The organism is Paenibacillus sp. MMO-177 (assembly GCF_037147795.1).
GTDB lineage: Bacteria > Bacillota > Bacilli > Paenibacillales > Paenibacillaceae > Pristimantibacillus.
In genome coordinates this window covers 1-164714 of sequence record NZ_JBBCUR010000012.1, presented here as the reverse complement: position 1 = coordinate 164714, position 164714 = coordinate 1, and the positions used below count along the sequence as shown (strand labels likewise).

Genomic DNA, 164714 nt, shown 5'->3' with positions numbered 1-164714 from the left:
CCCGGAAACCCGGAAACCCGGAAACCCGGAAACCCGGAAACCCGGAAACCCGGAAACCCGGAAACCCGGAAACCCGGAAACCCGGAAACCCGGAAACCCGGAAACCCGGAAGCCAAGCCCGGAGCCCGGAAACCCGGGAAGCCCGGAAGCCCGGAAACCTCGTCCGGCCTTCCGGTAAACTACGCTAACGAAACTTGGTAACGTTATTTGCCCGAATTTAGCAGTATACGGAATCTAACGAAACCTGGTATCGCTATTTGGTGATTTTGACTGGTTTAGGGGTTCAATTAGCCGCAATAGCGATATGCAGTTTCGTTAGAATTGCGAGAGGCATCTTTTTGGCGAAATAAGAACTTGTAGTTTCGTTAGAAGGGCCAAGGGGACTCATTGTCCCAATGATTAGCCGGGTTAATGCTTAGAACCATTAAGTTAACCGGATTGCGTTCTGCGGAACTCCTCCGATAATAGCGGAACAACCTCGAACAGGTCCCCGACGATGCCATAATCAGCAACGCTGAAGATCGGCGCGTCGGGGTCTTTGTTGATCGCGATAATGACGCGCGATTGGCTCATGCCGGCAAGATGCTGGATGGCGCCGCTAATGCCGCAGGCAATATAGAGCTGAGGCGTAACGACCTTGCCGGTCTGCCCGATTTGCAGGGCATAGCCGCAGTAGCCGGCATCGCAAGCGCCGCGAGAGGCGCCAACCGCGCCGCCGAGTACGCCGGCGAGCTCTTGCAGCGGCTCGAAGCCGGCCGAGCTGCGCACGCCTCTGCCGCCGGAGACGACCACGTCGGCCTCGGCGAGATCGATTTGACCGCCGGCGCGGCGCACAAGCGAGCGCACCGCGGTCAGGATTGGCGGCACCGTGAACGGCAGCGCCTGCACGGTGCCTTGGGGCTCGCCGGCCGGCAGGGTTTCGGCCGGCTCGAAATTATTCGGGCGGACCGTGACCACCCACGGCCGGCCCGGTGTGAAGCTGCGCCGCTCGAACGCCTTGCCGGCGTAGAGCGGCCGCGTGAACACGCCATCGGTCTCATCGATGGCGGTTACGTCTGCGACGTGGCCGGCGCCGATGGCCGCGGCCACGCGGGGCGCGAGCTCGCGCCCCACGGCGGTATGGCCGAGCAGCAGCGCGTCCGGCCTAACCGCTTCTATAGCTGCGCGCAAGGCGGCGATGTACGCCTCGGGCGCAAAGGCGCGAAGGGCCGGGTCGTCCGCGACATGGACGACGTCCGCCCCTCGCGCAGCCAGCGCGGCTGCTTCATCGGCCGCGCCGCCGGGGGCGGCGAGGACGGCATGGACCGAGCCGTCCGCACCGGCAAGCCGCCGCGCGGCGCCAAGCGCCTCAAGCGCAACGCGGCGAAGCTTGCCGTCCCGGCACTCGGCAAACACGAGTATCGTTCTACCCATCTTATTTCCTCCTTTGTTGCAGGTCGAGCTGCATATGAATTTTTATCTCCAAAGTTGCTGAAGTAACTATTCTGCGTGGTCGTTGGGGCAATAAGACCCTGGGAGGGCTTTATTGCAATAGGTCGAGTTGCGATTGTAGAGGATAAGACCCTCATAGGGTCTTATTTCTGTTGCAGTTAGGTCTTTTTAATGCATTTCCGGCTTTTACGGTTACGATAAGGCCCCGGCAGGGTCTTATCCAAACTATTAAGTAGATGAAGTACCTCAATAAGACCCCGAGAGGGTCTTATTGGATGCAATTTACGGTTAGGAGATACCTTTGCAAAGTTAAGGGCTTTTAGGGCTCTTAACCAGTTGAATAAGCTAGTTGTGTGACTCGTTAAGGCCCCTTAGGGACCTTAACAACCGGCAAATGAGCAAATATGCAGCTAAGTTGGCGGATCGGCATAAGGTTAAGATCCCCGAGGGCTCTTAACCAGCTGAATAAGCTAGTTGCGTGACTCGTTAAGGCCCCTTAGGGACCTTAACAACCGGCAAATGAGCAAATATGCAGCTAAGTTGGTGGATCGTCATAAGGTTAAGATCCCCGAGGGCTCTTAACCAGTTGAATAAGCTAGTTGCGTGTCACGTTTAGGTCCCTTAGGGACCTAAACTACCGACAATCGAGTGCTAAAGCCGCCAAGTGGGTGGGTTCGCATAAGGTTAAGGTCACATAGCGCTCGTAACGTGGCTGCCCATGACTAGGCAGCGCTCCTTTTAACTGCCTTAACGGTTAACGCCGTTCTGCCGGCTTACTGCGGCAGCTGGCCCTCCGCCTGCAGCAGGCGGACAAGCTCCGCCGCCTGCTCGCCGGGCGTCCCGGCCAGGCGCCGGCCGGCTGCGCGAGGCGCCGGCGGAAAAAGCGCCAGGCGCGATGTCCGCGCGCCTTCTTCCTCGCCGCCTGCGGCTGCCGACACCCGGGCGAGCGGCTTCCGCTTCGCCTTCATAATGCCCGGCAGCGACGGATACCGCGGCTCGTTGAGCCCTTGCTGCGCGGTGATCAGCGCTGGCAGCGGGATCACAACCGTCTCCGTGTCGCCCTCGACATCGCGCTCCACGACAGCAAACCTTGCCGCCGATGCTGCGCCCGGAGGCAGCTCGCCGGATGCCTTCGCCTCATCCTGCCCTGCAATGCCAAGCTTCACCGCTGCGGATGCATGCGGCAGTCCAAGCCGCTCCGCGACCTGGAGCGCGACGCTCCCGGAGCCGCTGTCGACGGCGAACAAGCCCGCCAGCAGCAGATCCGGCTTAAGCGGCTCGATAACCTTCGCAAGCGCAGCGGCCAGCGCGAAACTATCGCCGCTCTCGACGGTAGCTGCGTCGAGCCGGATCGCCTCATCCGCGCCCATCGCAAGCGCGGTCCGCAGCGCTTCTTCCGAGCGGTCGCCTCCGCAGGAGACAACCCGTACCTCGCCGCCATGCGCCTCGCGCTGGCGCAGCGCCTCCTCGAGGGCATATTCGTCATATGGATTAATGACGAGCTTGGCGTCCGCTTCCGCAACGGCGCCGTCCTTTACGATAATTTTTTCTTCCGTATCAAATGTCTGCTTGAGTAGAACGACAATGTTCAGCACTGCAGCAACCTCCTCAGACTATAGTTCCATGCTCAATTTTCGCCCGGCCGACAAGCCTCTCCCGCAGCATGGCCGCTGCCGGCTGCAAGGCTCGGCTAAACCGCTTTCCATCAGTGCTACGATATGAGTCAACTCGGCCAAATAGACCGTCCGCACCGGCGAAAGGGGCGGCATGTTCATGCTAACGGGCTCATATACTGGAGCACCGCGGTTTTTTTGAAAATGCTGCCCCTCCTAAAGGCCAGCGAAGCCGTTTCACCTTGAATTCCAAGCGTTTATAAGTTTTTTACTTGTAAACATGGCTTGGAATTTTGCGGATTGAAACCCGCTCTGCCTGCCAAAGGCCAGCGAAGCCGTTTCACCTTGAATTCCAAGCGTTTATAAGTTTTTTGCTTGTAAACATGGCTAGGAATTCTTCGGATTGAAACGCGCTCTCCCTGCCAAAGGAAGGAGCAGCCGTTTCACCTTGTCACAAAGCTTAAAAGCTTGTCCGAATCGAGGGCTGCAAAAGGGGGCGTGGCCATTGCTGGAATGGTGGTCGGCAGATGTGGCGACAGCTGCACTCAGGTGGATTTTGTTCGCGGCGGTATTGGGGCTGGCCGCAGCCTTTTTTGTTACGGTCGTCTTGCGCAGGGTGGGCTACATCAAGCTTGGCCGGGCGGATGCCCATGAGGCGATGCCATCGGATGAGCGGAGGGAATTGGCAGGACGTTCCTCGGTAGCGGGACAGGTGCTTGGGCACAGCAAGCTGCTGCGCGATATCCGGAGCGGCGTCATGCATTTGATTTATTTCTACGGTTTTATCATTCTGCAGTTTGGAGCGGCGGATATCATCTGGAAAAAACTCGGCGGCCACCCGATTCCGTTTCCCTTCTACGGCCAGTTCGCCTGGTCGCAGGAGCTGACGGTCTCGCTTGTCCTGCTAGCGGTCCTGTATGGAGCCTTCCGCCGGTATATCGAGCAGCTGCCGAGGCTGAAGCGCGGCTGGAAGCCTTCGCTTGTTCTGTGGTTTATCGGCGGCCTGATGCTGACCGTCCTGCTGACGCTTTCCTTCGAGCGGCTGTCGGGAGATCCGCATGCCGTAAGCGACCGTTTCGCGCCTGTTTCCTCCGTGCTTGCGGATTGGATCGGGAAGCTTGGCGTGCCTGCAGGCAGCATCGCGTCCGAAGCGGGTTATGAGCTGTTCTGGTGGCTGCACCTATTGGTGCTGCTGTCTTTCCTTGTGTACGTGCCGCAGTCGAAGCATTTTCACCTGCTGACGGCTCCCGTGAATTTGTGGCTCGGGCGCAATGCGCCGGTGGGCCGGCTGGCGCCGCTTAATCTGGAGGATGAGGAAGCGGAGTATTTTGGCGCGGGCAAAATCGAGCATTTTTCGCAAAAGCAGCTGCTCGACCTGTATGCCTGCGTGGAATGCGGACGCTGCACGAATGTCTGCCCGGCCTCGAATACCGGCAAGCTGCTGTCGCCGATGCATCTCATGACAAAGCTTCGGGATCACCTCACGGAAAAAGGAGCCGCCATTACGTCCAAGTCGCCTTGGGTTCCAGCGTTTATGGGCGGGCGGGCGGCAGGGGCGCATGTAATGGGGGCGCTGATTCCGTCCTGGGAGGACAGTCCGGAAGGAAGCGTGACCTCCATTATTCCGACCATGACGGCGCAGAAGCAGGCTTGGAATGCCCGTGAGGGAGCAAAGCCGGATGAGCTGGAGCTGATCGGAGACGTCATGAGCGAGGAGGAGCTGTGGGCATGCACGACTTGCCGCAACTGCGAGGAGATGTGCCCGGTTGGCAACGAGCATGTCGACAAAATCATCGATATGCGCCGTTATCTCGTGCTGATGGAAGGCCGCCTGCCGTCTGACGGCCAGCGCGCGCTGCAAAACATCGAACGCCAAAGCAATCCGTGGGGACTTCCGAGGGCCGAACGCGCGGCTTGGATCGACGAATGCGAGAGCCGCACCGGCGTCCGCGTTAAGACGATGCAGGAAATTAAACGCGCGGGAGCGCCAAAGCCGCAGTTCCTGCTATGGGCGGGTTCCATGGGTTCTTACGATACGCGCAGCCGGAAGGTGCTGTACGATCTCGTGCGGCTGCTCGACCGGGCGGGAGTGTCTTTTGCCACGCTTGGGGCAGAGGAGAGGAACTCGGGCGATACGCCGCGCAGGATCGGCAACGAGCTGCTTTTCCAGGAGCTGTGCCGAGAAAACATCGAGACCATTGCCCGTTACGGGATAACCCGCATCGTAACGGCCTGCCCGCATACGCTTAACACCTTCCGCAAGGAATATCCGGATTTCGGGCTTCCGTCGGACGTCAGAATCGAGCATCACACGGAGCTGCTTGCCCGGCTGCTCAAGGATGGGCGGTTAACGCCCGAGCACCTTGTCAAAGAACGCGTCACCTATCATGATTCCTGCTATCTCGGACGTTATAACGGCATCTATGATGCGCCGCGCGAGGTGCTGAAGGCGATTCCGGGCATCGAGATCGAAGAGATGGCGCGAAACCGCGAGAACGGCATGTGCTGCGGAGCGGGCGGCGGACTCATGTGGATGGAGGAGCAAAGCGGCGTCCGCGTTAACCGCGCCAGAGTATCGCAAGCGCTGGAGGTACGGCCTACGGTCATTGGCTCGGCCTGCCCGTATTGCCTGACGATGATGGAAGATGGGCTGAAGCTTCTGGAGGCCGATGAGCAGACGGCGGCACGCGATGTAGCGGAGCTGCTTGCGGCAAGCGTGTTTGGCAAAGAGACGGCTTAACGGTCCGGTAAAAAGACAGCTTATGCTTTCGAAGCAAAAACCAAAGAACCCAGGAGGGACTATTCAATGTCGATGAATCGAACGGGTACGGTAAGGCGTGCGGCCGTCATCGGCTCCGGCGTAATGGGCGCGGGAATTGCCGCGCATCTCGCGAATGCCGGCATGCGCGTGCTGCTGCTCGATGTCGTGCCGCAGGCATTATTGCCGGAGGAGGAAAAACGCGGGTTGACGCTGTCTTCCCCGCAGGTGCGCAGCCGCCTGGCGCAAGCTGCCGTTGCCCGTATGGCGAAGGCGCAGCCTGCTCCGCTGTATGAGCCATCTTTTGCCGGGCGGATTACGGCTGGTAATCTCGAGGATCACCTGGCGGGATTATCCGAGGTGGATTGGATTGTCGAGGCGGTTGTCGAGCGGCTGGATGTGAAGCGAAGCTTGTTCGAGCGGGTGGAGAGCGTGTGGAAGCCCGGCACGATTGTATCCTCCAACACTTCGGGCTTATCGGTAGCCGAGATGGTGGAGGGCAGGAGCGACGCGTTTCGGCAGCATTTTGCGGTGACGCATTTTTTTAACCCTCCGCGCTATATGAAGCTGGTTGAGGTAGTGCCGACGAGTGACACGGCTCCAGAGGTTACGGCACTATTGACCGCGTTATGCGAGGAACGGCTTGGCAAAGGCGTTGTTGTGGCGAAGGATACGCCGAACTTTATCGCCAACCGGATCGGTACGTACGGCATGCTGGTGACGCTGGAGGAGGGCCTGAGGTTTGGGCTTACGGTGGAGGAAGCGGATGCGCTGACGGGGCCAGCGATGGGGCGGCCCAAGACGGCAACGTTCCGGATGCTGGATCTGGTTGGCCTCGATACGCTGCTTCACGTCGTCGACAACGTCCGGGAGAAAAGCACGGATGCGGCTGAACGCGAGACGTTTGCAAGGCCTCCGCTATTAGAGCAACTGGTGGCATCGGGGCGGCTGGGTGAAAAGAGCGGCGGCGGCTTTTACCGGAAAATTAGGGGGCCGAAGGGCGGCAGCGAGATCGAATCGCTTGATTTGGAATCGCTTGCTTACCGGCCGCGGAGCTCGGTAAAGGGTCCGATCATCGATGCGGCCAAGGCCGCAAAAGGCACGGGCGGCAAGGTCCGGGCTCTCATCGGCACGGATCCGAAGCACAAATACGCCCAGTTCGCGTGGCAGACGATAAAGCGCACGCTTCTCTATTCGGCAGCCCTGGTTGGCGTTATCGCAGACTCCATCACGGATATCGATAAAGCGATGAAATGGGGCTTCAGCTGGGAGCTTGGGCCGTTCGAGCTGTGGGATGCGCTTGGGTTAGAGAAGTCCGTAGCCAGGATGAAGGCCGAAGGCGACGTGGTGCCGGAATGGGTACTGACGTGGATTGCGGAAGGGAACGGAAGCTTTTATAAAGTGCAGGAAGGCAAACGGTTTGTATACGCCGGCGGGGGCGGAGGGTATGCGGCCGAAGAGCTGTCGCCGGATGAGATCTCGCTTGCTGCTTTGAAGGAAGCCGGCCGGACGGTGCTGCGAACCTCGGATGCGAGTCTGATTGATCTTGGCGATGACGTGGTCTGTCTCGAATTCCATTCGCAGAACAACGCCATCGGCGGCGAGATTCTGACGGCGATCCGGCGGACGGCCGAAGAGGTCAGCAAGAACTGGCGCGGGCTTGTTATCGCGAACGACGGGCGCAACTTCTGCGTAGGCGCGAATCTGCTGCTTCTCTTGATGGAGGCGCAAAACGGCGAATGGGATGAGGTCGAGGACATCATCCGGATGTTCCAGAGCAGCATGCTCTCGATCAAAAAATTAGACCGTCCCGTCGTCGCCGCGCCTCACCGGATGACGCTTGGCGGAGGCGTCGAGGCCTGCCTGCCGGCCGACCAGATTATTTTCTCGCCCGAGACGTATTTCGGTCTCGTCGAGACCGGGGTTGGCTTGATCCCGGCGGGCGGCGGCTCGAAGGAGGCTGCCGTTATGGCTGCGGCAAGGGCAGGAGGCGGCGAAATCCAGCCTCATTTGAACGCCTTATTCGAGACGGTTGCGATGGCCAAAACGTCCACCAGCGGCTTTGATGTTGGCCGCATCGGGCTGAAGCGCCCGCAGGACCGCGTCATTATGCGGCAGGACGCGCGGATTGCCGAAGCGAAGCGGGCGGTGCTCGAGCTGGACCGGGCGGGCTATACGCCGCAGCCCGAGGCTCGCGTCCGCGTGGCCGGCCGCGAGGGTAAAGCCGTGCTTCGCATGGGCGTGCACAGTCTGCTGCTGGGCGGCCAGATCAGCAAGCATGACGCGCTGATTGGCAATAAGCTCGCGCATGTGATGGCCGGCGGCGATGCCGCGCCGGGAGCGGAGGTAAGCGAGCAGTACCTGCTCGACCTGGAATGCGAAGCCTTCCTCAGCCTCTGCGGCGAGCGCAAAACGCAGGATCGCATGAGCCACATGCTCTCCACCGGCAAGCCGCTGCGGAATTAGCATGAAGTAGGGTTGAGAGAGTTCGAGGTTGGTCGGCGAGGACTGCGTTATTAGCTGCCTGTGGTGCTCCATGGGGGCTCCACGGGGACTGCAGCTCAATTCGAGTAACACAAACTCTCGTTCAGGCTGGATGTCATCCAACCTAATGACGCGTTATCGACCAGTAACTATCTCTACATTGGATTTCATCCAGTAGAATCAGCCAATTATCTGCGGAATCGCTTAAATAGGCGAAATAGACTGTAGGAAATCCAATGTAGGCCATTACGCGGGGAAAAAACCTTCGTATTACTGGAGCAGATCCAACGTAGCTTGTGGCTATCCATTCGTGTGGGCCAAATAAGACCCTCCGAGGGTCTTACCTGCAACGTTCATCGGGAGTCGGAGTGAGATAAGACCCCCACAGGGCCTTATCTCCTCGCGTGCAAGCTAAAAGTTACTTGAAAACAAGGGTTGCACAGCAGATAAGACCCTCCGAGGGTCTTATCTGCAACGTTCATCGGGAGTCGGAGTGAGATAAGACCCCCACAGGGTCTTATCCCCCCGCGTGCAAGCTAAAAGTTACTTGAAAACAAGGGTTGCACAGCAAATAAGGCCCTGCGAGGGTCTTATCTGCAACGTTCATCGGGAACACAGCACAGCACAAAAGACGCCGCTAGCGCGATGAGGCGCGGGCGGCGCCAAAAAGAAGGAGGCGCTTTATGGGAGCAGCGGGCAAATTTGCGGACCATGACCGCGATGCCGTTATCGTATCCGCGGTACGGACCGCGGTGGGCAAGGCGAAGAAGGGAAGTCTGGCGGAGACGAGGGCAGAGGACCTTGGACGGGCCGTGCTGACCGCGGCGGTAGGCCGGGTTCCTGGGCTTGACGCAGCCGACGTCGAGGATGTCATTATCGGCTGTGCCATGCCGGAAGGCGAGCAAGGGCTCAATATGGCGAGAATTATTTCGCTCTATTCGGACTTCCCGGTTACCACGCCGGCCGTAACGATTAACCGGTTCTGCGCTTCGGGTCTGCAGGCAATCGCCTACGCGGCAGAACGTATAAGGCTTGGCGATGCGGACATCCTCGTCGCAGGCGGCGTGGAAAGCATGAGCCATGTGCCGATGACCGGCTTTAAGCTGTCCCCTCATCCGGGCATCGTGGATACCATGCCGGAGGTGTATATGGGCATGGGCCATACGGCCGAGGAAGTGGCACGCCGCTACAACGTTACCCGCGCGGCGCAGGATGCGTTTGCCGCGTCCAGCCATCGCAAAGCGGCAGCCGCGATTCAGGAAGGCCGTTTCAAGGATGAGATCGTACCGGTGACGGCAACCCGGTCCGACGTGAATGAGTACGGCCGGCCGGTTGAACGCACCTTCACCTTTGACACCGACGAGGGCGTCCGCCCGGATACGACGCCGGAGACGCTAGCGCCGCTGAAGCCGTCTTTTGCCCGGGAAGGTACGGTTACGGCCGGCAACTCCTCGCAGATGAGCGACGGCGCAGCCGCGGTTGTTGTGATGAGCCGCGCCAAGGCGAAGGAGCTTGGGCTGACGCCTCTTGCCGCCTTCCGCGCTTACCGGGTTGCTGGTGTAGCGCCGGAGGTAATGGGCATTGGCCCGATAGAGGCTATTCCAAAAGCGCTCAAGGCAGCTAACTTAACGGTTAACGACATTGATATTTTCGAGCTGAACGAGGCTTTTGCGGCCCAATGCGTGCCGATTATCGAGCAGCTTGGCATCGATCCTGACCGCGTGAACGTCAATGGCGGGGCGATTGCGCTTGGTCATCCGCTTGGCTGCACGGGAACAAAGCTGTCTGTATCGCTTATTCACGAACTGAAAAGACGCGGTGGAGGAATCGGAGTTGTCACGATGTGTGTCGGCGGAGGGATGGGAGCCGCAGGCGTGTTTGAGGTATACGCGTAGCACAGCGCGCAAGTGGAGGAAGCAGGAAGGCGAGAGGGAAAGGGGACGTAAAAGCATGGGGGAAAACATTCGGTTTGGCGGTCGTTTTGTAATCGAGGATGCTCTGCCGTCCGCTACGGTTACGCCGGAGGATTTTAGCGACGAGCAGAAGATGATGGCGGATGCGGCGCGGCAGTTTGTGGAGGGAGAGATTTTTCCGCTTGATGAGCAGATTGAGGGCCTGGACTATGAGCTTACGGTTAAGCTGATGCGCCAGGCAGGCGAGCTTGGCCTTCTTGGAGCGGATGTGCCCGAAGCCTATGGCGGTCTTGGACTCGATAAAGTAAGCACAACCCTGCTGTCGGAGACGCTTGCCCGCGCCTCCTCTTTCGCGCTGTCCGTTGGCGCGCATACGGGGATCGGCACGCTGCCGATCGTTTTTTTCGGAACTGCCGCCCAGAAGCGCAAATACTTACCGAAGCTTGCCACGGGTGAGTTGATCGCCGCCTATTGCTTAACGGAACCGGCCTCCGGATCGGATGCCTTAGGCGCCAAAACAACGGCAAAGCTGTCGCCTGACGGCAGCCATTATATTCTGAACGGCTCCAAGCTGTACATCACCAATGCGGGCTTTGCGGATGTGTTTATCGTGTACGCGAAGGTGGACGGGGAAGCGTTCAGCGCGTTTATCGTGGAAAAAGGGATGCCAGGCTTCAGCCTGGGGCCGGAGGAGCACAAGATGGGCATTAAGGGCTCGTCGACGCGCCCGTTATTTTTCGAGGATGTCGCGGTGCCGGTGGAGAACGTGCTTGGCGAGATCGGCCAAGGGCATAGAATCGCGTTTAATATCCTGAACATCGGGCGTTTCAAGCTGGGAGCGGGTTGTCTTGGCGGGTCCAAAGAAACGATCGAGCTGGCCTCCAAATACGCCAACACGCGCAAGCAGTTCGGCCGTGCGATCTCCTCTTACCCGCTCATTGGCGCAAAGCTGGCGGATATGAATATTAGAACCTACGTGCTGGAATCGATGGTATACCGGACCGCGGGCTGGATCGATGCCATGCTGAGCGCGGAGGGGGCCGGAGCGGATGCGCCGGATGCCGGAATGCGGGCGGCCAGAGCGATCAGCGAGTATGCGCTGGAATGCTCGATTATTAAGGTGTTTGCGTCGGAGACGCTGGATTTTGTGGCGGACGAGGGCGTCCAAATTCACGGCGGCTACGGCTATATCAAGGAATATAAGGTGGAGCGCATTTACCGGGATTCGCGGATTAACCGGATTTTCGAAGGAACCAATGAGATTAACCGGATGCTCATTCCCGGAACTTTGCTGAAAAAAGCGATGAAAGGCGAGCTTCCGCTGCTCGAAAAAGCGCAGTCCCTGCAGGCCGAGCTGCTGCAGCCGATGCCGGTTCCGCCGTTCGATGAGCCGCTCAGCCGGGAGGCATACCGCGTGTCGCAGGGGAAAAAAGCTTTTCTTGCCGTCGGCGGACTCGCCGTGCAAAAGCTTGGGGTTAAGCTCGACCAGGAGCAGGAAGTGCTCTGCGCGCTTTCGGATATTATGATCCAGCTGTTCGCCGCGGAGAGCGCGCTGCTCCGCACGCAAAAGCTTGTGCAAAGCGGTGCGGATGCCGGGAACGCGATTCAAATGACGGAAGTCTTCGTACAGGAAGCGCTGGAGAAGATCGAATCGATTGCAAAGGTTGCCCTGACGGCGCTCGCGAAGGGAGATGCCCTGCAAATGCAGCTGTCGGTCTTGAAAAAGCTGATGCGCGGTCCGCTGGTCGATACGATTGCGGCCAAGCGGGATATTGCCGCAAGGGTCATTAGCGGGGAGCAATATATTGTGTAGGAGGGGGAACGCCATATGGGTTCGACAAATCCGGAAAACCCGCTTGTACCCGAGGATCGGCAAAAGCCGCCCAATTCCGCACCTAACGAACCGCCACTATCGCCACGGCAGGAGGAAGCCGCAGCCCCGCAGCTCATAGGGGCAGAGCCTCCGGTGGTGGAGCCAGCGGCTCCGTCCGCGGAGGCAGAGCCAAGCGAAGCACCTGCCGCGACAGCCGCCGCCCCAGGCGATGAGCCGGCTCCCGAGGAAGCCGTGGCTTCCTCGGCATCGGAGGAGCCCGAGGCTCCGGCGGCGATTCCCAAGCCGTGGCTGCGGCACTATCCGCTGGAGATCCCGGCTTCCCTGGATTACCCGAATCATGGCATTCCGCAGTTCCTCGTTAATGCCGTGGAGAAATTCCCGGCGAATGAAGCCGTTCATTTTCTGGGCAAATCGCTCACTTACCGCGAGCTGTACGACCATACCTGCCGCTTGGCAAACGGTCTGATCTCGCTTGGCGTTAACCGCGGCGACCGCGTGGCGATTATGCTGCCGAACTGTCCGCAGGCCGTAATCTCTTATTATGCCGCTCTCATGATTGGCGCCGTTGTGGTTCAGACCAATCCGCTCTATGTGGAGCGGGAGCTGGAGCATCAGCTGAAGGACAGCGGAGCGACAACGATCATCACCGTCGACCTGTTCTATGAGCGCCTTGCCAAGGTGCGCGGCGAATTTCCCGAGGCGGGGGCGGTTCCCCAGCTCAAGAACGCCGTCATTACGTCGCTGAAGGACGGACTTCCATTTCCGAAAAATCTCCTCTACCCGCTCAAACAGCGCAAAGAAGGCTTCAAAGCGGATATTCCGTACGGCCGTCACGGTGTTGTTTCTTATAAGAAGCTTCTGTCCTCCAGCTCTAATCTTCCCGTCCTAACCGACATCCACGGCAGCGATCTAGCCCAGCTTCAATATACAGGAGGTACGACCGGAACACCGAAAGGGGTGATGCTGACCCACCGGAACCTTGTGGCCAATACGATGCAGACTTCAGCCTGGTGCTACAGGGTGAAGGATGGCTACGAAAGATTTCTGGCGGCGCTGCCGTTATTTCACGTATTCGGTTTAACCGTGTTAATGAATTTCTCCATTATGCGCGCTGGTTCTCTGGTGCTTCTGCCGCGTTTTGAGACCGAGACCGTGCTTGATACCATCAGCCGGCAGCAGCCAACGCTGTTCCCGGGTGCGCCAACGATGTATGTGGCTTTGATTAATCATAAGAATGCAGCCAGCACCGATCTTTCCTCGATCGAGGCCTGTATCAGCGGATCTGCGGCGCTGCCGCTTGAGGTGCAGGAGCAGTTCGAGAAAATGACCGGCGGCAAGCTGATCGAAGGCTATGGCCTCACGGAAGCTTCACCGGTGACGCATGCCAATCTGATCTGGGGCAAACGCAAAATAGGCACGATCGGCATGCCTTTTCCCGATACGATAGCCGCGATCTTCAGTCCGGAAGGCAAGCCGCTTCCCGTTCGCGAGGTTGGCGAGCTTGTTATCCGCGGTCCGCAGGTGATGAAGGGATACTGGAACAATCCGGAGGAGAGCGAAATCGTGCTGAGGGATGGCTGGCTGCATACCGGCGATCTTGGCTATATGGACGAAGACGGCTTTTTTACGATTGTAGACCGAATCAAGGATGTCATCATTGCGGGCGGCTTCAATATTTATCCGCGAGAGGTCGAAGAGGTGCTGTATGAGCATCCGGCCGTGATGGAGGCCTCCGTCCTAGGGGTGAAGGATCCGTACCGCGGCGAGACGGTGAAGGCTTTTGTTGTACTTAAAAAGGGCTCCTACGTATCGGCGGCTCAGCTCGACGTCTGGTGCAGGCAGCGGCTTGCCGCGTTTAAGGTGCCGCATCTGTACGAATTCCGGGAGTCTCTTCCGAAGACGATGATCGGCAAGGTCTTAAGGCGCAAGCTGATGGAGGAGCTGGAGAAGGAGCAATAAATGAAAGAGGCGGTGATGCGAGTGGCGGAGGATTTTGCCGCGGAGCAGGCGGATATCGAGAGGCATTTGGCGAAGCTGGAGGAGCTGGCCAGCGGGACTTTTTGGAGCGAGCTTGGATGTGAGGTCGTCTTTGCCCATGCGGAAAAAGCGGCGATCCGTCTGCGCGCGGAGCAGCGTCATTTGAATCTGATTGGCATCGTGCATGGCGGGGTATTGATGTCTATGCTGGATAATGCGATGGGTCTTGTCGTGATGATTGCGTGCCGCGAGAAGACGGTTACGGCAGGCCTGAACACGCATTTTCTGGAGAGCGCGAAGAGCGGCAATCTGGTGTGCGAAGCCGAGATCATGCACCGGATTGGACGGACGATTACCCTGCAGGCAACGGTGAAGGATGAGGAAGAAAGATTGATCGCGTGGGGAAGCGGAACCTATCGGATTGTGTCGCGATAACGAATATTTAGTCAATTCGGCCGAGTTGCTGACGGACAGCTGGTTCGATATAATATATCCTATATATGGAAGAAAATTTTATAGGCGGATTAACTGAAACCAAATCAGCTTTCAGCCGATATATATAAGAAGAGAGGAGGCGGGAGCATGGTCGATGGATGGATTACGGCGGTCGTACTGATATTTGGCATTGCAGTTGCACTAATTGGCGTTTTTGCCTATTTACGAATGTTTAACAGGAATGAATCGCATCATTCATCCATGGACGTTCCGCCTCCGACAATTCCCCCGAAAGCCGCTCCGCCAAAGGATGATGAGCCTCCTGTGGAGCCGCCTCGGGAGAACGAAGGCACAGGTTAGATTAACATTTGTTTATTTTACAATCTTGCCTGAAATGTTATAATAGTAAGAAAAATGCAAACATTGTGACTCATTGACCTGACCATGGAGTTGCCTGCACTGAAATGGGGGGTAATTTGCGGCGTAATTTCCGCATCCGTTCTCGAATTTGTTGTTTAGGACGACCATCCAACGTATAGGGGAGGAGATTTCATGGCGAAGCATAGCCAGAATGAGGTCAAGGAAAGCCTGAAGGAACTCACGAGAATTTTTCAACCGAAGGACCCGCGCAAGTTCGTAAAGGACTATATCCGGAAGTACAGGATAACGGGCGGATACGAGGATGAATTAACAATTTTAGTGGAAGACGAGATGGGTAAGATCAACTCCTCGGTCAGTTGAGCGCATACGAAATGGCTTTGCATCTGTGCGATACAGGTGCAAAGCCTTTTTTGTGCTGGAGATTGAGCAGGCTTATACTAAGCATAGATCCATAGGATACGCAAAAAACGAGAAGGGGCGATCAGGGTGAAATGGCTTGCCGCGATTCGCAAAGGCTTTGGGCGTAAGCTTGCAATTCTACATACCTGGAACGGCTGGATTGTGGTTGTGCTGGCTTTGTCCGGGATCATGCTGGTGATGAATTATTGGCGTGGCGTGCTTGGAGAAGGAAGAGTGTGGCTGAAGGAGCTGCACATTATCGTAGGCTTGCTGTCCCTCGTTCCGGTGGTGTTCTATCTCTTGCTCGCCGCCAAGCACTGGAAGCAGCTGAAGGGAAAGCCTTGGCAGAAGTTTAATGTCTTTGTTGTGCTTGGCCTTCTGGTCGGATGGTTCATCTCGGGCGTACTGCTCTGGCAGTTCCGGGCCGTGGGACCGCGCGTGTCGAACCATGCGCTGACGGTACATGATCTTTTAACCTGGATTGGCCTGCCTTATATTATTTATCATTCCATCACGCGGACCAAATGGCTCAAGGAGCCGAACCGTCGGACGGTACGAATAGAGCGCGAAGAGAAGACTGGAGCGGCACCGATTCATCCCGCGGCAAGCCCGCAATCGTATATGTCCCGGCGTTCCTTCGTAAAATGGGCGGTTGGCGGCGGAATCGCCGTCGCGGTTGGGCCGTCTTTTCTGAAGTGGACCGTTAATACGCTAGGCGTCAGTATCGGCAGTCCTTCTTATGAGGAGATTGTGACGAGGGATGGCAATCAGCTTGTTCCCTTGCCGCAGCCCATGCCTGCATCCGCACCTCCGCTCGGCGGGGGAGCAAAAGGCGATTTCCGGATCTATTCGGTAACGCCGATTCCGACATTTTCCAATGAGACTTGGTCCTTCACCATAGACGGGTTGGTCGATAAGCCGATGAAGTGGAACTGGGAGCAATTCGTGAAGCTGACGCGCAAGGTTCAGGTGAGCGATTTCCACTGCGTGACGGGCTGGTCCGTGTACAAGAATACGTGGGAAGGCATTCCGCTGAAGCAATTCCTGCAGGAGGCCGGAGTCAAAACAAACGCAAAAACGGTGAAGTTCTACTCGGGGGATGGCGTATACACCGATGCGCTGACCCTCGAGCAGGCGCAAATGGACGACATTATGGTCGCGATGCTGCATGACGGCAATCTGATCCCAAGCGATCTTGGCGGCCCGGTCCGGCTGATCGTGCCCAAGATGTACGCGTACAAATCGGTGAAATGGCTTGTTCGAATCGAGCTGATCGACAAGGATCATATCGGCTACTGGGAAGAGCGCGGCTATGATATTGATGCTTGGGTGTAGGGGGATAGATGAAAAAGAAACAGCTTTTCTTCGCTAAGTGTAGCGTAGGAAGGCTGTTTTTTTTGGTTTCTTTATCTATCATTATCTGATAGTAATAAAAGCGTTATTCCTGTAAAATTATGTGTGATTGTATTGAAAGAGGTGGAGGGGCTAACATCTTTAGATTATTTTACGCGGTGCTCTTTTCGTGGATTATTGGTAGAGTGATTCTGGAAATGGTGAATTTCAAACTGATGTCAACGACGGAAATTCCGAATTGGCAATCTGTAATTATGTATAGTTTTATTATAGTTGCAGGATTGCTTATCTTTCTTCTGAATGTTCGCGATTACGGTATTCGAAAAGCCAAATACGGAATATTGGTCATCGTAGGAACATTATCTACCTTGTATTATTTGGATATCGGTCATAAGTATACAGAAGAATGGCGTTCGAATCGCGCTGATCAAAAGGAATTAAATTTACAGCGGTCGACTGCGGAGTACTATAAAAATATTCTTGACCCTATTTACTCCTTTAAAGAGTATCACTGGTTTTCGAATAAACAGACTTTATATACGTTCACTAAAAACGGTGACGTTAATGAAAAGGATATGGACTACATTTTAAAGGTAGTAAAGCCACTTGATCGGTTGGATATCAGTATTGAAATATACAGTCTCACCACTTCTAATGAATTGGTCATGAGATTCACAAATGAGAAAGACTTAATTGGATGTACGGAGCCTTTGTACCGTAACTTAGGAAAGACTAACATATGCAAGGACAATTAAATCGATAGTGGGAAGACGGAGATACGGATAGGTTGATGATCTGTGGAAGTGTTTAATGACAGATATTAAGCAGCTGCAATACATCCCTACAACAAAAATAAAGGCCAGAATTCCTCAATGGAATCCCGGCCTTTTTGGCATGCGTGCATCTCCTCAGAGTGCCGCTTTATTAAAGCCCTTAACAATCAACCAAACGGCAAGGATCATCTCGTTTGCGGCTACCGGCAGGGAGAGGAGGCCACCCCAGACCGACAACTGAGAGAATACGCCAAACATTTCGAACAGCGAGGCGCTAAACACGAGTACGGCGCCGGTCATGCCAAGGATCGGGATGAAGCGGGGGACAAGCTCGGATTTGTAGAAAATGTAGCTATACAGCATCGTATTAATGCCGAGCAAGAAGTTAGGGCCAAGCATAAAGGTCCAGTCATGCACCGCCAGGAACAACGTTCCGGCAGCTTCATAAGAAGCGGGATCGGGAGTGCCAGCGGAAACATATTGCCGGCTTAAGGTGACGAGGGACAGCATGCCAACGATGCCAACGGTGATAACGACGGCCTCGAGCAGGCGGAAACAAACATGTCCAAGGGCGATGCTTTCGTTATATTTTTTCAGAAAAGGATACATCGTGACCGCCGTGCCAACGGCAGAAGCAACAAGGATCAGTTCCATCAAGGCTCCGAGGATGATCTGGCCTGCGTGCTCAGAGCCGTTCGTCAGGTAATTCGCGTGGTTAAGGATAGGGCCGTAGAACAGAAGACCCAGTACGGCTGATACGGATGCGAGTATAAACAGGGTGCCGGTTACTTTGGGAGTTTTGGTTATGGAAACCATGGTATTCCTCCTCTTATTTATTGGCTCGTATCATCCCCGTAGAAGAAGATTTCTTCGATTGGCAGTCCAAAAGCGTGGGAGATTCGGAAGGCTAGCTCAAGGGACGGGGAGTAGTTGCCTTTTTCCAATGCGACTATCGTTTGTCTCGTTACGCCGACCTTGTCAGCCAATTGCTGCTGTGTCATCTCGTTATGATTAAACCGTAATTTGCGGATGTGGTTGCCGACAAGATTTTTAGCCATGTTAAACTCCTTTCCGGTAGTGATAAAGCTTCGTGATCGAGCCGGTAACGTCCGACAGGAAGCCGGAGGCAATCAGGATAAGGAACATCAGGTTTAACGGCCGATCGGTGGCCAGAGACACCATGGCAAGCAGAAAACCAAGAATAAACAGGAAAAAGGAGTTCCGGTGAGCTTTTAACTCTATGAGTTTATCCAGTTCATCGGCAAATGCCGGTTCTTTCTCCCCGGTGGTGATCCGGAAGATGATGTTGAAAATAATGCTGATCACAATATGCGCGACAATAGACACCAGAGTCAGAACCAGCACGAAGGAGCCCCAGTAACGGATGCTTTCCTCAAGTGCCATTCCTTCCTCCGGGTACTGCGCGTACTTATACAAGCAATAGACGGCGAAAATAAGCACGGCGCTAATTAACGTGGTAATGCTTTTCTTTTCCTGGTAGGTCAAGCGTTGTACCTCCTTGAATGGTAAAATAAGTTAAGTGCTATATACAAAATGTAATATAAACTATACTCAGTGTCAAGTTAACTTTACATAAGTGACAGGCCTATTTTTCGAGAAAAAAAGCCCTCCCACGCATAAAGCTTTGCGCGGGAGAGCCTTTGGGATAGATTTGACCGGATTAGTAACGGTCCATAATTAATTGCGTTTTCAGCGAATCCTGGGCGAGCAGCCAGCCTTTGCTCTTCAGATAAGCAGCCAGCTCATTATGCTTGGCAGAAGCTGAGGTTGCGCTATGGGTTTTGAAGGAAGCCTCAACGACATATTCCGTTCCGGTGCCGGCAGCGTTCTTGATCGGCCATACCTCAATGTACAGCTTCATGCCTCTCCAAGTACCTGTGGAACGCTTTGCAAGAACCGGCCCGTAGTAACGGGAGGCCTGCAGCTTGTTTTTTCCCCAACTTGCGGAGAGCCAATTGCTGAATTTATCCGGAGCGTTGCCAATCGTTAGGCTGCGAGTGTCGTTGATGGGCGGTAGATCCATGCCTGTGTAGCCGGCATTGCTAACGCTTGCGGAATAGGCCATACTGAGCGTTTTGTTCTGATCGCCCCATTCCACCTGTGAATCGTAGCTCTCGTCGCCGGAGTCTAATCCATCGTCATTGGGTTGGGTTAAAGCCGCATTAATATCGTCATTCGTGATGGCGTAGCGCTTCTTGTAGGTTAATTCAAAATGATCTTCGTCCTCTATCTTGCGAATGCGTATGCTCCATCCGTTATTCGTGATATCCTTGCTGTTCGTATCGAGGTAAGCAACATTCATCTTGGTTGTTTTCCTTGGCATCGAGAAGGCGTTTAGTACAGAGCTTGTCAGCTTGTAATCCGGTCCGAGCGTTGTTTTTGGGTTCATGAGCAGCTTGACCTCATAATCCGGAAACATGCCGCTTGCGGCAGGGGCCGGTGATGGCGCGCCTGCGGCCTCGGTCATAAATGCTGCGCCAATAAGGAAAACAACGGCGGTCGTTCTTAAAGAACGCTTGAACATTCATTCATCTCCTTGGTCTTCCGCAGAAGATTATAGCCAATCATTATTTACGGAAAAACACCTATGTATACCAGACTTGCAAGGATATAAGGTAAGGTTAGAAGTCAGGGACCTGAATCATGTATAATGCTCATATAGCATTGATAAGAGAGAGGCGGTTATTCCTTCATGAACAATATCGTATCGTTAAAATGGCTTCTTGCCCGCTTATATGAGACAGACCTCGTTATCGTCGACTGCCGCTTCCAACTTGGCAAGCCGGTCTCCGGCCGCGAGGCTTATGAAGCCTCCCACATTCCGGGTGCCGTATATCTGGACTTGGAAAAGGACCTGTCCGCTCCCATTGAAGAGCATGGCGGACGCCATCCGTTGCCGGATATTACAGACCTGACCATCGCGCTGAGCAAGGTTGGCATCGGCAACGAAACCCGCGTTGTCGCGTACGACGATCAAGGCGGAGCAATGGCTTCGCGCCTGTGGTGGCTGATGAAATATTTGGGCCATGAGCAGGTGTTTGTACTGGATGAAGGCTTTACCGCTTGGCAAAATGCCGGCTTCCCGGTGAACGCGGAGCAGAAGGTGCTCGTGCCTGCGCGCTACCTGGCTACCGTACAGCACAACATGCTGATTGAGATGGACGAAGTCAAAGAGAAGCTTGGCGCAGAGAACATTACGCTGATCGATTCCCGTGACGGTGCGCGTTACCGGGGCGAGGTTGAGCCGCTCGACAAGAAAGCCGGCCATATCCCTGGAGCTATCAACCGTCTCTGGTCCGAAGGCAAGGGAGAAGACGGCAAGTGGAAAAGCGCGGACGAGCAGGCAGCAAGATTCGAGGATCTGCCAAAGGACGAAGAGACCATCGTCTACTGCGGCTCCGGCGTAACGGCATGCCCGAACGTGCTTGCTTTGCAGGAAGCGGGCTTCACGAAGGTGCGGTTGTACGCGGGTAGCTGGAGTGATTGGATCTCTTATGAGGAGAATCCGATTGCGGTTGGGGATGAGTAAGGGCTGAGAGTTGGTTAGAAGTGATTTGAGACACAGAGCTCGGCGAGAGGGATGCCGTTGCTCTGTATTTTTTATGTTTTGTAGTCAACGTCAGGCACCACAAAAAAGCCGCGCTATCCGCGCGGCTCCCGCCTTAAAATCATTAAACCTGTACCCCCTGCTTCCGGTACACCTCCGGGAAATGATCGCCAACGAGCAACTCGCCCGGCTTTACGTTGACGTAGGAGAGCATGACGTGCTCGCCTACGGGTTCGTAGCGGGTGTGGCCCGGCATGTAGTGCACGGCGATGGCGCGGCGCTTCATCTCGGAGCGGTTGTTCGGGCTGCCGTGCCAAGTCAGGCAGTGGTGGTATCCCACTTGGCCTTTCTTGATCTCGAACGGTACGGCATTTACTACTGCATTGTTCGGTAGCATCTCCGGCTGTTTATGGTACGGCATGAAGTCCGGTGTATTCGCCAGATAACGCTGGTGGTTGCCCCACTTGTGGCTGCCCGGCACCATCCACATGCAGCCGTTCTCGATCACAGCATCGTCAAGCGCTACCCATGCACTGACGAGATCGGCAGGCTGGATGATCGGCCACAGCGGGTGATCCTGATGCCAGTTCGTAGGTCCGCCCGTAATCGGCGGCTTATATTGCACTTGGTCATGCCAGATGCGAAGCGAATTGGAATGGCACAGCTGCGCCACTTCCTCGCAAATGACCGAATGCGCGGCATGCTGGAGGAAACGATCGCTGGCAAGCCAGATATTAACGATCTGGACGACACTCTCGCTTGTGATCATTTTCATATTGTCATAAGGGGAATCCGAATCCAGCATGTTGCGATTCAAGACAGGCTTATTCACGGTCTCGCCGTTCATCACCTTATCTAGCTCCTCGCGAAGCTCCTCTACCTGGTCGTCGTTCAGCACGACCCCGCCTTTTAGAAAACCGTTGTTTTCAAACTCCGCGATTTGTGCTTGACTTAACATAGCGACAACTCCTCTTAAAATGAATTATCACCACAATAGACCGTGTACGGGCTATCGAGATGACTCATACCTCGAAAGCATAAGCTTAATAATCAATCGAAACTTGTGTTATGGCGTGATGTGCTAAGCATAGCGGAGTTTGCAAGCGGTGTATTTACAGATACGAAACAGGTCTTTGCACTTTTCAAATATCCTTGATCATTCCTGCCATGAGGTGATTTCGCCGTATGATCCAAGACCCACCGAATTCCTATCCGGATATCATCCTGGGCTCTATCGATGACCTGCAGCCAACGGTTAACTTTGCGAGCCGGGCCGAAGTGCCTGCTGCCGAGCAATGGGGGCCTCGCATGATCCCGGACTATCAGCTATTCTGCCTGCTTTCGGGCGAAGCCGAGATAAGTATCGGGCAGGAGCAATATACGCTGGCAGCAGGAGACAGCGCGCTGTACGGACCCCATTGTCCGCACCGAATTATCGCTCGAACGGGTGCCGTCTTCATCGGTGTTCATTTTGCTTACCGGCAGTCATCGCCGGAGCCTGTCCATCCCGCATTCTCGATTGAAGCCTGCAGCGAGGAGAAGCTTCAAGCCAGTATCCGTCCCAGCTACAAGCTTGAGCTCCCAAACAAAGAGCTGCTGGAGCTGCCGCCTTTTTTCACCAAGCCTGACCTTAAACCAATCCTGATGCGGATTGTAAAAGAATACATGAACGAGCAGCCGGGCTACCGCATCGTGCTGCGATCATTAATGACAGAACTGATCACCACTATCGTTCGCAATCAGCTGACGACGCGGCCGAGGTCGCCGGAACAGGACAAGATTGATCCTGCCCTCCAGGCGATCAATGAGCAGCCGGAGAAGAACTGGACCGTGAATGAGCTCGCAGCGCTATGCGGCTATCACGTCATTTATTTCTCATCGCTGTTTCGCAAATGTACCGGAGATAGTCCGAAGCAATATCTCATCAACGAGCGTATACGTAAAGCTAAATATTACCTGCTGAGCGGCGAAAAAATGGATGTGATCGCGGAGCGGCTAGGCTATGCCAGCGTCCATTATTTCTCCCGCAATTTTAAAGAGGAGACGGGTCTGACGCCTACGGAATTCAAAAATTGAAAGTCCAAACTCGATGCATCGATTATCGACTTACGGTATCCTATGTTATTCTAAAACTGTATCGATTGGATTTCCTATAATGAGAATCCGTTTACGCATGTCGGTTTGCTAATTGTAATAACATCCAACTCTTGATCGGAGGTTAAAACATTGTCAACTTCTACAGCCGTACAATCCTTGTTCCGTCCGTTTACTCTTAGGCAGCTTACACTGGCCAATCGCATTGTGATGGCGCCTATGACCCGCGCTATGTCTCCGAATGGGGTGCCTGGAGCGGATGTTGCCGCTTATTACCGCCGGAGAGCCGAGAATAATGTTGGCCTTATCATAACCGAAGGAACGGTGGTGAATCATCCCGATTCCTCAAACTCTAAGGATGTGCCTCACTTTTACGGCGAAGAGGCTTTAAAAGGCTGGGCTAACGTCGCAGCCGAGGTTCATGCCGCAGGCGGCAAAATTATGCCGCAAATCTGGCATATGGGCACGAAGAAGCAAGTGAATGACTATACCGAAGCCGAGATTACCGCTATTGTTCAAGCATTCGCCGACGCGGCCTCTGAAGCAAAGCGGATCGGCTTCGACGGCATAGAGCTCCACGGCGCGCACGGTTATCTGATCGACCAGTTCTTCTGGGAAAAGAGCAACCAGCGTACGGATCGTTACGGGGGCAGTCTGCTAGCCCGCACCCGATTCGCCGAAGAGGTCGTCCGGGCTTGCCGTGAAGCTGTTGGGCCGGATTTCCCGATTGTGTTGCGAATTTCGCAGTGGAAAGAAAGGGAATACAACGTGAAGCTAGCTTATAATCCTGATGAGCTGGAGCAATTCCTACAGCCGCTGGTGGATGCAGGCGTGGATATTTTCCATTGCTCGACCCGCCGGTACTGGGAACCTGAATTTGCCGGATCTGATTTGAATCTTGCGGGCTGGGTGAAACGGATCACCGGCAAACCGACGATTACCGTCGGCTCGGTTGGACTCGACAGTGATTTCATGACCTTCTTCACAGAAGGAAAAAGCTCTGCCACTACGGGAATTGATGGGCTTGTGCAAAAGCTCGAAAACGATGAATTTGATCTGGTGGCGATCGGCAGGGCACTGCTGGTTGATCCGGCATGGGCCAGCAAAATCCGCGATGGTAAATTGACTGAATTGGTGCCGTTCACGCCTGAAGCGCTGAAGACACTATTCTAAAAAGAAGCATATGTTGTAATCTGGAGCAGATTCTGCAGCTGGAGTGATTGGATCTCCTATGAGGAGAATCCGATTGCGACTGGGGATGAAGAGGGACCGAAAAACAGATAGCAGTACTTTAATGACGAATACACCGCCAAATTGCCCCAAGGCTTTGGCGGTGTAATTTAATGCCCCGAAACTCTCTGTACGAACATAATGTAGGCAGGGGTTTCCAAACTTGTAGAGGCTACTAACTCTTGTGTCCGGTTGCCTATATAGAATTGATAAAATCATATCAACAACTCAAAAGTCAAAAGTGCTCATTCAACATGAAGTCAACAAAACCAAACCTTGCTATACCACTCCTGTGAAAATAATATACCGTTTACATAATCCGTTTTCATATAGTCTGTTATCTTACCGTTTATTTTCCAAAAATTGTTTCAATCGTACGATCGAGTTTTTTATGAGTACAGATATTCTCTATGGAGAATAGGACAGGGCTCTTCAGGAAAAATATTGAAAAAATAAGGGGGTGGGCGCATGGTAACCCTTCCTGATGGCACATCTTTGCCCAGAATCGGACAAGGTACGTGGTATATGGGGGATGATCCGTCCAAGAAAAATGAAGAGCTTCGCACGTTAAGACGCGGTGTGGAGCTTGGATTGAACATGATCGATTCGGCTGAAATGTATGGCGACGGCAGATCCGAGTCCTTGGTTGGAGAAGCGATCGAAGGGATACGAGATCAAGTGTTTCTGGTATCCAAAGTGTACCCGCACAACGCGGGACGGAATCGCATCGCCGTCAGCTGCGAACAAAGCTTGAAGCGGTTAAAGACGGACCGCCTCGACCTTTATCTTCTTCACTGGAGAGGAAGTATTCCTCTAAGCGAAACGGTGGAAGCGATGGAGCAGTTGGTCGAAGCGGGGAAAATTTTGCGATGGGGCGTCTCGAACCTGGACACGGACGATATGAAAGATTTGTTTGACGCGGCGCGAGGGACGAATTGCATGGTCGATCAGGTGCTGTATCATCTCGGTTCCCGCGGCGTAGAATACGACCTGCTTCCTTGGCTGAGAGAGCGAAAAATCCCGATGATGGCCTATAGTCCACTCGCCCAGGCGGGGACTTTACGAAGAGGGTTGGTTGAGCATCCAGCGGTTAAGGAGATTGCCGATAGACATGGTGTTAAGCCGCTTCAGATTCTCTTGGCTTGGTGCATTAGAAGCGGTGACGTGATTGCCATTCCTAAGGCGTCGACAGCAGCGCATGTCGAAGAGAATGCGGAGGCGGAACGTATTAAGCTTACCGAGGAAGACTTGGGGATGTTGGATGAGGCGTTCCCCGAACCGACTAGAAAGGTACAGCTCGACATCATTTAAGAGGGGAAGAGTAAGGCATAGCGTGTTCGGAGATTAGATCATTTGAAACCTATGCATTCAGAAAAGCATATTAGTTTAGGGGCTGTGACAGGTTGCCGGTGGGCAGGCTGTCACAGCCCCTTTTTTAGTATAAAACAGCACTACTTGAATGCACCTATATCTACGGACGATCCCTTTTTCCTACGGATGAAACGCCAATCGATGAATAATGCGATGATCAAGGACAGGACGCCGAGCAAAACGGGTACACCAAACGTTTCAAAAGAGAAGGAGCTCCCCTCCAGCTTCAGGTGGTCGGTGGCGCGATATTCGAGCCGTTTGGCGGCAAATTTGGCCGTCCGTACATCCTCCTGCGCGGCTAAATCCTCGAACGCGGGATCCATGGCGAACTGGTCCGCTGCGTCGCGGTGCAGGAACAGCAGCTTCGCGTTGTTACCGCCGCTCTTCCATTGGTTGATGTCTTCGCTGGCCGCAGACTCGGCATCGGCGCCTACAACAATCATTTTCTCCAGCTTCGGCACGTTTGTCATCTGGTAACGCGCGACCAGATTGAGTCCGTGCTTCGTTACGATCGGTTCGTTCGCGTTAGAAACGGTCAACGTCGTCGTTGTACCGGACGCGGCGTATGTATCGAATGCGGCGGACAAATCCAGTTCATCGGCACCGTTATACAGCAACACGCCTGCCTTTACTTTTTTCCATTGATAAGCGTTGTTCAGTACGTACGTTATATCTCTTAACCCGGCAACGAACGGTTTCATTTGCGGGTTTGTCACATAATCGTAAGAAGGATAGTTCATCTCTTTCGCCACTTTCTTCGCTGCCGCCTCACCCAACTGCTGGGAAATGACGTATAGCGTAGCGTCGATCCCCGACGTCAGACCCGCGGAAGATACGATATTCCCCTGCGGGACGAAGCGTCGATCTTTCACCCAATGGATTTCCGGATATTTCTTAATGAGCCGGTTGATGTCTCCCCAGTGCGTCGCGGCCGATTTGCCGTTCAGCAAGCCGGTATCCGCAAGGTTTTCAGCCCCGTTGCAAATGGAGATCAATGTCGTCTTGTCGCTCGAATGCTTCCGAATCCATTCACGGACGGGCGCATATTTTTTTTCGTTCAAAATCGGCATAAACGGAATGACGATAATGTCCGGGCTTTTGCCGAGCATCGCATCCATTTCGTCAAATGAATAATGCGGCACGACATCAAGTCCGCCAGTTAGCGATTTAATTTGGCGATCGGGGGCAACGGCGTATACATTATAAGCTTTAGTCATCGCAAACATCTCGTACGGGACGAGAAAATCGAACACCTCCGTTGCTTCGTTCGCCAGGAGCACGGATACCGTCGGTTTGCTTGCGTCATATTCCGGTACCTTCACGTTCGTCAATGATGGGGGAGCTTTGTCGTAAACCGACATGCCGGTATTCATCGTATGAACGTACCCGATGGCGCCTGTTCCCCCTACGATGACGATGAATACGACAAGATAAAGAAAAATGCGTAATATAGTTTTCACTTGCTTCGTCCCTTCCAACTGGATTGCTTACCCATAAAATGTAACAAAACAAGTTATTCCGTTCATCAGTCTGCGGTTTGGTAGAGGGGCTCGCCTAACGTTGGAGCAGCCACTGGACCCTAGTCTATGTTCTTTTTTTGTCATGACTCGATAGGGCTATAAATTCGGAATTCAGAATAGAATTAGTTCTTTGGACATATTCTTTAATATTAAAAATGAAGGAGGCCTGACTCGGATTATGTCACGTTTGCGACGCACTAGGGGACTGGCACGGAAACGGCAGTGGGGGACGGAGCGTGACCCAACGCCGCTGTCCATTTTTCATGACAAGCCATCAACTCGGAAAATGGTATACAGCCGCTTAGCTATTATTTTCACTATCGGTTTTTGGATTACATATGTAATAACGACGATTATAAGGCAATACTTCATTGGCCCGAATACGTTCCGCTTCGTAATGGAATCTCTCGGTTATCTGGTGATTGTCACACTTCTGACTTTCTCAGCGCTCATGTATCTTCTAGCACGACAGGGTGCCTTGCAGCGGTTTAGTAAACATGTGCGCGTACCTCGTGCAGAGATTGATAGATACTTCGACAAGAATCAACCAACGATCACCGTATTAGTACCGTCATATAATGAAGAGCCGGGAGTAGTGAGAAAGACTCTGTTATCTGCTGCCCTACAGGAATATCCCCATATTCGGATTGTTCTCCTTTTAGATGATGCTCCATATCCGACCGATCCGGACACTTTAGCCCGACTTAATGCTACTAGGCAGCTGGCAAAGGATATCGAACAATTATTAGCCGAGCCCCGTCTGCTATTTGAGTCAAAACTTGCGGAATTCCTTCGCGAAGAGCCATCTTCATCGCATGCCAGTCTAGCGGTTACGAAGGAGCTGGCCGAACACTATGCCTGGGCGGCCGATTGGTTAGATCAGCTCGGCAGCAAGGAAGAGAAGGGCGATCATGTCGGGGAGTTTTTTGCACATGATGTGGTGGGCGGTTTATCAGAGGAGCTGCGCTTGGTTCATGAAGCTTTGATTGCCTCCTACAACGACAAGGCGAGGCTTCCCGTTTCCAGGGTTAGTCAGCTCTATCAACGTTTGACCTGGATATTTAATACGGAACTTGAAGTCTTTGAACGAAAAAAATTCGCTTCATTATCTCATGAACCCAATAAAGCCATGAACCTTAATTCCTATATCGGACTTATGGGCCGCACGTATAATCAGGTAGATACGCCAGATGGCCCTATACTGGTGCCCGCATCCGGAATTCGAAGCGGCGAGAATATTGTTTTTCCGGACAGCGAATTCGTGCTTACCTTGGATGCGGATTCCATACTGCGCACGGGTTACTGCTTGCGCCTGGTGTATTTCTTGCAGCAGCCGGACAATGCCCGTGTTGCGGTAGTCCAGACCCCGTATTCATCATTCCGCGGAGCCGCTACCCGCATTGAGCGGATTGCTGGAGCCACAACGGACATCCAACATATTTTGCACCAGGGTATGACTTACTATAATGCGACATTTTGGGTTGGAGCTAATGCCGTTATCCGGAAATCCGCATTGGAAGACATCGGTGAGACGGAATGGGTGGGGGGCTTTGAAATACGGAGGTTTATTCAAGACCGCACGGTTATCGAAGATACGGAATCCAGCGTCGATCTTGCCAAGCATAATTGGACGCTTTTCAACTATCCGGAACGTCTAAGCTACAGCGCAACACCGCCTGACTTCGGTTCACTCATTGTACAAAGACGCCGATGGGCAAATGGCGGTCTTATCATCTTGCCAAAGCTGTGGTCCTTGGTTCGAGATCGTAAACGGCATGGAAACATGATGTTGAAGACTGAGATTTTACTTCGTTTGAACTACCTGACTTCCATTGCGTGGGCGAGCTTTGGGCTAATCTTTTTGTTAGCTTACCCCATTGACGGGCGGCTCCTGAGTCCCTTTGTACTTCTGGCGGCATTGCCATACTTTTTAGCGATGGCCAGCGATTTGAAATATAGCCGATATAAACGGAGCGACGTCTTCAGGATTTACGGCTTCAACTTAATACTCTTACCCGTGAATTTGGCTGGCGTGTTGAAATCTATGCAGCAGGCCTTAAGCGCCAAGAAAATCCCGTTTGCCCGGACCCCTAAAGTGAAGGAACGGACAGTTTCCCCCATGCTTTACGTTATTTCGCCGCTTATTATTATTGGCATTTCATTGTTTACTTTGTGGCAAGGCAAAGTGCAGCAAAACTGGGGAAATGCCGCTTTTGCAGCATTTAATGCCATTACTGCCTTGTGGGCGGTCGTTGAATTTATAGGAATTAAAAATACGGTCGTTGACGTATGGCTAAGCGTCCTGAATTGGTTATACGTACCGGTGAAGAAAAAGCAGATCGATCAGGAGAAGGAGCATGCGCATCGTGCTCACTGGCAATCCATTCTTTATCACGGCGATGCCGAGATGCGGCTGTCTGAAAGTGCGCTCGATCATCTTGCGTTGACTGCCAGAGCGCCCCACCTTGAAGAAAAAGAAGTGATGACATCATGACCGGCGTCACGAAGAGTCTAGTAGGTGAAAGGCGTTTATCGCCACTGCGATTGATCATTCTATGTATGGTCCTTGTTGGTCTTATCACCAGCGGCATATTAGGTGCAACCGGACGTATAGGGAAAATATGGACCGCCCAGGCTGCAGCGCAGAACCAATGGTTTGCGCCCTACGTTGACGTTACGGCTACCCCCATATTTACATTTCAAAATCTGGGTTCAACCGAACATAAGGACGCTGTTCTTGCATTTATTGTTTCGGATCGGGCAGACCCTTGCGTACCGTCCTGGGGTGGTGCCTATACAATGGATCACGCCAGTGACGAACTCGATCTTGACCGGCGCATTGCCCGGTTACAACAACAAGGGGGGAGTATTGCCGTTTCTTTCGGCGGCCTGAAAAACAATGAACTGGCAATAGGGTGTTCAGACAATAGCAGACTATTATCGGCGTACCAATCCGTTGTTGACAGATATAATCTGAATACAATAGACCTGGATCTAGAAAATTCCGGACTTACGGATGCTGCTGCTGGCAGCCGTCGTGCAACGGCGATTGCTAAGCTGCAGTCAGATAGACGGGCTGCCGGCAAGCAGCTGGCGGTATGGCTGACGCTGCCTGTCTCGCCCCAAGGCTTGAGTCAGGATGGCACGAAGGCTGTCGCGCAGCTGCTTCAGCATGATGTCGACTTAGCGGGAGTAAATGTGATGACGATGGACTATGGCTCAAGTCTATCCTCGGATCACACGATGCTGTCCGCTTCGGAAAGCGCGTTAATTCAGACGGAACGCCAACTCAAAACTCTTTACCAACAGGCAGGCGTGCAACTAAGTGATACAACCTTATGGTCCAAAATTGGTGCTACGCCCATGATTGGCCAAAACGATTACAGAAACGAAGTTTTTACCTTAAATGATGCACAGGCTCTAAACAAGTTTGCTCTTTCTCGCGGCGTTGGCCGGATGTCCATGTGGTCGGCTAATCGGGATATTATGTGCGGAAGCAATTATGTTGACGTCAGTATGGTATCCGACGCTTGCAGCGGCGTGAAGCAAACGCAATACGGCTTTTCCGAATTACTTGGCATGGGGTTTAAAGGGACCATTTCGATGAGTGCCGGTCTCATCACAACGCCTGATCAATTATCAGCCAGTGAGCAGCAGCCGGATGATCCGGCGACAAGCCCCTATCAGGTATGGTCCCCAATGGGCACATACCTTGCAGGAGATAAAGTCGTCTGGCACCATAATGTCTACGAGGCCAAGTGGTGGACAAAAGATGACGTTCCTGACAATCCGGTTCTTCAGTCATGGGAAACGCCATGGAATCTTATTGGACCGGTATTGCCCGGCGAAAAACCGATTCCTCAGCCTACTGTGCCTAAGGATACCTATCCATCCTGGTCAGACTCGGCTATTTATGAAGCGGGTCAGCGGGTCATGTTCGAGGGATTCGCTTATCAAGCTAAGTGGTGGAATCAAGGCGAAGGCCCCAACTCGGCATCCGATCCGGATAGCTCCCCATGGGCGCGACTCACAGAGGCTCAGATCAATGCGGTATTATCCAAGCTGCAGAAAAAACGGGGGAAAATCAATAAGCTCAGCGAAAAATACATCGCCACGGGGTTATGCGCCCCGGCGATGTATTTTTTATTGCTGCCATCCTATAGAAAAAGTTCACGAATGGGTTTTGGTTTGCCGTACAAATAACCTTGAAACAATTGGAATCCTTTTTGTTTGAGCCATTCCAAATCCTCTATCCGTTCAACTCCTTCTGCCAAAGGAACGGCTTGGATCTCTGTTGCGGCTTGAAGAAATTGCTCCGCTATCTTCTGTTTAGAAGAATCGTTGGAAACCCCTTGCACATATTTTTTATCCAGCTTCATGTAATGAGGCTTAATTTCCCGAAGTACGTCCATGGTACTGAAGCCTGCCCCCACATCATCCAGTGCATAGCTGAATCCCTGCTCCGTGTAATACTGAAGAATGCGTTTTAAATGATTCAAATCCTCTACATATTCGGTTTCCACGACTTCGAACACAAATTTATTGGCATCAATACCTAATTCACGCGATAAAGAAATCGTAGATTGGAGACAATGCTGCGGCGAATAGATCGATGTCGGGATAAAATTAATAAAAACCTTTTTCGGCAAATGAACAGCTTGTCTTACGGCTTGCAAGCGACACATGCGATCCAGCGCGTACAAACAATTACGGAGCTTCGCCGCGGCAAAAACTTCATCCGGCGTTTTTATCGTACCGTCCGCCTGCACGAATCTGGATAATATCTCATGCGCATAGATGCTTCCTTCTGCGTCTACAATCTGTTGCGCCCATGACTCTACTTGATGATCTTTGATAACAGAATCAACCCATTTTGCTCCTGCTACCTTGGTAATTTCACGAAATGGAAGATAACTCCCTTGGTTAGTCGTACAAAAGGTCATTTGATCAACATTCATGTGATCCATGCAAAAATCGTAAAAATCCATTACTCCTGCTTCACGTATGTGGACTTCGTTATTTTGAAGTTGAATGAACCATTCTTTGGTTTGCAAATACTCGTGTATTTGTATTAATGTGCCCTTGTCCCGTGTATCTTTAATAGAGACTTTATAATTTATTTCTGTAGGAGAACAATTGCACTGTTGCATACGATTCGCTCCTCGCCTATATTTCATGAATGATTACTCAGCACGAATACTTGATTTCGACCCGCTTCTTTAGCTTTATATAGTGCTGTATCTGCTCTCTGTAACAATGTTTTTTTATTATAAATGGACCGTTCAGATTCTACTGCTCCTATAGAAACAGTTATTGAAAAATCAACATTGTGGCTCACCTTGATGTGGCAATCCCGAACCTCTTGCAAGATGCGTTCAGATATACCGCGAAGTTCATTAAGGGTTGTCCCAGGAAGAAGGATGACGAATTCGTCTCCTCCTAACCGGGCGCAAACATCCTCCTGCCGCGTTAACTTCGTTATAATTGATGCAAGTTTAAGAATAGCCTCGTCACCGGCATCATGTCCATATGTATCATTGATCTGTTTAAACTCATCAATATCCATACAGATGAGAGAGAGTGGACAGTTGAATCTCTTCGATTGCGCAAGCTCTTCTTGTAAACGAATATTAAAATATCTTCGGTTATATAAGCCGGATAGTGGATCAGTCATCGCAAGTTTATTTAGACGAAGCTCAAGCTCTTTGCGCTCTGTAATGTTAATATGAGAAATAACAGCACCTGAAATTTCTCTATAAGTATCTATAATTGATGTAACCTGCATCAAGAACCATCTCTCGGTACTGGGCGAATGACATGGATATTCATTCATATAGACAGGTTCTTGTCCGGAAAGCACCAGTTTAATTCCATTTAGGATATCAGGTTGTTCCTTGCATGCATTGAAATAATTGGAGCCTACAACATCAACTCTTGGATCACCGTTATTCATCATTGCAAATCGTATCCACGATTCATTGACGAATTGAATAGTCCCATGTAGATCTATAATAGCAATCTGTTCAAATAATGAATTCAGTATTTTGTAGTCTGGATGATATCCTGCCATAACTTAACCTCTTTCTATATCACATTTATCAGCAACCCTCTGTGATAGAAAATTTCCTTTTTGGCTCTACATAAACTTAGTGTCAGATGCACAATCAATATACCAATCTTTTATTTGAATTACCAGAGTTCGTAGGATGCGCCTAAGCTGGATGGATTCAACAATCTTCCGCTAAAATTAAGGTGCAAATGTCCAGGAAATAGGATTATGATGAAAGTAGCTGGAAATAGGGAGGGATCAGGGGAATGAGTCAAAATCATTTGCATTTGGACGCAATTTTGAAAGCGGTTACGGATCGGTTGATTCCAGGGGATGATTGGCAGTCGGCAAGCGATGCCGGTGTCTTAACTTATTTGGAGCGTTATGCCGAGCAAGACGCTGCAGTCTGGGAGAAGGTGATTGAACCCGGGCTCCGTTCCTTGCAAGAGGAAGCAATGAGGCTTCATGGGAAGCCGTTTTCCGAATTGCCTGCCGGTAAGCAAGATCAACTGCTGCAAGAAGCGGAATCTGACGCCTACCGGGACTGGCCTGTTTCGTCGAAGCTATTTTTCGATACGTTATTGAATCTAACTGCTGAAGGTTATTACGGAACTCCGGAAGCTGGAGGGAATAAAGAAGGAAAGTCGTGGGAGATGATAGGCTTTCGTCCCGGCATCGTGGCGGGAGCTACTGCGCCGGCTCCTGAACCCGATTTTCCCCATAAGACGCTCGAGCAGCTGCGGGACCGATATGACGCGGTGGTGATCGGTGCCGGTGCCGGGGGATCGGTAGCCGCGGCTGTTCTGGCCGAGTCAGGCATGCAAGTGCTTGTAGTCGAGCGTGGAAGCTGGCTGAAATACGATCAGGTTGGCAGGGATCACCTGCGGAATCACCGGATTAGCAAATACGGGCATAACACAGGTCCGGATGTGGAAGGCAATCCTCGTACGTTTGCTATGGCGGACGGCAGCGAACGAATAACGCTGCCTATCGATGGCGATTACCATAATAATGCGATGACGGTTGGCGGAGGAACGCGGGTTTACGGGGCGCAGGCGTGGCGTTTTCATACGGAGGATTTCCGTATGGCAAGCCGTTACGGAATACCGGAAGGCAGCTCGCTCTCCGATTGGCCGATCTCTTACGAAGATCTTGAGCCTTATTACCAGCGTGCGGAATGGGAAGTTGGCGTATCCGGCGACGGAAGTGCCCATCCTGGCAGAGGCAAGCGTTATGGTCCTTATCCTATGCCGGCAATGCCTATGACGTTGGAAGCCGAACGGTTAGCCCGTGCTGCCCAAAAGCTGGGCTGGCATTCCGGTGCCGTACCGCTTCTTATAAACTCCGTTGAAAGGGATGGCCGGCAGGCTTGCGGCAGATGCGGTCAATGCGTGGGATTTGCCTGCCCGACAAATAGCAAGAACGGCGGGCATAACACGATGCTGGTAAGAGCGATAGCGACGGGCAATTGCGATCTGATCTGCGATACTTTTGCCGAGTACATAGATACCGATGAAGGAAAACATGCGACCGGAGTCCGTCTCGTGCAGGAATCCAAGGGTTCGGTCCTTCGGCGGCAAATACGGGCGGGGCATGTGATCGTTGCCGCGGGGGCGATTGAAAGCGCTCGGCTCCTGCTTAACTCCGCAAGCGATTCGGAGCCGGACGGAATCGGCAACCGGCATGGCCAAGTCGGAAGAAACCTGCAGGGTCATGTTTATTCAGGTGCTTACGGAATTTTTGACGAGGTGGTTCAAGACGGCCTTGGTCCAGGGGTCAGCATAGCGACGTTCAACACGGAACATAGCAATATGGGGATTATAGGCGGAGGGCTGCTCGCAAACGAGTTTACCCGGCTGCCTCTGATCCATTGGTATCGGGCGCTTTCCCCAAATGCGGCTAGATGGGGGATAAAGGGCAAGGAAACGATGCGCGATACCTTCCTGCGCACGAGCCAAATTCAAGGGCCTATTCAGGAGATCCCTAACCCCGACTCCAGAGTGCGGCTGTCGAAGTCGGTGAAGGACCGTTTTGGCATACCGGTTGCGTTCCTGTCCGGCAGCGTTCATCCCGAGTCCCTCCGGGCTGCGGCTGTGCTGGGAGAGCAGGCGGAGAAGTGGCTATGGGCAGCCGGGGCGCGTGAAGTCTGGCAGACCAAACCGGGTGGAGGGTTAAGCGCAGGACAGCATCAGGCGGGTACATTGCGCATGGGGAACGATCCCGAGACATCCGTCACCGATCCGTCTGGCCGCGTGCACGGTTACGACAATCTGTGGGTGAGCGATGGATCCGTTCACGTGACGAACGGCGGCGTTAATCCGGTGCTGACGATTATGGCTTTGGCCTTCCGCACGGCGGATAACCTGGTGAAACTGAGCTAGTCATTGAGACGAAATTATTTTACAGACATTGTAGAAATTCGCGTTCCGAAATCGACATAAGGATGTAAGTCAAATTTAGTTGATCGATGAGAGGAGCTTGAAACATGCATTTTACGCTGATTTTTTTTGAAAGTACGGAGGATTTCGCCGCTCGTAAGGACCCTGAAAAACAGCAGGAGTATCTGGCAGGCTGGTCGCATTATGTTCATGCCCTGCGTGATTCCGGGGTTGTCGTTACCGGGTTTGGCCTGCATGCGCCAGAGACGGCTGCGACGTTAAAGCGAAATGACGGAACGATTTTTGTCCAGGATGGCCCCTTTACCGAAACGAAGGAACAGCTTGGCGGATTATTCGTCATCAACGTACCGGATTTGGATGCCGCGCTGGAATGGGCGGCCCGCGCACCCGTAAACGCCGTTGAAGTAAGACAAAATCTCCCGGCTATGTGACAGGAACGAGATGGATACTTACCGGACGATTGAAAATACCGTTCGCGACTCTTATGGCCGGATCCTCTCCTATCTAGCCGCTAACTGGCGTGATCTGGAGGCGGTTGAAGACGCGCTTGCGGATGCCCTCGTCACCGCCATGGAATCGTGGCCGAAGAAGGGGATTCCGGACAAACCGGAGGCCTGGCTGCTTATGGTGGCTAGACGGCGCCTTACGGATCGTCTCCGCCGCGAACGCGTTTCCGAAAAAGCTTATACGGCTCTGATCGCCATGTCGGAGGAAGCGGAGCATATGGATACCGCTGCCTTTCCCGATGATCGGCTAAAAATGTTGTTCTTATGCTCGCATCCCGAAATCGATCCGTCGATGCATACGCCGTTAATGCTTCAGCTCGTGCTTGGTATCGATGCCTCCCGCATCGCGTCCGCATTTGTGGTGAAGCCTTCCACAATGGGGCAGCGGCTTACGCGCGCCAAAGCAAAAATCCGAAGCGACCGCCTGACCTTCACTATGCCAGACGTTGAAGAGTTGCCTAAACGCCTGGATGCTGTGCTGGATTCGATCTATGCGGCGTACGGCAGTGGCTGGGATGATCCGGCGGGATTGGATTCGAGGCGCAGAGGGTTAGTGGACGAGGCCATTTATTTGGGAAGACTCCTTGCCGCGTATATGCCTGATGAACCCGAAGCGCAGGGACTTCTTGCCCTTATGCTGCATTGCGAAGCACGGCAACAAGCCCGCCGCAACGATGCGGGGAGTTACATTCCGCTTAGCGGGCAGGATACATCGCGCTGGTCCGTCCCGTTAATAACGGAGGCAGAAAATTGTCTGCATAAAGCCGCTCAATTCGGCCGAATCGGACGATTTCAGCTGATGGCCGCTATTCAGTCCGTTCATGCCCAGCGGGCAAGGACCGGACGTACGGAATGGAAAGAAATCGCCTTGTTATATGAAGGGCTAAGCCAACTGAGCCCAACTCTGGGGATTTTGGTAGGACGCGCGGCTGCTGTTGCGGAGGCATACGGGCCAAGGGAAGGATTGGCTCTTCTTGAGGCGATACCTCAAGCGAATAGGGAAAGTTACCAGCCCTATTGGGCGCTGTTGGCTCATTTGCATAAGGTGACGGAGAATTTCGAGGGAGCCCGAACAGCTTACAGCCGCGCGATTGGACTTTGCGAAGACCGTTCCGTAAAACAGTTCTTGCATCAACGCGCAATGGAGATCTGTTAATCTGCAAACGGTGCACCCTGCCGGTAAGCCCGGGGAGACATGCCGTATCTTTTTTTGAACAGCTTCGAGAAATGAAATTCGTCATAGAAATGCAGGGCGGCGGCAATTTCTTTCACCGATGCTTGGGTTGTCTCGAGCGATGTCTTGGCCGCGGCCAGCTTCAGCTCTTGCATATATTGGTTAGGGGGCATGCCCGTTCTCTCGCGAAAGCGGGTGAAGAAGGCGTTGCGCGATAACCCGCTTTGCTGAACCCATTCCTCGATCGGGAAGGCTTGTCCAATGGTTTGGTGCATGCGGTACAAAATATCGTCTAATTCGGGATGCCTGCCGGAGCGGTCGGCTTGCCTTTCTCTGGCAAACAGCAGAAGAAGCTCTTGCATGGCCAGGTGAGAGTCGTAGGCATAACCGGTAGGCTTCATGATTAGATTGTTAATCAGCCGCTCGTTTATTCGGGCGGCTTCAGCCATTTTGGCGGTGGATACGGGAATGCCTACAGGAAGGTTTAATTCTAAGGCCATGTCCAGCGAATCGAATTCCAGGAAATAGAATTTCCAATTCCCATTGAGACACCGGTATGAGGTGGGAATATCCGGCGGTACGATTATATAGGTTCCGGCACCCAGCTCATGCTGATCGCTTCCCAGCGTGATTATGCCTTTGCCCTCCCAAGTTGCGAATAGGCCTGGGGAGGAAAAACCGGCTGACTTGGAGACTTGATAAGCGTTGTTCGCTTGCACCTTCCATATTAATTGAAATTGACAGGGCGGCGGCAGCGGAATTCCTTCCATCTCGTAGGGGATATTCATAAAGGACATGGCAAGCCCTCCTTTCGAGAATTTAGTACGATTATACATGTTTTTGCAAATGGCCTCCATGGTACAGCTAGGTGGCCGGCGCTACAATGAAGCTAACATCGGATGAAGGAGTGGTTGGTGTATGCTGCTAAGAGTAGGAAGCCGGGAACTAGAGCTTGGAGGACCTCATTTAACGGAACTGAGAGATTCGAATGAGCTATTGCATGATGCTGACGCATTAAGAGAGCGACTTGCGGAGGACGGTTATTTGCTGCTCCGGGATTTCCATAATCGAGAGCAAGTGTTGAAAGCGCGCCATACCGTCCTGGAGAAAATGGATAAGATGGGCAAGCTGGACAGGGATACCCTGCTGGAGGAAGGCGTAATGGCCGACGGCAGCAAAACCATCTTCATGGGGGGGACTAACGAAGATTTGCCGGAATTGCTCAATGTGCTGAATGGCGAGCATATTATGGGCTTCTTTGACGAATTGCTAGGAGAACGGTCGCTTACGTACCATTACAAGTGGCTTCGCGCCGTGGGAAAAGGAGATTTTACCGGTGCGCATTACGATATTGTGTATATGGGGCGAGGTACGCATAACCTCTACACCGTTTGGTCGCCTCTTGGCGACATCGATTATGACATGGGAGGTCTGGCGATTTGCCTGGATTCCCATCACTTTGAGGAGCTGAAGAAGTCTTACGGTTCCAAGGATTCGGACCGCGACCCCGGCATTGGGCACTATACCGATGATCCGCTTGTCATTACGGAGAAATTCGGAGGCAAGTGGGCTACGACCGAGTATCGCGCGGGGGACGTACTGATTTTTGGCATGTTCCTCATGCATTGCTCGTTAGCCAATACGACGAACCAATATCGGCTCAGCGTGGATACGCGGTACCAGTCAAGCTTGGAAAAAGTTGACGAACGGTGGAGCGGCAAGAAGCCGCGAGGCCACTTCAAATAAAAGCACCTGATGAAAACATTCGCCGTGCAGCCAAGGGCTCCGGCGATGTTTTTTTGCTCTGCGCATAAAACAAGGATTTCATAAGTCCCTAAGCGCGGATAGAATCGAGGATCTCGTTAAAGCTGTGCAGGCAGGACAGGTTGAGCGGGTATCGCGCGATCGTGCTGCATTTTCAGAGAAGGCTTCCCGTATTCGATCGGAATCCCTCAACGGAAAAAATCCATGAGATTGAAGGAATACCGATCTATCACAGCGAAGGTCAAGATACGCCTTATCTAACCAAGGCTGCGGAGCATTAATTGCTTAGATGAAAATACATCGCCATGCGTGCAAGACTTTATTCCCTTGCAGCGTTGTACAATCTGTCATTTTGCTGCATGAATTGTCAGGCTCTTGAAACAACCGGATGTTATGCTCCTTATGAAAGGAGGGGTCGACGTGGATTGGCTTCAACGTATGAACCTGGCCATTGATTATATTGAAGACAACTTGGATCATGATATCGACTATGATCAGATCGCCAGGATTGCTTTATGCTCCGTCTATCAATTTCAGCGTATGTTTTCGTTTGTGCTCGACATACCTTTATCCGAATATATAAGGCGCAGACGACTGACTTTAGCAGCTTTTGACCTGCAAGACAAAAAGAATAAAGTGACGGATATAGCCTTGAAGTATGGCTATGAAACGCCGGAATCATTCTCCCGGGCTTTTCAGAATCTGCACGGACTGACTCCGTCCTTAGCGCGGCAGTCAGGAAGCAGGTTAAAAGCCTACCCTCGTCTCTCCTTTCAAATTATTTTAAAGGGAGTTGCCGGAATGAATTATCGGATCGAGGAACGGGAAGCTTTTCAAGTATTTGGACTGGAAGATGTATACGGCATGGATAATATCGCTAACAAAGAAGGGGTAACCATCCCGGAAGTCTGGCAAAACATCTCCATTAATGGCGAGTTTGACAGGCTGCTTCATTCAACTAGCGGAGATTGGCAGGCTGAAGGCCGTTTCGGCAAGGAGCTTGGGGCGGTATTCGCATTCGATTCCTATAGAGTCACAAGCAACACGACATTTCCCTATTTGATCGGGTGCTACAAGTCGGAGAAAAGCAAGACTGATGGCTACGCCATTGTTGACGTTCCGGCATCTACTTGGGCGGTGTTCTCTACCATGCATGACGGTAACGCCAGCGGCATCTATGATTTGCGATCATTAAAAACCCGGATATTTTCCGAGTGGCTCCCAACCTCCAAATATACGATTATTGACGGCGGCAATTTTGAAATGTATTGTACGCATCACGACGGTTACGAGTATTGCGAATTATGGTATCGAATCGAGGAAAAACGATAAGAAATGAAAACGGACGGGCGCTTGGCGAGAACCAGCGTCCGTCCGTTTCTTTTGGAGTTTTATATGGGCGCGAGAATTTTCAAAGGAATTTAATAGGGTGATGGATAAGTAATAACAGGAAGGAACAATACTTCACTAGGAGGCTTATACGATGGGAAGGCAATTGGCATTTCGCAAGGACGGGACTTTTAAAATCATTCAGTTCACGGATATCCACGTGTATGATGGGCTAGGGGAAGCGGATGTCCGCTCGCTAAGTTTAATCAAAAACATGATTGAATCCGAGAAGCCGGATCTGATTGTTTTTACGGGGGACCTCATTTTTGCCGATAATGAGACGGGCGACCTTAGAGGGGGATTCCGGAAAACGATACAAATCGCCGATCAATCCGGTATTCCGTTCGCCGTTATTTACGGCAATCACGATGCGGAGCGAAACGTTAAGAAACCGGAGCTGCAAGAGATTTTATCCGAATTCGGCAATTGCATTAGCGAAGCCGGTCCGGAGGACATTGGCGGCATTGGCAATTATACGGCAACGGTCCGGAGCTCTTCGTCGGGCAGCGATGCCGCCGTTCTTTATTTCATGGATTCGGGCGAATATGCGCATGAGAGCATCGGCGGATATGCTTGGATTCAGCCTAGTCAGGTTCAATGGTACAGAGAACAGTCCCGCCAATTTGCCGAAAAAAATAACGGCGTATTGCCTGGACTAGCATTCCTCCACATCCCTATTCCCGAATTTAATGACGTCTGGGAGTCCGGCAACGCAGAAGGCACAAAAGGCGAGCAAGTATGCTGCTCTAAGGTCAATAGCGGATTGTTCGCCGCTCTATTGGAGCGGGGAGATGTCACGGGGGTATTTGCGGGGCATGATCATAATAATGATTACATTGGCTCGCTTCATGGCATCACGCTTGGATATGGGCGCGCGACCGGCTACAATACCTATGGCGATTTAAAGCGCGGTGCCAGAATCATTACCCTCATTGAGGGGGAGCGCCGGTTTGAAACCTATATTAAAGAGGATGAAGGATTTAATAAATAAAAGGGATACAGAGCACGGGTCAGATGAATCCGTTGCTCTGTATTTTTTTATAGTCAAGGCGGCGTGTCATTACTAGAGAATCCGTCTGGCTCCGGGGATGGAGCGCAGCATAGCAGCCGCCAGAAAGCAGACAACGACGCTAAGAGCGGAAACGATCACCCATTTGATGGCCGGCGGCAAGTCAAAATCATGAAAGAAGACCGTCCACAATACAATGACGGGCGGATGAATCAAATACACGGTATAAGCATGCGCGGACATCCATTTGCTTAAGGCCCCGGCTGTGTGGAAACGACTCTTGAATAATTGCAGCAGCTTAAGGATGATGCCGAAACAAACGAAAGGCTCCCAGAGGGCATAGAGCAAAGCTTGAAAATTCAATCCTCCTTGGAACGTAAAATTCCCATCTAAAGCCCCGGTTAAAATAAAGCCTATAGGCAAAACGGGAATGGCGCAGACGGCAATCCATCCCCATAATTTGACGGTTCGGGAAGGAAGCGCTTGAAGCCAGTTGTGACGATAAGCAAAGGGGGCAACAATAAACAACAATATGTATAATGGAAAATAACCGAATTGGAGCCCGAGAGGCCCCTGACCTGCAGGGTAAACGAAGCGTACAGCGAATGCGATTAAGCCGATACTTACGGCGGTCACAAGCAGGGCTTTGTTCGTAGGAAATGGCCGTTCGGGCGGAGCTTGTGATGCATTCCTGCTAAATAAACGAAAAGCCGTATATAAGACTGTAAAGTAGAGTAATGCTTCAAGGAACCACGTTGGCCCAACGAATAATTGTTTAAAGCTCCATACCTCGGTGCGGTAAAACTCGTTCAACGACATTTTATTGCTTGAGAGAGCAAACCAGGCCGTGCTTGGACCTATCAAAAAACAATAGAGAACAAGCGGTAGGCCCAATCGGAGCAGGCGATCTTTTAAGAATAGGCTTGCTCCTTTTTTATTATAGGACGACGGAATAAAGTAGGAAGATAGAAAGAAAAACAATCCCATAAAGAAGGCCTGACAGATGGCTGTAAAAATAGTCAGCAAAATGGATGTGATCGTCAACTCGCTGGTATCCACGTCAATCAGAATCCATGAGCCCGATGCTCCGTATGCAATTGAGGTATGAAAGACAATTACGAGAATTGTCAAAGCCGTTCGTAGATTATCTAGGTAGTCAAGTCGTTGTTTCAGAAAGAAACCTCCTATGTGTTATTAGATTAATCTTAATATAGAGGAAACAAGTACCACTGACTAGTGCTAAAGTAGGATCCATCGTCAGTCGACAGTCAGTGAATCATCAGTCGACACCTTTCGTGCTAAATATATAATGAGAGATAAGGTATATTTACATAGGTGGTGATTGAGATTCTGTATGTTGCTGCTTTCCTGCTCTCTTTTGTAACGGTACTCGTATTGATTCCTCCGTTCAGCAAGCTTGCGTTCAAGATTGATTTCGTAGATAAACCCCGGAAAGACGTTGAGCGCAAGCTGCACCGCAAGCCGATTCCGCTGACGGCCGGCTATGCGATTTTTATTGGTTTCTTCATCGCTTATTTGGCTGTGGTCCGGGATTTCTCCATGCAGACAGGGGCGATATTTCTAGGCGGCCTGTTGCTGCTGGCGATTGGTACGGTTGACGATTGGTATAAGACAAAAGGGAAGGATTTTCCCGCGCTGCCGAAGCTCATCGTTCAGCTCTCCGCCGCTGTGTTGGTGTACGCCTCGGGTGTTGTGTTTACCGGCTTTGTTAATCCGTTCTCCGGCCATTACGTGGAGCTTCCCGTCCTATTGCAATTTATCTTAACGACGCTTTGGATCTTTGGGGTGACGACGGTCATCAATTTCTCGGATGGCCTGGACGGGCTGGCGGGAGGGCTGTCTGCCATATCGGCGATGACCCTGTTTATCGTAGCGCTCGCAATGGGGCAGTCCAGCTCTGCTAATATGGCCATTATTTTAGTAGGCATAACTTTAGCGTATTTAAGATTCAACAAACCTCCGGCCAAAATATTTATGGGCGATGCAGGGGCGACCTTTCTCGGGTTTATGTTAGCCGTTATTTCGCTCGACGGAGCTTTCAAGCAAGCAACGGCACTCTCTATTTTTATCCCGATCCTTGCTTTAGGGGTTCCGATCTTCGATAATCTGTACGTGATGCTCAAACGCTTCCTGCAAGGAAAGGCGATTTACCAGGCAGATGCGAGCCAGGCCCACTACCGCCTGCTGCGGGCGGGGCTTAATCATAAACAGGCACTTATGGTATTGTGTTTAATGGGTACATGCCTTGGCTTGTCCTCTATTATTCTTATGTTGGTAGAAATATAAAGGTTACGGTCGGAGCCCTGTTCGTGGGTTCCGGCCTTTTTGTTGGTATGTGTGTTTTTGTGGTATTCTAGAAGGAATAGTAATGTGGTGACCATGCAGTCCGCATTAATGGGGGAGTATCCATGCTTATACATGACCGGCATCAACAAATCATACAGCTGCTTCATGAATTTCAATCCATCAAGACGGCAGATTTAATCGCGCGATTCGGCGTTTCGTTCGAGACGATCCGAAGAGATATGGAGTATCTGGAGCAGGAGGGTTTCTTGAAAAGAGTTCATGGAGGCGCGACCTTGCCTCCGGCGGACTACCGGAAAGAGCTTCCCTTCACCGTGCGGGAGATGAAGAGGCATCCCGAGAAACGGGAGCTTTCCCAGACTGCTCTTCGTTTTGTCGAAGAGGGGCAATCCTTATTCCTGGACGTGAGCACCACGAATACGGAATTCGCCAAGGCATTGGCCGCCCATTTCGAACGGTTAACGATATTGACCAATTCCTTTCCGATCGCTTCGATCCTTATGGCTAAACCCCAGTTCACGATTATTTTTGTCGGCGGGGTCGTACGTAATTCGGAACAATGCGCGGTGGGCGATTTTGCCGAGTCGTTTGTTTCCCAGTTCCATGCGGACCTGTTCTTCATGAGCGTGAGCGGCATCTCTTTGACCGAAGGGCTGACGGATTACGGGATAAGCGAAATTCAATTAAAAAAGAGGATGCTGGAGCGGACTCGGCGGGTCATTGTGCTTGCGGACAGCAGCAAGTTTGATGTCGTATCGCTCACGCCGGTATGCGGACTGGATAAGATCGAGCGCATTATTACGGACTCCGGGCTAAGCCCCGATATCCTTAAGCGATACAAGGAAGCCGGGATACCCGTTGAATGCAAATAGAGGATTAGATGCAAGAAAGAACCTTCCCCGAAGGTTCTTTTTTTATTCATTGACAGGGTGAAAGGCTCATGCTAACATTTGCGTAAAGTTGTATTTATGTGTGTTTATGTGTGTTGTTTGGGTGCATATTGCATTTGTGAGGAGGGTTAGTCATTTCTCTTGCCGTACTGCTTGTATTGGGATCCGGAGTGGCGCATGCCATCTGGAATTTGCTCACGAAGAAGAGCGGGAATAAGCAATTGTTTTTGTTCTTGATCTATATACCTGCTACCCTGTTGCTTCTGCCGAAATTTATCGCGGAGATCATCTCTAATCAAGTACCGTGGTCCGGTTATGTCCTATTGGTTCTGTCTCTGCTCATTCAGGCAGGGTACGCTTTTTTCTTGTCCCGCACCTTAACCTTAGGCGACTTGTCCCAGGTCTACCCGATGATGAGAGGGATAGCAACCTTCCTGCTCCCTCTTTGCGGGGTTATTTTCCTAAACGAGCGGCTGTCAGGCTGGGGGTGGCTGGGTCTTGGATTAATTGCTCTAGGGTTCTTCCTGTTGAGCGGGTTTTATCGGAGGAAGCAGCGGTTCCAAGCTTCGGGGAAAGTATTGTCGTCTATTGTAGCCGTAGGCTTCTGCACAATGGCTTATGTCATGGTGGACAAAGTGAATCTGCGGCATTTTTCGCCGGTTGTGCTGTTAGAGATATCGAATATCGGATTTATGTTGGGGCTTGTTCCGTTTATCCGCTTCCGGGAAGTAGGCTGGGTAAGGGAGTTGAGGGATAACGGCAAGCTGCTTGCTGCAGGATCCATTTTGTCTCCAGGTTCTTACCTGCTATTCTTGTTCGCGATGAGCTTGTCGCAGCTGACTTATGTAGCACCGCTTAGGGAGATCGGTACCGTCTTTGGAACCTTTATGGGCGTGTGGCTGCTGAAGGAAGGAAAAGGCGCCTTGCGATTAGCATCCGCCAGTATTATTTTCGCCGGCATTCTGCTTATTGGGATATTGGGAGTATAGGCGTCGGTCATTTATGACGAGAAGGAAGAGGGGTTGAAAATGGGAAAGGAACAGAGCAAAGGGAAGGCGCGGCTGCAATTCCAGGTTATTACCGATACGCATGTGCGAACGGATCCCGGTCATACGCATAATTGCAATTTGGCGCGGGCACTCGCGGATATTAAACGGGAGGCGCCTGACAGCGACGGTATTATGCATGCAGGCGATATTACCGATCACGGGCATGCGGAAGAGTATGCGGAGTTTCGTAGAATATGGCGGGGACACGAAGAAGGACTGCCAGTTGCTTATTTCGCTTCCGGCAACCATGATGTCGGCGGGGGAGAATGGCCGGCGCGCCTTGGCGCTTATCTGGATGCCATGGAGATGAGCGGACCGTATCACGATCATTGGGTGAAGGGGTATTCTTTTATTTTCCTCGGTACCGAGCAGGGGTTGGACCTGTTCTCGTTCCTGTCGGAGACGCAGCTGTCCTGGCTGGATGGCAAATTAGCGGAGAGCAAGAGTCTTAATCGCCCTGCCTTCGTGTTTCTGCATCAGCCGCTTAAGAATACGGTCGCGGGCTCCTACGAGTCGCAGAAGTGGTACGGCGTCACCCAAGATGAACAGCTCAAGGAAGTACTGTCCAGGCACAGGCATGCTGTTCTGTTTACCGGTCATACGCATTGGGAGCTGGAAGCGCCGCATACCCTGTTTGACGATGAGCGATTGCCACGCATGTTTAACGCGGCATCCGTTGCCTACCTCTGGACGGATGAAGACGAGCATAAGGACGGAAGCCAGGGGCTGTTCGTCGAGGTATACGAGGATCGCATCGTAGTCAGAGGGCGGGATTTTGCCGCAGGCCAGTGGCTGGAGAAGGTCCGGTATGAGTGGGAGATTCCGGAGTGACCGATTATAGTCGTGAAAAAAGGGTATATCGCCGTAGATGCGATTACCCTTTTTTTATTTATTGCACCTCGAATGCAACCGACAGTGTTGTGCCGTAATTCGTAAGATCAGCTCCGACGCTTTTGACAATACGGTAAGTTCCGGGTTGAAGATTGTCCGGAAGCTTGATGTTTTGCGAGTAGCTGCCAACCGTAATTGGTGCGTAGCCCTCGAGTGTCATATAAGTAACCGCTTTTTTGTTAAGGACCTTCCAGTTATCTCCCTTTTTTATTTCCAAGTCGTACATTCTTCCGTGATGGGTTAAGTTCGTCGGTCCGTGGTTCGTAATCTTTAACTGGAGTTCATCCCCGGCTGTGTAAACGGCCTTGTCCGTTGACATCTCCGCATGTATGACCTTGCCAGGGATATAGTAAATCTGCACAATTGAATCCGACACGGAACCATCCTTTTCGACGAGCTCTGTAAGCAAGGAATAAAGCGAATCCGGTTTCTCGGGCATAACAACTTCCGCGCGAAAAGGGAACTTATGCACGATATCCTCGTCACTCCTAGGATCTGCCGATAACGTCTGCACATTTGGCGGAAGAGTGTGGATGGGACGGAGCTCCGCATCAACCTCGGTTAACGTTGTCCGGATTGTTTTATCCGTAGGAAAATGCTGGAAGTACAGCCCTTGGTCTTGGTTGGGTGCTGTCTGAAACGCATAAGTAATCTCTTGTGAATTTTTCGGAAACTGATCCGGTAAAAGCGCTTGGAGTTTAGTTCCCGACTGAAATGGATGTCCGATACTCTCGTATACGTCACGAGTAGGCCATTTCAATTCATAGTCTCCTGAGGAAGATTTTTTGAGATGTTGCGAAATACCGTCCGCCATTGTTTCTTTTGATGAAGTAAACGGCTTTCGATCATCATTATTACTTGAATTGCATCCGGTGATAAATAGAGTAATCAAGAGAGTTGCAAATATCTTTCTCATTTCGGTCAGCTCGCAGTCTAGTTGTAGTTAATCCTTAGACGCGGAACGGGGATAAAAGTTTCTTTGAAGCTTGGAAGCTGTGACAGGTTGCGGACAAGCTGTCACAGCTTTTAATTAACCCAAGAAAGCGATCGAACGTTTTACCTTTTTTGCAAATTCAATGGGATTATCAACGGATTCCCAGTGAATGTACATGAGCCGCGGGTTTTCAAACAACCAGTGATTATGAACCGCTGTAACTTTTATCCCGTTCTTGCGAAGATTGGACAGCAAGCGATTGACCTGGTTTTGGAAAAGCGCCGTTTCTCCCAGACAGAGTGCGCGTCCTGAGCTGTCCAGTGACTCAAACGAGAACAATTGATAACGGACTAGAGGAGACGTTGTGCGTCTTCCCAAGATAGCGGCGTTTATTTTCCTGTTTCTTGAAACGAAACAAACCGGCCCTTTCGTAATTTCATGCTCTGTACCGCCTAAAATGGACGAAAATCGGTTGCAAATTTTTATAAACTCAGGACTTGCCTTTACAGGTTGCGCCATTTACAGATCATCCTTTCATGATTAAAAATATGAAACTGCTCAAACATTAGCCGAGGAATGCGATAGATGCCTTGGTTTTTTTGGCAAACTCTACAGGATTCATAACAGCTTCCCAGTGCATATACATGAGACGAGGGTTCTCCTTAAGCCAGTGATTATGAAGCGCGGTCACTTTTATTCCGCGTTTACGAAGATTCGACATCAATCGATTAACCTGACTTTGATGCACGGCAGTTTCGCCTAAACAAAGCGCGCGTCCGGATGCATCGAGAGACTCGAACGAGAACATTTGCATTTGAACCAAAGGCGAGCGGGTTCTTCTACCCAAAATGGTCTCTTTTAAGTTCGTCATCCGCGTGACAAAACAAACCGGACCAGCATCGACCTCCGATTCACCTCCCAGGATTTTTCCGAATTGGTTGCACAGCTTTGCGAATTGCGGACTTACTTTTACTTTTTGCGCCATATTAATCCTCCTTTTCTCACTTGCTGGGATAATTTATGATGAATCTAGCAAAAGGAGTTGTGTGGATTTACTAGATTTAAGAAAATGTCCTTTTGGCGTTCCTAGCCATTCCCTTATAACTGCAAAACGTCCTCCGTTAACATTTGCGGAGCTTGCAGCAAAGAAGATTTTCGATAGCGAGAAGCACTTGATCTATGAATCTAGACCAAAGGCGAGAAACTCTCCCTGCCAAGGTCTGGTTGAATATTGAATTGTTTCCAATAAAATAAAGGGGGCAATTGGGATTGCCATGAAATCCAAGGGGGAGCAATTGCGTGTGGAGACGGATTCGGATAATCGCGTTGTATTTTCTTGTCTTGCTTCTATTTCTCGCAGGCGTTGGGTCTGTTTATCAGCGGTACGGCTCAGCACAGGATAAGAAGTCTTATAAGCCGGCCGGCACGATGTACGAAGTCGCGGGACATAAGATGCATCTGTACGTTGGAGGGCAGGGGGACACTACTGTCGTGTTTGCTTCCGGCTGGGGAACCTCGAGTCCGTACGCCGACTTCTCTCCTTTGTATAAAGGGCTTGAGCCGCATGTCAAAGTTGCCGTATATGATCGGTTCGGCTACGGTTTTAGCGACACGACAGGCAGGAAGAGGGATATCGATACGATTACGGACGAGATTCACGAGCTATTGCTTGCGGCGAACCTGAAGCCGCCCTATGTATTTGTAGGCCATTCACTAGGCTCGCTTGAAACCATTCGGTATGCGCAGCGTTATCCGGAAGAAGTGAAGGGGATTCTACTCATCGAAGGCGGAAGTCAGGAATATTACGCTGCCCGAGACGGGTATACCATCGTTTCGCACGGTTATCGGGTGCTTCGGGACATAGGCGTATTGCGGACACTTTATCACGTGAAGGGCTTCTCTGAACGGGTGAACGATCAGAGCAATGGACTGCGCTTGCTGCCGGACGATTTGAAGGCGTTGAGCAACAAAGCAGCGTTACTCAAGCTAGGGAACAGGGACATGACGGACGAGATCCGTCAAAGCCGCGCTAACGCGATGACTATTCTCGCAGGCAAGAAACCGCTGGACGTCCCAATGACTGTTTTGACGGCAGACTATTTCGGCAAGCTTGGCAGCGATAAAGATTGGAAGAACAGCGAAGCCGCGCTGCCCTCTTGGTCCCGGTACGGCAAACAAATGATCGTTCCGAATAGCTCCCATTACATTCACAGCTACCAGCCCGACATTGTGGTGAGAGAATTGCTGGAGCTGTCCGGGCTCCAAAGCGCTCGATAATTTTTAACGAGCACTATAAAAGGGTCAGGAGTGCGCACATGTCGGTACGCATTCCTGGCCCTTATTCTTGCGAGTCTACAAAGGTGGCTATAGATTAGCAGCCCACGTCGTTGTCATTCTTTACGGAAACCGTTCCAAACAATTGTCTGATCGGCCGAAAATCGTGAAGATGCACGAGCCGTTCCCGAACGATCGTGTAGAATCAGCAAAAGTTGTTGATGACATTGATCTTCAACTCCTTGAATGGTTTATGGCTTTTAGTTTCTTGCTATTCTCGTGCCCGGCTGTCTTTTTACGGCCTAGTTTATTTGTTCCAATAACCCCGGCAATGATCAGCACCGAGCCGATCAGATGATAAATCGTTACCTCTTCCCCAAGAAACACCGCGCCGGCCGTCATCGACACGACGGTAGAGAGATTGGCAAACACGCTCATTCTCGACGCCTCCATCCTGGACAGAATGTAATTGGAGGTTAGTGCCGTTAACAGGGAGGATACGATGCCCAGGAAGATAAGCGATGCCATAAAGGTTCCGCTCGCCAGAGGCGCGAATATATGGGGGAGGGTACCGGCTGAAGCATGGCTGGTGAATGCCGTAACCGCAAAAAAGACAAAGCCGATGCCCATCATCAAATAAGTGATTTCCGCCGGGCTGAACTGCCTGGACAACGAACGGGCCAGTACGGTATAGCCGGCAAAAGCAAAGCAGGTCAAGAGTAGCAGCGAAATGCCAAGCAGATTGGACAGATCAATGCTGCTGCCTTTCATGACAAAGATAAACACCACCCCAAACACCGACAGGAAGATCGACAGCTTCTGCAGAACGGTTGTGGTTTCTTTTAGAAACAGAGAGGCAATAATCATCGTAACGACCGGCGTGAACGCATATAGGATGCCGCCTTCCGCCGAGCTGGCATGCTGCAGTCCGTAGGCCTGAAGCGTGAAGAAGCCCAGCGGGTACATGGATGCCAGCAGCAATACTTTGCGTAGCGGCTTGCCGCGGTAGGAAAGCTTAATCCAGCCGAACGCTACAGGGATGGACATCACCAGGAACGACGAGGTAAAACGAAAAGCCAGCGTATCGAGCGGACTGGCGTAATCCAGCGCCGTCTTGGCAAACAAAAAAGATAATCCGATAATAACCGCGTTAAGCACGGCGAGAAAATAGGGGAGCCTCATTTCCTTGTTGCTCATGTTGCATCATCCTCTCAGAGCTTACGGCATCGTGTTCGCGAACGTCTGTAACCGTTGATTTGAAGATACGGGATTTTGGTTACCCAAACAACGCCGTTTTACCCTAACTGTATCGATACAGTTGGGCTGGAGCGCATGGAGGCCATGATGAAAAAATACTATTTGATCCTATCCGATATGGAAGAGAAAATCCGGCAGGGGAAATACCGTCCCGGTCAAAAGCTGCCCTCCGTCCGCAGTGCAGCGGGAGCTTACGGATGCAGCATCAGCACCATTACGAGAGCTTACGCGGAGCTGGAAAAACGCCACGTTATTTATTCGGTGCCGCAAAGCGGGTACTACGTCGTTGTGAAGCCCGGCGATTGGCGGGACGAGCGGGACAGCAGCATGATCTATTTCGGGACGGTCCTGCCGGACCTGGATGCCTTTCCTTATTTGGATTTCCAGCATTGTCTCAACAAAGCGATTGATATTTACAAGTACGACCTGTTTACCTATGGCGACCCGCTGGGACTGGAATCTTTCCGTCACACGCTGGTTTCGCATTTAGCCAATGACCAGGTCTTCACGAAAGTCGAGAGGATCTTCGTCACCTCCGGTGCGCAGCAGGCGCTGGAGATATTGGCGAAGATGCCGTTCCCAAACGGCAGGGAAGCGGTGCTCGTGGAGCAGCCCAGCTATGACCGGTATTTGCGGTTTCTGGAGACCGAGAACATTCCGGTGCATGGCATCGCCCGAACGGCTGCCGGCATCGATCTTCAGGAGCTGGAGCGTTGGTTCAAGAGCGGCAGCATCAAATTTTTTTATACGATGTCGAGGTATCACAATCCGCTGGGCACTTCTTATAACGCCGAGGAGCGAAGAGCTATCGCCAAGCTGGCCGGCAAATACGACGTTTACATCCTGGAGGACGATTACATGGCCGACCTCGGGGCAGAACGGCAATCTGACCCAATTTACGCTTCCGATGGGGGCGAGTATGTCATTTACGTAAAAAGCTTCTCCAAGATTATCTTCCCTGGCCTAAGGTTAGGCGCAATCGTCTTGCCGGAACGGCTGCTTAAAACCTTTTATGCCTATAAAATATACCCTGATACCTCGCTGCTCTCCCAGGCGGCGCTTGAAGTGTACATCAAGAATGGCATGTATGAACGGCATAAGCACAAGATAGCGGGATTGTACGCGGCACGAATGATGGCCTTGAACGAATCGGTGAAGCGGCATAACGAGCCGGGTTTAATGGAGGTGCCGGATATCCGTTCCGGGATTTATACGCATTTCAAGCTGAAGCAAACGTTAAACGTAGAACAGCTAATGAAGCGTCTTGAGGAGAGGAACGTCAGCGTTGTGTCCGGCAAGGGGTTCTACCTGTCCAACTATCTGGATAAGGAGAAGTTCCTTCGGATTAGCATTTCCCAGACCGGACCCGAGCAGATTGAGGAAGGAGTTAGAATAATTACGGAAGAGGTGCGTAAGGGAAGCCGGTGAGCGTGGAGGGATGTTGCTTAAGGGAATGGCAGAGTCGGTTCCTGCGTTCTGCCCCGGGTAATGAATTCGGACGGCGACAGGCCGACATGCTTCTTGAACATCCGAAAAAAATACGACGGATCGTAGTAGCCCAAGTATTGAGCGATATCCGCAACGGTCATGCCGGAGTGGAGCAGCAGACGGCAGGCTCATGCAGGCGCAGTTGATGCATATAGCGGATGGGGGATTGGCCGAATACCTCTTTGAACAGAGCGGTGGTGTAATTCGGCGAACGATGAATAAGCTCCCCAAGCTGCTCGATTTCCACATGCTCGCGGTAATGGCCAAGCAAATACTGCTTCACCAGCTGCGCGTAAAACAACTTGGCGGGAGTTACCTCCGGCTTCTCCAGCTCTCTTGCAAGCAGGCCGATAAGCTCCTGCGTTAGTCCGAGGCCAATATAGGAGCGAAAGCTGCGGCCGCCCCTCACGAATTAGAGGGAAAGTTGTAAAGCTAAAGAGACCAGCCCATCAGTCAATATTTGTTGATGATGGGTTGGTCTCTTTTTGTATGTCTGCGGTTACGTTGGATTTAGTCCACTATAATAGCCCTATCAAGGCGAAAGAAACCTCTACGTTGGAGTTTATCCACTAGAAATAGCCAATTTGGTGTTTGGAGCTTCAATTTGAGAGTTTAGACTGTATGAAATCCAATCTAGCCTCAAACGAAGTCCGTATGATTGAAATTTTTTGGATGAAATCCAACGTAGTTTTGATCAAGGCGCGATGAAGCCGGGTCAAGACCTGTTAGCTGGTCCAAGCCGGACCGGCATAACCAGCATAACCGCATAACGCGTCGGCATCTGCAATCCCATTAGTAAGCCTCAACCCTAGGCAAGCTCTTGAAGTCTTGACCGGATGGACTCTGGAAGACATGTAGTCCAAACTCCGGCGCAACGGCCAAAATATGATCGAAGATATCGGATTGGACGCCTTCGTATATAGCCCAGTTAATATCATTGGTGAAGGCGTAAATTTCGAGAGGCAGTCCATTCTCCGCGGGGGCGAGCTGTCTGACGATCCGCGTCATGCCTTTATGGATTTTGGGATGCTGCTCCACGTACCGCTCGACATAAGCCCGGAACACGCCGATATTCGTCATGGCTCTGCCGTTCACCGGAACGGTAGGGTCAATCTCGTTTTCCAAGTTGTAATGGAGAATTTCCCTCTCTTTATCCAGGATATATTCGCTCAGGAGATGGATTTTTTTGAATTTCCCGATCATTTCCGGCGTGCAAAAGGAGATGCTGTTCATATCGATGTACACGGCCCGTTTAATGCGCCGGCCCCCGGCATCCTGCATGCCTCTCCAGTTCTTGAACGAATCCGAAATAAGGGCATACGAAGGGATGGTCGTGATGGTCTTATCAAAGTTCTGCACCTTGACGGTATGCAGCGAAATATCGATGATGTCTCCGTCCGCTCCGTATTTGGGCATTTCAATCCAATCGCCCACTCTGACCATATCGTTTGCCGTTAATTGAACGCCCGCAACGAGGCCAAGCAGCGAATCCTTGAAGATCAGCATCATGACGGCGGACAAGGCTCCAATCCCGCTGATGAGAATAACGGGGCTTTCGCCGATCAGATTCGAGATAGCCAGAATCCCGCCAATAATGAACAGAAAGATTTTGACTACCTGAACGTATCCTTTGATGGGACGGCTCCGGGAAATATCGTAAGTTCTATAAATATCGTTAACCGCATTAAGGAAAGCATCCAGCACCAACAGAACCACGATAATAAGATAGATCGTAATTCCCTTCAGAATAAGAGAATGGTAGGCCGAGAAGCTGAACGAGAAATAGTAAAGGATAATGGCAGGAACGATATGGGACAGCTTATGAAACACTTTGCGATCCAGCAAATAATTGTCCCAACGGTACCGGTTGTTCCGGATGTAATGGCTGACGATGCGAAGCACAACCTTTTTGGTTACAAAGTTGGCGGCTATGCTCACGATTCCCGCGATAATTACAATTGCAATACTGGCCAGATAGACAGCTAGATTGGTGTTGACTCCTAAATTGACAAGCAAATCTTTAATAGAATTCATTACTCCTCCTTCATTCAAACAGGGCTCCTTAAGGGAGCTTTTCTATTTTTCGATGGTACTGAAAGCCGGGCTTCCCGTCAACCTGTAGAGGTGCTTGCAAAATAATACAAATATTCGATTCCTTCCTGCATTCATGCCGCCCCGTCCTTATTGATAGGATAGTGAAAAAGGAGGGCTCGCTATGAAATTTCATACGAATCTGACGTTGGAAAACCAGAAGGTTATTCTTCTGCCTTTGCAGGCCGCGCACTTGAAAGAGCTTGCCGGGCTGCTTAGCGATCCTAAGGTCTGGGAGCTGACCTGGAGGAGGAACAATACGGAGCAAGCGATCGAGCTCGCGCTGGAGTCCGCTCTGGTAAATAGAGAAGCGGGAACTCAGCTTCCGTTTACCATCATCGACAAAACTAGCGGACGTATGGTTGGAACAACCCGGCTTGGCGATCTGGACGCGAATAACCGGAACGTTGAAATCGGCTGGACATGGATGGCTCCGGAATTCTGGGGACAAGGAATAAACCCGGCCTGCAAGCTGCTGCTACTTCAATATAGTTTCGAAGAGCTTGGCGTAATTCGGGTCCAATTCTCGGCCAGCGGGAGCAATCTGCGGTCGCAAAGAGCGCTGGAGAAGATTGGGGCAGTAAGGGAAGGCGTGCTTCGAAGGCATCGAGTTGACGTTACGGATGGCGGCACGGTTCACGATAACGTGTTTTACAGCATTTTGGAGGAGGAGTGGCCTCTTGTCAAAGAGAGGCTTCTCAGGATAATGCTTCTAATTTAATATAATGAATATATTTTATTTTGACATAACCGTTGCGGGCATCATATATTGGATGAAGTTGGAACTATTCCTTTAACTAATAGGAGTGAAACGACGATGAATCTATCTCTTATTCAGCCTGAATGGAAAGTAGAAAAGATCGAGGTTGCAACTCTTACGGGCGAGCGCGCGCGAAACGCGGGATCAAACGGCAGGCTTGGCAATCACGGCAAGCATTGCTCGGTCCGTATCGCCCGCCTTACGATTGACGGGGAGACGGGGTATGGTCATACGGGTTCGATGACGGAGGAGCTCGCGGAAGCCGCTCTAGGAATGAGGCTAATAGATCTGTTTGACGCAAGCGGCAGAATTGTTGAGCCTTACCGCATTCCGCTCGAATACCCGATTCTGGACTGGCTGGGTCGCAGATTGAATACCCCCGTGTATGAATTGGTTTCCGCTGCCAACCGTGCTCCGGGAACTCCGCTAGTCGTACCTTGCTATGATACATCGCTGTATTTCGATGACTTGCACTTGCCGAATGAGCGGGATGCGGTCGCATTGCTGAAGGAAGAGGCTGAGCAAGGCTTCTCGAAAGGACACCGCAACTTCAAGATTAAAGTTGGCCGCGGCGGCAGACATATGCCTTTGCTGGAAGGAACGAAGCGGGATATCGCCATTATACATGGCGTCGCCGAGGTTGCCGGACCCGAAGGGAAGATTATGATTGATGCCAACAACGCGTATAATCTTAATCTGACCAAGGAAGTGCTGGCTGCCGTCCAAGATGTGAACCTGCATTGGATTGAAGAGGCTTTCCACGAGGACGATGCCTTATATGCCGATTTGAAGGCATGGCTTCAGGAACGCGGGCAGAATGTGCTTATTGCCGACGGAGAAGGGCTTGCATCTCCTCATCTCGTAAGCTGGGCGAAAAAAGGCCTTGTTGACGTGCTGCAATACGATATTATTTATCCGGGCTTTACGCATTGGCTGGAGCTTGGCGCGGAGCTTGACCGGGCTGGACTGCGGTCGGCGCCGCATTGCTACGGCAATGCATACGGCATTTATGCGCTTGGGCATATGGCGGCTGCAATTAACAACTTTGAGTTTGTCGAATACGACGATATCGCAATAGAAGGAATGGACACGTCTGCTTACCGGGTGGAAGACGGCTATTTCTATGTACCGGACAAGGCGGGCTTTGGCCTCGAATTTGACGGGGAGCTGTTTGCAAGACAGGTTCTGGAGAACGGCTGGAGCCGTTAACCCTATAAACGATAAGATCAGTGCCGCCAGCTTTTAAGCCTGAGACGGTGACTGCTGTTTTGTAGAATCCCGTAATAAATCGAAGATCGCCTATCTGACTGAGCTAGCCGGCTTGGAGATAGGCGGTCTTCCGTTTATTTAGGAACATGAATGATAACATTTCCTTTCTTGCGTCCGGTCTCTACATACCGGTGTGCCTCGATCATTTGTTCCAGCGGATAGCGCCGGTCGATGACCGATTTGATTTTTCCGGCCTCGAAGAGCTCTTTGAGAAAAGCCAGATTTTCTTTCTTCTGCTTGAGGCCGGCTGCGGTAAAGATCGCCTTCTTGCCGCGGGACTTTGAAGTCAGAAGCATGGACAGCATAGCTCCGCCGCTGGGAACGGTAGAAAGATAGATGCCTTGCGGCGTAAGGGAGCCTCTGCACTTGGAGTAAGTACGCTTGCCCACAGCATCAAAAATAACGTCATAGGTCTGACCGCTCCGATTAAAATCCTCTTTGGTATAATCGCTAACCCTATCGGCCCCCAAAGACTTCACCAATTCAAAGTTGCGACTGCTGCATACGCCGGTTACTTCAGCTCCGTAGTACTTGGCAAGCTGTACGGCGTAAGCACCAACCGCCCCGGATGCTCCGTTAATAAGCACCTTTTGCCCCGGTTGAATTTTGGCATGATCCCTAAGAAAGATTAAGGCCGTTAAGGCTCCGTCGCATAAACCTGCGGCTTCATCGTAACCCGCATTGTTAGGTTTAAGAAACACCGGCTGGTCTTCGGGCAAACAGACGTATTCCGCGTAAGTTCCGAAGCGATGGGGGCTAATGCCAAATACCTGATCGCCTTTCTTGAACAACGTTACGTCCTTGCCAACCAAATCAACCTCACCGGCAAACTCAACACCGAGAATAGGATACTTGGGGTTTCTAAGTCCATAGAGAAATCGGATGAAAAAAGGATCCGCTCTCCGGAAGGAACAGTCGGACGGGGTTACGGCAGCCGCATATACTTTTATCCGTATTTCATGCTCCTTGGGAGCTGGTATCTCTACATCTTTGAACTGAAGAACCTCCGGCGTTCCGTATTTCGCGCATACGATCGCTTTCATAAAAATCCCTCCTAGTTTTTTTACCAAGTTTATGCACAATGTAAATCAAAGTATTCTTTATGTCAAGTTAACTTTACATAGATGGGCCGGGAAGAGAATTAGCAGCTTTTACTTCCATAGGATGGGGGGGAGTCATCTTATTGTTCCTGTCAGCAAAGAACCTTCAAATATATAACATATATTGTTAATTTAATGGTATAAACTACAAGCATGAAGAGGGTGTGTACCAAGAAATTTGCCGAATCTCATCGAATTTCCCCTTTTCTAAACCGATTAATGAGACGAATTTCCTCATTTTCTAATTTTAATGTCATGTATATTGACGTAAAGATTTGACCGCCCCTATAATGAGGTTGCGAACAATGGTAACACATTCCAATTTAATGTTCGTAATTAGAAAGAAGAACTGGGGAGTGGAGAGATGAAAAAGAAATGGTTTTATCAGATGGGGGTTGTAGCGGTAGCGCTGAGCATGCTGCTGGCAGCCTGCGGCAACAACAATGAAAAACCGGCATCCACGACAACCGAGAGCAGTTCTACAGAAGCTTCAGGAAATACGATTAAGGTAGGGGTCTTGCATTCCTTAAGCGGTACGATGGCGATCAGCGAAGTATCCGTTCGCGATGCGGAGATGATGGCGATTGAGGAAATTAACGCGGCAGGCGGCGTGCTTGGCAAGAAGATCGAAGCGATCCAGGAGGATGGCGCATCCGACTGGCCGACCTTTGCCGAGAAGGCGCGCAAGCTGCTCTCCGAAGATAAAGTCGCAACGGTGTTCGGGGGATGGACGTCCTCCAGCCGCAAAGCGATGAAGCCGGTGTTCGAGGAGCTTAACGGTCTGCTCTGGTACCCGGTGCAATACGAAGGCCTCGAAGCTTCCCCTAACATCTTCTATACGGGCGCGACAACGAACCAGCAAATCGTTCCGGCCGTTGACTGGCTGCTGGAGAACCGCGGCAAGAAATTTTACCTGCTTGGCTCGGACTACGTCTTCCCTCGTACGGCAAACCTGATCATCAAAGAGCAATTGAAGGCAAAAGGCGGCGAAATGGTCGGAGAGGAATATACGCCGCTTGGCCATACCGACTTCAGCACGATTATAAGCAAAATCAAAGAAGCAAAGCCGGACGTTGTGTTTAACACGCTTAACGGCGACAGCAACGTGGCCTTCTTCAAGCAACTGAAGGATGCGGGCATTTCGGCTAAAGACATTACCACGTTGTCCGTATCGGTAGCGGAAGAGGAAATCCGCGGCATCGGCGTAGATGTGCTGCAAGGACAGCTGGCGGCATGGAATTACTTTGAAACAACGGATACGCCGGCGAACAAGACGTTTGTCGAGAATTATAAGAAGAAATACGGCGAAGACCGCGTGACGGCGGATCCGATTGAAGCAGGCTACACTGCGGTATACCTGTGGAAGGCTGCGGTGGAAAAAGCCGGCTCAACCGACGTGGATAAAGTCAAAGCCGCGGCGAAGGATCTCGAATGGGATGCTCCGGAAGGCAAAGTGAAGATTGACGGCGAGAACCAGCATATTTACAAAACAGTCCGAATCGGCGAGGTGCAGGCGGACGGACAGTTCAAAGAGCTGTGGAATTCGGGAAATGCCGTAATGCCGGATCCGTTCCTGAAAGGCTACGACTGGGCGGCAAGCATTAAGCCAACTGATTAACAAGCGGAAGTAAGCGAAGCAGCAAGGATGAAGGGAGAGTATTCGACAGAGTTAGGCTTCGGATACTCTCCTTTTGTATAACCCCAAAGGAGTTGAAGGCATATGGAGGTCATTACCCTGCAGCTGTTTAACGGGCTGAGCGTCAGCTCGATTTTGCTGCTGATTGCGCTTGGCCTGGCCATTACGTTTGGGCTGATGAAGGTCATTAATATGGCGCATGGCGAGCTCATTATGATTGGCGCTTACTCCACGTACTTGACGCAAAATATGTTTAAAGACGATTTGCCGAAGTCGATGTTCGATTGGTATTTCGTGCTTGCGATACCGGTCAGCTTCCTGATCGCCTTCCTATTTGGCCTTATTCTTGAGATGAGCCTAATCCGGTTCCTGTATGGCCGGCCGCTCGACAGCCTGCTCGCCACATGGGGTGTTGGTCTGGTGCTGCAGCAGCTTGCGAGATCGATCTTTGGCGCTCCTAACGTTGCGGTGACGAGTCCGACCTGGCTGGATGGCGGGGTTAACTTCTTTGGCGCGGTCCTTCCTTATAAAAGGCTGTTTATCATCGGGCTTGTTATTGTCACGCTGCTTGCGATGTACTTCTATATTTACCGCAGCCTGGAAGGGCGCCGAATGCGGGCGGTTATGCAAAACCGCGACATGGCGGCATGCCTTGGCGTATCCACCCGCCGCGTCGATGCGATGACCTTTGCGATTGGTTCGGGAATTGCCGGCATCGCCGGCTGCGCGCTGACGCTGATTGGTCCGATTGGGCCATCGCTTGGCACTTATTATATTGTGGATGCGTTTATGGTGGTTGTGCTTGGCGGAGTCGGCAAGCTGGTGGGCACCGTGCTTGGTGCGCTCGGAATTGGCGTCTTTAACACGATGTTCGAATATTGGACGAATGCATCGCTTGGCAAAGTGCTCGTGTTCATCTGCATTGTTGCTTTCCTGCAATGGAGGCCGATGGGATTTGTCGCCATGCGTTCGCGTTCGCTTGATTCATAGAGAGAGGTGGAGAAGCAAATGTTAACGATGCGAAAACTTTCTCCCCAGCGTTTATGGCTGCTTGCCTGCTACGCGGCTGCTGCCGCTGCCTTGTTCTCGGCTCCGCTCTATTTAAGCGACTTCCGATTAAACTTGCTCGCGAAGTTTTTGGCGTTTGCCATCGTTGCGCTTGGTCTGGATCTGATCTGGGGCTATACCGGTATTCTAAGCTTGGGGCACGGTATCTTCTTTGGATTAGGCGCCTATGCGATGGCGATGTATCTGAAGCTTGAGGCAAGCGGCGGTAAGCTGCCGGACTTTATGGGCTGGAGCGGATTAAGCGAGCTGCCGATCTTCTGGAGGCCGTTCGAGAGCTTTGGCTTTGCGGTGCTGATGGGAATCCTAATCCCTGCTGCGCTGGCGCTGTTTCTGGGGTATTTCACCTTCCGCAACCGGATTCGCGGCGTGTACTTCACTATTCTTACGCAGGCTCTCGTTATTATTACGACAACGCTGCTGGTCGGACAGCAGGCCTATACGGGCGGGACTAACGGCGTCACGGGGTTCGGCAAAATATTAGGCGAGCCGATCGCTTCACCGGATACGAAGCGGATGTTGTATTGGGTGACGGCAGCCGTACTGGTAGCGGTATTTATATTATGCCGTTATGTGGTGAAAAGCCGGTTCGGCAAAGTGCTTCGCGCGATCCGGGACGGGGAGAACCGGGTCCGGTTCATCGGGTATAATCCGGCGGTCTACCAGATGGTTGTGTTTACGATGTCGGCGGCTATCGCCGGTATTGCAGGAATGCTGTTTGTGCTGCATGTCGGCATTATCTCGCCTTCCATGATGGGGATTGTGCCTTCCATTGAGATGGTGCTGTGGGTTGCGATCGGCGGCCGCGGAACCTTGATCGGCGCAGCGCTTGGAGCGGTGCTGATGAACTGGGCAAAAAGCGAATTCAGCACCACCTATCCTCAGGGCTGGACGTATTTTCTCGGCGGCGTGTTTATTCTGGTTGTTGTCTTTCTGCCTAACGGGGTGGCGGGTCTTGCCGCTAAGCTGAAGTTCCGCAAGAAGAAAGAGGAGAGGAGTGAGCCGGAGCATGAGCGAGTCGAGTATCCTGCAATGTAATGAGGTGACGGTAGCTTTTGACGGCTTCAAGGCCATTCAGGGAATGAGCCTGCATTTGCGGAAAGGGGAGCTCCGCTTCCTCATTGGGCCCAACGGTGCCGGCAAAACGACGATGCTGGACGTGATCTGCGGCAAAGTGAAGCCTACGGCGGGTACGGTTACCTTCAAGCAATCCATCGATATCGCGAAGAAAAAAGAACATCAGATCGCCGAGCTTGGCATCGGCCGCAAGTTCCAGGCACCGTCGATTTTTCCGTCGATGACGGTTTTTGAGAATCTCGAGATCGCCATGCGCCAGAAGCGCGGCGTATTTACGGTGTTGTTCGCCCGGATGAAGGCGGAGGAGCGGCAGCGGATCGAGCAGCAGCTAGTTATGATTGGGCTGCAGGATAAGGCGGATTGGCGGGCAGGCGGCTTATCGCATGGCGAGAAGCAATGGCTCGAGATTGGCATGATGCTGCTGCAGGAGCCGGAGGTGCTGCTGCTGGATGAGCCGGTAGCGGGCATGACGGATAAGGAAACGGACAAGACGGGCGAGCTGCTGATCGAGATCGCCCGTCAACGCTCGATTGTGGTTGTGGAGCATGACATGGAGTTTGTCCGCAACTTCGCAAGCAAGGTGACGGTTATGCATGAAGGAAAGCTGCTGAAGGAAGGCACGATGGAAGAGGTGCAGGGCGATGATCGAGTAGCGGAAGTATATCTCGGGAAAAGGCGGGATGCGGATGTTAGCCGTTCAACAGCTTGAAGCGGGATACGGGGAAAGCGTGATTTTGCGTGACGTGACGCTGAGGGTCGAGCCGGGGCAAGTCGTCTGCTTGCTTGGGCGCAACGGCGTCGGGAAGACAACGCTGATGAAAAGCATTATGGGACTGCTCAAGGCGCGGAAAGGAAACGTTGCCTACAACGGGCATGAGCTGACGAAGGCCGCGCCGGGACGCCGCGCAAAGAGAGGAATTGGTTATGTGCCGCAGGGACGCGAGATTTTCGGGCAGCTGACCGTGTACGAGAATATATTGGTCGGCCTTGAGGCAACGCGCGAGAAGATGGCGGCACGTTCTATTCCGGAGGAGGCGATTGCCAAGTTCCCGGTGCTGCCAACGATGTATAACAGGCGCGGCGGGGACCTGAGCGGCGGACAGCAGCAGCAGCTGGCATTCGCGCGTGCTCTCGCGTCAAAGCCGGATCTGCTCTTGCTCGATGAACCTTGCGAAGGCATTCAGCCATCTATCGTTGACGATATCCGCGATGTCATCCGCTACATTAAGGCGGATGGCAAGACATCGATTCTGCTTGTTGAGCAGAGTCTTGATTTCGTGAAAAGCGTCGGCGACTACTTTTACGTGCTGGATAAGGGGGCAATCGCCTGGGAAGGCGGCCTGGAGGATTTAAGCGACGAAGTGATTAAGAAGTATTTGACGGTGTGAGCGGGCGGAATGGGATGGAGCGGCTGCAGCTGTAAGGAAGGTCTAGTAGGCTGCAGGCTGCAGCCTGGCTTGCAAGCTGGGGGACGTTGCACGAAATGCAGGATATTTGCCCAAATCGGACGGTATTGGCGAAATTGGTTGCATAAAATGCATTATAATTCGCCGATTTGAGTCCGATTGGCCTCGTTTTCTCTAATATCCTGCACTCCGTGCAGGATATTTTCATTTCACGCGCTAAATCGCATGATTATACTGCATTTTGTACAACGTAGGCGAACCGCTGCGCAACTACAAAAAGAACAGACCTCTCTGCCGTCAGGAGGTCTGTTCTTTTCTCGTATGAAAGAGTGCTTCCTTATGTTTCTATAAGCTCCAACGGCAAAAAGGCATATTCACCGTTTCTAACAATGCTGCCTTTGCGAACCGGGATGGGATGCTTGAACAGAGGGCCGTCGATGACGGTCGTATGAAATTCACCGCCTTCTCCGCACGGATCAATGCCGCGGGCCAGCAGCTCCTTTATGTAGTCGTGAGTTAATACGCGTCCCAAATCCTCTTCCTTCATCCCTAGCGATAAATTGACAGTAACGACAACGGATATGAATCCGAGATTAATAAACTCTTCAACAGCCTCTTGATGATCCATTTCCCATAGCGGCATCCCAAGCTTTAAGCCAGCGACCTGGGTGACCTTGTCGTGCCAGCAGTCTTGGACAGGCATATCCAAGTCTCCCGTGACTAACACTTCAGCACCTTGATGCTTGGCTTCTTCAAGTAGAGCTATAAATTCCTTTTCGTAATCCTCCCAGCTTGCGGCAGCCGCATATACGGGTAAGCCGATGGATTCCGCTTGGGCGCGGATCAGCTTCGGGGGCATGCCATGAGATCGGGAACGTTTGCCTTCCTCCTCCATCATGACGATCAGCCCAATCGGCTCTCCAACCTTCATGGATTTATACAGCGCAAGAGTGCTGTCTTTTCCCCCGCTATAAGAGGCTATGAAATTATGCCCGTGGGCACCGTTTTTCCAGTTCACCGTTTCTTTCATTTCTTAGATCTCCTTCCAATCCTGCTTTGTGAATTGTATCATCTATTTGCCGTCCCGGCTGCATAGGTGCATTGGATTTCCTCCAGTCAAATCTGGATAAAAGGAGAGATTCCGAGGCTACGATGGATTCACTCCACTATAAAGGGGCAAGAAAGAACCGCTATCGTCCAAATGGGCTTATTATACTGCAGAAAATCCAATGTAGATCGATTTACGGGGAAAAAACATCCCATTATGCTGTATCAAATCCAATGTAGCTCGCGTGCATACATCTCATGGAATAAAAAAAGGCTATCCCGTTAAGGATAGCCTTTTTCATTAGATCTCGCAGGGGCTTACTTCATCCCCGAGATCGAGAAGTTCTCGATAATATGTCTTTGGAAGATGATAAAGATGACGATAATCGGGATGACCATAAAGGTGGAGCCGGCCATCTGGAGCGCGAAGTTGCCTCCGTATTGTCCTTTGAGCAAAGTCAGGCCAACGGACAAGGTGTACAGCTTCTCGTCGTTCGCGATAATAAGCGGCCAGATAAAGCTGTTCCAGCCGGCGATAAAAGCGAGAATGCCTTGTACCGCAAGAATCGGCTTTGAGATCGGAAGCACGATCTGCATGAAGGTGCGGAATTCGCTTGCGCCGTCCAGGCGCGTTGCTTCAAGAAGCTCGTCCGGAATCGTCTGCATGAACTGGCGGAACAGGAAGATGCCGAAGGCGCCGACCAGACCCGGCAGGATAATACCCGCCATCGTATTGGTCAAGTGCATCTCGTTCAGAATGAGATAGATCGGAATCATCGTCACCTGACCGGGAATCATCATGGTAGCCAGCACGAGATAGAAAAGGGCGCTGCCGCCCTTGAATTTATATTTCGCAAACCCAAAGCCGGCCATGGCGTTCAGGAACAGGCCAACAAAGGAGAACACGACGATGATCAGCGTGTTCTTCAAGTAAACGCCAAAGTTCATTTCGGTGAACAGGTGTTTGAAGTTATCAAACGTGGCATCTACAGGCAGGAAGGTCGGAGGGATATTCTGCATCTCCGCTTCCGACTTGAAGGCGGACAGAATCATCCATATAAACGGCAGGATGACCAGAATTCCGCCAATGGTGAGCAGCGCGCCAAGGGCCCATTTCAACGCCAGGTCGTTTTTGGCTGCGCCGGATCCGGATTTTGCATGTGCGCTCATTTGTTCACCTCCTCCTTATAGATCCGTATCTTTGCCCTGCAGTTTGAATTGCAAGAGCGTGATGAGAATGATCGCGAAGAACAGGACGAACGAGCCGGCAGCCGAATAGCCGAAGTGGCTGAGCTGGAAGCCGTTGTGATAAATAAACAAAGCCACGGAAGTCGTGCTGTCCAGCGGTCCGCCGTCCGTCATGATAAACGGTTCTTCGAAGAATTGAAGCCAGCCGATCATCGTTGTAATGGACACGAAGAAAATCGCGAAACGAAGCATCGGAATCGTAATGTAGATGAGCTGCCGGAAGTTGCCGGCACCGTCGAGCTGCGCCGCTTCATAATAAGATTTCGGAATGCCTTGCAGTGCCGCGATAAAGATGATCATGTTGAGACCAATCCCGCGCCATGCGCCCATAATAATGAGCGAGATTTTCGCCATGATCGGGTCCTGGAGCCAAGGCACAGCCGGCAGATGAACGGCATCAAGCAAATAGTTCAGCAGACCAAAGATAGGGTTATACAATAAAGTCCATACAACCGCAACGGCAACAACGTTGGTTACGGAAGGCATATAGTAAATCACGCGGAAGGCGTTAAAGATCCGGTTGCCTCCGAAGTTAACGATAATAGCAATGAGAAGGGAGCCGATCAGAATAAGCGGCACGCCAATAACGACATAAAATAATGTATTTAAGATGGACTTGCCGAACACGGGATCAGCCAATACGTCCACATAATTGTCGAGTCCAACGAATGAAATATTCGACCAGTCGGCAAGGCCGGCAAGGTCCATGTTCGTAAAGCTGATAACGAGAGCGACGACAATCGGTAACAACGAAAACAGTATTAGTAAAATAAGCGCGGGAGCGATAAAGAAATAAGGCGCTTTACTCTGAGAATATCCTTTCATCCATGCTTCCTTTCCTTGCGCTTCTACCGCAAAAAATGATGATAAAACATAACCGGCAGCGTTTCTGTTTAGAAGTGCTGCCGGTCTTCTTGCTTTTATTCTAAGAAGGTAATGTTATTTACTCAGAATATCGGTAGCTTTCTTATTAAAGCTGTTCATTTCGTCTTGCGTCTTCGATTGGCCTCGGTAAATCTTCTCGAACGAGTTCAGTGCTTCTTGCGCAACTTGCTCCCAAGGCTTCAGGAGCGGCATTGGCTCGGAGCTCTTCATTTGCTCGCCGATCACTTTCAGGTTTGGATCGCTAGTCAGCTTTGGATCTTCCCAAGCTTTCTTCGTGGAAGGCAAGGCGTTAGCAAGCTCCAGCCATTTGAGCTGTGTTTCAGGCTTGCTCATGTAAGCAAGGAATTTCATTGCTTCTTCTTTATGCTGGGTATACTGGAAGACGGACAGGTTGGAACCGCCAAGCGCCGAGATGTTGTTTTCTTTTGCAGGAAGAACCGCTGTTGCCCATTTGCCCTTCAGCTCAGGAGCTTGATCGTTAATCAGTTTAACCATCCATGGACCGCTGATGAACATTGGCAGGATGCCGTCGCCTTTGAAGCCGGCTACGATGTCGATGCCGAGGTCAAGCGGAGTATCACCGTCTTTGAAGAAGCTGTTCAGGTAATCAACCGCTTCTACGAATTGAGGCTCATTAAACAGCGGCTTGTTGCCTTCGATCAGTTTGGAACCGTTCTGGCGAGCGAACATGAACATAAGCGTCTGTTCTTTTACGTCAAGGCTGATGCCGTATTTGTTAGCGCCGCGTGCTTTCAGCTTGTCCGCCGCGTCTTTCAGCTCGTCCCAAGTTTTTGGCGCTTGGTCATAGCCGACTTCTTTGAGCAGGTCCGTACGGTAGTAAAGAACTCGAGTATCGATATACCAAGGCACGCCTACGGTTTTGCCGTCATATTTCGTTGTATTCAAGGAACCTTCATAGAAGTTGCTGTCCGCAAGCTCCGGATAGTTCGCGATATCGGAGGACAGGTCCATCAATGCGCCGGCGTTAGCGAACTCCGGAATCCAAGTTGTACCCATTTGCACAACGTCCGGGCCTTTTTTCGACGCAACAGCCGTCAGCAGCTTGTCATGCGCCGTATCCCATGGAAGCGGCTGAACATTGATTTTGATGTCCGGATTTTCGGCTTCGAATTGCTCGGCGATTTTCGGAAGGGATTTTGCTTCTTCGCCCATGCCCCATACATTAAGAGTAACTTTGCTGCCTTTGCCCGTGCTGCCTTGATCCGCGGTGCTGTTGTTGTCTGCTTTATTGCCGCCGCAAGCGGATAGAATGCCCATGAGCAGGACGGAGCCTGCGAGCGTAGCGGTAAGAGATTTTTTGAATGTCATAATAAAAACAAGACCTCCCCATGTTGTCGGTTGTTAAAAAATAGTATGCAGTGGCAATGCTTCAATTATTCGGCTTTGCTTTATAGGCTAGCGCAGCCGTCGTATTCGCTTTTTCAGTCAATCCTCTGTTCGAGAATCGTTTCGATAGTGCCCGATTCCCTCCTTCTCAGATGTTCTTCAAGACAATCCCTTGCGTTTAATTTTAGGCTAACTCATTATTGAAACGTTTCAACGACATTATAGATCAGAGCATAAGCGCTTTCAAGTATTATTTTTTTACACAACGGAATTAATAGAAACGTTTCTATTTATCATTTTTACAAGGTTGACGACCCGAAATTATTTGATTATAATCCTGTTCTAGGTATTATCGAAACGTTTCTATAGTTGATTTTGATTTCATTGGTGTGAAGAATACAACGCGAATAGGCAATCCTACACGTAACCATTTCGGCTATAACATGAGGTTGGACAAATGGGGAGGCATAATTGAAATAATGGAGACAGCAAAAAATACGATCCGTATGGAAAACGGGGAACTGGCTTTCGATTTCTGGAGTAGCGGCGATCTGTTTGTTGCCCGGTCTGGAGAAACGATGCTGAATCAGGTCATGGCGCATCCGGTTGACGGATCCATGAACAATCTTTATCTTCGCAAGCATACAGAGGAAGGCATTCGCTTTGAGCCGATGCTGGGCATTCGCTCATCCAGCCGTTTGACGAAAGCCGGCGATAAGCTGATCTGGGATGGAGCGGCATTTGGCGGCGAATTAATATACAAGGTTTCTTTTATCTTAACGAAGCATGGCATTTGGTTCTGGGACGTAACCGTCCAAGGCGGCAATGCAGCAACGATTGACGTTGTCTACGGACAGGATCTAGGTCTTGGGGATATCGGGGCTGTCCGCACGAACGAGGCGTATATCTCCCAATACGTTGACCATAAGGTCTTCCGGGATGAGCAGCTTGGTTATGCGCTCTGCTTCCGGCAAAATCAGCCGATGGGAGGGGCTTTCCCTTACATGCAGCATGGTTCGCTGACGGGAGCGGCAGGCTATTCGACAGACGGCTTCCAATTCTTCGGCTTAAGCCATAAAGAGACCGATGTGCCGGAAGCCCTGCTGCGGCCTACGCTGGCGAATGAGATCTATCAATATGAATTCACGTATGCGGCCCTTCAAACTCCGAAGACACCGGTTCAAGGCGAAGCACGCTTCGTATTCTATGGACTGTTCAAGAAGGATCATCCTTCTGCGGTTGAGAAGCTTGAATATATCGAGGAAGTGCTGGAGGCTTGGAAGCAAGTAGAGTCTGCTGACAAAGCTGAGGCGGAAGAGACTTATCCGAAGGTTATCGTATCGTCTGCGATCGGATCGCCGCTTCGTACATTGTCTATGGATCCGGAAGAGATCAAGTCGATGTACCCGAACCGGATGCAGGAAGAATTCCAGGACGGTCAACTTTTGTCCTTCTTCACCGAAACGCATGAGCATGTGGTGCTTAAGGAGAAGGAGCTGCTAGTCGAGCGTCCGCATGGCCACATCTTGATGTCCGGCGGCAATGACCGCATGACGGACAACGTGATGACGACGACCTCTTATATGTATGGGATTTTCAACTCGCAGCTTCTGGCGGGCAATACGAATTTCCACAAAATGATAACCAATGCTCGCAACGCGCTTAACGTGCTCAAGACTTCCGGCCAGCGCATCTACGTTGAAATTGACGGCGTTTATCGCTTGCTAGCGATGCCTTCGATGTTCGAGATGGGCTTCAACTATGCGAAATGGTTCTACAAGACGGCGGACGATACGCTTGTCATCACGAACTACACAACGGTGGATTCGCCGGAGGTTCGTCTGGAGCTTCGCTCGCAGAAAGGGCTCGGCTACCGGTTTAGAGTGACGAATCAGGTGTCGATGAACAATAACGAATACGAGCTGCCTTACTCCATGGAAGAGAAGGACGGCGTGCTGATCTTCAAGGCAGACAGCGGGTCGCAAAGCACGAAAGTGTTCCCGAACCTGCAATACCGTCTGCGCGTAGACGGTGCGGCAGTTACCGTAGCGGACGAGAGCGTCCTTGCCGAAGGCTTAACGCCAGGTGCGGCATCGCTTGTAGTCCTTGAGCTTGCAACAGCTTCGGCTTGGACCATTACGGTTCAAGGGCTGCTGCAGGGCGAAGATCTGCCGTTTGAAGAAAAACAAGCGGCAGACGAGATCGAGCGCTATAGAACCTTTTTGCGTCAGGTGATGAACGGTTTCCAGCTATCCCATGACGGCGCCGCGCAGGCTGAACTCGCCAAAATGAACTCGCTCGCATGGTGGTATACGCATAATATGCTCGTCCACTATTCGGTGCCGCATGGCCTCGAGCAATACGGCGGAGCGGCTTGGGGCACGCGCGACGTATGCCAAGGGCCGGCGGAATACTTCCTGTCCACGCATAAGTACGAGCAAGTGGCGGAAATTCTGAAGACGGTTTACTCGCATCAATACGAAGATGAAGGCAACTGGCCGCAATGGTTTATGTTCGACCGTTATTACCGGATCCAGCAGGAAGAGAGCCATGGCGATATTATCGTGTGGCCGCTGAAGGTGCTTGGCGATTATCTGGCCGCGACCAAGGATTACGGCATTCTGGAGCAACGCGTTCCTTACTCGATTCGCCATACGGGCGAATTCACGGCACAATCCGCGACTTTGCTTGATCACGCAATCAAGGAAATCGACTATATTAAAGAGCATTTTCTGCATGGCACGCACTTGTCCTCCTACGGCGACGGAGACTGGGACGACACGCTGCAGCCGGCAAATGCCCAGCTCAAAAAATATATGATCAGCAGCTGGACGGTTTCGCTGACTTATCAGGTTATCGCGCAATTCGGCCGCGTGCTGGAAAGCTTTGATTCCGCGCTTGCCGAGGAACTTGCGCAGCTGGCGGCTGGCATTCAGGCGGACTTTAACCGCTACATGCTGGCGGAAGAGGTTATTCCGGGCTTCGTCTACATGGAGAAGCCGGAGGAAGCGAAGCTGATGCTGCATCCGACGGACACGACTACGGGTATTCAATACCGTCTGCTTCCGATGACGCGCAGCATGATCAGCGAGCTCCTGACGGAAGAACAAGCGGAGGCTCACTACCGCATTATCAAAGAGAAGCTGTACTGTCCGGACGGCGTACGTCTGATGAACCGGCCTGCGAATTACGCGGGCGGCGTCAGCGTAAACTTCAAGCGCGCGGAACAGGCCGCTAACTTTGGACGGGAGATTGGCCTGCAGTACGTCCATGCGCATATCCGTTTCGTAGAGGCGATGGCGAAGCTGGGCAAGACCGACGAAGTATGGAAGGGACTCTTGACCATCAACCCGGTTGGTCTTCGCGACGTTGTTCCAAACGCCGAGCTGCGTCAAAGCAACTCCTACTTCAGCAGCTCCGACGGCAAGTTCATGAACCGTTATGACGCTCAGGAGCGCTTCGGCGAACTGCGTGACGGCAGCGTGCAGGTGAAGGGCGGATGGCGCATTTATTCGAGCGGCCCGGGAATCTACATGAACCAGCTGATCTCGAATGCCCTCGGGATTCGCCAGCTTGGCTGTGACCTTGTTGTCGATCCGGTATTGCCGGAGAAGCTGGACGGACTAACGTTTGATTTTGGCTGGAACGGCAAGCCGGTTACGTTTGTCTACCGTCTAGGCGGAGGAGCGAGCGTAAGCCGCATCCTCATTAACGGTCAGGAAACGGAGTTCACCTATACGGATAACCGTTACCGCGACGGCGGCATGCGTATTGCGGAAGAACAGCTGACCGCAAGCCTGCGCCCTGAAGGCAACCGGATTGAAATATTTATGTAATCGGAAGGACTGGCGGTATCTAGGTGCCGCCAGTCCTTGTGTTATAGTAGAATAAGGACAAGGAGGAGTGGGAACTGTGGTCAGCATTAAAGACATCGCCAAACAAGCGGGCGTTTCAATATCGACCGTATCTTACGCATTAAACGGTAATCCGAAAGTAACGGAAGAAACAACGGCCAGAATATTGGCGGTTGCCAGTGAATTGAACTATGTCCCGAATGCTGCCGCGCGATCGCTCAAGCGGAGAGAAACGAAAATCATCGGGGTATTTCTGACCGATTTCAGCGGGGCGTTCTATGGAGACCTCCTTCAGGGGATGAAGGAAGTGCTGTCGGTCAAAGGCTATGATCTAATCGTCTGCAGCGGCAAGCAGTCGCACCGCATGCTTCCGGAGAGATTGATCGACGGAGCCATTATCCTCGACGAGACGTTCGACAGCAAGGAGCTGGCCAGCTACGCGGAACGCGGGCACAAGCTGGTCGTGCTGGACCGGGAGCTGAACCACGCGAACGTTAACCAGGTGCTGCTCGACAATAAAGCCGGAGCGGCGCTGGCGGTCGAATACTTGCTGGAACAAGGACACCGGAAGCTGTATGCCATAACGGGGCCAAGAGGCTCCTTTGACTCCAAGCAGCGCTTGGCGGCGGCCACCCAGGTGGTAGAGCGCGCAAGCGATGCTTCGCTTACCGTTATTGAAGGCGATTTCAACAAGTCCTCGGGCGAGCATGCCGCGGCAAGATTAGTCGCGGACGGCATTATCGGCTCCATAGGCGAACCGGCGGCCATATTCTGCTTCAACGACGAAATGGCGATCGGGATGTGCCATTACCTGCAAAGGAATCATCCGGATATTGTAATCGGCCGGGATCTGCATCTCATCGGCTTTGATAATCTGGAGCTGTCCTCCTTCATGCATCCTCGCCTCGCTACCATCGATTATTCAAAGCGCAAATGGGGAGCTATTGCGGCGGAGCAGCTGCTCCGGCTGATTGGCGGCCAAGAGGTCGAGCAGGAGCGTATCTATGTCTCACTTATTAAAGGAGAGACGGTAGGTTCCGCTAATCTTTAACGAATAGACTGCATCGTCATGTGCCTAGGCGCATTCGACGGTGTATTTTTTTTTCATTGCAGAGGCAAGGATAGTAGTAATTCCTTGCCTTATTTTTTGTTGCGTTGGCGGAAGGCCTTCGCGGTCATGCCCGTCTCTCGTTTGAACATGCTGCAAAACTGCACCTCGCTGGAAAAGCCGCAAGAGTGGGCGATTTGCGATACTTGCTCATTCGTCTCGTACAGCATGAGCTTGGCGTAGTTCATCCGCTTTTGGAACAGAAATTGAAGAGGAGGCATGCCGTACTCTTCCTTAAATAAGTGGCGAAAACGGTCATAGCTGTAGCCGGACATTTTGGCCAATTCTTCGACGGTGATTTTTTGCCTGAAATGCTCTTCCATATAGTTTCTTACATATTGCAATGGATTCGGAGACGACTGCTCGGACTTTCTCGTATCCGTCAAACGGCTGATTAGAATGACAAGCTCGCCAATCATGAGATTCAGCATTTCGGAATAGCCTTGTTTCTTGCCTGAGAACTCTTCATTCATGCGCAAAATAAGAGGTTTGATGCCGCTGTTCCCATGATCCTTAATGATCGTATTGATATTTCCAAGGGCGCCATGATCGGTATGGAAACCAATGAACAGCACATCACCCTCGGAATCATGCCGTTCGTCATGTACCGTGCCGGGAGAGATAACGGCAAGCATGTCATCGCCAAATGAGTAAAATTTGGAGCCGATGCGGCTCTCGCCCGACCCTCCGAAATAATAGACCAGCTCGTAGCATTCGTGGCTGTGGGGAGGAATATAACGGCTTTCTTCCCTTTTGGAATAGAATAGAAAGTCGAGAAGATTCACCAAGCTCACCTCCGTCAATTTAGCCGAATCATATAATAATATTGGCCGAATGGCAATAAAGATAACGGCGGTAGTTTGCTACAATGAGGTCACATTGATAGCCGTAGCAACTGCCGGCACAGGTCGTATGGCCTTCGATGAAACACCACTATGAAGCGAGGAATCGGTCAATGAGAAAAGCATTAACGCTGCTGTTTCTGATGGCACTAATTTTTGTAACCGCTTGCGAAAAAAACATTTCTACCCCGGATTCAACCGGCGGTGCAGCTTCGAATAAAGAAGCCAATGCGGGTACGACAACCGGCGGAAAGAATGCCTTTAAGGCTGTGCTGCTCATTCCCGGCACGCTTGGAGACAAGTCGTTCTTTGACGCTGCTAACGCCGGGTTGGAGAAGGCGAAGCAAACGCTTGGCGTAGAGACAAAAGTTATCGAGATGGGCACGGATCAAACGAAATACGGGCCGACACTGGAGGACGTTGCCGCTCAGGATTGGGATCTTATTATTTCCGGCGGCTCGCAAATTACCGAGCTTATGAACGCTGCGGCCCAGAATCATCCGGACAAGAAATTCATTAACTACGATACGGACATCCCGGAGCTTGCCTCCAACGTTTACGGCGTATCTTACGCAACCAATGAGGTTTCCTTCCTTGCGGGAGCAACGGCGGCGCTTGCTTCAACTTCCGGATTGCCGAATGCTAATCCGGACAAGAAAATCGGATTTGTAGGCGGGATGGATATTCCGGGCATCAACGCCTTCCTTGTAGGTTATATCGAAGGGGCGAAATATGTTGTGCCCGACATAAAAGTAGCGATTTCCTACGCGGGAGACTTTGCGAATCCGGGCAAAGGGAAGGAGCTTTCGCTGCTGCAGTACAAATCGGGCGTTGACGTGATCTTTAACGTGGCCGGCGGTACGGGATTAGGCGTATTCGACGCCGCTAAGGATCAGAAGAAATATGCGATTGGAGTCGATTCCGACCAGTCCGCTATGATGCAAGGGACCGACGACGAGAAAGCGAATCTGATTATTACGTCTGCGATCAAGAAGATCGATGATGTTATTCTGAATGCGGTGAAGCAGGCCAAAGACGGCTCTCTGCCAACCGGGAAGCTTGTTGTAGCGGGTCTTCTGCAAGGCGGGGTCGGTTTGGCCGAGAACAACGTTTATAATTCCGTTCTCCCAGAGGAAGCCCGCAGCAAGATCAAAGAATTAACATCAAAGCTCGCATCCGGAGAAATTAAAGTCAGCAACGCTATGGGCATGGATACGGCGCAGATCGAACAAATTCGCCAATCGGTGAAGCCTTAAAACGGGCTTTTCGACGGGGGATTCTGCCATGCGGAATCCCCCTTCATTTTGAAATTAAGAAAGGAGATGTCAACGAATGGGATCTTCTCCATTGCTTGAAATGCGCAATATAACCAAGGTGTATCCGAATGGCGTCGTGGCCAATTCGAATGTCAACTTCTCGCTGAACGAAGGAGAAATTCATGCCATCGTTGGCGAGAACGGAGCCGGCAAGTCCACTCTCATGAAGATGATCTTTGGCATGGAAGAGCCAAGCGAAGGCGAAATGCTTCTGGCTGGGCGCAAAGTAAAGTTCCGTTCGCCGCAGGATGCGATAGACAACGGCATCGGCATGGTGCATCAGCATTTTATGCTTGTTCCCTCTTTCTCGGTTGTGCAAAATATCGTGCTTGGCATGGAGCCGACCAAGGGTGGTTATATCAACTGCAAAGAAGCCGTACGAATGACGGAAGAGCTGTCAGCCAAATACAATCTTGCGATAGATCCGCTTGCCAAGGTGGAGAACCTGTCCGTGGGCATGAAGCAAAAGGTCGAAATTCTGAAAGTGCTTATTCGCGGCGCCAAAATTTTGATCCTGGACGAGCCTACCGCCGTCCTGACGCCGCAAGAGACCGAAGAGTTGTTTCGAGAGCTGAAGGGGCTGAAGCGCGAAGGCCATACGATTGTCTTTATTTCCCACAAGCTGAAAGAGGTAAAAGAGATTTGCGACCGCATTACGATTATGCGAAGCGGCAAGACGGAAGGCGTATTTACGACTTCCGACATGTCGGAGCAGGATATCTCCCGCCTCATGGTCGGCAGGGATGTTGTGTTGAAATATGACAAAACCGATCGTCAGGCCGGTCCTGCCGTTCTCCGGGCGAAGGATTTGTTCTACGTTGGCGCGGAAGGCAAGCCGCTGCTTCGCAATGTCAGCTTCTCGGTACGCGAAGGCGAAATTGTCGGGATAGCCGGCGTGGAAGGCAACGGACAAGCGGAGCTTGTACAGGCGTTGACCGGCAGTCTTCCCGGTGTCACTGGGACGGCTGAAGTCGCAGGGGAGAGTATGATCGGGCGGTCTATCAAGGAAGTCCGCGATAAGGGCGTTTCGTACATTCCGGAAGACCGGATGCGGCAAGGAGCGGCCAAGGACGCCAGCATTTCCGATAATTTAATCGCAATATTCTACCGCATGAAGGAGTGGAACCGGGGCTTTTTCTTAAACAAGAAAAAAATTACCCGGTTTACCGAGGAGCAAATAACACGTTATAACGTTCGTTGCAAAGGGCCGGAGCAGCCGATCGGCATGTTGTCCGGCGGCAATATGCAGAAAATTGTTGTCGCGCGTGAATGCGAAGCGGCGCCAAAGCTGCTGATTGCCGAGCAGCCGACGCGGGGCGTGGATATCGGGGCGGCGCGGCTTATTCACGAGAGGCTGCTGGAGATGCGGGATGATGGCTGCGCGATATTGCTGTTGTCGGCGGATTTAAATGAGATTTTGGAGGTGAGCGATAGTCTGCTCGTGATGTATAACGGGCAGTTTGTTGCTTATTATCCGGACGTTAAGCAGGTCACGGAAGAAGAATTAGGCTTTGCGATGCTTGGCATCAAGCGCCAGGACGAAGCCGAAGTAAGGAGAGCTCTCCATGATTAAAGCCATCCACTTTGAGAAAATACGGACGATTGCGGTCATTGCGATATCGCTGCTGCTGACGCTTATCGTTATTGCGGTTGTAAGTGACGACCCGCTGCGTACAATGGTCGTGTTCTTGACGGAGCCTGTCTCTTCGGTATCGCATATCGGTAACGTAGTCGAGATGGCGATTCCTTTAATGTTTACAGGCTTGTCCGTTGCTTTGTTGTTCCGGGCGAATTTGTTCAACCTTGGAGCGGAAGGGCTGTTCTATTTTGCCGGTATCGTAGCATCCGCTATAGCCGTTCATTTTACGCTAAGCTCATTTGTACACCCGATCGCTGCCATTCTGGCAGGCGGGTTGACAGGGGCTCTATTGTCGGCGATTCCGGGTATATTGAAAGCCAAATGGAACGTAAACGAGCTGGTCACCTCGCTTATGTTCAACAGTATATTGTTTGGCGTCGGCTTGTACTTTTTAAACTACAAGCTGCGGGATCCGCAGGCGTTCGTTAATGCCTCCTACAAATTCCATACCACGGCCATGCTCAATAATCTCGTGCCGGGAACACGGATTCATATCGGCCTGATTCTTGCAGTCTTGTCTGTTGTGGCCGTGCATTATTATCTTTACAAAACAAAATGGGGCTACGAGCTGCGCATGACGGGCTCGAACCGTTCCTTTGCCGAGTACTCCGGGATTAATACGACCAAGGTCATCATCGTGGTCCATCTTATTGCAGGCTTCCTTGCGGGTATGGGCGGCTCGGTCGAGGTGCTGGGGATGTACAACCGCTTCCAATGGACGGGGCTCCCGGGATACGGACTGGACGGGGCGCTTGTGGCGCTTCTCGCCAAAAACAACCCGCTGTCGGTTATCGGCGCAGCGTTGTTTCTGGCTTACATCCGCATCGGCGCGGATCAAATGGCCCGCATGTCCGATGTGCCCGCGGAGTTGATTTCCATCGTGCAGGCCGTCATTATTCTGCTTATTTCCGCGGAACAGTTTCTGAAATTCTGGAAAACTCGCATGCTGCTCAAGGAGGCGGGTATTCGTGAATAATTTCTTTCCTATTTTGTTCTCAACGGACTTCGCTTTCTCCGTGCTCCGCGTTATGACGCCAATCCTGTTCGCGGCGCTGGGAGCACTGATCTCGAATAAAGCCGGCATCGTCAATATCGGGATGGAAGGAACGATGCTTACTTCGGCGCTAACGGGTGTTATCGTCAGTGCCTATACGGGAAGCGCCTGGATCGGGCTGCTTGCCGGAATGGCTTCGGGAGTGGCGATCGCGGCCTTGCTTGGATTTTTTACTCTGAAGTTCAAAACCCATATTATTCTGGGCGGTATCGCGGTGAACATGTTCGCTTCGGGCGGCACCGTATTTATCTTGTATTTGGTCAGCGGGGACAAAGGAGCTTCGACCTCCTTAAAAAGCGGCGTGCTTCCATCGGTTCATATTCCGCTTCTGCAGGATATCCCTGTCATTGGTCCTATTCTGTCCGGTCATAACGTGCTTACGTATGTTTCGCTGCTTTGCGTTGCCGGCCTCTATTATATGCTGGCGAAAACTCCGCTTGGCCTGCGCATCCGTGCCGTCGGCGAAAATCCGCAAGCTGCCCAGTCGGTTGGGGTCCGCGTTAACCGCGTGCAATTTACGGCGCTGCTGATCTCCGGATTTTTCGCGTCGCTAGGCGGCGTGTATATGTCGATGGGGTATCTGTCGCTCTTCACGCGGGATATGACGGCTGGGAGAGGATGGATCGGCATTGCGGCTGAAGCCGTTGGACGCAGTACAACGTTAGGCACGTTCTTGTCCTCTTTGCTGTTCGGAGCGGCCGATGCGCTGGCCAATGCCCTGCAAGTATTGAAAATTCCTGCGGAGCTGATCGGAACGACGCCTTATGTCGTTACCGTAATCGGTCTCGTTGTATACGCGCTTACGGAAGCAAAGGTTAAGAGCCGGAAGCTTGCCAAAACCCTAGAGAAAAACAAATAAACACCGGAGTGTTCGCCGAAGGAACAGATTGCTCGGCAAGCTCGGGAGAGGATGGAATTATGACTCGCATTATTATTGATACAGATATCGGCAGCGACATTGATGACGCGATGGCGCTTGCCCTTGCTCTTCGTTCGCCGGAGCTGAAGCTGGAGGGCGTAACGACGGTTTACGGGGATGCTCATCTTCGCGCAAAGATGGTCAGCAAGATGATTCAGCTTGCGGGTAAACCGGATATACCTGTTATGGCAGGGCTTAATCGTCCGCTGCTTGGCAACCGCCCTGTCTGGATGGCGGGACATGAAGGCGAAGGTCTGTTGGAGCCCGGCGAAGAGCCGGACTATGACCGGCGCCATGCGGTTGATTTTATTATTGAAACGGTCATGAACAACCCCGGCGAAATTACGCTTATTCCGATTGGCCCGTTGACCAATATCGCCGCGAGCCTTATTCGGGAACCAAGAGTAGCAAGCAACGTCAAGGAAATCGTGTTGATGGGGGGTGCAACTCGTCTTGGCGATAACGGAGCGGATATTCGCGTCGTGGAGCATAATATTGCTTGCGATCCGGAGGCGGCATCGGTCGTATTCGGCAGCGGAGCGCCGATCGTCATGGTTGGTCTCGACGTTACCATGAAGGTTCAAATTACGGAGCAGGAGCGTCAAAGGCTGATCCGCACCAACGATCCGCTTAATTTGAAGCTTGCCGATATGATGGAGCGTTGGTTCGGCTTCGTTCAGGAGCGGCATACGTATATGCATGATCCGCTGACCGTCTCCTTATTGATCGATAGAAGCCTGGTTCAGACGAGGAAAATGAACATTCAGGTGGAGTATGATCACCGGCCGAGAACGGGGCAGACCGTGGCCACGTTTGATGAGCCTGCAAACGTGACGGTCTGCCTGGACGTGGAGGCGGACCGCATGGTTCGGCTTTTGATGAGCCGTCTTCTCAAGGAGGGGGCTTGATGGGCTCACGCAAAGGAAAAGTCGTCGTCGTAGGCAGCTTAAACATGGATATCGTTGTTCAAACGACTCGGTTTCCGGAGAAAGGCGAGACATTGTCCGGGCAAGAGGCGCATTTCCATCCCGGCGGCAAAGGTGCCAATCAAGCTGTCGCATGCGCTAGGCTTGGACATGAGTCTGTTATGCTGGGGGCCGTTGGGGAGGATGCTTTTGGCAAAAGCTTGTTTGAATCGCTTGAGGCAAACGGAGTGAACATCAAACGTCTTTTGACAAAACCCGGCGTTGCAACCGGCATCGCTTCCATCACGCTGGCTCAGCAGGATAATTCGATTGTTGTGGTGCCGGGGGCGAACGGCTCCCTCTCGCCGGAGAACGTACTTGCATGGAGGGATGTTATCGCAGAGGCCTCCATTATGCTCGTGCAGCTGGAGATTCCGATGGAAGCCGTAACCGCCGCCGTAAATTTGGCATATGAGCAAGGCATTCCCGTTATATTAAATCCGGCGCCCGCAAGGGAAATTCCGGAGGACGTCCTTCGGAAAGTGCGCTATATCACGCCAAACCAGTCTGAGCTGCATGCGATGACAGGCATCGATCCAAGTGCCGAGGGTCTGGAGAACGCGATGGACGCCTTGCTTGCGCGCGGCCCCCAAGTTGTCATTGCTACGCTTGGCAGCGAAGGTGCCGCCTGGAAAGAATGCGGCGGGAGCCTGCAGCGTGCCAAGGCGTATCGGGTTAAGGTTGCGGATACAACCGGAGCCGGAGACTCGTTTAACGGCGGATTAGCCTGCTCGCTTGCCGATCATAACGGACTGGAAGAAAGCGTGAAGCACGGTATAGCGGTATCGGCGCTTGCCGTTACGAAGTTCGGGGCGCAAGACGGCATGCCGACGCTTCATGAGGTAGAGACATTTAAATCTGCACACGAAAAAGAGGGAAGCTTAGCATGACTCGCACGAAAATGATCATAGACGCGGATACCGGAATCGATGACGCACTCGCCATTTTGTATGGCCTGAAGTCGCCAAAGATCGAATTGGAAGGCATCACAACCGTATTCGGCAATATTCCGGTTGAGCAGGCAACCGATAATACACTGCGGATCTTGAAGCTTGCCGGCCGCGAGAACGAAATTCCCGTCAGTCAGGGAGCTTCCGGACCGCTCGTCCGCACGCTGGATGGGTTTGCGACGCATGTTCATGGCGGGAACGGAATCGGGGATGTTGAGATTCCAACATCCTCGCAGCGCAGGATTGAGGAACCTGCGGCGGATTTCATTGTACGCAAGGCGGAAGAACTTAAAGGGGAACTGGTCATTGTCGCAATGGGAAGACTGACGAATATCGCGCATGCGCTGCAAAAGGATCCCGGACTGACGGCCAAGGTGAAGCGTCTCTATGTAATGGGCGGGGCAATCAACGTCCCCGGCAATGTAACGCCCGTCTCGGAGGCAAATATATGGGGTGATCCGGAAGCCGCTGACTTGGTGATCCAATCGGGCATGCCGATTACGCTGGTTGGTCTTGACGTAACGATGAAGACGATGCTTTCTCAGAGTCATCTGGATTCTTTGCGGCGCTTAAGCAAGCCGGAGAATGAAGCGGTTGTCGACTTTATTTACCGTTCCATGCAGTATTATTTCGATTTCTATAGGGAGGCTAACGCCTACCGCGAGTGCGCTCCCATGCATGATCCGCTGACGGTGCTTGTAGCTGTCGAGCCGGGAGTTGTCCGGACTCAAACGATGCATTTGTCCGTTGAATGCGGGGGCGAGCATTGCGTAGGCATGACCGTAGCCGATTTGCGCAGGAAGCCGTCGGTCGGCAGCCCTGTCCAAGTATGCGTCGATGTGGACGCTCAGCAGGCTATTGATATGCTGCTCGAAGTATTTTTATAGGAAGCCTACAAGAGGCCGGGATCCCATTAAGGGATTCCGGCTTTTGTTAGCGGAGCAGATTTGGTTATAAGAAAAGAGGACAGGGAATAATGTGATAATACGCCTAAAATTTCAGTTCGACTGAAAAGAGTGATAGAAATGAAGGAAATGACCTTTAAAGCTTTTGCCATCACGAATGAAATTGACCTGAACCAGATTGCTATCCATTGCGGAATTCCGAAGAAATTCACCTGGGAGCAGCCTTTAATTCTAAAGGGCGACATTCTGGAGGCTATTCTTCAGCATCAAACCGAGGACACGCAGCAGGTGCTTGTGTTCTCTTTTGGCAGCATTGTCTTTATTAATCATTCACGCCCGCAAGACATTATCGCTTTTCTGAGATACCTACAAACCTTTGAGCCGGAAATTGATATTGCGAACGCCGATCGTTATTCCGACGACTACAGTCTTCATTACGGGGAGAAAGATTCCTTTGAATTGACGGATGAGTATGTGGAAGTGCCGGAATACGAGCATTTCCATCCCGAACTGATATCCACCGTTCTTGCGAAATCGGTCGCCTTTGAGAAAGTGGAAGAGCAGCTGGGGAAAATCAACGACAAGCTGGAGACGGTGATTGAACGGCTTGAGAAAGGAAAGCTCCGAATCGGTAATAAGGAGCTGGCCCGGACGACGGCGATCATCCTGCGTTACGAATATAATTCGCTGGCATACATCATGATATTGGATAAGCCCGATATTACTTGGAGCAGCAGCCATGCCGGCGAATTTTACGACAAGATGCTGGAATTCTTCGAATTGAATGACCGGTACAAAATATTAAAAAACAAAACCGAGTTCCTGCATCACATTATAGAAGGGTTCTCGACGATCAGCCATTCGATCCGGGGCCTGTTCGTGGAATGGATTATTGTAATCCTTATTGTCATAGAGGTTATTCTGACCGTTCTGCAAATTGCCGGAGTACTGTAATAAGTCCACTGAAGAGCCGGAAATCCGATTAGGATTCCGGCTCTTTTATTGATAGTTGCGGCAAACTTGGCTGTATCCGCCAATGCCGGGAGTTAGATGAGCGGAAGTGTGGTACAATGAATCGATTAATCGAGAGAGTGCATCGTAATTTAATAGGGTTCACACAGGAATGGAGATAAAGAATAATGAGTTTGTTGACGGTTGAGCATTTATCGCATACGTTTGGCGACCGGGTATTATTTAAGGATGTGAATTTCCGTTTGCTTGAAGGGGAGCATATCGGCCTGGTTGGCGCGAATGGCACAGGGAAATCGACGCTTATGAATATTTTGACGGGCAAGCTGCTGAAGGACGAAGGCAAGGTAGAATGGACGCCCCGCGTTCGTTACGGTTATCTCGACCAGCATACGAAGCTTGAAGCGGGAAAGACGATTCGCGATGTGCTCAAGGACGCGTTCCTGCCGCTGCTTGTATTGGAGGAGGAGCTTAACGATATTGCCGCGCGGATGGGCGAGGCCGATCCGGACACGCTGGAGCAGCTGCTCCAGCGCATGGGGGAAATTCAAGAGGAGCTCGAAATCGGCGATTTCTATTTGATCGACGTGAAGGTCGATGAAATGGCCAATGGGTTAGGTCTTAACGCAATAGGACTTGACCGTGACGTTACGGCGCTTAGCGGCGGACAGCGGACGAAGGTTCTGCTTGCCAAGCTGCTGCTCGAGAAGCCGGGCGTCCTATTGCTTGATGAGCCTACCAACTATTTGGACGAAGAGCATGTTAACTGGCTGACGAACTATTTGAAAAATTATCCGCATGCCTTTGTTCTTATTTCCCATGAGACCGGCTTTATGAATCAGGTCGTTAACGTGATTTATCATCTTGAATTTACGAGGCTGACGCGTTACACCGCCAACTATGAGAAGTTCCTGGAGATGGCGGAGCTGAACAAAGCGCAGCATATCGACGCCTACGCGAAACAGCAGGATTATATTAAGAAGCAGGAAGAGTTTATTCAGAAAAATAAGGCTCGTGCATCAACATCAGGGCGTGCCAAGAGTCGCGAGAAGCAGCTGGGCCGTATCGATCTCATCGATAAGCCGGAGGAAGCGGCGAAGCCAACTTTTAACTTCAAGGAGTCCAGATCAAGCGGCAAGACCGTGTTTGAAGCACAAGGTATGGTAATCGGCTATAATAAACCCCTTCTTCCCAAGATGGATATGATCATTGAGCGCGGCGATAAGATTGCAATCGTCGGCTGCAACGGCGTGGGTAAATCCACGCTCCTGAAATCGATTCTTGGCGTTATTCCGCCGCTTGACGGCAAGACCTACCTTGGCGATTATTTATCGCCTGCCTATTTCGAGCAGGAAGCGAAGGCTCCGACAATGACTCCGCTGGAGGATGTATGGGATGAGTTTTCATCCATGAACCAGCATGAGGTTCGGGCTGCGCTTGCCCGCTGCGGGCTCAAGAACGAGCATATTACCCGCCCTCTTAACCAGCTCAGCGGGGGAGAGCAGGCGAAGGTTCGTCTGTGCAAGCTGATGATGCGGGAGAGCAACTGGATCCTGTTCGATGAACCGACGAACCATCTGGACATCGTGGCTAAGGCCGAGTTGAAGCGTGCGCTGAAAGCCTATAAAGGTACGATCGTTCTTGTCTCTCACGAGCCTGATTTCTATGAGGATTGGGCAACGAAAACATGGGATGTAGAAGCTTGGGCTATGCAGAGCCAGAGATAAGATATCGCAAGGTTTTCAGTTTTAAGAAAGAGCATGGCTTTAATCGCCATGCTCTTTCTTTGCTTTACGCGGCCATAACGTGTAACTGAAGCTGATCAGGAAATCGATGGAGAGGACAATGGACCACATCTGAATGACCGACAGAAGACTTGCCGTCCGGGCCTCGTCGCCGATCCATGCAATAATGCCAAGCAGCAAAGCGCATCCGATGGACCAGGCAAGAAGATGGAGCAGCCATCCTTTTCGCTCGTTACGCGCATGTTCTACGCCATGCCTAACCTTCGGTTCCGGAGGGGGACCTCCGGCGAACCGGTGAGCAAAGCGGATATCCGCCCAGCGGATCATCCGGCTTCCGAATGCAACCGAGACGCCGATATAAATGGCAGCGAGGCCATGAATGAAGCTGGCTTCTCCGCCTTGATGCAAATCGTATGCGGTGGCGGCAAGCAGAACAAGATCAACGACCGGTGTTATGGCAAGAAGGACAGCCCCTAATTTCTTGCGGCGCAATAGATAGCGGCATGCCAGACCCGCAAGCACGAACACCCAGAACGCCATTTCACAGCCAATAATGACAGAGACGACCATAGAGGTATGAATCCGCTCCTTTTTTAGTACAATTGTATTATTATGATTATAACACAGTTGTGCTAAAAAGGAACGGAGGATTATAATAGAGCCATGCCTAAAATTGTCGATCATCAAATACGCAAGGAACAATTGGCGGAGGCAGCCTGGAAGGTGATCCGCCGGGAAGGCTTGGACAAGCTTTCCGTACGCCGTGTAGCCGACGAAGCGGGGATATCGCTTGGTTCGCTCAGGCATTATTTCGAGACGCAAGCCGAGCTGCTGACCTTCTCCATGCGGCTTCTGTCGAAGCGGGTGAATGAACGCATCCAGAAGTTGACCTATACCGATGATATGCGGCGCAATATGGAAATGGTTATTGCCGAGCTGCTGCCCCTGGACGAGGAACGCATGGCGGAGGCCGAGCTTTGGCTTTCTTACGTCGGGAAGGTAATTTCCGACCCTGCTATACGTGAGCTTAGTCTTGAAGTGCATGACGAGTTATATGCCGGCTTTCGGCAAATGCTTGATACTTTGATTAAGCTTAATCTGGCGAAGGACGGAATTGATCCCGGAGAGGAGACGAAATTACTGCACGCCCTTGTGGACGGTTTGGTTGTGCATCGGGTCATGGTTCCGGAGCGGATTGAAGCAGGCGAGATGCTGCAGATGGTTTCTCGTCATTTGGACAGGATCTTCAGAAGCCCTGCGCAATAAAAAAAGCGGAAATTAGTTCCCTGCGGGGGCTTGTCTCCGCTTTTTTCCTTTGTTGTTTTATCAATTGAAATAATTCGATAGACGGATAAAAATAAGAACCTCAATCCCCGCCAAACCTCAAAATATAGTAAGAAATTCTCATATTTTAGCAACAATTATCGGTTATGCTTGAATAAAGTCCTTTTTTGGCCGGAGCTTTTGAAACTTCCTTTAATTGCTACTCGTCTTGGGATTAAAGCAAAAGGTATGATGTTTATGATGGGGATAGAGTAACAGATTTAATATATACGGGGTTGAAGACGGTGAATAAACGATGGGGCATTGCGGCCGCTTTGATGGCGGTCCTGCTGGCCGCGTATTGGGTGTATAGCAGCAAGGACAGCGGGGAGGAAAGCAGCAAAGACCGTGTTGCCCTGCCCTCTAAATATGGCGATACGCCTCAGCTGACGACGCATCGGGAGGAGTTGCAGCAATTCATCGGTCAAAAGCTGATGGGCGATGCCGGCGTTTACACGAACTATAAGGAGACGGATGAAGCGGCGGAGACCGCTACCGGGCATGAGACGTTAAGCGAGTCGGCTGGCCTGCTTATGCGTTATTTCGCGCTTACCGGGCAGAAGGAAGCTTTTGATGCGGTATGGTCGCGTGCTAAAGAAACACTCGCGGCGGATTATGGCTTCAGCTATCGCTATAGTCCTCTTCACGATAAAAAATATACGGTTAATGCCGTCGTCGACGATCTGCGGATCATCCGCGCGTTGTACGAGGCCGAGACGGCTTTTGGCAAAGACGGCAACTATGGCCGGGAGGCCGCTCAATATGGCGAACTCGTCTATGAACACAATGTCCAAGGGGACAAGCTTTACGATTTCTACGACGGCGCTTATGGAACAACTAACGATTTCCTAACTTTATGCTATGCCGATTTCCGGTCTATCCGGTTGTTGGAAGTGCCGTCCAAGGATAAACGAAAATTGGAGGATTCGCTGCTTACAATCGTCTCGGGAGGGTATTTATCCGATAAGTTCCCTTTTTACGAAACTCGTTATGATTACAAATCAGGCAAGTACGGTGACCATGAGGGGGAAATCAGTACCATTGAGTCTCTGTTGACGGTATTGTCGCTGGCTGAAATTCATCAGGAGCGTACCGCAAGCATCACGTTTCTTAAGCAGGCGGTGGAAGCAGGCACGCTGTACGGGCGTTACAGCAGGGACGGCAAGCCGGCGACGGATATCCAATCCACGGCTGCTTACGCGATTGCTGCGATGATTGGCTCGACGATTGGAGATCAAGCGCTTTACCAGAACAGCATGAAACGCATGGAGCAATTCCGCGTGGAGGATCAAGCAAGTCCGATTGCCGGAAGCTTTGGGAACTCGGCGACGGAAGAAGCGTATTCGTTCGATAATTTGACGGCTTTATTGGCTTATGCCTATTAAGACTTCATAGAACGCGTAAGGAAAGGGGCATGGCATGAATAAGCTGCAACGAATAAAGCTCGTACAAACGATAATCGTATGGCAAAAATACATATCTCCGGCCTCGCTGGCGGCGTTTGGCGTTGCGCTTATTTTGCTGATCGAGCTCTTTATTCCGCCTTACATCGGAATGGCGGACAACGGGGATTATTACCGGATTCTATATAGCAACGGCCTGTACTTCAATGCGCCGGATTATACGGGCCAGACACTCGAATATTTTGTCAAAAATTTCGGAATTTTCCAATACTACAACGAGAATAGCGCCCTGCTGTATTCCTCTCAAACGCTATTCGTTCGTCTATCGCTTATGATCAGCGAATGGTTTGGTTATAACCGTCAATTCGATATCCGGATTCAGGCGGCGCTTTACGGCGTGCTGTATGTAGGCGCGGTTTACCTGCTAGTGAAGGCAGCCGCATGGAAAGCTTCGCGCCGTGCGGGCTATGGACTGGCGCTTGGGGCTGTTTTTGTATTCGGGGATATCGGATACCTCGCGTATTTCAACTCTTTCTATAGCGAAAGCGTCGTTCTGATCATGCTGATGTATTTGTTCAGCGCCGGGATGCTGCTGTACCAGCGGCAGTACAACGATTACTTCCTGCTGTTTCTCTTTGGGGCGAGCGCTATGATTCTAACTACAAGCAAGCAGCAGAATGCGCCGATTGGCCTTATTGTCGCCATGGTGGCTGTTCTGTTCGTCTTTCTGAAGCGGGACAGGGTCTTCCGTACGCTGGCCGGACTGCAGGCGGTTGTCCTGCTGCTGACTGCGGTAGGTACCTATGTCCTCATTCCGGAGCAGTTCGTCAACATTAACAAGTACCACGCCATGACAAGGGGCGTATTGATGACGGCGGATAATCCGGAGCAAGCACTCGATTACTTCGGGATCGACAAGCAGTTCGCGGTGCTTACCGGCGCCATTTATTATGACCAATTCTCTCCAATTCCGGTCGAATCGCAAGAGATGCAGACGCAGTTTTTGGATAAGTATGGATTTCCCTCCATCGCCAGATACTACCTAACCCATCCCGATTCGGCGGGCAGGATTTTCGAGACGGCGGCCCGCAACGCCTTTTCTAACCGGACCAAGCTCGGAAATTACGAGAAGTCGGCGGGTAAGCCGTTTGGTGCCCGAACGATAGCCTTCTCCGGGTACAGCTTTCTGAAGGAATGGGCCGCACCGAAGACTTCCGGGTTTGTGGTATTGTGGATGATTGTCATTGCGGGGATGTACGCTTCGTCTTTCTACAGGGCCGTGAAGGAGCGGGCGCTCCGGCGAACGCTTCGGCTGTCGCTGATTCTCATGATGATGCTGTCGGGACTATGCGCAATGGCGGTTTCGGTTATTGGCGCGGGGGACGCGGATCTCGCCAAGCATGAGTTTTTATTTGCGGCGGCGTTTGATCTGGTGACCTTTTGGGTAATAGCGGACTGCGTCTGCCGCCGCTTGTGGGGACCAAACGCGAAGCAAAATGCGGGTGAAGAGGACTCTGAACCGTCCGCGTTGCTACAGGGGGGACAGCAATGAGAAGACGGACAGGAATCAAGCTGTGGCTGCTCGTCATGCTCTGTCTCACTTTGCCGGCGGCGGTGCTGATACCGGCTCCGGCAACGGCTGCGCAGGATTCATCGAAAGCCGCCCGGGTGCTGCTCGTCTATGACAGTCTGGGAGTGGATACTCCTGCGGCAGGCAATATAGAGACTTTGCAGCGGCTGCTGCTCTCCTTGGGGGCGACGGTGACGACGGTTGCTTCGGATGCATATAAGCCCGAAATGGCTGAAGATTATGCGAAGCTGATTACCGTATGCAATACGGAAGATTTATGCGGAGCCATTACGCACGATATCGCGGCTATTGCTGGCGGCTGGCTGCATATCGGACCTAATCCTCCGGAGGCCCTGCGCGGGATGCTTGCTCTTCAGACGGAAACAGCAGGCAGGCAGTCCTTAAAGCTGTCGGTAGGCGGGCTCTCCGAGGACCATATTTTTATTAATCGTCTCCCCTATATTGCGAAGTGGAAAGGCGAGACTTACGGACAGATGACCTCTTCGGAGTTTCAGGCGCCGTTTGCCGTATCGGCCGGCGGTTACGCGTACGTACCGTATTTCGAATCGGGCAACCTGAGCGAATTGGCGGTCGCTTATGTTCTGCGTACTTGGCTTGGGGTCGAAGCGCCGACGCAATCTTATCTGCTTATTCGCGGCATCACGCCTTTTATTGATTTGGACAAGCTGGAGGCTTTGTCGGAGCAGCTGTACAATGCCGGAATTCCGTTCCTGGTCAGCGTAAGCCCGTTGTTCAACAATACTGATTATCCGGCGATGCAGCGCTACTTGGCGGCTTTGCAAGCCGTGCAGTCCCATAACGGCAGCGTGCTTGTACAAGTACCGACGCCAACGTCCGCGGGGCAGGATTCTTCTGTTCTGAAGACGCAGATGGACGGCTTTCTGAATCATCTGGCCGAGGCGGGTATTGCCCCTCTCGGAATGACGGGAGATGTAAAGCGGGCACAGGTGAAGGAAGGGCGCGAAGCGGGCTTTGCGTTCTCGGATACGACCATCCTGTTCGCCAATGAATCAGGGGGGACGACCGGCCAAACGGAGGCCGTGCAGCCTTTTGCCGCATCTCCGTATGCCATATCCGCGAAGGTACTGCTCCAGATCAGCCGCGAGAACAAGCTCTGGCCGACGTTTCCCGTAAATCTGGCCGTAACCTTTGATTGGTTCGAGAACGATGCCAGTCAGGAAGAAGCTGTTCGCGAGGCTGCCGGCAGCTGGCTGCCGTTTGCGGATTTCAAGTCGGAGACGCATAGCTTGAGCAGCAGCGCCCATAAGGCCGAGTCGCGAAGCGGAGCGCTTCTTCTGGATGGCAGGCCGGCCGATCTGCAGGAACGGGCAGAACCGGAAGTGCAGGCCCCCGTCGTCACGCAGCCGGAACAAAAGGTCACTTTCCATGCTTTATTTTCGGTGCAGAGCCGGATCCTGATTGTCCTTATTATTACAACCTTAATGCTGTTCGCCGTGTTCCTCTTGATCGGATACCGGTTATATAAGAGAAAATACTACAAGTCGGGAGGCGGCCTATGACGATACCGGATATATTAATGGTCATATGCGTGCTGTGCATCTGGTCCCTGCTGCTCGTTAATATCGCGCTGATTATCGCAGGCTACTTCTACTATATAAAGCTGGAGAGCGAGAAGCCGCCCGAGCTTCTTCCGGGAGAAGAGCCCTTCGTGTCGATTATGGTACCGGCCCATAACGAAGGCAAGGTTATCGTCAAAACGGTAGAGTCGCTGCTTGCGCTCGATTATCCCCATGACCGCTACGAGATTATCGTGATTAACGATAATTCTTCGGATAACAGCAGCGTGCTGCTCGGTCAACTTCAGGAGAAATACATGGGGCGCAATCTGATTATCATCAATACCGATAACGTAACCGGAGGCAAAGGCAAGTCCAATGCGCTCAACATCGGCTTCACGCGGAGCAAAGGCGAACTTATCGCCATCTATGATGCCGATAATACGCCGGAGCGGACGGCGCTTCGTTACCTGGTCGCCGAAATCGTGAACGACGCCAAGCTTGGGGCGGTTATCGGCAAGTTCCGGACGCGTAACCGGGATCAGAACCTGCTTACCCGGTTCATAAATATCGAGACGTTATCGTTCCAATGGATGGCCCAAGCGGGCAGGTGGAAGCTGTTCAAGCTATGTACGATTCCGGGCACCAACTTTATCATGCGCCGCCATATCATCGAGGCGATCGGAGGCTGGGATACGAAAGCGATCGCGGAGGATACCGAGATCAGCTTTCGGATTTACATGATGGGTTACCGGATCAAATTCCAGCCGAAGTCGGTTACCTGGGAGCAGGAGCCCCAGACGCTGAAGGTGTGGTTCAAGCAGCGGACGCGCTGGGCGAAGGGGAATATTTACGTTATCGTCAAAAACGTCCCGCTGCTCTTCCGGCCGGAAGCGCGCCGAATCCGCTTCGATATTCTTTATTTTCTGGCGATTTATTTCTTGCTTGTCACCTCGCTCTTAACGTCGGATACGCTGCTCATTCTGCATGCGCTCGGTTACGTGCATACCACGATTGAGGGATTAAGCTTCTACTTGTGGATACTGGCCATTACCTTGTTTGTTGTAGGGACGTTCATCACGCTTATAACGGAAAAAGGCGAAATGCACCCCTCGAATCTCGTCATTATTCTGCTTATGTACGTTACTTACTGCCAGCTATGGATGCTTGTTGCCGCCAATGGCATGCTCCAATATTTGAAGGACGTGATTTTTAAACGCGAAGCCAAATGGTATAAAACGGAACGGTTCTGACCGAAAGGAAGTGAATTTATGAGAAAAGCCGGATTTACGGCATGGGTCATCGCGCTGATTGTAGCGCTGCTGGTCCCGGGCGCGGGGACGCTATCCGCAGCACCGGAGGTACAGAAAACCTACGAAACGCCGATGCCGGAAACCTCGCTCCTTGGCACCAATGCGTACGCGCAGCAGTTTTTTCAGGTGCCGGATTACTGGAATGTAGAAAGCGCCGCGTTCAGGCTGGACTATAAAGTATCCCAGCTCACCCTTAATGATTTATCGGTTGTTACGCTTAAGTTGAACGGAAAGCCGTTCTACACGTTAAAGCCCGGTACCGAGACGAACCGGAAGGTCACACGGACTATCGGGCTTCCGCTTGAATATTTGAAGAGCGGCGTTAACGAGCTGACTATTGAAGGGGTCATTCAGACGAGAAATAACTCGGATCGGATGTGCGTCCCTACGCAGGATCAGGGCAGCTGGCTGCAAATTTTCGACAGCTCGGGCGTTGACGTGCAATACTCGCCGAAGCCGGTCGGCGCGAGCATCAGCGATTTCAACCGCCATTTCCTGGGCCTCGACACCATTCAGGATGGACAAGCCGGCGTCTTTGTGCCGGAGGAAGGCGATCTGAACGAGACGGAAGCCGCCGTCTATGCGTTGTCCGGATTAACGGGCGTTAGCCAGGACACCTCGCATCCTATTTCTCTACTGCCGTACCAGACGAGCAACCTGCAAGGGAAAACGCTTCGTATTCTGGTCGCCTTGTCGCAGCATCTTCCGGCAGACATTCGCTCGAAGCTGAGCGAGACCGCGCTGCAGGATAAAGCGCTGATTCAATTGATCCAGAGCGATACCTCATCCTTGCTTGTCGTGACCTCGGATAATGCGGATATGCTGAAGAAAGCCGGGCGGTTTATCGGCAACCACGCCCTGATGGAGCAATTGCAAGGGACGTCGAAGCTGGTGGATGAATCGACGGAGGTGAATACGCCGGCGCAAAGCATCAGCCGGTATTTCCCGCTCACGGATTCCGGAGATAAGCTGACGGGCCCGTCGCACCGGGAGAAAAGCTACTTCATCACTCTTCCGAGCAACCGCTCCATTGCGGAAGCGAGCAAGCTAAGTCTGGATTTCCGTTATGCGACGAATCTGGACTTTGACCGTTCGATGGTGACGGTTCTGGTGAACAACGTTCCGATCGGAAGCAAGAAGCTGTCCGCCGAGCTTGCCGGCGGCGATAATCTCGAGCTGACCATTCCGAAGAACCTCGGAATCTCGGGCAACTTCACGATCACGACGGCTTTTGACCTGGAGATCAAGAATGCGGAGTGTACCGGGAACCAGGACCAGATGCCATGGGCATTTGTTTCCAAGGACTCCGTGCTTCAGCTGAACACGAAGGACCGCACGGACATGCTGTTCAACAACTATCCTTATCCGTTTCTCCGGGACGGCAGCTTTAACCGGGTAGCCGTTGTTCTGCCGCAAACCCAAGACAACTACACGTATGCGGCGCTCTCCAATCTGTTTAATCTGATGGGGCAGTTCGCGACCTCCAACACGGGCGAAATCCGCTTTTACACGGACGATGTCAAGGAGAGCGAACTGAAGGACCGGCAAATTATCGCGATTGGTACCTACGCGGATAACCGTTACATCCGCGAGAACAACGATAAGCTGTATTTCCAATACGACAAGCAAGGCGAAGGCTTCTTGTCCAATGAGAAGATAAGCATCGAAGAAGGCTACGGCAAGCGGATCGGAACGCTGCAGCTGATCGACTCGCCATACGGCAAGGGGCATGGCTTCCTGGCTATTACGGGCAGCAGCTCCGAATACGTCTATCTGGCGTCGAAGCTGGTCGGGAACGCCGGCAGCCTATACAAGATTTTTGGCGACGGGGCTATGGTAGACAAAGACGGAGAGGTTCATGCCTTCCGCTTCAAGAAGGAAGCGGTGTCCGAAGCGCCGGCTGTGGTTACGCGAGTATTGGAACGCGGCGACGTTGTAAACTTTATGATCGCGTTTATGCTTGTGCTTGCCCTGGTGCTCGTATCGCTTGTGCTTCTCGTCCGCAAGCACCGGAAGAAGAGAAAGGGGTAGGAATCATGAGGCGTAACACAAGCTTGTTGTCGGACGGCGGCTTTCTGCTGCTGTTCATCGCGTGCTTTGTCTGTATCGTGTTTACGGCGCGTGATCCTAATCTTTATCTGCATAACATCATTTTCTTGAACGTCGCGTTTCTGATCGCGATTGTCACTTATTTTACGACGATCACGACCGGGCTCATCTTGAATATCGCGTTTGTTTTCGGTTACGGTACATTCACCATCTACCAGACCGTCGTGCAAGGGGGCGTGGTCACGAGCCAAAGCTATTTCTGGCTCATCATGACGCCGGTATTCACCGCGATTACCTGGATGTTCACGCTGGCAAGCAAGCAGCTGCAGGAGGAGAATGAAGCGCTGCAGAAGAAGAATGCTTCGCTCGCCACGATGGATGAGGGCACCAACCTGAAAAACATGCTCTCCTTCCAGAAGGACACGACGGTATTTATGGCGTTGTCCGACCGGTATAAGATTCCGCTGACGCTGCTTGTTCTGAACGTGAAGTACTGGAACGAGCTGAGACGCATGATTGGAGAGGAGCAGCTGAACGCTGCCGTATACAACATTACGACGATCAGCCAGACCAGCATTCGGGCGAACGATTCGCTCTACATGCTGAGCCAGGAGAATCCGACCTGGGGCCTTCTGCTGTTCACGGACCGGGACGGGGCGGATATCGTCATGAACCGGCTCCGCAGCAGGCTTGCGGAGATTAACGAATCCGAGAGGTCAACCAGCAACCGCTTCGAGCTCAACCTGAAGATGGGGGCTTACGAATACAACCGGGAAGAAACGCCAACTCCTCTGGAGTGGATTACCCGGGCCCGCAAGGAATTGGAGTACGACGTATAATGGTACGAATCCGAACAGGCAGATGCGTAAATTCGCATGCTGCCTGTTTTTCTATTAATATGAAGATAGATATTAGATCGATTAAAGGAGCTTGAACATGAACAAAGTGGCTTATTTGGGACCTAACGGCACCTTCTCCGAAGAGGCGGCCTTGAAGTTTTTCGAAGGAACGGATACGGAGTGGGTTATGCTGAGCTCGATTCCGGACGTTCTGGAGGCGGTCAGCCGGGATGAGGTAGACAAATGCATGGTGCCGATCGAGAACTCCATCGCGGGTAATATTCATATGACCATCGACGGTCTGCTGCTATACAACTTGAGGATTGAGGCTGATGTCGTCTTTAAGGTATCGCTCCATCTGATCGGTAATCCCGGCAGCAAGATGAGCGATATCCATACCGTACGATCCATCATGCCTGCCATTAATCAATGCCGCCAGTTCATTAAGGAGCATGCCCTGAAGCTTGATTATGCGGACAGCACAGCCCACGCTGCCTTGTCGGTCAAGGAATCCGGCGATACCGGAACGGCTGCGATCGGCTCCGCGTCGGTTGCCGAGAAGTATGGCCTGCAAATTCTGGAGAGCGGCGTACAGGATCATTCGGCGAATCATACCCGTTTTATCGTGGTCAGCAAGAAGCCTAACGAGGATACGGGGCAAAAGAAAACGATGATGCTGATTACTCCAAACGAGGAGTATCCGGGCGTATTGTCTTCGATTCTGAACGTGTTCTCCGCGCTTGCCATCAACCTCTCTTGGATTGAGTCGCGGCCAACCGGGCGGAAGCTTGGCGAGTACAGGTTCCTGATCGAGACGGAAGCCGGGGGCAATGAGCAGCGTATGGATAAAGCGATTAAAATTATCGAAACCTTTGGCCATGACGTTCATGTTCTAGGCAGCTACGCAACGACGATTCTGTAGCGCTACTGGGCAACGGTCTTGAAATAGCGGTAAATCCGTTCGAGCTTCTGCTCCTGCTTGCCTTGCTTCTTCTCCATGCCGCCAAATTCGAAGAACTTCACTTTCTTGATGCCGACATAGCTGAAGAGGGCTTTTCGCATAAGCACCTTATGAGCATTGTTCAGCCAGAACAGCGGATAGAGGGAAGGACCTTTCATCGTGGAGATGCATACGACCGATTTGCCCTTCAAGAGGCCCTCGGGAAGAAGCTTTCCATTGTCCCGGTATGCGAAGTTGGAAGCAAACATCCGGTCGATGTAGCCAAGCAGCATCGCCGGCGGCCTGCCCCACCAGATTGGATAGACAAACACGATTTTCTCGGCCCAGAGCAGCTGCTTGCGGTGCTTGTCGAGCTCCGGATCGACATGCATATCCCGCCTGCGCTTATTCTCGTTAAACACAAGCAACGGATCGAACGATTCGGCGTACAGGTCAAGCACTTGGATTTCTTCGACTTGCGTGTTCTCCCTCAAGCCTTGGATCGTTTTCTGCAGGAAGGAATAGCTGAGACTGTTATGGTTCGGATGCGTGTAAATAATAAGGGTTTTCATCGGACACCTTCTTTGTTATCATTTGATAAGAAGTTATCACGCTTCATAAATAGTTGTCAATAGATAATTATTATTTGATAACCAAATGACGCTTCAACCCGGTTATAAGGAGATGGTCCAACATGGATTCCAAGGATAAACTATTCCGGCAGATGGTGTCCCATATCACAGCTTCCCACCAATTGCATTACGACATGACGAAGGGAATGCCGATGGAGGATATTACGCCTCTGCAGTACGAGATAATGGAGTTTCTAACGGTGAAACAGCCGATGACGTTAAGCGAAATCAGCGAATGCAAAGGCATCTCGATGCCGAATACGAGCCGGGAGATCCGCAAGCTGACGGAGAAGGGACTCTGCGAGAAGGTCGAGGATCCGGAGGACCGGAGGAAGCAGTACATCCGATTGTCCTCGCTTGGGCAAGAGCGGATGGGAATGGCCTTTGGCCATATGAGACAGCTGTTCATGCAGCAAATCGAGCATGTGGCGGAGGCGGATTTGGTCCGGATTTCCGAGGCGCTTGAGGTGCTGGGCACGACGATTTTTCGCGCGAATTCATAATGCCCGTGTTGTTGATTAAAAAGCTAAGAGGTGATCGTCATCATGGCTGTGATTATCTTCATTATTATCGTCGTTATTCTGCTTCTTGTTCTATTCCTAGGCACCTATCCGGTATTTGGCGGCAAGCCGGGCGAGCAGACGCTGGCGCGCATGAAGCAATCCCCCCATTATTCAAACGGCAAGTTTGAAAATGTTTTGCCGTCGGCCATGTCCATGTCGCTGCGCGAGAACCTTGCGCTTCTCATGGAATTCGCCCGGGGCAATAAGTTAGCTTCGCCGGAGAAGGAAATAGCCGTAATGCCCGTACATCCTCAGTCGCTTCGGAACAAGGATGCCGGACAAGCCAAGGTGACCTGGTTTGGACACTCGGCCTTGCTGCTGGAGCTGGACGGCAAAAAGCTACTGCTCGATCCGATGCTGGGGCGAGCTCCGTCGCCCGTTCCGTGGATCGGCGGCAAACGGTTCAGCAGCAGCCTGCCGATTGAAATCGAAGAGCTGCCTGCCATCGATGCCGTATTGCTGTCCCATGATCATTACGATCATTTGGACTATGGCTCCATCAAACGTCTGAAGGACAAGGTAGGCCGCTTTTTTGTTCCGCTCGGCGTTGCCGCCCATCTCGAGCGTTGGGGCGTTGCTTCGGATCGGATTGAGGAATTTCATTGGTGGGAAGAGATCGTCTGGGAAGGGATTCATATGGCCTGTACGCCTGCCCGTCATTTCTCGGGGCGGGGATTAACGGGCCGGAACGGAACCTTATGGTGCTCCTGGGTCCTTCATGGGCGCCAAGCACGGATCTTCTTCAGCGGAGATAGCGGTTACGGCCCGCATTTTCGGCAGATCGGGGAGCAATACGGTCCATTCGACCTTACGTTGATGGAATGCGGGCAGTACGATAACCGGTGGGCAGCCATTCATATGATGCCCGAAGAGTCCGTGCAAGCCCATCTGGACGTAAAAGGCGATGTGATGATCCCTATTCATTGGGGAGCCTTCCGGCTTGCTATGCATGATTGGCGGGATCCGGCGGAACGCGCCCTCAAGAGGGCTAAGGAGCTGAGCGCCAAGCTGGCTACTCCGCGGATAGGAGAGCCCGTCCCGATCGGAACGGGAACGTACCCTTCCGACGCATGGTGGCGCTCGTAGCCAAAAGCAAGGGGGTGTCCCATAAGTCATGAAAATGACGATGGGACACCCCCTTATTTTTCGCCGTACGTTGGATTTCCTCCAGTGAATTGGCGCCCCTTCAGGTTATTCTCTGCCTGGAGCAAGGCGTTTCCGGCTGCGCTGCTCCGTTAATAGATTCATCATAAGAGCTAATTGTTCCGTATAGGACCCCGAGTAAGCGGGATGGGCGAGATTGCGCGTCTCAAGCGGGTCATCGGTCAGTGAATACAGCTCGTATTCTTCCGGTACCGGCACAGTTCGAATTCGCGCGGTCCAGGCTATTTCCGTATCGTTCTGCCCGTCCTTAACGGGCACATAGGCAACATCCCTGCTGCCAGGCTCGCTCCAAAATTGAGGGTTGTCATAGTAGCGGGAGAGCTTCCAATACTCTTTGCGCCCGTTCCTGTAGAGCGGCGCGATAACGGTCTCGATATGATTGGGCTGCGCCGCGGAGGGATAAGGAATGCCCACAGGGCTGATCTGATGCTGTCCCCGCGTAATATCATCGTCGGTCATAAAATAAACGGGAGCCTCGGGTTCCGACTGCATAGGCATCGCTACTGCCAGATTCCGGCCAACCAGCGGCCGCGCTTCGCTAAACCGGCTGTCCAAGCGGCCCCGTATCTCATCGCTGTTGATGCCTGCCAGCCCAAGCAGAGTGGGCAGCAGATCGAGATGGCTGGTCAGGGAGTGGACCGGCCGAGGCTCGGGAAACCGCTTTTTATTGCAGATGAGAAGAGGGACCCGTAGAACCTCTTCATAAGCGCAATACATCTTCTGATGAAGTCCTCCATGCGAGCCAAGCAAATCCCCGTGATCGGAAGTAAGTACGATAATGGTATCTTCGTAAAAGGACGTCTTGGCAAGCGCTTCGACCACTTTGCGAAGCTGCTCGTCGGCATTTTTCTGAAGCTGATAATAGAGCTTGCGGTAGAAGGGTTCATTTGTGATCGGTTGCAGGGCAACCGGATATAAATCCCGATAGCTGGCCTGGCAGCGCGGCTTCGTATGCAGGCTCTCATGCCGGGTTGGCGGCGGATCAATATCCGGAACCGGGCCGACATCGAACCGGAATGCGGGGATTCTGGCCGTCAGGTCGCCGTACAACGTAATATCATGCGGATTTACGAGAGAGGTCACGATAAGCCACGGCGTTTCATCGCCTTCCACCTGCTTATGTTGTTCCAGAGCTTCAATCAGCCGGACCGTCTCCGCTGCGTAAAATTCATCCCTCCCGCTGGCTCCGTTACCGGCTGACGATCCGGAATCCCGGGGATTCCGGCCATGCGGCTCGGGGCCAATCCAGCTGGAGAATCCAAACGCCTCCAGTCTGTCCGCGTTCTCGTACAAGTCCTGATTCTGATCCGGGTACCCTGTAGCCGGATCATAGCTTGGAAGCCCTTGATGGGTACCCGGGACGACAATATCCTCGTACGACAAATGCCATTTGCCTTTATAAAACGTTCGGTAGCCGGCTTCCCGGAAATAATCGCCCATCGTTGGCACCGTATTGCGGTCCAGCCAGAACATATCCGAATCGGCCGCTTGCTTGGCGATTCCGTTCGTCTGAGTAACGCCATGCAGGGAAGGATAATGGCCGGTGAACAGCGTTGTTCGGCTGGGCGCGCATGCTGTGCTCCCGATGTAATGCCTGTGGAACTCAAGCCCGTTATTTCGAAGCCATTGCTGCGTTTCGAGATTTTGTTCGCGCCATAATCGAATATCTGCCTTCTCGTATAGGGGAGGATAACGCATTTCGTCCACGAGAAGGAGAAGAATGTTAGGCCTTTCCGCCATAACCATAGAAAGCAGCTCCTCACCGGCATTCGTTATTGCTACAACGTATGCGGCCGCGAAGCTGCCTAGAATGAAGCGGGCTATTAGAACAGAGTAGGTATAGGAGGACAGGAAACCGCTTCAACAAGTCTGGGGTCTATGCCGTAATAGAGCCACGTATAGCCATTCCATCTAAAGCCGGATATGCCGAAGGATTCAACGCTGGTTGGATAATACCAGAACTGCTCGCCGTTACGAAGCCAAACATAGGTATAATTATTTATGCAGTCGATGACGTAGGAAACAGCAGGCTTTGGAGGGACATAGGGGGGAGGAGCTTGCAAAAATTGTCTTGTCGTCATGCTTGTTCCGCTCCTTATCAATAAATGAATGTCTACTTCGTACTTATGGTACGTAGGTTGATGTTCCATCGCTTGTTTTAAAGCCTAGTGCCGTGCCGCAAAATCATGAGCAAAAAGCCGTGCTCCAGCTGGAACACGGCTTTTTATTGTGCCTATTTTTTATTTCGAATGCGACGTACTTGTCTGCTTGCGGTCCCACCGGAACAAACGATTCAGCAGATTAAATATGAACTTGTTTTCTTTCGTAAGGAGCGGCCCCAGAATGGCCAGAATCAGAACATATAGGGCGGCAAACGGCTGAATGACAGCCATTAGGGCACCGGCTTTAGCCATATTCGCCATAATGATGGAGAACTCTCCGCGCGATACGATGGTCAATCCGATATTAACCGAGGCTTTGGGGGACAATCCCGCGCTTCGTCCGGCAAGCATGCCTGCCGTCAGATTGCCGATCAGCGTAACGGCAACGGCAGCCAGCGACAGCCACACGGCACCGCCTAAGGCTGTTGGATCGATCGTTAAGCCAAAGCTGAAGAAGAAGACGGCGCCGAAGAAATCCCGGAAGGGGAGGATCAGCTTCTCAATGCGCTTCATATGCTCGGTCTCGGCAAGCACAAGGCCGAACAGTAAAGCGCCAATCGCTTCGGCGACATGGATCGTTTCGGATAGACCCGCCACCAGGAACAGCCCGGCGAAGATGACAAGAGCAAACAGCTCGTTGGACCGGATATTGAGGAGCTTATTCAGCATAGGCGCCGCTTTGCGGCCGAGGGTAAGAAGCGCAAGCATAAAGACCAGGGCGATAACCGTGGATAAAATAATGCCGCCAATCGAGGTCGAACCGCTTAAGATAAGGCCGGACAAAATGGAAATATAGACGGCGAGGAAGACATCCTCGAACATGATAATGCCAAGAATCATCTCCGTCTCCGGATTGGCCGTGCGCTTCAAGTCAACCAGTACCTTGGCGACAATGGCGCTTGAGGAGATCGTGGTTATCCCGGCAATAACAAGCGTCTCTTGAAACGGAAAGCCACTCAGCCACCCGAACAGGAGGCCTAGGGTGAAGTTAATGGCGATATAGATGGTGCCGCCGACCGCGATGGAGCGGCCGGATTTGATCAGACGTCCAACGGAGAACTCCAGTCCGAGATAGAAAAGCAGGAACAGGACGCCTAGCCTGCCCATAAACTCGATAAGCGGGGCGCTCTCGATAAAACGGAAGTCGAAATGCCAGAATTCCACCGAGTGGGGACCAACGGCCATCCCGATCAGAATATAGAACGGAATGACGGAAAAACGGATTTTTGCCGACAGCAAACCAGCCACTGCGATTAACGCAATCGCGAGGCCAACCTCAAGTATGATGTGATCCATCCATTAATCACATCCATTCATGAGGATTTTTTTCAATACTTTATGCTGAGCGCGTTCGCCGGCAACTACGATCGTATGATCGGCAGCCAGAACAACCTCGGGACCGGGATTAATCTGCTTGGCGTGATTGGCGGCGAGCAGAGCGATAACGGTTGTTCCCGTATTTTTGCGGATGTTAAGCTCTCCGATCGTCTTTCCGATGCAGGCATAGTGGGACTCGAGTTTATACCACTCGATAATAAGCTCGTCGAGAGCGACCTCGATGGTCTCCAGCATTTTTGGTTTATACGTCATCCCGCCGATCATGGCGGCAGCCATCCGGGCTTCATCGTCATCAAGCGTAATCATGGAGATGCTGCTCTCCGGATTCTCGTGGTGGAAGTGATAGCATTCTCTGCGGCCGTCGTTGTGCACGATTATAACCAGCTGGTCGCCGCTGCGTGTATTCATCTGAAATTTTCGCCCGATACCGGGCAGATCGATTTCACGGATATTCATAAGGGAAGTACCTCCTCGAGTATGATCGAAATTCTATTCCTCTGTTTAAATGGACAGCACAAATCAGTCCTCCGCTTTATAGAAGAACGGAAGAGAGTTGGATGGTCCTTAAACGATGGGATAGGAAGTCGTCAGCTTGAGGGGCATGAGCAGGCGTTTGAGCCGCTCCAGGAATAAGAAGGGGAGTGAGAAAACGCGCTTCGCCAGGAAAAACCGGCGGGGGTAGCTGACCCAGCTGTAGATAACAGCCAGCAAAGCTAGCATGGCAAAAAGCTTGGTGGCAGGTGATATCGTTACGCGCTTAATGGCCTTCATGCTGTTCGGCAGGCTGTGCTCGATATGCGTGCGGCTGGATTTCGATACGTCGAAATGGCCGTTGCCAAGCATCATCGTTGGCATGCTGAACAGAACAAAGGCGCCAAGCAGGAAGAGAAGCAGCGTCAGACGACCGGTGAAACGGTATGTTTTCATGAATGACGCCCCCCTTTGCGAATAGATTTTGCTCTGCCATTACCAAGCTTATGCGTGAAGCAGGCTTTACATGTTTTACGCGATTACCGCAAAAGAGGTTTCAACCATTATTTGGGATTAACGCTCGCTTTGGCCTGCTGAGTTGGAGAAGATTGTTGAATAAACCGGTATGCAGCGCTTATTCCGACAAGAAGCAAGGCTCCGGCGAGCACAGGCGTAAGCAGGAAGGACCAGCCTGCTCCGGCCAGAATCACGACCAGCGGATCCGCGCCGGCCGGCGGATGAAGGGTCTTCGTTACTTGCATGAGCATGATTGACAGCGCAACACCCGCAGCCAAGGTCCAGGCATGCTGGCCAAATACATGCAGCAATGTCAGCCCGGTGATTGTGCTGATAACGTGGCCTCCGACCACATTGCGTGGCTTTGCCAGCGGACTGTCCGAAAGGGCGAATACGATAACGCAGGAGGCACCAAACGGGGCCATTAACAGCGCCAGCCCGGTCGTATTTTCAAACAGGAATAAGATTAGGACGGCTGCAAAAGCGCCTATAGCCGGCAATAAAAAGCGGATTAAACGGTTAAACATGGGGCAACAGCTCTCCTTTACGATCGAATGCTTCGATGGTATCATGTGCTTAACCATTTGAAAAATGAATAAAAATGATGAATACTATTTCCAAATAAAATACCAGAAAGGCGGGATATCGTGCTGGATCAATGGGACGGAAGATCGCTCCGTACTTTCCTGACTGTCATGGAGGAGAAGAACTTCAGCCGGGCAGCCGATAAATTGGGTTACGTGCAATCTACCGTGACCACGCATATCGCACAGTTGGAGAAGGCAAGCGGCAAGAAGTTGTTTGACCGCCTGCCAAGAGGCGTCGAGCCTACGGATGCAGGAGCTGCGCTGGCCCGGTTCGCAAGACAATTTGCCGCTCTAAGCGAGGCATTGGAGGAGGATTTGCTCCGTACGGAGCAGCCGCGCGGGGTGCTGAAGGTCCGCGCTTTAGAAGCTTATTGCGTGACAAGACTGCCCGAGCTGCTCGCTTCTTACGCCGAGCATTATCCGGAAGTTGAACTGCGGCTCTCGACCGGTTTTATGGAGGATATGTGCGGCAGGGTCCTTGAGCAAAAGGATGATCTGGGAATCGTCCCCCGTGATCCGGGACACGACGGTCTCGAATTTGTCCCGCTGGCCATTGAGGAATTAGTATGGGTAGGGGCGCCGGAAGGTAAGGGAGGAAAGCAGGTATATATCAGCTATGGGAATGCCTGCTTATACCATGAGCTTGGGGAATCGTCTCTCCGCGAAGCGGGGTATGCCTTGCATGACCGCAGAAGCTTCCCAAGCGTGGAATTGATCAAGCGTATGGTTCAGTCGGGCTTTGGGATATCGCTGCTTCCGAAGGTGAATGTAGAGGAGGAGCTGCGGGTCGGGAAGCTGGCCGTACTGGACTTTCCCGTGCCAACGCCCGTTCATCAGGGGCTTATTTATCTGAAGGGCAAGCAGCTCCGTCCGGCTGCAGCTGCCTTTATCGAATGGGTCCGCGCGGGCTTGACCTAATTAAAGAACGCCGTCTCCGGGAAGGCAATGCCTTCATCGGAAACGGCTTATTGGGCAAGAATGTTATTGACGGTAGATAGGAGCGCCAAAGGGAGCTCCGTCGGCGCCGCCGTCGACTTGCAGCTCGGCAGCCTGAACGAAGGAGGACTCATCCGAAGCGAGGAAGAGCACGGCATTGGCGATTTCGTCCGGTTCGCCAAGACGCTTAAGCGGAATGGAGCGGGAGAGACCGGCTTCCAGCTTCGCCATTTGCTCCGGCCCGGAAGCGTTCCAGATTGGGGTTTTCGTAGCACCCGGCACAACCGTGTTCACGCGGATGCCGCGCGGAGACAGCTCGGAGGCGAACACTCTGGCCATGCTCGTAATGGCCCCTTTGCTCGCGGCGTAAGCTGCCCAGGTTGCTCCACCAGTTGTGGCAAGCACGGAGCCAACAAGAATGATGGAGGCGCCTGCTTGCAAATGAGGGACTGCAGCCTGCACCGTAAAGAAGACACCGGTCACATTTACCTTCAGAATCTGTTCGAAGTCTTCCAGCTTCGTATCGCCAAGCGGAGTGCCGCCGGAAATACCCGCATTCGCGAAGACGATGTCCAGCTTGCCGAAGCGCTCGATAGCTGCCGCAACCGCTTTTTCCGAGCCAGCCGGATCAGCGGCTTCCGCCTGCACGGCAACTGCATTTTCTTCACCGAGTTCCTTTACCGCAGCCGTCAATGACTCCTGATTGCGTCCCGTAATGACGACCTTTGCGCCTTCCTGAACAAACCGTTTTGCCGTTGCCAGCCCGATTCCGCTGTTGCCTCCTGTAATTAAAGCTACTTTACCGTTTAGTCTTGCCATTGTAATCACTACTCCTTTTATTTTGGGAATGATCGTTCTAGAATATTCAAAAAAATTTAGTCTAAGATAGACATGGTTGTTGCAATCACTTGTTTTAGTTTCTCTGTATCGTATTGCGTCTTTACCATTACCCGCAGCCCAATGAGCGCATTGTTGAGGTAAGGGGCAAGCCGTTCCGCATCAAGCGAGGCTGACAGCTCCCCGGCTTGCTGGCCTTTTATAATCAGTTTGCGAAAAAGCTCTTCCGTGCCGGACCAGCTTTGGTTAACGTACGCTTCGAGCTCGGGATCGTGAACGGCTAGCTCTACAGCGGTATTGACCATCAGGCAGCCTTTTGGCCGTTCTTCATTCCGATCGATAGCAGCCTCCATGACGGAACGGATGGCAGCTTTTGCAGACAGGGAGGACAACGCCCGTTGCTCAATGGAATGCCAGACGGTGTCGCCGTAGCGCTGTAAGGCCATTAAATATAAGGCATGTTTATCACCGAAGGTATCGTAAATGCTTCTTCTGTGAATGCCCATATGCTCAACTAAATCCTGCATGGAGGTCTTCTCGTAGCCCTGCGCCCAGAACAGCTTCATTGCCTTCAGCAGGACAGCATCTTCATCAAATTCTTTGCTTCTGGCCAATCGTTCACGGCCTCCTTTCTGAACATAGCTTATCATATTGAGAACGATCGGTAAAGAATTATTTTTTACCGATCGTTCTCAATAGAGAATGGCGGTTTGTTTTGCAAAAAAATAGTTGCAATAGCATTATATTTCGCGTATGATGATAGCAAGATTAGTTGCAATAGCATTCTATATGGAGGAGGAGTTAACCTGAGCGAGCATTGGGATAACAAACAGGAGAATGCTTCGGAATCGCATGGCCAGTTCATTTCGGCCATTTACCGTCATATGCAGGTGGTGATTTCGGCGGAGCTGGCACCATACCGGATCGGAAGCGGACAATATATTTTTCTGATGGCGATTGCTTCCCGGCAGCCCGTCACCCAGAAGGCTTTAAGCGAAAAGCTGCTTATCGATAAGACGACAACAGCAAAAGCGATTGCCAAGCTGGAGGCGGAAGGATACGTGAGAAGGGAGCCGGATCCCTCCGACAACCGCTACCAACTGCTCTATCTGACTGAAGCCGGACATGAAGTGGTACCAAACGTGCAAGAGGCATTGAACCGGGTAAAAGGCAAGACCCGGAAAGGAATTAGCGACGAGGAATACGGCTTGTTATTAACGCTGTTAAAGACCGTGCTTCAAAATTTAACGGACACAGGGGAGGCTAATTAATATGAACGCTCAACCTTTTATCGCGGTGGAGAACTGTAAAGAGGAAATCAAGTACTATCAAAAGGTATTTGGCGGCGAGGTTGTTATTCTCCGCCAGCAGGGGGACACCGTTCTGAACGCGGATCTGCATGTAGAGGGAACAACGATTAAGTTCGCGGATGTTCAAGCTGCAAAGCCGTTTATGAAAGGCGACTATGTCAGAGTGTTCCTCAAGATTGACACGGAAGAAGCATTCACACGGATCTATGGGGAGTTTGCGGAGAGCGGAACTGTCCAAACGGAGATGTACGAAGCCCCGTTTAACGGCTTGCTCGCAATCGTCACCGACCGGAACGGCGTGTGCTGGGTGCTGTCTTATTATAGATAAGTAACAAAGGTGCGGGAGAGTTCCCGCACCTTTGTTTAATTAACCTAAATAGCATATAGAATTCAAGGGGTCACAGTCAGGAAAGCCCCCGCCGCTTCCAGTAGGAATGTCGCCGCCGTTGCCGCCCGGCTGCTCGCCAGAGCCGTCACCCGGCTGCTCGCCAGAGCCGCCGCCTGGCTGCTCGCCAGAACCGCCGCCTGGCTGCTCGCCAGAACCGCCGCCTGGCTGCTCGCCAGAACCGCCGCCTGGCTGCTCGCCAGAACCGCCGCCTGGCTGCTCGCCAGAGCCATCGCCCGGCTGCTCGCCAGAGCCGTCACCTGGCTGCTCGCCAGAACCGCCGCCTGGCTGCTCGCCAGAACCGCCGTTGTTTCCACCATTGTTGTCACTCGGCTGCGGATTACTCACTGGAGGCGATGTATACACCGGTGTTGGTGTTGGAGTTGGCGTTGGTGTAGCCGGAGGTACGTATTGCTGCTTGGCTTCGTACGCGCCTGTCAGAAGCAGGTCGCGCGTAGCATTGGCTTGTCCGCCGAATTTTCCGTCCGCGCCGTTATTCAGTATTTTTAATTCGAGGGCCAGTGAGACGTAACCTTGTGCCCAATCGGATACTGTCGTATCCGAACCTGTTTTTGTTTTGGCGTCATTGTTTTTGCCAAGGACTCTGACCAGGAAGGTTGCCAGCTGTTCTTTGGTCACTTTGCCCGCAGGGTCGTAAATACCAGCTCCATAGCCCTCCGTTACGCCTGCCGCTTTAAGCGCCTCGATGTACGGAAGGGCATAACCGTTGGCGGCATCATCGGCCTTCACATCCTTGAAGCTGGATGTTTTCAGCGAATCATCCGTTTTGAGGCCCATAATAAGCGAAGCGACCTTCGCGAACTGGGCGCGGTTCATTTCCTCCTTCAGACCAAAGGTCGTGTCGGAGACGCCGTCGAAGATTCCCGCGCTGATCATAGCGTCAAACTTGGCTTTTGTTGCCGCGTCCAGATCCTTCAGATCCGTGAAGTCCGCAGACGTCTTGGTGCTGGCAAAGCTAAGAGAAGCGTAAGAGCAGAGAAGTATAACTAAAGCAATGCCTGCGATTTTCTTTTTCATTACTTTCATTCCTTTCCCCTTAGAATGCAACCTCTGTCGTTCGGACAATTAATTGCAAAACCCCGCATACAAGGTTCATACTGTTTATATCGGATTACATTTGTATTTCTAAGATAGGGGGAAGAGGACAATTTTGAAAAAGTATAAGGCGGAATGCCTGCTGGAAGAGCGGAATGAGCTGGGGGAAGGTCCCGTATGGGATGAACGGCTTCAGGAGCTGATATGGGTCGATATTGAAGGCCGTAAATTGCATCGTTATCGTCCAAGCGATGGAAGAAAGCTGCAGGTTCAGACGGAGAAAAGGATTAGCGCCGCGGTTCCGGCCGAGGATGGCACATGGTTAATCGCGCTGGCGGACGGATTTTACCGGTTGAATCTTGAGACAGGCAACATGACCTTGATTGCTCACACGGAGGAAGAGGCGGCAAACCGGCTGAATGACGGCAAGTGCGATCCGGCAGGGCGGTTCTGGGCAGGGACCATGAGCTCCTGGAGGAACCGGAACGGTCATCTATATGTTCTGGAGGATGGCAAGTTATCGAAGCGGTTAGGCGAGATTGGCTGCTCCAACGGGCTGGCGTGGACAGCGGACGGAACGGTGATGTACTACATTGATACCTTCGAGAACTACGTCTACGCCTTCGAGTACGATGCTGCCAGCGGACAGATCGCCAATCGTCGGATAGTGATTCGATTCCCGGAGGGGGAAGGCAGTCCGGATGGCATGAGCATCGATTCGGAAGGGATGCTGTGGATTGGACATTGGGGGGGCTGGCAGATCGGGAGATGGAACCCTTTAACCGGCGAAAAGCTGGCCACGATCCCAATACCTGTGCAGAACGTCACTTCCTGCGCGTTTGGCGGCGAGAATATGGACGAGCTGTACATTACGACGGCCAGAATCGGCAATGACGAGGAGCAGCTGAATAAACAGCCTCTCGCCGGAGCCGTGTTCCGCGTTAAGCTGGATGTTAAGGGATTGCCCGTGCAGCGGGCGCGAGGATAAGACGTAGAGCGAAGCTTCCGCGAAAAGCATCTATAGGCTAGCTGCTATGATAAAAGCCGGGAGACTCCGATCAGGAGGACTCCCGGCTTTATTAACTCAATAGATTCGCATGGTTATAAGCGATTCCGCAGGAGCAACGGTGGCTGCCAAACATTGCGTTGTACGAAGGCGGGAATTCCGTGTTAATCCGTATGACCTGCTCGGCGAACTCCTCGGAGCTTTTTGGTACCGGACCAAGCGAATCGGCCTTCGCCTGCGTATCGATATGCGCGCCTGGCGGAACAAAACGGTTAGCCGGGACCCGTACCCCGTTTGTCACAATCGCGTCCATCGAAATATACGAGCCCCGTCCCACCTCCGCATTAAAGACAATGGCCTTGAAGCTTACGAAGACATCGTCCTCGATTAGGCAAGGACCGTGCACCATCGCGCCATGGGCGATGGTGACTCTGCTTCCTATAAAGATGGAGTAGCTTTTATTACAAACTTCAATGCTTTGATTAGCCAATCCGTGCAAAATAACGCCGTCCTGAATATTCGAATTCGAGCCGATGAAAAAAGGGGTTCCTTCGTCGGCCCGAAGGGCGGCGCCGGGCGCAACATACACATTGTCGCAGATGCGCACATCGCCAATGACGCTCGTAAACGGACTAACGAAAGCGGTAGGACGGATAAAGGGAAACCGCTGCACCGGATTAATGGGTGTGACCGGATTTGGGCCGATAAACCGCGCGAATAAATTAACAGGGCCTATTGGAAGATGGGAAGCCATGCGTATTCTCCTTGTGACCGAATAGGGGGTGCTCTTCTGTTAAGCTATTCCGCCAATGGGCAAATGTCACAGGGAATTGTATTAAAGCGAGAGATTGCCGCTGACCAGAAGGCCGAAACAAGCCGCATTCACCAGAAACGTAATGCCTGCGCCGATCAGCAGGCCCTGAACGATGCCGGTTTTTTTATTGAACACTAATATAGCCGGAAGCAGATAGACAATTTGAGCAATGCTGATGAAAAAGAAGCCGATCGGGAAAAGGAACAGCAGGCAATGCAGCACGGCTAATATTCCGATACCCAGAAATACGTGCTTTACGTGATGCGGCGATTTTTCGTAAGGCGATTTGTTTGGGCTCCTTGGCTGCCGGTTATCTCCGTTATCTCCGTTATTGACTCCAGTCATAGACCTTCCCTCCCGGACGCATATCGAATTCCTCTCTCAGCTCGGCGAGCTTCTTCTCCTGCTCCGCCGTGCGGTAGAACATATTGTAGGTATCAAACGGGATGATTCTGCCGTCCGGATGCGCGATATGCACGCAGGATTTTTTGACCGAACGCACATCGAAGTTATACGGATCCAGAAACTGCATAATGATGACCCGGAATACATTGTCGTAGCTGATATGCTCAGGCACGGAAACGAGCGGCAGGCAGCAAAGCAGGCTCTTCAGCGATAAAGCCGAGGAAGCAGGCGAATGGGCAGTCGAGAACAGCTCGAAGATTCGCGACTTCAGCGTTTCGTCCTGCTCGAACACGATGGTATTGCGGCCGCCGTCCAGCAAAATTTGAGGATCGATTAGCCCTGTTAACGGTATAGCCTCTCCTCCAAGCTTTAATGCATAACCCATCGCAAGGCAATCCGGGTGGCAAGGAACCGGAATGACATCCTCCGCGCGGAAAATGCCCGATTGATCAATGATGCCCTGCCGCACCTCGCTCAGCGTAAGGCGGTCCTTGGCAGGATCGAACTCCTCGAGTCTTCCGGCTGCCTGGATCGGCTGGAACGTTACGCCTCGCACGGCGCGCTGCTTCAGGCCGAACTGAATAATATCGCCAATCTCGTGATCGTTAAGGCCTTTCTTCAGCGTAACTACCAGCGTGGTCGAAATGTTGAACTCGTTCAAATGCTCCAGCGCTCTGCGACGCACATCGCGAAGGTCCACGCCGCGCAGCTCCCGGAGCGTCTCTTCCTCGAAGCTGTCGAACTGCAGGTAGATTTCGAAGCCCGGCATATATTGGGCCAGCCGTTCGGCGAACTTCCTGTCCTGGGCGATCCGCAGACCGTTGGTGTTCACCATGACATGCTTGATGGGCTTGCTCTTCACCAGATCCAATATTTCGAAAAATTGCGGGTGAATCGTAGGCTCGCCGCCGCTGATCTGCACGATATCCGGCTCGCCTTCGTTGCGGACAATCGCATCCAGCATGAACTCGATCTGTTCGAGCGAACGATAGGAGCCCGCGTGCGGGGAGGACTCCGCGTAGCAGATCGGACACTGCAGGTTGCAGCGCTCGGTAATTTCGAGCAGCGTCAAGCAGCTATGCTGCTCATGATCGGGGCATAGCCCGCAGTCGTAGGGACAGCCGTAACGGATCGGAGTGTTCCATACCTCCGGCATTTCCGCGGGCTTTAGAAACTCCCGGCACTTTTTGTAATACTCCGCATCGCTTGCGATTAGTACCTTTTCCCGGCCGTGCTGCCCGCAATATTTCAGAAGGAAAACCTGATTATCCTCAATGACCACTTTGGCTTCAACCTTGCGCAGGCATTTGGAACATACGCTGTTCGTCAGCTCGTAGAAAATATAAGGTCTGTTTTTGGTTGTCATCGTTACAATTCCTTTCTATGTGAGCGTTGCGGCCGTACAAGCCACTTGGACAAGAGAACGGCGTAATAGATGAGCCCGGCGATACAGGCAAGCTGAATATTGTTTAGCCCTAGATAGAAATGCGGGGTTGGCTTAATAAAATCGATAACGAAGCGGAACAGCAGATAACCGGTCATAAACAATTGAAAGATGGCTCCGTCGGGCAAGTTGCCCTTTCGTTTCCAGTGAAAAAGGAAGGCGCCAAGCAGCAGGAGGAAAGCAATCTCGTACAGCTGCGTCGGATGCCGGAGCACCCCGTCGCCGAAATCAATTCCGGTGATCCAGCTGGTGGCCACGCCGTACGTATGATCGTCAAGACCGGTCAGGAAGCAGCCGATTCGTCCGATGACCATGCCGACGATAAGAGGCAAAGCCATATCGTCGCCCGTGGAGCGGGAATAGCCAATCCGCTTCTTCGTCCATTCGACGCCGATAAGTCCTCCAAGCAGCCCGCCAACGATCGTTTTGCCCTCCATGAGATAGGTGTAGCTGTTCCAGTTCTCAAGCGTCAGGCTAGGGTCCTCTAACCAATACAGCAGCTTAGAGCCAATCGCCGCGCCCATGATGGCGCCAACGATGACCCACATGCCCTGCACGATCGGGATTTTGTCCTTGCTTCTTGTGTAGAGGTAGACGCGGAAGCCGATAAAATACGCGAGTGTTTCAAATACCGCATGGGGATGCAGCTTTACAAAACCAAGATCAATCCAGACAGGGAAGGTCATGATGCGCTCCAATCTATCGTATTGGCTTATTTTGTATAGATTCGCTTATCGAGGCAGAAATCCCTTTCTATTTCCATAAGCTTTCCTCGGCCCCGGAATGAGACCGCAACATTACAAAACGGCTCCCATGGTACAAATAAGGATGTAAAAAACGGGAGGAGCTGAATGGAAGATGAGCAGATTAAACGGAAAAATTGCGCTGGTAACCGGTGCAAGCAGAGGGATTGGCCGAGCTATTGCGCTGAGACTTGCAGAGGAGGGGGCGATGGTAGCCGTTCATTACGGTTCTAATCATGATGCGGCGGCCGACGTCGTAAGGCACATCGGGCAAATGGGAGGAGAAGCCTTTGCCATCGGGCAGGAGCTTGGTACGCCTGCGAGCGCTGCTAAGCTGCTGGAGGATTTGGATCTGGCCTTGGAGCAGCGTACGGGAGAGAAGTACTTTGATATTTTCGTTAATAATGCAGGAGTGGGACTTGTGACCGTTATCGAGGAAACAACGGAAGCGGCCTTCGACCATGTGATGAATACCAATGTAAAGGGGCCGTTTTTCCTTATTCAGCAAGCGTTGCACAGGCTACGAGACGGCGGGAGAATCATTAACTTGTCCTCTGCCGTAACGAGAATTTCCTTGCCGGGGGTCGCGGCATACAGCATGAGCAAAGGGGCAATCAATACGCTTACGTTATCGTTATCCACCCAGCTTGCTCCCCGCGGGATAACCGTTAATGCCCTGCAGCCCGGCTTTGTCGCCACGGACATGAATCAAGCTATGCTGCAGGATGAATCCAGCTATCAATTCGGCGCCGGTTATTCGAGCTTCGGCAGGTGGGGAGAGCCTTCGGATATCGCGGATGTGGCGGCCTTCCTCGCTTCTTCCGACAGCCGCTGGATTACGGGGCAGTGCATAGATGTAAGTGGCGGATCGCATTTATAAGAATGACAAGAAAGGCCGGGAATCTCTCGCTGAAGAGAAGCCCGGCCTTTTATCCTATTATAAAGCCCTTCGCTTAAGCCGGTTCTAGCCGAACTGGCTTCTGTATATCGTGTTTCGGCCGTTTCTTTTGGCCGTGTAGAGGGCCTGGTCGCATTTCGTATACATCGATTCCATATGGGTGTGCTGATCCGGAACGACGGTGAGCACTCCCATGCTTATGGTGTAGGAGACAGGCAGGGTGGTCGGAGCGGATTGCAGCATGATCTTAATCCGTTCGGCCAGCGCGCTTGATTCCCGTTCGCCCTTGCCGGGGAGCAGAATGCCGAATTCGTCTCCGCCGTAACGCACGAACAAGTCGTCTTTGTCCAAGTAATGCCGGATTCGTTTCGTTACGTCCTGCAGCACGAGATCGCCGATATGATGGCCGTATTTATCGTTAATGTTCTTAAAGCTGTCGATATCAAACAGCAGGTAAGAGACTGCTTCGCCTTTCTTGGCACAGAGATTCAAATAACTTTTGGCGCTGCTCATAAACGTTCTTCGATTAAGCGCACCGGTCAGGTCGTCGTAGCTTGCGTAATGAAGCAGCTCCTGGTTCGTCTTTTCCTTCCACAGCAGCATAAATCCCATAATCCCCAGGATCGTAAGGATATAGATTGTCACCAGATAGATCAATTGATAGATCCCCGGCGTAAAAAAGCTAGCGGGAATATTCGTAAAAAGAGCGGTTGTTCCTCTAATCAGGTTGGCCGCGATCACAAACAGGTAGATATAGCCTATGACCTTCATCAGCGGGGAAGGCCCTTTGATCAGCCGGTACAAGGGGGCAAGTATGATAGCGAGAGCAGCAGAGCAATAGGCGATTCGAGCATCCTCCTCATTATGGATAAGCATGATGAGATGAAAGCCCGCGATGCTGAGAGGGATAGCCAGCCTGTACATGATTTTATAGCTTGTCCGCCATTCGTTCCTTAACCGTAACATGGAGATGGTCTCGAGGGAGGCACCGACAAACATGAGGGAATTGGCAACGGAGATAGTCAGAAAGTCCGGGATATCTCCGCGCAAGACAACAAGAAACCAGGAGCAGGACTGGAGGAGTTTGGCCAGGAAAAAGATTCTGACCGGCAAGGCCTTGATCACATCCCGCCAGTAAGCGCTAATCAATATGAATGTAAACAAATAGGCAATTCCAAGAAATATAAGGATTGTTGTAGAATCCAGCAGTATGTTAATGTTGGTCACCAGCCTGACGAGAAAGAATATCCGTTACTGCCGATTATAGCAGGATGCAGGAAACGGGTGGAAGACGTTATTCGTAAAATTTAGGCCGGCTTTCCCAAATTTTTATTTCAGCTACGTTTAAGGAAAAGGATATACACTGTCATTATTAGGACGATAGAAGGAAACAGAGGAGGTAATGGCTGTGGCAAATGCCAAATGGGTAAAATGGGTTGTCGGCCTTTCCAGCGTAGCGTTATTTACCGGGATGGTGGGCGTTATTAATCATTCATCCGCAAGTCCAACAACGGCTCCGGTCAGCAGCGACGTTTTAAATAGCAGTCCATCAGATGGAGGAACTCAAAGCAACGACGACACCGGCTCCTTCGAGCAAAGGCCGTTCGGCCGCGGGCACGGCATGGGGCAAGGTTTTGGTTCCGGAACAGGATCAGGCGACGAAGGCATGCGGACGCATGCTTCATAGCAGGGAGGGTTAACAGATGACTTTGCATAGATTCCGGGCCATGAACTCGCAGTTTTTTACGAAAGGATTGGATGAAGGGGCGCAAGCGATGGCGGAGAGCTGGATCGCCGTCGTAGAAGAGAAGCTGAGCCGCTTCAATCCGCGCAGCGAGCTGTCGAACCTGAACCGGTCTGCCGGGCAGCCTTTTCGCTCCTCCACGCTGTTATATGAAGTACTCGCCGAAGCCAACCGTTATTATGAAGCAACGGGCGGTCTGTTCAACCCCTATATGGGACATGTCATCCGGCAGCTTGGATATTCCTCGACGTTCGAAGCCTTGGCGGAGACGTCGGCAAATTCGGATCCCATGTTCGTGACAAAGCCTTTTGATTGCGAGCAGCCCTTAATTCTGGACCCCGATACCAGAGAGGTAACGCTAGCCTTGAAGCTTGCGGTCGACCTGGGCGGATTTGCAAAAGGGTGGAGCGCCCATCAGCTGTCCCTCATGATTCAGCATGCAGGCGTGCGTTCCGGCGCTATCGGAGCGGGAGGAGATCTAACGCTATGGGGCGTGCCGGATGAAGGCTGGTCGGTCAGCATCGGCGATCCTTGGGAAGCTAGCCGGGATTTAATGGAGCTCCAGGTGAGATACCCGGCAGGGATCGCCACAAGCAATACCGTTAGACGGCAATGGAGGGACAGTGCCGGACAAAGCCGCCACCATATTATTCATCCGAGGACAGGAGCGCCGGCCGAATCGGATTTGGCTCAGGTGACGCTGTTTGCGCCAAATCTGGTGGATGCCGAGGTATACGCCAAATGCGTTCTTCTTCTCGGCCGGGAGCAGGGCTTCGAATGGCTTGCGGATAATCATCCGGCTTGTGCGGCAATCGGCGTTCTGCATGACGGCTCGGTCCGGACGGTTGGCGCTATCGGTCAGTATGCAGAGGAAAGGGGAGTACGCGAATGAATGAGGTCTTGGATGCCCTAAGCGTATGGACCACAACGCGCGCGTCGGGCATTACGTCGTATTTGTTCCTGTTTCTGTCCACGGTTGCGGGTATCACAATAGGATCGCGTCTTATCAAAAACAAAGCCAAACCGATTGTGCTGACCTTGCATCAATCCGCAGGCTGGTTTGGCTTTCTGTTCGGCATGATGCATGGAGCCGTACTGCTGTTTGACAAATACGTCGGCTATTCGGTGAGTGGGCTGCTGATCCCGTTTACCGCAGAATCGCATCCCGTGCTGACGGGTATAGGGACACTGTCATTCTATATGACCTTTATTGTAATTTTGTCTTCCGATCTGATGAAGAAGCTGGGGAAAAAAGTATGGAAGATGACGCATATGCTTGCATTTCCCGGGTATTTTCTAGCTCTCCTGCACGGTCTTCTGATCGGCTCGGATTCAAGTTATCCTTGGGCCGAGGCGATGTACGGGGCGACAGGTATTATTGTAGTGGCGCTTACGGTCTACAGGGTATGGACAGTGAAAAAGGGGAATCGCGAGGCTCCGAAGAGCGGGAGGGTAACCTATCCCAATGCGAAGCCGATCATTATGGAGCCAAGCGAATATAAAGTACGATAAGACCCTTCATAGGGTCTTATTTTATTTTTAAAGAATATGCCGATGATACAGGCTATTGAAGGAGACAACTTTTGCACCTCCCGCATAAAATGTAAGCGTATCACATTCCTCGAATTCGGAGGTGATGAAAAGTGCTAGGATCGCTTACGCTTTGGATGGAAGTTGCTTTGTGGGTCGTGCTGGGCTCGATGGGCGCAAACCTGTTGGTTGACTTGTTCAAAATGGTAACAGGCGGCAAATTCTCGACAAACTTCGTACTAGGCTACTTGAAAGACCTGTTGTACTACGTGTTGCCGCTGCTTCTTCTTGCAGGACTTTCCTTAATGGACGTAACAGGCTGGATCGTTCTGGTCGGCTATTACCTGGGTGCACTCGCCGTGCTCCTGAAGTATCTCATGGACTTGAAAGGAAAATTATAATCCATGTCGGATGCAGCAGTCGGCAAGCCGTTAAATAAGACTGAGCATCTTCGGATAGGATAGGCCGGGGCTTCTTACGGGAGGGCGCCGGCCTTAGGTTTTGCAGGAGCCAGACCCGAGACCGTTGTGGCAGCCCGGTATCATGGCTAACGAAACTGCAACACGCTATTTGGCCGATTTGACGGGGTTTCAGATTCTAACGAAACGAGGTAACGCTATTCCGTGCTTCAGCCCTTCTTTTTACCGCAAAAGGGGCAAATAACGTTACTACGTTTCGTTAAATTCAGGAAACGGCCGATTTTCACGAAATAAGGCTATGACGTTTCGTTAGCGTGGACAACCCTGTTGCGCGAGATAAGTTAAAGGTTAGTGAAAGGGCAATTCCTCGGGGAAGCCGGAATAGAATTGAAATAAGGCCTTTAACGGTGGATGAACGGAGGTGGGCTTATGGGAAGCAAAGCTGTATTGGAAGAGCTGCTGTTATCCTGGCCGGGCGTAACATCGGGCCCTCACCGGTTCGGAGGTATCGAATTCGTGGTGAACGGCAAGGAGATCGGACATCTTCATGGCGATCGGCTGATGGATCTGTTACTGCCAAAGGCCAAGCGGGATGAGGCGGTAACGACCGGAAAAGCCAAGTCTCACCATATCCTGCCGGAGTCCGGCTGGGTTTCCGTATATTTGAACACGGAAGACGATCTTGCCCATGCCATTGAACTGCTGCGGTTTAACTATGAACGGTTTGCCCAAGGAGATGCCGTTTCCTAACCGATTGGGTGCATATTCCATTCCTTATTCGCTCATACTGTAGGGAGCTTGAAGCAGAGGAGGATTATGCAATGGACATTAACCGTGCCAAAGAAATTGCCGCTTCTCCGGTGATGGAAGACGTGAAGTACAACGGGAAGCAGATCTATATTCAACACGTGGATGATGCAAACGAGACAGCGCGCATCTATCCGTTAACCGATCCGGAGCAGGAGCTTGAAGTACCGGTGCGCAGCTTGGTTGAGCAATCATCAACGATGGGAATGGAAGTTGATGAAGTAGCTTGCCGGGCTTCCCTAGACGGAAACTGAATAATGATGTAAACAAAGCATGGCGGATTACCGCTGTGCTTTGTTTTTTATTGTCAATTTTAATGAGTAGATTGTAAGCGAAGGGAATGTGAATTACGATAAAAGGAATATTTTACTAAGTTGAGTAAGGGGTAGATCTAATGGGTTCTTCTTTCGCAAACATTCAATTAAAAGCAGCTGAAGCTCTTTCTGTCGAGCAAATGCGTCAAGCTATTACGGAGTTAATGGAGAATAACCTTTTTGAGAAAGTGGAAGAACCCGGAGATCGCAGCATCGTTATATCTTGGGATGGCACTAGTCCGTGGGTAACGATTTATGACGAGTTTAGCGACGAAGGAGATCTTGATCTCTTGGACGCTCTGGCCCAATCCTTATCATGGAAGTTAGGCACCCTCGCCGTGAGCAATCTGGTCCATGACAGCGATTTGCTTTACATGAAGCTGTTCAGTCAGGGGAAAAGCCTCGATATCTTTGTGAATGACGTCGATAGGTATAACGAGTTGACGGAGAGCAAGCGAAAGAGACAAGGGGTTCCGTCAAAGTGGGCTTCGCTTGCGGAAGAAATTTCGAAAGAAGAGGTAACAAGGATATGGGGAGAAGAAACCGTCTTTGCAGAGGACACGCTCTGGGAATTATCCAAGCTTTATAGCTGGAATACGGACCGTTCTTGCACAGGGTTTAAATACAAGAAGGATGCAGGCTGGGGTGAAGGGGATAACGTGCTGCATTTCCGGGACAACAATCCTGCAGGAAAACTATTCGGGGAAAATGGGCCAACGCGATTGGAGCTTGTCTCTTATCAGCCCTATTTGGATTGCTCCACAAAATCAGAAGAAACGACTTATTTTTCCTATGCGAATACCGGACAGTCTGCTGTGGGGATAAGTATTATGATGTGGGGCAGCGCTATTAGCGGCAATTGCCTTGAAAGCATGGAGGCATGTTTGATTTTGCATGATGGTTCAAGGGTTGACGGCCAAATGGAGGATATTGAATTGCATTACCCAGATCAACCGGACAAACCATTCCTCGGCAAAATGCTTAGGTTCGACGAGCTCGTTCTTCCGGCGGGAGTTGCGTTGCTTCGGGATGCCTCCACTCCAAGGGAGATGACTGCATTATTGGAACGGAACAGCCATAGTCGCATGATGATGAAGTATACGTTTAAACCGGTTAATAGCGGTGTTTATGAGTGGTGGTTTTCGATAAGGCCAAATACGGAGCCTTTAAACGGGGTCACCCACGCCATGAAATTATTTATAGATATTCCGAAGGAAGAGGAAGAGGCAATAAAAAAAGAGTTTGGATTCTATGTTTGAAGCAAGGATTTACTTTTCAGAAGTCTTATGATTAGATGATGTAGCAATCATACATCCGGGAGACAACAGATCATGAGACAACCATTACAATTGAAATCCAGTTTGCTATTAATACTCGCCGCGTTTATATGGGGATTCGCATTTGTGGCACAGCGTCAGGGGATGGAGCATACAGGGCCGTTTACTTTTAATGCCGTGAGATTCGTATTGGGCGCCGTATCGTTATTGCCGCTTATTTGGATGATGGACCGGAAATCGGGCCAGACCAAGGCACAGCTTCGCGGTTCCTTTAGGAGCGCCTCTATGTACGGAATGTGCACGGGGCTAATTTTGTTCGTTGGGGCTTCTTTGCAGCAGATTGGGCTGATGTATACAACCGCGGGAAAAGCAGCTTTTGTTACGGGACTCTATATTGTTATCGTTCCGTTCTTCGGCATGTTCCTGAAGCAGCGGCTTGGCGTGAACAGCGGCATAGGTGCCGTTCTGGCGGTAATCGGCCTGTATTTATTATGCATGACCAATGATCTGACGTTGGGAAAAGGGGATCTGTACGAGCTTGTCGGGGCCTTATTCTGGTCCGTCCATATTCTGATGATCGACCGTTTCTCCCGCAAGACGGACGGGTTAAAGCTGTCGCTTGTGCAGATTTTAACCTGCTCGGTGCTAAGCTTTATCGCGGCCTTCGCTACGGAAAAGGTGGAGCTGTCCGGTCTGTCCGATGCTATGATTCCTTTGTTATACGGCGGGATTTGTTCGGTGGGTATTGCGTATACGCTGCAGATTATTGGCCAGAAGAACGCGCATCCTACGCAAGCGGCCATTATTCTGAGCCTGGAGACGGTGTTTGCCGCTATCGGCGGCTACCTGCTGCTGGACGAAGTGCTTGGCGTCCGCGCGGGAATTGGCTGTTTGTTTATGCTGGTCGGCATGATTGTGCCGCAGCTTCCGCCGCTTTGGCGGAGAGGTAATACAACAATAGAGAAGAGAAGTGCATGACGTATGCACTTCTTTTTTTTGAAAGTCAAAGGACATACTCTATAGGCAATTTAACCAAAGAATTCATTTACTTCGTTAACGAATTTGGTAAATAGGGGATGCTCATTATCGTTCTCAGCCTTACTAAATGCTGAAGCAAGGCTTTTATAATACCAAGACTGCTCTTTTTCGCCTCGCTTGAATCTTGTCCAGAAATCCGGCCCTATCGACTGGGAATCCCTTTTCATGCTTCGCAGGTTATGCAGTTTGTCTGCGCAAGCCACAAGGCGGACTTCAAGAGGAGCGCCCGGGATACTTTCGATCGTGTGGGTTTTCCGTTCTTCCCAGCTTAACGTTTTGTCAGGCTCGGAACAGGCTTTTACAATGGCGGCTATGTCTTCGCCAAACTGGTCAATTAGCTGTTGCTCAGTCGTTTCCGTATCTTCCAATACATCGTGTAGAAGTGCGGCAATGATCGCATTCTCGCTGCAGTTATAAGAGGACAAAATCATTGCTGCCCCATACGGGTGAGAAATATAAGGGGTATGGGTCCCTTTGCGGTATTGGGATTGATGGGCGCTGGCAGCAAATTCGATGGCAATATCCAACGTACTCATAAACTCAGCTCCTAAAGGTTAATGTTTTGGCCAATAGCGTTCATAATATAGCATTTACCTTTCAGCGTAACAAGGCACAGTAGTAATTCGCGTCTAGATAAGCCATTTGGGAAAAGCGCGGATGCAACATTGTAGAGTAATTTTGCGTAAAGAAATTACCACATAAAAAGCAAATAACTGGGGGCTAGAGCTTGATGTCAAAGCGAATGATCTCATCTGTCGCTTCAGGGGTAACTGCATTGTTAATCATTGTTATTATTTGTGCATGGAGTCCCTGGATAAGTAAAGCCTATGCTTCTGATAGAACCATCAATCAATTTAAGACGGAGTGGAAGGATACGGCTGATGGTTGTGGATTTAATTGCGAAGGTTGTGGTGTTCGGAGCTCGGAGAGAAAGTTATTTGGCTGGAAAGTAACCATTAACTATGCATGTGGTCAGTTAGCAGAGAATCAGAAGCCCATAATAAAAACGAAGACATATTATGTTTCTTTTATTGGAACCGAATAGCAAAAAAGAGTGCTGCCCCAAAATAAGGCAGCACTCTTTAATTAACTTTAGAAGTTTGTCATTCTATGCGCACCGAGCCTATTAGAGTTGAACGAATTAGGGCCCTCCCATCGTCATCCAAGATGACGATAGGAGGGCCGCACTTATTTCTTACCAGTTATTCCCCGACACGCGGGTAACGGTGAAGTTCGGGCTTTGCGCTTCGCCATAGATGGCGGAGATGCCCGGGTTGTTGATCTTCACGTTGGTGAAGCTTGCTCCGCCGTAAGCAGGGCCTTGGCCTTGCTCGGCGCGTACGACAAGCTTGATGCCGTAGCGGGTCGGATTGTTAATGTTGACGTTCTCGACGCGGATATTTTGCATCACCATATTGTTTGGCGACATGGATTGGAACATGAGGCCGAAGTAGACCGGATTGTTGATGTCTACGTTTTTGATCAGAATGTTCTTGATTGCCCGGTCGCCGCCGTAGATCCAGATCGCGCCAAAGTTTTGGTAATCGTTAATCTTGTCGTCTGCGCCAACGCTGGTCCAGAAGTCGCCGCCCGTGCGGTCCAGCGTTGCCCCGTCAATGACGGTATCCTGGTCGCCGAAGCCAAGCGTGTTGTAGCCGAAGCTGTAGCTGCTGATGGTAATGCCCGGATACGTCAACGTATCCGCTCCGTACAGGTTTTGGAACAAGTTATCCGAACCGCCGTATACGGCAAAAGCAGCCGCGCGGCGTACGTTGGTCGCCGTCAGGTTCGTATACTTGTTGCCTACGTTGTAAGAGCCGCCGGAATCCGTAGCGCTGAACAGAGCGAAGGAATCGTCGCCTGTGCCGCGAGCATAGTTGTTGTCGATCACGTTGTACGAGGAGCCGTTCGTCATGTTGATGCCGTCTGCAAAGGTATTCTTGATCCGGTTGTTCTTGAACGTGTTGTAAGAGGAGTTAACTCCCCAGTAGAGGCAGACAAAATGCTCGACCCAGATGTTCTGAACCGTTACGTTCTGCATGCCGTTGCCATCGATGAATTTGCCCGGTCCATCCACCCGGTTAATGTAGTTGCCCCATGCGGACAGGTCGCGGATCGTTGAACCGTTAGCCGCTGCGCTGATGTTAAAGCCGACATCGGTATTGGACTGGCTCTGAGGCGCAACCAGCTTGGTATACCAAGGGCCGGCGCCTACGATTTCCGTTGCGCGGCCATAGAGGAAGATCTTGCTGTTGATCGGCCATTCGCCGGCAGGGATGTAGATGCCTTTTTTCGTATTATCCTGCCTGAACTCCGTCAGCGCCTGATCAATCGACTTGGACGCCGATACTTCCACATATTTGGTTGGATCCGGGTTCGCTTGAGGCGGTGCCACATTCTCGGTTTCGAGCAGATCGACATAGATCCAGGAGACGTCGCCGGCATCCTTCTGAATCTTGATCTTGGTTCCGGCAGGGTATACTTGATCAAGCATAAGCTGCGCATCCTCATAGAGCCAATAAGCCGTCAAGCCTGCGCCAGGCGCATTGTCGTAACCTAGACGGCCAAGCGTGCTAGGCGTTGCGTAAAGGTAAGAGAATTTGGAGGAAACGTTAAATTTGCCTTTGCTAACACCGTTCGCATAGATGCTGACCGTGCCGTTTGTATTCTCGGCAACCGCGTTGCGGAGAACAAAAGCGTTCGCCGGGGAAGTTAAGGTGAATTCCACGTATTCTCCCGTAGCATCCAGATAGACGGATGAACGGCCGGATGCTTCTCCGGCATAATCGCCAGGCTTAAAGTTCGGAGCAAGTTTTGTGCCGTTTGTCGTATTGGAGGACGATTCCGCTTCAATGATGGTGAACGGCATGTTTGCTCCGCGGCCCGAATACAGGCTTACGGTGTTATTGTTATTGGTTTGCTTCGTGCTGACTTCGCTGCCGTCGGCAGCTACGGTCGCGGTTACCGAATAACTGCCGTTTACAGCGGTCCAAGTGCCCATCGTTACGTTAACGGATTGGCCTGCCGCGAGAGATCCGGTATACGAGCCGTTCCAGGTCTGAACGGTTGCGCCGGATGCGTTCTTCAATACTAAGGTAATCGGATGAGCTCCCGCCGCCGAAGCGATATTCCCTTGGTTCTTCAGGTTAGTCGTAAATGTAACCGTGTTGCCCGCGCTTGGGTTGCTTGGGTTCCAGGTCGTCGATACGATCAGGTCGGAGCTTTGCACGGCGGTAACGGTGATGCCCGCCGAGTTGCTGTAGCTGTTGTTGTTATTGTTTTGCTCAATAATGGTATTGCTCTCATCGACCTTCGCGCTTACCGGATAATTGCCGGCATTTCTTGCCCCGGCATTAACCGATACCGTAGCTGTCGCATTGGCAGCCAAGGCGGCTACGGGAGCCGTGCCAACAAGCTCGCTGCCCAGGTAGAAGTTCACCGAGGAGGCAGGTGAGCCGGCGTTGCCGATATTTTTTACGGTTGCGTTAAGGGTGATGGCATCCGTCTCCACCGGATTGGCCGGCGTCCAGGTCATGCCCGTAATCGTCAGATCCGGGTTAGGAGCGGGCGTGCCGTAAATTTCGAATTCCGCTACCTGGCCGCCTGGCGCGCCGGAGTTCGCCGTAATGTTCAACTGGACCTTGCTTACGGTAGCGGTAACCGGAATGGTCACCGTGTTGCCGGAGGACGGGTTAAACGTATAGGACTGCGCGGAGACCAGGTTGCTGAAAGTTGTTGTGTTCTGGTTAGCGCCGAGCACTTGAATCGTTTGCGTACGCGTACTCCATTCGACTGCCGGGTTCAGCTTCACCACGACGGAGGTGATGTCATGATTGGCACCGAGATCAACGGTCAGCTGGCTAGGATTGCCGCTGCCTTCCCAATAAGTAGACGTGCTTCCGTCATTGCCGTTAGCCGCTACATACGTAAAGGTTGAAGAAGAAGCTGTAATGGTCTTGCCTAAAGCTACGTTCCCGCCGGCAGGAGGAGTAGGTGTCGGTGTTGGAGTCGGCGTCGCGGTAGGAGTAGGTGTCGGTGTTGGAGTCGGCGTAGGAGTAGGAGTAGGAGTAGGTGTTGGAGTAGGTGTTGGTGTCGCCGAAGCTGCCACGGAAATCTGGTCCAGATTCACATTGCCGGAATCGGTAGAATCGTATTTGTAGGCGATCGTGTTATTGCCTGCATTAAGCGTCAACGTCTCGGTCTTGGTGCCCCAAGTATCCCAGTTCGCCAGGCTGTTCAGCGTGGTTTGGCGGATCTTCGTGCCATTGACGTAAATGCTCAATGTACGCGCGGAGCCTTGAGCGTTAGCGTATTTGAGCGTGACGTCGTAGCTGCCTGCGGAAGCTGCGTTTACCGTGAAGGCCGTTGAAGCGCCTTGCGTCCAATAGCCGTCAACAAACCCCGTACCGGAGTAGCCCGTGTGGTCCGTGTTCACTTTGGCACCGCCGGACAACGCTGCGCTCTCGGCTTCATAAGTGCCGGATGGCGGAGGCGTTACGGCTGCTCCGTAAATCTCGAACTCGGAGATTTGGCCGGCCTGCCAGCCTGTATTGGCCGTTATGTTCAGGCGAACGTAACGGGTGCTTGCCGCCGAGAAGTTAATGGTTACTGAGTTGTTGCTGACCGAAGGGTTAAAAACGTAACTGGCGGAGCCAACAATGTCAGTAAACGTTGAACCGTTCGTGCTTCCTTGCACGGACAACGTCTGGGTGCGCGTGCCCCAGCCGGCAGGAAGCTTCAGAACGACCTGATCAATGCTGGTGCTTGAGCCAAGATCGACTTGAATCCATTGCGGAAAAGCATTGTTTGTACTCTCCCAATATGTAGCCTGATTCCCGTCAGCTACATTGCCTGCGACATAAACATCCGCGTAGCCGCTGGCCGATACCGTCTTGCCTATGGCGAGGTTGGAGCCGCCCGCCGCCGATGAGGCAGAAGGGTAGAGCGTAAGCTGCGATAACAAAATGGCCAATGCAAGAGAGAGCATCATCAACGGATTGCGGCTTAGCCTTTTACTTATGGCGAACATAAAAAACCTCCTAATAAGAATGATCAAAAAGTAATGCGCTTACATTTTAGAGCATAGCTGCATTCAACCACCTCCCAAAAAGAATTCGTTTCGTTATATCCGATCCTTCTTGCTTCGCAAGCATCCGTTCGAATGAACAAAAAACCAATACCTAACGGACTGAGCGGTATTGGCGTTCTCGAAGCTTTTCGTCATGTGGTTGTAGTTGGAAGAGCAGTCTTATGTGCATAGCATAATCCAGTTGCCTGCCGGGCTGAAGATGCATTCCTACGATGAACATGTGCGATCTTATGTATCGGTGGCCCGTGGCCGCAAATAAAAAAACCGGAACCGCATCAAGCGGTACCGGTTCTATACTATAGATCCTGTTCTTTCAAATAAGCAAGCGCAGAGCGCATCTTCTCGATATAATCGGCTTCTCCGCCGGTACACATGAACCGAACTTGGCCGCTTCCGCGACCCGTACCGATTCCGTAACGGCTCAGCATCGCCGATAGACGCCGGATCGTTCCCAGATTGCCGTTTACAATCTGAATATGCGGAGGCAGAACATCCCGGAGAATAGACGTGTAGAACGGAAAATGCGTGCAGCCCAGCACCAGTATGCCGTACTCGTTCAAGTCGTAAGGCGCCAGCTTGGCGAGAAAATAATCATTAAGCACTTCTTTATCGAATTGCAGAGATTCGCAATATTGCACCAGCTCGGGCATCGGAAGGGAATCTACGATTCCTTCTTCGTCCACGCGGGAGACCAGCGCGTAATATTTCGGCATCCGAAGGGTTAGGGGAGTCGCCCAGACGAGAACCTTTTTCCCCGTTGCCCGGTTCATCTCCACGGCAGGCTTCACGGCAGGCTCCATCCCGATAATGGGAAAAGAATACCGTTCCCGCAGCTCGTTGATTGCGATGCTCGTCGCCGTATTGCAGGCCACGACCAGCGCATCAATCCCCTCCGCAACCATCTGCTCAACCGTCTGAAGCACGAAGTCGCGGACCTCCTCTTCCGATTTGGTCCCGTACGGAACATGCTTCGTGTCCGCCATATATAAATAATTCTCGGCAGGAAGACGCTTCAGCGCTTCCGCCAGTACCGTTAGTCCTCCGAGTCCGGAGTCGAAAATACCGATCGTCATAGTTTACAACGTTCCTATCCCATATGATTACACCCAGCATAACGCGGTCCGGGGAATTGGGCAAGACTCCGATCGGATTATTTTGAAGACGGCTATCCCGTCATCACTCTTTCAACCGGATAGCGGTACTTCGAGTTTGTTTGCTGGCCGCCAATAATATAGAGGAAGGAAGTTAGTCCGATTCTTCCGATAAACATGAGCAGCATGAGAATGCATTTGGCAAAGATGCTTAAATCCGGCGTTATGCCGGTAGACAAGCCTACCGTTCCGAAGGCGGAGCATACCTCCAGAATAATCGCGACCAGCTGATGCTGCTTGTCGGAGAAGCTGATGGCAATAACGGACAGTGAACACATGACGATCGCCATCATCGAGATGGCAAGGGATTTTAGAATATCGTCTATATGCAGCTCGCGCTTGAATACCTTGTAATCCCGCCGTCCTCTTGCAAAGTGGTAAATAAACAGCATGTTCAGGGCGAAGGTGGTTGTCCGAATCCCGCCGCCAACCGAGTTGGGAGAGCCCCCGATAAACATATAGACGCACATAAGCAGAAGAGTCGGCAGCGTCAGATGGGTAATGTCCATCGTCGTTAGGCCGGCGCTTCGCGTCGTAGCGGCTTGGAAGAAAGCATAGAAGAAGCTTTCATGCCAGGTTAAGTCTTTGAAGTAATGCCGCGACTCGAACAGCAGGATAAAGACCGTGCCAACGGCGAGCAAAGCGAAGTAGGTAAAAGTGGTAAGCTTCGTAAATAACGAGAAGCGGAAGGGATGATTCAGGTCCAGCTTGTTTCGGGAAAGAAACGCCTTCAGCTCGATTAAGACCGGGAATCCGATCGCGCCGAAAATAATAAGCAGAATCGTCACGAGCTGGACGAAATAGTCGTCTTTGAACGGAATTAGCGATTGGCCGGTAATGTCCATTCCGGCATTTGTTGTTGCGCTGACGGAGGCGAACAGCCCCTGCAGGAAGGCTTCCTGCCAGGTAGGGAAATAACGCAGGAAGCGCAGCCCGAAGATTACCGCGCCGATCAGCTCCGTCAGAAGGGTGATGCGCAATATTTCTTTTACGAGCTGGACCAGGCCGGATAAGGCGAACTGATTGTTATCCACCATAATCAGCCTGCGCTCCCGGAGACCGATTTTGCGGCCGATCAAGAGCCAGAAGAACGTACTCATCGCCATAATGCCTATTCCTCCGAATTGAAGGACAAGCATAATAACGAAATAACCAAACACGTTGTAAGTTTCCGCCACGTTAAATACGCTAAGGCCCGTATCGCTTACGACGCTGACGGCCGTAAATACGGTATCGAAGAAGGAGACCTCTACTCCGGGCCTGCGAATGGCAGGAATACTGAATAGAAGAATGGATATAAGCACCGCAAGAATATAGTAGCCGGTAATGACTTGGGCTGGCGAACGCCGGCTCACCCATTCCCGAGATGTTTTAAGCATAGAATCCTCCCATTATCCCTAAAGGCATAGCCATAATATGGTTGGATTCGAGTGCAAATATGCGGCCTCTCGCTTTTACAATTTCTTTATTAAATTTTTAAATTGCCATTATAAAGCCCTCCTACAATAAGAACAAGAATACAACTTATATACAACCGGAACACAATGAAAACACAACCATTTTGTAGGGGGGCAATTGAAGATGAAAGTAAACAAGGTTTACGCAGCAACCGTACTTGCTGCATCCCTCGCGCTTGGCGCGGTAGCTGCACCGGCAGCAAGCTTCGCGGCACCGGCCGCGGTATCGCAGAAGAAAGCGCAAGGCGTATTTACGCAAGCAAGCGTAGAACGCACGTCCGACGGCAAGCTGAAAATTCACTGGAACTCCAATGCAGACCTTGGCGCCGCAAAAATTCTCTGGAGCACTTCGCCGGACAATATCGCCAAAAACGGCAAGCAGCTGAAGCGCATTAATGCGAGCTACAACGGTTATGTCACCGCGGATCCAAAGCCCGGCTCCCGTGTATATTTCTACATTAAGACAAGCAGCGGCGCGACCGTTACGGTTGCGGAGCGCAAAGTAAACCTGCAAGGCGCATACAACTTCCGCGACCTCGGCGGCTACAAAACGACCGACGGCAAAACCGTAAAGTGGGGCAAGCTGTTTCGCGGCGAAGAGCTTGGACATCTAACGGACGCGGATATTAAGACGATTCAGGAAATGGGCATCAAAACAAACGTGGACTACCGTACGGATGCCGAGGTTAAGGCTCTTCCGGATCCGGTCATTCCGGGTATCGAAAATATCCGTACGGATGCGGGAAATGAAGGTTCGGCAGCGGATCTGAACTCCATGATTGCTTCCGGCCTGATGAAGGACGAAGCTAGCGCGGTGGCCATGATGGCTGGCTTTAACAAACAAATGGTCGACTCTCCGAAATTCTACGTTCAATTGATGGAGCTGCTTAACGACCCTAACAATATCGGTCTCGTTCAGCACTGCACAGCCGGTAAAGACCGGACGGGCTTGGGCTCGGCGATCATTCTTCTGGCGCTTGGCGTAGACGAGAAGACGGTTATGGACGACTATCTCTTGAGCAACGTATACCGTGCGGAAGCAAACAAGAAGGCGATTGAGGCCGTTAAAGCTCAAGTGAAGGATGAGAACGTTGTCGCGGCGATTACGGCCATGATGGGCGTTCAGAAGGAATTTCTGCAAGCGGCTATTGACGAGATGAAGGCGAAATACGGCTCGATCGACAATTTCCTTGAAAAAGGCCTTGGCATTACAAAACAAGAGCGCGCGAAGCTGAAAGCCATGTACACGGAATAATAAGAATGAGGATCGCTGGCCTTTTACGGCCGGCGGTCTTTTTTTATGGCAAAGCGATAGAAAAGGGTATAATAAGGAAAACGAGATTGGAGAGCAAAAGATGACGGACCATAAAACAACTGCGGGCTGGAACCTCGAGAACAGCTATGCCGATCTGCCGGACTTATTGTATACCAAGCAAAACCCTGTCCCCGTACGCGCCCCCGGGTTAATCAAGTTAAATGAACCGCTGGCGGCGGAGTTGGGACTGCATGCCGACGCGCTGCGCGGCAGCGAAGGCATACAGGTATTTGCGGGCAATCAAATTCCCGAAGGCGCGGAGCCTCTTGCCCAGGCTTATGCCGGACACCAATTCGCTTATTTCAACCGGCTTGGCGATGGCCGCGCCGTGCTGCTTGGCGAGCAGATTACTCCGCAAGGAGAGAGAGTCGATATTCAGCTGAAGGGCTCCGGAAGGACGCCTTATTCCCGCGGCGGCGACGGACGCGCGGCGCTAGGTCCCATGCTTCGGGAGTATATCATCAGCGAAGCGATGCATGCGCTTGGCATTCCGACGACCCGCAGCCTTGCGGTTGTGACAACCGGCGAGGAAATCGTGCGCGAGAGCCTGCTGCCCGGCGCGATTCTTACCCGGGTTGCCGCAAGCCATATCCGTGTCGGCACCTTCCAGTTTGCCGCGCAGTGGGGAACGCTTGAGGAGCTCCAAGCGTTGGCGGATTACACGATCAAGAGGCATTACCCGGATATGGAGGACGGCGAGAACCGGTACGTCAGCTTCTTTAAGGAAGTTATTAAACGCCAGGCGGCGCTGATTGCGAAATGGCAGCTGGTTGGTTTTATCCACGGGGTTATGAATACGGACAATATGGCGATCAGCGGGGAGACGATTGATTACGGGCCATGCGCTTTTATGGATACGTATGATCCGGCTACCGTTTTCAGCTCGATTGACCGGGAAGGCCGCTATGCGTTTGGCAATCAGCCATCCATCGGTGCATGGAACCTCGCCAGGCTGGCTGAAGCCTTGCTTCCGTTAATGGACGAGGATGAAGAAGGGGCTATTGAGCTGGCTCAAGATGCTTTATCGGATTACAGCGAGCTGTTCCAACAAAACTGGCTGCAAGGCATGCGCGCAAAGCTTGGGATCTTTAACGAAGAGCCGGAGGATGAGGCGCTGGTTGAAGCCTTTGTGCTGCTGATGCAGCGGAACCAGGCGGATTACACCAATACGTTCCGGGCGTTATCCATGGATAAACCGGAGGACACCGTACTGCACGGGTCGGCGGAGTTTGCGGAATGGCAGCAGCAATGGCAGGCGAGACTAGGGCGGCAAGCGGAATCCAAGGAGGAAGCTCTCCGGCTTATGCGGAGCAGCAATCCGGCTATTATCCCCCGCAATCACCGGGTAGAGGAAGCGCTGGCGGCGGCGGAGCAGGGGGATCTATGCGTTTTGGATAATCTGCTTGCCGCGCTTGCGAATCCTTATGCGTATTCGGATGAGCAAGAGGCTTATGCCTCCCTTCCGGAACAATCGCCGCGTCCGTACCGGACGTTCTGCGGAACTTAAGGTCATAGGAGATTAACGCGATGAAATATGAATTGGGCCGCTGCTTGCTGCAGGAACGATTGGAGGAGCGGGGGATGAGCCGGGAGACATTAGCCGGAGCTTTGCTGTATAAGCCGGAGAGGCTGGCCGATTATATCGAGAATAAGAGGTTAATGCCGTTAAAGACGGCGATCTCTATCGCGGATACGGTAGGCTGTTCGGTTAATGAATTGTACGAATTATTGCCGGCAGAAAGCGGGAGATAAAGATGGCGGATAAAAATATCGCGATTGCCTTGTATCGGCCGCATGCCGGCAAGGAGCGGGAGCTTCATCAGATTGTTCGGGAGCATGGACCCGCTCTTAAGCGGGAGGGGCTGATTACGGAGCTGCCTCTGCTTCAGCTTGAAGCGGAGGACGGTACCGTCATTGAGATCTTCGAATGGAAATCCGAGGAGGCGAAGAGGCTGGCACATAGCTCTCCGGTCATTTGGCCGATCTGGGAGCGTATGATGGCTGTCGCGGATATGACGGGGCTCGGATCGCTGAAGGAAGCAGGTCAGCCGTTTCCGAATTTTAAGAGGCTGGAGCTATAGCAGCTGGGCGCTTGCCGACCTGTGCGGGCGTGCGACGTTGGGATAAGACCCTGGCAGGGTCTTATCGGGCGAACACGAGGTAATATTAGTCATTATAAGACCCTGAAAGGGTCTTATTTGCTTAGGTTGGCTGGGAAATGTGAGTGTTGCGGGCGTGAGGAGTTGGGATAAGACCCTGGTAGGGTCTTATCGGGAGAAAGCGAGGTAATATTAGTCATGATAAGACCCTGAGTGGGTCTTATTTGCTTAGGTTGGCTGGGAAATGTGAGTGTTGCGGGCGTGCCGCGTTGGGATAAGACCCTGGCAGGGCCTTATCGGGCGAACACGAGGTAATATTAGTCATTATAAGACCCCGAGAGGGTCTTATTTGCTTAGGTTGGCTGGGAAATGTGAGTGTTGCGTGCGCTGTGGCAAAGCTTAACGATGCGCGACATCATTAAGACCGCTGGCAGGCGTAAAGAAGCAGTGCTTAACGATGTACGATATCGTTAAGGAGAGAGAGAAGCCGCCAGAGGGAGCGTATCCGGCTGAATTGGCCGAGCTTAACGATGCGCCGCATCGCTAAGGCAGCTGGGAGGCGGGAAAAAGCAAACCTTAACAATGCGCGGCATCGTTAAGCGAAAATACAAAAGCGGGCTGTCCATTACAGGACGACCCGCTTATCTTTTATTGCAGCTGCTGCAAGGCCTCCGCGTACTTTGGGTACCAGTGCTGCCAATGCGCCTTGCGGTCCGCAAGAGGTTGTCCACTGTCCAGCAGCGACGCAATGACGTCGAGGCAGACATGCCAGCCCGCAAGGTCTTTGGGCGTATGCTCGGACGGCTTGAAGATGCTCTCGATCAGCACGAGCCTGCAGCCGCCGTCCTCCCCGCGGAATTCAAAGCGCACGGCCATGTCCTCTCCCCAGGTAAACGCGAGTACGGCCAACGGCTCGTAAGCCGTGATGGTCATCGTCTCATAGCTGCCATCACCCATGTTGAAGCTGAGATGCCCGCCTTCCCGCAGATCCTCCACGCGGAGCTCGGAGAACCACTTGGGGAGCTTTTCGTTATCGGTAAAATAAGACCAGATATCTTCCTTGGAATGATTCAATCTGCGTTCGAACGTTACGGTATAACCTGTGCCTTCTTTGGCAATCGCGGCCAGCATAATAACGAAATCCCCCGCTTTCAAAAAGGTATCTCATGCAAGATTACCAGATTGCCGCGGAGGATTCAAAAGGGCTATAGAAAGATAATTCCGGCTGCTCCCGCCGCCGCGATCACGGTTAACGGGTGCAGCTTGTATTTGAACAAGAGCCATAAGCAGCCTGCACAGATCAGCAGCGTAAACCCGGTCGTCCAGGTGTAGCTGCCCGGCTTATCGAAGCCGCCGAAGTGAAGCGCCGCATAAATGATTAATCCGGTAACGACGGGCCGCAGGCCGTAAAAGAGGGCTTTCATCGTCTTGTTATTCCGAAGCTTAAAGAAGAAGGCGGACAACACGATTACGACCAGCAGCGAAGGGAGGACAATCCCGGCACAAGCGGCAATCGCACCGGCGATTCCCGCGGTATCGTAGCCGATTAACGTAACGGCATTGGTGGCGATTGGCCCCGGCGCCATGCCGGCAAGGGAAACGGCTTTTTGAAATTCAGCGGTTGTCATCCACCCGTGGGAGATCACCTTGCTCTGTATCATCGGAATAACGGAATAACCGCCGCCAAACGAGATAAATCCAATTTTGAAGAAAGTCAGGAACAAGTCCCAGATCATACGTAACTCTCCCTTGCGCTTATCAAATATAATACTCCGGATACATTAGCTCTTGGCTGCTGGAGGATGGCTTTTCCGTATTGGCTTGTTTGCCTGTTTTCTCCTTGACCCGAACCATGCCGATACCAACCAGCACACCTGCTGCAACGATATATAGCGGAGTAAGCGGAAGCACGAGCAAAATGAGAAGCGCGAGGACCAGCATGACTAACGTTGTCTTGTCAAAGATCGCGGCTTTGGCCATCCGGTACGCGGACATTGCGATCAGCGCCACAACCGCGCCGTGAACCCCCTTCAGGGCAGCCACAATCTTGGGATTGTCTTGAAACTTCAAATAAAACAGGCTAAGCGCAATGATAATTATGAAGGTTGGCAGCGTTACGCCAATAACCGCAATAGCCGCTCCCGGTATGCCGGCTTTCCGGTACCCGATGAAGGCTGCGGCATTGACGCCAACGCCGCCCGGAGCGGAACCGGCTAGCGATACGACATCAGCAAGTTCTTTCTCGGCAATCCAATTACGCTTATTAACGACCTCGCGTTCAATGACGGGCATCATGGCGTAACCGCCGCCAAAGGTGGAAGGACCGATCCGTACAAAAACCCAGAATAGCTGTGCCAAAAAATAGAGTCGTTCTTTCCAGTTTGTCTGCATTTAAACTCTCTCCTTTTGACTGTAACATAGCTATTATAGCAACTTAAATTCATTTTGGATTAAAGTTAAGGAAAATTGGTTTATAAAAATTACTTATACCGATAAAAACGAGTGGTTAACCCTTGCTGCTCCGTTTAGTTTCGTTCAAAATTGAATAAAGTGGACAAAACCACTCGGCATAGCCCCCATTCTTGATCTGGGGTATAATTGCAGGTAGCAACGACAATCTACCCGGAAAGGATGAAACGATGAGTCATTCTCTGCGTTCCGTCCCCTCGCATAAACAGCTTATTTACGATTACATCGCTAATCTAGGGCCAATTGCCAAGGCAGAGCTGCTGGAAGCCCACGATATTACCAGCAGCACGATGACCCGTCTATTGGACGATATGGCCAAGGAAGGGCTTATCCTCGTTACCGGATTAGGTCCGTCGAAGGGCGGCAGAAAACCGCTGCTCTATCAGATTAATCCCGATTACGGATATATCTTTGGTCTTGAGATTTCCAGGTTCACTTCCACGCTTGGTTTATTTGACATGAATATGAATCAGAAGTCCGTTGTCCGGTGGCGGATGGACGAGACGATGACGCCCGAGCGTCTGGTTGCCCATACGGTAAGCATGATGCTTGCTTTTATGAAGGATCATTCCCTATCGCAAAGCCGTATTTTGGGGCTGGGGATTGGGGCGGTAGGACCGCTTGACCGCGGCAGCGGGGTTATTATTAATCCTCGGTATTTTCCGGCTAAAGGCTGGGAGCAGGTACCGATCTGCACCATGTTTGAGGAAGCCGCCGGGCTGCCAACCCTGCTTGAGAATGGGGCTAATACGGCTCTTGTTGGAGAGCATTGGTCTATGAGGCAAGAGAACGTGGAGCATGCGCTCTACGTCTCCGCAGGAATCAGCTTGCGTTCGGCCATGATGTCCCATGGGCAAATCGTGTACGGAAAGGTAGACATGGAGGGCTCCATCGGGCAAATGATTATCGATGTGGACGGCCCTAGGCTCGAGGAATCCGGCAACTACGGCTCGCTCGAAACCTTCGCTTCGGTTCAGGCGCTGGAACGACAGGTGCGGACGAGGCTGAAGGTTGGAGGCAGCTTATTATTAAATAACGTAGTACCGGAAAAAGTAAATCTGGATACGATCACGGAGGGACTAAACGCCGGCGATCCTTTTATACGCGAGATGTTCGTGCAGTCCGCCTCCTATTTCGGAGTAGGGCTGGCGAATCTGATTAATACGTTCCACCCGGAGCTCATTATTCTTGGCGGGGCTCTCATTAGCGCCAATCCGATGTATTATCGGGTAGCGACGGAGGTAGCGGTTAAGAAAACGCATTACAGCGCAGCGTATATCCCGCAATTTTCGATGGGCCAATTAAAGGAAGACGCGGTTGTGACGGGTGCCGCATTAATGGTAAGAAGCCGCATGAAATTATAAGCAAATACCCAAGCCATTCCATACTTACCTACTTATAATAAATAAGCGGTTATGTATGCTTGGGGAGGGGAAGCAAGTGAAAATGTATAGCCGGGGCAAAAAAGAATCCGCACCGCTGCTGATGTACCTGCCTCAGAAGCAGTCGGGCTTTCTAAGTCCCCCTAGTCGCATAGAAGAGACAATGAAACCAAAGAAAAAACAAAAAAAAGCAGTGAAGCCAAGTGTTCCGAAGACAACGTCGGCAGCAGCAGCTGCTGTAACCGTAACTCCGCAAAAACAGTACAGACATCCGTCACGGAAAGGGAAAGTGCGGAAGTTGCCTCACTGGCACTGGCTGGATAAGCTGGACGATGAGTTCGAGCAAGAATCCGATTACGAAGACGAAGAACTGTCCGAGGCCGAGCTTATAGAGGAGCCGGCTCCTTCGATTACCCGGCCTTCGGCCGCAGTCCAGGTATCGCAACTGACTGTAGCGGTTCCAACGCCAACTCCTTCTGCAGTACCAACGCCGGCTCCGGTACCGACACCAACGGCAGTTCAATCACCGTCTCCAGCGTCAGCCCCAGTACCGACCCAAACACCATCCCAAACACCAATTCCAGCACTTGCTCCAACATCAACATTCATTCCAGCACCAGCACCTGCTCAAATGCCGATTCCAATGCCGGCTCCAGCTGCGGCTAAGGCTACGGCTCCGATGAGGAGCAATCAGCTTTTTGTCTCTTTGTCAGAGAAGGGACAGATCCTGGTTATTGACGGGGAGACGGATACCGTCACCGATACGATCCCGTTGCCGTCAGCCGGCCCCGTTAAGGGGATTGCTATAAATCCGGTGTCGAACCGGATTTATGCGATTAACAGCAGCAAGCATCAGCTATATGTGCTGGACGGGAGCACGAAGGAAGTGGTAGCCGTTGTACCGGTCAGCCCGTTTCCGACGCTTGCAGCCGTAAACGCGAAAACCAACCGCGTCTATGTTACAAGCTCGCTTCTTAATACCGTAGATGTTCTGGACGGGGAGACCAACCAGCTTATCGATTCCGTCGGCGTAGGCAACATTCCTGCCGGAATTGTTATTAATGCCGATACGAACCGGATTTATGTAGCAAACGGCAGCCCGGATCATGATATTTCGGTTATAGACGGATACACCCATACAAGGCTGTTCCCGGATATTCCGGTCGGGCACGAACCGGGGCTTGCGGGTATTCACGAGGATGCGAACCTCATTTATGTGCCGAATATCTTTAGCGATAGCCTGAGCGTTATTTATGGCGGGACCAACACGGTCTTGAAAACAATAACGGAAGGGATCGGCAAAAATCCTTACGCAGCCGGAGTGGATACCTTCGCCAATCTGGTGTACGTCTCGAATTCCGGAAGCGACAGCGTCTCGGTTATCGATGCTTCCAACCATAAGGTTATGGAGACCATTCCGGTCGGAAGCTGCCCGAAGGCATTAGCCGTTCATACCAAGACCAACCGGATCTATGTAGCGGTAAGAGACGGGGTTGCCGTCATTGACGGGGATACCTTTGAGGTGATGAACAAGATTGATACGGCTGCCAGCCCAAGCGGTCTGGTACTTCATGAATAATAACGAAAGCCGGGGTGCACTCCGAATGGAGTGTGCCCCGGCTTTTAACATACCTAATTACACAGTTGCCGTTGTTTTATAGACTTCTCGAATCGCGTCTTCGACGTTAGGCTCCTTAACGCTAATATCCTGAATCGGAAGCTTCTGCGAGAGGGCGGCGATAAGCTCCGAGGCGGAGATGCTTTCCTTTTCGAACTGGTACCAGATTTTCAGCCCTTCCTGCTTGATAACCGTGGCATGCGGTGTGGCGAGATCATCGCAAGGCTCATGAAGCTCCACAACCAGCATGCGGTGAGGAGTAAGCTTATGGATGATGGAGCCGATAGGACCGTCCTCTACAAGCTTGCCGTTATTAACGACGATAATTCTGCTGCAAAGCTGCTCCACGTCATCGAGATCATGGGTGGTCAGAATAACGGTAACGCCGCGGGTACGGTTAATTTCCTTAATAAAATTCCGGATCGCATGCTTGGCGTCGGCATCCAGCCCAATCGTAGGCTCGTCGAGGAATAAGACCGACGGCGAATGCAGCATAGCCGCCGCGATATCGCCGCGCATGCGCTGGCCAAGCGACAGCTGGCGCACCGGGGTGTTGATAAATTCCTGCAGCTTCAGCACGTCGGTTAATATCGCGAGATTGTCATCGTAGGCTTGTTGATCAATCTGGTAAATCCGGCGCAGCAGCTCAAACGATTCCCCGAGACGCAAATCCCAATACAGCTGAGTACGCTGCCCGAATACAACGCCAAGCTTGCGGACGACGGCTTTCCGGTCGGCTTGCGGGGAGATGCCGCATACCTTGACGGAGCCTGAGGTCGGATGGAGGATGCCGGTCAGCATTTTGATGGTGGTGCTTTTGCCGGCGCCGTTAGGTCCGATGTAGCCGACAATCTCGCCAGGCGCGATCGAGAAGCTGATGCCGTTTACGCCGTTAAATTTCGTTTTTTTCGGGAAGAGAAGACTCTTGATCGAGCCGCGCAGCCCGCTTTCTTTTTTCACGATCATATATTCCTTCACGAGATCCTTAACCTCGATAACGGTTTCCATTCCAGTCCGTTCCCCCTATGGCTTAAGAGCCTGCGCTCTCGTAATTTTTCATGCCGAATTTAAAGATGCCGCCCGCAATCAGGAAGCAGATCACGCCCACGAGCGGTGTCCACAGAGCAAAGCTTAGCGGAAGCTCGAAGCCGCCGCTGTCCGCATTCAGGAACTCCGCGGCAGGATAGAAGCTGATGAACCCGATTGGAATGATGAAGGTGAATAACGCCTGCAGAAAATACGGGTACATGCTAAGCGGATACATGGTTGCGCGTTCGAGCATCGTCAGGGCGAAGCCAACCATGGAGCCGTTGCGCTTGGTCCAGAAGGCGATTGTTCCAAGGCTGGTGAATAGCGCCGCACGGATCAGAATACCTCCGATCAGCACGAGAATCAGCTTGCCGACGTTCGCGGGCGTCCAGTCAAAGCCTGCAATTTCGGCGCCATAGAGGAAGATGATAACGCCCGGTATGCAATCGATTAACCCGATAAAATTCACGTAGCTCGCAACGAGCTGGAAGAAAACGTTCATCGGCCGAAGCAGAAGACGGTCGAAGCCGCCGTTAATGACCATATGGTCGATACTCCACGTATTGATGAAGAAGACGACAAAGATGCCGTGGCTGATCAGGCCAAGTCCATACAAAAAGGTAAGCTGCGGGAAATCCCAGCCGTTAAGCGCCTGGAAGCGGTCGACGATAATCTTGAGCATCCAGATGCCGGAGAAGTATTGAATCGGAATCATGAGGAGCCAGCTGAACAGGAACAGCGGATACTCGAGCTGCCGCTGCACGGCGAGACGCGCCCAGCAGGAAGCGACGGATACATAATGCTTGATCGTAGATACCATAAGGGCGTTCTCAGCCTCCCTGGATTAACGTTTTTTTCTTCGTGCGCGCCCATCCGGCTGCCAGGATCATGTACAGAACCGCAATCCAGACGGCTTGAACAGCCATGGAGGCTAAAGCTTCGGCTGTGCTTGTGTTGCCGATATAAATGCCGAGCGGGGTCTGATAGGTATATTGGAAAGGTAGAAATTTCGAGACGGTCTGAACCGATTCCGGAAAAAACCACAGCGGCACGATGCTGCCGGACAATACGCGGACGATGGCGTCCTTGACATTCCCCATGTTGCCAAGCTCCATCACCCAGAACGCAATCAGTCCGATAAGCGCGCTGAGCAGCCATAGAATGGCGTAGCTTAACAGGCAGCTTGGAAGGAAGAGCAGGAAGCTCCGGAAGGAAGCGGGCCACGGAATACCGAAAAAGACGGAGGCAAATACAACAAGCGGAAGCGCCCTGTTTAACAAGGAGCTGAGCATCTCTCCGATATCTTCGGCCAAATAGCAGGCAAATAGAGGAATAGGACGGTAGAAGTCGGTGACGATTTGGCCTTCCCGTATTTTGTAATAGATGGTATTCTGTACATCGCATACGAAGATGGTAGAGATGATGATCGAGAGAATGGTGTAGGTCGTAATATCCTGCAGGTTAATCGATTCCACCGATCCGGAGCTGCCCTTGTAAGCCGTCTGCCATAAGAATACGGAAGCCAGCATCAGAATAAGATTGGTTGCAACGGAAGTGAATACTTCAAACCGGTAAGTCAAATTAATGAGAAGCTTCATTTTCGTTATGTACCAGTAAGCCTGAAGCATATTAACCCCCTTAAAAGCGACTTTATATGTAAAATATTACAATTACAATGCTCTTATATTAATCGATTTCATTCCCTTAGGCTACGGATATTTTCAATATAGTTATTTATAAGAATTGGCCCAAAAATTGTTCGGAGGGGTTACAGGAATGATTATGATTCTGACCATCCTTATCGTGGCTATTTACTTAACTTTGCTGAACTTTAATCGGCTTAAAAAGCTGGCCAAAGGGTTGAGATGGCTCTTGTATGCTTTAATGCTTTTCCTTCTATGCGACGGCATTTATTCCTCTGTGAGGCATTTCAGTCCGAATAACGTAATGGACAGTCTCATTCCCAGCCTCTGTATGACTTTGCTGATTGAGGGGGCGCGATATGTCCTTAGAAAGTGGCGTGCCAATGATAAGAACTGAACCGTTTTTTTTAAAAAAAGGAGATAATGGATCATGCTAAACGTAACAATAACCGACAGTGATTTTATTGGGGGCAGTCCGGCCTATCTGGATACCGTTTCCCGTTATGCCGCAAGGGGAGTTGTATTCAACAACCAGGGACAGGTTGCGATGATGTATATGGCCGAGCTTGATCTCTACAAGCTGCCCGGCGGAGGAATGGAGGAAGGGGAGTAGTCCGAGGAGGCTTTCGTACGGGAAATCAAAGAGGAGACCGGCTGCGATGCGGAAGTGATCCGTAAGCTTGGTTTTGTGGAGGAGCACAAGAACCGGAACGGGTTTCTGCAGTATTCGCATTGTTATCTGGCAAAAGCGCGGCATGGTGCGGGGACGGCTGCTCTCACCGAAGCCGAAGAACAGCTCGGAATGTCCGTTCGATGGCTGTCTGCCGCACAAGCGCTGGATATTATGGAAGAAGCAGTGACTGACGGCGAGGATAATCATTCCAATTTGTTTATGTTGATGCGTGACCGGATTATCCTGAAAGAGGCTGCGAAATTTATGGAAGGAGAAGGTCTTTTATAGGCCTTTTTTCCAATATATACTTTATTGAAAATGCCTATGAAGATTATTGTTTTTATATATTATTCAAATAGGCTTCTTGGTTATATGATGGATTAAATATTAAAAAGGGGAGAGGGATTAAAGATGAACAAGTCCATCTATGACTTTCAGGTAAATGAGATAAATGGGGAGCCTATTCATCTGTCTGCTTTTTACGGCAGGGTTCTTCTAATCGTGAATACAGCAAGCCAATGCGGCTACTCCAAGCAGTTCGAAGGCCTGCAGCATTTGTACGAAAAATATTGGATGCACGGCTTCGAAATACTGGGTTTCCCGTGCAATCAGTTTAACGGCAAAGAGCCCGGCAGCCATTCGGAAATAGAAGAGCATTGCCGTCGCAATGTCGGTGTAACCTTCTCGTTGTTCGAAAAGGTAGAGCTCCGCGGTGAATCCGTTCATCCGCTCTTTCAATATTTGACGGAGCAGGCGCCTTTCCGGGGCTTTGATCCGAACAATTCCGATGAGCTGTGGATGAAGGACTTTCTTCGGCAGAATCATCCGGACCTGTATGAGGGCGACGGCGTAAAGTGGAACTTCTCCAAGTTCCTCGTTAACCGGGAAGGGCAAGTAATCGCCCGATTCGAGCCAACAACGCAGCCAAGCGATCTGGAACTGGCGATCGAGGAGGCATTATCCTCGGAACAATAGGTCTTATTATTGCGAAAATAGTAATGAAGCAGGATAAACATGCGTCCCGGAGAAGTTTCTTCTAACAAAAATTAAGAGGGAGGCATTCGCATTGAGTAAGCTTGTGAAGGTAGCTATGGCGGTTACGGCTGTTTTTGCCCTGCTTATGCAACCGGTCTCGGCTTCGGACAAAACAACCAAGTTCAAAGTTACGCTTGTCAGCGTAGAGCTGGTTGAGAATAACCATGTCGGTAACGAGTGGTTGACTAAGGCTTACGTGAACGGCAAGGAAGTACAGGAAAACAAAAGCATTACCTTAAACTTGAAATCGACGGACAGCATTAAGCTGAAGGCGTATGCCGAAGAGCAGGATAAAATTCCCGATAGCAACTCAGCCAATGATACGGTAAAGGTATCGTCCATCACAAAAACCGTCAATAAAGCGTTGAAGGTCGTTGTGACGGAGAACCGCGGCAGGTATTCGGGGAACACGGCCGAGTGGAAGTTTACCTATAAAATTGAAAAGTAGTCAAAAGGCCGATGCTCCCCAAGAAGCTTCGGCTTTCATTTTTTGGCTTCTGGCTTGTTCCCAATTCGACTTGAACTCCTTATCCGTCATATCCTTCCCTTCGGTTGCCTTGATATAGACGAACTGCCATTTGCCGCTGCCGGCAACCATGCCCCAATCAATCTCGCCCTGATAGTGGGACACATCAATCCCCCGTACCTTGTATTTAGACGCAAACAGGTTGTTATGCCAAATGATGCCCTTGTACTCTAATACACCCGCGATCATGAGGAGCAGCAGGATACACGCGGTGCTTTTCTGCCATCTTTTTAGCTTCATAGCCACCCATCCTTTATTCCTGTCTCCTTGGCTGGTCCAGCGCTTTCCAGATACATAGACGACAGCTTGTCCTTATTTGTTTCCGCAAAAATTAACTTGCTCCGCATAGGTACCCGGTATATGATAAAAGTAAATATCTGGTATGTGCGACTGGCGTAAACGTGGAGAACCACGAGGGAGCACATATGTCATCAGCCGTACGCCTGGGCAGAGTATCGTTTCTCGTGAAGAGAGGCGATGCTCTTTTTATTTAGGATGAGGGGATGAAGCAAATGAAGCGGAGAAGAAATGTTGCCATTCTGATTTACGACAACGTTGAAGTGCTGGATTTTACGGGACCGTTCGAAGTTTTTATTACGGGCAGCAATCGCGGCCAAGATTTCCATGTGTTCACCGTGGCGGAACATAACAGTCCCGTTACGGCTCTAGGCAATCTGAGCGTCAATCCGGCCTATACCATTCATGATTGTCCCAAGCCCGATATCGTACTTATCCCAGGCGGCCTGGGCTCCCGTCAGGAAATGCACAACAAGGCGTTGACCGATTGGATCAGGAAATGCGCTGACGAGTCGGAGCTGTTGCTATCCGTCTGTACGGGCGCGCTGCTCCTCGCAAAGGCGGGAGTGCTGGAAGGGCTGAAGCTGACGACGAATCGTCTTGCAACCGACGAGCTGAGGCAGGTTGCGCCAGCATCCGCTGAAATCTCCGAGACAGCCAGGTATGTAGATAACGGGAAGATTATTATGTCCGCGGGTATTTCGGCCGGCATAGACATGTCCCTCTACGTCATCAGGCGGCTTCATGGCGAAGAGAGAGCGCTTCATACCGCAAAATTGATGGAATACGATTGGGTGCAAAGAGAGCATTCCTGATCAAATATTTGTGCCGTTTTCCTGATAGCATAGCCGTAACGATGAGCGAGGGAGCTGGATCAATCTTACGAATGGAACATTACACCCGAATCCAATATGCGATTACGTTTATAGAAGAACAGCTGCAGGAAGCGCTTAGCCTGGAGGCCATAGCCGCCCGGGCGGGATTTTCGCTGTACCATTTTCAAAGGCTATTCCATGCCATCACGGGCTTTACGGTACAGGAATACATTCGGAAGAGAAGGTTAAGCAGGGCTGCCGAGGAGCTGCGGGTTAACAGCCATACGGTGCTGGATATCTCCGTGTCTTACCAATACGGCTCGCAGGAGGCGTTTACCCGTGCTTTCGCCGGTTATTTCGGCATGGCGCCGGCCCAATATAGGAAGCAACAGCCGCCATTAGCCTTGCAGCTCCCCATTGATCTCGTCGCATTAACGGCTAATATCCGAGGAGGATTAACGATGTACAAACCGGACATCATGGAACGGCCAGCGACCCGCATCATTGGTTATAACTATCCGACCAATTTGAACAACGAGCGGTATTTCGAGGAGATCCCGGGTTTCTATGCGCATTTTGGCAGTCATGAATACTATATGCGTATCCCTAACAAAGCGCGGCCGGCTTTTGCTTATGGTATCCCCCATAGTTACAGGGAGGATGGTGCCTTTTCGTTCCTTATTGGCGAGGAGGTCACCTCATTTGCGGAGGTGGAGGACGGCTTCGCCTGTCTGGAGCTTCCCGGCGGCAAGTATGCGGCTTTCCGCAACGGCAGTATGCCCGAGCTTGGACAAAACGCATGGAAATACATCTATGGAACCTGGCTGCCTAACAGCAATTACGAGCGTGGAGAGGGACCGGACTTTGAAGTGACGGATGTTCTGAATTCCACGCCGGAGAAAATCAGCATGACCATCTATATCCCGATTCGCTAAGCCGGCTTCCGGGCGGTTGTTCGAAGGCGGTAAGAAACGAATAAGAGCATGCCGGAAATTCCGGCATGTTTTTTTATGAGCATATCTAAAAAATTCCATAAACTATATTGACAGTCGATATATCGAGACTTAATATATAAGAAAAAGATGTATCGACAGACGATATAGTTCAAGTGATGGGAAGGATGAATGATGTGAAAGAGATGCTGCCGCTAACCGAGGCGTTTTATTATATCCTGATTGTTCTTTATACGGAGCCATCGCATGGATACGGCATTATGCAGGATACCGAGAAAAGGAGCGGCGGACGCGTTAAGCTTGGTGCCGGCACTTTATACACGGCGCTTAATACCCTGCTGGGCAAAGGGCTGATTGAGCAATATCCCGTTCCGGAGGGAGCGGACTCGCGCCGCAAAATGTATGCCATTACGGAGAACGGCAAGCAGGTAGTCGAAGCGGAGATCGCAAGGCTGGAAGAGCTTCTGAACGTAGGGCGGCAAGCCCTGATTACGAAGAAAGGGTGAGACGGATGGACGACAAGCTGATTAAGCGGCGCCGGCTGACGATGAGCTGGAACTTTGAGAAGGAAGAGCAGTGGCTTAACGATATGTCCCGTGACGGATTGCATTTCAAAAAGGCGAGTACGGCAAGCAGCTTCTTCGCAAAGGATGAATCGGTCCGGTATACGTACAGACTGGATTACCAGACGGGGCAAACGCTTGGAAGCAGCAAGTTTCAGGAGTATATTGATTTGTATAAGGACGCAGGCTGGGAGTATGTCAGCTCTTACGGCTCGCTCTGGCATTATTTTCGCCGGGAATGGCAGCCTGGGGAGGAGCCACGGCTTTATACGGACCGCGACTCGCTTATTATGCTGTACAAAAGATTGCAAGGGGTTATGGCCGTTATGATGCTCGTTAACCTCGTCATTATGCTTGTTAATATCGTTAATTTAAGTAACCTCTTTAGCGAAAGGTTATGGACGTTAGGCGTGCCGTTGATGGTCCTTTATTTATTCCTGTTCGCCGTATTGGGCTATGGCTGCTGGAGGATGCAGAAGAAAGTAAACGGACTTAAACTTTAAGGTGAAGAGCAGGAAGGAGCAGATCCGGATGAGAAAAAATCAATTAGGCGGTTCGGAATTATACGTAGGGGAGATTGGCCTTGGCTGCATGTCGCTGGGCACGGATGAGGAGAAGGCCGTTTCCCTTATTCATGAAGCTCTGGAGCGGGGAGTAACTCTGCTGGATACAGCCGATCTTTATGACAATGGCCGAAACGAAGAGCTTGTCGGCAAAGCCATCCGGGGACGCCGTGGGCAGGTGGTGCTGGCGACAAAGGTCGGCAACCGGAGAATAGCCGGGCAGGAGGGCTGGGCGTGGGATCCGTCGAAAGCCTATATTTTATCCGCGGTGAAGGACAGCCTAAGGCGGCTGGGCACGGATTACATCGATTTGTACCAGCTGCACGGCGGGACGATCGAGGATCCGATTGACGAGACAATCGAAGCGTTCGAACAATTGAAGCGGGAGGGCGTGATCCGGGAATACGGGATTTCGTCCATTCGTCCAAATGTCATTCGGGAGTATGTTTCTCGTTCTTCCATCGTAAGCGTAATGAATCAATATAGCATTGTGGATCGTCGCGCAGAGGAAACGGTGCTTCCGCTATTGGAGGAAAAGGGTCTTAGCCTGATCGCGCGCGGGCCTGTTGCGAGCGGCGCGCTTGCGGCAAACCGCCAGCCGGCCAAAGGCGTGCTGGACTATGAGCTGGATGAGCTCCTTGAGCTTCGCGGTCAACTGGAGCAGCTGGCGTCTGACGGACGGAGTCTCTCGCAGCTTGCGATCCGTTATTCTCTTAGCCATCCTGCTGTAGCCGTGGCGATTCCGGGAGCAAGCTCCCATGAGCAGCTTATGCAAAATATCTCTGCCGCGGAAATTTCGCCATTGACGGAGGAAGAAGTACGACTCATCCGCCGCTTAAGCAAAGCGAGCGTGTACAAGGTTCACCGGTAAGCCCTATCCCAAAGTCCGGAGGTTGTTAGGCGCAATGGAAAATGCGAACAAGTACAGGTTGAATGACAGGGAGATCGGAACGATCGTGCGGGAGGCTTTTGGACAGTCCTTCCGCTCCGCAAGCGAGCTTACGGATGGCTGGGCCAACATGGCCTATTCCATTAGGCTGGAGGATGGCCGGAAGGTCGTTCTGAAAATTGCGCCTTCCTCAGATAAGCCGGTTATGCGTTACGAGAAAAACATCATGCGGACGGAAGTAGAAGCCATGCGCCTCGTCGCGAATACGCCAGGACTGCCGGTACCTCGCGTCTATGCTTACGATTCCAGCTGCTCGCTCATTGGAGCGGAGTATTTCTTCATGGATTTCGTGGAAGGCACGGCCATGAATAAAATCAGGGACTCTCTCTCGCGGGAAGAGCGGGAGAACATCGCACGCGAGCTTGGCGGCTACAGCCGGTCCATTAATGCGTATAAGAACAGCTTCTTTGGGTCGCTTCAACCGGAGGGCCGAAGGAAGGATAACTGGTCGGAAGCGTTTGAGGGCATGATGGCGGATGTGCTGGCCGATGGCAAGGATGCAAGCGTTGAGCTGCCGGTGTCCTATGCGGAGATTGAGAAGGAACTAAGCCGTTCGAGAGGACTGCTGGCGGATGTGAAGGAAGCTTCGCTGGTCCACTGGGATTTGTGGGACGGCAACATATTTGTTCAAGAAGGAAGCATCTCCGGACTGATCGACTTCGAGCGTGCTTTCTGGGGCGACCCGCTAAGCGAGTTTTATTTCGGCCGCTTCGCGAAGGAATCGTCCAAGGCCTTCTACGAGGGCTATGGCATTAGCGGCTTGACCGAAAGCGAGCAAAGAAGGCGGGTACTATACAACTTCTATCTCGACCTTATTCTCGTTATCGAATGCACCTACCGCAAATACGAGAATCAGGACCATATCAAGTGGACGTACGAGAATCTTAAAGAAGGCTATAAGCAGCTTCAGTCTTTGTAAAAAAGCAAAGCTGATGATGAGCCGCCCCGTTTGGGGCGGTTTTTTTGTGCGAGGGCAATGGGAAAGTACCCTCAAGATGGCTTAACGATGCGCGGCATCGCTAAGGAGGGAAAATTATGCTCTGTGGACGTGCTTAGCGATGTGCGACATCGTTAAGATACGACTAACTTGCGTTAGCAACAAGAAAACTTTGAAATCTACTTCATTTTATCTGTAAAATATGGATAAACAATCGTTTGGTAGAATCATGTTCGTTCAATCCCGATAGGAGGTCCTAGATGCGCATCCGCCAACTCCAACAAAACGATCAAGATCGAGTTATTCCTATTTTAAAAGAGTATCCCCTGCAATTTCCGCCTTTTGTTATTGCTAGATATCCCGTAAGGTGGGCCGAATATTTAGCCTCTTCTCCTTCCAATAGCAGAAGCGATTATTTTGTGGCGGAGGATAACGGGGCCGTAATCGGGCACTCGGGTTATATTTTTAATGACGAGGTTGGTCTTTACGAGATTGTTGGCGTTGTTGTTAAAGAGAGTGCGGCACGGAAAGGTATTGGCCGGGCACTGCTAAGCGAAATCTGCGATAGACTGAGAGAACTCGGAGAGAAGCAGGTGATTTTGTATACGCTTGGCCATCCGGGAAATCGGGGGACGATCGTTTTTTACAGCAGCATCGGATTTGACTTGGTTAAGGAGGAGAAAGACTTTTTTGCCGAAGGGTATGACCGAGTTACTTTTACAAAGATATTCATTTAGGAGGCCACCGACCATGGAGCATCTATATAACAATTACCGGTTTAGCGATGATAAGTCCCTGCTTGATTTGGATAAGATTCAGGCCTTTCTGGCGAAAAGTTATTGGGCGAACCAGCGGACAAGGGAAACGATTGAAAAGTCGATTCAGAACTCTACGTGCTACGGTATTTATTGCGAAGGCAGGCAGGTAGGCTTTGCCCGGGTCATAACGGATTGGGCTACCGTCTATTATTTGGCCGATGTTTATATCGATGAAGAGCATCGGGGGCATGGCTTAGGCAAGGAGCTTGTGGGGTGGATCGTGCAGCAATACGAAGGACTGTCGGGACTGCTGGGTACGCTGGATGCCCATGGATTATATGAGCAGTTCGGCTTCAAGCGTAATGCGGAGCGGTTTATGGTCAGGAGGCCGGGGTCTTAGCCATTCATTTATTTGTAAAAAAGAACGCTCTACTGGAAAGAGCGTTCTTTTCTTTATATTTACTTCTTATCCGAGCTCAGATCCAGCCAAGCCATCTCTTCGCGGGTCAGCTTAATGCGCGAGCCTTCGTCGCAGGAGCGGAGCTCCTCGAGCGATTGGGCGCCGATGAGGGCGCAGGTCGGGAATGCTTGGTTAAGCACGTAAGCGAGCGCGATCTGGATTTGCGTGACGTTCTTTTGCTCGGCGAGCTGCTTCGCGCGCTCGTAGCGCTCCCAGTTGTCGTCGCTGTAGAAGACGCGGACCAGATCGGCATTGCTGCGATCCTCCGGCGTGAAGCGGCCCGTGAAGAAGCCGCGAGCCTGGGAAGACCAGGAGAACAGCGGAAGCTGGTTGGCTTCATGCCAGGCAAGGGTCTCGTCGTCGACGGATACGCAGCCGGACCAGAACGGCTCGTTGGCTTTCGCAAGGCTGAGGTTAGGGCTGCTGAACGAGAAGCCGACAAGGCCTTTTGCCGCTGCGTAATCATTCGCCTCTTGAATGCGCTGCCAAGTCCAGTTGGATACGCCGATCGTTTGAACCGCGCCCGATTTGATGTGCTCGTTCAGAATCTCAATCACTTCGCCTGCAGGGACATTGGGATCATCGCGGTGCAGACCGTACATGTCGATCGTATCGACTTGGAGGCGCTCAAGGCTGGTCATCAGGTCGCTGCGGATCGCTTCGCGGCTGACGCGCGGTCCGTTATGGTCATGATGGGCGCCTTTGGTCAGGATTACCCATTGGTCGCGGTTGCCGCGTTCCTTCAGGTAACGGCCGATCACTTCCTCGCTCTGACCGCCGCAATAAATATGAGCGGAGTCAAAACAGTTGCCGCCAATGGCGAAGTATGCGTCCATGTTGGCAGCGGCTTTTTCATAAGAGTCGTGGTAGAAATAGTCCGTGCCTTTCATCAAGCGGGATACCGGTTTGTCCAATCCTTGTACCTTTAAAAATTCCATATGAAGCAGCCTCCTCAGAGATTATTATTTCAATTTGACTCGCGCATGCTCGCGGGCAGATAACAGGCAAGCATCAATAACCTTCATGTTGCGGATGGCATCGGATGTCGGGAATTCCAAGGGAGTGCCGTTTGTAATGGAACGGGCAATGGAATCCGCTTGCGCCGTATACGAATTGACGTACGGTACCTCAATCTGGCGGCGCTCACCGTTTGCAGTCAGGTAGATTTGGCTGCTTTCCGCCGTTGGCGTAACAAATGCGGACGGAACTTCGATAATACCGTCTGTTCCGAGAATCTCCAGCGGATTGCGGAATGCCGCCCACATGCCGCAGTCGAAGGTAAGCGATACGTTGCCTTCAAATTCAATCAGGCCGGAGGCCATCATATCGACATCGTCATGCTCCGGCGAGAAGAGGGCGTTAACCGTAACCGCTTCCGGTTCTTTATCGAGCAGCAGACGCGCCACGTTAATCGGGTAACAGCCTACGTCATAGATGGAGCCGCCTCCCCAAGCCTTGCGGAACCGGACATTCTTGGAATCGTTTGGGTTGTTGAACGTAAACGCGCTTCGGATCCCGCGAATCTGGCCGATTGCACCGGAAGCGATGAGCTCTTTAATCTGTTGATAACGAGGATGATAACGGTACATAAACGCTTCGGACAGAAGAACGCCTGCTTTGTCGGCTGCTTCGGCCATCTCTGCCGCTTCGTGCGCGTTCAGCGCGAGAGGCTTCTCGCACAAAATATGCTTGCCTGCTTCCGCTGCGCGGATAGCCCACTCCTTATGGAGATGGTTCGGCAGCGGGATATAAATAACGTCAATCGAGCTGTCGGCTAGAAGCGCCTCGTAGCTGTCATAGGCAGTAGGAATATTCAGCTCTTCGGCGGTTTGTCTGGCCTTGTCTCCGTCGCGGCTCGCGATCGCGGCCACTTCGTTCGAATCGGATAAATGAAGGCCTGGAATTACCGCGTTTTTTGCAATATTAGCGCATCCCAGAATGCCCCATCTAAGCTTTTTGCTCATGCTTCACCCTCGCTTCGTTAGAATGATTTATGACTATATTGCGATTATAGGAGAAGATAATTAAAATTAAAATGATATTATTTTGTATACCTTTAGAACAATATTGTCATAAAGAGGTGCCTGATATGAAACGCCAAAGCCATCTGCTTACGCTTCCGAATATGCCGTATTTTTGCATGCCTGAATCGGTTGGCCATTATCGGTTTGACCACGAGCATAGCGTTTACCGGGAGGCGGGCGCCTTGAACAATTTCAACATCCATTACTGTGTTTCCGGCAAGGGCTTTGCGGAGATTGACGGCGTTGTTCATGAGCTTCGGGCAGGAGAAGCCGTGCTGTATTTTCCGCTGCAGAAGCAGCGCTATTACAGCAGCCAAGATGAGCCGTGGGACGTGCGATGGATTCATTTCTACGGTGGTACGGGCCTGCGGGATTATCTGATCGAGCAGGGTTTTCATAAAAGTCCGCTATGGAAGCTTCGGCAGCCCCAGATTTGGGAGCAGGCGCATGAAGAGCTGTTATGCGAAGCGGAGACTCACCGGATGCTGCGGCCAGCCCAGCTGTCTATGCTAACCTATATGCTGCTCACGGTGTTTGTCGAGCATGCGGCAGCACTGCAGGGGAACAAGACGGGGACTTCGAGCGAGCGCATTATGGAGCTGCTTCCGCTAATGCAGCAGGAGGCGGTGAAGCCTTTTATCCTGGAGGAGTGGGCAGACCGGGTAGGAGTAACGCCGTATTACTTCTGCAAACTGTTCCGTAGTGCCATGCGCATGACGCCAATGGACTTTGTTACCCGCTGCCGCCTGCAGGCGGCGAAGCAGTGGCTTCTCGAGCGAAAGGACGATAACATCGGGCAGATTGCGGAGGAGGCGGGTTATCCAAGCGTGAGCTACTTCAACAAACGGTTTATGGAGCATGAAGGGATGACGCCAACGGCATACCGGAGATTGTACGGGGTATAAAAACGCCGGTGGCCTTAAGCAGGCCACCGGCGTTTTTTCACCACTATGGAATTTATAAGTTGGATTTTTCATTTGCCTTTCGGCATTTTGCTCTCATCCATGTACAGCAGATTCCAACGGTGGCCGTCCAGATCGGCAAAGCCCGCGCCGTACATCCAGCCGTCCGATTCGCTAGGCTTGCCGAAGACGGTGCCGCCGGCCAACTCTACCTTTCGAATAAGCTCGTCCACTTCTTCTCTGCTATTCGCCCCAAGGGAGAACAATACTTCCGCCGTTTGGGAGGTATCCGCTATTCTCGCGCCTGCAAATTTTTCAAGCGCCGCGTCAGGGAACAGCAATATCGTTGTTTGGCCGATGCTAAGCTTTGCTCTTTCGTTGCCTACGTTGTTTGCTTGGAATCCAATCTCATTAAAAAAGGCAGTCGACTTCTCAACATCCTTAACCGGCAGGTTAATCCAAATCTCCTGTGGCATGGCTTTAGCCTCCTGGAATATATTTTTCAACTAGTCCTACTATACTCTAATTTTGGGGGCAGAAGCGAATCTAGGGCGGGAGCTACATTGGATTTCATACAGCGTAATGAGACATTTTTGCCCGGTCACTTGTGCTAGATTGGATTGGATACAGCATAATACGTTTACTTGGACGAAAGCGGCTTATTCTGATCCTTTATACTGGATTGAATCCATTGTAGCTCCTGGCCTCTCTCCTTTTACCGTAATTTCACTGGAAGAAATCCAACGTACTGCGGGAAGAAACAAGGACTGCTCCATACACCATCATAATAATGGCGGATTTAAAGCCTATTTGCTTGTCTGTTCCAGCATGGGTTGAGCTAATGCGCCGATCTGGCCAAGGATGGATTTTGCGTCAGGAAATCAAAACTTCTTAAGAGGTATGACATTTTATGTCATACCTCTTGTTTTATAATGGGCACATCACAACGAAACGAGGTCATGAACAATGGCAAAAACAAAACGAGGACGCGTATTGTGGAACCTTCCATCCCGAGGCAGAGGGACTTGTCCCGTATGCGGCAGATCAAGAATTAAGCTTTTGTATACGCAGACGACATCGGAAGGGAAAACGCTGAAAGTGTGCAAACGGTGCATAAATGCCGCGCAAGAGAGAGTAGACGCAGCAGTCTTGTAGAAAAATGGATTGCAGTCCGTCTCTAGAAAATGATGTAATAAATAGAAATGAGAAAGGGAGGCTGTGCAAGGATGAGCAATATGCATCGCATTGGATGGTTCGATCAACAAGTACGTGCGGGACATTATCCGAATAGCAGCCTTCTAGCTAAACAATTCGAGATTTCGAAGAGACAAGCGGCCAGGGATATTGAATACATGGAAATGTCCCTTCGCGCTCCGCTCAAATATGTGGCGAAGTACCGGGGCTATTGCTACGAAGATGAGGCGTTTGTTCTGCCGCATCTGTATTTGTCGGAAGAAGAGCAGAAGATACTGAAATATCTTGCGCTTCGATACCGGCACTATAATTACGACAACGCCGAGTCCGTAAAGCGCGTGGCGGATTTGCTAGGCAGATTCGAAGCTTCCGATCATTTGGACGGAATCAGGCTTCCTATATTTGATGCCAATCCGAGGACTATACAAGCGATGGAGCTGCTTTCCCAGGCTATAGCGGGCAAAAAATCCGTTCACCTGCTCTACAAGGATGAAGAAGGCGAACGTCAATTGCTTGTCGTCCCAGTTCGCTTCGTCTCCCGTTATCATGCGGATTATGTTGCCGTGTATACCGGGGTGGATGAACGTCAGGTTCTTCTTAGACTGGATGGGATTCTGCAGATTTCCATTGCGGATGCGGCATCCGAGTGCGAGCCCAAGAGGTGTGAATTCGTCTGCTTGGAACAGGGCAGCAAGCCAGCCCGCGCTCCGTATATGGCGAAGATTAGACTGAGCTCCCCTTTGAGCGGCAATAGCTGGAGGGGGTTTACCATACAAGCGCAAGAAGAGCTTATTTATACCATTGCTTTTTATGATACGGACAGCTTTCTTCAGCATTTGCTTGTTGCCGAATGGGAGGAACTGATTGCTCCGAGGTGGCTTAAACACAAGCTGCAAAACAAGTGCGAGCAGATCTCGCAGCGATTAGGCACAACGACGGAATTCCGTTAGGGGGAGGACTATGCCAAGCGTACAGCTGAAGCTCGACATGAAACGGGAATCCAAATCCTATATTGACAGTCTCTATGCCGTTCTAACGGCAGCCGGTTTGTTTGAAGGCCCCAAATACCGGCTTTCGGGACTTACCGGAATGGCTTTCAAATTTACGGTCCATGAAAGACTGCTGCCTTTGTCCGTATCGGCATACGGGCAATGGATCAACGAGCATAAGCCGGGTATGGACAACCTTGGTATTTATACGGTCTTTGATTGCGGACGGACGAGACATCCGACCTTCCGCCATTACCAGCAGGATGCCATTGAGTGGGTGAAGGATAGTCTTGATAAAGGGGCAGGGGTTATTTATTGGATTCCGGAGTTTGGGGTTATTGACGGCTATGATGACGAGGACCGGGTGTTTTTCGTAAAAGATGGCTGGTCGGATGAACCGCATGTTGTCTTGTATGACAATTTGGGTCTTAATTTTACGGAGTTCTGGTATTGTCAGGCGGTTGGCGGGAAGGTGGATATCGCAAGAGAGCTGATGATCCTTGAATCGCTGCGGCTAGCCATTTATGACTGGGACACTCCCTATAAAACACTGCCCAACACAGATATCGCATCCGGCAAGCTAGCTTATGACTTCTTGATCCAGGCTCTTCGGCAGGGAGACTATGATGAAGGCGGTGCCGTCTATATCCTTGATTCCTATTGCTATTCAAGGGAGGAGATTCTCTCTTATTTGCAAGAAGCGCGAGGACTTTGGCCTGAAATAGATGAAGCTATACGGCTCTATAAGCAGCTAAATGAGCTGCTCCCGCTGATTCGAAACGCCATTATCCCTAACGGTGACTCCAGACATGTAGACCGCTGTCAGTTGGATGCCTTAATCGGGCATATAGCGGAGGCAAAGCAGCTGGAGGATCAAGCGGTTCGCGAATTCCGCCAAATATCGGACCGTTGCCCGGATCCGCGGAGGTCCATCATCCCTAGATGGGGAATTCATACCCCCAAATGATTAGCGTGAAGAGAGGTGAGCGGCGGTGGTTATCCTTGCAGACTTGAAGATGACAGTGGAGTCGGAATCGTATATTGATGCTATGTTTGCCGTTCTTCATCATAAAGGATGGATAAATGGCTCAAAAGCGATGCTGGCGGGCATGACATCTTCGGCTTTCCGTTTTACCGTAAATCGGCGTTTAACAGAGGAGTCTTCGACAGCTTACAATTGGGTAGCCGAGAATTTTCTCGCGGCGGACTTCCTAGGGATCGGCTCTTCGCAAAATGCTGGCTTTAGCTTTGATGCCACATTACCGCTCTATAGGGAAGAGGCTGTATGCCAGATTAAAAAGTCGATAGACAATGGAATAGGCGCCGTTATTTGGCGGAATCAATTTGTTGTGGCCGTTGGTTATGATGATGCACAGCATTCCCTTATTCTCTCGAACGGAAGCGATGAATTGGAATATTTGCCGTATAACTCCTTCGGCAGTCCTATCTCGCCTTATTGGTATTACCAGATCTTCGGGAACAGGATTGCGCTAGACCATATGGAAATATGCCGGGAATCGCTAATGCAGGCGGTATACCGCTGGGAAACCCATGATCCGCTCCTGCCCGGGACGGAGTATGCCTGCGGCCGAGCTGCGTATGCGGCAATAACGGCAGCTTTGCAAAGCGGAAACTATGACCGTAAGGGATGGTGGACTACGCTGCGAAGCTACGCGGCTGCTAAGAGGGATATCCGATGCTATTTCTCCGTGTTGGAAACTTATTGGCCCTCGCTTCGAGCCGCATCGGTTCAGTACGATTGCGTGGCGGAGGCTTTCGAGGAAATGGAGCGCTTAGCGTTTAATGACAGCCTGACGGAACCGATGATCTCCGAGCTTCGGAACGCCGCTCAAGCCGAGGAGAAGGCCATTGAAGAAATAAAGGCGTTTATGCGGGAAACCCTCGATATCCGAAAAGGCGATATTGCCTTGAGGTAAGACATTATAAAGACTTAAGCAGGTGAACCATTTACTTGCTTAAGTCTTTTTTGTTTGTTTTTTTATAAAAACGAGTTAACGAAGTGAAAAGATTTAAAGAGCTTCCGCTTGTATGATTTGTCTATCAGCTCATTCATTTCACAAATCGAGAGGGGATAGACAGAAATGAAAAAGATGTTATCGATCTTGATGTTAACCGCATTAATCGTTGTGCTTGCCGCCTGCGGCGCGAACGGAAGCAGTAACAAAGGCGCCAACAGCAGCAACAACGGCGGCGAAAAGGCAGCGAACAACGCGTCGGGCGCAAACAGCACGGAAAGCACAGACGCAGGTGCATCCACAGAGAAAGGCAAAATCGGCATTTCCATGCCGACCAAATCGTCGGAGCGCTGGGTAGGCGACGGCGCCAACATGAAGAAGGAATTCGAAGCGCTTGGTTATACGGTAGACCTTCAATATGCCGAGGATGTAATCGAGAACCAGGTTTCCCAAATCGAGAACATGATTACGAAGGGCGTTAAGGTGCTTGTTATTGCCGCAATCGACGGCGAGTCCCTGACGGACGTGCTGCAAAAAGCGGCGGACCAGAACATTCAAGTGATCGCTTACGACCGTCTGATCAAAAACACCGAGCATGTCAGCTACTACGCAACCTTCGATAACTTCAAAGTAGGCGTGCTGCAAGCCTCCTACCTCGAAGATAAGCTTGGCCTGAAGGACGGCAAAGGGCCGTTTAACATCGAGCTGTTCGCCGGTTCCCCGGACGATAACAATGCGTACTTCTTCTTCGACGGCGCGATGTCGGTTCTCCAGCCTTACATCGACAGCGGCAAGCTGGTCGTGAAGAGCGGCCAGACGAAAATGGAACAGGTCGCCACTCTCCGCTGGGATGGGGCAACCGCGCAATCCCGGATGGATAACCTGCTGAGCGCGAATTACGCAACCGACACGGTCAACGCTGTATTGTCGCCATATGACGGTATCAGTATCGGCATTATCTCTTCCCTGAAAGGGGTAGGCTACGGCACGGCGGATAAGCCGATGCCAATCATTACGGGCCAGGACGCCGAGGTTGCTTCGGTGAAATCCATCATTGCCGGCGAGCAAACGTCCACGATCTTCAAGGATACCCGTGAGCTTGCGAAGGTAGCGGTTAGCATGGCTCAAGCGGTAATCGAAGGCAAAGAAGCGCAAGTGAACGACACGAAAACTTACAACAACGGCGTGAAGGTGGTTCCTTCCTTCCTGCTGGAGCCGGTATCTGTAGACAGCACCAACTACAAGCAAGTGCTGGTTGATTCGGGCTACTACACCGAAGACGAATTGAAATAATCGTATTTGAAGCATTGCGGCAGCCAAATGATTTAGCGACGGCCTCAAAGCCGTCGCTAGATCATTTTCCATTACTTGAAGGCGTGGTGATAGCTTTGACGGATATCCTGCTCGAAATGCGGGGAATCACCAAAACCTTTCCGGGCGTAAAGGCGCTGGAGAACGTTAATTTAAAGGTAAAAGAAGGCGAAATACACGCGCTTATGGGAGAGAACGGCGCGGGCAAATCGACGCTGATGAAGGTACTCTCCGGCGTATATCCGTTTGGATCCTATGAGGGCGACATTTTATTCAAGGGCAAAGCCTGCGAATTTAAAGATATCGGAAGCAGCGAGCGGCTTGGCATCGTTATCATTCACCAGGAGCTTGCGCTAATTCCGCAGCTGTCCGTGGCTGAAAATATTTTCCTCGGCAACGAGCAGGCAAGCCGCGGCATTATTAACTGGAACGAGACGGTTGTGAAGACCCGGGAGCTGCTCAAGACCGTAGGCCTGTCCGAATCCCCGAACACGCTTGCAGGGACGATGGGGGTAGGCAAGCAGCAGCTGGTGGAGATTGCGAAAGCTTTATCGAAGGAAGTAAAGCTGCTTATCCTGGACGAACCAACCGCGGCGCTAAACGAAGAGGACAGCGAGAATCTGCTGAATCTGATGCTGGCGTTCAAGGAACAGGGTCTGACGTCCATTATCATCTCCCACAAGCTGAACGAAATTATGAAGGTGGCCGATTCGATTACGATTCTGCGCGACGGCCAGACGATCGAGACGCTGCGGGTGAGAGAGGATCAAATTACCGAGGACCGGATTATTAAAGGGATGGTTGGACGCGATTTGACGCATCGTTATCCGGAGCGGGAGCCGCATATCGGAGAAATCTTGTTTGAGGTTAGAGACTGGAACGTCTATCATCCGCAGCAATCCGACCGAAAAATGATCGACGAGGTCAGCTTCCATATTAACCGCGGCGAGATTGTTGGCATTGCCGGGCTGATGGGGGCTGGACGAACGGAGCTTGCGATGAGTATTTTCGGCCAATCCTACGGAAAAAAAATCAGCGGCCAGCTGTTCAAGGACGGCCGGGAAATCCGGCTGCCCGACATCAGCAAAGCGATTGACGAGGGCATTGCCTACGTAACCGAGGACCGCAAGGAATACGGACTTGTCCTGATGGACGATATCAAACGCAATACGACGCTTGCCAACCTGCAAGGCATTTCCAAATGGTTTGTGGTGGACGATTACAAAGAGATCACCGAGGCGGAAGGCTTCCGCAAGAAGCTGAACATCAAGACGCCAAGCGTTCATCAGAAAACCGGCAACCTGAGCGGAGGAAACCAGCAGAAGGTCGTGTTAAGCAAGTGGATTTTTACCGGTCCGGATCTCCTTATCCTGGATGAACCAACCCGGGGCATTGACGTAGGGGCGAAATACGAGATTTACACCATTATCAATCAGCTGGCGGAACAAGGGAAAGGCATTCTGATGATCTCTTCGGAGCTGCCGGAGCTGCTTGGGATGTGCGACCGGATCTATGTCATGAACGAAGGACGTTTTACCGGGGAAGTGCCAAGAGCCGAAGCCAGCCAGGAAACGCTTATGAAGTATATGACGAAAAGCAGGAGGTAGGACAGCATGGAAACCGCTCTGAAGTTAATCCGCAGCAATATCCGGCAGTACGGCATGTTTATTGCCCTGATCTTAATCATGCTGCTCTTTCAGTTTCTATCCGACGGCATTCTGCTGAAGCCGCTTAATATTACGAACCTAATTTTGCAGAACAGCTATATTCTTATTCTGGCCATTGGCATGCTGCTCGTTATTATCACCGGCCATATCGATCTTTCCGTCGGCTCGGTTGCGGCCTTTGTTGGCGCGGTATCGGCTATCATGATGGTCAAACACGGAATGTCCTTCCCGGTAGCGATGGTGCTGTCGCTTGTGTTCGGCGCTATCGTAGGGGCTTGGCAGGGCTTCTGGGTTGCTTACGTCCGGATTCCGTCCTTCATCGTCACGCTGGCGGGAATGCTGTTGTTCCGAGGCCTCACGATGCTAGTGCTGGACGGCAAGTCGGTTGCTCCGTTCCCGCAGGGCTTTCGCTCCATAAGCACGGGTTTCCTGCCCGACATTCCTGGCGGCTGGGACATTCATCTGCTCACGGTGTTGATCGGAATCGTGCTGTCGGTGCTGTACATCTTTATGGAGTGGCGCGGGCGTCTGGTTCAGAAGAGATACAACCTTGAGCTGCTGCCGATTCCATTCTTCCTTATCAAGCTGGCGGCTATCGTGATTATTACAAACCTTTTCACGTACGTGCTTGCTTCCTACAAAGGTCTCCCGAACATTCTCATCATGCTGTTTATTCTGATTGCCTTGTACACCTTCGTGATGCGCAAAACGGTTATGGGCCGTCATATCTATGCGCTCGGAGGCAATGAGAAGGCGGCAAGACTGTCCGGGGTGAAGACGAAAAAGATGACCTTCTGGGTCTTCGTTAATATGGGCGTGCTTGCCGCCCTTGCGGGACTGGTGTTTGCGGCAAGGCTAAACGCGGCTACTCCTAAGGCGGGTGTGAACTTCGAGCTCGATGCCATCGCGGCGGTCTTTATCGGCGGGGCTTCGGCAACGGGCGGAGTGGGTACGGTAATCGGGGCCATCGTTGGCGGACTCGTTATGGGCGTCATGAATAACGGGATGTCGCTGGTTGGTCTCGGCATTGATTATCAGCAGGGCATCAAGGGTCTGGTGCTGCTGCTCGCGGTTGCTTTCGACCTCTATAACAAAAACAAATCTGCTTAATAACAGAGCCGTCTCTTGGCGCGTCTAAACACTTCTTGTGTCTAGGCGCGCTTAACTGCTATGTTAATGAAAGCGGTTTTTTGCATATTAGGGGGGGGGATCCGGGTGAAGAAGCTGTTGCTCGTCTATATCGTGCTGATTGGGACTCTGATGGCTTATTTGTATATGGTATTCGTCAAGGAAGACAACAGCGGACTGCTGGATGAGCCCGAGGGGCTGCACGGTACGCTGGACGAGAAGTATGTGATGGTGAATTTTTTGGCCGGTATCGACTATTGGAAAAACGGGCTAAAAGGCTTCGAGGACGCGGCGGAAGCGCTTGGCGTATCGGTGGAATACCGGGGCTCCACGCAATACGACGTGCAGGAAGAAATGATGGTGCTCGAGCAGGTTATCGCGCGGAGTCCCGCCGGAATAGCCGTAAGCGCCATCGATTCCGAGGCTTTGAACCCCGCGATTAATAAAGCGGTGGAAGCGGGCATTCCCGTTGTCATGTTCGACGCGGATGCGCCAAACAGCAAAGCGTATTCCTACATCGGCACCAATAACTATAACGCCGGGGTTACGGCAGCCCGGAAAATGGCCGAGCTGACGGGCGGAGCCGGCAAGGTTGGCGTCATTACGCTGCCTAATCAATTAAACCATCAGGAGAGAACAAGGGGCTTTGAGGAGACGCTGGAGAAGGAATTTCCCGATCTTCGGCTGGTTGGGATTGCCGACGGCAAAGGCGATCAGATGATATCGGAGCAGAAGGTTCGCGATCTGCTGAGCAAGTTCCCTGATCTGAGCGGCATTTTCGTAACGGAAGCAAACGGAGGGGTTGGCGCGGGAAATGCCATTCTGCGGTTAAACAAGCTGGATCAGGTAAAGATCATCAGCTTTGACACCGATAAAGGAACGCTTGATATGGTCAAGAGCGGTACGATCTCGGCGACTTTGGCGCAGGGGACATGGAATATGGGGTATTGGTCGCTTATGCAGCTGTTCCATCTCCGCAACCATATCGTAAACCCGATGTCGGATAACGGGGATTCCAGCATTCCGCCGCTGCCGACGAACATCGATACGGGCATTACGGTAGTGACCCCGGATGACGTAGACCAGTTTTATGCCAAGTAACGGGTAAAGGGGAGCGCTAGCCATGGTATTCAAACAGCTCCGGAAGAGCTTCCAGCTGAACAACTGGTCTATCCGATACAAGCTTATTCTTCATTTTTTGCTGATCAGTATTTTGCCTTCCCTTGTTATTGGATTATTAATGGGGTGGATCGTTAACGGCATTGTCGAGAAGCAGGTCAACGGCCATACGATGCAGCTTATCGATAACGTGAACAAATCGCTGGATTATTACGCGGGCAATATTCAGAATATCTCCTATTTTATATCGATGAATCCGGAAATTCAGGCTTTCCTGAGCGAAGGGAAGAAGGCTATCGACGATGACCACGAGGAATATCGCATGTCCAAATTTCTGCAGGGCTTTACTTCGCTCTACTCGGAGGTTGCGGGAATTATCGTTGTTCGGCCGAGCGGCGATTATTTCAGCAACGAGATGTATGCCCGGACAAGCGACAGTCTGGCGAAGGAGAGCTGGTATCAGGAAGCGGTTCAGGCCAAAGGGATCTTCAAAATTATCGGCCATCCGGCCAACCGGAACGTGACGACTCATTCCAATTACAAGGACAGCGAGGTCGTCTCGGTTGTCCGCGCCATTCAGGATCCGGATACGCAGAAGACGTTAGGAGTTGTCCTTATTGATCTTAAGCTCAGGGTAATCGCAGAAACGGTACGCGATGTGCGGCTTGGAAAATCAGGTTATTTGATGGTTATCGACGATAAGGGCGAGAGCATTTACGCGCCCAAAAACTCCAAGGTCGGAAGTCTGGGCTTGGCCCTGCCCGGCCAGCAGTTATCCGGCATGTTCGCTCAAACGGTAGGAGGCCAGAAGCTGCAGTTTATTTATCAGAAATCCTCTTTCACCAATTGGACGACTGTTGGGGTCTTTGCCGTTCAGGACAGCGTGCAGGAGATCAAGGACATTAACCTCTACCTCGTTACCTTCGTGTTTATCGTGTGCATGCTTGGCATTGCCGCATCGTATTACCTGTCCCATTCGATCTCCCGGCCGATCTCGCAGTTGGCCTCCTTCATGCGCAAGGTCGAGGAGGGCAATATGAGCATCCGCATTCCGGAGGAGCGGGAGGATGAGATCGGTCTGCTTGGCCGCAGCTTTAACAAAATGCTGTCGCAGATGACCCGGCTGATCTCGCAGGTATGGGCGGAGCAGCGGCTCAAGCGGGAGGCGGAGCTTCGCAGCCTGCAGGCCCATATTCAGCCGCATTTTCTATACAACACGCTGGATACGATCCAGTGGCTGGCCCGCAAGGACGGCGCGAAGGAAGCGACGGAGATGGTGGAGGCCTTGTCCAAGCTGTTCCGGATCGGGCTGAGTAAAGGCCAAGAGATGATAACGCTCACCGATGAGATCGAGCATATCCGGAGCTATTTGAAAATCCAGCAAACCCGCTATAAAGATAAGCTGAACTATAACATCGAAGTAGACGGAAGCTGCGACGACCTGTTCGTGCTGAAGCTTATTCTTCAGCCGCTTGTCGAGAATGCGATCTATCACGGCATTAAGGAACGCCGCGGGCCGGGGATGATTGCGATCCGCGCCATTATTAGCGAAGAGATATTGGAGCTGGTTATTCAAGATGACGGAGCGGGAATGACCGAAGTAAGACTCGAAGCGCTGCGCGCCGTGCTTCAGGCCGTGCCTTCGGTTCATGAAGCGAATGCGGCGCAGAGGGCAGCCGCAGTGGCAGCGGCGTCGGACCGGCCGCAGGGACAAGCGGCCAGCTACGGACTCCGAAACGTGCAGGAGCGGATCCGGTTAAGCTTTGGCGAGGCCTATGGCATTACGATTGAGAGCAAGGAGAAAGTTGGGACAACGGTAATCATTAAGCATCCTATCATTCATCGGAAGGGGCAGGGTACGCATGATACGCACATGGAAGGTATTAATCGCGGATGACGAATCCATTATCCGGGAAGGGATCCGCAGCTCTATACCATGGGAGGACCTGCGGCTGGAGGTCGTTGGGGAGGCCGAAGACGGGGAGGAAGCGCTTGAGCTCGCCGTGGAAAAGCAGGTAAATATTCTGCTCGTCGATCTGAGCATGCCTATTATGAACGGCCTCACCTTGATCAGCCACCTTCGGGAGCAGCTTCCCAAATGCAAGATTGTCATTATTACCGGTCATGATGAATTTAATTATGCTTATGAAGCGATCAAGCTGGAGGTCGACGATTATATTCTAAAGCCGGTGAATCCCGATATGCTCGGAGAGGTGCTGGCGAGAGTTGTTCAGAAGCTGGAGGAGACGACCGTTAACGAAGAGCTTCTGCAGATGGCTTCCAAGCAGATCGATAAAAATTTCGCGCTGCTCAGGGAAAGATTTTGCCTCGAATGGATCAAGGGGGAGCTCGGAGAAGCGGAGATTCGCGAGCAGCTTTCGTTCCTCCGGATGCCGGCTGAGGAGCCGGACTATGTAGGCGTCATCCGATGGCCGGAGCAGTCAAAGGGCAAAGCGTTTTTCTCCGAGAAGGACCGCCAGCTTCTGTTGTTTGCTATCGAGAATATTATGGAAGAGCATCTGGAGCCGTTTACTTCCGTTCACTTCCGGGATAAAGTAGGATTAATTGTTGTTCTGATCTGGGGCAAGCCGCTGGAGACGGTTTTCAGGCAGATTGAAGCGGATGTGGCGGGTTATTTGAAGATCGAGATTGTGGCCAGCTACCAGCACAGCTCATCCGGGGACGTACCCTCGCTTTATGCGGAGGCACGGGCTTCCGTTAACCGGGAAACGAAGCTTAGTCCCTTCGTCCGGCGGACGAAGGAGATTATTGCGGGCCGCTACGAAGACCGAAACTTGTCGCTTGAGGGGATTGCCGGTGAGCTGAACGTGTCGGCCGTGTATCTGAGCCGTATTTTCAAGCAGGAGATGGGGACTTCGTTTATAAGCATGCTGACAGCCACCCGGATGAAGGAGGCGATTCGGCTGCTGAACGAGACGGATCTGGCCATACATGAAATCGCCGAGAAGACTAGTTATGAATCGCAGCATTATTTCAGCACGGCATTTAAGAAAACAACGGGCCTGCCCCCGAACCAGTATCGGAAACAGAATTAGCTGGCTTTTTTTGGAAAAGGAGGTTTCTTGCATGGAATTGACCTATTTAAAAACCTTCTGCGAAGTCGCGAAGCACGGGAGCTTCACCCGCGCGGCGGAAATTCTGGGTTATGCCCAGTCCAGCATTACGACGCAAATCCAGCGGCTGGAGGAGTCGTACGGAGCCGTGCTCGTTGAAAGGTTCGGCCGAAGCATGAGGCTGACCATAGCCGGAGAGGCGCTGCTTCCTTACGCGAAGGAAGTGATCAGACTCCACGAAGAGTCGAAGGAAGTCGTATCGAAGCAATCTAAAGGAACGCTATCCATCGGGACGATTGAGACGTTGGCTGCCTATTATTTGCCGCCGTATTTGCAGGCTTACCGCCAGCAGTACCCGGATATCAGCATCATGCTGCAGCCGGGGAATGAGCCTTTTATTATAGAAGCCGTCAAAGAGGGGACGATGGATGTAGGCATTATCCTGGATCCGCCGTTCTCGGACCCGGAGCTCCATACGGTGGTTCTAAGGGAAGAGGAGCTGGTTATTATCGCGAATCCCGAGCATCGGTTTTCAGGTTTGAATGAGGTTCGGGCGGAGGATTTATCGGGCGAACCACTCATCCTAACCGAGGATGGCTGCACGTACAGGGCCATGCTGCTCAAAGTGCTGCGGGACGGCGAGATTGACAGCAAGCCTTCTTATGAGTTCGGGAATATGGAGGCCATCAAGCAATGCGTGGTATACGGTCTTGGCGTAGCCTTGCTGCCGCGTATTGCGGTTGCCGATGAAATTCGGAAGCAGCAGCTGATCGCATTGCCTTTTAACCACCCGGCCTGCAGGTTCTATACCCAGCTGATTTATTCGAAGAAGAAATGGCAGTCCAAAGCTTTTCTTGGCTTCGTGGATTTAATCGGCGGGGGCAATCATCAGAATCATTGAAGTATGCCATCGAAAACCATCGATAACTCCGTTGTCAGGGGTCATGCTATATTGAATTCAACAAGCCAAGGCAATTGGCAAATCCCCTAACTGGAGGTACTCCCTATGACAAACCAACCATTCTCGCTTGTCCTTGAAACCCCTGCCGCATCGCCGGAAGCTACGCACCGCTATTATATGAACAAGCTGTCCGTTGAAACGGACGTAGCGGACGTGTACTACGATATGCAGCATGGCCTCAATGACTTTCTGCTGATTGACGTACGCAGCCCAAAAGCGTATGCCGAGTGTCACATTCCGGGAGCGATTAACCTGCCTTCGAGAGAGATGACGGCGGAAACCACCGCAGCGTTTTCGAAAGAGCAGCTCATCGTGGTTTACTGCTGGAGCCCGGCATGCAACGGCGGCACCAAAGGCGCGGCGCGTTTGTCCGGCCTAGGCTTCAAAGTAAAAGAGATGATTGGCGGCATCGAGTACTGGCGCAAAGAAGGCAACCCGGTAGAGGGCACGCATGCGGAGACCGCACCGATGGTGGGGTAGTTAAGGAGTGATAGACCAGATTCCCCGGAGAGGGAATCTGGTCTTTTTGCGGTAGTTACGCCGCTCAACCTGCTTCACCTTGGCACCCTCTCGCTAACGAGCGATATTCGACACCGCGCACCTGAGCGTCTCTGCTAACGTGTGCCATCTTACATCGTGCATCCGCGTTCGTTTCCGCTGGACGTACCATTCGATCCCGTCATCCCCGCTAGCGAGCGCCGTACGATTCCGCTCATTCCCGCTAATGTTCGCCGTCTGATTCCGCTGGTTCCGAGCTAATGTTCACCGTCTCACCGCTCATTCCCACTAATATCACTGTCTGATTTCACTCATTTCCGTATGTTCACCGTCTCACCCCGCTGTTCCGCTAATTTCGCCTCTGATTCACTCATTTCCAACTAATTGCCGCAGTCTCTCCCCGCACACTCTCCGCTAACGAAACTACGTATGCTTATTTGGCCTAAAACAACACAATTCCTAATCTAACGAAACGTGGTAACGCTATTTGGCCGATTTTGAGCAAAAAGAGGCACTTATAGAGGGAATAACGATATATAGTTTCGTTAGAGTTCCCAAAAGCGCCATTTGGCTGGAATAGCGTGTTACAGTTTCGTTAGAGTTACGATAGGACAGCGGATCCCGAGAGTGCCGACACCGCGTTCCCCGCACACTCTCCGCTAACGAAACTACGTATGCTTATTTGGCCCAAAACAACACAATTCCTAATCTAACGAAACGTGGTAACGCTATTTGGCCGATTTTGAGCAAAAAGAGGCACTTATAGAGGAAATAACGATATGTAGTTTCGTTAGAGTTCCCAAAACCGCCATTTTGCTGGAATAGCGTGTTACAGTTTCGTTAGAGTTACGATAGGACAGCGGATCCCGAGAGTGCCGGCACCGCGTTCCCCGCACACTCTCCGCTAACGAAACTACGTATGCTTATTTGGCCCAAAACAACACAATTCCTAATCTAACGAAACGTGGTAACGCTATTTGGCCGATTTTG

The 164714-nt window shown here is 51.7% G+C and carries 157 protein-coding genes, 1 pseudogene and 1 riboswitch; of the genes and pseudogenes, 103 read left to right on the top strand and 55 right to left on the bottom strand.

The features are described 5' to 3' along the window. Positions 1-429: 429 nt before the first annotated feature. The gene (locus WFK81_RS26965) at positions 430-1413 is read right to left on the bottom strand and encodes an electron transfer flavoprotein subunit alpha/FixB family protein (RefSeq protein ID WP_336790057.1); all 984 of its coding nucleotides are present in this window, start codon (positions 1411-1413) and stop codon (positions 430-432) included. 791 nt (positions 1414-2204) lie between these two features. Beyond that, entirely contained in the window at positions 2205-3023 is an 819-nt protein-coding gene (locus WFK81_RS26960) for an electron transfer flavoprotein subunit beta/FixA family protein (RefSeq protein WP_336790069.1), read from the bottom strand. A 526-nt stretch (positions 3024-3549) separates the two neighbouring features. Between WFK81_RS26960 and WFK81_RS26955 the strand changes: the two genes are divergently transcribed. The 10 genes from WFK81_RS26955 to WFK81_RS26910 all read left to right on the top strand — a co-directional run bounded on the left by WFK81_RS26955 (position 3550) and on the right by WFK81_RS26910 (position 17333). Then, positions 3550-5784, top strand: a complete 2235-nt coding sequence (locus tag WFK81_RS26955; RefSeq protein WP_336790055.1) for a (Fe-S)-binding protein — start codon at positions 3550-3552, stop codon at positions 5782-5784. A gap of 66 nt (positions 5785-5850) precedes the next feature. Further along, the gene (locus WFK81_RS26950; RefSeq protein ID WP_336790053.1) at positions 5851-8268 is read left to right on the top strand and encodes a 3-hydroxyacyl-CoA dehydrogenase/enoyl-CoA hydratase family protein; all 2418 of its coding nucleotides are present in this window, start codon (positions 5851-5853) and stop codon (positions 8266-8268) included. Positions 8269-8969: 701 nt separating this feature from the next. Then, on the top strand, positions 8970-10181 hold the full coding sequence (locus tag WFK81_RS26945) for an acetyl-CoA C-acyltransferase (RefSeq protein ID WP_336790051.1): 1212 nt from the start codon (positions 8970-8972) through the stop codon (positions 10179-10181). A 55-nt stretch (positions 10182-10236) separates the two neighbouring features. After that, positions 10237-12012 carry an acyl-CoA dehydrogenase family protein gene (locus tag WFK81_RS26940; RefSeq protein WP_336790049.1) on the top strand — a complete coding sequence of 592 codons (1776 nt, stop codon included), beginning with the start codon at positions 10237-10239 and terminating at the stop codon, positions 12010-12012. A gap of 15 nt (positions 12013-12027) precedes the next feature. Then, a complete protein-coding gene (locus tag WFK81_RS26935; RefSeq protein WP_336790048.1) occupies positions 12028-13992 on the top strand; it encodes a long-chain-fatty-acid--CoA ligase in 1965 nt (654 codons plus the stop codon). Next, positions 13993-14445, top strand: coding sequence for a PaaI family thioesterase (locus tag WFK81_RS26930; RefSeq protein WP_336790046.1), 453 nt, complete (start codon positions 13993-13995; stop codon positions 14443-14445). A gap of 147 nt (positions 14446-14592) precedes the next feature. Continuing rightward, the gene (locus WFK81_RS26925; RefSeq protein ID WP_336790044.1) at positions 14593-14805 is read left to right on the top strand and encodes a hypothetical protein; all 213 of its coding nucleotides are present in this window, start codon (positions 14593-14595) and stop codon (positions 14803-14805) included. Between the two features lie 192 nt (positions 14806-14997). Then, the gene (locus tag WFK81_RS26920; RefSeq protein WP_012772497.1) at positions 14998-15186 is read left to right on the top strand and encodes a hypothetical protein; all 189 of its coding nucleotides are present in this window, start codon (positions 14998-15000) and stop codon (positions 15184-15186) included. Between the two features lie 126 nt (positions 15187-15312). Then, the gene (locus WFK81_RS26915; protein WP_336790042.1) at positions 15313-16560 is read left to right on the top strand and encodes a molybdopterin-dependent oxidoreductase; all 1248 of its coding nucleotides are present in this window, start codon (positions 15313-15315) and stop codon (positions 16558-16560) included. Positions 16561-16793: 233 nt separating this feature from the next. Further along, complete coding sequence (locus WFK81_RS26910; RefSeq protein ID WP_336790041.1) at positions 16794-17333, top strand: hypothetical protein; 540 nt, start codon at positions 16794-16796, stop codon at positions 17331-17333. A 153-nt stretch (positions 17334-17486) separates the two neighbouring features. Here WFK81_RS26910 and WFK81_RS26905 read toward each other — a convergent pair whose 3' ends face one another. The 4 genes from WFK81_RS26905 to WFK81_RS26890 form a co-directional block, all read right to left on the bottom strand. Then, on the bottom strand, positions 17487-18167 hold the full coding sequence (locus tag WFK81_RS26905; protein WP_336790040.1) for a DUF4386 domain-containing protein: 681 nt from the start codon (positions 18165-18167) through the stop codon (positions 17487-17489). 17 nt (positions 18168-18184) lie between these two features. Next, the gene (locus tag WFK81_RS26900) at positions 18185-18409 is read right to left on the bottom strand and encodes a helix-turn-helix transcriptional regulator (RefSeq protein WP_336775646.1); all 225 of its coding nucleotides are present in this window, start codon (positions 18407-18409) and stop codon (positions 18185-18187) included. Position 18410: 1 nt separating this feature from the next. Next, positions 18411-18857 (bottom strand): hypothetical protein, encoded by a 447-nt coding sequence (locus tag WFK81_RS26895; protein ID WP_336790038.1) that lies wholly within the window; start codon positions 18855-18857, stop codon positions 18411-18413. A gap of 175 nt (positions 18858-19032) precedes the next feature. Continuing rightward, the gene (locus WFK81_RS26890) at positions 19033-19896 is read right to left on the bottom strand and encodes a hypothetical protein (RefSeq protein WP_336790036.1); all 864 of its coding nucleotides are present in this window, start codon (positions 19894-19896) and stop codon (positions 19033-19035) included. Positions 19897-20064: 168 nt separating this feature from the next. Here WFK81_RS26890 and WFK81_RS26885 point away from each other — a divergent pair, with 168 nt between their 5' ends. Then, positions 20065-20901, top strand: a complete 837-nt coding sequence (locus WFK81_RS26885) for a sulfurtransferase (protein ID WP_336790035.1) — start codon at positions 20065-20067, stop codon at positions 20899-20901. A 142-nt stretch (positions 20902-21043) separates the two neighbouring features. Here WFK81_RS26885 and WFK81_RS26880 read toward each other — a convergent pair whose 3' ends face one another. Then, positions 21044-21877: a phytanoyl-CoA dioxygenase family protein gene (locus tag WFK81_RS26880; RefSeq protein ID WP_336790033.1), complete on the bottom strand. Its 834-nt coding sequence runs from the start codon at positions 21875-21877 to the stop codon at positions 21044-21046. Between the two features lie 227 nt (positions 21878-22104). On the opposite strand from WFK81_RS26880, the gene WFK81_RS26875 reads away from it, so the two are divergent. The 3 genes from WFK81_RS26875 (at position 22105) to WFK81_RS26865 (ending at position 25554) form a co-directional block, all read left to right on the top strand. Next, positions 22105-22995: a helix-turn-helix transcriptional regulator gene (locus WFK81_RS26875; protein ID WP_336790031.1), complete on the top strand. Its 891-nt coding sequence runs from the start codon at positions 22105-22107 to the stop codon at positions 22993-22995. Positions 22996-23145: 150 nt separating this feature from the next. Continuing rightward, positions 23146-24186 (top strand): NADH:flavin oxidoreductase, encoded by a 1041-nt coding sequence (locus WFK81_RS26870; RefSeq protein WP_336790029.1) that lies wholly within the window; start codon positions 23146-23148, stop codon positions 24184-24186. A gap of 525 nt (positions 24187-24711) precedes the next feature. Next, positions 24712-25554 carry an aldo/keto reductase gene (locus WFK81_RS26865; protein WP_336790027.1) on the top strand — a complete coding sequence of 281 codons (843 nt, stop codon included), beginning with the start codon at positions 24712-24714 and terminating at the stop codon, positions 25552-25554. 140 nt (positions 25555-25694) lie between these two features. Here WFK81_RS26865 and WFK81_RS26860 read toward each other — a convergent pair whose 3' ends face one another. Beyond that, positions 25695-27074: a DJ-1/PfpI family protein gene (locus WFK81_RS26860; RefSeq protein WP_336790025.1), complete on the bottom strand. Its 1380-nt coding sequence runs from the start codon at positions 27072-27074 to the stop codon at positions 25695-25697. Positions 27075-27312: 238 nt separating this feature from the next. Here WFK81_RS26860 and WFK81_RS26855 point away from each other — a divergent pair, with 238 nt between their 5' ends. Both WFK81_RS26855 and WFK81_RS26850 read left to right on the top strand, forming a co-directional pair. Beyond that, positions 27313-29628 carry a glycosyltransferase family 2 protein gene (locus WFK81_RS26855; protein WP_336790023.1) on the top strand — a complete coding sequence of 772 codons (2316 nt, stop codon included), beginning with the start codon at positions 27313-27315 and terminating at the stop codon, positions 29626-29628. Between the two features lie 305 nt (positions 29629-29933). Beyond that, positions 29934-31337, top strand: a complete 1404-nt coding sequence (locus WFK81_RS26850) for a chitinase (RefSeq protein WP_336790021.1) — start codon at positions 29934-29936, stop codon at positions 31335-31337. Here WFK81_RS26850 and WFK81_RS26845 read toward each other — a convergent pair. Both WFK81_RS26845 and WFK81_RS26840 read right to left on the bottom strand, forming a co-directional pair. After that, positions 31292-32284 (bottom strand): EAL domain-containing protein, encoded by a 993-nt coding sequence (locus tag WFK81_RS26845; protein WP_336790019.1) that lies wholly within the window; start codon positions 32282-32284, stop codon positions 31292-31294. The genes WFK81_RS26850 and WFK81_RS26845 overlap by 46 nt on opposite strands. 23 nt (positions 32285-32307) lie before the next feature. After that, complete coding sequence (locus tag WFK81_RS26840) at positions 32308-33204, bottom strand: sensor domain-containing diguanylate cyclase (protein ID WP_336790018.1); 897 nt, start codon at positions 33202-33204, stop codon at positions 32308-32310. A gap of 245 nt (positions 33205-33449) precedes the next feature. On the opposite strand from WFK81_RS26840, the gene WFK81_RS26835 reads away from it, so the two are divergent. From WFK81_RS26835 to WFK81_RS26825, 3 genes are all read left to right on the top strand, one after another. Further along, positions 33450-35564, top strand: coding sequence for a GMC family oxidoreductase (locus WFK81_RS26835; protein WP_336790016.1), 2115 nt, complete (start codon positions 33450-33452; stop codon positions 35562-35564). 104 nt (positions 35565-35668) lie between these two features. Next, the gene (locus WFK81_RS26830) at positions 35669-36013 is read left to right on the top strand and encodes a YciI family protein (protein WP_336790014.1); all 345 of its coding nucleotides are present in this window, start codon (positions 35669-35671) and stop codon (positions 36011-36013) included. A 10-nt stretch (positions 36014-36023) separates the two neighbouring features. Next, positions 36024-37244 (top strand): RNA polymerase sigma factor, encoded by a 1221-nt coding sequence (locus WFK81_RS26825; protein WP_336790012.1) that lies wholly within the window; start codon positions 36024-36026, stop codon positions 37242-37244. On the opposite strand, the gene WFK81_RS26820 is transcribed toward WFK81_RS26825, so the two are convergent. Continuing rightward, a complete protein-coding gene (locus tag WFK81_RS26820) occupies positions 37241-38059 on the bottom strand; it encodes an AraC family transcriptional regulator (protein WP_336790010.1) in 819 nt (272 codons plus the stop codon). The two genes, WFK81_RS26825 and WFK81_RS26820, sit on opposite strands and share 4 nt — an antisense overlap. Before the next feature lie 121 nt (positions 38060-38180). Between WFK81_RS26820 and WFK81_RS26815 the strand changes: the two genes are divergently transcribed. The 4 genes from WFK81_RS26815 (at position 38181) to WFK81_RS26800 (ending at position 41406) form a co-directional block, all read left to right on the top strand. Beyond that, a complete protein-coding gene (locus tag WFK81_RS26815; RefSeq protein WP_336790008.1) occupies positions 38181-39008 on the top strand; it encodes a phytanoyl-CoA dioxygenase family protein in 828 nt (275 codons plus the stop codon). A gap of 140 nt (positions 39009-39148) precedes the next feature. Continuing rightward, the gene (locus tag WFK81_RS26810) at positions 39149-39307 is read left to right on the top strand and encodes a hypothetical protein (protein WP_336790007.1); all 159 of its coding nucleotides are present in this window, start codon (positions 39149-39151) and stop codon (positions 39305-39307) included. Positions 39308-39446: 139 nt separating this feature from the next. Next, a complete protein-coding gene (locus WFK81_RS26805) occupies positions 39447-40358 on the top strand; it encodes an AraC family transcriptional regulator (RefSeq protein ID WP_336790005.1) in 912 nt (303 codons plus the stop codon). Positions 40359-40509: 151 nt separating this feature from the next. After that, positions 40510-41406 (top strand): metallophosphoesterase family protein, encoded by an 897-nt coding sequence (locus WFK81_RS26800; protein WP_336790003.1) that lies wholly within the window; start codon positions 40510-40512, stop codon positions 41404-41406. A 72-nt stretch (positions 41407-41478) separates the two neighbouring features. Here WFK81_RS26800 and WFK81_RS26795 read toward each other — a convergent pair whose 3' ends face one another. Next, entirely contained in the window at positions 41479-42597 is a 1119-nt protein-coding gene (locus WFK81_RS26795) for an acyltransferase family protein (protein ID WP_336790067.1), read from the bottom strand. Positions 42598-42762: 165 nt separating this feature from the next. Here WFK81_RS26795 and WFK81_RS26790 point away from each other — a divergent pair, with 165 nt between their 5' ends. The 4 genes from WFK81_RS26790 to WFK81_RS26775 all read left to right on the top strand — a co-directional run bounded on the left by WFK81_RS26790 (position 42763) and on the right by WFK81_RS26775 (position 46519). Then, positions 42763-43731 (top strand): MraY family glycosyltransferase, encoded by a 969-nt coding sequence (locus WFK81_RS26790; protein WP_336790066.1) that lies wholly within the window; start codon positions 42763-42765, stop codon positions 43729-43731. 122 nt (positions 43732-43853) lie between these two features. Next, positions 43854-44621, top strand: coding sequence for a DeoR/GlpR family DNA-binding transcription regulator (locus WFK81_RS26785; protein ID WP_336790001.1), 768 nt, complete (start codon positions 43854-43856; stop codon positions 44619-44621). 176 nt (positions 44622-44797) lie between these two features. Next, complete coding sequence (locus WFK81_RS26780; RefSeq protein ID WP_336789999.1) at positions 44798-45628, top strand: DMT family transporter; 831 nt, start codon at positions 44798-44800, stop codon at positions 45626-45628. 39 nt (positions 45629-45667) lie between these two features. Continuing rightward, on the top strand, positions 45668-46519 hold the full coding sequence (locus tag WFK81_RS26775; protein ID WP_336789997.1) for a metallophosphoesterase family protein: 852 nt from the start codon (positions 45668-45670) through the stop codon (positions 46517-46519). A gap of 58 nt (positions 46520-46577) precedes the next feature. On the opposite strand, the gene WFK81_RS26770 is transcribed toward WFK81_RS26775, so the two are convergent. The 3 genes from WFK81_RS26770 to WFK81_RS26760 all read right to left on the bottom strand — a co-directional run bounded on the left by WFK81_RS26770 (position 46578) and on the right by WFK81_RS26760 (position 48498). Beyond that, entirely contained in the window at positions 46578-47339 is a 762-nt protein-coding gene (locus WFK81_RS26770; RefSeq protein ID WP_336789995.1) for an immunoglobulin-like domain-containing protein, read from the bottom strand. Positions 47340-47609: 270 nt separating this feature from the next. Then, a complete protein-coding gene (locus tag WFK81_RS26765) occupies positions 47610-48032 on the bottom strand; it encodes a DUF1259 domain-containing protein (RefSeq protein ID WP_336789993.1) in 423 nt (140 codons plus the stop codon). A 46-nt stretch (positions 48033-48078) separates the two neighbouring features. Then, a complete protein-coding gene (locus WFK81_RS26760; RefSeq protein WP_336789991.1) occupies positions 48079-48498 on the bottom strand; it encodes a DUF1259 domain-containing protein in 420 nt (139 codons plus the stop codon). A 314-nt stretch (positions 48499-48812) separates the two neighbouring features. On the opposite strand from WFK81_RS26760, the gene WFK81_RS26755 reads away from it, so the two are divergent. Then, a complete protein-coding gene (locus WFK81_RS26755) occupies positions 48813-49790 on the top strand; it encodes an alpha/beta fold hydrolase (RefSeq protein WP_336789989.1) in 978 nt (325 codons plus the stop codon). A 231-nt stretch (positions 49791-50021) separates the two neighbouring features. Here the strand turns inward: WFK81_RS26755 and WFK81_RS26750 are convergent, their stop codons facing one another. Next, positions 50022-50984: a DMT family transporter gene (locus WFK81_RS26750; RefSeq protein ID WP_336789987.1), complete on the bottom strand. Its 963-nt coding sequence runs from the start codon at positions 50982-50984 to the stop codon at positions 50022-50024. Positions 50985-51131: 147 nt separating this feature from the next. Here WFK81_RS26750 and WFK81_RS26745 point away from each other — a divergent pair, with 147 nt between their 5' ends. After that, positions 51132-52472, top strand: a complete 1341-nt coding sequence (locus WFK81_RS26745; protein ID WP_336789985.1) for an aminotransferase-like domain-containing protein — start codon at positions 51132-51134, stop codon at positions 52470-52472. A gap of 17 nt (positions 52473-52489) precedes the next feature. On the opposite strand, the gene WFK81_RS26740 is transcribed toward WFK81_RS26745, so the two are convergent. The 3 genes from WFK81_RS26740 to WFK81_RS26730 all read right to left on the bottom strand — a co-directional run bounded on the left by WFK81_RS26740 (position 52490) and on the right by WFK81_RS26730 (position 54566). After that, positions 52490-52633: a helix-turn-helix domain-containing protein gene (locus WFK81_RS26740; protein WP_336789984.1), complete on the bottom strand. Its 144-nt coding sequence runs from the start codon at positions 52631-52633 to the stop codon at positions 52490-52492. Next, positions 52630-52941 carry an AraC family transcriptional regulator gene (locus tag WFK81_RS26735; RefSeq protein ID WP_336789982.1) on the bottom strand — a complete coding sequence of 104 codons (312 nt, stop codon included), beginning with the start codon at positions 52939-52941 and terminating at the stop codon, positions 52630-52632. Before WFK81_RS26735 ends, WFK81_RS26740 begins: the two co-directional genes overlap by 4 nt. A gap of 383 nt (positions 52942-53324) precedes the next feature. Then, positions 53325-54566, bottom strand: coding sequence for a mechanosensitive ion channel family protein (locus WFK81_RS26730; RefSeq protein ID WP_336789980.1), 1242 nt, complete (start codon positions 54564-54566; stop codon positions 53325-53327). Between the two features lie 181 nt (positions 54567-54747). On the opposite strand from WFK81_RS26730, the gene WFK81_RS26725 reads away from it, so the two are divergent. Beyond that, positions 54748-55344 carry a GNAT family N-acetyltransferase gene (locus WFK81_RS26725; protein WP_336789978.1) on the top strand — a complete coding sequence of 199 codons (597 nt, stop codon included), beginning with the start codon at positions 54748-54750 and terminating at the stop codon, positions 55342-55344. Positions 55345-55440: 96 nt separating this feature from the next. Next, positions 55441-56592: an enolase C-terminal domain-like protein gene (locus WFK81_RS26720; RefSeq protein ID WP_336789976.1), complete on the top strand. Its 1152-nt coding sequence runs from the start codon at positions 55441-55443 to the stop codon at positions 56590-56592. Between the two features lie 134 nt (positions 56593-56726). On the opposite strand, the gene WFK81_RS26715 is transcribed toward WFK81_RS26720, so the two are convergent. After that, positions 56727-57695: an NAD(P)-dependent alcohol dehydrogenase gene (locus tag WFK81_RS26715; RefSeq protein ID WP_336789974.1), complete on the bottom strand. Its 969-nt coding sequence runs from the start codon at positions 57693-57695 to the stop codon at positions 56727-56729. A gap of 421 nt (positions 57696-58116) precedes the next feature. Between WFK81_RS26715 and urtA the strand changes: the two genes are divergently transcribed. The 5 genes from urtA (at position 58117) to urtE (ending at position 62918) form a co-directional block, all read left to right on the top strand. Beyond that, entirely contained in the window at positions 58117-59370 is a 1254-nt protein-coding gene (urtA, locus tag WFK81_RS26710; RefSeq protein WP_336789972.1) for an urea ABC transporter substrate-binding protein, read from the top strand. Positions 59371-59472: 102 nt separating this feature from the next. Continuing rightward, positions 59473-60378 carry an urea ABC transporter permease subunit UrtB gene (urtB, locus tag WFK81_RS26705; RefSeq protein WP_336789970.1) on the top strand — a complete coding sequence of 302 codons (906 nt, stop codon included), beginning with the start codon at positions 59473-59475 and terminating at the stop codon, positions 60376-60378. 18 nt (positions 60379-60396) lie between these two features. Next, positions 60397-61491 carry an urea ABC transporter permease subunit UrtC gene (urtC, locus tag WFK81_RS26700; protein ID WP_336789968.1) on the top strand — a complete coding sequence of 365 codons (1095 nt, stop codon included), beginning with the start codon at positions 60397-60399 and terminating at the stop codon, positions 61489-61491. After that, the gene (urtD, locus tag WFK81_RS26695; protein ID WP_336789966.1) at positions 61463-62239 is read left to right on the top strand and encodes an urea ABC transporter ATP-binding protein UrtD; all 777 of its coding nucleotides are present in this window, start codon (positions 61463-61465) and stop codon (positions 62237-62239) included. Before urtC ends, urtD begins: the two co-directional genes overlap by 29 nt. Next, positions 62217-62918: an urea ABC transporter ATP-binding subunit UrtE gene (gene urtE, locus WFK81_RS26690; RefSeq protein WP_336789964.1), complete on the top strand. Its 702-nt coding sequence runs from the start codon at positions 62217-62219 to the stop codon at positions 62916-62918. The genes urtD and urtE overlap by 23 nt, the downstream gene beginning before the upstream one ends. Before the next feature lie 355 nt (positions 62919-63273). Here the strand turns inward: urtE and WFK81_RS26685 are convergent, their stop codons facing one another. The 4 genes from WFK81_RS26685 to WFK81_RS26670 form a co-directional block, all read right to left on the bottom strand. Continuing rightward, positions 63274-63966: a diphthine--ammonia ligase gene (locus WFK81_RS26685; protein ID WP_336789962.1), complete on the bottom strand. Its 693-nt coding sequence runs from the start codon at positions 63964-63966 to the stop codon at positions 63274-63276. Positions 63967-64301: 335 nt separating this feature from the next. Continuing rightward, entirely contained in the window at positions 64302-65153 is an 852-nt protein-coding gene (locus tag WFK81_RS26680) for a carbohydrate ABC transporter permease (RefSeq protein WP_336789960.1), read from the bottom strand. A 15-nt stretch (positions 65154-65168) separates the two neighbouring features. Then, the gene (locus tag WFK81_RS26675; protein WP_336789958.1) at positions 65169-66056 is read right to left on the bottom strand and encodes a carbohydrate ABC transporter permease; all 888 of its coding nucleotides are present in this window, start codon (positions 66054-66056) and stop codon (positions 65169-65171) included. 114 nt (positions 66057-66170) lie between these two features. Next, the gene (locus WFK81_RS26670) at positions 66171-67445 is read right to left on the bottom strand and encodes a sugar ABC transporter substrate-binding protein (RefSeq protein ID WP_336789957.1); all 1275 of its coding nucleotides are present in this window, start codon (positions 67443-67445) and stop codon (positions 66171-66173) included. Between the two features lie 497 nt (positions 67446-67942). Between WFK81_RS26670 and WFK81_RS26665 the strand changes: the two genes are divergently transcribed. Together WFK81_RS26665 and WFK81_RS26660 are read left to right on the top strand one after the other, a co-directional pair. Next, positions 67943-71299 carry a GH36-type glycosyl hydrolase domain-containing protein gene (locus WFK81_RS26665; protein WP_336789955.1) on the top strand — a complete coding sequence of 1119 codons (3357 nt, stop codon included), beginning with the start codon at positions 67943-67945 and terminating at the stop codon, positions 71297-71299. Between the two features lie 76 nt (positions 71300-71375). Beyond that, positions 71376-72368, top strand: coding sequence for a LacI family DNA-binding transcriptional regulator (locus tag WFK81_RS26660; protein ID WP_336789953.1), 993 nt, complete (start codon positions 71376-71378; stop codon positions 72366-72368). An 89-nt stretch (positions 72369-72457) separates the two neighbouring features. On the opposite strand, the gene WFK81_RS26655 is transcribed toward WFK81_RS26660, so the two are convergent. After that, positions 72458-73210, bottom strand: coding sequence for a helix-turn-helix transcriptional regulator (locus WFK81_RS26655; protein WP_336789951.1), 753 nt, complete (start codon positions 73208-73210; stop codon positions 72458-72460). A gap of 170 nt (positions 73211-73380) precedes the next feature. On the opposite strand from WFK81_RS26655, the gene WFK81_RS26650 reads away from it, so the two are divergent. From WFK81_RS26650 to WFK81_RS26610, 9 genes are all read left to right on the top strand, one after another. Then, positions 73381-74523, top strand: coding sequence for a BMP family lipoprotein (locus WFK81_RS26650; protein ID WP_336789950.1), 1143 nt, complete (start codon positions 73381-73383; stop codon positions 74521-74523). A 76-nt stretch (positions 74524-74599) separates the two neighbouring features. Beyond that, positions 74600-76156 carry an ABC transporter ATP-binding protein gene (locus tag WFK81_RS26645; protein WP_336789949.1) on the top strand — a complete coding sequence of 519 codons (1557 nt, stop codon included), beginning with the start codon at positions 74600-74602 and terminating at the stop codon, positions 76154-76156. Then, positions 76149-77198, top strand: a complete 1050-nt coding sequence (locus tag WFK81_RS26640; protein ID WP_336789947.1) for an ABC transporter permease — start codon at positions 76149-76151, stop codon at positions 77196-77198. The genes WFK81_RS26645 and WFK81_RS26640 overlap by 8 nt, the downstream gene beginning before the upstream one ends. Continuing rightward, the gene (locus WFK81_RS26635) at positions 77191-78135 is read left to right on the top strand and encodes an ABC transporter permease (protein WP_336789946.1); all 945 of its coding nucleotides are present in this window, start codon (positions 77191-77193) and stop codon (positions 78133-78135) included. The genes WFK81_RS26640 and WFK81_RS26635 overlap by 8 nt, the downstream gene beginning before the upstream one ends. Positions 78136-78194: 59 nt before the next feature. Further along, complete coding sequence (locus WFK81_RS26630; protein WP_336789944.1) at positions 78195-79103, top strand: nucleoside hydrolase; 909 nt, start codon at positions 78195-78197, stop codon at positions 79101-79103. Beyond that, positions 79103-80050 (top strand): ribokinase, encoded by a 948-nt coding sequence (gene rbsK, locus WFK81_RS26625; RefSeq protein WP_336789942.1) that lies wholly within the window; start codon positions 79103-79105, stop codon positions 80048-80050. Before WFK81_RS26630 ends, rbsK begins: the two co-directional genes overlap by 1 nt. Continuing rightward, on the top strand, positions 80047-80997 hold the full coding sequence (locus WFK81_RS26620) for a nucleoside hydrolase (RefSeq protein ID WP_336789940.1): 951 nt from the start codon (positions 80047-80049) through the stop codon (positions 80995-80997). The genes rbsK and WFK81_RS26620 overlap by 4 nt, the downstream gene beginning before the upstream one ends. Before the next feature lie 138 nt (positions 80998-81135). Then, complete coding sequence (locus WFK81_RS26615; RefSeq protein ID WP_336789939.1) at positions 81136-81969, top strand: RMD1 family protein; 834 nt, start codon at positions 81136-81138, stop codon at positions 81967-81969. A 185-nt stretch (positions 81970-82154) separates the two neighbouring features. Further along, the gene (locus tag WFK81_RS26610; protein ID WP_336789938.1) at positions 82155-83711 is read left to right on the top strand and encodes an ABC-F family ATP-binding cassette domain-containing protein; all 1557 of its coding nucleotides are present in this window, start codon (positions 82155-82157) and stop codon (positions 83709-83711) included. Positions 83712-83750: 39 nt separating this feature from the next. Here the strand turns inward: WFK81_RS26610 and WFK81_RS26605 are convergent, their stop codons facing one another. Further along, entirely contained in the window at positions 83751-84299 is a 549-nt protein-coding gene (locus WFK81_RS26605; RefSeq protein WP_336789937.1) for a hypothetical protein, read from the bottom strand. A 93-nt stretch (positions 84300-84392) separates the two neighbouring features. Here WFK81_RS26605 and WFK81_RS26600 point away from each other — a divergent pair, with 93 nt between their 5' ends. From WFK81_RS26600 to pheA, 8 genes are all read left to right on the top strand, one after another. Continuing rightward, a complete protein-coding gene (locus tag WFK81_RS26600; RefSeq protein WP_336789935.1) occupies positions 84393-84995 on the top strand; it encodes a TetR/AcrR family transcriptional regulator in 603 nt (200 codons plus the stop codon). A 302-nt stretch (positions 84996-85297) separates the two neighbouring features. Further along, positions 85298-86437 (top strand): hypothetical protein, encoded by a 1140-nt coding sequence (locus WFK81_RS26595; RefSeq protein WP_336789933.1) that lies wholly within the window; start codon positions 85298-85300, stop codon positions 86435-86437. A 34-nt stretch (positions 86438-86471) separates the two neighbouring features. Beyond that, a complete protein-coding gene (gene wsfD / locus WFK81_RS26590) occupies positions 86472-88007 on the top strand; it encodes a glycan biosynthesis hexose transferase WsfD (protein ID WP_336789931.1) in 1536 nt (511 codons plus the stop codon). Continuing rightward, entirely contained in the window at positions 88004-89566 is a 1563-nt protein-coding gene (locus WFK81_RS26585; protein WP_336789929.1) for a hypothetical protein, read from the top strand. The genes wsfD and WFK81_RS26585 overlap by 4 nt, the downstream gene beginning before the upstream one ends. After that, positions 89563-90816, top strand: coding sequence for a glycosyltransferase family 2 protein (locus WFK81_RS26580; RefSeq protein WP_336789927.1), 1254 nt, complete (start codon positions 89563-89565; stop codon positions 90814-90816). Before WFK81_RS26585 ends, WFK81_RS26580 begins: the two co-directional genes overlap by 4 nt. An 18-nt stretch (positions 90817-90834) precedes the next feature. Next, positions 90835-92907 (top strand): cellulose biosynthesis cyclic di-GMP-binding regulatory protein BcsB, encoded by a 2073-nt coding sequence (locus WFK81_RS26575; protein ID WP_336789925.1) that lies wholly within the window; start codon positions 90835-90837, stop codon positions 92905-92907. A gap of 5 nt (positions 92908-92912) precedes the next feature. Then, complete coding sequence (locus tag WFK81_RS26570; RefSeq protein WP_336789923.1) at positions 92913-93764, top strand: diguanylate cyclase domain-containing protein; 852 nt, start codon at positions 92913-92915, stop codon at positions 93762-93764. A 97-nt stretch (positions 93765-93861) separates the two neighbouring features. Beyond that, entirely contained in the window at positions 93862-94686 is an 825-nt protein-coding gene (pheA, locus tag WFK81_RS26565; RefSeq protein WP_336789921.1) for a prephenate dehydratase, read from the top strand. Positions 94687-94688: 2 nt separating this feature from the next. Here the strand turns inward: pheA and WFK81_RS26560 are convergent, their stop codons facing one another. Next, a complete protein-coding gene (locus WFK81_RS26560; RefSeq protein WP_336789919.1) occupies positions 94689-95276 on the bottom strand; it encodes an NAD(P)H-dependent oxidoreductase in 588 nt (195 codons plus the stop codon). Between the two features lie 122 nt (positions 95277-95398). Here WFK81_RS26560 and WFK81_RS26555 point away from each other — a divergent pair, with 122 nt between their 5' ends. Together WFK81_RS26555 and WFK81_RS26550 are read left to right on the top strand one after the other, a co-directional pair. Next, on the top strand, positions 95399-95839 hold the full coding sequence (locus WFK81_RS26555; RefSeq protein ID WP_336789917.1) for a MarR family winged helix-turn-helix transcriptional regulator: 441 nt from the start codon (positions 95399-95401) through the stop codon (positions 95837-95839). A 42-nt stretch (positions 95840-95881) separates the two neighbouring features. Then, a complete protein-coding gene (locus WFK81_RS26550; RefSeq protein ID WP_336789915.1) occupies positions 95882-96985 on the top strand; it encodes an MBL fold metallo-hydrolase in 1104 nt (367 codons plus the stop codon). A 105-nt stretch (positions 96986-97090) separates the two neighbouring features. Here WFK81_RS26550 and WFK81_RS26545 read toward each other — a convergent pair whose 3' ends face one another. From WFK81_RS26545 to WFK81_RS26520, 6 genes are all read right to left on the bottom strand, one after another. Next, positions 97091-98809, bottom strand: a complete 1719-nt coding sequence (locus WFK81_RS26545) for a sulfatase-like hydrolase/transferase (protein WP_336789913.1) — start codon at positions 98807-98809, stop codon at positions 97091-97093. 77 nt (positions 98810-98886) lie between these two features. Further along, positions 98887-99144: a transporter gene (locus WFK81_RS26540; RefSeq protein WP_127495859.1), complete on the bottom strand. Its 258-nt coding sequence runs from the start codon at positions 99142-99144 to the stop codon at positions 98887-98889. A gap of 159 nt (positions 99145-99303) precedes the next feature. After that, complete coding sequence (locus tag WFK81_RS26535) at positions 99304-100521, bottom strand: cation:proton antiporter (protein ID WP_336789910.1); 1218 nt, start codon at positions 100519-100521, stop codon at positions 99304-99306. 3 nt (positions 100522-100524) lie between these two features. Further along, positions 100525-101019 (bottom strand): cation:proton antiporter regulatory subunit, encoded by a 495-nt coding sequence (locus tag WFK81_RS26530; RefSeq protein ID WP_336789908.1) that lies wholly within the window; start codon positions 101017-101019, stop codon positions 100525-100527. A gap of 108 nt (positions 101020-101127) precedes the next feature. After that, positions 101128-101490 (bottom strand): hypothetical protein, encoded by a 363-nt coding sequence (locus WFK81_RS26525; protein WP_336789907.1) that lies wholly within the window; start codon positions 101488-101490, stop codon positions 101128-101130. 107 nt (positions 101491-101597) lie between these two features. Then, positions 101598-102077 (bottom strand): HPP family protein, encoded by a 480-nt coding sequence (locus tag WFK81_RS26520; protein ID WP_336789905.1) that lies wholly within the window; start codon positions 102075-102077, stop codon positions 101598-101600. Between the two features lie 120 nt (positions 102078-102197). Here WFK81_RS26520 and WFK81_RS26515 point away from each other — a divergent pair, with 120 nt between their 5' ends. Further along, positions 102198-103055, top strand: a complete 858-nt coding sequence (locus tag WFK81_RS26515) for a LysR family transcriptional regulator (RefSeq protein ID WP_336789903.1) — start codon at positions 102198-102200, stop codon at positions 103053-103055. A 63-nt stretch (positions 103056-103118) separates the two neighbouring features. On the opposite strand, the gene WFK81_RS26510 is transcribed toward WFK81_RS26515, so the two are convergent. After that, entirely contained in the window at positions 103119-103892 is a 774-nt protein-coding gene (locus WFK81_RS26510; protein ID WP_336789901.1) for an SDR family NAD(P)-dependent oxidoreductase, read from the bottom strand. Between the two features lie 56 nt (positions 103893-103948). Then, positions 103949-104524, bottom strand: coding sequence for a TetR/AcrR family transcriptional regulator (locus WFK81_RS26505; protein ID WP_336789900.1), 576 nt, complete (start codon positions 104522-104524; stop codon positions 103949-103951). 270 nt (positions 104525-104794) lie between these two features. Between WFK81_RS26505 and WFK81_RS26500 the strand changes: the two genes are divergently transcribed. Next, positions 104795-105181 (top strand): MarR family winged helix-turn-helix transcriptional regulator, encoded by a 387-nt coding sequence (locus WFK81_RS26500; RefSeq protein ID WP_336789898.1) that lies wholly within the window; start codon positions 104795-104797, stop codon positions 105179-105181. Position 105182: 1 nt separating this feature from the next. Continuing rightward, a complete protein-coding gene (locus WFK81_RS26495) occupies positions 105183-105548 on the top strand; it encodes a VOC family protein (RefSeq protein ID WP_336789897.1) in 366 nt (121 codons plus the stop codon). Between the two features lie 39 nt (positions 105549-105587). On the opposite strand, the gene WFK81_RS26490 is transcribed toward WFK81_RS26495, so the two are convergent. Continuing rightward, a complete protein-coding gene (locus WFK81_RS26490; protein ID WP_336789895.1) occupies positions 105588-106643 on the bottom strand; it encodes an S-layer homology domain-containing protein in 1056 nt (351 codons plus the stop codon). Between the two features lie 133 nt (positions 106644-106776). Between WFK81_RS26490 and WFK81_RS26485 the strand changes: the two genes are divergently transcribed. Then, positions 106777-107649, top strand: coding sequence for an SMP-30/gluconolactonase/LRE family protein (locus WFK81_RS26485; RefSeq protein ID WP_336789893.1), 873 nt, complete (start codon positions 106777-106779; stop codon positions 107647-107649). 91 nt (positions 107650-107740) lie between these two features. Here WFK81_RS26485 and WFK81_RS26480 read toward each other — a convergent pair whose 3' ends face one another. The 4 genes from WFK81_RS26480 to WFK81_RS26465 all read right to left on the bottom strand — a co-directional run bounded on the left by WFK81_RS26480 (position 107741) and on the right by WFK81_RS26465 (position 111016). Further along, positions 107741-108421 (bottom strand): carbonate dehydratase, encoded by a 681-nt coding sequence (locus WFK81_RS26480; protein ID WP_336789891.1) that lies wholly within the window; start codon positions 108419-108421, stop codon positions 107741-107743. 81 nt (positions 108422-108502) lie between these two features. Continuing rightward, on the bottom strand, positions 108503-108826 hold the full coding sequence (locus WFK81_RS26475) for a hypothetical protein (RefSeq protein ID WP_336789889.1): 324 nt from the start codon (positions 108824-108826) through the stop codon (positions 108503-108505). Beyond that, positions 108810-110252, bottom strand: coding sequence for a radical SAM protein (locus tag WFK81_RS26470; RefSeq protein ID WP_336789887.1), 1443 nt, complete (start codon positions 110250-110252; stop codon positions 108810-108812). The genes WFK81_RS26475 and WFK81_RS26470 overlap by 17 nt, the downstream gene beginning before the upstream one ends. 2 nt (positions 110253-110254) lie before the next feature. Then, positions 110255-111016, bottom strand: a complete 762-nt coding sequence (locus WFK81_RS26465; RefSeq protein WP_336789885.1) for a prolipoprotein diacylglyceryl transferase — start codon at positions 111014-111016, stop codon at positions 110255-110257. A 172-nt stretch (positions 111017-111188) separates the two neighbouring features. On the opposite strand from WFK81_RS26465, the gene WFK81_RS26460 reads away from it, so the two are divergent. Further along, positions 111189-111953 (top strand): SDR family oxidoreductase, encoded by a 765-nt coding sequence (locus tag WFK81_RS26460; RefSeq protein WP_336789883.1) that lies wholly within the window; start codon positions 111189-111191, stop codon positions 111951-111953. Between the two features lie 84 nt (positions 111954-112037). Here the strand turns inward: WFK81_RS26460 and WFK81_RS26455 are convergent, their stop codons facing one another. Then, positions 112038-113198 carry a GGDEF domain-containing protein gene (locus WFK81_RS26455; protein WP_336789881.1) on the bottom strand — a complete coding sequence of 387 codons (1161 nt, stop codon included), beginning with the start codon at positions 113196-113198 and terminating at the stop codon, positions 112038-112040. A gap of 181 nt (positions 113199-113379) precedes the next feature. On the opposite strand from WFK81_RS26455, the gene WFK81_RS26450 reads away from it, so the two are divergent. From WFK81_RS26450 to WFK81_RS26415, 8 genes are all read left to right on the top strand, one after another. After that, a complete protein-coding gene (locus WFK81_RS26450) occupies positions 113380-113658 on the top strand; it encodes a hypothetical protein (protein ID WP_336789880.1) in 279 nt (92 codons plus the stop codon). A gap of 16 nt (positions 113659-113674) precedes the next feature. Then, positions 113675-114607 (top strand): FAD:protein FMN transferase, encoded by a 933-nt coding sequence (locus WFK81_RS26445; protein ID WP_336789879.1) that lies wholly within the window; start codon positions 113675-113677, stop codon positions 114605-114607. After that, positions 114604-115227 carry a ferric reductase gene (locus tag WFK81_RS26440; RefSeq protein WP_336789878.1) on the top strand — a complete coding sequence of 208 codons (624 nt, stop codon included), beginning with the start codon at positions 114604-114606 and terminating at the stop codon, positions 115225-115227. The genes WFK81_RS26445 and WFK81_RS26440 overlap by 4 nt, the downstream gene beginning before the upstream one ends. Before the next feature lie 131 nt (positions 115228-115358). Continuing rightward, positions 115359-115646 (top strand): hypothetical protein, encoded by a 288-nt coding sequence (locus WFK81_RS26435; RefSeq protein ID WP_336789877.1) that lies wholly within the window; start codon positions 115359-115361, stop codon positions 115644-115646. Positions 115647-116093: 447 nt separating this feature from the next. Next, positions 116094-116414, top strand: coding sequence for a luciferase domain-containing protein (locus tag WFK81_RS26430; RefSeq protein ID WP_336789875.1), 321 nt, complete (start codon positions 116094-116096; stop codon positions 116412-116414). A 71-nt stretch (positions 116415-116485) separates the two neighbouring features. Beyond that, entirely contained in the window at positions 116486-116725 is a 240-nt protein-coding gene (locus WFK81_RS26425) for an H-type small acid-soluble spore protein (RefSeq protein WP_442956102.1), read from the top strand. Positions 116726-116865: 140 nt separating this feature from the next. Then, entirely contained in the window at positions 116866-118044 is a 1179-nt protein-coding gene (locus WFK81_RS26420; protein WP_336789873.1) for a hypothetical protein, read from the top strand. Positions 118045-118116: 72 nt separating this feature from the next. Beyond that, positions 118117-119040, top strand: a complete 924-nt coding sequence (locus WFK81_RS26415; protein WP_336789871.1) for a DMT family transporter — start codon at positions 118117-118119, stop codon at positions 119038-119040. A gap of 50 nt (positions 119041-119090) precedes the next feature. Here WFK81_RS26415 and WFK81_RS26410 read toward each other — a convergent pair whose 3' ends face one another. Continuing rightward, positions 119091-119636, bottom strand: a complete 546-nt coding sequence (locus WFK81_RS26410) for an HD domain-containing protein (RefSeq protein WP_336789869.1) — start codon at positions 119634-119636, stop codon at positions 119091-119093. A gap of 194 nt (positions 119637-119830) precedes the next feature. Here WFK81_RS26410 and WFK81_RS26405 point away from each other — a divergent pair, with 194 nt between their 5' ends. Then, positions 119831-120145: a hypothetical protein gene (locus WFK81_RS26405; RefSeq protein ID WP_336789868.1), complete on the top strand. Its 315-nt coding sequence runs from the start codon at positions 119831-119833 to the stop codon at positions 120143-120145. A gap of 150 nt (positions 120146-120295) precedes the next feature. Here WFK81_RS26405 and WFK81_RS26400 read toward each other — a convergent pair whose 3' ends face one another. The 3 genes from WFK81_RS26400 to WFK81_RS26390 all read right to left on the bottom strand — a co-directional run bounded on the left by WFK81_RS26400 (position 120296) and on the right by WFK81_RS26390 (position 126719). Then, positions 120296-124129 carry a CARDB domain-containing protein gene (locus WFK81_RS26400; RefSeq protein ID WP_336789866.1) on the bottom strand — a complete coding sequence of 1278 codons (3834 nt, stop codon included), beginning with the start codon at positions 124127-124129 and terminating at the stop codon, positions 120296-120298. Between the two features lie 356 nt (positions 124130-124485). Beyond that, on the bottom strand, positions 124486-125262 hold the full coding sequence (murI, locus tag WFK81_RS26395) for a glutamate racemase (protein ID WP_336789864.1): 777 nt from the start codon (positions 125260-125262) through the stop codon (positions 124486-124488). A gap of 92 nt (positions 125263-125354) precedes the next feature. Next, entirely contained in the window at positions 125355-126719 is a 1365-nt protein-coding gene (locus WFK81_RS26390) for a TrkH family potassium uptake protein (RefSeq protein ID WP_336789862.1), read from the bottom strand. A 202-nt stretch (positions 126720-126921) separates the two neighbouring features. On the opposite strand from WFK81_RS26390, the gene WFK81_RS26385 reads away from it, so the two are divergent. From WFK81_RS26385 to WFK81_RS26370, 4 genes are all read left to right on the top strand, one after another. Next, on the top strand, positions 126922-128052 hold the full coding sequence (locus WFK81_RS26385; RefSeq protein ID WP_336789860.1) for a tyrosine-protein phosphatase: 1131 nt from the start codon (positions 126922-126924) through the stop codon (positions 128050-128052). A gap of 100 nt (positions 128053-128152) precedes the next feature. After that, positions 128153-129619 carry a protein adenylyltransferase SelO gene (locus WFK81_RS26380; protein WP_336789859.1) on the top strand — a complete coding sequence of 489 codons (1467 nt, stop codon included), beginning with the start codon at positions 128153-128155 and terminating at the stop codon, positions 129617-129619. 20 nt (positions 129620-129639) lie between these two features. After that, positions 129640-129864, top strand: coding sequence for a helix-turn-helix domain-containing protein (locus WFK81_RS26375; protein WP_336789857.1), 225 nt, complete (start codon positions 129640-129642; stop codon positions 129862-129864). Between the two features lie 2 nt (positions 129865-129866). Further along, positions 129867-130193 (top strand): hypothetical protein, encoded by a 327-nt coding sequence (locus WFK81_RS26370; RefSeq protein ID WP_336789855.1) that lies wholly within the window; start codon positions 129867-129869, stop codon positions 130191-130193. Positions 130194-130859: 666 nt separating this feature from the next. Here the strand turns inward: WFK81_RS26370 and WFK81_RS26365 are convergent. The 3 genes from WFK81_RS26365 to WFK81_RS26355 all read right to left on the bottom strand — a co-directional run bounded on the left by WFK81_RS26365 (position 130860) and on the right by WFK81_RS26355 (position 132602). Continuing rightward, positions 130860-131342, bottom strand: a complete 483-nt coding sequence (locus WFK81_RS26365) for an SRPBCC family protein (RefSeq protein ID WP_336790064.1) — start codon at positions 131340-131342, stop codon at positions 130860-130862. 74 nt (positions 131343-131416) lie between these two features. Continuing rightward, the gene (locus WFK81_RS26360; RefSeq protein ID WP_336789853.1) at positions 131417-131947 is read right to left on the bottom strand and encodes a chromate transporter; all 531 of its coding nucleotides are present in this window, start codon (positions 131945-131947) and stop codon (positions 131417-131419) included. 22 nt (positions 131948-131969) lie between these two features. Next, positions 131970-132602, bottom strand: a complete 633-nt coding sequence (locus WFK81_RS26355; RefSeq protein ID WP_336789851.1) for a chromate transporter — start codon at positions 132600-132602, stop codon at positions 131970-131972. A gap of 248 nt (positions 132603-132850) precedes the next feature. On the opposite strand from WFK81_RS26355, the gene WFK81_RS26350 reads away from it, so the two are divergent. Both WFK81_RS26350 and WFK81_RS26345 read left to right on the top strand, forming a co-directional pair. After that, positions 132851-134044 carry an ROK family transcriptional regulator gene (locus tag WFK81_RS26350; RefSeq protein ID WP_336789850.1) on the top strand — a complete coding sequence of 398 codons (1194 nt, stop codon included), beginning with the start codon at positions 132851-132853 and terminating at the stop codon, positions 134042-134044. A gap of 82 nt (positions 134045-134126) precedes the next feature. Then, on the top strand, positions 134127-135641 hold the full coding sequence (locus WFK81_RS26345; RefSeq protein WP_336790062.1) for a YncE family protein: 1515 nt from the start codon (positions 134127-134129) through the stop codon (positions 135639-135641). Positions 135642-135698: 57 nt separating this feature from the next. Here the strand turns inward: WFK81_RS26345 and WFK81_RS26340 are convergent, their stop codons facing one another. From WFK81_RS26340 to WFK81_RS26330, 3 genes are read right to left on the bottom strand one after another with little or no spacing between them, the layout of a single operon-like run. Next, positions 135699-136688, bottom strand: a complete 990-nt coding sequence (locus tag WFK81_RS26340) for an ABC transporter ATP-binding protein (protein WP_336789848.1) — start codon at positions 136686-136688, stop codon at positions 135699-135701. A gap of 22 nt (positions 136689-136710) precedes the next feature. Beyond that, entirely contained in the window at positions 136711-137529 is an 819-nt protein-coding gene (locus WFK81_RS26335; protein WP_336789846.1) for an ABC transporter permease, read from the bottom strand. Positions 137530-137539: 10 nt separating this feature from the next. Continuing rightward, complete coding sequence (locus tag WFK81_RS26330) at positions 137540-138337, bottom strand: ABC transporter permease (RefSeq protein ID WP_336789844.1); 798 nt, start codon at positions 138335-138337, stop codon at positions 137540-137542. Positions 138338-138782: 445 nt separating this feature from the next. On the opposite strand from WFK81_RS26330, the gene WFK81_RS26325 reads away from it, so the two are divergent. The 4 genes and pseudogenes from WFK81_RS26325 to WFK81_RS26310 all read left to right on the top strand — a co-directional run bounded on the left by WFK81_RS26325 (position 138783) and on the right by WFK81_RS26310 (position 140508). Then, positions 138783-138965 carry an NUDIX hydrolase gene (locus tag WFK81_RS26325; RefSeq protein WP_336789842.1) on the top strand — a complete coding sequence of 61 codons (183 nt, stop codon included), beginning with the start codon at positions 138783-138785 and terminating at the stop codon, positions 138963-138965. A gap of 15 nt (positions 138966-138980) precedes the next feature. Next, positions 138981-139313, top strand: a pseudogene (locus tag WFK81_RS26320) (NUDIX hydrolase); the annotation flags it as partial. Positions 139314-139436: 123 nt separating this feature from the next. Then, positions 139437-140000: a glutathione peroxidase gene (locus tag WFK81_RS26315; protein WP_336789841.1), complete on the top strand. Its 564-nt coding sequence runs from the start codon at positions 139437-139439 to the stop codon at positions 139998-140000. 91 nt (positions 140001-140091) lie between these two features. Then, a complete protein-coding gene (locus WFK81_RS26310) occupies positions 140092-140508 on the top strand; it encodes a hypothetical protein (protein ID WP_336789839.1) in 417 nt (138 codons plus the stop codon). On the opposite strand, the gene WFK81_RS26305 is transcribed toward WFK81_RS26310, so the two are convergent. Beyond that, positions 140509-140826: a GH25 family lysozyme gene (locus WFK81_RS26305; RefSeq protein WP_336789837.1), complete on the bottom strand. Its 318-nt coding sequence runs from the start codon at positions 140824-140826 to the stop codon at positions 140509-140511. It abuts the gene before it with no gap. Positions 140827-140962: 136 nt separating this feature from the next. Next, a riboswitch (ZMP/ZTP riboswitch) is annotated at positions 140963-141042 on the top strand. A gap of 56 nt (positions 141043-141098) precedes the next feature. Here WFK81_RS26305 and WFK81_RS26300 point away from each other — a divergent pair. The 8 genes from WFK81_RS26300 (at position 141099) to WFK81_RS26265 (ending at position 146821) form a co-directional block, all read left to right on the top strand. Then, the gene (locus WFK81_RS26300; RefSeq protein ID WP_336789835.1) at positions 141099-141698 is read left to right on the top strand and encodes a DJ-1/PfpI family protein; all 600 of its coding nucleotides are present in this window, start codon (positions 141099-141101) and stop codon (positions 141696-141698) included. 71 nt (positions 141699-141769) lie between these two features. Further along, the gene (locus tag WFK81_RS26295; RefSeq protein WP_336789833.1) at positions 141770-142633 is read left to right on the top strand and encodes an AraC family transcriptional regulator; all 864 of its coding nucleotides are present in this window, start codon (positions 141770-141772) and stop codon (positions 142631-142633) included. A 185-nt stretch (positions 142634-142818) separates the two neighbouring features. Then, on the top strand, positions 142819-143157 hold the full coding sequence (locus WFK81_RS26290) for a PadR family transcriptional regulator (protein WP_336790061.1): 339 nt from the start codon (positions 142819-142821) through the stop codon (positions 143155-143157). Positions 143158-143162: 5 nt separating this feature from the next. Beyond that, positions 143163-143717 (top strand): DUF2812 domain-containing protein, encoded by a 555-nt coding sequence (locus tag WFK81_RS26285; RefSeq protein ID WP_336789831.1) that lies wholly within the window; start codon positions 143163-143165, stop codon positions 143715-143717. A 28-nt stretch (positions 143718-143745) separates the two neighbouring features. After that, positions 143746-144648 carry an aldo/keto reductase gene (locus WFK81_RS26280; RefSeq protein WP_336789829.1) on the top strand — a complete coding sequence of 301 codons (903 nt, stop codon included), beginning with the start codon at positions 143746-143748 and terminating at the stop codon, positions 144646-144648. A gap of 34 nt (positions 144649-144682) precedes the next feature. Beyond that, entirely contained in the window at positions 144683-145645 is a 963-nt protein-coding gene (locus tag WFK81_RS26275; RefSeq protein WP_336789827.1) for a phosphotransferase family protein, read from the top strand. Positions 145646-145923: 278 nt separating this feature from the next. Next, on the top strand, positions 145924-146400 hold the full coding sequence (locus WFK81_RS26270; RefSeq protein WP_336789825.1) for a GNAT family N-acetyltransferase: 477 nt from the start codon (positions 145924-145926) through the stop codon (positions 146398-146400). A 13-nt stretch (positions 146401-146413) separates the two neighbouring features. Further along, entirely contained in the window at positions 146414-146821 is a 408-nt protein-coding gene (locus WFK81_RS26265) for a GNAT family N-acetyltransferase (protein WP_336789823.1), read from the top strand. Between the two features lie 59 nt (positions 146822-146880). On the opposite strand, the gene WFK81_RS26260 is transcribed toward WFK81_RS26265, so the two are convergent. Beyond that, complete coding sequence (locus WFK81_RS26260) at positions 146881-147819, bottom strand: aldo/keto reductase (protein WP_336789821.1); 939 nt, start codon at positions 147817-147819, stop codon at positions 146881-146883. Between the two features lie 24 nt (positions 147820-147843). After that, positions 147844-148845, bottom strand: coding sequence for a Gfo/Idh/MocA family protein (locus WFK81_RS26255; RefSeq protein ID WP_336789819.1), 1002 nt, complete (start codon positions 148843-148845; stop codon positions 147844-147846). A 125-nt stretch (positions 148846-148970) separates the two neighbouring features. On the opposite strand from WFK81_RS26255, the gene WFK81_RS26250 reads away from it, so the two are divergent. After that, positions 148971-149810: an AraC family transcriptional regulator gene (locus WFK81_RS26250; RefSeq protein ID WP_336789817.1), complete on the top strand. Its 840-nt coding sequence runs from the start codon at positions 148971-148973 to the stop codon at positions 149808-149810. A gap of 68 nt (positions 149811-149878) precedes the next feature. Here WFK81_RS26250 and WFK81_RS26245 read toward each other — a convergent pair whose 3' ends face one another. Further along, on the bottom strand, positions 149879-150283 hold the full coding sequence (locus WFK81_RS26245; protein ID WP_336789815.1) for a VOC family protein: 405 nt from the start codon (positions 150281-150283) through the stop codon (positions 149879-149881). Positions 150284-150773: 490 nt separating this feature from the next. Between WFK81_RS26245 and WFK81_RS26240 the strand changes: the two genes are divergently transcribed. The 13 genes from WFK81_RS26240 to WFK81_RS26180 all read left to right on the top strand — a co-directional run bounded on the left by WFK81_RS26240 (position 150774) and on the right by WFK81_RS26180 (position 163985). Next, positions 150774-150962 carry a hypothetical protein gene (locus WFK81_RS26240; protein ID WP_336789813.1) on the top strand — a complete coding sequence of 63 codons (189 nt, stop codon included), beginning with the start codon at positions 150774-150776 and terminating at the stop codon, positions 150960-150962. Between the two features lie 71 nt (positions 150963-151033). Further along, complete coding sequence (locus tag WFK81_RS26235) at positions 151034-151951, top strand: helix-turn-helix transcriptional regulator (RefSeq protein ID WP_336789811.1); 918 nt, start codon at positions 151034-151036, stop codon at positions 151949-151951. A 10-nt stretch (positions 151952-151961) separates the two neighbouring features. Beyond that, positions 151962-152957 carry a hypothetical protein gene (locus WFK81_RS26230; RefSeq protein ID WP_336789809.1) on the top strand — a complete coding sequence of 332 codons (996 nt, stop codon included), beginning with the start codon at positions 151962-151964 and terminating at the stop codon, positions 152955-152957. Between the two features lie 43 nt (positions 152958-153000). Continuing rightward, positions 153001-153927, top strand: coding sequence for a hypothetical protein (locus WFK81_RS26225; protein ID WP_336789807.1), 927 nt, complete (start codon positions 153001-153003; stop codon positions 153925-153927). A gap of 165 nt (positions 153928-154092) precedes the next feature. After that, positions 154093-155259, top strand: coding sequence for a multiple monosaccharide ABC transporter substrate-binding protein (chvE, locus tag WFK81_RS26220; protein WP_336789805.1), 1167 nt, complete (start codon positions 154093-154095; stop codon positions 155257-155259). Positions 155260-155354: 95 nt separating this feature from the next. Next, the gene (gene mmsA / locus WFK81_RS26215) at positions 155355-156884 is read left to right on the top strand and encodes a multiple monosaccharide ABC transporter ATP-binding protein (RefSeq protein WP_336790059.1); all 1530 of its coding nucleotides are present in this window, start codon (positions 155355-155357) and stop codon (positions 156882-156884) included. 6 nt (positions 156885-156890) lie between these two features. Continuing rightward, positions 156891-158054: a multiple monosaccharide ABC transporter permease gene (mmsB, locus tag WFK81_RS26210; RefSeq protein WP_336789803.1), complete on the top strand. Its 1164-nt coding sequence runs from the start codon at positions 156891-156893 to the stop codon at positions 158052-158054. 105 nt (positions 158055-158159) lie between these two features. Continuing rightward, on the top strand, positions 158160-159173 hold the full coding sequence (locus WFK81_RS26205) for a substrate-binding domain-containing protein (protein ID WP_336789801.1): 1014 nt from the start codon (positions 158160-158162) through the stop codon (positions 159171-159173). A gap of 22 nt (positions 159174-159195) precedes the next feature. Then, on the top strand, positions 159196-161088 hold the full coding sequence (locus WFK81_RS26200) for a cache domain-containing sensor histidine kinase (RefSeq protein ID WP_336789799.1): 1893 nt from the start codon (positions 159196-159198) through the stop codon (positions 161086-161088). After that, positions 161054-162247, top strand: coding sequence for a response regulator (locus WFK81_RS26195; RefSeq protein ID WP_336789797.1), 1194 nt, complete (start codon positions 161054-161056; stop codon positions 162245-162247). Before WFK81_RS26200 ends, WFK81_RS26195 begins: the two co-directional genes overlap by 35 nt. Before the next feature lie 31 nt (positions 162248-162278). Continuing rightward, positions 162279-163166 carry a LysR family transcriptional regulator gene (locus WFK81_RS26190; RefSeq protein WP_336789795.1) on the top strand — a complete coding sequence of 296 codons (888 nt, stop codon included), beginning with the start codon at positions 162279-162281 and terminating at the stop codon, positions 163164-163166. Positions 163167-163271: 105 nt separating this feature from the next. After that, positions 163272-163706 (top strand): rhodanese-like domain-containing protein, encoded by a 435-nt coding sequence (locus WFK81_RS26185; protein ID WP_336789793.1) that lies wholly within the window; start codon positions 163272-163274, stop codon positions 163704-163706. 141 nt (positions 163707-163847) lie between these two features. Beyond that, complete coding sequence (locus tag WFK81_RS26180; protein ID WP_336789791.1) at positions 163848-163985, top strand: hypothetical protein; 138 nt, start codon at positions 163848-163850, stop codon at positions 163983-163985. Positions 163986-164714 lie beyond the last annotated feature (729 nt).

What these genes read in the sequence shown, in the direction of transcription:
- WFK81_RS26965 (WP_336790057.1), bottom strand. Translation starts at nt 1,413, where the DNA reads ATGGGTAGAACGATACTCGTGTTTGCCGAGTGCCGGGACGGCAAGCTT.
- WFK81_RS26920 (WP_012772497.1), top strand. Translation starts at nt 14,998, where the DNA reads ATGGCGAAGCATAGCCAGAATGAGGTCAAGGAAAGCCTGAAGGAACTC.
- WFK81_RS26420 (WP_336789873.1), top strand. Translation starts at nt 116,866, where the DNA reads ATGGGTTCTTCTTTCGCAAACATTCAATTAAAAGCAGCTGAAGCTCTT.
- WFK81_RS26305 (WP_336789837.1), bottom strand. Translation starts at nt 140,826, where the DNA reads ATGAAGCTAAAAAGATGGCAGAAAAGCACCGCGTGTATCCTGCTGCTC.
- WFK81_RS26355 (WP_336789851.1), bottom strand. Translation starts at nt 132,602, where the DNA reads ATGCAGACAAACTGGAAAGAACGACTCTATTTTTTGGCACAGCTATTC.
- urtB (WP_336789970.1), top strand. Translation starts at nt 59,473, where the DNA reads ATGGAGGTCATTACCCTGCAGCTGTTTAACGGGCTGAGCGTCAGCTCG.
- WFK81_RS26850 (WP_336790021.1), top strand. Translation starts at nt 29,934, where the DNA reads ATGGATCACGCCAGTGACGAACTCGATCTTGACCGGCGCATTGCCCGG.
- WFK81_RS26480 (WP_336789891.1), bottom strand. Translation starts at nt 108,421, where the DNA reads ATGGCTTCCCATCTTCCAATAGGCCCTGTTAATTTATTCGCGCGGTTT.
- WFK81_RS26950 (WP_336790053.1), top strand. Translation starts at nt 5,851, where the DNA reads ATGTCGATGAATCGAACGGGTACGGTAAGGCGTGCGGCCGTCATCGGC.
- WFK81_RS26815 (WP_336790008.1), top strand. Translation starts at nt 38,181, where the DNA reads ATGCTGCTAAGAGTAGGAAGCCGGGAACTAGAGCTTGGAGGACCTCAT.
- WFK81_RS26560 (WP_336789919.1), bottom strand. Translation starts at nt 95,276, where the DNA reads ATGAAAACCCTTATTATTTACACGCATCCGAACCATAACAGTCTCAGC.
- WFK81_RS26520 (WP_336789905.1), bottom strand. Translation starts at nt 102,077, where the DNA reads ATGTTTAACCGTTTAATCCGCTTTTTATTGCCGGCTATAGGCGCTTTT.
- WFK81_RS26885 (WP_336790035.1), top strand. Translation starts at nt 20,065, where the DNA reads ATGAACAATATCGTATCGTTAAAATGGCTTCTTGCCCGCTTATATGAG.
- WFK81_RS26230 (WP_336789809.1), top strand. Translation starts at nt 151,962, where the DNA reads ATGCCAAGCGTACAGCTGAAGCTCGACATGAAACGGGAATCCAAATCC.
- urtE (WP_336789964.1), top strand. Translation starts at nt 62,217, where the DNA reads ATGTTAGCCGTTCAACAGCTTGAAGCGGGATACGGGGAAAGCGTGATT.
- WFK81_RS26880 (WP_336790033.1), bottom strand. Translation starts at nt 21,877, where the DNA reads ATGTTAAGTCAAGCACAAATCGCGGAGTTTGAAAACAACGGTTTTCTA.
- WFK81_RS26470 (WP_336789887.1), bottom strand. Translation starts at nt 110,252, where the DNA reads ATGACAACCAAAAACAGACCTTATATTTTCTACGAGCTGACGAACAGC.
- WFK81_RS26730 (WP_336789980.1), bottom strand. Translation starts at nt 54,566, where the DNA reads ATGAATTCTATTAAAGATTTGCTTGTCAATTTAGGAGTCAACACCAAT.
- WFK81_RS26865 (WP_336790027.1), top strand. Translation starts at nt 24,712, where the DNA reads ATGGTAACCCTTCCTGATGGCACATCTTTGCCCAGAATCGGACAAGGT.
- WFK81_RS26715 (WP_336789974.1), bottom strand. Translation starts at nt 57,695, where the DNA reads ATGAAAGCGATCGTATGCGCGAAATACGGAACGCCGGAGGTTCTTCAG.
- WFK81_RS26610 (WP_336789938.1), top strand. Translation starts at nt 82,155, where the DNA reads ATGAGTTTGTTGACGGTTGAGCATTTATCGCATACGTTTGGCGACCGG.
- WFK81_RS26720 (WP_336789976.1), top strand. Translation starts at nt 55,441, where the DNA reads ATGAATCTATCTCTTATTCAGCCTGAATGGAAAGTAGAAAAGATCGAG.
- WFK81_RS26380 (WP_336789859.1), top strand. Translation starts at nt 128,153, where the DNA reads ATGACGGACCATAAAACAACTGCGGGCTGGAACCTCGAGAACAGCTAT.
- WFK81_RS26670 (WP_336789957.1), bottom strand. Translation starts at nt 67,445, where the DNA reads ATGACATTCAAAAAATCTCTTACCGCTACGCTCGCAGGCTCCGTCCTG.
- urtD (WP_336789966.1), top strand. Translation starts at nt 61,463, where the DNA reads ATGAGCGAGTCGAGTATCCTGCAATGTAATGAGGTGACGGTAGCTTTT.
- WFK81_RS26345 (WP_336790062.1), top strand. Translation starts at nt 134,127, where the DNA reads ATGTATAGCCGGGGCAAAAAAGAATCCGCACCGCTGCTGATGTACCTG.
- WFK81_RS26265 (WP_336789823.1), top strand. Translation starts at nt 146,414, where the DNA reads ATGGAGCATCTATATAACAATTACCGGTTTAGCGATGATAAGTCCCTG.
- WFK81_RS26605 (WP_336789937.1), bottom strand. Translation starts at nt 84,299, where the DNA reads ATGGTCGTCTCTGTCATTATTGGCTGTGAAATGGCGTTCTGGGTGTTC.
- WFK81_RS26285 (WP_336789831.1), top strand. Translation starts at nt 143,163, where the DNA reads ATGGACGACAAGCTGATTAAGCGGCGCCGGCTGACGATGAGCTGGAAC.
- WFK81_RS26250 (WP_336789817.1), top strand. Translation starts at nt 148,971, where the DNA reads ATGAAACGCCAAAGCCATCTGCTTACGCTTCCGAATATGCCGTATTTT.
- WFK81_RS26330 (WP_336789844.1), bottom strand. Translation starts at nt 138,337, where the DNA reads ATGCTTCAGGCTTACTGGTACATAACGAAAATGAAGCTTCTCATTAAT.
- pheA (WP_336789921.1), top strand. Translation starts at nt 93,862, where the DNA reads ATGAACAAAGTGGCTTATTTGGGACCTAACGGCACCTTCTCCGAAGAG.
- WFK81_RS26550 (WP_336789915.1), top strand. Translation starts at nt 95,882, where the DNA reads ATGGCTGTGATTATCTTCATTATTATCGTCGTTATTCTGCTTCTTGTT.
- WFK81_RS26400 (WP_336789866.1), bottom strand. Translation starts at nt 124,129, where the DNA reads ATGTTCGCCATAAGTAAAAGGCTAAGCCGCAATCCGTTGATGATGCTC.
- WFK81_RS26845 (WP_336790019.1), bottom strand. Translation starts at nt 32,284, where the DNA reads ATGCAACAGTGCAATTGTTCTCCTACAGAAATAAATTATAAAGTCTCT.
- WFK81_RS26315 (WP_336789841.1), top strand. Translation starts at nt 139,437, where the DNA reads ATGAACAAGTCCATCTATGACTTTCAGGTAAATGAGATAAATGGGGAG.
- WFK81_RS26375 (WP_336789857.1), top strand. Translation starts at nt 129,640, where the DNA reads ATGAAATATGAATTGGGCCGCTGCTTGCTGCAGGAACGATTGGAGGAG.
- WFK81_RS26410 (WP_336789869.1), bottom strand. Translation starts at nt 119,636, where the DNA reads ATGAGTACGTTGGATATTGCCATCGAATTTGCTGCCAGCGCCCATCAA.
- WFK81_RS26800 (WP_336790003.1), top strand. Translation starts at nt 40,510, where the DNA reads ATGGGAAGGCAATTGGCATTTCGCAAGGACGGGACTTTTAAAATCATT.
- WFK81_RS26935 (WP_336790048.1), top strand. Translation starts at nt 12,028, where the DNA reads ATGGGTTCGACAAATCCGGAAAACCCGCTTGTACCCGAGGATCGGCAA.
- WFK81_RS26300 (WP_336789835.1), top strand. Translation starts at nt 141,099, where the DNA reads ATGAAGCGGAGAAGAAATGTTGCCATTCTGATTTACGACAACGTTGAA.
- WFK81_RS26525 (WP_336789907.1), bottom strand. Translation starts at nt 101,490, where the DNA reads ATGAAAACATACCGTTTCACCGGTCGTCTGACGCTGCTTCTCTTCCTG.
- WFK81_RS26295 (WP_336789833.1), top strand. Translation starts at nt 141,770, where the DNA reads ATGGAACATTACACCCGAATCCAATATGCGATTACGTTTATAGAAGAA.
- WFK81_RS26350 (WP_336789850.1), top strand. Translation starts at nt 132,851, where the DNA reads ATGAGTCATTCTCTGCGTTCCGTCCCCTCGCATAAACAGCTTATTTAC.
- WFK81_RS26440 (WP_336789878.1), top strand. Translation starts at nt 114,604, where the DNA reads ATGAATGAGGTCTTGGATGCCCTAAGCGTATGGACCACAACGCGCGCG.
- WFK81_RS26490 (WP_336789895.1), bottom strand. Translation starts at nt 106,643, where the DNA reads ATGAAAAAGAAAATCGCAGGCATTGCTTTAGTTATACTTCTCTGCTCT.
- WFK81_RS26425 (WP_442956102.1), top strand. Translation starts at nt 116,486, where the DNA reads ATGGACATTAACCGTGCCAAAGAAATTGCCGCTTCTCCGGTGATGGAA.
- WFK81_RS26875 (WP_336790031.1), top strand. Translation starts at nt 22,105, where the DNA reads ATGATCCAAGACCCACCGAATTCCTATCCGGATATCATCCTGGGCTCT.
- WFK81_RS26745 (WP_336789985.1), top strand. Translation starts at nt 51,132, where the DNA reads ATGAAAAAATACTATTTGATCCTATCCGATATGGAAGAGAAAATCCGG.
- WFK81_RS26240 (WP_336789813.1), top strand. Translation starts at nt 150,774, where the DNA reads ATGGCAAAAACAAAACGAGGACGCGTATTGTGGAACCTTCCATCCCGA.
- WFK81_RS26245 (WP_336789815.1), bottom strand. Translation starts at nt 150,283, where the DNA reads ATGCCACAGGAGATTTGGATTAACCTGCCGGTTAAGGATGTTGAGAAG.
- WFK81_RS26765 (WP_336789993.1), bottom strand. Translation starts at nt 48,032, where the DNA reads ATGGCGCAACCTGTAAAGGCAAGTCCTGAGTTTATAAAAATTTGCAAC.
- WFK81_RS26335 (WP_336789846.1), bottom strand. Translation starts at nt 137,529, where the DNA reads ATGGTATCTACGATCAAGCATTATGTATCCGTCGCTTCCTGCTGGGCG.
- WFK81_RS26925 (WP_336790044.1), top strand. Translation starts at nt 14,593, where the DNA reads ATGGTCGATGGATGGATTACGGCGGTCGTACTGATATTTGGCATTGCA.
- WFK81_RS26235 (WP_336789811.1), top strand. Translation starts at nt 151,034, where the DNA reads ATGAGCAATATGCATCGCATTGGATGGTTCGATCAACAAGTACGTGCG.
- WFK81_RS26725 (WP_336789978.1), top strand. Translation starts at nt 54,748, where the DNA reads ATGAAATTTCATACGAATCTGACGTTGGAAAACCAGAAGGTTATTCTT.
- WFK81_RS26535 (WP_336789910.1), bottom strand. Translation starts at nt 100,521, where the DNA reads ATGGATCACATCATACTTGAGGTTGGCCTCGCGATTGCGTTAATCGCA.
- WFK81_RS26840 (WP_336790018.1), bottom strand. Translation starts at nt 33,204, where the DNA reads ATGGCAGGATATCATCCAGACTACAAAATACTGAATTCATTATTTGAA.
- rbsK (WP_336789942.1), top strand. Translation starts at nt 79,103, where the DNA reads ATGGGCTCACGCAAAGGAAAAGTCGTCGTCGTAGGCAGCTTAAACATG.
- WFK81_RS26365 (WP_336790064.1), bottom strand. Translation starts at nt 131,342, where the DNA reads ATGCTGGCCGCGATTGCCAAAGAAGGCACAGGTTATACCGTAACGTTC.
- WFK81_RS26195 (WP_336789797.1), top strand. Translation starts at nt 161,054, where the DNA reads ATGATACGCACATGGAAGGTATTAATCGCGGATGACGAATCCATTATC.
- WFK81_RS26760 (WP_336789991.1), bottom strand. Translation starts at nt 48,498, where the DNA reads ATGGCGCAAAAAGTAAAAGTAAGTCCGCAATTCGCAAAGCTGTGCAAC.
- urtA (WP_336789972.1), top strand. Translation starts at nt 58,117, where the DNA reads ATGAAAAAGAAATGGTTTTATCAGATGGGGGTTGTAGCGGTAGCGCTG.
- WFK81_RS26830 (WP_336790014.1), top strand. Translation starts at nt 35,669, where the DNA reads ATGCATTTTACGCTGATTTTTTTTGAAAGTACGGAGGATTTCGCCGCT.
- WFK81_RS26405 (WP_336789868.1), top strand. Translation starts at nt 119,831, where the DNA reads ATGTCAAAGCGAATGATCTCATCTGTCGCTTCAGGGGTAACTGCATTG.
- WFK81_RS26930 (WP_336790046.1), top strand. Translation starts at nt 13,993, where the DNA reads ATGAAAGAGGCGGTGATGCGAGTGGCGGAGGATTTTGCCGCGGAGCAG.
- WFK81_RS26360 (WP_336789853.1), bottom strand. Translation starts at nt 131,947, where the DNA reads ATGATCTGGGACTTGTTCCTGACTTTCTTCAAAATTGGATTTATCTCG.
- WFK81_RS26370 (WP_336789855.1), top strand. Translation starts at nt 129,867, where the DNA reads ATGGCGGATAAAAATATCGCGATTGCCTTGTATCGGCCGCATGCCGGC.
- WFK81_RS26585 (WP_336789929.1), top strand. Translation starts at nt 88,004, where the DNA reads ATGAGAAGACGGACAGGAATCAAGCTGTGGCTGCTCGTCATGCTCTGT.
- WFK81_RS26645 (WP_336789949.1), top strand. Translation starts at nt 74,600, where the DNA reads ATGGGATCTTCTCCATTGCTTGAAATGCGCAATATAACCAAGGTGTAT.
- WFK81_RS26940 (WP_336790049.1), top strand. Translation starts at nt 10,237, where the DNA reads ATGGGGGAAAACATTCGGTTTGGCGGTCGTTTTGTAATCGAGGATGCT.
- mmsB (WP_336789803.1), top strand. Translation starts at nt 156,891, where the DNA reads ATGGAAACCGCTCTGAAGTTAATCCGCAGCAATATCCGGCAGTACGGC.
- WFK81_RS26200 (WP_336789799.1), top strand. Translation starts at nt 159,196, where the DNA reads ATGGTATTCAAACAGCTCCGGAAGAGCTTCCAGCTGAACAACTGGTCT.
- WFK81_RS26185 (WP_336789793.1), top strand. Translation starts at nt 163,272, where the DNA reads ATGACAAACCAACCATTCTCGCTTGTCCTTGAAACCCCTGCCGCATCG.
- WFK81_RS26640 (WP_336789947.1), top strand. Translation starts at nt 76,149, where the DNA reads ATGATTAAAGCCATCCACTTTGAGAAAATACGGACGATTGCGGTCATT.
- WFK81_RS26430 (WP_336789875.1), top strand. Translation starts at nt 116,094, where the DNA reads ATGGGAAGCAAAGCTGTATTGGAAGAGCTGCTGTTATCCTGGCCGGGC.
- urtC (WP_336789968.1), top strand. Translation starts at nt 60,397, where the DNA reads ATGTTAACGATGCGAAAACTTTCTCCCCAGCGTTTATGGCTGCTTGCC.
- wsfD (WP_336789931.1), top strand. Translation starts at nt 86,472, where the DNA reads ATGAATAAGCTGCAACGAATAAAGCTCGTACAAACGATAATCGTATGG.
- WFK81_RS26775 (WP_336789997.1), top strand. Translation starts at nt 45,668, where the DNA reads ATGGGAAAGGAACAGAGCAAAGGGAAGGCGCGGCTGCAATTCCAGGTT.
- WFK81_RS26275 (WP_336789827.1), top strand. Translation starts at nt 144,683, where the DNA reads ATGGAAAATGCGAACAAGTACAGGTTGAATGACAGGGAGATCGGAACG.
- WFK81_RS26580 (WP_336789927.1), top strand. Translation starts at nt 89,563, where the DNA reads ATGACGATACCGGATATATTAATGGTCATATGCGTGCTGTGCATCTGG.
- WFK81_RS26290 (WP_336790061.1), top strand. Translation starts at nt 142,819, where the DNA reads ATGAATGATGTGAAAGAGATGCTGCCGCTAACCGAGGCGTTTTATTAT.
- WFK81_RS26260 (WP_336789821.1), bottom strand. Translation starts at nt 147,819, where the DNA reads ATGGAATTTTTAAAGGTACAAGGATTGGACAAACCGGTATCCCGCTTG.
- murI (WP_336789864.1), bottom strand. Translation starts at nt 125,262, where the DNA reads ATGACGATCGGTATTTTCGACTCCGGACTCGGAGGACTAACGGTACTG.
- WFK81_RS26620 (WP_336789940.1), top strand. Translation starts at nt 80,047, where the DNA reads ATGACTCGCACGAAAATGATCATAGACGCGGATACCGGAATCGATGAC.
- WFK81_RS26385 (WP_336789860.1), top strand. Translation starts at nt 126,922, where the DNA reads ATGAAAGTAAACAAGGTTTACGCAGCAACCGTACTTGCTGCATCCCTC.
- WFK81_RS26340 (WP_336789848.1), bottom strand. Translation starts at nt 136,688, where the DNA reads ATGGAAACCGTTATCGAGGTTAAGGATCTCGTGAAGGAATATATGATC.
- WFK81_RS26900 (WP_336775646.1), bottom strand. Translation starts at nt 18,409, where the DNA reads ATGGCTAAAAATCTTGTCGGCAACCACATCCGCAAATTACGGTTTAAT.
- WFK81_RS26280 (WP_336789829.1), top strand. Translation starts at nt 143,746, where the DNA reads ATGAGAAAAAATCAATTAGGCGGTTCGGAATTATACGTAGGGGAGATT.
- WFK81_RS26190 (WP_336789795.1), top strand. Translation starts at nt 162,279, where the DNA reads ATGGAATTGACCTATTTAAAAACCTTCTGCGAAGTCGCGAAGCACGGG.
- WFK81_RS26630 (WP_336789944.1), top strand. Translation starts at nt 78,195, where the DNA reads ATGACTCGCATTATTATTGATACAGATATCGGCAGCGACATTGATGAC.
- WFK81_RS26665 (WP_336789955.1), top strand. Translation starts at nt 67,943, where the DNA reads ATGGAGACAGCAAAAAATACGATCCGTATGGAAAACGGGGAACTGGCT.
- WFK81_RS26750 (WP_336789987.1), bottom strand. Translation starts at nt 50,984, where the DNA reads ATGAGCAACAAGGAAATGAGGCTCCCCTATTTTCTCGCCGTGCTTAAC.
- WFK81_RS26855 (WP_336790023.1), top strand. Translation starts at nt 27,313, where the DNA reads ATGTCACGTTTGCGACGCACTAGGGGACTGGCACGGAAACGGCAGTGG.
- WFK81_RS26785 (WP_336790001.1), top strand. Translation starts at nt 43,854, where the DNA reads ATGCTTATACATGACCGGCATCAACAAATCATACAGCTGCTTCATGAA.
- WFK81_RS26680 (WP_336789960.1), bottom strand. Translation starts at nt 65,153, where the DNA reads ATGAGCGCACATGCAAAATCCGGATCCGGCGCAGCCAAAAACGACCTG.
- WFK81_RS26325 (WP_336789842.1), top strand. Translation starts at nt 138,783, where the DNA reads ATGCTAAACGTAACAATAACCGACAGTGATTTTATTGGGGGCAGTCCG.
- WFK81_RS26555 (WP_336789917.1), top strand. Translation starts at nt 95,399, where the DNA reads ATGGATTCCAAGGATAAACTATTCCGGCAGATGGTGTCCCATATCACA.
- WFK81_RS26495 (WP_336789897.1), top strand. Translation starts at nt 105,183, where the DNA reads ATGAACGCTCAACCTTTTATCGCGGTGGAGAACTGTAAAGAGGAAATC.
- WFK81_RS26615 (WP_336789939.1), top strand. Translation starts at nt 81,136, where the DNA reads ATGAAGGAAATGACCTTTAAAGCTTTTGCCATCACGAATGAAATTGAC.
- WFK81_RS26475 (WP_336789889.1), bottom strand. Translation starts at nt 108,826, where the DNA reads ATGACTGGAGTCAATAACGGAGATAACGGAGATAACCGGCAGCCAAGG.
- WFK81_RS26890 (WP_336790036.1), bottom strand. Translation starts at nt 19,896, where the DNA reads ATGTTCAAGCGTTCTTTAAGAACGACCGCCGTTGTTTTCCTTATTGGC.
- WFK81_RS26510 (WP_336789901.1), bottom strand. Translation starts at nt 103,892, where the DNA reads ATGGCAAGACTAAACGGTAAAGTAGCTTTAATTACAGGAGGCAACAGC.
- WFK81_RS26910 (WP_336790041.1), top strand. Translation starts at nt 16,794, where the DNA reads ATGTCAACGACGGAAATTCCGAATTGGCAATCTGTAATTATGTATAGT.
- WFK81_RS26675 (WP_336789958.1), bottom strand. Translation starts at nt 66,056, where the DNA reads ATGAAAGGATATTCTCAGAGTAAAGCGCCTTATTTCTTTATCGCTCCC.
- WFK81_RS26545 (WP_336789913.1), bottom strand. Translation starts at nt 98,809, where the DNA reads ATGGTTATGGCGGAAAGGCCTAACATTCTTCTCCTTCTCGTGGACGAA.
- WFK81_RS26460 (WP_336789883.1), top strand. Translation starts at nt 111,189, where the DNA reads ATGAGCAGATTAAACGGAAAAATTGCGCTGGTAACCGGTGCAAGCAGA.
- WFK81_RS26530 (WP_336789908.1), bottom strand. Translation starts at nt 101,019, where the DNA reads ATGAATATCCGTGAAATCGATCTGCCCGGTATCGGGCGAAAATTTCAG.
- WFK81_RS26945 (WP_336790051.1), top strand. Translation starts at nt 8,970, where the DNA reads ATGGGAGCAGCGGGCAAATTTGCGGACCATGACCGCGATGCCGTTATC.
- WFK81_RS26415 (WP_336789871.1), top strand. Translation starts at nt 118,117, where the DNA reads ATGAGACAACCATTACAATTGAAATCCAGTTTGCTATTAATACTCGCC.
- WFK81_RS26825 (WP_336790012.1), top strand. Translation starts at nt 36,024, where the DNA reads ATGGATACTTACCGGACGATTGAAAATACCGTTCGCGACTCTTATGGC.
- WFK81_RS26905 (WP_336790040.1), bottom strand. Translation starts at nt 18,167, where the DNA reads ATGGTTTCCATAACCAAAACTCCCAAAGTAACCGGCACCCTGTTTATA.
- WFK81_RS26835 (WP_336790016.1), top strand. Translation starts at nt 33,450, where the DNA reads ATGAGTCAAAATCATTTGCATTTGGACGCAATTTTGAAAGCGGTTACG.
- WFK81_RS26390 (WP_336789862.1), bottom strand. Translation starts at nt 126,719, where the DNA reads ATGCTTAAAACATCTCGGGAATGGGTGAGCCGGCGTTCGCCAGCCCAA.
- WFK81_RS26570 (WP_336789923.1), top strand. Translation starts at nt 92,913, where the DNA reads ATGAGGCGTAACACAAGCTTGTTGTCGGACGGCGGCTTTCTGCTGCTG.
- WFK81_RS26685 (WP_336789962.1), bottom strand. Translation starts at nt 63,966, where the DNA reads ATGAAAGAAACGGTGAACTGGAAAAACGGTGCCCACGGGCATAATTTC.
- WFK81_RS26575 (WP_336789925.1), top strand. Translation starts at nt 90,835, where the DNA reads ATGAGAAAAGCCGGATTTACGGCATGGGTCATCGCGCTGATTGTAGCG.
- WFK81_RS26740 (WP_336789984.1), bottom strand. Translation starts at nt 52,633, where the DNA reads ATGACCGTTGCGGATATCGCTCAATACTTGGGCTACTACGATCCGTCG.
- WFK81_RS26600 (WP_336789935.1), top strand. Translation starts at nt 84,393, where the DNA reads ATGCCTAAAATTGTCGATCATCAAATACGCAAGGAACAATTGGCGGAG.
- WFK81_RS26650 (WP_336789950.1), top strand. Translation starts at nt 73,381, where the DNA reads ATGAGAAAAGCATTAACGCTGCTGTTTCTGATGGCACTAATTTTTGTA.
- WFK81_RS26820 (WP_336790010.1), bottom strand. Translation starts at nt 38,059, where the DNA reads ATGTCCTTTATGAATATCCCCTACGAGATGGAAGGAATTCCGCTGCCG.
- WFK81_RS26465 (WP_336789885.1), bottom strand. Translation starts at nt 111,016, where the DNA reads ATGACCTTCCCTGTCTGGATTGATCTTGGTTTTGTAAAGCTGCATCCC.
- WFK81_RS26255 (WP_336789819.1), bottom strand. Translation starts at nt 148,845, where the DNA reads ATGAGCAAAAAGCTTAGATGGGGCATTCTGGGATGCGCTAATATTGCA.
- WFK81_RS26500 (WP_336789898.1), top strand. Translation starts at nt 104,795, where the DNA reads ATGCAGGTGGTGATTTCGGCGGAGCTGGCACCATACCGGATCGGAAGC.
- WFK81_RS26270 (WP_336789825.1), top strand. Translation starts at nt 145,924, where the DNA reads ATGCGCATCCGCCAACTCCAACAAAACGATCAAGATCGAGTTATTCCT.
- WFK81_RS26445 (WP_336789879.1), top strand. Translation starts at nt 113,675, where the DNA reads ATGACTTTGCATAGATTCCGGGCCATGAACTCGCAGTTTTTTACGAAA.
- WFK81_RS26540 (WP_127495859.1), bottom strand. Translation starts at nt 99,144, where the DNA reads ATGACGACAAGACAATTTTTGCAAGCTCCTCCCCCCTATGTCCCTCCA.
- chvE (WP_336789805.1), top strand. Translation starts at nt 154,093, where the DNA reads ATGAAAAAGATGTTATCGATCTTGATGTTAACCGCATTAATCGTTGTG.